The organism is Streptomyces sp. NBC_00344, assembly GCF_036088315.1.
In the GTDB taxonomy this organism is placed as follows: domain Bacteria; phylum Actinomycetota; class Actinomycetes; order Streptomycetales; family Streptomycetaceae; genus Streptomyces.
The window spans coordinates 6233587-6461207 of the sequence record NZ_CP107996.1 but is presented as its reverse complement, the minus strand read 5'-3'; the positions used below and the strand labels follow the sequence as shown (position 1 = coordinate 6461207).

Here is a 227621-nt window from a genome sequence, read left to right as displayed (position 1 = left end):
TCACACTGCCCGTGATCAGCAGGTCCTTCGCGGTCTGCTGTGTCAGTACATAGCCGAGAACGACGACCAGCACGATCGGGACGGCGGGCCACAGCGGCATCCGCCAGACGTGGCGCCCCTCGGACGGCTTCCGCCTGGCAGCGAGGGCGGTGACCGCGACCACCAGATAGAGGGCGGCCACCGCGACGCCGGTGACCCCGCTCAGGGTGTCGACCGGTACGAAACAGAGCACCGCCCCGGGGACGCCGACCAGCAGCGTGGCGATCCAGGGAGAGCCGTAGCGCTTCCCGAGAACGGACAGCGCCCGGTTGACGGGAGTGGGCCAGGCACGGTCGCGAGCCGACGCATAGAGCACCCGGGAGTTCTGGATCACCATCACGATGCCGGCATTGATGATCGCCAGCGCGATACAGAGGCTGATGAAGGTGCCGACGGCGGAATCGCTCCATGCCTGGACCATCGCGGCGAGGTTGCCCTGCGTGAGCGTGGCAAGGTCCGGGGCGCCCAGGGTGATGGCCACCGTCGGCACGATGATGACGAGGGCCCCGATCGCGAGAGTCCACATGACGGTACGGGGAACGGTGCGATGCGGCTGCTCCATCTCCTCCGAGAGATAGACGGCGGTGGAGAAGCCCTGGAGGACGAAGAGTGCGAGCGCCAGCCCTGCGATGACGGCGGCAGCGGTGAGCGGGCTCGTACCCGTACCCGCCCCCGTGCCGACGACCGGGTGCACCAGAACGGAGGGTGACCTGGACACGTGGCTGAAGCCGAGAAAGGCGACGCCGGCCGCCGCGATGACCTCCAGCGCCAGGAAGATCCCAGTGATCCAGGCGTTCGCGCGCAGATCGAAGAGACCCATCACGGTGGCCAGCAACATCACGGCCGCGCCGGCGAGCGGGGCACTGACGTGGAAGAGCGGAGCGAGATAGTCGGCGGTGCCGAGGGCGATGATCGGCGGCACGATCATCACGACGATGAGCGAGAGCACGAAGACCAGCCACCCCGACATCCTTCCGAGAAGGGTGCCGACCATCGCGTACTCGCCGCCCGCGCTGGGGACCAGGGTGCCGAGCTCGGAGTAGCAGAAGGCCACCGCTATGCAGAGAACCGCCGCGATCCCGATCGTCAGGGCGGTGCCGGTGCCGAGATCGGCGAAGAACGGCGGCACGATGACGAAGAGTGTGGAGGCGGGCGTCAGACAGGACAGGGTCAGCAGCGTGCCTCCGACAACACCTATGGAGCGGGTGAGTGCACGGGGGCTGTCCACGGCGCCGGCGGGGGGCGCGGCCTCGGATTCGGCCACCAGCGGGGCTGTCGTCCCCAGCGTGTCGGTCATGTATCGAACATCCGATCTCGGTGGTGCTGAAGGGGGCTGTCGCCTCCTGGTCGCGTGCGTGTCAACGAGCATCAAAGGCGCGGCGACAAGCACTCGTCAAGATCTCCCGTTCAACGGATTTCGCAGCCTTCATGGGGTCACACAGCTGTAATCGCCGTCACACCCACAGGGTGACAACGGTTTTCGACGTACGACATCCGCAGCGCCTGATCCAAACTTTCTCGGCACCCGGCACCCGGCACCCGGCACCCGGCGGCCGTCGACCAGAGCCGCATCCCGGCGACCGGCGAACCGGCACCGCTCCGGGCCGGACGGATGATCCGGCCCGGCACGCGACCAGACATGTACGGCAGTTGAGGCACCCCGACCCCTGTGACCCAGGCAACGCCGGAGGCCGTTTCCGGCAACCCCCCTCGTGACGCCAGACACAGGACCCAGATCACATACGACGACGCTTAGTCGATGCCCACCCCCACGATTGCGGCTCATAAATACTTTCATTTCGGGCATTACGCATCATCTCACTATGAGGGGTAGTAGAAGCGGTCATTGCTTCCACTCGGAACGGGCGCTAACCATGGTTCCCGGCAAGCACCGAGAACGAGCCTGCGACCCACGCCAACCGGCGAACGCGGCCAAGACCCTCGGTCCCACTTGGACACGCGCCAACGAAGGCCGCATCGTCGTCCCCCGTACCCGGAAGAGGTCCGCATGCTCCGCTTCACCACGCTCCGCACCGGCCGATCGCGCAAGATCGCCACCGCTGTCCTCGTCGCGGCGGGCGCCTCCACCGCCGTCGCAGCCACCGCCGGTACGAGCAGCGCTCAGACCCCTGCGGCCCACGCGCCGGCCACCATCAAGCCGGTCACGGCCAACGGGCTGCCCATCACGGTCAAGCCGGCCGCCAAGGCGCCGGCCAAGGACGCGGCCAAGACGGACAAGATCGTGGACACGGCGGCCGTCTCGCACCACATCGAGCTCACTGCCACTGCACAGGCCCACGCCGCCAAGCAGGCCGCCGCCAAGCAGGCCGCCGCGAAGAAGGCCGCCGCCAAGCACGCAGCCGCCAAGCAGGCCGCCAACCGCTCCACCCACCGCGCGACCCTGGCGCCCAAGCAGTACCCGAACAACCTCAACGGCTGGATACACGAGTCGCTCGCGATCATGAAGGCCAAGGGCATCCCCGGCACCTACGAGGGCCTGCACCGCAACATCATGCGTGAGTCCGGCGGCGACCCCAACGCCGTCAACGACTGGGACATCAACGCCATCAACGGCGTTCCGTCCAAGGGCCTTCTCCAGGTGATCCAGCCCACCTTCGACACCTACCACGTCGCCGGAACCGCCAACAAGCTCACCGACCCCGTGGCCAACCTGACCGCAGCGGCCAACTACGCGGCCGACCGCTACGGCTCCATCGACAACGTCAACTCCGCATACTGAGCAGGGTCGACCCCAGTTCGTCGCGCGGCCCGGTGGACGGCGGTCACCGGGCCCGCGAGGCACAATACGGCGCTCCGGACGAACAGTTCGGAGCGCCGGCCGCGTCCCCGTAGAGACATGCCCGCCCGCTCATTTCCCTCACGACCCGGGTGCGGCGGGGTGTCGTCGCATCGAGTCCGAGGTCGCGGACGACCCGGCGACCGGGCATCGGCAGCCACCGGCGACGTGTACCGGCCCTGACCCCGGTGTCAGGGCGTGTCGCCCTCCCAGTCCCACAGACGGGAATCGGCGGCGCGCGGTCCGTACAGCGTCCGGCCGCCGGGGCCGTACGAACCGATCTCGGTGCCGAGGGCCGCTCCCTCCCCCAACCGTGTGCGTGTCCACCCGGTCACGTCCAGGAGCAGCCCGTCGAGTGGTCCGCCCACCAGCTCCCGGTACTCGTGCCCGGGCCGCGGCCCCGGATCCGGGTCGTCATGGTCGGCGCCGTACACCCTGCGCCGTATCAACTCGTCCATGAGGCCAGCCTGCCAGCCACCACTGACACCGGCCTCCGGGACGGGCCGGGCCCGCCGATGCCGGCTCTCACCGTGATCCGCGGGGGGCCATGAGCGCAGTGGCCAGCCCGGCGATGTCCACCGGCTGTGTGGTGTCCACCCGGTGCACGGATCCCAGCCCGAGCGGCTCGGCTCCCAGCGACCAGAACTCCCAGTCCCCGCCGAAGCCCTCCGGACCCTCGTGATGTACCGCGTGCCGGGAGGGGCTGCGAGCAGCGAACCGGTCGCGGGCGACAGCCGGCGGCACCTCGCACCAGACCTCGCACACCACACCGGCGCCTGCCCGCTGCAGACCGGCCCTGACGAAAGGCCGTACATGGGCCAGCCAGGGACTCTCCAGCACCGCGGCGCCGCGCGCGTCGGCCAGCAGGGTCCACAGGGTCTCGCCCGCTGCCGCGCCGAGGGCCCGGCTCCACTCCCGATCCGAGCAGCCTGCCGGACGGACGGGCCCCAGAGTGTCCGCCAAGGTCTCCTTGATCGAGTCCTTACTGAAGAGCGGCAGGTGCAACTCGGCCGACAGGGCCCGCGCGAGCGTCGTCTTACCCGACCCGGGCAGCCCATTGACCAGCACGGTGACCATGAGGCGACTCTAGCGCCGTGCACCCGCCCCGTAGGCACTCAGCGGCGGAAGCCCCCTTCGGGCCAGGACCCGCCGACCCGGAGGTGCCCCCGGCGCGGCGAACACAGATGTCCCCGGCCGGTCAGCCGTCGGCCGCATCGGAACGGGCGCCGGACTCGGCCCGGTAGCGCCCGGGGCTGTCGCCGAACGTCCGTTTGAAAGCGTGCGAGAAGGCGAAGGGCGAGCCGTAACCGACCTTCGCGGCAACACGGTCGAGCGACATGCCGGGCTCGCGGAGCAGAGCCGCCGCCCGCGTCATCCGCCACCAGGTCAGATAGGCCATCGGCGGTCTGCCGAGCAGCCCGGTGAACCGCCGCGTCAACGTGGCGCGCGACACCCCCACTTCGGCGCTCAGCGACACAGCGCTCCACGCTCTGGCCGGATCGTCGTGCAGGGCGCGGAGTGCCGGCGCCACCACCGGATCGGACAGGGCGATCGACCAGCCTTCCGTCCTGCCCTCCTGGTTCTCGGCCAGCCAGGCGCGCACCAGATACACCAGCAGGAGGTCGAGCAGCCCGGGGAGCGCGATCCCCGCACCGGGGCGGGAGGCGTCGCTCTCGCGGCCGAGCAGCTCGATGGCCGACCGGATGTCACGGTGGTGGCCCACCCGGGAGGGGACATGCACGATGTCGGGCAGCTCCGCCATCAGCGGATGGGCGCGGGCACGGTCGAGCCGGTACTTGCCACAGAGCAGTTCCGCCCCACCGGCAGGGTGCGCTGGCGGATCACCGGCATCCTCGATGAACCGCAGCTCCTCGCGTGCATCCGTCCAGGGTTCGAAGAACTGGGCGTGTTCGGCGGAACTCCGGTCCATGGGTGAATCCGCCAGGACATGCGCGCTGCCGTGCGGGAGGAGAACGACGTCCCCCGGGCCCAGGGTGATTCCGGGACCGTTTTCGGGCAGTAGCCAGCAGCTGCCCTCGAGCACCACATGAAAGCCGGCGCCGCCGTAGGGGGCCAGGCTCCGGCACCAGGTACCGCGAGCCCGTACGCGCGACGACAACGGCCGTCCGACGCGCAGGGCGGAGATCGCGTCACTCACCACATCCATCGCGTCAGCCTAGAGTGTGCGACACATGCGTATGCCAGAGCGTCGTTGAAGCATTGTCCGGCTCAACCGGATGTTCCTAGGCTCGGGTCACCGGCACCACCCGCCGGAACCGGGCCGGTCCCGTACGAGAGGGAGACCATGCAACGCATGATGTTCGGAAACGTGGAAGTCACCAGGGTCATGGAGGGGCAGGCGCCGTTCGCGCCGACCCGCACGATGTTCCCGGACAGCAGGCCCGAGAGCTGGCGTGACAACGAGTCCTGGCTGGCCCCCGATTTCTGGAGTCCCGACGACGACCTCTTCGTCGCCGCGATGCAGACCTGGGTACTGCGCAGCGAGGGGAGGACGATCCTGGTCGACACCGGTATCGGCAGGTTCCGCCCGCCGGGGGCGCCGTTCGACGGTCTTCTGCGGACCAGCCTGGTCGATGGCCTCGCCGACGTCGGCATCAAGCCCGCCGACGTCGACATCGTGGTCAACACCCATCTGCACTCCGACCACGTCGGATGGAACACATCCGAGCAGGACGGCGTCCTGGTGCCGACGTTCGGCCGAGCCCGCTATCTCATTCCGGCGGCCGACAACGCCGCCACCGACCCGAACAGCCCGCACTACGTCCGGCGTTCGGGCGACACCGCTCAGCGGATCTTCGGCGAAAGCGTCCTCCCCGTGCACCAGGCCGGCCAGGCCGTCCTGTGGGAGGGCAGCCACCGCATCGACGGCAACCTCGTGCTGGAGGCGGTACCGGGCCATACACCGGGCTCGTCCCTGCTACGACTCGAATCCGCGGGAGAGCGAGCTGTCTTCGTCGGCGACATCCTGCACAGCCCGGTGCAGATCCCGGAGCCCGACTGCAACAGTTGCTTCTGCCAGGACCCCGAGCAGGCCAGAAGGACCCGCAGGAGCGTTCTGGAGCGCGCAGCGGACACCGGTGAAGTCGTCGTCCCCGCACATTTCGGCGGTCATGGAGCTCTGGAGGTCCGGCGCGAGGGCTCGGCGTTCGCCATCTCCCGCTGGGCCGCCTTCTCCTGACGCGGCAGGCGTCACGCGTCACCGATCCGGTTGACACAGCGCCCGCGGGTCCGGCCGTGCAGCGGCCGGGCCCGTTCCGACCCTTTGTGTGAGGGTATGGTCTCGTTCGTCAGCCACGAACCGGAGAGAGTGCGATGCGCAAGATCATCCTGATGATGTCGATTTCCCTCGACGGTTTCATCGAGGGGCCGGACCGCAACATCGACTGGCACATGGTCGACGAAGAACTGCATCAGCACCTCAACGACGAACTCCGCTCCCGGGGCGGCTTCCTCTCCGGGCGGGTGACCCATGAGCTGATGGCGGACTTCTGGCCCACCGCCGACTCCGACCCGTCGAGCACAGCTGTCACGGCGGAATTCGCAGGCATCTGGCGGGACATGCCCAAGATCGTCTTCTCCAGGACACTGGAGCGGGCGGACTGGAACACCACCATCATGCGCGAGGTCGACCCCGCCGCGATCACGGCGCTCAAGGAACAGCCCGGCGGCGATCTGACCCTCGGGGGCGCCGACCTCGCAGCAACCTTCCTGAAGCAGGACCTCGTCGACGAGTACCACATCTATGTTCACCCGGTGCTCATCGGGCGGGGCAAGCCCCTGTTCCCCGCAGCCGGCATCCCGGTCACCCCTCTGCAGACGGCCGGGACCAGGACATTCGGAAACGGGGTCGTCCTCCTCCGGTACCGGCGCGCCGAGGCAGCTCCGGCGCGGTGAAGCACGGGACATACGACCCGGAACGGCCCACGCTCACCGGAGAACGACGGCGCCCCTCCTCGGGCGGCCACCTTCCTTTCGCTGCACGCCTCTTGACCTTGGATGCCCCGTTCGCCGAGTGTGTGGGGGCCCGAGCGACATCCCTTGCAGGAGGCGAACGTGAGACGTTGGAAGACTCGTGGTGCAGTCGCCGCAGCCGCGGCGACGCTGTTCCTAGCGACCGCGGCACCGGTTTCAGCTTTGACAACGTTGTCACCCCTCTCCGCTGCACGATCCGGGGCGTCGCTGGTCGATGACCCGTCCGACTACGTCGATCCCGTCATCGGCACCGGCCGGGGCGGTTCCACGGTCGGTGAGATCAACAACTTCCCCGGTCCCGCAGCCCCGTTCGGGATGATGCAGTTCTCACCCGACACGGCCGGCGCCTACGCCGGATACCAGTACCACAGCGACCGGATCCGCGGCTTCAGCATCGACCACGCCTCGGTCGGCTGCACCGCGTTCGGTGACGTGCCGATCCTTCCGGTGACCGGCGATGTCGGCCCTGCGCCCTGGGACAGGACCGAGCACTTCTCCCACACCACGGAGGAGGCAGAGCCCGGCTATTACGGGGTGACACTCGACGACTCGAAGGTCCGCGCGGAACTGACGGCGACGACCCGCACCGGTCTTGCGGCGTTCACCTTTCCCGAGGGAGGAGCCGCGGCGCAGGTTCTGGTCAAGGGCGGCGCCAGCCTCGCGGGCGACAAGCGCGCCGACATGCGCGTGGTCGGCGACCGGCAGGTCACCGGCTCCGCCACCACGGGGAACTTCTGCGGCAAGGGCAACGAGTACACCGTCCACTACGCGATCACCTTCGACCAGCCGTTCACCGCACACGGCACCTGGGACGGCACATCCGTCTCCAAGGACAGCGACACGGTGGACGCACCGAAGGCGGGTGCGTATCTGACCTTCGACACCGCCACGACCCGCACCGTGCGCGCCAAGATCGCCATGTCCTATGTGTCCGTGGCCGGTGCCCAGGCCAACATGGCCGCCGAGGTGCCTGGCTGGAGCCTCGGCCAACTGCATCAGCAGACCCGGGACCAGTGGACGAAGGAGCTGCGCAAGGTGCGGGTGGCCGGCCGGGACACCGGCCTGCTGAAGACGTTCTACACCTCGCTCTATCACGGGCTGATGCACCCCAACACCTTCAATGACAGCGACGGACGGTACATCGGCTTCGACGACAAGGTCCGTCAGCTGCCCGGGGGACGAACCCAGTACGCCAACTTCTCGGACTGGGACACCTACCGTTCTCTCGCGCCGCTCCAGGCCATGCTGTGGCCCCGGCAGGCGAGCGATATGGCGCAGTCCCTGGTCAACGACGCGGTGCAGGGCGGGTGGTGGCCGAGATGGCCGTTCGCCAATGACTACACGGGCCAGATGACCGGCGACAACTCCGTTGCCCTCATTGCCAACCTCTATGCCTTCGGCGCCCGCGACTTCGACCTCAGGACCGCGCTGAAGTATCTGGTCAAGGGCGCCACAACAGTGGACGACAACCCCGGCGCCTATCAGGAGCGCCCGGACGTCGCGCAGTACGTCGAGCGCGGCTACGCGCCCAACAACGATGCCTCACGCGGCGATCACCAGCGCGTCGGCGGCTCCGTCACCCTGGAATGGGCGATCGACGACTTCGGTATCGCGCAGCTCGCGCGTGCCGCCGGAGACACCGAAACCGCCCGTACGTTCACCCGGCGCAGCCAGAACTGGCAGAACATCCTCAACCCCGCGACCGACTACCTCCAGCCGCGTGGCGAGGACGGCCGCTTCCCCGACGGGCCGGGATTCCAGCCGCCTCCGGAGGGCAAGTTCGGACAGGACGGCTTCGACGAGGGCAACGCGGCCCAGTACAACTGGCTCGTCCCGCAGAACACCGCCGGGCTGATCGCCGCGATGGGCGGCCGCAAGGCCGCGGGCGACCGGCTCGACACCTTCTTCTCCAAGCTCAACGCGGGCCCCAACGAGCCCTACATGTGGGCGGGGAACGAGATCGACTTCGGTGTGCCGTGGGTGTACGACTACCTCGGCACGCCGTGGAAGGCGCAGAAGGAAGTAAGGGAAACGGCCACTACTCTCTTCAGCCCCACCCCGGACGGCGAACCGGGCAACGACGATCTGGGGGCGCAATCCTCCTGGTACGTCTGGGCCGCCCTCGGTGTCTACCCCTCGACACCTGGCGAGCCTGACCTCGCCGTGCACAGCCCCATGTTCGAGCGGGCGGTGCTCGACCTCCCCGGCCACGGGCGGGATCTGGACATCCGGGCGCCGCAGGCGTCGGCGAGCACCCCCTACGTCCATGCGCTCAGCCTCGACGGCCACGACTGGGAACGCACCTATCTGCCGCAGTCCTTGGTGAAGCAGGGCGGGCGTCTGGACTTCACCCTGGGGGACAGCCCGGACACCGAATGGGCGACATCGGCGAAGGCGGCGCCGCCGTCGTACCGCACGGGTGAGCGCTCCTTCCTGGCGAACGCGACCCCCAACCAGGTCGTCGCCGAGCCCGGCGGTGCCGGAGTGGATGTCACCGTCGACGCCCAGCGCCTCGCAGGGCACGACCGGTCCCTGACGGTCACCGCGGACCCGCCGAAGGGTCTGGATGTCTCCGGGGGTGCCGAGAAGCAGGTGACGCTCGACGGGACGACGGGTTCCGGGAGCACCGCCCTCACGGTCACAGCACGGCCGGGGACCTCCGAGGGCTACTACGAGATCCCACTGACCGTCAGGGGAACGGGAAAGGCCGGCACCGTACGGCTCTCAGCCATCGTGCTCGTCGGTCCGAAGGCCGGCCTCACCGCCTCGTACGACAACACCGGGGTCTCCGATGACGCCGACCATGGACAGGGCGACTTCGACGGTGCGGGGAACACCTACTCGCGCCAGGCTCTCGCCGCGGGCGGGCTGAAGGGAGGAGCCCGGATACAGGCATCCGGCACGTCGTTCGTATGGCCCGCGGCTCCGCAGGGACGCCCCGACAATCTGATCACGGATGGCCGGACGGTCGATCTGACGGAGGCGGCCGGCCATGCCGGACGGCTGCTGTTCGTCGGCGCGGCCACCAACGGGGATCACCGGGACAGCGCGACCGTGACCTACACCGACGGCACCACCGGGAAAGCGGACCTCTCCTTCGGCGACTGGACGAAGCCGGGCGGCGGTACGGATCCGGTCTTCGGCAACACGATCGTGGCCCGGACCTCCCAGCGAAACCAGCCCGGTGGCACGGGGCCGGCCGTGGATGTCTTCGCCACCAGCCCCTTCGAGGTTGCCGCGGGAAAGCACATCAGGAGCGTGACTCTGCCGAAGAACCCGGAGCTGCATGTGTTCGCCATCGGCCTGGGCTGACGAACGGGCGCCGTGCCGCACGGCGGTACGGCGGTACGGAATCGTTCACTGACGTACCGCCGCGCGGCGGCGCCGCGCAGGCAGGGACCGGCGCACCGGATCCGGTCCGCGGCCGTCAGCTGCCGGACCAACGCTGCTGAATGGCGCGGTAGTCGGTCACCACGATGCCCTCCGACCTGAGGATTTCGCGCGCCTGGGACGACATGAGGAATTCGTGGTCAGTCCGGCGTACCCGCCAGCCGCCGGGATCCATCTCCTGCGACTCCTTGTTGCCCAGCGACGGATGTAGCGCCCACTCGCTGAGTCCGGGCGGCAGATCTCGCAGCAACTGGGCGTAACGTTCCTGCTTTCCCTCCACGTCCAGCGCGAAGCTGTCCAGGAACCCGTGGTCGGTGACCGGCAGATTCCGCCCTCGCATCTTGCGGCGGCCCGGTTCCAGCCAGACCCGTACAGCCAGGCCGTACTCCGCGGCCAGCGACACGGTCAGATCGAAGATGTCGTCCCGGCCGCCGTCGGCGAGACAGTGCCAGTCCAGATGGGTCGGTGCGAGACCTGCGCCGGCCACCGCCTCGATCTGTGCCCGGAACTCCGCCTCGACCTCCTCGATGCGGGCCCGGGCCAGAAGCACGCTGCTCTCGTCGGGCGTGAACAGTTCACCCTTCGCGTCGAGCAGCGAACGGACCTTCTCCCGTGCCGACAGCGGCCGCCACCGGTACGCGCGGCTGTCGCAGATCAGCGTGAGATGGATTCCGAACGGAATCTCCGGGCGGTCGCGGAGCAACTGCATGGCATGCCGTGCCCAGGGACACGGAACCATCAGGCTGCATGAACCGGCGATCCCCTGCTCGATCGATTCGACAACCGCCGCGTTGATCGCGTGGTACATCCCGAAGTCATCGCTGTTGATGATGAGCACCCGGGCATCGGCAGGGAATCCGAGCAGCTCACTCGACCGGAGCAGGGAGCCGGTGGTCACCGGGGCGCTGGCATATTCATCCATGGGCTCAGTCTGCTCCCGCGGAAGAGCGGCGCGAAAGTTCCTTGCAGTCTCCGTTGGGTGACGGTACCGGGCAGCACCGGACAGACGTCCGCGGTCGCGTGCGTCGTCGCGGCCATGCCGGCCCAGTCTGCCGGTCGGTCAGGTCGTCGTGGGGTCACCCTTGATCAGGGCGAACTGGGCGCCGGCCGGGTCACGCAGCATCGCCAGGCGTCCGACCCCCGGCGCATTGCTCGGCGGCATCAGCACCGTGGCTCCCCGTTCGGTGGCCGCGGCGAAGGTGGCATCGCAGTCGCTCACACCGAAGTACGGGTGCCACTCCGATGTCGCACCCGCATCCTGATTCTCCTTCGGAAGCTGCATGACTCCGCCCTGGCCGGTGTCGTCGCCCCTGCCGCCGCCGGGGGACGACACGACCGTGTAGACCATGCCGTCGCCCATCGGCATGTCCTGGTAGTCCCAGGAGAAGACCGAGCGGTAGAAGTTCTTCGCGGCCGCGGCGTCCCTGGTGTGCAGTTCCGTCCAGCACATGGCGTCGGGCTCCATGACCGTGTCGAGGCCCTTGGTGTCGCCGGGCTGCCACACGGCGAACTCGGCGCCCGCCGGGTCGGTGTAGCCGGCCATCCGGCCGGCGGTGAACACATCCGCCGGCGGAACACGGACCTCGCCGCCCGCCTGCTGAACGGCCCGTGTGGTGGCGTCGGCATCCGCGGTGTGGAAGTACACCGTCCAGGCCGAACTCGCGCCCGCCGTCAGAGGTCCGACCGCACCGACGGTCCTGCCGTTCAGCTGGAGGAAGCCGTAGCCGCCGGCTTCGGGGCCTGCCGACTGGAAGGTCCAGTCGAACACCCCGGTGTAGAAGGAGACGGCTGCGTCGATGTCGGGGGCTCCGAGGTCGACCCAGTTCGGCGTGCCGGGTACGTAGTCCGTCGTCAGCATGTGGGTCCTCCGATGTACTGGTATGACAGCGCCCGCCGTCCGCCACCACCGCACCACCGTTCACCCGCTCGGCGCGGCCGCCGGCAGCACCGGCCCTTGGTACCGCGCTTCCATCCTCACCCGTACAGCTGAAACCCGCGCGCCGTGCACCGGGGGCGGCGCCGGGAAGCGGCGCGCTGACTGCCTGACGGGAAGCGAAGACGCTGGTCAGGACCCGAAAGGGTTCGGCGGCATCGGTGCTGGCCCGCCTGCGGCCACCGACCCGGGCACACCCCGGCGTGCCGGCCCCCGTCAGGCGGCCTTGCGGTCCTCCCGGCCGGCCACCGGCACGCCGAGCGGGCGGGCGAGGCCCGCCACACCCTCGTCGAGGCGCTGCAGATGACGCAGCACACGGAAGGTGACGGTGCCGGAGCGCGGGACGCCCGAGCCGGAGTCCTCCAGCATCGAAGCGATGCTGGCGCCCGACTCGACCTCGCCTTCCGCGTCCTCGTCCAGTACCCGCGCGACGAGAACGTCGATGTTGTGCGCGATGCGCCGGCCGGCCCGTTCAAGACGCGGATCGGCCGCGACGCTCTTGCTGTACGGCACCAGTTCGGCAGTCGCCGCGAGCGAGCGGGCGTGGTAGGCGCAGGTCTCCAGCAGTGCGACCAGATAGCGCGCGGTCTGCCGCCGCACCCGCAGCGGGGTGATGGGATGGGTCAACGGCTGGACGGAGCGGCGTAGGTCGTCCAGCGCGGTGTCCAGATCGCGCGCCATGTCCAGCAGGTCCACCGCCGGGCCCCCACTGAGCTGGGACACCGCAGCCGATGAGACGTCCCGCAGCCGGGCGAGGACAGTGCGCAGCAACTCGTCGGTACGCCGGTCGGTGTGCACCGGCAGCACCAGTACGGCGGCGATCACACCGCAGGCGGCGCCCAGCGCCGTTTCCTCGATCCGCAGCACGAGCACGGCGAAGCTGTAGGTGTTGAGCAGGGTGTAGAGCAGCCCGAGCATCGCGGTGACGAAGAAGGACATCAACGCGTACGACAGGGGTGCGGTGAAGAACATCCCGAAGATGAAGACCAGGACCAGAAGGAACGCGGTCCACGTGTGGTTGCCGACCACACCGGCAAGGCCGACACCAGCGATCACGCCGAGAACGGTCCCCAGCAGCCGGCGATAACCCTTGACCAGGATCTCGCCGGTCGACGCCGTGTTGAGGAACACCACCCAGCAGGTCAGCACCGCCCAGTACCAGCGCTGGCTGGACAGGAACTCGCCGCCGACGATGGCCAGCGTCGAGCCCACCGACACCTGGAAGGCGGCGCGGGTGGTGGAGCGTTGCAGCCCGGTGTCTTCCTCTTCGGTCTCCTCCTGCACACCGGCCAGCGCGATGTCCTCGGCCTCGAACTCCTCGCGGGAACGGGTGGTCTCCGGTGCGTCGTCGGACTCGTCCTGGGGCCCGTCCAGGGCCAGCCGCAGCCCCAGCACGGAACGCGCGGCTTCACCGAGCCCACGGAAGACGTCCTGGACAGCGTGTGAGGCGCGCGGCAGGTTCTCCTCGTCCCGGTAACCGAGCAGCCTGTTGCGCACATGGGCCAGCGCGGTGCCCCGGCTGTCCGCGGACAGCCGGGTGACCAGCAGGTGGAGCGCGTTCAGGTCCCGGCGCAGGGCCATGGTCGCGTCGTCCTCGCGGCGTGCCCCCTCAGCGGGGCTCGCCGGTTCCGGTACGGGGGCGTTCGGGAGATGGAGCGTGAGGGTGTCGGCCCGCTCGGCGCTGCGGGCGTTGAGCAGCAGAACGCCGAGCCGTTCCGCGGCGATCTCGGCCTCGGCGACCCGGCGTTGCACCAGTGCCGCCGCGGCAGCGTCACGGGTGCCCTCCTCGAGCCGGCCCTGGATCATCAGCGCGGCCTCGTGCAGCCTGGCGGTGTGCCTGCGCAGGTCGTCGAGAACCTTGTCCAGCTGATCGGGGGTGGCGTCGAGCAGTTCGGTCTGGGTGGCCACCAGTTGGGCCAGCCGCGCGCGGAAGGCCTCACGCATCCTGCCCAGGGTGCGCTCGGGTGTCTCCGGAACGACAGCGAACCGTACGATCGCGCTGCTCGCGAAGGCGATCGTCAGGGTCAGATACAGCTCGGGCAGTGTGGGGACGGTGGCCCGCACGAACAGGGAGATGAAGTAGACCTGGAAACCCATCAGTCCGAGCGCGGTACCGCGGTCGCCGAACCGTCGGAAGTAGACGGCACAGAAGATCAGCAGGATGAAGAACGCATCACCGGCGATCACCCGGGTGTGCAGCAGTGCCCCCAGGGACATCGCCACCAGCGCGACGGGCAGGCCCAGCGCGAGGGTGAGCGCCTGGCCGCGTACGTGCTTCTCCCTGATGGCGAACGTGGAGACCATGGCTGCCATGGCCCCGGCGACCATGTGGGTGACAGGCGTGTGGAGCAGTGCGAGAACCACCAGGGTCAGGGCGATCGCACCGACCGTGCGAAGCCCCGCCATGAGTCGCAGGAGTCCGGGATCGGATGCCGCGAATCGGTGCCGGACAACGGTGCCTCGCTGCCATCTCACTGCCACGCCGCCGTACTCTCCTGACTCCTGCCACGGTCCGGTCTCTGCTACGACCCAGCATCGCACGACCCACCACTCCGGGATCGAAGCAGGTCAGGACCCGGACTGTCCGGCCCGGCGGGTCACACCGCGGCCGGGGACACTTCGGCCGGATCCAACCTGAGGTGGTCGGCACCCGAGCGGATCGCCCAGCCGAACACCGCCAGTGCGACAACACCCACGACCAGCGAGTCGTAGGGCGCCGGCAGCCGACCGGATCCGCCGAAGGTGCCGAGCCACGACAGCACGGTCAGTGCGACCAGATGGACGATCAGCCAGGCTCCGCGCCGCAGTTCGACGCGCTTCGACGGCTCCTGCGTCTCGCCCCGCCGAAGCAGCAGGAACAGCGGCACACCGGCCAGGACGAGCGGCAGGGCCAGCCGCAGGTCGTGCCAGCCCGACCAGTAGACGAACTCGCTGGCCACCACGAAACTGACCGGGGCGATCCAGCGCACGCCGGGTACCTGACCGTCCGCCCTGGGCATTCCCCGTTCCCGGTCGTGGGCCCGGAACGCAGCGGCCGCGACCGCCGAAGCCGCGTAGATGAGCAGATACATGTCCCCCATGACGCTGACGATGTCCTGCCAGCCACCGAACGGCAGCATGAAGACGACGATGACCGCCAGGTTGAGTACCAGGGCCCGGCGTGCCGTTCCGGAGCGGACGTCGATGCGCATGAAGAACCGCGGCAGCAGACCGTTCTTGGCGAGTGCGTAGGTGTGCCGGGCGTCGATCGCCACCCCGACGTAGGCCGATCCGCCCGGTGAGAGCACCGCGTCGGCGTAGAGCAGGGTCGCCAGCCAGTGCAGGTTGAGCACCAGGGCCAGCTGCCCGAAGGGTGAGTCGAAGTTGACGCCCTGCCACCCGTGGCCGAGCAGGGAATCGGGGACCGTGAACAGGAAGGCCAGCTGCAGCCCGATGTAGACGAGCACCGCCAGACCGATTCCGGTGAGCACCGCGGCCGGTACGTTGCGGCGCGGTCTGCGGGCCTCGCCCGAGAAGTCGAGCGGCGCCTGGAATCCATTGACGGAGTAGACGATGCCACCGCCGGCGAGCGCGGTCAGACAGGCCGCGTAGCCGTAGGGCGCGAAGCCGCCGTGGTCGGTGAGACGTCCGGAGTGCGTGCCCGAAAGGAACAGCGCGACCACCGTGATCACCGGAATGACCACCTTGAACAGCGATACCAGGTTGTTCATGCGGGCGAACACCCGTACGGCGAACCAGTTGAGCGCTGTCAGCAGCACGCTCAGCGCCGACGCCACTCCGAGACCGGAAGCGGTGAGTCTGCCGTTCTCGTACAGGCCGGGCAGATAGTGCGCCGCGTACTGCATGATCGCGCTGATCTCCGCCGCCGTGCCGCCGACCGACAGCAGGACGGACCAGCCGATGACCGTGCCGACCAGCCGCCCGCTGGCGTACAGCGGCCAGCGCACCGTGCCGCCGCCCTCCGGGCGGGTGGCCCCGAGCTCCACCATGACCAGAGCGACGAGGGCGCAGAGCACGCCGGCCCCGATCCAGGACAGCAGCGCCGCGGGGCCCGCGGTCTGGGCGGCGTACATCGCGGCGAACAGCCAGCCGGAGCCCAGGATGTTGGAGAAACCGATCGCGGTCAGACCCCAGAATCCGAGGTCCTTACGGAGCCTGCTCTCCTCGACGAGCACCGCGGGGACGGCGGGAGCCTGCGGTGGTTGGTTCTGCGGCACGTGACGCGCCTCCTCGCTCGGCCCGGAACCCGTCCTCGCTGCCGGTGCCCAGCGGGCCGCGCACGACCGCACGTGCCGGGAAGCAAGGGACGCGAGCCCCGGGAGGGGTGGACCCGGAGGGGCCCGGTGGGCGCAGCGGCCCGCCCACCGGGCAACCTGAATCCGGCACGCGGTTCAGCGCATGCGAATCCCGCGGTGCCTCAGAGGACGCCGGAGTCGGAGATGACGACCTTGGCCTTGGTGCGGCCCTGGGGCGAGCCGTAGCCCTCGATCTTCTTGACCAGGTCCATGCTGGCGCTGTCGGCGACCTCGCCGAACACCACGTGCTTGCCGTCGAGCCACGGCGTCACCACGGTGGTGATGAAGAACTGCGAGCCGTTGCTGTTCGGACCGGCGTTCGCCATCGAGAGCAGGCCCGGCCTGTCGTGCTTGAGGGTGAAGTTCTCATCGGCGAACTTCTCGCCGTAGATGCTCTTGCCGCCGGTGCCGTCGCCCCTGGTGAAGTCGCCGCCCTGCAGCATGAACTCCGGGATGACCCGGTGGAAACCGGAGCCGGCGTAGCCGAAGCCCTTCTCGCCCGTGGCCAGCGCCCGGAAGTTCTCCGCCGTCTTGGGAACGCTCTCGTCGAACAGGTTGAAGGTGATCCGCCCGGCGGGCTCGTCGTTGATGGTGATGTCGAAGTACGCCTTGATCGTCATGGTTCCATCCTGACATCCCCGGCATCGATTCCCCGACTCACCCCCCGGTCGGGCGCAACTCCCACAAGCTCACCCGAACCCCCATGATGTTCCCCGCCGGCCGCCGGCCGTGCGCTGGGTCCTGCTACGACGGCGGACACCGCGTATCCGCCGACGCGTGGCGCCCGGCAACCGGGGGATACAGGCAAGTGAAGGGAAGGCGGGCGGTTCCCGGGCACCGTCGCGCCCCGCCTCCGGTACTGATCCGCCACCGAGGGAAAGGCCGTCGCGTCCATGACTTCGTTTCTTCCCGCCCCCGACTGGCTTGCCGACGCCGTCTTCTATCAGATCTACCCCCAGTCGTTCGCCGACTCCGACGGCGACGGCATCGGTGATTTCAACGGCATCACCGGTCGTCTCGATCATCTCGAACGGCTCGGTGTGAACACCGTCTGGATCAATCCCTGTTTCGCCTCACCGTTCCGCGATGCCGGATACGACGTATCGGACTACCTCACGGTCGCTCCCCGCTACGGCACCGAAGGCGACCTCGTGCGGCTTGTGGAGGAAGCCGGACGGCGGGGCATCAGGGTGCTGCTCGACCTTGTCGCCGGGCACACCTCCGACGCGCATCCCTGGTTCACCGCCGCGGCCGACGACCCCGGCGACCACCGCTACATCTGGACGTCCGATGGCTGCCCCGAGGGGTTCGTGGCCTCCCCCGGGTCCCGCCCCGGCGCCTATCTGCCCAACTTCTTCGAATCCCAGCCCGCGCTCAACTTCGGCTACGCCCGAATGGATCCCTCCGAACCCTGGCGCCAGGGAGTCGACTCCGAAGGGCCGCGCGCCAACCGGGCGGCGCTCCGGGACATCATGGATCACTGGCTCGGTCTCGGCCTCTCCGGCTTCCGCGTCGACATGGCCGCCTCCCTGGTCAAGGACGACCCGGGACACCAGGAGACCGCCGGGATCTGGACGGAGATCCGCCACTGGCTCGGGGCGGCGCACCCCGGTGCCGTTCTCCTCTCGGAGTGGGGCGACCCCGCGGTCTCGGTGCCCGCAGGCTTCCATGCCGACTTCTTCCTGCAGTTCGGCGGCCCCACCGATGGCCGCCCATTGCGCTCCCTGTGGAACAACCGCCAGGGCACGGACAGCGACCACTGGGACCCGGTCGACTGCTTCTTCGACGCCGGCGGAGCCGGCTCCCCCGGCCCGTTCGCCGAGGCCTGGCAGGAAGCCGCCACCGCCGTCGGCAGCACAGGGTTCATCGCCCTGCCCACCTCCAACCACGACTTCTCGCGGCTCAACTGCGGACCCCGTACGCCGGAGCAGCTTCCCGCGGCCTTCGCCTTCCAGCTCACCTGGCCCACCCTCCCCGCCATCTACTACGGGGACGAGATCGGCATGCGCTACGTCAGCGGTCTGCCGGACACCGAGGGCAGTGTGCTGGGCCCGCACTACAACAGGGCGGGCTCTCGCACGCCGATGCAGTGGGACACGACAGCCGGCGCCGGTTTCTCCACGGCATCGGCCAACCGCTTCTATCTGCCGCTCGACCCCGACCCGGACCGACCGACGGTCTCCGCGCAGCTCGCCGACGAAGGCTCACTGCTCAACCTGGTCCGGCGGCTGATCGCGTTGCGCAAGGCGAATCCGGAACTCCGCCCAGCGGGGTCGGTGGACATCCTGCACAGCGGATACCCCTTTGTGTATCTGCGCGGGGGACGCATCCTCATCGTCGTCAACCCCCGGCGCGACGGCGCGCAGTGTGCGGTGCCCGCATCGTTGTCCGGCAGGTTCGAGGCGCTGGAGGTCTCGGGAACCCGTTTCGACGGAGTCACCGTCCGGGCCGGCGGCTTCTCCTACGGTGTCTACCGCCTCGAGGCCTGACACGGGTCTGCCCCCTCGATGGCTGACGCGGGCGGAGGCCGCGTGCCCCACGGGATCCGGACCGGGTCACCCTTGAGGGGCGATACGGTTCCGTCCATGACACTCGACGACGCGGCAGAGCCGGAGCGGACTCCGGAGACGGTCTGGGAGCAGTGCGTGGAGTGGGCCGGGCTCCTGGTGCGGATCCTGGCAGGCCGGCGCAAGCAGGACGGACTCTTCAGCGAGGAGGACGGTGTCACCCTCACCGGTACCGACCGTCCGCTGGTGGTGGTGATGCTGGCTGCGGCGATCCATGCCCAGACGGTCCTGCTGCGCGTGGACTCCCCTCAGGACGCGGCCCGGGTGCCGCTGGCGGCAGCGGGCGAGAAGGGCCTGTCCGCGACGTTGCGCCGCACCCCCTACGCCGCGCTGTGCGACGCGCCCCGGGTCCGCGGCGCCGGGGAGGTGCAGCGGGCGGTGCTCATCGCCCGCGCGGAGAGTGGGCATCCTGACGACACACTGCTCTGGCACCGGATCCGCACGGCGGCCGCGGCCGCCGTGGAGACCGCGGGAAAGAGCTGCGCCGCCGGCGGCGGGACCGACTGGTGGGAAGGTGGCCACACCATCGCCGACGTCATTGACGCGCACCCCGGGAGCAGGCCGGTGTGAGACCGCCGGGCATGGGCTGTGCCCCGCTCCACCACCCTGCTCCGCCCCTCCTACTTTTTCCAGCGAAAGCAAGGCCATGACAAGCACCCAGGAAGCCCCCGGACTGGATCCGGATCCCGCCGCGAGACGGGTCACGCCCCTCGACGAACGCGCTCAGCGAATACGCCGGCGCCTGGAGCGGCTGATCGGGATCGCAGCGACCGAGGGGAACCAGCTGATCCCGCTGCGCAACGGTGACGAGATCTTCGCCGCCATGCTGGACGGAATCCGGTCCGCCCGGCACACCGTGGACATGATGACCTTCGTCTACTGGACGGGCGATATCGCGCGCGAGTTCGCCCAAGCGCTGGCCGAGCGGGCCGGCAGCGGGGTGCGGGTGAGGCTGCTGCTGGACGGTTTCGGCAGCCGGCTCATCGAGAAGGACCAGCTGCGGACGATGGAGGAGGCCGGTGTCCAGGTCGCGTGGTTCCGCAGGCCGCTGTATCTGTCACCGCTCAAGCAGAACCACCGCTGCCACCGGAAGGTTCTCGTCATCGACGAGGACACCGCGTTCACCGGCGGGGTCGGTATCGCCCAGGAATGGTGTGGCGACGCCCGTAACGAGAACGAGTGGCGCGACACCCACGTCCAGGTGCGCGGCCCTGCCGTGGACGGCATCGCCGCCGCGTTCGCGCAGAACTGGGCCGAGTGCCATCAGGAACTCTTCGATGAGCATGACAGGTTCACCGGCCACCAGCCGCACGGCGAGGCTGTGGTGCAGGTGGTCCGCGGGTCGGCCAGTTTCGGCTGGCAGGACATGCAGACCCTGCTCCGCGTCATGATCGAGTCGGCCGAGGAGCGCATCCGGCTCGCCACTGCCTACTTCGCACCCGATGCCTACTTCATCGAGCTGCTGTGCGCCGCCGCCCGTCGTGGAGTGCGGATCGAGATCGTCCTGCCGGGACCGCACACCGACAAACGGGTCTGTCAACTGGCCGGACAGCGCTTCTATGAGGACCTCACCGCGTGCGGGGTGAAGATCTACCAGTATCAGCCGACGATGCTGCACGCCAAGGTCATCACCGTCGACCGGACCGCCGCGCTGATCGGTTCGACCAACTTCAACCGCCGGTCCCTCGCCCACGATGAAGAGATCATGCTCGCCGTGCTGGATCCGGCGTTCACCGCAACGCTGGACAGGCACTTCGACGAGGATCTCACGAACAGCGAACTCATCAGCGCACACCGGTGGAAGCGCCGCTCGCTCACCCAGCGTGTCAGGGAAGCCGCCGTTGTGCCGATCCGCCGGTTCCTCTGACACTGTCGCCTCTGGCCCTCCGGCTCTGTCACCTCTGGTCGCTGCCGGCCGCCGTCGATGGACCGTGGCGTCCGGCACGGCCGGCTCTCCGGCCGTGCCGGGTCGACGCCCGCTACCCCCTTGGTTCCGGGCATTCGCATGTCCGTCCGAATCCCGGAGGCGCACGCGGGGCACGGGTGGCACACTGGAGAAGAGGTGGAGGTGGGCCGACCCGTGACCTGCGCGCGGGATGCTCGACCGTGTGGGAGGTTCCAATGACGAGCTGGGCGTCGTGGACAACGACTGGAGTCCTCACGGGAGCAGGCGGCATCAGAACCGTGGAAGTCGGTGCACTCAGCGGGGACTTGACGGTGCACACGACCTGGATCGACGGACTGGCGGAGATCGCGGTCCAGTACAGCGGCGCTCTTGACTGGTTCACCCTGGTGGGCAGCCCGGTGCCCTGTCCCTCCCGGGAGGAGAGCCGGTCGCTGCATCAGGCTGTGATCGAGGCGATACGCGAGGGAGAGATCGAGGACGCCCTGTCCTCACCGGGCGGCGGACGCACCGGCTCGGCCTAGCCCGGCCCGGCCCGAAGACTCACCCTTTCCGTCCGCGCACGCGGTCACGCTCCGCCCAGGTTCGGCACAGTGAGCCGGACCGGAGCGGAGGCGGGCCCACCACGTGCGAGAGGCGGCTCGGAAGCGAGCGTCAGCTCACCTCGACCGAGAACGAGCCGGTGCGCAGCCCCACCCCGCCCTGCCAGGGCTCGAAGCCGGCCTGCACGCTGTTGAGAAACCAGCTGCGCTGGATCGATCCCCGGTTCGCCGCGTCGTCCGCGAAGGCACGGACGTCCAGACCTGTTACCGAGTCGGCCGGAGTGGTGCGGACGTAACTGATCACATTCCAGCCGATGTTCCCGGTCCACACATCGTAGGAGACTCCCCCGATGGTCGTCGTGGCGACCCGGGAACCGATCGGCTGGACCGGTCCCCGGTACTTCTGCCAGATCATCAACTCGCCGGCATTCTGCCCTGCGGCGGAAGGAGTCGGGTCGAACCAGATGTCGTACGCCACGTCGTACACCCCGGCCGCCGGAGAGGTGGTCGACCAGTTGCTGGTCACCTTGTTCATCGCATCCACCCTCAGCGGCAGACCGCTTCCCGTGGTGCAGTTCCCGTAGTGGCAGCCGGCGTAGATGGACGGATAGCCGGCCGGAGCCCCGTTGGTGGGGTTGTTGTGCTCGGCCCTGGTGACCTCGAAGGAGGTGCCGTCGACCGAGATGCACTGCGGGGTCGACGCGCCCCAGGCGTTGTTCTGGACGATGTACCGGCCGCCGTCGACGGACGTCGAATCGTAGGTACCGCACAGTTCGGTGGCCGCGGGGGCAGCCACCGCTGCGGGTGCGGCAGCCGTGAAGACGGCAGCCCCAGCGGCGACGGCGCCTAACACCGCCCGGGCCGCGCGGGACCGGGCGGTGAGGCGCCTCAGCGAAGTGGGGGCGGGAGTAGGAGTGGGGGGCATCCGAACATCCTTTGTTGGGAGCGCTCCCATTACCTGGCGGGAAAAACCGGCACGAACGGGAGCCATGGCGTCCGGAGCGGCGCACCGGACGAAAGCGGCCGGTTCACGGTGTACACGCGATGGGGCGGCCGCCCGCGTACAGAACGGTGGCACTTGGCATGTACGGAGTCAACGGTTACGCGCATGACGGTCCGGGCGGACCGCACGCCCCGGCAGAGCGGGTGGCGTGCCGGGGGGGCGCCGGGGGCAGGTGCTCACGGAGGAGGCAGCACACCGAAGCAGACGCCTCCCGTCCACCTGACGATGACCTTTGTCTGGAATATGGTGGATGCGGCGCAGCAGACAGACGGAGGGTGTCCGCTCCGCGCCCGGCTTTCTCCTGGGCAGAGCGGGGCCCTCCCGGTCCCCCGAGCCTCATTCGAGCGAGACAGAAACCCGTTGGACTGGACATGACACTGGGCACCGTCAAAGGTGAAACATCGAGCAGCGACGTCCTCGGCGCCCCTTGCTGGGTGAGTCTGATGGCACGCGATCTGAGGAGCGCACAGGATTTCTACGGGGCCGTACTGGGCTGGCAGTTCCGCCCGACCCCGATGGGAGGCGACTTCACGCTGGCTGTCGTCGACGGAGCGCCCGTCGCCGGCATCGGGGCACTGGCGCCGTCCCTGCAGGTCGCCGTGGCCTGGACCTCCTACTTCGCGGTCGACGACGCGGATCACGCGGTTGCGCGGATCCGTGAGCGCAGTGGCACCGTCGCGATCGGCCCGCTCTCCTTCCCCGTGGGACGCGGCGCGATCGCCGCGGACCGCGACGGTGCGACTTTCGGGATCTGGGAGGGAAAGCTGCCTGTCGACTGGCCGGACTGGCGCCGGAGAACACCCGCCTGGCTGCACCTGCGCACCCGTGACGCGCTCGAAGCCGCCATCTTCTACGGGGAGGTCCTCGACTGGGCGAACGGCCGGCCGGGGTCCTGCGTACCGGACTACGAAGGGGACGAGGTCGTGCTGTACAGCAACTCGAGTGTCCTCGCACGCCTGAGCTCCGGCGCCATCGGCTCAGCGCCCGATCCGCGCGTCCGCCCCGCTTGGCACGTCCACTTCCCCGTCGCCGATGTGGCTGCGACGGTGCGTGCCGCCCGCGCACACGGTGGCGCCGCGCTGGATGAGCGTTACGCGCCGGACAAGAGCGAGGCCGTCCTGCGCGACCCCGACGGAGCGATGTTCACCGTCACCACCCGCTCCTGTCCCGGCTGACCCGCCATCGTTCCCGACACGGCCGGCCGGTACGTCCCGCCGCTCCTGGCCGGGCGTCCGCGGACGTCAGCGCTGGATCGTGTCAGCGGCGGGAGCCACTCGACTCCCGGACCACAAGCTCCGGCTGGAGCACCACGTGCTGATGCCGGTGGTCCTGCGTATCGGGTCCGACCTCCTCGAGCAGCAGATCCGCGGCCAGGCGCCCCATCGCGACCGCCGGCTGGCGCACCGAGGTGAGCGGCACCGCCGCCGCTGCCGCGAACTCGATGTCGTCGTAACCGACGATCGCCAGATCCTGCGGCACCGCGAGTCCTGCCGCGTACACCACTTGGAGAACACCCAGCGCGAGCAGGTCGTTGGCGCAGAACACCGCGGTGGGCCGGGGTACGAGACCGAGCAGCCGGGAAGCCGCGTCGCGCCCGGCCGCGACATCCAGCCGCTCGGCGGGAATCTCCAGCAGCGCCTCGGCGGGCAGTCCCGCCTCGGCCAGCGCCATGAGCATGCCCGCGCGCCGGTCCCGGACCTGCTGCAGCTGGGAGGGGCCGGCGATGTAGGCGATGGACCGGTGTCCGGCCCCGACGAGGTGCCGGCCGGCGAGGGCACCGCCCATGGTGTCGTCGACCGACACCGAACACTCCCCCGGCTCCACACCCGCCCGGTCCACCAGGACGAAGGGGATGTGCTGCCGGCGCAGTGAGTCGAGATTGGCCCCTGTGGTGTCGGCCGGGGTCAGCAGTACACCCCGCACCCGGTGTTCCATGAACAGCGAGAGATACGTCGCCTCTTCGGCAGGGCTCTGGCCACTGTTGCAGACCATCACACCGAGCCCCGCGCTCCGGGCCGACGACTCGGCGCCGCGGACCACATCGACGAAGAAAGGATTGCCCATGTCGAGAACGAGCAGCGCCATGATGCGGCTGTGCCCGGCACGCAGCTGGCGGGCCGACTCACTCCGTACGTAGCCCAGCCGTTTGATCGCCGACTGCACCCGCTCCCTGGTCCCTTCGGACACCGTCTCGGGGCGGTTGATCACATTGGAGACCGTGCCCACCGAGACGCCGGCCTCCCGCGCCACATCCTTGATTCCGGCCATGTGGTCCTGTGCTCTCTACTGGTCCAGCGGTTCTCCCCATTGAAACAGTTCATTCGCCGTGTGCGGCCTGCCGGGTGCCGCCGGTCCGGCCCCTACGTCACTTCTTGGCAGGGATCCACTTCTCCCAGATGTGCGGGTTCTTCTCCACCCAGCGCTTGGCCGCCTCGTCAGCCGAGAGCCCTTCGGATGCGATCATCTCGGAGACCTTGTTCTGGTCGTCCTTCGTCCACTTGAAGTTCTTCAGGAGCTTCGCGGCGTCGCCGCCGGTCTTCGCGAACTCGGTGTTGAGGTACTTCTGCAGAGGGGTCTTCGGATAGGCACAGTCGACCGACGCCGGGTCCTTGGCGCCCTCGTTCCCGCACTTGTCCGTGTAGTCCGGGAGTTTGACCTCCGTCATCGGTACCTCGTTGAACAGCCACTGAGGCTCGTACCAGTACGTGAGGAAGGGCTTCTTCTCCTTGGCGAACTGCTGGATCTGGGTGATCTGCGCCGCCTCGGAACCGGCGAAGACGACCTCGTAGTTCAGCTTGAGGTTCTTCACCAGGGCCTTGTCGTTGGTGACGTAGGAAGGCGAGCCGTCCATCAACTGGCCCTTGTCACCGCTCTCCGCCGTACGCAGCCGGCCGGCGTACTTGTTGAGGTTCTTCCAGTCCGTGACGCCGGGGTGCTTGCGCGCCCAGTACGTCGGAACGAACCAGCCGATGTGGCCGGTGACCCCGAGGTCCCCGCCCGCCGTGATCGTCTTCTTGTCCTCGACGTACCGCTTCTCCTGGTCCGGGTGGCCCCAGTCCTCGAGGATGGCGTCGACCCGCCCCTGGCTGAGCGCGTCCCAGGCAGGAATCTCGTCCACCTGGACGGTGTCGACGCGGTAGCCCATCTTGTGCTCGAGGAGGTATTTGGCGACGGCGACATTGGACTGAGCGCCGACCCAGCTCTGCACCGAGAGCGTCACCGACTTGGCCCCCTTGGCGGCGGCGAAGGGTGAGGACTGCTTCGTCATGTCGGCCGCACCGCAGCCGCTGAGCGGGACCAGCAGTGAGCCGGCCGCCAATGACATGACGATGCCGGTTGTCCGGCGCTTGCGTGTGGTGATACGAGCCATGGTTCAGGCCCCCTTCGGTGCGCGGCGCCGGGTCGGCTGGGTGACCCGGTCGAGCATCAGGCCGAGACAGACGATGGCGACGCCCGCGACGAGGCCGATGGCCAGGTCGCCGGTCGCGAGACCGGTGACGACGTCGTACCCGAGGGCGCCACCGCCGACGAGGCCGCCGATGATGACGACTGCGAGCACCAGCACGACCCCCTGGTTGACCGCGAGCAGAAGTGCCGGGCGGGCCAGCGGCAGCTGGACCTGGCGGAGCAGCTGCCAGCGGGTGGCGCCCAGCGAGCGGGCGGACTCCACAGCGGCGGGCTCGACCTGCCGGAGCCCCTGCGTGGTGATGCGGATGACTGCCGGCAGTGCGTACACCACGGCCGCCGCGGCAGCCGGGGCGCGCCCGACCGCGAAGAGCGCGACCACCGGGATGAGATAGACGAACTGCGGCATGGTCTGCATAACGTCCAGGATCGGGCGCAGTACGGCTTCGGCTCTGCGGCTTCCCGCCGCCAGGATGCCGACGGCGAACCCGATGACGAGGGTGACGAACAGCGCCGCCAGCACCTGGGAAAGGGTGTCCATGGAGGGCTTCCACATACCCAGCACTCCGATGAGGCACATGGCGAGAACCGCGGTCAGCGCGGTCTGCCAGGTGCCTATCAGCCAGGCGAGTGCGGCGACGATCAGCAGCGCCCCCCACCAGGGCAGGCCGGTCAGTCCGTCCCTGAGCGGGTCCAGGATCCAGGAGGTGAAGTGTGCGGCCCAGTCGGCGGTCCCTCCGACGACCGGCACTCCGGAGTAGAGGTGGTCGACCATCCACTCCTTGAAGTCGTTGACTGGCCGGGTGATGTCCACGGTCACACCGCTCGGCCAGAGCGTGGATCCGGCCAGCCGGACCACCACGGCGACAACGGCGGTCAGTACGACCACCAGCGCCCAGCCGCGTCGGCCGCGCAGGGCCTCGGGGCCGGACGGCTCGCCGCCCAGGCGGACGCCGGCGGCCGCGGTGGTGCGGTCCATGACGATGGCCAGCAGCACGATGGGAATGGCGGCCGCGAGCGCGGAGCCCACATCGACGGAGGCCAGGGCCTGGTAGACCCGGTCACCGAGTCCGGCCGCGCCGATGAGGGACGCGATGACGACCATCGAGAGGGCCATCATGATCGTCTGATTGACACCGAGCAGCAGTTCCTTGCGGGCCAGCGGGAGTCGCGCGGTGACCAGTCGCTGCCGGGCAGTGGACCCGAGCGATGTGACGGCCTCCAGGACGCCGGAGTCGGCGCCGCGCAGCCCGAGAGCGGTGAGCCTGGCCATGGGTGGCGCCGCATAGATGACGGTGGCCAGCAGGGCGGCAGGCACTCCGATACCGAAGACCAGGACGACCGGGAGCAGATAGGCGAAGGCCGGCAGCACCTGCATGGTGTCGAGCACCGGTCGCAGCATGCGGAAGAGCCGGTCCGAGAGGCCTCCCGCGAGACCGAGGACGGCGCCGACGGCGACGGAGACGAGGACCGCCACCACCATCAGCGCAAGCGTCTGCATGGTCGGTACCCACATGTCGAGCAGTCCGCAGACCACGAGCGAGACCAGAGCGGTGAGGCCGATGCGCAGCCCGGCGACGCGCCAGGCCACGAGGGACACGGCGGCCGTCACGCCCGCCCAGCCCAGCGCCAGCAGCAGCAGATACACGCCGCGGACGGCGATGATCACCGCGTTGCTGAGGTAGCCGAGAAAGTAGATGAAGACCGGGTGGGTGTCGCGGTTGTCGATGATCCAGTCGCTGACGTCGCCCAGAGGTTTGGACAGGTCGACGGTCAGCGCACCGGGCCACAGTCCGCTGCCCCAGTTGGCATTCGCGATCGGGACGAGTACCGCCGCGATGACGACCAGCGCGAGGATCTTGCGCACACCGTGGTGGTGGAGCGCGGAGCTCAGGCCGGAGGGTTCGTCCGGAGCAGCGGGCGGGGTGGGGTCGGCTGCGACAGGTGTGGCAGTGGCCGTGGTCATGCCTGCCCCCGCTTCGCCGGGGCGGTGGGGAGATGTGCCGCCGCGAACCGGGACCGGGAAACGCCGGGGGAAGAAAGGTGCCGGGACATCAGGCCGCCACCCCCCTCTCGTCGAGACGGGCCACGACCGCGAGCAGGCAGGCGTGGTCCACGATGCCCAGGCAGCGTCCGTCCTCGACGACACGCGCGGCGGCGCCGGAGCGCACCACGACCTCGATGGCGTCGGATATCAGGGTGGCCGGGCTGAGGGTCTGGCCCTCTTCCGCCTCGTTGCCCTCTGCGGGGCGCATCGCGCGGCGGACGGTGAGGACCTGCTCGCGGGGAACACCGCGGACGAAGTCGCGGACGTAGTCGTCTGCCGGGGAGCCGACGATCTCCTCGGGGGTGCCGAGCTGCACGATCCTGCCGTCCCGCATCAGGGCTATGCGGTCGCCGAGTGTCAGGGCCTCGGACAGGTCATGGGTGATGAAGACCATCGTGCGGCCTTCTTCCTTGTGCAGCCGGACGACCTCTTCCTGCATATCGCGCCGGATCAGGGGGTCGAGTGCGCTGAACGGTTCGTCGAACAGCAGGACTTCCGGGTCGACGGCGAGCGCGCGGGCCAGGCCCACGCGCTGCTGCTGGCCGCCGGAGAGCTGGCTGGGGCGCCGGTTCTCCAGGCCCGTGAGTCCGACCTTCTCTATGAAGTCGGCGGCCTTGGCACGGCGTTCGTCCTTGCCGACACCCTGGATCTCCAGGCCGTAACCGACGTTGTCCAGGACCGAACGGTGCGGCAGCAGGCCGAAGTGCTGGAAGACCATGGAGGCACGGTGGCGGCGGAGTTCGCGCAGTGTGGACTTGTCCATCGACCGGACGTCCTCACCGTCCATCTCCAGTTCGCCACTCGTCGGCTCGATGAGCCGGGTGAGACAGCGGACGAGGGTGGACTTGCCCGAACCGGAGAGTCCCATCACCACGAAGACCTCACCCTGCCGGACGTCGAAGGAGACGTCCCGGACAGCCGCGGTGCAGCCGGTGCGCTCCCGCAGTTCCGCTCCGGACAGACTCGCCAGAGAGCTGTCGCCGGGAACACGGTCCGCCCTGGGGCCGAAGACCTTCCACAGGTGATGGACGGAGAAGACCACGTCCCCGTCGCCCTTCACCACGGGGCCGGTACCGTGCCCCGGGGCGTCGGTGGCGGATACGGAACCCGGCTCGGCGTCCATGCGTGCACCGGCCCCGGTCTCCTGGTGGGTGAGTGCGACGCCCTTCGCGGGCACCGCTTCGTTCTCGGCGGTGTTGCTGTCCTTCTTGCGGTCTTCCGCAGGTCCAGCGTCAGCGGTCGCCATCATGCATCGCCTCCCGGCTCGGGGGTCGCGGCCAAGAGGTCCGCGCATTTCTCTCCCACCATCAGGACTCCGATCATGGGATTCACCGCCGGCATCGTCGGGAAGACGGATGCGTCGGCGATACGGACACCTGAGAGACCTCGGATCCTCAGCTCGGGATCGACCACGGCCGTGGTGTCGTCGACGGCGCCGATCCGGCAGGTGCCGGCCGGGTGGTACACGGTGTGTGCGACCTTGCGGGCGTACTCACTGATGTCCTCGTCGGATGTGACGTCGGGACCGGGGCAGACCTCGCGTTTCAGCCAGTGGGCCAGCGGTTCGGTCTTCGCGATCTCGCGGGCCAGCCGGATTCCGTCGACCAGTGTTCCCGCGTCGTAGTCGTCCTCGTCCGTGAAGTACCGGAAGTCCAGGGCTGGTTTGACGTCGGGATCAGCGCTGGTGAGGTAGAGACGGCCGCGGCTGCGCGGCTTGGGGATGTTGGGCGTCATCGACACACCGTGCTCGGGCTTTTCGTAGCCGAGACGTTCCGGGTTGTCGGTGAAGGGGATCTGGTAGAAGTGGAACATCAGATCCGGCCCGCGGGACTCGTCGTCGCGCCGGACGAAGAGCCCGGCGTCCGAGTCCATCGCGGAGTTCTCCGGGATGGGCCCGTCGGTCTCCCACACGATGACCGACTCGGGGTGGTCGAGCAGGTTCTCTCCGACACCCGGCAGATCGTGCACGACGGGGATGCCCAGGGCTTCCAGGTCCTGACCGGGGCCGATACCCGAGAGCATCAGCAGCCGCGGCGTGTCCACCGCACCCGCGCAGAGCAGCACTTCACGGCCGGCCTCCAGGAGGACCTCCTCCCCGTCCTTGGTGCGGACACGGACACCGGTGACCCGCGAGCCGGTCAGCTCCAGCCGGTACGCCCATGTCTCCAGCAGGATCCTGAGGTTGGGGCGGTCGCCGGCCTCGATGTGCGGATGCAGATAGGCCACCGAGGCGGACGAGCGTTTGTTGTTCTCCGGGTGGTAGGCGAGATCGAAGAAGCCGGCCCCCTCGTGGAAGGGCTTCTTGTTGAACCCATCGATCCTGGGGACCTGCAGGGCGCTCTGTGCGGCGTCGACGAAGTCCCGGGCGATGGCGTTCCGGTCCTTCTCGTCCACCGCGACGATGTTGTTGCGGAGCTTGGAGAAATACGGGTCCATGGACTTCGCGTCCCAGCCCGCGGCACCGTGCTCGGCCCACTCGTCCCAGTCGCCCGGCAGCGGTTTGAACGAGATCAGGGTGTTGTGCGACGAACAGCCGCCGAGCACCCGGGCGCGGCTGTGCAGGATGTGCGAATTGCCGCGGGGCTGCTCGGTGGTGGGGTAGGCGTAGTCCAGATCTCCGCCGAGGAGACCGAGCCAGCGGCGGAGGGTGAGGACGTCGTCGCGGTCGATGTCAGTGGGGCCGCCCTCGACGACCACGACGTGGACGTCCGGGTCCTCGGTGAGACGGGAGGCGATCACCGAGCCCGCGGTTCCGCCGCCCACGACGATGTAGTCGGCGGTGATCCTGGAGATCTCCGGTGGCATGGGGCGTTGCTCCTTCTGCAAAGTGCTTACGCGTGCGTGTGGTGCTGCGAACAGACGGGTGGTCAGCCCGCGAACCAGCGGACCGGTTCAGGCTTCAGGTTTTCGTAGATGTGCTTCGACTCGCGGTATTCGTCCAGGCCGGTGGGGCCGAGTTCCCGGCCGATGCCGGACTTTCCGAAGCCGCCCCACTCCGCCTGCGGAAGGTAGGGGTGGAAGTCGTTGATCCAGATGGTGCCGTGCCGCAACCGTCCGGCCACACGACGGGCCCGGGCGGTGTCGCCCGACCATACGGCGCCGGCCAGACCGTATTCGGTGTCGTTCGCCAGGGTCACCGCCTCCTCCTCGTCATGGAACGACTCAACGGTCAGAATCGGGCCGAACGTCTCCTCGCGGACGACCCTCATGCCGCGATGGCAGGCGTCCAGGACGGTGGGCGCGTAGAAATAGCCGGTGGCCGGCCGCTGTTTTGACGGTTCGGGGCGGCTTCCGCCGCAGCGGAGCTTCGCGCCCTCGGCCACCGCAGAGGCCACATAGGCCTCGACCTTGTCGAGCTGCTGCTGGGAGACGAGCGGGCCGCACTCGACGCCATCGGCGGTGCCGCGGCCGAGCTTGATCTGCTCCGCGCGGCGGGCGAGTTCGGTGACGAAGCGGTCGCGGACCGACTCCTCGATGATCAGTCGTGACCCTGCCGAGCAGACCTGGCCGCTGTGGATGAAGGCGGCGTTCAGAGCCTGGTCCACCGCGGTGTCGAAGCCCGCATCGGTGGCACAGGCGTCAGCGAAGACCACGTTGGGGTTCTTGCCGCCCAGCTCCAGAGCGATCTTCTTGGCCCCTGCGACCGCGGACTGCGCGGCCTTGGTTCCGCTTGCCAGCCCACCGGTGAAGGAGAACAGATCGACCTGCGGGTGCTCGGCGAGGCGGGCCCCCACCGGTACGCCGGCCCCGGTGACGATATTGGCGACGCCGGCCGGCAGACCGGCCTCCACGAGCAGCTTCACCAGGTGGACCGTGGACAGCGGGGTCACCTCACTCGGCTTGATGACCAGGGTGTTCCCCGCGGCGAGCGCTGGTGCGATCTTCCAGCTGGCTTGCAGCAGCGGATAGTTCCAGGGGGTGATCAGCGCGCAGACACCGACCGGCTCACGCACGACGACACTGTGCACATCGGGCGATCCGGCGTCCACGACCCGTCCGCCGCTCTCGTTGACCACGAGATCGGCGAAGTAGCCGAAGGCATGGGTGACATCATCGACGTCGACCCGGCCCTCCTCCAGGGTCTTGCCGGTGTCGCGGCTCTCGATGAGCGCGATCGTCTCCCTGTCCCGCTGCAGGAGTCCGGCCACCCGGCGCAGCAGCGCGGCTCGTTCGGACACGGCGGTGCGCGGCCATTCGCCCTGCCCGCCCGCGAAGGCCCGGTGCGCGGCACGGACCGCGGCGTCGGCGTCATCGGCGCCGCCCTCGGCCACCGTCTGCAGGACCTGTGCATCGGCGGGATCGAGGACCTCCCGTGTGGCGCCGGATGCGGCGGCTCGCCACACCCCGTCTACGTGAATGGTCTCGCTTGCCGACACTTGGTACTGCCTTTCCTCACTGAACTCTCCTGCCACTGGTTCACACCAGCGACTTGCGCATCCCCGTTTGCCCCCGGTTCATGCCTGTTGGTCAACAGAAAGCGACCTACTTCACTCTCTGTGCATCACACATGACCGATCTGTGACAGAAACGGCCGCTTACGGGCGTCCCGCGCAGACGGCCGGCCGCGCGGGCCCGCAGATCGCGCGCCACCTGCCCACATGCTGTACCGACCAGTAGGTACAGTGTGGAGATGAGTACGCCGGAACGCCTCATCGAAAGCACCCGTGAGCTGCTGTGGGAACGCGGCTACATCGGCACCAGCCCCAAGGCCATCCAGCAGCGGGCCGGCGCCGGGCAGGGCAGCATGTACCACCACTTCGGCGGCAAACCCGATCTCGCGCTCGCCGCGATCAACCGCACTGCGGATGACATGCGCACCAAAGCCGATGCGCAGTTCTCATCCCCCGGCACCGCGGTGGAACGGATCACCGCCTACCTGCGCCGTGAGCGCGATGTCCTGAAGGGCTGCCCGGTCGGCCGGCTCACACAGGACCCGGACGTGATGGCCGACGCCCAGCTGCGCAGGCCGGTGGACGACACTTTCACCTGGCTGACCGCCCGGATCGCCGACGTGCTGACCGAGGGCCGCGAACACGGCGAATTCGACACGGCACTCGATCCGGCCGCCACCGCGGCCACCGTTGTCGCAGTGCTCCAGGGCGGCTATGTCCTGGCCCGGGCGGCAGGTTCGGCCGAGCCGTTCGGCCGGGCCGTCGACGGCGTACTCGACCTGCTCTCCGCGCGGGCCCGTCAGGGCGAGCCGCGTTCGGCGGACACTTCCCGGGGAAGGGCTGCAGACAGGTAACGGGCCAATACCGTTCGCCCACCTGTCCTGCTCACCGGTCCGAGGAGTCCCGATGACGATCCAGCTCGCCGCTCAGGCAACCATTCTCTTCCAGGGCGACAGCATCACCGACTCCGATCGCGTGTCCGACCACGAAGGTCTCGGCAACGGTTACGTGCGGCGGTGCGCGGACGCACTCGAAGCCGCTCACCCGGGCAGCGGGCTGACGATCCTCAACAGAGGAGTCAGCGGCAACCGTGTCACCGATCTGCGTGCACGATGGCAGGAGGACACGATCGCACTGAAGCCGGACCTGGTGTCCATCATGGTGGGGATCAACGACACCTGGCGGCGCTATGACGCGGGAGACCCGACCCCGGTCGAGGCGTACGAGAAGGACTACCGCCACATCCTTTCCCGCGTGAGGGACGAACTCGGGGCGGACATCATCCTCATCGAACCCTTCCTCCTGCCCGTCTCACCCGAGCAGTGGGAATGGCGCGAGGATCTCGATCCGCGGATCATGGCAGTTCGCCGTCTCGCGGCGGAATTCGACGCGTCCCTGCTGGCCGCCGACGGACTGCTCAGCCAGGCCGTACGGGCCGTCGGCGGAGCGGAACAACTGACTCCCGACGGCGTGCATCCCACGCCCGTGGGAGACGAAGTCATCGCCAGGGCCTGGACGGAGCTCGTCGGTCTCGGCTGATCCGGCGCGCGCGAGCGGGGTGGCCTGGGGGCCGGTAGCGTCTCAGCACCTTGATATACACAAGCTTAGAAAGGCTGTTACGGTCAGGAAATGAGCACCGACCTGCAGACACTGGGGAGAGCCGTCAAGCAGGCTCAGTACCGTCACCACCGTGCGCTCGATACGCGGCTCTCCACCGTGGGGACCACACTCGCCCAGTGGGATGCGCTGCGTGCGGTCGGTCGTACACCCGGCGCATCGGCCCACGACCTGGCGATGGCGACCTTCCAGAGCGACCAGGCGTTCGGGACCCTGGCCAGTCGCCTTTCCGCTCAAGGGCTCGTGGAGCGGCGCCCCGGAGTCGGGCGCCGCATCGAGCACCACCTCACCGCACACGGTGCTGAAGTCCTCGCGGCAGGACATCTCATCGCGGACGACGTCCTGGCGACGTCGTTCGCCCCGCTGTCCGAAGCAGAGCGCACGACGCTGATGGACCTGCTGCTGCGCGTCGGCGGCGAAGCGGAGTAGCAGGCGACGCCACAGACGTCACCTCCCGGCGTAGGTGCCTATCAGCGCGAACACCGCGTCCGGCTGTTCCAGATGCGGCAAGTGGCCTGCCTCCGCGACGATTTCGAAGCGTGCGTCGCGGAAGGCGTCCGCGTACGCCCTCCCGTAAGCGGGAGTGACGATGCGGTCACTCTCCCCCCAGACCAGTAGCACCGGCAGCTCGATCCGTGGCAGGCGCCGCAGCAGGTCCGGGTCGTGCATGTAGGGATCGCCTGCCACAGCGCGAAGCGATGCCACGTTGGCCCGCTGAAGGGCCATCCGGTCCGCCGGGACGATGGCCGGGTCGACGAAGAACCGCTCCGGTTCATGGAAGGAGTACGTGACCACCCCGCGTGCGTCGAGGGCGAAGACGTCCCGGATGGGCTCGCCCTCCACATCAACACCGACGGCGTCGATCAGTACCAGCCCGGTGATGAGACCAGCGTGGTCACCGAGAGCCATCTCGACGCCGATCCAGCCACCGATGGAGGAGCCGACGACGAGCACATCGCGCAGCCCCCGATCCCGGAGGTAGAGCAGGTAGAGCGTCGCCAGGTCCGCGATGCTGCCGGCCCGGTCGGATACCGCGGTGCCGTTCCAGCCGGGGTGGGTCGGCGTGATCGTATGCGAGGACCTGGAGAGGTACGCCGACAGAGCGGCGACCGTGGCCGGTCCGCCTCCGCCGTGCAGGATCAGAACGGGGCGCCCGACCCCCGCTTCGTCGACGGTGATCGAGAAGCCCGGATCGATCGAAACGGTCCGGGTGCTGGTTGCTGTGGTCATCACCCCACTGTAAGTAAGGATGCTTATATACGCAACCTTAGATGTATCCGCTCCTGCGGCTCCCGCGAACCGCCGCGCACGAACGGTGTGATGGGATCGCCCAGGACGCTGAGAGCACCGATTCCGACACCAACGCAGCTCGATCGCAGCTGAGTTGCTGTGGCAGACTGCGCAGGCAGGGGCGCTTGCCGGCGCCCCGGAGAGCACCCGGCTCCTCTTGTCCACCCGCATGCACCAACGGAGTTCCTCGTGACGGCAGGTACATCCCAACCCCGGATAGACACCAGCAGGCCTCATCCCGCACGGGTCTACGACTGGCTGCTGGGCGGCAAGGACAACTACCCGGTCGATCAGGAGGTCGGGGAGAAGCTGCCGCCCGAGGCAAAGGACGCCGCACGCCAGAACCGTCAGTTCATGCGGCGCGCGGCAGCCTGGCTGGCGGGTACGGGTGTGGACCAGTTCCTCGACATCGGCACGGGCATCCCGACCCGGCCCAATCTGCACCAGATCGTGCAGGACATCGCGCCCACCGCCCGAATCGTGTACACCGACAACGATCCCATCGTCCTGCGACACGCCGAGGCGCTGCTGGTCAGCCGCCCCGAGGGCGCCACCGACTACATCCAGGCGGATGTGCGTGACCCCGGAGCGATCCTCGACCACGCCCGGAAGTTCCTGGACTTCGACCGCCCCATCGCCCTCTCGCTCATCGCGCTGATGCACTTCGTCCCTGACGACCAGGACCCGTACGGCATCGTCCGCACCCTGGTGGACGCGCTGCCCTCCGGAAGTTGCCTGGTGATGTCCCACGCCGCCTCCGACCTCTACGCGGAGCTGGCACAGATGGTCACCGACGAATACGCGAAGGGCGGCATCACGCTGGGATTCCGTAACCGTACCGAGGTCGGGCGCTTCTTCGACGGCCTCGATCTCACCGAGCCCGGACTGGTCACAGCGCCCGAATGGTACCGGGACACCACGCCCCCCGAGCCGGAGGGAAGCGGCATCTACGCCGCCGTGGCCCGCGTCCCATAGGCCCGGCCGGCAGCTCGGCGCAGCGCTCTCAGAGCCCGCCTCCGGGGGTTGCGCACGGGGGCGGCCCGGCACTGGCTTCGTCGCGTACGGCCCGGGTGTAACCCGCGCACAGCCGCTGGTACTCGACCCGCTCATGGGCAGTGAGCGGCGCTCCGCGCCGGGTCCTGACGAACTCGCGAACCGCCTCGTTCCACACGGCGGACGGCCGCACGGAGCCGGACTCGACGGGATTGAAGGGCATAAGAACAGATTATGCGGGGAGAGGGGTCAACGGAAAAGATCCACCGCCTGTCTTCCTCTCATGTCCCCTGTCGGAGCACACGATGTCATTAGAGTCGCCTGGCGAAGACACCTGGAGGCGGAGAGCTTTGAACCGTGACGTGATGCTTGCCCTGGTCCCTGATGAGCACGGCGTACTGCATGTCGCCGCCGCGGACGTGAGCCATATGCTCAGGACGCTGGGCGCCGGATGGCTCCAGGCGGTGCGCGAGGAATCCTCGAACGCCGACGAGGAGACGGTGGCCGCTCTGACCATCGAACTGGCCAAACTCGCCGACCAGATCGATGTCGAATGCATCGCCCACACCACCAAGAAGGATGAGGAGGACGAGTGAATTCTCCGGTTCCTCACCTCCGGCAGCCGCGTCCACCGGCGGGGAAACGGCGGCGGGGCGGTTCCGCGGCACGGCACACGGACACGGCTGCGCCGGGCAGACCCAGAACGTGACCCCGTGCAGGGTAGTGGTCCACCGGTATCCGTTCTACGATCTGGCCTGATGCCGATCTGACGGAGGATCAGTGACTCTCAAGCCGCTCCGCTGCGCTGCTGTTCTGGCCGGTGCCATCGCCCTCTCCGCCGCGGTCGTCCCGCCCGCGTCCGCCTCTCCGGGCAGTTGGACAGAGTCCGCCTCTTCCTCGACCGGGTCACTCACCGGCGGGGAGGGGCTGGCGAGCCGCACGAACGGGTCCCTGCTCTACCGCGGCCTCGCCTCGATCCCTCTCGCCCTGCGCATCAAGGGCTGGAATCACATCGGCGATCCCGATATCGCGCAGGGCGCCACCTTCGACGCCTACCAGGGGGGCGACGGCGCGACGTCCAAGATGTACGCCGTCACCACGCAGGACGGCCGGCGCTACGAATACGTGCATACGCTCGATCCGGGCGAGGAACTCAACAACTCGTTCGCCGCCGTCTCCCCCGACGCCCAGTGGATGGTCTCCGGAGAATGGGGCCAACAGAACCGTCTGCAGGTCTTCCCGACTCCGCTCCTCAATCCGGCCACCCCGCGCACCGGTGGCACTCTGGCCCAGAGCGGCCAGATCACTCTGGACCGTACGGTCAGCGACATTCAGGCCTGCGACTTCGTCTCCGCCACGCGCCTGGTGTGTGTGTCGGACGACTCCGAGAAGGATCTGCTGCAGGTCGACCTCCCCCATGCCATGGACGGCACGACGGTCACCGGCCGGGTCACCACACTGCTGCAGCTCCCCCGGCGCAGCATCTGCTCCGGCACCTTCGAAGCCGAAGGCGTCGACTACGATCCCGGGTCCGGCACGCTGCGCGCGGAGGTCGTCCAGCCGGGTGCGTGCGTGGTCTCGACCACGGTCTACTCGTACTCGGCAGCCGCGACGACCAGCTCCTGAGCCCCCTCCGGACACCCACCCTGCCGGGGAGCGCCTTGCCGGAGCCGCCTTCCCTGACCCGCCGGCACACCGCAGGCCGCCAGCCCACGGGAATCCCCAACAGGAGACGCCGAAACGGCAACTGACGCTCCGCCGTATCAGTGAGTGAGCACGCTTCGGTACCCCTGACGATGGGTTCGGACGGCGGGCGTCCTAGAGACACGCCGAAGCGGGCATGTCCGGCGCCGGACATGCCCGCCAAACCGCTAGCAGCGGGTCAGAAGTTGAAGACCACACTTTCGGAGAGGGCGGCGTTCAGCCGGCAGGTGTTGCCGTACGTGGCCTGCCAGCTGATCCGGTGCCCCTGCCAGACGCCATCGGCGGACACCGTCACCGGTGCCCACACCTGGGTACAGACTCCGCCGGTGGGTGCGGTGACCAGCAGGGCCGGATCGCCCTGCACGGCTCTGAGCTCATCGCAGGCAGCCTTGGCGGCTGGATGGGTGCCCTGTGCCTGAGGTGCACAGCTCAGGGTGACAGCGCGAACGACGGTGCCCGCCGCCTGGCCCCCGGGGCCGATGGTCAGCACCAGCGCGGAGGGGGCGTACATGCTCGTCGGCTCGGCGTGCACGGTGCCGGCGGCGGCGGTCACACATGCCGCCGCGGCCAGGGCCGCCGCGCCGATCATCTTCAGGCTGTGAGGCATTTCGACTCTCCTGTTCTCCGGGCCTTGGTTCAGGACCCTGGTTCGGCCGTGATTGCGGACAGGAGTCTTGCTTGCGCGGAGAGTGATTGCACATGCCCGATCGATTTCCGGACGCAGACGATCGTTTCCATGCGACCGAATGGTCGTTCGGGCAGCTCAGGATGCCGGGAAGCAGCATGTTCCACTGTCCAGCATATGGACAAATGGTCGTTGGTCTCATCGTCAACTGCTTGCTGACCTGCGGTGACGCTCCAATGGTTACTTCTTCAAGAGCGCCCTTTCGGCTAGAAACAGACAGGCGTACCCGGGGACCGACCGGTCGGTCCCATCGGGTGCCCACAGGTCCGCGACCGAGGACCACGCCGGGCATGCCGCTTGCCGGCCCCTTCGCTCCTCTCCGGTCGGCTGCCGGGATGCGCTATCCGGCGTCGCTCTCGGCCGTGCGGCACTCCGGGTGCCCCCAGCCCTCGGCGTTCTTGGCGATCTTCTCGCCCGCCGCATAGGAGCGCCCACAGCGGCAGCGTCCCGGGAACTTGGCACTCAGCGTCCGAGCCGAAGCACGCTGCCGCGACGGCGAGCCCCCGGCTTTCCCCGCCGCACCGGACGTGCGGCGTACCGCGCCGCCGGAGCGCACCGTATCGGGCGAGGGCGGCGGCTGCGGAGAGCCGTGCTCGCTGCCCGCGGCCTCCTGCGCGACGGCCGCCCGGCTGGCCGCCCGGTCGGCGAAGTCGTTGAGCGGGTCGCCGTTGACCTGGTGCGCGGGCACATACCGGAACTCGACGGAACGGCCGGTGAGAAGCGCGTCGATCCGCATCACGAGTTCCTGGTTGGCGACCGGCTTGCCCGCACTCGTCTTCCAGCCCTTGCGCTTCCAGCCGGGCAGCCAGGTGGTGACGGCCTTCATCGCGTACTGGGAGTCCATCCGGATCTCCATCGGTACATCCGGCTCGACATCGGCCAGCAGCCTTTCCAGGGCGGTGAGTTCGGCGACGTTGTTGGTCGCCGTGCCGAGCGGGCCGGCCGCCCAGCGGACGGGTGTCTCCGTACCGTCGGCGATGACCCAGGCCCAGCCTGCCGGTCCCGGATTTCCCTTGGACGCCCCGTCACATGCGGCGATTACGCGTTCAGCCATGCCCAGAATCATGCCAGCACCCCGGATCTCCGCTCGCCGCGCCTCCGGCAGCCACCGTGCCCCTCACGCCGGGGACCGTCAGTGCTCGGACTCCCGGTCGTCGAACTCCTCCGGGAAGGGACGGTCGGTGGCCTGCGGCGGTTCGGGGCCGTACTCGGTCATGATCACGGTCTGCTCGACACGGACGATGCGGTAGACGCACTCGCCGAGGATGACCTGGTCAGCCCCGTTCTCGACCGCGTCGGCCGCCTGTGCGTAGCGGCCGGCGCCCACGTGCGGATGCGCGGTGGTGTCACGCAGTACCGCCGCCAGGTCGAGGCGGGCCTCGTCCTCGCTGGGCTGGGCCGGGAACATCTGCCGCCAGCCGCTTCCTTCCAGCACCATCGCGGCATACGCGGTGTAAGGGCCCATCCGGGTGCGTTCGAAAGACCTCGGCTCGATGGGATACCTGCGGCGCAGCTTCTCCTCGCGTGCGCCCGCCGCGAGCACCTGGCGCGCTTCCTCTTCGAAGGCGCTCTGACTGCCCGCCGTCTCGTCGTGATCGCTCATGAGGTCATCATCATGCCCCTGATCGTGTCGCCATAAGGGTTCCGGCTGGTGTCCCCCGCCGTCGGCCTTGTTGCAATTCGGTGACATTGATTCACCGGGGACCGGTGAGAAGCCCAGAAGAACCGGTCAAGACCGCGGAGGATCGGACTCGCGGTCGGGAGAGGACGGATCATGCGCCGCACCAAGACCGCAATCACCGCCAGCGCTGTCGCACTTGTCGCCGCTCTGGGTACGTCCGCCGCAGTCGCGGCGGACGGCACCGGCGACAGCGCCGCCGCGAATTCCCGTTGCACCACCGGCCATCTGGAGGTCTCGCTGTCCTCCGGCGGAGAGGCGGGCAGCCAGAGCGGGATGAGTCACGCAGGCCAGTTCCTGCGGTTCCGGAACACGGGCACAGACACCTGTGTCCTGTACGGCTATCCCGGCCTCGGCCTCGAGGGAACCGGTCACCGGTCCCTGAGCACCGACGCCGAGTGGGGCTCCACCTACTTCGCGCGGAACCCCGGGAAGCACACGGTCCAGCTGCAGAGCGGCGACAGCGCGTGGGCCGATCTGGTGTGGACCCAGACCGGCGCCCACCCGGCCAGGTCGAGCTATCTGGAAGTCACCCCGCCCGGTGCGACCACGCACCGGACGGTCTCCTTCGAGCGCTCGGTGGACAACGGGGTACTGCAGGTCACCGCACTTTCGGACAGCGTGCCGCACATCGGCTGACGTGCGCCCGCCGTGACCACGTCGGGGGCGAGGCGCCCTACGGCCGGCCGAGGGAGAACGCCGATGCCAGGTCACGCCACTGCGCCCGCGGCAGATCACGGTGCCGGTCACCCGACAGCACCTGCAACGCCACATGGTCCGCGCCCGCCGCATGGTATTCCGCCACGCGGGCGCGAACCGTGTCCAGGTCGCCGAGCGCGAACAGTACGTCCAGCAGCCGGTCGCTTCCGCCGCCGGTGAAGTCGTCCTCGGTGAAGCCCAGCCGCTCCAGGTTGCCGATGTAGTTGGGAAGGCGCAGATAGGTGCCGAGCATGCCACGCGCGAGGGTGCGCGCCCTTTCGAGGTCCGTGTCGAGAACCACCTTGAGCTCCGGCGCGAGCAGCGCGTCAGGTCCGAGTGCTGAGCGTGCCTGCGCCGTGTGCTCGGCCGTGACCAGATACGGATGGGCGCCGACGGAGCGGCGGGCCGACAGTTCCAGCATCTTCGGACCGAGCGCGGCGAGCAGCCTGCGTGACGCCGGAACAGGTTCGGGGGCAGCATCCAGTGCGTCGAGATAGGCCACCATCTCCGAGTAGGGGCGGGCGTACTGCGGAGTCATCACATCGTGACTGACGCCGAGCCCCAGCACGAAGCGGCCCGGACTGTTCTTCTCGACCTCCCTCACCTGTTCCGCCACGTCCTCGGCCGTGTGCTGCCAGATGCTGAGGATGCCGGTCGCGACGGTGATGCGCCGGGTGGCTTCGACGATCTCCTTCGCCTGGCCGACGGAAGGGCTCCCGCCGATCCAGATCGTGCCGTAGCCGAGTTCGTCGAGCTCGGCCACGGCCTCTGCAACTTCCCTGCGACGATCGGGGCCAGTGGGGCGCAGAGCTACGCTCCAGATACCGATGTCACCGAAACGCGCCTGCTTGTCGGAGGTCATGCGGCACTGAACCGCCGTTGGACCGATGCTTATTCCGGCCGGCCGCCATATGGGTCGGGTCAGCCGGTGCGCAGGGCGGCCAGTTGCTCCGCGAACGGCACCATGTCGTCGTAGGTGTCGCTGGTACGTCCGACTGCCGGGCGGCCGGTCATCTCAGCGGCCATCTCCTGGCCGGCGAGGTCGATCCGGCCCGGCAGATGTTCGGTGTGGCCATCGCCTTCCGAACCCCAGTCCTCCGATGCCGCGTAGACGGCCGTCGGCACGACCCTCGCCCGGAGAAAGGCGAACAGCGGACGCAGCGCGTGGTCCAGCACCAGCGAATGGCGGGCGGTGCCGCCCGTCGCCCCCACGAGCACGGGTTTTCCGGTGAGCGCGGTGTTGTCGAGCAGATCGAAGAACGATTTGAACAGGCCGCTGTAGGAGGCGGTGAAGACCGGTGTGACCGCGATCAGTCCGTCCGCCCCTGCCACCGCGTCCAGCGCGTCGCGCAGGCCGGCGCCGGGGAACCCGGTCACCATGTGGTCGGCGATCGCGGTCGCCAGGTCACGCAGCTCGATGACCCGCACCTCGGTGTCCACGTCCTTGAGCTGCTCCCCGGTGGCCCGTGCCAGCCGGTCGGCCAGCAGCCTGGTCGACGAGGGCCGGCTGAGTCCTGCCGAGACGACCACGAGCTTCAGCGTCGTCATGCCGTCACCTCCTTGAGCTTCCTCTCCTCATCCCTGGCCGCGACGAGCGCCCGGTGGGTCGGCCCGTCCGGGACCTCCGCGGGGCGTCCCTTCGCGAACTCCTTGCGCAGCACCGGGACGACCTCGCTGCCGAGGATGTCGAGCTGTTCGAGCACCGTCTTCAGGGGCAGCCCCGCATGGTCCATCAGGAAGAGCTGTCGCTGGTAGTCGCCGAAGGAGTCCCGGAAGGCCAGCGTCTTCTCGATGACCTCCTGCGGACTGCCCACGGTCAGCGGTGTCTCCTCGGTGAACTCCTCCAGCGACGGCCCGTGTCCGTACACCGGCGCGTTGTCGAAGTACGGCCGGAACTCCCGTACCGCGTCCTGCGAGTTCTTCCGCATGAACACCTGGCCGCCGAGCCCGACCGTCGCCTGCTGCGGTGTTCCGTGCCCGTAGAAGGCGAAGCGCTCACGGTAGAAAGTGATCAGCCGCTTGAAGTGGTCCTTCGGCCAGAAGATGTTGTTCGCGAAGAAGCCGTCGCCGTAGTAGGCGGCCTGTTCGGCGATCTCCGGGCTGCGGATCGAGCCGTGCCAGACGAAGGGCGGTACACCGTCCAGCGGGCGGGGCGTCGCGGTGAAGCTCTGCAGCGGTGTGCGGAACGTGCCTTCCCAGTCGACCACGTCGTTGCGCCACAGTTCGTGCAGTAGCGCGTAGTTCTCCACGGCGAGCGGAATGCCCTGCCTGATGTCCTGGCCGAACCACGGGTAGACCGGCCCTGTGTTGCCGCGCCCCATCATCAGGTCGACGCGTCCGTCGGCCAGATGCTGCAGCATGGCGTAGTCCTCGGCGATCTTCACCGGGTCATTCGTCGTGATGAGAGTGGTGGAGGTGGAGAGGATGATGTTCTCGGTGCGCGCCGCGATATGGCCGAGCATCGTGGTCGGTGAGGAGGGCACGAACGGCGGATTGTGGTGCTCACCGGTCGCGAATACGTCCAGGCCCACCTCTTCTGCCTTCAGAGCGATGGCGACCATCGCCTTGATCCGCTCATGCTCGGACGGCGTCTTCCCCGTGGTCGGGTCGGTCGTGACGTCACCGACGGTGAAGATCCCGAACTGCATTGCCACTCACCTCTCAATATTAGTTGAATCTTTAACTGTTTTCTGTAACGGCGGACCTCCTCGATGTATTCCGGCTTCCGGCTTCCGGCTTCCGGCTCGCTGCTGCTGCCCGGTCCGTGTCCGTGGGCCGTCCCCTTCGCCCTGCCGCCGGTCACCGCTCCGTGGCTGCGCCCGACTCGAGTTCCTCCAGGGCGAGGACAAGCTGCCGCCCCGCATGGCTCCAGGTCCATTCCTGGCGTTCCGGGGCGTATTCCCGGGGAACGACCTCCACGAGCATGATCAGGTAGAGATAGCTCCGGTAGAACGCCAGCCGCTGCCGCAGGGACGCATCGAAGTCCACCGGACCGGCGGTCGACGCGTAGCCGGCCACGAAGTCCTCGTCCTCCTCGATGTTCCCGAAGAGCGCCGTGGAGGCGAAGTCGGCGACCGGGTCACCCCAGAACATGCGCTCACCGTCGACGACACCGCTGAGGGTGCGCCCCCCGGCTCCCCCGCGAGCAGAAGATTCCCCTGCCAGAGGTCGAAGTGGACGAGCGCGGGACGGGTGACATCGTCCAGTACATCCGCGGCGGCGGAGAAGATGCGCTGGATCTCGGCCACCGGACGAGGCAGCCGGGCCTCGTAGCGCTCCGCATCGGCGAGCAGTGCGTCCGTCATGGCGGTGAACGCCTGCCGCCAGGACGCCGCCAGCGGCCGGAGGGGCTCGGCGGGATAGCCGTAGCCGGGGCCCGTGACGGTGTGCAGGCGGCCCGCCAAGCGGCCGAGCTCCGCTCTGAGGCGGCTTCTCTCCTCGTCCGACAGCCCGGCCTCGGCCTCGTGCCAGGGCCTCCCCCGCAGCGCGGTCATGATCACGTGGGGTCCCGGCACCGCGTTCGCGCGAAGTTCGCTGTGCACGACCCCGGGTACGGCCGGCTCCCCCACCGCGGCCGCAGCCGTGCAGTAGGTGACCTCGCCCTTCAGCAGGCCCCGCTCGTAGCTCAGTCCGGCAGAGGGCTTCGGCGGTATCTTCACCACCCACTCGCGACCGTCATGGAGGGTGGCGCGGACGACCGTGTTGTAGGTGCCTCCGGTCAGCGGCAGCAGACGGGCCGTCTGCGCCTCACCCACCCCGGCGGCCGCGAGCGCCGCCACCACCGCATCCACACCGTTTCGACGGCTCATTTCCGCTTCTCCGATCAGCAGCAGGCAATGGGGGGCTCATCCTGCGCCATGCTCGTACGGCAGCGGCCGGAATCGCGCTCATCGCTGGGACTGCAGCTGCTTCTTCGTGATCGCCTCGCGCCAGATCAACTTGGCGATGCCGGGCTTGGCCTCCGTCGTGACCACCCCCATCGCCTTGCCGACGTACCGGTCGGAACCGAGCTGCCGCACCATGCCCGACGCGAGGTCGGAACGTGCGGTGTAGACACCGTCGCCGCTGTTCTCGGAAACCCGGTAGTCCGTGATCGTCGGATGGTCGAACAAGCCGGACGCACGGGCGATCGTCCACTTCAGGCCACTGGCCCGGACGAGCGCTTCCATCCGGCGCATGTCGTCGTGCGCGGTTCGCGCGATCACCCTGTTCACGTACGGATCCAGCACATGGTTGAAGAAGCGGGCCCCGCTGGGACGCCAGTGGGGGTCGATGACGCTGGAGCTGACCACCACCAGCCGCTTCACCGCCTGCCGCCGCATGGCCTCGATGATGTTCCCGGTGCCCACCGAGTAGACCGTGACCGGCTTGCGGCCCGGCGGGACGCCCAGCGCCGAGAGAACCGCGTCGCTGCCCTCGACAGCGGATTCGACCGCCGCGCGGTCGTTGACGTCCGCGCAGGCCACCGTGAGGCCCTCGGCCTGCAGGAGGATCCCCGGACGGCGGGTCACCGCGGTGACCCGATGGCCTGCTTCCAGTGCCTGCTCCGTGAGCCGGCGGCCGGTCGGCCCGGTGGCGCCGAAGATGACGATGCGCATGCGTTCTCTCCCTGTATCCGCCCCGGTGGATCCGGGGGCCCGACGCCTTGACGCTGCCGGACCGCCCTGAGACCTTCAACGCTGATGAATAAAAGCCGGGGCCGTCCGCGTGGCAGGCCCGACACCAGGACGCACATCGCGCAGGCTGCCCGTGGGCTGTTCCTCAGGCACGGATACCGCGCCACCACACTGCGGGCGGTCGCCGCCGAGGCCGGTGTCGACTCAGCGCTCATCAGTTACCACTTCGGTTCCAAGAAAGGCCTGTTCGGAGAGGTACTTCAGCTGCATTGCGCCCAGTCGTTCGCCCTGACCACAGCTCTGGACGGCGACCTCTCCGAACTGCCCGACCGCATCCTGCGAGCCGTCACGGACCTCTGGGAGGACACCGAGTTCCAGCAGCTCTCGCTCCAGGACGACAGCGTGATGACGGTGCTCCAGGAGTACCTCGAACACGAGGTCCTCGGCCGGCTTGCTGAATTTCTGGGCGGCCAGGACGCGACAGAGCGGGCCGTCGCGGCCGTCACCGTGATCGGTGGGCTCATCTTCACCCGATACCTCAACCCACTGCCCTCGACCGCCCGCCTGTCCGTGGCCGATGTGCACAGAATCCTCGGCCCGCCGCTGCGTGCGGCGCTGCAGAGCCGCACCCGCCACGCCTCCGGCCGCCGCTCGCCGGCCGCCCCCGCTCTGCCGGGGGCGGGGTTCGCCCGCCGCTGACCCGCCCGGCGCCGGAGCCGGCCGCGGCACTGCGGTCGTGCCCGGCTGCCGAGTGTGGCTGCGGACGGATCGGTGTCAGCCTGGAGAGACGTGGAAGACGTAACAGCACCACGCGGGGCTTCAGCGAACGGAAGGCGCAGGCGATGAACCAGGCCACCGGCAGCGGCAAGGACGGCAACGAAGGGTACGGACAGAAGCCGTTCAAGCGGTCCAGGAGTCATTTCGCGGACCGCATCACCGCGGACGGAAGGCACGGCTGGCCGGCCGAGGCCGGCCGCTACCGGCTGGTGGCCAGCCGGGCCTGCCCGTGGGCCAGCCGCGCACTGGTCTCCCGGCGTCTTCTCGGTCTTGAGGACGCACTCTCGCTCGCCGTCGCCGACCCCATCCAGGACGATCGCAGCTGGCGCTTCACCCTGGACCCGGACGGCAGGGATCCGGTGCTCGGCATCAGGTTCCTCGGCGAGGCGTACGACGCCCGGGAAACGGGCTACCCCGGTGGAGTCAGCGTTCCCGCGATCGTCGATGTGCCCAGCGGAAAGCTGGTCACCAACGACTTCCAGCAGATCACCCTCGACCTCGCCACCGAATGGACGGCGTTTCACCGGCCCGGAGCGCCCGACCTGTATCCGGAGGCGCTGCGCGGCGAGATCGACGAGGTCATGGAGGGGATCTACCGCGACGTCAACAACGGGGTGTACCGGGCGGGCTTCGCCGCGGAGCAGAGCGAGTACGAGGACGCCTACCGAGATGTCTTCCGGCGCCTCGATCTGGTGTCGGAACGGCTGAAGGACCGCCGCTACCTCGTGGGCGACACCATCACCGAAGCGGACATCCGGCTGTTCACCACCCTGGTGCGGTTCGACGCCGTCTACCACGGACACTTCAAGTGCAACCGGTCGAAACTGTCCGAGGACCCGGTTCTTTGGGCGTACAGCAGGGACCTCTACCAGACACCGGGGTTCGGCGACACGGTCGACTTCGACCACATCAAGCGGCACTACTACCAGGTGCACTCCGGCATCAACCCGACGCGAATCGTGCCGCTCGGCCCGGATACCTCGGGCTGGCTGGCCCCGCACCACCGCGAGGAGCTGGGCGGCCGTCCGTTCGGCGACGGCACACCGCCCGGACCCGTGCCATCGGCCGAGAGGGTCGCCCCGGCCGGGACCGCTGCGCCTAACTGACCCCACCCGACGGCCGCCCCCACGCGACCTGCCCGGCCGGGCGGGCAGGGCGCCCGGCCGCGTCCGTACGGCCGATGCCCTTCACCCTGCGGGCGTTGCCGGCGGGCGCACGGCGAAACGGGAGGCCACTATTGAGCGGTGACACACTCACAGAGACTGGATCATCTCGCTCAGGTGACGACGGGCTGGGTCGCGCGCGACCTCGGCTCTCCCCATGGCCGGCTCAGGGATGCGTTCATCAACTGGCGCCTGGCCTTCCCTCCTTCCTTCACCACGGACTCGGCCGGAGCCAGCACCGCACGACTGGTCGTCGCCCCGCCCGGACCCGCACGCCCCGAGGACGCCCTGCTCCTCCATCTGACCCGGGCCGAGGCCGACCGTCTGATCGGCCTGCTGCACCAGGACACCACCCATCAGCTGGACGAACCGACGGATGCGCACCGGCGGCTGGGCGTCGGCGGCTGAGCGCGCGTCACAGGTCCACAAGCACCGGCCGGGAGGATCACGCGGCGGTACCGGAGCGGCACTGAACCGGCCGTACGGTCACAGCGCTCCCGGCCGCCGTCGTGCCACGATCAGGTCCGTCACGGCCGTCGGGCGTAGCATTTCCGCGTCAGCCGAACGACCACAGCGGGAGCATGCGTTGTCCTCGACCTACGCCCCAGGAGTCATCGCCGATACGGCAGGTCTCATCCGGGACGCGTCCGCCGAACAGCGCGGGGCGCTGTGGCGGCTCGCCGAACCGGGCCGCCAACTGGACGGCAACGTGATTCGCCTGGCACCTGACTCCGAGGTGGCAGGGCATGTCGAACCCGACCTGGATGTACTGCTGTGTGTGCTCGCGGGGCAGGGGGTGCTGCAGACCGGCGCCGCCGGGCAGCAGCTCGTTCCGGGCGGGATCGCCTGGCTGCCGCACGGCACGCGGCGAGCACTGTCCGCGGGATCCGATGGACTGGTGTATCTCACCGTGCACCGGCGCCGAACCGGCCTGACGATCGCTTCGGCCCCCGGGGAGCGCGAGGGCGGTGAGGCGGCATGCCTGCTGAACCTGGTCTGCCCCAACTGCGGCCGCCTCGCTCAGGAATCCGGCGCGGCCTTCTGCAGCCGGTGCGGTGAACGGCTGCCGGCGGAGTAACCGCGGTTCGGCTTGTTCAAGGGGGTGACAAAGGGATTCCAGTTTGTGTTGCTTGACATGTCTCCGTCGATTCACCCGCGACTGTCACGGTCCTGACGGAGAGCCATCCCCCACAGGAGGACATGTGTCAGGTCAACGGTTCAGAACCATCCCCCTTCCCCTGCGCACCGCACTGCTCGGCGCGGCCGCTGCCTGCCTGGTGCTCGGCGCGTCCGGCGGCACCGGCGCCGCGGCGGCCGGCACTGACGCGCTCCCGCTGTCCCGGGGCACTTCCTCGGGGCTGCACAACACCTATGACCCTGCCGCCTTCTCCTATCTCGCGCAGGCTCTGGACACCGGCACTTCGATGATCGAACTCGACGTGTGGGACGACGTGATCACCAAGGAGTGGAAGGTCAGCCACTCCAATCCGCTGGGCAACAGCAACAACTGCGTCAACGCCTCCTCCGCCGGCCAGCTCTACACGGGCGGCGCCAACAAGGATCTCGAGAGCTGCCTGGACGATGTCCGGGTGTGGCTGGCGGCCCACCCGGGGCACGCGCCGCTCGTGCTCAAACTGGAGATGAAGGCGGGCTTCCAGTCCAACCTGGGTATGGGCCCCGCCCAGTTGGACCAGGCGGTCGCCGCACACCTCGGCTCCACCGTCTTCCGTCCTGCCGATCTGCTGGCGAAGCCGGACGGGGGCCAGTACGCCTCGCTGGACGAGGCGGCCACCGCAGGAAACTGGCCGACCCGCTCACAGCTCGCGGGGAAGGTGATCCTGGAGATCATTCCTGGCACGGTCGAGGAGAGCAACCCCCTCGATTCACTGTGGACCGACCGTGAGTACGCGGGCTATCTGCGCGATCTGCACACCGCGGGCAGGACCGGACAGGCCCAGATCTTCCCCGCCGTCCACAACGCCCAAGCAGGCGACCCGCGTTCGAGGTACGCGGACACGACGGTCCGACCCTGGTTCGTCTTCTTCGACGGTGACGCCGCCACCTACCTCAACGGCACGGTCGACACCTCCTGGTACGACAGCCATCACTACCTGCTGGTGATGACCGACGCCCAGAACGTCGCACCGGCGCTCGACGACAAGAACCCGCCCGAGGCCGACGCGCGGGCGCGTCTGGCCCAACTGGCCTCCGCACACGCCAGCATCGCCTCCAATGACTGGACCACCCTGAAGGGGGTGCAGTCAACGACGCTGCCCCGCGGCTGAGCACGGGGCTCTGAAGGGAAGCCGCCACCCGGGGGCCCGCCCCGCTCCGTCCCGCCGAGCGTGAGCCCGGCGGGACGACGGACTGCGCAGCGGCGGTTGCGCGGCCCCAACGGAGGGCAGCGCCGGGCAGGAGCGCGCCGCCGCACTTCATCTGACGCGTCAGCACACCAGGCGCATCCGTACAGAGGGGCGACTACCTGCGTCCGCTCCGTGTCCGACCCGGCGGATGGGGCCGCAATCCCCAAGAATGAGCAATGGTCTAGTCCAAGTAGTTGACGTGCACTCGGCAGCACCCGATTCTGGCGGCCCCTCCCCACTCAGGAGTCCGCCCTATGAAGCGCCTTCGTGCTCTGTTCTGCGGCGTGGCAAGCGCCACGCTGGCCGCCGCAGGTCTGGCCGCACTCACCACCGGCCAGGCCTCCGGTGCGACCGAGAGCGCCACCGCCCTCAGCAATCGCTGGTACGCGGCGGCGCCCTATCTGATGCCGACGGACAACAACCCCCCGAACGCCGCCGACATCATGGACGCCACCGGCCTCAAGGCCTTCCAGCTCGCCTTCATCCTGGCCCCCAACGGCGGCGGTTGCAGCCCCACTTGGGGTGGAACCTCAGCAGTCTCCTCCGACACCGCGGTGGCATCCGTCATCAGCGCGATACGCGCGAAGGGCGGAGACGTCTCCGTCTCGATCGGCGGCTACGGAGGCACCAAGCTGGGCCAGGCCTGCTCCGACGCGGCGGCCACAGCGGCCGCCTACCAGCAGGTCATCACCAAGTACCAGCTGAAGGCCATTGACTTCGACCTCGAGGAGCCGGAGTACGAGAACACTGCCGCGGTCGCCCATGAGATCGGTGCGGCCAAGATTCTTCAGCAGAACAATCCGGGGCTGTACGTGTCGGTGACCACCGCGGGCACGGCCGACGGGACCGGCTGGTTCGGCAAGCAGATGCTGAACGAGGCCAAGACGCAGGGCTTCACACCCAACAACTTCTCGATCATGCCATTCGACGGCGGATTCAGCGGCGCTTCCGCCCAGACGAGCGCTCTGACGAACTTCAACTCCATCCTCCAGACGACCTTCGGATGGAACGCGGAAACCGCCTATGCCCATGAGGGCTTCTCCGGGATGAACGGCCGCAGCGACACCGGAGAATACTTCCGTCAGACCGACTTCCAGACCGTCCTCGACTTCGCGACGAGCCACCACATGGACCGCTTCACCTTCTGGTCGCTCAACCGCGACCGGCAGTGCAGCCCGCCGGACAACGGCACCACCTCCGGCACCTGCAGCAGTGTGCCGCAGTCGGCGTGGGAATTCGCGAAGTACTCGGTGACGTTCGCCGGCGCCACACCGCCCACGACGCCCCCGACCACACCACCGGTCTCGACCTCTCCGACACCGGGCGGCTCCTGCACCGCGGCCGCCTGGACCGGATCGGCCGTCTACACCCAGGGCAACACGGTCTCGCACAACGGCCACACCTGGCAGGCCAAGTGGTGGACGCAGAACGAAGAGCCCGGCACCACCGGCGAGTGGGGCGTCTGGCAGGACAAGGGAGCCTGCTGACGCACCGCGGCCGAACCGGCTTCTGCGGCAGGACCCGCGGCGACGCCGCTATCCTGCCGCAGAGCTGAACACCACAGTGGAACTCTGCAGCGTCGCCAGCAGCGCGGCCCCCGAAGGGAGTCCCTCGAATTCAGCGCGCCGGAACACACTGCCCTCCATTCCCTTTGCAGATGCCACCATCGAACCTCTGAGCTCCGGTTCCGATTCCGCAGCGGACGGTGTGAGTACGGGAATCGCCCGCTGCATTCGCAATGCATCGACCGACTCCGCGAGGAGCTCGTATTCCGTGGTGTCGTCATGGACGGCGAATCGCAGAAGCTCACCTGCCGCCAGCGCTTCCGCCGACTTCTGCTGATGTACGGCGTCATCCCGCCAGGCACGGAAGGCACCGGGCACGTCCGGTGCGTCCAGCCCCATCTCGAAGAGCGCCTGCGGCGGGAAACGTTCATTGTCGGGAGTGGGATCCAGCCGCTCCGAGATCCATGTCGCGCGGTCCCTCAACCACCACAGGGCCAGCGGAAGCGAGGGTGCGCGATAGGTCCCCAGCGGAACGCCGACGCGTCGGCCACCGCAGACTCCGTACGCGGTGACATGGCACAGGAATTCGTCGTGCACAGCCACACCCCCTGGGCAGTTTGCCGCTACGGGCTCTCCCGTAATCCCCGGCAGGCGCTCGACTCCGGCTTCGGCACCTTGCCGCGTGGCCGGACCGCCCGCATACGCCGAGCGTGAGGACCCTCCTCCGCCATGCGGTGCACCGCATCCGACACAGCGCGCTGATCCACCACGGATTACGGGACAGCCTTTAGGCAGTGAATGTTTTTCGTTTATCGATCAAGAGCCAATCGAACAAAATTCAACCGTCCCAGTCAACGAGTATCTTCTCTGACGCCACAAAGTCACCATAGAATTCTGGCCATATCTCTGGCATATGCACCGCTCTCCATGGCCGAAATTCTTTCGCCCTCCATGCGAAGGGTGCGGCAGCCGTCCGGCTGCCGCACCCTTCGCATGGAGGGTCCCCGCCGGATGCGCCGGGACCGTGCGATCAGAGAAGCTTCCAGAGGTGGTCCGCGGTACCGCTGTCGGCGAACTGCACCACCTGGGCGCTGTTGGCCGTCGACATGCGGTCCACGCCCAGCACCTTGCCGCTGTTCTTGTTGCGGACCCGGAACCAGCCGTCACCGTTGTCGACCAGAGTCCACAGATGATCGGCCGTGCCGTTGTCCTCGTACTGAACGACGATCGCACTGTCGGCGGTCGACATTCCGTCCACTCCGAGCACCTTGCCGCTCTGACCGTTCCTGATCAGATACCAGCCGGCGCCCTTGTCGATGAGCTGCCAGGCATGGTCGCCGCTGCCCACGTTGTCGTACTGCACGACCCTGGCACTGTTGGCGGTCGACATACCGTCGACCGCCAGCACCTTGTTGCTGTTCTTGTTGAGGATGCGCCGGTAGACCGGCTCGGGGACCCAGGCCTTGCCGTCGGGCGCGGCCGTCGGGAAGGCCGTGATCCGAAGGCGAGCGGCTCCCATGGGAATCAGCGTGATCGTCTCCACCGGCGCACTGCTGCGGGCGGGGCCCTGCTGGAGCGGCGTGACGACATGCTCGTTGTCGGAGATCCACTCGGCGATACGCCGGGCCTGGGCGGTGATCCGCACCGGCCCGTTCTCCTGGGTGAAGGGATCACCCACCAGAGGTCCGTCGGCCCGGGTGAAGGTCAGCGGGCCGCCTGGTGTGAGGCCGTAGTTCCACGGTGTGGTGGCATGCACCTCGTACTCGGGAAACGCATCGGTGCCCGCGTAGCGCACGTACTTCTCACCGATCTTCAGCGAGTAGGTGAGCGGCCCGTGGTCGACACTTACGGCGCCGTGGCCGACCGGCCAGGTGCGCAGCGCCGTCCGCTGCGGCAGCCGCAGCGTGACCACATCGCCGTTGCGCCAGGTCCTGTCCACCTTCGCGAACGCCGGTCCGTCCGCCGCCGCCACCGCTGCGCCGTTGACCTTGAGTTCGGGGCCGCTGCACCAGCCGGGGATCCGCAGGTGCAGCGGGAAGGCCACATCGCTCGGCGTGGAAAGAGTGAGGCTGACCGTCTCACCGAAGGGGTAGTCGGTGTCCTCGGTGATCGTCACCGTGGTGCCTCCAGCCACCTTCGCGCGCACCGAGTTCGGGGCGTACATCGCCGCCGCGAGGCCCTGATCGGGAGTGGCCAGCCAGAGTTCCTCGTTGAAATACGGCCAGCCCATGCCGTAGTTGTGCGGGCAGCAGCGGTACTGGTCCACTCCGGGCTGGAAGGACTGCATCGCGAAGCCGTTCTGGAACTGGCCTTGTGTCTTCCTGTTGTTGTCGAGGTCGATGCTGTTCGCACTGGTGATGTAGTGGACTCCCTTGCCCTGCGGGTCCAGGGAGGCCGGCAGCATGTTGAACGCGAGATCCTCGCACCGGTCGGCCCATACGGGATCGCCGGTGATCCTGGTCAGCAGTTCGTGGCTGGCCATGAATTCCACGACGCCGCAGGTTTCGAACCCCTGTCGTGGATCGCCGAAACCCGGCCGGTAGTTCTCGTCCCCGGCGATGCCTCCACCGGGGAACTGTCCATAGGTACCGAGCACGTTGCCGTAGCCGCGGTAGGTGGCATCGGTGAGCGCGGTGTCGCCTGTGACCTGAGCGTACTGTGCCGGCTCGCGGAATCCCTGGGCGATGTTGACGTTGTGCGGGCTGGGAGTGCCCCCCGCCCAGTCGGCACCCTGGTTGTACATCGTGGCGGCGAGGTCCAGCAGGAAGTCATCACCGGTGCGGCCGTGCAGCCAGAGCGCGATGTCCAGTGCGTCACCGATGCGGTAGGAGATCCAGCTCGTCCGGAAGACACCGGCCGCCTGGGCGTGCATGAACTTCATGAAACGGGTGATGAACGGGACGATACGAGCGTCGTTCGCGTACTCCTCGTAGGTCCGCAGGGCCATCAGCAGTGGCAGGAAGGGCCAGAAGTCCGGCCCGGCGTTGAGAGAGGTGCGCAGCCTGGTCGGCCCGAAGAAGCCGTCGGACTGCTGGGTGGCGAGTACAGCGTCGATCCATTTGCGGGCGTTGGCGAGTGCGGCCTTGTCGCCGGTGGCGACAGCGAGCGGCACGTAGCCGCGCAGCCAGTACGGCACCTCCTCCCAGCCCTCCAGCTCCGGATGGACCCAGCCGGTGGCATCGAAGTCGAGGAAGTGGGAGCGCTCCTCATAGCGCCCGCACAGCCCGTCGAGCTGGAGGCGCAGTTGTCCGGCGAGCCAGCCCCTGGGGGTGACGCTGCCGGGGGCCAGCCTGCGGAACGCGTCGGGGGCCAGGGAGCGGCGGAGGGCATCGGCATCGAGGGGAGCGGCCGAGGCCACGGCGGGAAGACGGCCACTGAGGGCCACGGCGGAGAGAGTGAGTGCTCCGGACTGCAGGAAGCGGCGCCGGTTGAGCGACATGAGGGTGCTCCTGTCCACGCTGTCGTCTGTATAACGTTGTAAAGAGCGGCAGTTGGCATGACAGCATGACGTCGGCGACCTGTCCAGGTGCATGACAAAACCACCGCCGCGGCCGGCCGGCCGGCGCGACAGGGAGAGGGTGACAGGGAAAAGAAGAGCCCCGGCTGGTCGGGGGAGGCCAGCCGGGGCGGTCTTGCGGCGGTGCGGAGAGCGGTCTGCTCCGATGACGGGCCGGGACTCGGTCCTCTCCGCGCCTACATATGGATGAACGATGAACTACGCCGGGATGTTCCAGCTCAGACCATGTTTCCGATGTGAGCTGCGGCACCTCCCGGGCCGCTACCGCGCTCAGCGAGGGGTGCGGGCGACACTGCCGTAGCGGCGCTCGAAACGCTCCACCCGCCCTGCGGAGTCGAGCACCATGGCGGCTCCGGTGTAGTACGGGTGGCTCTCCGATGAGACCTCCACGTCGATGACGGGGTAGACCCTGCCGTCCTCCCATGTGAGGAACCGACCGGAATCAGCGGTCGAGTGCGACAGGAATGCGGACCCCGCGGCGCGGTCACGGAAGACGACGGGACGCGAGACGGGATGGATACCGGACTTCATGGGGGGCTTCCTTCCTGGGTTGTGTCAGCCGCGTATGCGGTGACGGCGGAGGAGCCGGTGACGGCGGTCAGCGCTCCTCACGGAACTCGGCATGCGCACCGAGCCGGGGGTCGAACTTGCGCAGCACGAGGCGGTCTCCGTTGGTGCGGCGGTTCTTGCGCGTCACATACGAGTACCCCGTGCCGGCTGTCGACCGAAGTGTCACGACCGGTCGGACATCGTTGCGTGCCATGGCGTTGCCTCCGAACGGATCCAGCGGATCCGGCGTTTTAGTGACACCGGATGTCGTTTTCATTAACTTCTCGAGAGGTGCAACAGAGGGAGCGCCCAGGCCATTCCCGGCCGCCCCGCGAAGTCTCCGGGCCCACGATCGACGAGGGCAGACCGGTTGGATACCTTCCGCGGCGGGCATTGCGAGCCATTGACATATTCCAGAGGCACCATCGCATCGAGTGTTGCCAATTGCCTTACGGGCCATGGCTCGCTGTGCAACAGTCGTTACCGGTCCTTCTGCAGCCCAGGCCGCGCCGCGCCCGTATCGGAGTACGTCATGCCGTCCCATGTGTTCGCGGACCGCCCCGCCCCGCAACCACCTGAGCGGGGCAGCGTCGACGCCCTCATCACCCGGACCCGCAGGCTGCGCGGCGACCTGGACGCGGTCCGCCGTGACGCGGTGGCCGAGGACGACGAGGCCCAGGGACGCTGGCACCGGGCTCTGTGTGATCTGGCGGTCCACCATCTCGATGATCTCGGCGCGCATCTGGGCCAGCTCAAGGAGGGCCTCCCGGCGGACACTGCGGCCACGGTCTCCGACCAAGGGCGCGGCGCGTCGTACCGCGCCCCGGCCGATCTTCCGACGGGCGCACTGCTCAGCCGGGTCGGCAGTGCCGAGTGGAACCTCCTCACCGATGAGATGAGCTGGTCCGACGAGGTGTACCGGATCTTCGGGCGGCCCCCGGAGAAGGGGCCGCTGTCCCTCGACGAGCTCCCCTCCCTACTGCGGCCCGACGACCAGTCGCGGCTCACTGTCCTGGTGACCGACTGCCTGGTGGACGGAAAGCCGATCGACGGGGAATTCCGGATCGTGCGCAGCGACGGAACGACACGGACGCTGCACATGATGGGCGAACCCGTGCTCGACAACGACGGCTGCACCGCCTCCATGTGGGCGGTGCTGCGTGATGTCAGCGACCTCCGGCGCAGCCAGCGGGCGGTGCACGAGACCGAGGAGACGCTGCAGCGCCGGCAGCAGATCATCAGGACCGAGCGCCGGGCCGCCGTCGATCTGCAGCAGGCCGTGCTGCCGAGCTGGCAGGGGCCGATGGAACTCGCGCACAGCGGGCCGGCGGCGCTGGACCTGGCCGCGCACTACCTGCCGTCGGCTGCACCCGCACTCATCGGCGGCGACTGGTACGACGTCATGGAACTGCCCGACGGCCGTTCGCTGCTCAGTGCGGGAGATCTCACCGGTCATGGGGTGAGTGCCACCTCCGGAATGGCCATGCTGCTCGGCGCGTTGCGCGGGATGGCCGTGGCCGGTATCGAGCCCGGCCGCCTGATGGGCCACCTGAACCAACTCGTGGAAGCGTCCGCGCAGCCGGCCATCGGCAGCGCGGTGTGCTGCACCTACGACCAGGTCAGCCAGGTCCTGACCTGGGCACAGGCGGGACACCCCGCACCCCTGCTGTTCCGCGAGGGAGCGGGGTGCGCGCTGACGCCGCCGAGCGGGATGCTGCTCGGCACGGCACCGGGGGCCGCGTTCGGGCAGGCCGAGGTGCAGCTCCGGCCTGGCGACGTGCTGGTACTGCACACCGCCGGACTGACACGCCGCGATGCCACGGATGAGTCTGGCCAGGACCGGTTGCTCACGCTCGCACCGCGGTTCACCGGTACCCGTACCGCACACGAGTGTCTACGGGTGATCATCGAAGAGTGCGACGAGCCGGAACGCCAGGACGACGCCTGTGTACTGGTCGCACGGGTCGGGTCCCTCTGACGACCGAGTGATGAGGGCCGGACAGGGCTCGCTAGACTCCCTCGCTCCTCGAACGCTTCGGCTGCCTGGGCAGAGCCAGCTGGATTTCCTCCCGGAGGCCCTGGATGGTCCCATGGCCGGCGTACTGGCCGGTGAGCCGGTACATCTCGCGCAGCCGGTCCCAGGTGCGGTGCGACGAGGTCTCGCCCATGGACACCAGGGCGAGACGCGCGTAGCGGTCGGCCTGCTCGGGATCGTCCGCGATGAAGCAGGCGGAAGCCAGCGAGATGTAGTCGAAGATCTTCGAGCGCTGCCGGCCGTTGATCCTCAGCTCCAGTGCGTGCTTCGCGTGGCGCTGGGCCGCGGCCGCGGCCGACGGCTCGTGCTCCGCGAGCGTGCGGAAGGCGAGTGCCTGCATTCCGTGCAGGTCCGCCTCGTCGAACATCTGCATCCAGCTCGGCGGCGGCACATCACCCCGGTCCGAGACGAAGAGCTCCTCGGCCTCGCCGAGCGTACGGCGCATCGCCTGACCATGGCCCATGGCCGCCTGCGCCCACGCTTCAATGGTGTGCAGCATGGCGCGGGTGCGCGGCAGGGTCTCCTCTCCGGAGCCGGTCTTGGCGAGCTTCATCAGGTCGAGCGCGTCGTCGGGGCGGCCGAGATGGACCATCTGACGCGCGGCTCGGGAGAGAGCTTCGCCGGCCCGCGGCCGGTCGCCGCCCTCGCGCGCCGCGTGAGCGGCGATAACGAAGTACTTCTGGGCCGTCGGCTCGAGACCCACGTCGTGGGACATCCAGCCCGCGAGTACGGCGAGGTTGGCCGCGACGCCCCACAGACGCCGCTGGAGCAGATCGGGGTGGCGGTAGGAGAGCATGCCTCCCACCTCGTTCAGCTGTCCCACGACCGCCTTGCGCTGCAGTCCGCCGCCTCGTGAGGCGTCCCAGGCGCGGAAGACCTCCACGGAGTGCTCCAGTGCCTCGATCTCCTGTGAGCCGATGGGAGCGGCCTCGTAGCGGTCGAACCCCGCCTGGTCGGCGCGGAGCGGATCGTCGATGCGAGGGGCGTCCGAAGCAAGGGCCGGATCGGTGTGTAGCCAGTCGTGCATGGCGCTGCTGAGTGCGGAGCCTGCGGCAAGCGCAGCGCCTGCGCCCACCAAGCCGCGTCGGTTGAGCATGAGGTCCATTCCCGTGAATTCGGTGAGGACCGCTGCCGTCCGTTCTGGCGCCCACGGGAGGCCGTCCGGATTCGCTGTCTGCTCCGCGTTCCCGGCGTCCTGCCGTCCACCCGCGCGCCCAGGCCGTACGAACCCGAGGTCCTCGATGGTCACGACACGACCGAGCCGCTCGGTGAACAGGGCTGCCAGCACTTTCGGTACGGGATCGCGTGGGCTCTCACCCATGTCGATCCAGCGCCGCACCCGCGAGGTGTCGGTCGCCAGCTGCTGGTGGCCCATCACGGCCGCCTGCCGGTTCACGAGTCTCGCGAGTTCGCCCTTGGACCAGCCGGCCAGGCCGAACAGGTCTGCTAGGCGGGTGTTGGGTAGTCCGGTCACGTCAAGCCCCCAGGTTCTCGGCTGATTTGACAGTAACCCTCTGTCAGATGCCCCGCGACTATTCGCCAGGGTTCGCCAGGGTGCGCCAGATGGTGTGCCACCCGCGGGCCGGTGTCAGGTAGGAATGCGCCACCTTGGCCCGGCGGCCGGACCGTACTCCCCAGGGTATGTCCCGGCCGCCGAGCCAGGGCTGCGCACGTAACTCGTCGGCACACGAAGGGATCTGTATCCCCCATGTACACAGCATCGTCCTCCGTGTCCGCCCCGCCTCGGCCGCACCGTTCTCTCCCGACAGGTGGCGGACCGTACCTCGACCCCTCCCACGCCGTAGCGGCGCTCGGCGCAGGTCGGGCCCGGCGGACGGCGGGCCCGAGTACCCAACCGCTCAGCGGGAGACTCGACTTGTCCGGCCCTCAGGGCGCGCAGCTGCGCATGGCCATCGCGTCGGTGCACCGCATCTGTCCGGAGTTCAACCCGGTGCAGGTGATGCGCCGTAGCGGCCGGTCCGTGCTGCTCGTCGGCACGACAGGGCGCACAACTGCCGTCGCCAAGTGTTTAATCGACCACTCCCCCGCCTGGTCCGAGCGGTTCCGTCAGGAAATAGCTGCATACCGTACGTTCGTCCGGCACCGTCCACCGGTGCGGGTTCCGCGGCTCATCGCCGCCGATCCCGAGAACTGCATCCTGGTGATCGAGCGGATGCCCGGACGAGCGGCGGCACTGCAGCGGCATCCCGTGGAGGCCCCGCCACGGGCGGACATCCGGTCGGTGCTGGGGGCGATCACCAAGGTCAACACCTGGCGGCCGCCGGCCGGGATGTTCGACCAGCCGCTCGACTACGCCTCAAGGATCGCCCGCTATCACGAGCTCGGTCTCTTCACCGACCGGGATCTGGGTGACCTCCAGAAACTTCTGCACGGCCTCGCGCACTCCGGCGGCCGTCAGGGCACCGGCCAGTTCTGTCACGGCGACGCACTGCTCTCCAACATCCTGCTGTCGCCTGCCGGACCGGTGCTCGTCGACTGGGAGCACGCGGGCTGGTACTTGCCCGGGTACGACCTGGCCACCCTCTGGTCCGTGCTGGGCGACGCGCCGGTGGCGCGCCGGCAGATCAGCCAGCTCGCCCAGTCCGCCGGCCCGGCCTCCCGGGACGCCTTCCTGGTGAATCTGATGCTGGTCCTGACCCGGGAGATCCGCACGTACGAGACGGCGGTTCGGCGCACCGTCCGTGAGGGGTCACCGACGGGTGCGGGCCATCAGACCCAGCCGGGTGTGCTGTCCCACGGTGAGGAGCAGCGGCTGCTGCTCCGGCGTCTGCACGACGACTGCGCTCTGGCCCGCAGGGCCGTGCGCGCGGCGGTCGGTACGCGCTGAGCCACCGGTCACGGCTACCGGCTTCCGAGGGGGAAGCGCGGTGCGCGCCCAGCGCAGACACCCTGGGCGCGCACCGCGCTTTACTGCTGCCAACGGTGAGACCGGACCTCAGCGGGTCCGGACGATGTCCACGTCAGCCGACTTGACGAATGCCACCCGGTGACCGATCTGTACCGTCACGTACGTGGTCGCGCCGGGGAAGTAGGTGTGGTCGTAGGGGTAGGAGGCATCGATCGTGGGGGCGTAGTAGTAGCCGGTGGGCGCCTCGCCACCGCCGGGGTATGCCTGGCCGGGCTTGATGGTGTACGGCAGGGGCGTGCCCACATGCGGCGCGGTGAAGTCGGCCGGGTACTCACCCTTCTCCGGGTAGGCCACGCCGTACACCGGAACCCCGGCACTGCCGGCCTTCGGCCGGACGACGTAGCCGGCGGTCGGGGTGGTGGTCCTGGTGCCTGACGGGCTCTGCAGCCACGCCTTCTGGCCGTACCACCAGATCGCGGTCCAGCCGGGCCTGCGCTCGGCCACGACTGCCTGCTGCGAAGAGCTGACCTTGCTTCCCCAGTCGGCCGCGCAGTTGGTGCCCGGCGAACCGTCGGTGTGCAGGCCGGGGTCGGAGAAGAGCGGGGCGTCGGTGGAGGGTTCGGTGTACAGCGGCACGGCGCTGGACGCCTGGGCGGGCAGATCGATCTTCTTCTCGCAGTCCCTGAAGGACTGGATGTTCTGCCGGAACACCGGGTTGACGGTGACCAGTTGGCTGCTCGGCCGGGCGGTGGGGAAGGTGGGCCTGCCAAGCAGGGCCATGAAGTAGTTCCAGTCCCAGTAGGTTCCCGGGTCCCAGTGCATGGCGGCTGTCCCCGCTGCGCTGGTGGGCGGCACGTTGTCATGTCCGATGATGTGCTGGCGGTCGAGCGGGATGTCGTATTTGGCCGCGAGATAGCGCACAAGCTTCGCCGTCGAGTTGTACATCTCGGGGGTGAACCACTTGGCACCCTCCGTCGCGACGCCCTCCTGCTCGATACCGATGGACTGCGAGTTGATGTACCAGTTCCCGGCCTGCCAGGCGACGTCCTTGTCCTTCACCATCTGGGCCACATGTCCGTCACTCGACCGGACCACGTAGTGCGCCGATGCCGCCCTGTGCGGGTCCTGGAAGATCTGAAGGGTCTTGTCGAAGGTCTCCTCGGTGTCGTGCAGGACGATGTACTTGATCTTCGTGGTGTGCGGGCGGTCGGCGGTGTCGTAGTTGCCGTACGTCTCCTTGTCCGAAGGATCACCGGTCTGCTGGTAGGCGGCGGGAACCCATTCGCAGTCCAGGGTGCGCGGACACTCCGGCCGTGTGCCCTGCGTACTCGCCTGTGCCGCTGGGCTGAGCAGCGCAAGGCTGAAGGCACTCGCTGTGGTCAGCGCGAGTGCGAGTCTGATCCTCTGCTTGGACGTCATGACAGCCCTTCTTGCCGGGAGTTGCGCCGGGTTGATCTCACGTGCCGTACGGGCGCACTCTGTGACCTGAGGTGATAGCACGTCAAGAGAGCCGCGCAGGCTGCCTGTTGAAACAGTTGTCCAGACCACTGGCATGACCGTTGACCTGCGAAGAAGGAGCGGCGACCACACTCTGGCGGAGCCGTGTTACCTGACCTTTACACCCCTGGCGTGCGGGTACAGCGGTACGCCCCGTGGCAGCGTCTGCCCGGGGCGCAGTGGAAAGGGGTGGGGACGAGCCGCAGCGAGGCGCTGTCAGCCCTGCTGGAACATCTCGGCCGGGAGCGGCTTCAGCAGCGTGTACAGATCGTCGGTGATCGGCCGGTCCCAGCTGGCGATGGTGACGAGAACATTGTCGCTGCGGTCGAACTGCACGCAGGAGATGCGGCCCTCGGAGAGCTTGAGGCGCCGCACGATCAGGAGGTTGTCCCCCTGCATCACGGGCGTGTCTTCGGCGTCGAGCACCTCGACGGGCTCGTCGTTCTCGAGTGCCGCGAGCAGTTGGGCCACCTCGAAGGGAACCTGGCCCTCACCGAGCTCCCGGGCCGGCGAACCCTCCGGCAGATTGCCGATGATCATTGCCGGACCGCGACCGCCGAAGAGGTCGTACCGCAGAAAGACACCCTGGCAGCTGCCGTCGGGGGCGGGCAGGAGTCCGGCGCCGAGGTTGCCGGGCCAGTCGCCCGGGTCCATGGCCAGAACGTCGAAGTCCGGGCCCGCTGGAGTGGCGGCGCTGCGGCGGCGGAGGAAGGACATGGAGCCATGGTACGTGTCCTGAGCCGTCCGCCGAAGCGGGGGCGGCCGGGGCTCCGGGCCGGACCCACGCGATGGATCACCGGGGAGCCGTCAGGCCTTCAGGACCCGCCGTCGCGGTTCCCGCCGAGGGCTTCGTCCAGCCCCGCCCTGTCCGTGCCGACCTTGCGGTACACGCCTGACAGCAGGCGCCCGACCGTGGCCTCGTCGGTGTCGAGCGCCGCGGCGACGGCGGACGGGGTCTGTCCCCGCACTGTCATGGTCGCCGCGGTGCGCTCCCGGGAGGTGAGCGTGTCGGTCTCGGTGGAGCGGAGTCTTCGGGGGCGCAGGCCGGCCTTCGCCAGTTCGTCGCGTGCCTGGTCCGCGAGGGCGTCGGCGCCGCACTGCACCGCATCCTCGAGGCCGCGGTAGAGGTGGTCAGCGGCCTCCTGCGGCCGGCCGGTGCGTCGCTCGTGAGCACCCAGAGCGATCAGCGCCCGGGCGAGTTCGTAGCCGGCCGGCGAGCATTCCAGCTGGGCGACGGACTCCTCGAGGAGCTTGGTGCGCTCGTTCGTCCCGCATACCTCGGCGGCGACGCGCAGTGCCTGGCCGATGGCGGACGGGGTGCCGAACTGCCGGGCACGGTTCAGCGCTTCGAACACCGTGTCACGGGCCCGCTCGGGTGCTTCGTGCATCTCGGCGACGGCAAGGTGGTAGCGCCAGGGACACCAGGCCGGGTTGCGGATCCCCCGCGGCTCGAGCCTGCGCCCCGCGGCGGAGAGCTGAGCCACCGCCTCCTTGACCTTGCCGCAGGCCAGCATGAGCTCGCCGTACACGGTCTGCGAGTCGGGGAAGGTCACTGCGGCGGGGAAGGGCTCACCGAAGCCGTACTGCTCGGCGGCCGCTGCGGCCTCTTCGACCTTCCCGCGGGCCAGCAGGACCTCGATGAGGACGCCGGTCGCATAGAACTGCACGGGCGTACGGGTGCCCACCCGCTCGGCCAGGCGCATGCCTGCCCGGACGAATTCCTCCGCCTCGATGAGCCGTCCGCGGCGGAAGCGGATATAGGCGAGCAGGGTGTACGCGAAGGACAGATGGGCACCACGCCACCCCTGGCGTTCGAATTCAGCGGTGCCTCCGGCGAAGAGCTCCTCGGCCCTGCCGGGCCGGTCGGCGTACATGAACACCAGGGCGGTCAGGACCGGTACCTCGAAGCCCCGGCTCTCGTCGGCCCAGCTCAGACCGCCTTCGAGGGCCCGCTCGGCCTGGTGCAGCGCGATGTCCGAAGGTTCGCCCCTGAGGGTGGCGTCCCAGGCCCGCAGCCCGATGATGTAGCGCTCCGTGAGATCGCGTCCGGTCAGCCGGTCGGCGAGCCTGGCCAGACGCCTGGAGCGGGCCGGCGAGTCGGGTTCGTCCGAACGGAAGGCGTCCCACATGAACTTTTCCGACTGGATCCGCAGCCGGGTCCTGGCGTCCGATGTCAGGCTCAGCTCACGGCCCAGGGTCTCGGTCGCCTCGGCGAGCCGGTCGCTGTGGGCCAGGACCTGGGCGAGCCGGTAGACAATGCCCTGCCGGATTCCGGGAGCGGCGATCGGCTCCTCGAGTGCGGCCCGCAGATGGTTGACGGTGGTGGCGGGCTCGGTGAGCAGGGAGGAGCACCCCAGCTCGTAGAGCACGCTCGCCCGGTCGTCGAACGGCGGTGGCTCCCGCAGTGCGCGTGCCAGATAACGTCGTGCCGCGTCGGGGGCACCGGCCCTCAGCATCTCGCCCGCCGCCGCCCGCAGGTGACGCACGACCCAGGGGTCGCCTTCCGGGTGCGTTTCGAGCAGGTGACGGGCAGCCGCCGGGGACCCCAGACCGGCGTCGATGACGGACCAGGCGGCCTGACCGTGCAGAGCGACCCGCACACCGTCGGGAATGGCGCGGTAGACGGCGGTGGCGATCAGCGGATGAACGAATTCCAGGGCGTCGGAACCGGTGAGGATACGCGCGTCCCGCAGCCTGTCGGCCGCGTCGGCGGCCTCCTCGGTACCCAGCCCCGCGATGTCCGCGGCCAGTTCCGGGGAGATGCCGGTGCCGACCACGGCGCAGGCCCAGGCGAACCGCACGGTGGAAGGACCGAGCCGTTCGAGACGGGCGACGAGACCGCTGCCCTTGACCGCGGCGGCCAGGTCCCTCAGCAGATGAGCACTGTCCTCACTGGGGGCCAGCCCCCGGTCATGGACCTTGGCGGTGAGCTCGACGGCCTCGAACGGGTTGCCCGCGGTGACGGCCCAGCACTCGCGGCAGAACGCGTCGTCCGCGTGCGCACCGACGCGCTCGCGCACCAGCCGGCCGACAGCTGTCGCTGTGAGCGGTTCCAGATCGATGGGACGGTGTCCGGCCCGCCCCGGCAGCCCTCTGAACTCCTGTGCATGGTCCGGGAGTTCGTCCGGGCGATACGCGACGACGAGGAGCATCGGCAGGTCTTCGGCACGGGGCGCGAAGGACGAGAGCCAGCTGAGCGACTCCGGGTCGGCCCAGTGGGCGTCGTCGAGGACAAGCACCAACGGCGCGCGCTGCACGGCGAGATGGGTGAGTACCCAGTCGAGGCCGTCGCGGAGGCCCTGGGGGTCCGGCGGCGCTCCGCTTTCTGCCGTGCACAGACCGAGGGCAGGGCCGACGATCGCGTACCAGCTGCCGAGGGAGGCCCGGAGTTGGGCATCGGACGATCCCGCGAGCTGGGGCTGGATCAGCTGGCGGGCCACGTGAAAGGCAACTTGCTGTTCCTGGTCGCTGCCCCGCGCGGACAGAACGGTGCAGCCCTGCGCCGCGGCGCGTCGCCGGACCTCGGCGAGTACCGTCGTCTTGCCCAGCCCGGCCGGTCCTGCGTATGCGAGCAGCGCACCGCGTGGCCGCACCGGTGGCTCCCCCTCGTCGCGGCGGAGTCCGGTGAGTTCCCGCAACGCCTCGTCGGCAGCGGCGAGTTCGGCTTCGCGTTCGAGCAGCCGACGTCTGATCATGGCGCACCCCCCTGCTCGGGCGTGCGTACCCGCGCGTGACGCGCCGGCGGTCGTACGTCCGTGAGAGAGCTCAGCGTACGCCGCCGCGCGCGCGGTGTGAGCTGTTGCGGAAAACCCGGACGCGGTCGCTCAGCGGGTTGGCTCCGGGACGCCGGCGTCCGCCCGGGCAGCCGGATCCTTCCGGCGTGCATGGTGGCGCGCCACCCGCGCGCGATTCCCGCGGGAAGGCTTGCACCATTCCTGGCGCGGGTGCTCCTTGAGGAAGTAGCGCACGCAACGCGGGGCGTGGCAGCGCGCCCTGCCATCAGCCGCCGGCCCGCACCCGTAGCCGGTCAGGTCAGATCGAAATCCCCGTCACGGGCGCCCAGGACGAATGCCCGCCACTCGCCCGGATTGAAGATCAGTGACGGGCTGCCCGGTTTGCCCGCGTTGCGCATCGCGATGAAGCCCTCCACAAAGGCGATCTGTACATCGCCCCGGCCCTGGCTCCCCGACTGCCAGTCCGCATGGGTGAGATCGATTTCCGGCTTGTCCCAGCCGGCAAGGGTGCGCTGAGGGGTGGTGCTCTCGGCCACGTCCGTACTCCTCCCGCGTTCGTCGTCCGGGAGCCACCCTAGCGATCGGCGCGGATGACGAACAGGCCACGACAGGACCGGCGCGGGTACTGACCGCCGGACCCTGGCGTGACCTTCGCCGCTCAGTGCCTGCCGCCGCGAAACGTCGTGCGGTAAGCACTCGGAGAGACTCCCAGCGCCTCGTGCAGACGGATGCGCAGGGATGCCGCGGTCCCGAACCCGGCATCGGCCGCAACCCGGTCCACGGGCAGGTCGGTCTCCTCGAGGAGTTGCCTCGCACGGTCGACGCGCCGCTGGGTCAGCCACTGGACAGGAGTGAGCCCGACCTCCTCGCAGAAGCGGCGCGAGAAACTGCGGGTACTCATCGATGCGCGCTCCGCGAGGGCGGCGAGGGTGAGGCGGTCACCCAGATGCTCGAGGGCCCAGGACCGTGCGCGGCCGGTCGACGACTGCTCGGGAGCGGGCACCGGACAGGGGATGAACTGTGCCTGGCCGCCCTCCCGGTGGGGCGGTACGACCGTGGAGCGCGCCACCTCGTTGGCGACCGACACCCCGTGATCACTGCGGATCATGTGCAGACACAGATCGATGCCCGAGGCCACTCCCGCCGAGGTGAGGACATTGCGGTCGTCCGTGTAGAGCACATCGGGGTCGACATCGACGGACGGATGAAGACGCCGCAGATCCCCCGCCGAGCGCCAGTGCGTGGTGGCGCGCCTGCCGTCCAGGAAACCGGCTGCCGCGAGGACGAAGGAGCCCGTGCAGACAGAGGCGAGGCGGGTGCCGGGACGGACCCGGGCGAACGCCTCGGCGAGTGCGGGCGGCAGCCGCGGTTCCGAGCGGGGCCCGTAGTCCTCGTCGGAGGCCGGAACGACGACGGTGTCCGCCTCGGCGAGCAGATCGGGGCCATGGACGACATTGACCGTGACGTCGGCCGAGGTACGCACCTCACCGGGCTCGACGGTGCAGGTCAGGACCTCGTACAGCGGTTCGCCGGCGGCCGACCTCGCCTGGCGGAACAGCTGGTGGACGATGCCCAGCTCCATCGGGAGCAGCCCGGGCCGGACGAGAACCGCCACTCGGTGAGGCTGTCCTTCGTCGGTTCCCGTGCCGGCAAATCCCATGGCGAGATCCTTGCACATCCTGTCCTTCTCGCCACTGGCCAGGTCTCGGCCCTCCGGCGCAGGGTCGGTACATGGCAGACATCGTCACCCGGCATCCGGGTCCCGTACGGCAGCGAAGGCGCATTCATCCCGCATGGTGGGTGGCCGGCGCGGCAGCACTGGCCATCGTCGCCGCCGGAGCGTTCACCACCACGGCGGGGCTCTTCGTCGGCCCCCTGCACCGGGAGTTCGGCTGGTCGCGCGGCTCGATCGGCTTCGCCGCCTCCGTGAACATGGTGCTGTACGGAATCATCGCGCCGTTCGCCGCCGCACTGATGGACCGCTTCGGCATGCGCCGGGTGGTGGGCGGGGCGCTGGCCCTGGTCGCCGCGGGAGCACTGCTGAGCACCGCGATGACCGCACCCTGGCAGTACGTGCTGACGTGGGGCGTGCTCATCGGGCTGGGGTCCGGTTCCATGGCGCTGACCTTCGCGGCCACCGTCACCAGCCGCTGGTTCGTCCGCCGCCGCGGGCTCGTCGCCGGGATTCTCACCGCCGCCGGGGTCTTCGGCCAGTTCGTCTTCCTGCCGCTGCTGTCGTGGGTGGTGACAGGGCGCGGGTGGCGGACCGCGGCCGTACTGCTCGCCCTGATCGCGGTCGCGGTGCTGCCGCCGGTGCTCGTCCTGCTTCGTGACCGTCCCGCCGGCTCCGGTCTACGGGCCTACGGCGCGCGGGAGTTGGACCACGGTCCGGTACGTGTGCGCGGCACGGCGGCCCGTACCGCGGGGGTCCTCGGTACGGCCGCGCGGACCGCCCCCTTCTGGCTGCTCGCCGCCACGTTCGCGATCTGCGGGGCCTCGACCAACGGTGTGATGTGGGCCCACTTCACACCGGCCGCCCATGACCACGGGATGCCGGCGACCACCGCGTCGTCGCTGCTCGCACTGATCGGTGTCTTCAACGTCGGGGGCACGGTGTTCTCCGGCTGGCTGACCGACCGCCTCGATCCCCGCCGGCTGCTCTCCGCGTACTACGCTCTGCGCGGCGTGACGCTGCTGTGCCTGCCGATGCTGATGACATCCACCGTCGGGCCTCCGATGGTCGCTTTCGTCGTGCTCTTCGGGCTTCTGGACGTGGCCACCGTGCCGCCGACGCTCGCCCTCTGCCGGGAGCTGTACGGCAGTGACAGTCCGGTCGTCTTCGGCTGGGTGACGACCGCGCATCAGCTGGGCGCCGGACTCGCCGCCCTGGCCGGCGGGGCGGCCCGGGACGCCTTCGGCTCGTACGACCCGCTGTGGTTCTCCGTCGGGGCGGTGTGCGGGGCGGGTGCGCTGCTGTCCCTGCTGATCGCCCGGCGTCCGGCCGCCGGACTCCCGGCGCCGCACCACTGATGCCTGCCTCAGGACCCGTCGGTCCCGCCAGGCCTGCCCGGCGGACCGACGGGATCCGTCCGCGGCCTCCCGTTCTCCGTCCCGGCGGATGTCCCGGCGGATCCCTTGACGCTCCCCCTCGCTCCTGAATTACTGATCACGAACAGATCGACCGAATGATCGGTCGTCCGGGCGGGACAGGAGTGGCCCCTATGACACCCTTGCTGGATACGATGGAGCAGCTCGGCCGTCAGGAGCTCGAAGCGCTGCAGATCGAGCGGCTGCGTGCCACCCTGCGGCACGCCTACGAGAACGTCCGTTTCTACCGGGAATCATTCGACAGGGCCGGCCTGCGCCCCGACGACTGCCGGACACTCGCCGACCTGGGCCGCTTCCCCTTCACCGCCAAGGCCGACCTGCGCGACCACTATCCCTTCGGGATGTTCGCCGTGCCGCAGGCCGACGTCCGCCGCATCCACGCCTCCAGCGGAACCACCGGCCGCCCGACCGTTGTCGGCTACACCGAGCGGGACCTTTCCACCTGGGCGGATGTGGTGGCCCGTTCGATCCGGGCAGCCGGCGGCCGTCCCGGGCACAAGGTCCATGTGGCCTACGGATACGGACTGTTCACCGGTGGTCTGGGGGCGCACTACGGGGCGGAGCGGCTCGGCTGCACGGTGATCCCCGCGTCGGGCGGGATGACCGCACGCCAGGTACAGCTGATCCAGGATTTCCGCCCCGAGATCATCATGGTGACTCCGACCTACATGCTGACCCTGCTCGACGAGTTCGAACGTCAGGGGATCGACCCGCGGACCACCTCACTCGAAATCGGCATCTTCGGTGCGGAGCCGTGGACCGAGGAGATGCGCAAGGAGATCGAGCAGCGGTTCGCGATCGACGCCGTCGACATCTACGGACTCTCCGAGGTCATGGGGCCAGGTGTCGCACAGGAATGCGTCGAGACCAAGGACGGTCTGCACATCTGGGAGGACCACTTCTATCCGGAGGTGGTCGACCCGGTCACCGGTGAGGTGCTGCCCGACGGTGAGCGGGGCGAGCTGGTCTTCACCTCCCTCACCAAGGAGGCGATGCCGGTGATCCGTTACCGGACCAGGGACCTGACCCGGCTGCTGCCCGGCACCGCACGGGTCTTCCGGCGGATGGAGAAGATCACCGGCCGGAGCGACGACCTGATGATCGTGCGTGGCGTCAACCTCTTTCCGACCCAGGTCGAGGAAATCGTGCTGCGCACCCCCGGACTCGCGCCGCACTTCCAGCTGCGGCTCACCCGGGAGGGCCGGATGGACGCACTGACCGTGCGGGTGGAGGCGCGGGCGGACAGTTCTCCGCAGGTCCGCGACGCGGCGGCGGGGCGGGTCGCGGCGGCCGTCAAGGACTCCATCGGGCTCTCCGTGCAGGTCGAGATCGTCGACCCGGAGACGCTGGAGCGATCGGTGGGGAAGATCAAGAGGGTTGTGGATCTGCGAAGCGGTCCCGGAGTTCACGTTTGAGGATCTTCCCGCTGGCGTTGCGCGGCAGCGAGTCGACGAACAGGATGCGCTTGGGTGCCTTGAAGTGCGGCAGCATCTCCCGTGCGTGCAGAACGAGTTCGTCCTCGGTGACCTGGTGCCGTGTCACCACCACAGCCGTCACGGCCTCGATCCAGCGCTCGTCGGGAAGCCCCACGACGGCCGCCTCGGCGACAGCGGGGTGGGTGTAGAGGGCGTCCTCGACCTGACGTGAAGCGACCAGTACACCACCTGAGTTGATGACGTCCTTCACCCGGTCGACCACGGTGAAGTAGCCCTCCGCGTCGCGCACCGCCAGATCTCCGGAGTGGAACCAGCCGTCCCTGAACGCCTCGGCCGTCTCCTCCGGTTTGCCCCAGTAGCCCTCGCAGAGCTGCGGCGAGCGGTAGACGACTTCTCCCGCCGTTCCGTCCGGCGTCTCCTTTCCGTCCTCGTCGACCACTCTGGCCTCGACGAAGAGGACGGGCCTGCCGCAGGAGTCCATCCGTCCCCGGTGCTCGTCCGGGCCCAGGACGGTGGCCAGCGGGCCGATCTCGCTCTGTCCGAAGCAGTTGTAGAAGGCGAGGCCGGGCAGCCGCTCACGCAACCGCTCCAGGACGGGCACCGGCATGATCGAGGCGCCGTAGAAAGCCTTGCGCAGTCCGCCCAGATCTCGGGAGGCGAAGTCGGGATGGTTCGCCAGGCCGATCCAGACGGTGGGTGGTGCGAAGAGACTGTCGGCCCGGCCGGCCTCGGCCAGGTCGAAGATCGTCGCGGCGTCCGGTGCGTCGAGGATCGTGTTCTCCGCGCCCACCGCCAGATACGGCAGCAGAAAGACATGCAGCTGCGCCGAATGGTAGAGCGGCAGCGAATGGACGGGCCGGTCGGTCTCCCTCAGGTCCAGGGCATGGATGGCGCTGACGTACTCGTGCACCAGCGCACGGTGCGTCATCATGGCGCCTTTGGGGAGCGCCGTCGTGCCCGAGGTGTAGAGCAGTTGGACCAGGTCCTCCGACTCGGGCGCGGGCTCCGGGTCGAACGGCCGTGGCGTGCCCAGTTCCGCCAGCAGCGAGTCGTCACTGTCGCGCAGCAGACGTACCGGCAGTTCCCCTGGCACACGGACGGCCAGGTCCGGATCGGTGAGCACCAGCGCGCTGCCCGACTGACCGAGGATGTACGCCAGGTCGTCGCCCGTGAGGTTCTGATTCACCGGGACGTGCACCAGTCCCGCCCGGGCGCAGGCGAGGAACCCGATGAGGTAGGCGTCCGAGTTGTGGCCGTAGGAGGCGACCCGGCTTCCGGGCCGCAGCCCGTGTCCGGCGAGTACGGCGGCTGCGGTGGTCACCGCCTCGTCCAGCGCCGCATAGGTCCATGAGCGGTTCCCGTAGCGCACCGCGGTGCGCCCGGGCACTCGCCGTGCGCTGCGGCGCAGGATCCCGTCGACTGTATTGCTGCGTGCTGCGGTCATGGCGTGATCCTGCGTTCCGTCCGGAATCAGGTCAAGGGGAACGGCTGCTCCCGGCCGGTCACGGCGATGCGGCCCGGGCGTCGTGACCGGAGCGCCACTGCGGGACGTCCGCGGCCGGACGACGGCGAGTCAGGGGCTGATGGCAAGGAACACGAAGGCGGCGAACACCGCCAGATGGATACCGCCCTGCATCAACGTGGCCCGCCCGGGGACGATGGTCAGGGCGCCCACCAGGACGGTGAGTACGAGCAGAACCATATGGGTGGCGTCCAGGCCGAGCAGCAGCGGACCGGTGAGCCAGACGGAGGCCAGCGCGATGGCGGGAATGGTCAGACCGATGCTCGCCATCGCCGAGCCCAGCGCCAGATTGAGACTGGTCTGGACGCGGTCCCGGCGAGCGGCCCGCACGGCGGCCAGGGTCTCGGGCAGCAGCACCAGCAGCGCGATGATCACCCCGACCACCGCATGGGGCAGACCGGCGGCCTCGACACCGGTCTCCAGCGTGGGCGAGATCGCCTTCGCGTTGCCCACCACCGCGATGAGCGCGACGAGCAGCAACGCCAGGCTCCACAGCGCCGCCACCCGGCCGGGTGGCGGGGCGTGGCCACCGGAGTCCTGGATCGTGCCCTCCTGGGTGACGGGGAGGAAGTAGTCCCGGTGCCGCACGGTCTGTACCGCGACGAAGAGCCCGTAGAGACAGATCGAGGCGATCGCCGCGAAAGTCAGCTGTGGTCCGGAGAATTCACGGCCGGGCCTGCTGGTGGTGAACGTCGGGAGCACCAGCGTGAGGGCGGCCAGTGCGGCGACCGCCGACAGAGCGGTGCCGGACCCCTCCGCGTTGAAGACGGCGACCCTGCGGCGTACCGCCCCCACCAGGAGGGAGATGCCGACGATCCCGTTGCAGGTGATCATGACCGCGGCGAACACCGTGTCGCGGGCCAGAGCGGAGTACTTGGTCCCTCCGTCGGCCATCAGGGTGACGATGAGGGCGACTTCGATGATGGTGACGGCCACCGCGAGCACCAGTGATCCGAAGGGCTCCCCCACCCGGTGGGCGATGACCTCGGCGTGGTGCACCGCGGCCAGGACGGCCCCGGCCAGACAGAGCGCCACCAGGGCGACCGCGAAACCGGGCAGGTCGCGCCCCCAGGCGACGGCCAGAGCCACCACCGCCACCAGCGGCACCCAGATGGTCCACTGCCGTGTCAGCGCCGCGGTGCCCGTACTCATGGCGATCACGCTGCCAGAGGGGCCGGTGGTCCGCTCGTCGCGCTGCGCCGGGTGGCCCGGTGGACAGCGCACCGAGGGTTGACACCCGCGCACCGATGGCAGAAAGCTTCCGAGGCCGGCCAAGACTTCGAAAAATACTTTCAGGGAGTGCTGATGGGCGAGAGCGCAGCGGGCGGGGACATCAGCAGGCGCCGGCTCGGGGGCGGGGTCCTGGCTCTCGGCGGAGCACTGGTGCTGGCGGCTCTCCCGGCCGGCCCGGCGGCCGCGGCCGAAGGCGCCGGTGTACGTGACGCGCGGGGCCGGGGGTCCCGTTCGCGCCGTACGACGCTGCGGCACGGCTCCGCCGAGCAGGCAGGGCTGCTCTCCGCACATCTGGACCAGCTGGTGAAGGACGCGGAGACCTTCCTCGGCCCCTCACCCACGCACCCCTGGTACGCGGGCGCGGTGCTGCTCGCGGGGCGGGGCGGGACCGTGGCGCTGCACCGGCCGATCGGCCGCGCCGTGCGCTATGCGGCGTACGACGAGACGTCGGACACCGGCGTGGAGTTCCCGGCGGACCGGCAGATCCCGACGGCCGAGGACACGGTCTACGATCTGGCCTCCGTCACCAAGCTGTTCACCTCGCTCCTCGCGGTGCAGCAGATCGAACGTGGCGCGCTCGACGCGACGGCGAAGGTGGCTTCCTACATCCCTGAGTTCGCCGCCGCAGGCAAGCAGGATGTGACGGTGCGCCAGCTCCTCACCCATACCTCGGGCTTCCGCGCGACGCTGGCGCTCTACAAGGAGCAGACACGGGATGCCCGACTGCGGCTGCTGTGGAACGAGGCGCCGATCAACGCACCCGGGACCGCGTATCTCTACTCCGACCTCAATCTCATCTCGCTGCAGCTGGTCCTTGAGTCCATCACAGGCAGCACTCTGGACGTCCTGCTCCGCGAGGGGATCACCGACCCGCTCGGCATGGACCGGACCCGCTACAACCCGCCCGCCGCCTGGAAGCCGAAGATCGCCGCCACCGAGGACGCCCGGCTGCCCTGGTCGGGACTCGACCGCGGGCTCGTCTGGGGAGAGGTGCACGACGAGAACGCCTACAGCTTCGGCGGCGTCGCCGGACACGCCGGGATCTTCTCCTGTGCCTGGGACCTGGCCGTCCTCGCCCGCACACTGCTGAACGGGGGTGCCTACGGAAAGGCCCGCATTCTGCGCAGTGATTCGGTGGACCTGCTGTTCACCGACTTCAACTCGGCCTTCCCCGGCGACAATCACGGTCTCGGCTTCGAGCTCTACCAGCACTGGTACATGGGCGCGATGGCCACCCCGCGCACCGCCGGACACACCGGCTTCACCGGAACCAGCCTGGTGCTCGACCCTTCCACGGACTCCTTTCTGATCGTGCTGGGGAACTCGGTCCACCCGGTGCGCAACTGGCGCAGCGGAAGCGCCCCACGGGTCGCCGCGGCGAACCATCTCGCCCGTGCGGTGCCGGTACCTCCGGCCCAGGGGCGGACAGCGTGGTTCTCCGGTATGGCGAGCGCCACCACGGCCACCCTCACGCTGCCCCCGCTCACTCCACCCTCGGCGCGGACGCACCTGACGGCCTCCCTCTGGTGGGACACCGAGCCGCACTCCGACTTCCTGTTCCTGGAGTGCGCGGCGGACTCAGGGGCCGCCTGGCAGCCGGTGCCCTTCTCCACCACGCGCCGGGGCGGGGCGCCGGAGCCTCATCCGACCGGCTCGCTCGACGGATGGTCCGGGCGGGTGTGGCACCGGCTGGACGCGGATCTCGCCGCGTGGCACGGCAAGGAGGTGCGGTTGCGCTGGCGTTGCACGACCGATCCGCTGTATGTGGGGCGGGGGGTGTACGTCGACGGAGTCATGGTCGAGGACGGCCGGCGGACGGTCTTCGACGAGGCCAGGCCCGGTGACGCGGCGCGGATCGAGGCCGCGGGATGGACACGTTCCGAGGACTGAACCGCCGGGCGCGTGGTGTGATGCCCCGTTCGCCTGGCGGGTTCCCCCGCCGGGCGGAGTTCCATGTCACATGCAGCTGTTCTGCCTCCGGCGCAACTGCCCCCGGTGCTCCGTGCGTGATGCCTGACGTAGATCACCTGCTTCCGCCGACACCTGGGGCCCGCACTCATGCACGCACAGCCGAACCGACTCTCCCGCCGTCTTGCCGCCGTCATCGCCGTGACAGCGCTGGGTCTCGGCGCCGGCGCATGTTCTTCCTCTTCGGACACCAAGGGATCGGCCGCGTCGGACAGTTCCACCGCGTCCGACGCCAGTACCGGTGGCAAGGACACGACGACAGCCGGTTCCGGCGGGTCCGGCACCGCGTCATCCAACGGCTCCTCCACAGGCGGCAGTTCCGCGGGCGGCAGCTCCAAGGGGAGCGCGAGCAGGGGGAGCTCGGGCAAGGGCTCGACGAACGGCGCCTCCGGCGCGGCCCGGTGTCACACCGCTGACCTGAAGGCGGCCTTCGCCACCGGTGGCGACGCGGTCCCCGACATGAAGTCCGAGAACCAGACGCGGGCTTCCGTCGCCTTCACCAACATCGGCTCACACAGTTGCACGCTCAGCGGCTTCCCCGGCGTGGACGTCGTCGGTAACCAGTCCGACGACGGCACCTGGTCCCTGTCCCGTTCATCGAAGCCGGTCACCGCCATCTCGCTGGCGCCCGGCGACAGCACCGATTTCAGCATCACCCTCGGCGCCACCACCCAGAAGGGGTCCGGCACCTTCGAACCCGGTCTGGTGCGTATCACCCCGCCCGACGAGAAGAAGCAGTTCGAGCTGCGGTGGCCGTTCGGTGGCGCCGTCACTCAGCAGGACGGCGCCACCCACCCGGCGACCTTCGTCAATCCGATCGGATCCTGACCGTCACTCCCCGAGGACGCACATCGCAGCGTTGTGGCCGGGAATGCCGCTGACCCCGCCGCCCCGGACGGCGCCCGCGCCGCACAGCAGGACATTCGCGTGCGCCGTGCCCACACCCCACCGGCCCGCGGCGGCCGAGGTGCCGGCGGCGTTCTCCTCGTCGTCCGCGGCGTAGGGAAAGGCGAGGTCCCGATGGAAGATGTTGCCTCCGGGCAACCGCAGTTCGCGTTCCAGGTCGAGCGGGGTCTTCGCTTCGATGCAGGGGCGGCCGTCCTCGTCCAGTGCCAGGCAGTCGGCCACGGACTCCTCCAGATGCGCGTCCAGCTGGGCGAGAGTCGCTTTCAGCAGGGTGTCACGCACCGTGTCGTTGTCCTGTGCGAAGAGCCCGGCCGGGGTGTGCAGTCCGAAGAGTGTGAGGGTCTGGTAACCCTCGGCTGCCAGCGAAGGGCCGAGGATCGACGGATCGGTCAGCGAATGACAGTAGATCTCGGACGGTGGCGCGTCCGGGAGCCGGCCGTCGGCGGCCTGGGCGTACGCGTCGGCAAGCTGCCCGTACCCCTCGGCGATGTGGAAGGTACCGGCGAAGGCCTCGCGTGGGTCGACGGTGCGGTCACGCAGCCGGGGCAGCCTGCGCAACAGCATGTTGACCTTCAGCTGGGCGCCCTCGGCAGGCTTCGGCTGCCGCTCGCCGAGCAGCGTGGCCAGCGCCTGGGGGGAGGCGTTCACCAGGACGTGGCCGGCCCCGACCGAGGCTTCGGCGTCGTCGTTCCGGAAGGTGACCGCCGCATGACTGCCGTCGGTCTCGATGCGGGTGGCCTCGTGTCCTGTGACGATCTCGGCACCGGCACCGCGAGCAGCCGCGGCCAGCGCGTCGGTGAGCGCGCCCATGCCGCCCACCGGGACGTTCCAGTCGCCCGTGCCGTTGCCGATGACGTGATAGAGGAAACACCGGTTCTGCTGAAGTGACGGATCATGGGCGTCGGCGAAGGTGCCGATCAGGGCATCGGTCAGGACGACCCCGCGGACGAGATCGTCATCGAACCTCTCCTCGATGGTGGCGCCGATGGGCTGTTCGAAGAGCATCTGCCAGACCTGGTCGTCGCCGATCCGCCGGCGCAGCGCCGCACGGCTGGGCAGCGGCTCGGTGAGTGTGGGGAAGACCCGCTCGGCGACGTGGCGCGTCTGCTCGTAGAACCGCTGCCACGAGGCGTACTCCCGATCGCTGCCGGTGAGCGCCGCGAACGACTCGCGGGTGCGATCCGCTCCGCCGCCCACCAGCAGCCCGGTGGGCCGGCCGTCCCGGACTGCCGGAGTGTACGAGGAGATGGTGCGCTCACTGACGGCGAACCTCAGCCCGAGATCCCGGACAATCTTCTGTGGCAACAGGCTGACCAGGTACGAATAGCGCGAGAGCCGCACATCGACTCCCGCGAAGGGGCTGGTGGAGACTGCCGCCCCGCCGGTCTGGCCGAGGCGTTCCAGGACGAGGACGGAACGTCCGGCGCGGGCGAGATACGCGGCGGCGACGAGGCCGTTGTGGCCACCACCGACGATCACGACGTCATAGGAATCATGTGCGGGCATGCACCTTGGTAGCACGCACCGATCACGGCCCGCCAGGGGTCAGAGGCTTCGCGCGCCACGCTGCTGGCGCCGGGCCGCGACCCTTCGGTACAGTTCCGCGGCCTCTCTGCCGTGGCCGAGCCGCTCAAGACAGAGCGCCTCGTCGTTACGGCTGGCCAGTGCGTCCGGGTGGCCGGGGCCCAGCACTCGTTCACGGGCGTCCGCGACCTCACGGTAGACGGTGAGCGCGTCCGGCCACCGGCCGAGCCAGCCCAGCCCGACCGCGATCTCGCGTCGGCTGACAAGAGTGTCCGGATGGTCGGGGCCCAGTACCTGATCCCTGAGCGCACACACGCTGTGTGCCTCGGCGAGCGCCTCCTCCCAGCGGGCCAGCCTGCCCAGGTTGACACCGAGTCCGTGCCGGGCGCGCAGGGTCTCCGGATCACTGGGGCCGTGGACCCGGGCGCGGTCGTCGATCAACGCGCGGAAGAGTTCGAGCGCCTCCTCGCTGCGCCCCATTCTGCCGAGGCTGACGCCGACCTCGTAGCGGGCGGCGAGGGTGTCCGGATGGTCGGCGCCCAGTGCCTCGGCGCGCGCCGCCGCCACTTCGCGATAGGCCTGCAGCGCCTCCGGCCAGCGGCCCAGCCGGCCCAGCGCGTAGGCGACTTCGTAGCGGGTGGCCAGCGTGTCCTGATGGCCGGCGCCCAGTACCCGTGCCCTCGCCTCGGCCACTTCGCACGCCATCGTGTGGGAATCCTCAAGGCGTCCCAGTCTGCCGAGGTTGAACGCCAGGTTGTGGCGGCAGCGCAGTGTGTCGGCGTGGTCGGGTCCGACGGTGCGCTCCCGGGTGGCGAGCACCTCCGCGTACACCTGGTGGGCCTCGAAGTGGCGGCCGAGACCGCCCAGTACGTACGCCAGCTCCTGCCGGGCGGCCAGAGTCTCCGGATGGTCGGCGCCCAGGGCCCGTTCACGCCCCTCCGTCACCCGGGTGAACTCCCGCAACGCGTCCGCCGCGCGTCCGGTGCGGCTGAGGGTGAACCCGATCTCGTATCGGCTCGCGAGGGTGTCCGGGTGGTCGGGCCCGAGTATGTGCTCACGCTCGGCCGCGACCGCACGGTGCACTTCCCCGGCCTCGGCCCACCGCTCCAGCCTGCTCAGGCTCAGACCCGCGTTGTGCCGGCTGGTGAGACCCGCGAGCTGTTCGGGTGCCGGGGTGGGGCGCGGCCCCGGCGCGACCACCGGCAGCGCGTCGGCGGAGCGCGGAGCGCCTGCGGTCGTCCACTCACCGGTGAGTGCCGTCGCCCGGTCGGATGGGGTGGAGGTCAGCGTCCAGGCGCCGGTCGCCTTGTGCCCGCCGGTCATCCCACGCGTCCAGGGCGGCAGCGCCGGAGCCCCTGTGAGCGAGTGCTCCGCCGGCCGCGCTCCGGACGGGGCAGGGAAGACGCCAGGTGCACCGGCGAGGAGCCGGTCCCCGAGTTCCCTCGCGTCCCCGGGCCGCTCGTCCGGTGTCTTGGCGAGCAGATCGAGGACCACCCGGTCCAGGAATTCGGGGAGTTCGGCCCGGTGCGTGCGCGGCGGCACAGGCACGGTGTCGCGATGACCGACCAGGATCGACCAGGAGTCCCCGAGGTCGAAGGGCGGCACGCCGGTGGCGATCTCGTACAGCACGCAGCCCAGGGAGTAGAGGTCGCTGCGGTGGTCGATCTCGCCGCCACCGATCTGTTCGGGAGACATGTAGTGCGGCGTGCCCATGGCGATCCCGGTACCCGTGAGCTTCGACGTGAAGCCGATGTCATGGCCGAGCCGCGCTATCCCGAAGTCGCAGATCTTCACCGTGCCGTCGGTGAGCCGCATGATGTTGGCGGGCTTCAAGTCCCGGTGCACGATGCCCTGTTCGTGGGTGTAGGCCAGAGCGGAAGCGACCTGTCGGGCGATGTCCACGACGTCCTGCACCGGCAGCGGCTGCTGTTTCCCGGCCTCCAGCAGCTGGCTGAGATTGCGGCCGTCGAGCAGCTCCATCACGAGATGGAGTACTCCGTCGTCCTCCCCGAAGTCATGGACGACGGTCACACCGCGGTGCTGCAGCGCCGCCGCCACGCGCGCCTCGCGCCGGAAGCGTTCGCGGAGCACTCGGGTGAAGGACTGGTCGTGCTGAGGGCCCAGCGGTTTGAGGCATTTGACCGCGACCTGGCGCCCCAGCGACTCGTCCAGGGCCCGCCACACCTCACCCATGCCTCCGCGCCCGATCTGATCGAGCAGCCGGTACCGGCCGAGGATCAGTCTGGTGTCCCCCATGTCGCGCTGTCGCCCCCGTCGCGTTGCTCCCTCCCCGGCACGTTCAGTATGGCGGCCTGCGTCCGGACTCCGTGCGGTGCCGGACGGCTGCCGGGACCCAGGCGTGCCATCGCCTTCAGGATATGTCCAGGCGGTAGTTGCCAGCGCAGCCGGGCGGGGATGCAGCGCAGGGCGTTGCCGGCGACGGTCAGCCGCCGTCCGACCACCTCGGCCGCGGGTGCCCGTCTGCCGTAGAGCTGTTGGGCGTACTCGGGCAGAGAGGCGTACGCGAGGCCGGCCACCTGCCGCCAGAGGACCTCGCGCGCCGGGACGAGCAACGCGTGGACCGGCGGGCGGCGCAGGAAATCGTCGACCGCGCGCGACTCCTCGGTGGCCGCGAGCTCCGGGCGGACTGCGTCGAAGTACCGCGCGAGCTCGGCCCGGTTCGCGGGCACGCCGGCCGGGTCGAGCCCCACCAGCCGGGCGCTCTCCCGGTGCTCGTCGATGTAGCGGTCGGCCTGGGCGCCGCCGATCGGGAAGCCGGAGCGGCCCAGCACGTGCAGGTACGAATCGACCTCCGCACAGTGCACCCAGAGCAGGAGTTGCGGCTCGCCGACGCCGTACCGCTCCCCGGTGCCCGGGTCGGTCGCGCCGAGCATGCTGTGTATCTTCCGGATGCGGGCACCGGCCCTTTCGGCCGCATCGGTCGTCCCGTAGGTGATGGTGCCGACGAAACCCGCGGTGCGCATCAGCCGGCCCCAGGCATCCTGGCGGAAGTCGGAGTTCTGCATGACGCCCCGTACCGCGCGGGGGTGCAGCGCCTGGAGGTAGAGAGCCCGCACACCAGCGATCCACATGACCGGGTCGGCATGTGCCTGCCAAGTCACGGACCCGGGGCCGAAGAGGCCCGGGTCCGCCGCGCTCACCGTTCGCTGTCCTTCGCCCATGGTTCGCAGGCTAACCCCGTTCCCGCGGGGAGAACCCCCGGCTGCAGTACTACTCCGGGGGCGATACCGCGGGCCGCGGCGCTGCGGCGGTCCTTCCCGCGTCTCGCGCGTTGCGGGCTCTCAACCGTCCTGCGCGGTACCCATGCGCACCGGTCCGCATGACGTGCGGCCGCCCGGGCAGCCGATGCGACAGAGGGGCCTGCCCGTTGCACTCTGGGATCAGAGGGGGCGCGGGCCGTTCCCAGCCCGATGCATCATCCGGACGAGGCAAGGAATGATCGTGAACGCAGTTCCCACCATCAGCCTGAACAACGGCGTCCAGATCCCGCAGCTGGGCTTCGGCGTGTTCCAGATCGACCCGGCCGACACCGTCGCGGCGACCCGCGCCGCCCTGGAGACCGGCTACCGGCACATCGACACCGCCGGTATGTACGGCAACGAGAAGGAGGTCGGCCAAGCGGTCCGCGAATCAGGGCTCGCCCGCGAGGACGTCTTCGTCACCAGCAAGCTGAACAACAGCTTCCACGCCCACGAGGCCGCCCTCGGGGCCTTCGACCGGACTCTGGCCGATCTGCGCTTCGACTACCTCGATCTGTTTCTCATCCACTGGCCGCTGCCCGGTGTGGGCGACTTCGTGGAGACCTGGCAGGCCATGGAGGAGATCTACCGCTCCGGGAGGGCCAAGGCCATCGGGGTCTCCAACTTCCAGCCGCACCATCTGCGCCGTCTCCTCCAGGAGACCGAGGTCGTACCGGCCGTGAACCAGATCGAGATCCATCCCTATCTGACGCAGGACGAGGTGCGTGCCTTCGGAGCCGGGCACCGGATCGCGACGGAGGCGTGGTCGCCGATCGCCCAGGGCAAGGTGCTCGACGACCCGACGATCACCGACATCGCCAGGCGGCTGGACCGGACGCCGGCCCAGGTGACCCTGCGCTGGCATCTGCAGCGCAACGACATCGTGTTCCCCAAGTCGGTCACCCGCTCCCGGGTCGAGGAGAACTTCGCGCTCTTCGACTTCGAGCTGGCCGAGGCCGACATGGCGGCGATCACCGCCCTGGACCGCGGCGAGCGCACCGGGCCCGACCCGGACACCTTCAACCACGTGTAGCAGGGTCACCGCACCGGCGTCAGGACGACCTTGCCGGCGACGGTGCCGGACTCTGCCAGCCGCAACGCGTCGGCCGCGCGGTCGAGTGGGATACGCGCCGCGACCCCGGCCGTGATCGAGCCTTCCGCGAGCAGGTTCAGCACCTGGGTGAGATCCGCGCCGACCCGGGCGCGGAAGGCCGCCTGGCGGCGCTTGCCGGCCCAGATGTTGTAGAAGGTCGTGCGGCGGCGGTTGGGCAGCAGCTTCCACAGGGTCAGCCGGGCGATCAGCAGCAGCACCGGAAGCTTGGACGACCCGGGGGTGTCGCGGGTGGCCGCCGTTCCGTACGAGACCAGGGTGCCGCCCGGGGCGAGCAGGCGGAACGAGTCGACGATGCCGTCGCCTCCGACGTGGTCGAAGACGGCGTCAAGACCGGACGGGGCGTGTGATGCGACCTGGGCCGCCACGTCGGGTGCCCGGTAGTCGACCGGGACGACACCCCGGGCCCGCAAGGCCTCGTGGTGGCGCGGTGATGCCGTACCGATGACCCGCGCTCCGGCGAGTTGAGCGAGCTGGACGAGGGTGGAGCCCACCCCGCCGTTGGCACCGTGGACCAGCACGGTCTGTCCCGGTGCGATCCCCGCGGACCGGTGCAGCATCTGCCAGGCGGTGATGCCGTTGACCACCAGGGTCTCGGCCTCTGCCGGGTCCACTCCGGCCGGAACCGGGATCAGGTCCGCAGCGGGCACGATCAGGCGGTCGGCCCATCCCCCGGTCTTCAGCAGCACGGCGAACCTGCCGCCCGCCACAGCCGGATCGGTGCCCGGCCCGGTCGCCACGACAGTGCCGATCACGTCGTAACCGGGGACGAACGGAAACGCCGGCTGGTCGTAGTACTTCCCCCGCCGCATCTGCTGCTCGGCGAACGAGACACCGGTGGCCTCCATCTCCAGCAGCACCTCCCCCTGCCCGGGGACTGGCGCCGGCCGGGTCCGCAGCTGGAGGCCCTCCGGTTCGACGATGCCCGGCAGGACCACCTCGGTAACCGTTCCGGCCGGTCGGATCCCGGTGTTCTCGGTGTGCGTCATGAGAGTTGCCCTTCAAGTGATTGGGTAGTGCGTTCGTTATAAGCTCTAACGCAAGAGTGAGGCTGTTACGATTTCTTGTCAAGCGCCACCGGAAAGGACCCACGCATCCATGAGCACAGCGACCCCGCCTCCGGACCGCCGGGAGCGACTGCGGGAGCAGACCCGACGGGAAGCCAAGGACATCGCCCTCGGACAGCTGGCACGCACCGGACCGAGCGGGATCTCGGTGAACGCCATCGCGAAGGCGATGGGAATGACAGGCCCCGCGCTCTACCGCTACTTCGCCAACCGTGACGAACTGCTGACCGCGCTCGTCGCGGACGCCTACACCGACCTCGCCGGCGCCCTGAGCCACGCCGTCGCGGTGACACCAGCCACCGACAAGGACCCGGCGGCCGGGCTTCGCGCCTTCGCCCATGCCTGGCGCGGCTGGGCCAGGGAGCACCCCGACCGCTACCTGCTGATCTACGGCACACCCATCCCCGGCTACACCGCACCCCCGGCCACGACCGTCATCGCCCAACGGATGATGCAGACCGCACTGGAGGCCTGCGCCGGCCTCGACCCGGCGGAAGCCACCCTTACGGCCGAACGCCCGCCCACCCACTCCCGGGCCCTGCGCGGCTGGACCCGGCTGCACGGCCTGGTCAGCCTGGAGATCGAAGGCCACTTCAACGGCATGGACCTCGATGTGGACCAGCTGTTCGCCGACGAGGTGGACGCGCTCGCCGACTGAGACCGACACCGCTCACGGCACTCACGGCGCCCACCCGGCACGAGGGCATCGGAGGCGGATATCACCGGGGCCGGACCGGACATACCGCTGACGACTCCCTTCGCAAGAGGGGGCCCGGATCACCGAGACCGACATCTACCGGGCCTGGCGCAAGATTCTGGACTCCTGCGACGGGGACCGCACCTTCGTGGGCCAGGTGTGGCACTGGCCGGTCTTCCCGAGGATCTGACCTGGGTGGACGCGGGCGAGGGGCCGTGGCCTTCGACCGCGCGGATGGCTTCCGCTGTCTGGTCAATGCGGGGGACACACCCCTTGCCCTGCCCGGGGGCGCGACGGTGCTGCTCTCCAGCGGAGATCTGGACGGACCTCTGTTGCCGTCCGACACCGCGGTGTGGCTGAGCATGTGATCCGCACCGGTACGGCCGGTCCTGAAAGGGCCGGCCGAATCGGCGGACGTCAGCCGGCGACCGTCCCCGCCGGAGCCAGGCCGAGCTTGTCGACGGCCTGGTAGTACGTCCAGGCCAGGGCCGAGCAGGAGGACCCGCTTGCGCCGGTGTAGCCGGCGCACACCCGCTTGAGGTCCTCGTACAGCATGCTGTCGAGCCGGGCCTTGTTGGCGGAGAACGTGCCGGCCGCCTTGTAGTTGCGATAGCCGAAGTCGTGCCGCGCGCAGGCGGTCTGGAACGGGAAGCCGAAGGGATTGTCGGGCGATGAGGAGCAGTAGTCGGTGGACCAGTCGAAACCGTAGGCGCTCCACGCGCCCTGGTTCTGGTCCGCCGAAAGCCAGGAGCTGTAGCTCGATGCGCTGGTCTGGGTCCAGTCGCTGAGCACCTGGTTCTTGTCCGCCGGGGCCGCGGCGGCGGGGGACGCGGCGAGTAAGGCCGCACACAGGGAGAGAGCGACGGCTGCGAGCCGTCTCGTTGATCCGGAGCGCATAGCAGTGACCTCCGTGGGGGGACACGAACGCGAACCGTCCCGGACGGAGCCGTCCGGGACGGATACATGATGCTGCGTCAGGTCCGGACCGCACCAGAGGGCTCGCGCGACCCCTCACACATCGGACACATCAGAGACATCCGGAAGAACACCGGATGTCCGCCCTCGTGGCACGGCCGGTCCGGATGACCGGATCAGGCGTCGGCCCCTGGAAGGTCGAACTCGCACCAGACGGCCTTCCCGTCGCCTCGCGGTTCGACCCCCCAGTGTGCCGCGACGGCGTCGATCAGCATCAGGCCACGCCCCGATGTCGCCGCCTCGCCCGGCGTCCTGCGCCGCGGCCAGGCGCTTGAACGGTCCTTGACCCACAGCCGGATTCTGCGGACCGGATCGGGCAGCACTTCGAGGGTGAGAACGGCACCGCCCTCGGTATGGAGCAGAACATTCCCCAGCAGCTCTCCTGCCGCCAGTTCCACATCGTCGGCAAGCTGGCCGAAGCCCCAGGCCTCCAGCGCGTTGCGCAGCACGGCGCGTGCTTCCGCGAGGCCCTCCGGGTCCGCCTGGTGGATGTACTGGTGGGTCCGGGGTGCCTGGGGAGTCCCCGGGTCGGGATCCCGGCGCAGAACCAGCAGGGCGACGTCGTCGTTCCTCTCCCAGCGCTCCCACAACCGGTCCGCCAGATGGTCCACGAGTTTCTCCGCCTCGTCGGGCCCGCTGCGGACGGTGTCGGCGAGCACCTCCATGCCCGCCGTGATGTCCCGGCCGGACTCCTCGACCAGTCCGTCGGTGCACAGGACGAAGGACTCGCCGGGAACCAGATCCAGACGGGTCTCCGGATACTCCTCCTGCCCGAATTCGGTGGCCAGCCCGAGCGGCAGTCCACCCCGGACGTTCGGCCAGCCGATCCGGCCGTCGGTATGCCGGATGAGCGGCCCCAGATGTCCGGCACGCACGGCTCTCACGCCCCCCGAGGTCAGATCAATCTGCGCATAGGTGCAGGTCGCGAAGCGTTCGGTGTCCAGCTCGGCCAGAAAACGCGAAGCCCGCGCCAAAACCGTCGCCGGAGAGTGCCCCTCACCCGCGTACGCCCGCAGCGCGATCCGCAACTGGCCCATGATGGCGGCGGCGTGTGTGTCGTGGCCCTGTACGTCGCCGACGACGACACCCACCCGCCCGCGGGGCAGCGCGATCACGTCGTACCAGTCGCCACCGACGTCCCTGCCGCTCCAGGCCGCGTGATAGCGCACCGCGATCTCCGCCCCGGCGAACACGGGGAGATGCCGGGGCAGCATGGACGACTGCAGACCGGACGCGAATTCCCTCTCCTGGTCGAAGAGAACGGCGCGCTGCAGGGACTGGGCGACGATGCCCGCGAGCCCCAGGCAGAGGTTGCGGTCCTCCGAAGGGAAGTCGCTGCGTCCCCGGTAGAAGAGGGCAAGTCCGCCGATGGACCGTGCCTGGGCGATCAGCGGGAGGAACGCGGCCGCGTCGAACCCCATACTGCGGACATACGGCCGCAGCCGCCAGAATTCGTGCGAGAGATCGCGCAGCGAGGTCACAAAACGCGACTGCTGGGTGAGTACGGCCTCGGCCAGCGGCATCGAATCGTCGAGGCGGTCGAGTTCCAGCGCGTCCAGGCCGAGCACCGAGTCACCGTCCTGGGCGACGATCCTGAGCGCTCCGCCCTCGACCAGGCCCAGCACCAGCCCGTCGGCGCCGAAGCGTTCCAGACCGCCTTCGCCGGTCAGCACGTCGGTCACGTCATCGACGGTGAGGGCCTTCGACAGCGCGTCGGTGGTGCCCTGGACCATGGTGGTCAGCCGGCGGCGGCCGGCCTCGATCGGGCTGACCACCGTGAATTCGGTGAGCTCGGTGGTGGCGTTGCGCACGATGCCCACGACCCGGTACGGAGCGCCCAGCTCGTCCCGCATGATCCGTCCGCGGACGTGGGTCCACTGCCGTATTCCGTTACGGCGCCTCACCTGGAAGTACACACCGTACGAGGAACGGCCGCTCTCGACGGCCTGCGCCACGGCCCTGTCGAGGCGGATGCCCTCCTCGGGCGGCACCCGGCTCACCAGTGACTCCGGCCTGCCGTCGTACTCGTTGGGGCGCAGATCGAAAACGGCCAGACCTGCCTCGTCGAGCTCGAAGGTCCCGCTCTCCAGATCCCAGTCGAAGCTGCCCATACGGTTCAGGGACAGCCGCTCGCTCGGCCCGATCCGGGGAAGATCTCGTCCTGCCATGCCGCGGCTCCGTGGGAGGACTGTGGGCACCCTTCCGTGCCAGAAGTCTAACTTTCGGCACACATCACCGCATTACGACCGGTGCCGCACGGGCCTTCGCCGGCTGCGCTCCCCTCCGGCGAGGTCACCTGCGCTCCAGGGTCCCCCGGACGAAGGCCGCCTGCCCCGCATGCTGAAGATCGTCGGAGATCACACTGATGAGCCGCACCCCGAGAGTGACCGGCGGGGACCACACCTCGTCCACCACACGGTCCAGTGCCGCGTCATCGAGTCCGCGAACGAATCGCACGGTCTGTTCGTACACGGCGTCGTGGTAGCCGAGCAGCAGGTCCCCACCGGCCTTCACCTTCCCCACCTGGGTGCCGCTCTGCCCGTAGCCGGTCGCATCGCGGGAGAAGGGCAGTTCGAAGCGGTCGCCCCAGCCTCCGGAGTGCCAGACCTGCTCCTGACCTGCCGCGTCGGCCACATGGTCGTCCTGGATCCGGGTCAGATGCCAGACCAGCCAGGCAATGGAATTCGCGCCGTCGTCCAGCCGGGCGCCGAGGTCGTCCGCGGGGAGACCTTCGACCGTGGAGTGCACGACTTCCTGAATGCGTCCGAACGCGTCTGCCAGTAGATCTGCGGATTTCATGGCTGCTCCTCGGCCGGTGCGGGGCCGCCCCGGCCGGCCGCACCGAGGTGGTCTCTACGGACGACCACCATGGCCGCTCATCAACCCCGGCCGTGCGTTCGACACGCTCCGCCGGATCCAGCCGGGTGACTGCGCCGGAGACCGGAGGTGATCGCGGCGGAAAACGGGGCAGGCCAAGAGAGAGGCCACACAGCCCGCCCCGCACGACGGTGGGGTGCCGACCCTAGGAGTTCTCGTATGGCCACGTACGTCATCACCATCCCCGGCACCTTCCTGCAGGAGATCACCGACACCGCCAGGACCACTCTGCTCCGGCAGCTGCGACCCGCGGACCCGAAGCAGACCGCGTTCGGCGAGGCCGAGGACCTGGATCTGCTCACGGTCAACGAGAACGGCACCTTCAGCATCCGGCTGGAAGTCGAGGCCGACGACATCCGCGGTGCCGAGGAGCACGCCAAGGCGACAGCCTCCGCGGCGCTGCGCGACGCGGGTTTCTCGGACCGGACCGCACCGCTGGGCCCCGCGACGGTGACCGGCATCGACACCGGAGCCTGAGACGCACGGGGCCCCTTCACGCTTCGTTCACCGAATGGGCCGCTCTTGTCATTTCCCCCACCGCCGGGGGCACTTAGGATCACCGACGCCCCTGCGAGGCAACGCACGAAGGCCGCCCCAGGGGACACCGTCGGACCGATCTCCCCGGAGGGCCCCGCACCATGCTCCTGAGACCTCTTCACTCCCCCGGCAGAGCGGGCGCCCGCGCCGCTGCCGTGGGGCTCGCGACCGCCATCGCAGCCGCGCTCCTCGCTCCTGCCGGGGCCGCTGCCTCGACCGTGGAACACCCCACCGCTTACGTCGATCCGATGATCGGTACGACAAAGGGGGGCAACACCTACCCCGGGGCGGTCGCGCCCTACGGAATGATCGCGTGGTCGCCGACCAGCACCACCGGCGACCAGACGAACACCGCGGCCGCCAACGGCTACGAATACAACGCGACCCGGATGCGCGGACTCAGCCTCACCCATGTCAACGGGGCCGGCTGCGCCCCCGGCGCGGCGGGCGACGTCCCGATCATGCCGTTCGTGGGTGATGTCTCCTCTTCACCGTCGGCCGATACCAAGGACGCGGTGTACGCGGCCGATTTCCAGCACCGGAACGAGAGCGCCACACCCGGCCGTTACCGGGTGGGGCTCGACTCCGGGGCCTCAGCGGATCTGGCGGTGGGTGAGCGGTCCGGAGTGGCCGACTTCGCGTTTCCCCGGGACAGGCCCGCCAATCTGCTCTTCCGGGTCTCCAACTCGCTCAACGGCAGCGAGGACGCACACATCGACATCGACACCGCGCACCGCAAGGTGACCGGCTGGGTACTCACCGGAGCCTTCTGCGGCCGGCGCGCCAACGGAGGCAGCAACAACCGCAAGAGCTACTACAAGCTCTATTTCAGCGCCTCGTTCGACCGGGCCTTCTCCTCAACCGGAACCTGGAAGGACAGCACGCTCTCCCCCGGCTCGGTTTCCGGTTCCGGAGGCGAGGGGTACGCCACGGGCGCCGATCGGGCAGGACGCGGCTCGGGCGGCTGGGTCGGCTTCGACTCATCGTCTGACAACGATGTCAGGATGCGTCTGGGTATCTCGTACGTCAGCGTTGCGGGCGCCGAGACGAATCTGCGCAAGGAGATCGCCCCGCGTGCGAGCGTGGCCGACATTGCCGGAGTGACCAGCCGGTCGTGGGACCGCGAGCTCCGCTCGATCCGGGTCGGGGGCGGCAGCACCGCCCAGCGGACCACGTTCTACACCGCGCTGTACCGCTCGCTGATGCAGCCGAACCTGATCAGTGACACCGACGGCCGCTATCCCGGCATGGACGGTGCGGCGCACCGGATCGAACGCGGCCAGCAGGCGCAGTACAGCAACTTCTCGGGCTGGGACCAGTACCGGGCGCAGATTCAACTGCTGGCCGTGCTGAAACCGGAGGTGGCCGGTGACTTCGCGCAGTCGCTGTACAACTTCTCCCGCCAGAACGGCGGCATCTGGGACCGGTGGGTGCACATCAGCGGTGCCACCCATGTCATGACCGGCGACCCCACGGCGGCGACGCTGGCCACCTTCTACGCCATGGGTGTCCGCAACTTCGACTACCGCGGTGCCTTCGGCTCCCTGGTGCGCCAGGCCACCGTACCCACCCCCGACGATCTCTCGGACGCGGGCTGCCCCGGACAGTGCACCGGGCAGCGCCCCAATCTCGCGCAGTACCTGACCTCGCACTACGCGCCGCAGGATGTGTGCCACTGCTGGGGCGGAGCGGCGGAGACCCTGGAGGACGCGGTCGCCGACTCCGCACTGGCGAAGTGGGCCGGGCTGCTCGGCCGCGCCGATGAGGCCGCGGAGTTCACCGAGCGGGCGGGCTGGTGGCGCAACGTCTACGACCCCGGCGCCACCGCGGACGGCGGCTACATCCAGGCCCGTAACGCCGACGGCTCCTGGGTGACACCGTTCGCTCCGGGCAGTGATCTGGGCTTCGCGCAGGGCACCAGTGCGACCTACACCTGGATGGTGCCCCAGGACGTGCAGGGGCTGGCCGATGCGATGGGCGGACGTGCCGTCGCGGCGCAGCGGCTCGACGGTTTCTTCCACACGGCGGACGGCTCCTGGTCGGTCAAGGGCGGCGACGCGCTGCGCTACGACCCGACGAACGAGCCGGGAATACATGCTCCCTGGCTCTACAACGCGCTGGGACAGCCGTGGAAGACACAGGACACCGTGCGGGAGATCCTCGACACCGTGTACGGCACGGGGCCCGCGGGTCTGCCGGGCAATGACGATCTGGGCACCATGTCGGCGTGGTACGTCTTCGCGGCCCTCGGTCTCTATCCGCAGACCCCCGGCAGCGCCACGATGCTCCTGGGCACTCCGCTCTTCCCGGACGCCGTGATCAGCCGGGCGGGCCGCGGTGACGTCACGATCACCGCGCCCGGAGCCGACAGCGCACATCGCTACGTCAGCGGAGTGTCCGTCAACGGCCTCAGCAGTGACCGTTCTTGGGCCGGCTCCCGCCTGGTCACCTCGGGCGGCAGGCTGGACTACCGGCTGACGGACCGGCCGGACACGTCATGGGCGACGGCCCCGGGCAGCCTTCCGCGCTGACCTCTCGGAGTGCCGTGCGCAGGCGGCGAGGGGGCCGGGCGGTCCGCTGCCCATCCCCTCGCCGTCCGTCACTCGGGCCTGCCCAGGGCCCAGCCGGACACATCGGCAAGCCGTCCGCGCCACAGCGGCAGCGTCACCGAGTTCACCGCGCCCGCCACCAGAGTGGCGTTCCGCAGATGGATCCACCGGGGCAGTTGCTGTCCTTCGTCCCCGCGGAGCTCACCCATCACCTGATCGACCATCTCGGGGAAACCCGCCATCATCTCCGCGCCGGACGTGTCGAGACGGCGCAAACTCTTCGCCCAGTCGGCCTTCCACGCCTCCTGGTCGATGAGTTCCCCGTAGAGCACTCCGCCCGGAACGTTCAGCGTGACCGGCAGGCTCGACCGGATCTCCTCCCCGAGCAGCCGGACCAGTAGCTGCAGTTGGAGGTCGGGGACGGGCTCGGTGACCGTCGGTGTGGCGTCGCGCTGCGGTTCGGCGGGGCCGGTCATGAAGTGTTCCTCTCGCAGGGGTGGTCTGTCAGCGAACCGGACGTCGTCCGCTGCGGCGCAAGCGCCATGCGGCCCAGACGAGGTCAGCGGCCAGGACCACGATCCCGATGATCAACAGATAGGACAGCCCCGGGGACAGCACGCCGATGATGGCGAGCACCAGGGCCACGATGACGAACAGCAGGACAGGGGTCATAACGGGCCGCCTCCTTCCGCAGGGACCGGGACGGGTTTCAGGGGCGGGCGAGCTGACGTTCGCCGTTGACGCCGGGCTGGTAGGGCAGGTCGTAGTGCGTGAAGACGGCTTTCTCCTCCTCGGCAGGAAGTACGTCGTCCGTGCCCATCGAAGGAGCGCTCTTCACCAGGCCCTTGGGATAGGAGACCTTGACGTAGTCCGGTCCGAGCACGGCGTCCTTCAGCGGGACGAAGACCAGCCGATGGCGTGTCGGCAGCCCGACGAGCACGGTGGCGAATGCCGGTTCGTCGGTGCTCGTGTCGACGTAGACAGCCTCGAGTGACCCGATCCTGCGCCCTTCCGCGTCGAGCACGTCGTGGGTGCGCCATTCACGGATGTCAGCTGGTCGGATCATCTGGCTCTCCTCATGCCGGCCGCCCCCGCGGGGGCGTCTCCGGGCAGCCTCCCGGGCTGCCGCCCCGTCCACACGGTCAGGTCTGTATGGCTCCCGCCTGCCCCACCGGGACGGTTCCAGCGATTCAGCCGGCAGAACTTTTCCGGCCGGGCGGGCGCCGTGCCGCATCCGGTCAGGGACCGTCGTGCTGCCCCGCACTGTCGGCGACCTGCCGCAGAGTGCGCCCGGTACGCACCGACCGCGCGCGCCGGGGGTCCGGTGAGCCGTGGTCCGCGGCCCTGGCGCCGCCCTGCGCCGTCCGCCCGGCCCGCGCGGCGGACTTCTCCTTCGCCTTGATCAGCAGCCACGCCTCGGGCTCGGAGCTGTCGCCGCCGCCGTGGAAACGGGTGAGCGCGTACTCGCCGTGCAGTTTCCTCCCGTCGAGACGGAAGGTCGCATGTCCGCGTTCCAGGGACTGACCGAACGGGACCGGACGGCCCCGCCGGTCGTGGCTGAGGGGGCGGTAGGTGCCCTCGTCCCAGACGATGACCGTTCCGGCGCCGTACTCGCCGTCAGCGATGAGGCCTTCGAAGTCCCGGTATTCCAGCGGATGGTCCTCGGTCGGCACGGCGAGGCGCTTGTCGCGGGGCACGGCGGACGGCCCCTTCGGTACGGCCCAGGATTTCAGCACACCGTCCACCTCCAGCCGGAAGTCGAAGTGCATCCGGCGCGCGTCGTGGATCTGCACCACGAACGAGAGCGCGTCGCCCCTGTCGGGCCCACTGGCGCCTTGTGGTTCCGGCGTCGCGTCGAAGTGCCGCTTCCCCCGGTAGATCCGCAGAGCGTCGTCGTCACTCATGGCAGGGGCCTCCTCGGGGTCAGACGACGGGAGTGTCGGACGGGCCGGCCGCCTTCGCCGGGCGGGCGGACAGCGGGCTCGCGATGTCCTCCAGCGACTTGCCTTCCGCGTCGACGGCGAAGAGAAGGGCGACGACTCCCGCGGCAACCATCAGCGCGGCGCCGATGGAGAACGCCAGGACGGCATCGCCCACCACACCGCTCGATGTGAGGGCGGAGAACACCAGCGGGCCCGAGATACCGCCCGCCGCGGTGCCGATGGCGTAGAAAAAGGCGATCGCCAACGCCCGGGTCTCCATGGGAAAGATCTCGCTGACGGTCAGATACGCGGAACTCGCGCCGGCCGAGGCGAAGAACAGCACCACACACCAGCATGCCGTCATCGTGGTCGCGTTGAGATGCCCCTGGTCGAAGAACCAGGCAGTGAGGAAGAGCAGCAGCCCGGAGAGAATGTACGTTCCCGAGATCATCTTCTTGCGTCCCACGGTGTCGAACAGCTTGCCCAGCACCAGCGGGCCGAGGAAGTTGCCGAGCGCCATGACCGCGAAGAAGTACCCCGTCGAGCCGCTGGACACGTCGAAGAAGTTCACCAGGATCGAGCCGAATCCGAAGGTGATGGCGTTGTAGAGGAAGGCCTGCCCGATGAAGAGCGAGAAACCCAGCACGGCGCGCTTCGGATAGGAGCGGAAGAGCGTCCTGGCGATCTCCGTGAAGGCGATGGTTCTGCGTTGCTCGATGGTGATGGCCTTGCCGGGCGCGGGCAGCGGCTCACCACGCTCCTCCTCGATCTCCCGCTCCACTTCGGAGACGATCCGGTCCGCGCCTTCGGACTGTTCGTGGATGAACATCCAGCGGGGGCTCTCGGGCACATGGCGGCGGACCAGCAGAATGACCAGGCCGAGCACCACACCGAGCGCGAAGGTGAGCCGCCAGCCCACGTCCTTGGGGAAGATGTCGGTGTTGAGTGCCAGAACGGACAGCAGGGCTCCGCCCATGGCGCCCAGCCAGTAGCTGCCGTTGATGATGAGGTCGACCCGGCCCCGGTACTTGCTGGGAATGAGCTCGTCGATGGCGGAGTTGATCGCGGCGTACTCCCCGCCGATGCCGAAGCCGGTGAAGAACCGGAAGAGGAAGAACCACCACACCGAGAAGGACAGCGCCGTCATCGCGGTCGCCGCGAGATAGACCGCAAGGGTGATCAGGAAGAGCTTCTTGCGGCCGTAGCGGTCGGTGAGCCATCCGAAGAACAGGGCGCCCGCGCACGCGCCGGCCACATAGAGCGCCGCGCCCAGGCCGGTGACCTGGCCGTCGGTGATCGGGAGCCCGCTGCCGTCCTCCGACAGCCGGCTGGCGATGTTGCCGACGACGGTGACTTCCAGTCCGTCCAGGATCCAGACGGTTCCGAGACCGATGACGATCATCCAGTGCCAGCGCGACCAGGGGAGCCGGTCGAGACGTGCGGGTACTTCAGTGGTGACGGTTCTGTGCGCGGACTTTCCGGTGGAGCTCATCGGGTTCCTCCTGCCTGCGGCGACTCCGGTGGCGCCGCACCGACGCGCTGCGAGTACCCCAAGATCATCCGTGCAAACAGGGTTCCGCGCCTCCCGGGCGCCCGATTCCGCCAGGAGAACTCCGTCGGCCGGCCGTCCGGGCGTCCGGGCGGTTGCCGCGGGGCGCCGTCAACTCCCGGCGGGGATGCCCGGATATGGCAGTGCCCGTCCCCGGCTGACCGGGAACGGGCACGAGCGCCTGGATCAGGCGGGGACGATGTTCTCCGCCTGCGGGCCCTTCTGGCCCTGCGTGATGTCGAAGTTCACCTTCTGGCCCTCCTGCAGCTCACGGAAGCCCTGGGCGTTGATGTTCGAGTAGTGGGCGAAGACGTCCGGGCCCCCGCCGTCCTGCTCGATGAATCCAAAGCCCTTTTCCGCGTTGAACCACTTAACGGTGCCACTGGCCATGCTTGTGCCCTCCAAGGGGACTCGAAGTCGGTTCCCGCACCGCGCGGGAGCCGGAGGTGATCGCCCTGGTCCTCGGAGACGCCGAACAGCAAACCCGCCCGTGCATGTGCGCACGGGCGAGAGGTACTTCGGAACCACGACAGCTGAGTGAGACGCTACACGGCCGGACGCGTGAGGACCCCGTCGGCTCAACCGTTGGTCCTCTACCGGAGCACATCCGACCCCTTTCGCGGCATTCGATATGACCGCGGGGCTCCCCATGGCCAGGTTTTGACATGGACCTGATCACCGGATTCGGCTACGCTCCCTCCAGCAGAATCTGAGAGCGCTCTCAGTCGGAGCATTCCCGGACAGCTGCCGTTCCATCCCCACGATGCTGGAACCACAGAAGGGCCGGACCCTTGAGACGCAGCACATTGACACGTACCGCACTCTCCGCGCTTCTCGTTCTCGGAACCTGGGCGACCGCCGGGTTCGTCCCCGCGTCCGCCGCGGGCGCACCCTCCTCCCCCGCACCCCAGGCATCCGCCGGGCTGCTCTCGGCGATGCAGCACGACCTGGGGCTGACCCGGGGCCGGGCCCGGGCCCGCCTCGCCGCGGAGCGCACGGCCTCGGCGATCCAGGGAGAGGCGCGCCACGCCGCGGGATCGGCCTACGGAGGCTCCTGGTTCGACGCGAGCGCCGGAAAGCTGACCGTCGCCCTCACCGGTGACGCACGGACCGCATCCGTGCGGGCCACCGGAGCGGCCGTCACCCAGGTCACCCACAGCGCACGCCAACTCGACGCCGTGAAGAAGCGGATGGACGCGGCCGCCGCGCCGGCCGGGGTCAGCAGCTGGCACGTGGACCCGCGGGCCAACCGGGTCATCGTGGATGTCGTCGCGTCGAAGAAGAATGACAACGATGTCCGGAACTTCGTCGCCCGCGCGCGACAGGCCGGCCCTGTCTCTGTCGAAGTGACTCCCGACGCGGCGAAAACGCTCTCCGCCGGGACCGTGGGCGGAGACCCGTACTACACGGGCAACGTCCGATGCTCCATCGGCTTCTCGGTGAACGGGGGCTTCGTCACCGCCGGCCACTGCGGTCAGGCGGGCGCCGCGGTGAGCGGCTGGGACGGGAGTGCGGTCGGCAGTTTTCAGGGATCGTCGTTCCCGGGGAACGACTACGCCTGGGTCAGCGTGGGCAACGGCTGGTGGACGGTCCCGGTGGTTCTCGGCTGGGGCACCGTCTCCGATCAGCTGGTGCGCGGTTCCGACGTGGCCCCCGTCGGTGCTTCGATCTGCCGCTCGGGCTCCACATCCCACTGGCACTGCGGGAACGTGCTGGCCACCAACGAGACCGTCAACTACAGCCAGGGTTCGGTCAGCGAACTCACGAAGACCAGTGTCTGCGCGGAGCCCGGCGACTCCGGCGGCTCCTTCATCAGCGGTGACCAGGCCCAGGGCGTGACATCGGGCGGCTGGGGGAACTGCACCAGCGGCGGCGAGACGTGGTTCCAACCGGTCAACGAGATACTCAATCGGTTCGGCCTCACTCTGACCACGGCCTGACGGCAGGCGGGCCCATGGGCCGGCATCGGCCCGGCGCCGCCGCGGGGGTTCCGCGGAGGATGGGACGCGCTCCCCGCGCGCCCTTACGCCCTGCGGGATCCCCGGTCCGGAAATATGATGCAGGAGACCTCCAACGGACCACAGGCCGAGGTCACCGTCGGAGAACCCGACCTGCCGGCCCACGGCCCGCCCCGTGACGATGAGCCAGTCGTCCCGGTCCGAACGAACGCACCACGGAGCGACCCATGAACCGGCGTCGTCCTTCTCGTTCTGCGACCGCCGACGAGCTGCTCACCACCCTCCAGCAGCTCACCGCACGGGCACGCAGAGAGGTGGAGCTGCAGCAGGCCCGGGTGGAGCTCGCCGAGGCCCTGCAGCGCGAGATGCTGCCGGCCACGCTGCCCGCTCTGCCGGGTCTGCAGACCGCTGCCTGCTACACCCCCGCCCGCAACGGTCTGGACATCGGGGGCGACTGGTACGACGGGTTTCTGCTCCCCGACGGGTCGCTCGGCTTCGCCATCGGGGACGTTCAGGGACACGACGTGGAGGCGGCCGCCTTCATGGGCCAGATTCGCATCGGGATGCGCGCAGTCGCCAGCACATCGGCGGACCCGGGCGAGGTGGTGGGCCGCACCAACGACCTGTTGCTGTCGGTGGACTCGAATCTCTTCGCGACCTGCACGTTCATCCGTTTCGACCCCCTCGTTTGGGAGCTTCAGAGCGTGCGTGCCGGGCATGTGCCCGGGGTGTGGATCTCAGCCGACGGCGGTTCCGGTGTCACGGACGACGAGGGCGGTCTGCCGCTGGGTGTCGAGTCCGGGCAGCACTATCCGGTCACCCGGCAGAGGCTGACGACTGCCGGAGCCCTGGTGCTCGTCACCGACGGCGTCATCGAGGGGCCGTCGTTCCCGATCGACGACGGTCTGGAACAGGTGCGGGAGCGGGCGGCCGCCCTGCCGGCCGGTGCGACGGCAGGCGACCTGGCGAGCGAGGTCATCCGGGCGGCAGGGCTCACCGGTCACCAGGACGACGCCGCTGTGCTCGTGCTGCGCCACGACGCCGCGCCCGGCCGGCCCGGCTGACCGCCGGTCCCGGCCGCGCGTGTCATGTGCGGTGCGGGATCCGGGTGCGGTGTCTGATGGGCTGCGTGATCCGCAGCGAGGCAGCCAGGCGACACACAGCGACCGCGTTGCGGGTGCTCGCCCTCGCCGCCGCCTACTACTTCACGGGACGACTGGGCCTGCTCCGCCAGATCACCGTCGACGGTGCGACCGTCACCCCCATGTGGCCGCCCACCGGTATCGCGCTGGCCGGGCTGCTGTACTGGGGTCTGCGGGTCTGGCCCGGCATCGCCATCGGCGCACTGCTCGCGACCGCTTCGGTCAGCAGCTCGGTCAGCCCGGGCGCCATCGGCATCGTCGCCGGCAACACGCTTGCCCCGATGTGCGCCTTTCTGATTCTGCGCGCGGCCCGCTTCCGTCCCGAACTGGACAGGCTGCGCGATGGAGCGGCGCTGGTCTTCCTGGGCGCACTCCCCGGGATGCTGGTGAGTTCCACAGCCGGGACCGTGTCGCTGCTCCTCGACGACAAGCTGCCTTCCAGCGGCTTCTGGCTTGTCTGGTTCGCCTGGTGGGCCGGGGACACCATGGGCGTCCTCATCATCACGCCCCTCCTGCTGGTCCTGCGAAGGCTACGACTGCCGCGGTTGACCGGCCGATGGGCCGAAGGCATCGCGATGACCGTCGTGGCACTGGCCGTCACCCAAGTGGCCACCCGCAGCCACCTGTCGATGCTGTTCCTGGTGTTTCCCCTGCTCATCTGGGCAGCTCTGCGCTTCCAGCTCGCCGGGAGCGCTCCGTGTGCGGTGCTGGTCGCCGTATCGGCGGTGATCTCAGCCACCGACCGGGCGGGGCCCTTCACCGACCTCACCCTGTTCGAAGTGATGATCAATCTCTCGACGCTCAATGGTTCCGTGGCCGTGACCTCGCTGTTTCTGGCGGCGATCGTCACCGAACACAAGAACATCCGCCGCAGGCTCGAGCGGGCCTGCGAGGAGCTGGCCGATGTGGTGGACCATCTCTCACCTCGACGACCGTCCGCCGGGCTGCCCCCGGGGGACGGCCCACGCTGATCCGCACGGCTGTCTCACCGGCCGTCACGCGTAGGGCGCTTCCCGCTCTGACCGCTGCTCCTCCGAACCGTCCGGATCCTCGGGATCGTCCGGGTCCTGAAGACCGCCGGGCTCCCGGGCCCGGCCGGCGCTCTGTCGTGGCGGCCGCGCAGCACCGAGGCGAGGGCGGCGACCAGGGCCATGACGGTGGCCGCACCGAAGACGGTGGCAAGTCCGTGATGGAAGGGTCCCGAAACCAGTTCCGGGAAAAACCGCTTGCCTGTGAGAATCTGCGTGCTGTGCACCGGCAGTGTGTCCAGCACCCCGCTGGGCCCGAGCAGTTGGCCGACCGGGTTCTTCCCCAGGAACGTGGCGAACAGCGTACTCACCGGCGGCAGCCCCGCCACATCGGCCGCTGTTCCCGCGGGCACTCCCCGTGCCTGAAGACCGCTGCTGAGAGCGTGCGGCAACGAGCCGGCCAGTCCTGAGACCATCAGCGAGAAGGAGAGACCGATCGACAGGGCGGTTCCCGAATTCTGGAACGTGGCGCGCATCCCGGATGCCACCCCCCGCTGCCCGGGCGGCACGCTGCCCATGACTGCCGATGTGTTGGGCGCCGAGAACATCCCCTGCCCCAATCCGCTGAGCAGCAGCAGCCCGGCGAAGGCGGGATACGAGAAGTTCACCGGCAGCGACAGCAGGCCGAGGAAGGCCGCGGCGACGAGAAGCAGCCCGCCGGTGGAGAACAGCCGCGCGCCGTACCGGTCGGAGAGGAATCCGGACAGCGGCCCCGCGATGAGGAACCCGACGGTCAGCGGCAGCATGAAGATGCCGGCCCACAACGGGGTGCTCTCGAAGTCGTAGCCGTGCAGCGGCAGCCAGATCCCCTGCAACCAGATGATGAGCATGAACTGCAGTCCGCCCCGGGCGACCGCAGTGAGCAGCGCCGCCAGATTGCCTGCCGCGAAAGCGCGGATACGGAAGAGACCAAGGTGGAACATCGGTTCGGCCGTCCGGGTCTCGACGAGACAGAACGTCACGAGCAGCAGCACACCCCCACCGAGTCCGCCCAGCACCCAGGGGTTGGTCCAACCGGTCGGACGACCTCCGTAGGGCTGGATTCCGTAGGTGATGGCGGCCAGCAGAATGCCGGCCCCCGCGGTGAAGGTGATGTTGCCTGCCCAGTCGATCCGACCCGCTTTGCGGGAGCCGGTCTCGCGCAGGCTCCGGTACGACCAGACGGTGCCGGTCACGCCGATCGGGACGCTCACCCAGAACACCGCCCGCCAGTCGATGGCGGCCAGCAGCCCGCCTGCGAGCAGTCCGAGGAACTGGCCTGCCAGCGCGGTGATCTGATTGATTCCCAGGGCCATACCGCGCTGCCGGGCGGGGAAGGCGTCGGTGAGGATGGCCGCCGAGTTCGCGGTGAGCATGGACCCGCCGACCGCCTGCACCACCCGGAAGCCGATCAGCCACAGCGCACCCGCGCCACCCGTGAACGGGTCGAGCGACAGGGCGAGTGAGGCACAGGCGAAGACCGCGAAACCCATGTTGTACATCCGGACCCGGCCGAACATGTCGCCGAGTCGGCCCAGAGCGACCACCAGGACGGCGGAGACCAGCAGATAGCCCAGGATCATCCAGAGCAGGTAACCGATGTTCTCCGGGGCGAGCGGATCGAGGCCGATACCGCGGAAGATCGCGGGCAGCGAGATGATGACGATGGAGCTGTCGATGGTCGCGATCAGCACACCGAGAGTGGTGTTGGAGAGTGCGACCCACTTGTAGCGGTCGTCGACGGCGCCCTCGGTGCGCTCCCGGCCGCCCGTCACAGCCTCTCCTCGAGCCGGTCGGGGAGCGGCAGGACCGCCATCGGTCCACGCGGTTCAGCGGGGCTGGACGCCTCGTCGAACACCCCGGCCGGGTGCCAAACGGTTTCCGGCCGTCGGTCGTCCGGTATCCAGCGGCCCGCGCCGGTGTCCACCACGACCGCGCGTCTGCCGTCGGCTGCGGCGGGCGGCTCGCCTGGGGCCGGTGCACGCCCCACGAGATCAGCGAGGGTGCAGCAGACCATGACCTGAGGGCGCACCCGCTCCGGACCGTAGGGCGAGCCCGGGGAATCCGCGCCGTCACGGCCCGGCAGGGCGGGTACCGGGAACTCCGGAAGGGTCGCATCGCCCACCGCCGACACTCCGACCCGGGGCTCTCCGTCCGCCGGCTCCCGCCTGTCGTCCATGCCTACTGACAATAGGCTTACCGACCTGCCGTAACCCGTTCTTGGTCCGGATGGACCACACGGCTCACAACAGTGCCCCCCCCCCGGATACGCCGGGCCCCCTCCGGTTCCGCGCCTACTTCTCCCCGGACTCCGCCTGCTGTTCTTCCCTGGCTGCGGCATACCCCCGCAGCCAGGCAGCCCGCAGCGGATCGCCCGCGGAATACGGGCAGTCGGCCACCTGCTCGCCCAGGGTGTGTGCCAGGCGCCCTTCCCTGAGTGCCACCATCATGTCGCCTCGCGTCGCCAACTCGGCCGCCCTCCCCGGGGATCGGATCACTGATTACCTCCTCCAGGGTGCCGGAAAGCCCCGGCCGGCCTGCAGGCCGGCCGTACTGGTCTCTGTTGCGACCGGCGGGACGAACGGGCGGCCACCCGGCCCGGCGGCTGCCCCGGGCGGCACGCTCCGGGCTCGGCCTTCCCCCCGGCTCCTCGACACCAGGCCGCGAATGAAGTGCAGCGAGCCTCTGAAGATGTCCTCGACCTGGTCGTCGGGCAGTCCGGCCCAGCCATCGGGCGACGGCGAGGCCGCCGCCCGAACCGACCTCCCGCTCGTGGTCCATGTCCACGGAGGCAGCTTCGTGGGCCGGCAGTGCAGTGCGACCGGGGACCAGTCGTCAGGCCGGGTTCGACGTGCCGGTGACGACGTCCACCGCGTGGCGGCGGTGGGCGGCGAAGAGGGGGAGCGCGGCCTGGAGGTCGCGGGCGCGCAGGGCGTCGGCCAGTGCACAGTGCTCTCGGGGGACGCAGCCGAGGTAGCCCTCGGTGCTGAGGCCGATGCGGGTCAGCAGGAAGAGGTGGACCTGGCAGCGGATGGTCTCCCAGGCTGCGGCGAGACGCTGGTGGCCGGTGGCGGCGAACACGGCGTCGTGGAAGGCGATGTCCAGGCGGACCATGGTGTGCGGGTCCGTAGTGCGGTCCATCCCGCCGGCCGCCTTCTCGATGGCGGCGATGTCCTCCTCGGAGGCGTGCGCAATGACCTGCTGGACGGCGAGGTCCTCGAGCGCGCCGCGCAGGCTGTCGAGCTCGGCGACATCCCCGGTGGACAGCGTCGTGACCACGGTGCCGCGGTGCCAGGCGCAGTGCACGAGCCCCTCGCGCTCCAGGACGCGCAGAGCCTCACGCACCGGGCCCCTGCTGACCTGCAGTACGCCGGAGAGTTCGACTTCTCGCAGCGGTGCCCCGGGGGCGTAGGCACCGCTGAAGATCGCCTCCCGGATCCGGTCGGCGACCTCGTCGGCCAGCCCGCGCCGGCGGGCGGGGGCCACCGCGCGATCACCTTGGACTTGCGTCTTCTCCATGTCGTGATGTTAACATTCCAACATTGTCCTAATGTTTACATTAAGACAATGGAAGCCGGGTCGTCCGGCCAGGGAGGAGGCGATCTCCCATGACGGTGTTCCAGATCGGTGCCGCCGGAGGTGTCGGCAAGCGGCATCGATCACCGACCACGAAAGAAGCACCACCCCCATGAGTTCCCTGTTCACCCCCCTCATCCTGCGATCCCTTCAGATACCCAACCGGGTGTGGATGTCCCCGATGTGCATGTACTCCGCCGCCCCCGAAGGCCCGGACACCGGTGCGCCGACCGACTTCCACCTCACCCACCTGGCCTCCCGAGCCGCCGGCGGCGCAGGTCTGGTCATGGCCGAGGCCACCGGCGTACGCCCCGACGGGCGCATCAGCCCCTGGGACCTGGGCCTGTGGAACGGCCGCCAGCAGGAGGCGTTCACCCGCATCACCGCGGCCATCAAGGCCCACGGCGCCGTCCCTGCCATCCAGCTCGCCCACGCGGGCCGCAAAGCGTCCGTCGACAAGCCCTGGCTGTCCGACCGCTACCTGACCGGGGGCGAGAACGGCTGGCAGCCCGTCGCCCCCAGCGCGATCGCGTACGCCGGACTGGCCGTTCCGCACCAGCTGACAATGGACGAGATCCAACAGCTCGTACGCGACTTCGCCGACTCCGCGAGGCGCGCGCTGGCCGCCGGTTTCCAGGTAGCAGAGGTCCACGGCGCCCACGGCTACCTGATCAACTCTTTCCTCTCCCCGGTCTCCAACCACCGCACCGACGCCTACGGCGGCACCTTCGAGAACCGCATCCGCTTCGCCCTCGAGGTCGTCGACGCCGTCCGCGCCGTGTGGCCGGAGGACCTGCCGGTCTTCTTCCGCACCTCGGCCACCGACTGGCTGACCGAGAACTCGGAGGACGAGCGCGAGGGCTGGACCGGGGAGGACACCGTCCGCCTCGCCAAGGAGCTCCAGGCCCACGGCGTCGACCTGCTCGACGTATCCACCGGCGGCATGGTGCGCGACGCGAAGATCGTCGCCGGGCCGGACTACCAGGTGCCCTTCGCGGACCAGGCTCGCAACCAGACCGGCATTCCCACCGCCGCCGTCGGCATCATCACCGAGCCGCAGCAGGCCGAGGACGTCATCACGAACGGGCAGGCCGACGCGGTCTTCCTCGGCCGTGAACTCCTGCGCAACCCCTACTGGCCTCAGCACGCCGCCCTCGCGCTCGGCACCGAGCCGGCCTGGCCGGACCAGTACGCCTACGTCGTCAAGCGCCGCAAGCGCTGACACCCCCCACACATCCTCATCACTACAGGCCGTGCTGCCCCCACAAGGCAGCAGCGTGCCGAGCCATCTCATCGGGAGATCCCCATGAACCACCTTCAGGAGAAGGTCGTCGTCATCACCGGCGCCTCCTCGGCATCGGCGCCGTCAGCGCCAAGGCCCTCGCCGCCCGCGGAGCCAAGGTCGTCGCCGCGGCCCGCGGCCAGGGAGCCCTCGAGCAGCCCGCCGACGTCACCGTCAACGACCTGATCCTTTCCCCCACCCGTCAGAACGGGTAAGCGCCAGACACTCCACGCCGCACGGAAGGAACCCGACCATGACCGTTCTCGACTCCCCCGTTCCCCGCTTCCACCTCGCCGTCCCGGTCGACGACCTCGACGCCGCCCGCACCTTCTACGGGGGGACGCTCGGCCTGGAACAGGGCCGCAGCGCCGACACCTGGGTGGACTGGAACCTGCACGGCCACCAGTTCGTCACCCACCTCGCCCCGGCCCGCACCGAACAGATACACAACCCGGTCGACGGCCACGACGTCCCCGTACCGCACTTCGGGCTGATCCTCACCATCGACGCCTTCCACCGGCTCGCCGACCGGCTGCGGGCCGCGGACACCGACTTCGTCATCGAGCCCTATGTGCGCTTCGCAGGCGAAACCGGCGAGCAGTGGACGATGTTCCTGCTCGACCCAGCCGGCAACGCCCTGGAGTTCAAGGCGTTCGCCGACGACTCCCAAGTGTTCGCCGCCTGACATCTTCTGTGAGCGGTGGCTTCTGGAGGGGCTGCCCGCCTGATCCATCGGGCAGCCCCTGTTCGATAGGTGGTCGCTCCTGAAAACAGTCACCCGCCCGATGGTCCGCCTGCCGTGATCATTTTTCATGAGTCGTTGCAATGACTGCATTCCTGAAACACCCTCATGAGGCGCTCCAGGGTTGAGCGACGACTTCACGTGCGTGGAAGCGCACGCCTGCCCGATGGTCACCTGCGGCCGCCCCGGCAGGCTCCCCGTGCCGGACCGGCAAGGGCAAGGTGGCCGTCCGGTACCACACCGCCCGCTTCCGCCTGGCGCCCCAACTGGCCAAGACGATCAGCGCAAGGGCCGGGCTCCCAGCGTCGCGAGCATCTGCCGCGCGCTCGCCGAGCACAAGAAGAGGGAGGCGTACCCCGAGGACGTCGCCCGGGCGCACGCCGACTTCGCCGACCTCCAGGACGTCGACGAGTTCCCCCAGCCCCGACCGGCCCGCATCCTCACGCCGTACGCCGAGACGTGACGAGCCGCCCTTGCTCCAAGATCATCACGTGGCGGGTTTCTGCCGTATCCGGGGCATGCCCCTATGCGGGGCTGCGGCCACGGGCGCCACTCCCGCATCCGGAACCCCGTGTCGCCGCGCCGGCTCCGGCGCCAGTCGCCGCCGTGCACGAAGAGCACCAGGGGCCGCTCCCAGGCCGTTGGCCGCCTGCAGCCACAGATCCAGCTCCAGCTCCAGCTCCAGCGGGCGGCTGCCGTCGTGAGCCGCGTAGGGGATACCGCGCAACAGGTGCACGCCCGGTTCGCAGGGCGAGGAGTGCGGCGGCGGGGCGAGGCCGGGGTGCGGCGCCGCTATCTGCTCCCGCAGGGACCTCCCGGCGCTCACCCGTTCCTCCACTCGTGACCGGGGAGGAACCGCACGTCGAACTGCTGGGGTATGCCGGCGAACTTGTCGGGGCCGGGGACGACGGGAGCGAGCGGCAGGCCGAGCCGGTCGGTGGGGGCGCCGAAGTTCTCGAAGAACCGCTCGAACGTGCCGCCGGGGCCTGCCGCGACCCCGACGACCTGGCTGTGGTGCCGCTCGATGCGGTAGGCGTGCGGGCAGTTCCTGGGCACATAGCCGAAGTCGCCGGGTGTGAGCAGCTTCTCCTGCTGGTCGCCTCCGGTGTCCTCGACGAACAGGCGGACCGCACCGGCGGTGACGTAGAAGACCTCGTAGGTGTCGGCATGAACGTGTGCCGGGATGATGTCGCCCTTGGGCCCTTCGACGGTGAAGAAATTGAAGGAGTTCTCGTTCTGCTCGCCGCCCGCGTAGACGGTGATCAGGTCACCGAACAGATGGGCACGGTCTCCCTCGCCCTTCTCGATGAAGTAGGGCGTGCCCGGCTCGGGCGGAATGCGCGAAGCCTGCCGGTAGGCGGTGGCGTACTCGAAGGTCATGGGTCCCTCCAGGACTCCGGCGGCGAATGTCAGGCAGCCTGACATAATGGTTTGCCGTAAGGCAAGCCATCGGCAATGATTCGGACCGCCCCGCCACCGCCGTGAGGAACTGATGCACGCCACCGGCCGCACGCTCCCCCAGCTGCTCACCGAAGCCCGGCGCTGGTTCGAGGAGGCCCTGCTGGCGTCCATGGAAAGCGCCGGAGCAACCCCCGTTTCGGCTGCTCAGATCCAGCTCTTCGCCGTGCTGGATGAGCACGGCACCACGGTGTCCGAGCTGGCCCGGCGGACCGGGGTCACCCGGCAGAGCGCGCACCAGGCCGTGCACGGCCTGGTGGCGGCCGGGCTGCTCGAGCAGGCTCCCGATCCCGCCTCCGGCCGGCAGCGGCTGATCAGACGCACCCCTGAGGGCGAACGCACCCACCACCAGGCGGAGCTCGTTCTCGAAAGGGTGGAGGCAGAGCTTGCCGCGCGCATCGGCCACCGGGCGGTCGATGCGCTGCGTGCCGCACTGGAGACGCCCTGGGGTTCGCCGCCTGCCCTTCGGCGATGAAGCGGGTATCCCTGATACTGGAGATGCCGACCCCTCCCGGACCGGATCGGGTCAGCGTCAGTCCCGCCGGAAGCCGACAGGAATCGCCAGGATCCGCAACTGTCCATACCTGACTTGACCAGGCAGGACACCGGAACCGGGCCCACCTGCGAAACGGGAGGTACCCATGAGGATGCTCATCAACGTTCCGGAAACCGTGGTCGCGGACGCCCTGCGCGGCATGGCGGCCGCCCATCCCGAACTCAATGTGGATGTCGAGAACCGGGTGGTCGTGCGGCGCGATGCGCCGGCGCCCGGAAAGGTCGGCCTGGTGTCGGGCGGCGGATCCGGGCATGAACCGCTGCACGGCGGTTTCGTCGGTCCCGGCATGCTCGCAGCCGCGTGTCCCGGCGAGGTCTTCACCTCACCCGTGCCCGACCAGATGGTGCGCGCGGCGGCAGCGGTCGACAGTGGCGAAGGCGTGCTGTTCATCGTGAAGAACTACACGGGCGACGTGCTGAACTTCGACATGGCCGCCGAGCTCGCCGAGGACGAGGGCGTACGGATCGCCAAGGTGCTGGTCAACGACGACGTGGCGGTGACCGACAGCCTGTTCACCGCGGGCCGGCGAGGTACCGGGGCCACACTCTTCGTCGAGAAGCTGGCGGGGGCGGCGGCCGAGGAGGGCGCCCCCCTGGAGCGGGTGGAGGCCATCGCCCGGCGGGTCAACGAGCGTGCACGCTCCTTCGGGGTCGCACTGAGCGCCTGTACGACACCGTCCAAGGGAAGCCCGACCTTCGATCTGCCCGCCGGGGAACTCGAACTCGGTGTGGGCATCCACGGCGAGCCCGGGCGCGAACGGCGCGCGATGATGACCTCCCGGGAGATCGCGGACTACTCGGTGAACGCCGTCCTGGAGGACCTGCGTCCGAACGGGCCCGTGCTCGCCCTGGTGAACGGCATGGGAGCGACCCCGCTGCTGGAGCTGTACGGCTTCAATGCCGAAGTGCAGCGCGTACTGGCCGAGCGTGACGTGTCTGTGGCTCGTACGCTCGTGGGGAACTATGTGACGTCGCTCGACATGGCGGGCTGCTCGGTGACGCTCTGCCAGGTCGACGAGGAGCTTCTGCGACTGTGGGACGCACCGGTGAAGACCCCGGCGCTGCGCTGGGGTTGCTGACCGCCGCGTCCCCGCCCGTTCCGTGCACCGACTCAACAGGGAGGCCCTGTGCTCGACGCCGAATTCTTCCGCCGCTGGATGACCACGACGGCCGAGACCGTCGAAAGAGAGGCGGATCGGCTGACCGAACTGGATTCGGCCATCGGCGACGCCGACCACGGCAGCAATCTGCGGCGCGGGTTCGCCGCGGTGACGGCCGTACTGGAGAAGGACAACCCGGACACCCCCGGAGCGGTGCTGACGCTCGCGGGGCGGCAGCTGATCTCCACGGTCGGCGGCGCTTCGGGACCGCTCTACGGAACGCTGCTGCGCAGCACCGGCAAGGCGCTCGGTGATGCCGCCGAGGTCACCCGGGAACAGCTGGCCGATGCCCTGTCCGCTGGTGTGGCGGCCGTGGGCCGGCTCGGCGGAGCGGCAGCCGGTGACAAGACGATGCTCGACGCGCTGCTGCCGGCCGCCGAATCACTCAGCGAGTCCTTCGAGGCCGCTGCCGCCGCGGCCGAGACGGGAGCGCTCGCGACCGTACCACTGCAGGCGCGCAAGGGACGGGCGAGTTATCTCGGCGAGCGCAGCATGGGCCACCAGGATCCAGGTGCGGCCTCGTCCGCGCTGTTGATCGGCGCGCTCGCGGACGTGGCGTCATGAGCGGGCTGGTGGGCATCGTGCTGGTGTCGCACAGCGCCCCGGTGGCGTCTGCCGTCGCCGAGCTGGCCACCGGGCTCACGGGCGGTTCGACGACCGCCCCGGTCGCGGCCGCCGGCGGCACACCCGACGGTGGCCTCGGCACCAGTTCGGAGCTGATCGTAGCGGCGGCCGCCGCCGTGGACCGGGGCGCGGGCGTCGCGGTCCTGGTGGACCTCGGCAGCGCGGTGCTGACCGTCAAGACACTGCTGGCCGAGGGCGACGAGCTTCCGGACGGCACCCGGTTGATCGACGCGCCGTTCGTGGAAGGTGCGGTGGCCGCCCTGGTCACGGCCTCGGCGGGCGGCGATCTGAACGCGGTGCAAGCGGCGGCGACCGAGGCGTACGACTACCGCAAGACCTGAGCGCGGCCCGGCCCACGGTCCCGTTCCCCGGGCGACGCGCCGCGTCAACGTTTCCTGGTACGACCGGGGTTCACGTGCAGGGGCGGGGTGGTCCGTGGTGCAGCGTGCGCTGTGGTGTCGGGAGGCGGTACGGGATCGGACGGCAGCACCATGCTGGGGCGGTAACGCCATCGTCCGGTGTCAGTTGGGGCCGTCGTCGTGCCCGTGCCTGCGGGCCCAGGGGTGGCGCAGCCGGATCCAGATGTCCCGGGCCTCCCGCCCGGCCGCGGTACGGCTGTGCGCCACCACGCGCCGCGCCTGGTCCGGCGTTTCGACCATCGGACCCGAGCCCTTCAGCGGCTTGCCCGCCGTTTCGTGCAGGAACAGTGTGGAGATGAATCCGATCAGCCCCGCCACCATCAGGTAGTAGGCCGGCACCATGTCGTTTCCGGTCGCCTCGACCAGGGCCGAGGCGAAGAGCGGGGTGGTGCCGCCAAAGAGCGAGACGGAGATGTTGAAGGCGATCGACAGCGCTCCGTAACGCAGCCTGGTCGGGAAGAGAGCCGGGAGCGTGGCCGCCGACGTGCCCGCGAAGCAGACCAGCAGCAGCCCGAGGATGCCGCAGCCGATGGCCGGCAACAGGATGCCGCCCTGATGGATCAGGGCGAACGACGGATAGGCCAGCGCGATCATCGCGACGCTGCCCGCCATGAAGAGGGGCCTGCGTCCCCAGCGGTCGGACGTCCGGCCCACCGTGGTGATGGTCAGTACGACCAGGAGCATGGTGGCGAGCACGAGCAACTGCGAGGTCGTCTCGCTCTGATCGAGCGTGGACGTCATGTACGTCGGCAGATAGGACGTCACCATGTAGTTGGTGACGTTGTAGAGCAGCACCAGGCCCATACAGATGAGTACGGCCTCCCAGTGCCGGCTGAAGATCTCCTTCAGCCGGCCCTTGCCGGACTGCCGGGCCTCCTCGACCGGGTCCTCCTCGCCCCCCTCGCCCCTCTCCAGCGCCTGCTCATGGACGTAGGCGGCCTCCTTCTTGAAGGCCGGTGTCTCCTCCAGTTTGAGCCGCATGTACAGGCCGATCGCACCCAGTGGGCCCGCCACCAGGAAGGGGATGCGCCACCCCCAGTCGGTCAGCCCGTCCTCGCCGATGGTCAGCGTGAGCACGGTGACCAGACCGGAGCCGAGCGAATAGCCGATGAACGTGCCGAAGTCCAGCCAGCTTCCGAGGAAGCCGCGGCGCCGGTCGGGGGCGTACTCCGCGATATACGTCGTTGCGCCCGCGTATTCACCGCCGGTCGAGAACCCCTGGACGAGCCGGCAGACGAGGAGCAGCAGCGGCGCCACGAAGCCGACGGCTCCGTACGTAGGAAGGAACCCCACAGCGAACGTACTGATCGCCATCATGATCATGGTGGTGGCGAGGACCTTCTGCCGGCCGATGCGGTCGCCCAGCGGGCCGAACACCAGGCCGCCCAGCGGACGTACCAGGAAAGCAGCTGCGAAGGTGGCGAAGGTGGAGACGACCTGGGCACCGGGCGAGCTCGAAGGGAAGAAGACCTTGCCCAGAGTGCCCGCCAGGTAGGCGTAGACCCCGAAGTCGAACCATTCCATGGTGTTGCCGAGTGCGGCAGCCGTCACCGCTCTGCGGACTGCTGGACGGTCAGCGACCGAGACGTCCTCCGCGTTGAGGGTCTTCTTGCGACGCCGCAGCAGAGTGCGCACCATTCGGTCCGTCGCGGTGTTCCCCCGGCTGCCGGGCCTGCTGCCCTGCGGGGCCCGGGGCCGTTGAGACGGGTCCGCCACGATGCCGACCTCCCTGCCTTTTCCGTCATCAGCCGTCCGACCCCGATTCTGGGCCCGGATTTCGGAGGGCGCCTGTTCGTGCGCCCGTCGGAGTGACGGTACGGAATCTGCCGGCGCCGTGTCGAATGGCGCCGGCAGTTCCGGTGGATCAGCTCTGCGAGCTACGACGCTTGCGGGCGGCGAACATGATGCCGCCACCGGCGACGATCACCACAGCGGCCGCGCCTGCGATGAGCGGCGTGGAGCTGGAGGAGCCGGTCTCGGCGAGGTCCGTCGGCGCACTGGAGCTCGGCGAAGGCGCGGGGGCCGCGGCCGAGGGGGTGTCGCTCGCGGACTTGCTCGGCGCGGGGGCCTCCGAGCTGGGGGCCTCGGACGGGGGCACCGAGGCGGAGGGGGAAGGAGTCGCTGAAGGCGCGCCCTCACAGGCGGGCGAGGTCTTCGTCTCGTCCAGCGAGTACTGCTGGCCGTCACCCGCCTTCACGATGAGCCGGACGGTCTCCTCGGAGGCCTTGTCCAGCGTCAGGTCCTGGTGGAACGACGACCCGAACTTCTGCGCGTCGACGGTGTTCTTGCCGTCCACACTGATCGTCACCGTGTTGGTGACGTGGTCGTTGTAGGCCTTCAGGTCAACGGTGCCGCCGGAGCAGGTAAGAGACCACACCGGGGTGTGCGCCTGAGCCGGGACAGCGCACAGACCGACGCCGACCACGCTTGCCGCCGCGGCTATGAAGGCCCCCCTGAGCCGCCACGTTCTATTGGAAACGGTCACAAAATCCTCCACACTTGCTGCGCCGCCCGTTTGGCGGTGCGCGCGCAGGGTACCGCCCCGCTCCCCACAGTCAAACAGGCGCCCCACACTTCACTCCGGCACCCAAGGGCACCACGTCGACGCACAGTTGGCTTCGCTCCGGGACGAGGGCACGACAGGTGTCCGGAATACGCCCCTCCGCGTGTTCCGTGCCGGCCCCTGCGGCGCACCAGGGGACATGACCGGCCGCCCGGCCGCCGGTCAGCGCTCCTCAGTCCCGCAGGTGGACGGGTATCCGCTGCCAGCCGCAGGCGATGAAGGACGGGACCTGGCGCAACTCGTCCGCGGCGGCGTCCAGCCTGAGACCGGGGTAGCGCTCGAAGAGCGCGGGCAGCGCCGTGACGGCTTCCATCCGGGCCAGCGGAGCGCCGATACAGCGGTGCACACCGATACCGAAGGAGAGATGGTCGTCGGCTGCCCTGGCCGCGTCGAAATCGCCCGCGCCCGCGCCGTAGTGCGTGGGATCGCTGCCCGCGGCCGCGAACGTCGTGACGATCGCGTCGCCGGCCGGGATGGTGACTCCGCCGACGGTGATGTCGCTGATGGCGAAGCGCAGCGGCAGGCTCGCGATCGAGGGAGCCACCCGGAGTACCTCGTCGATGACGTTGTCCCAGGTGATCTCTCCCGCACGCACGGCGGCGAGCTGATCGGGGTGCTGGAGAAGGGCGACCACGGCGTTGCCGATCAGATTGACCGTGGTCTCGAACCCGGCACCGATGACGAGCAGCAGCGTGTAGAGGAGTTCCTCGTCACTGAGCCGGTCACCGTCCTCGTCCCGGACCCTGATGAGTTCGGTGGTGAGGTCGTCGCCGGGGTGCTCGCTCTTGTGCCGGATGAGTGCCGGCAGCACCGCAGTGATCTGCTGCTGGACGGATGCCGCATGCTCCGGGCTCGGATCGGAAGTGTCCATGATGTCGGAGATCAGTTGGGCGGTGTCCTCCCGCATCTCCTCGGGAACGCCGAACAGTTCACAGATCAGTCGCATGGGCAGCGGATGGGCGAACTCGGACCGGATGTCCACCGTCTCGCCGGGCACCCCCTGCTTGCCGAGGCCGTCGAGGAGTTCAGCAGTGATCTCCTCGACCCTGCCGCGCATGCTCTCGGTGCGCCGGTGGGTGAAGCTGGGGGCGACGAGCTTGCGCAGCCGGGTGTGGTCCGGGCCGTAGGTCGACAGCATGTTGACCACCCCGACCCAGCCCATGATCCAGCCCCAGGACGGGTGTTCGCCGATCTCCGGCCACAGCGACCAGTGCCGGCGCGGATCCTTGCTGACCCGCGCGTCGAGGATCAGCGACTTGAGGGTGTCATAACCGGTCGGCGCCCAGGCGGGTATGCCGCCCGGGAGTTCGACGGGCACCACGGATCCGAGCGCGCGCAACCGGGCACTCTCGGCGGGGATATCGGCACCGGACGGGTCAAGGGCGACGCGGGTGGGCGCGGTCATACTCGGTCTCCTGGCTGGTCGGCAGTGCGGGTGTACGGCAGGCACACGGAAGGACGCGCGCCTTGCGCCAAACCGTACGGGAGCGTCCTTGGCGGAGGCCGAATGTGCAGTGGTAGCAGCGCTCCTGATGATCCGTCACTCGGCAGGGCGGAGGTTTTCGCACCATTCCAGGGCCTCCTGACGGCTTGTGAAGCTCTGCCAGGCCGACAGACGGGCATCGGCAGCGGCGCGCGGGCCGACCGCCAGCACCGCCCGATGGCCCTGCTCCTCCAGGCGGGTGAGAGCGGAGGAGACCATCAGCGCACCGGCCGCGTCGATGCTGGTCACATCCAGCAGGTCGAGCACCACGCAGCCGCCCGTTCCGGGGACGACCCCCGACAGCTCACGCAGCAGCCGTTCGGCGGCCGTGAAGTCCAGCGCTCCCTGTGCGGCGACCAGACCGGTCCACTCCCCCGCGTCCGCGTGGGTGACAGTGGGCGCGCTCCGCATCGGATGGTGCATCAGATGCAGCCCGAACCGTTCGGACAGCTCCCGCATCACGGCCACCCCGCGCACCGGAGTACCGCTGGCATCCAGCAGCGGACTGTGCACGGCGATCCCGAAACGGGCCGGACTCACGGCGATCAGGCCGCCGCCCACCCCGCTCTTCGCTGGGAGCCCCACCCGCAGCAGCCAGGCTCCCGATGCGTCGTACATCCCGCAGGAGGCCATGACGGCGAGCACCTGAACGGCGACATGACGGGGTACCACGGTCTCGCCGGTCACCGGATTGACGCCACCGTTCGCCAGCGTCGCCGCCATCACCGCGAGGTCACGTGTGGTGACCCGTACCGCGCACTGGCGGAAATATGTGTCCACCGCGTCCGAAGGGGTGGCCGGAAGCGCCCCGGTGCTGCTCATCAGATAGGCGAGGGCGCGGTTGCGGTTACCGGTCTGCGCCTCCGAAGCGTAGACGGCCTCGTCGACATCGAGACGCCGCCCGGCGAATCGGCTCAGACAGTCCAGAATGCGTTCGAACCGCTGCTCACACGTACCGCCCGACACCAATGCCGTAGTGACGATCGCACCGGCATTGATCATCGCGTTGTCCGGGCGTCCGGTGCCGGGCTCGAGGCTGATGGCGTTGTACGCCTCACCGCTGGGCTCCGTCCCCACCCACCGGCTGACTTCTTCCAGTCCGAGCTCGGCAAGGGCCAGGGCGTAGACGAACGGCTTCGATACCGACTGCACGGTGAAGGGCAATCCCGCCTCTCCCGCCTGATACCGGTCTCCGTGCATGCTCACCAGGGAGAGCGCGAAGGCATGGGGATCCGCGAGCGCCAGTTGCGGGATGTAGTCGGCGAGCGTGCCATCGGTGAGCGCGGCGAGCCGCCCGTGGAGCTCCACCAATGACTCGGTCACCACATCGAGCTCAGGACGGATGGTCACCATTTCCTCATCGTAATCACGGGTTCGGCCCGTCCGCGTCCGGATGCAGCCGCGCGGTGGCTGTTGGATCGTGAAGGAGGACGAGTACCAGAGAGGGAGTCATGGAAACCAATGCTCTGACGCCTGCGCTCCTGCGGACCCTGCGCAAACACCAGCCCCATCCGGTGGTCTCCGTCAGCATGCCCACGCATCGCCGTGAACCGGACAACGCCCAGGACGCGGTGCGTCTGCGCAACCTCGTCGCGGAGGCCGGACGCCGGATCGACGCCGATGAATCCGTGTCCCGGCAGGCGCGGACGGGTCTCAGGGCACAGCTCGAGCGGGCTCTCGCCGATATCGATCTGCGGTACTCGCTGGACGGGCTGGTCGTCTTCGCAAGTACGGACGAGCACCAGATCTGGGTGCTGCCCCGCTCGGTCCCCGAGCGCGTCGTGGTGAGCGACAGCTATCTGACCAGGAACCTGGTCGCGGCCAAGGCGCAAGTCAGCCCCTTCTGGGTGCTGGTGACATCGGCGGACCGCACCACGCTGTGGCACGGATCCGGCGAGAGCCTGCGCGAGCACAGGGGCCACGGGTTTCCCGTCACTCCGGAGGAACTGGAGAACGACGTCCAGCGCGAGGAGCAGGTCGGCGACGTGGCCAGCACGTTCCGGGACGAGGAGACCCGCCGGTACCTCCGTGAGGTCGACACCGCGCTGGCCGCCGCTCTCGCAGCCGAGCCGCGTCCGCTCTACCTCGTGGGGCTGGCACCGGCGCTGAGCCTTCTGGAGGATGTGGGCACGGCCACCCGTAAGGCCGTGGGCAAGGTGCTCAGCGGGGGGCTGGTGAACGGTCCCGCTCCCGAGCTCTACAGGCATCTGGAGCCGAGTCTGGCGGAATTCCAGCAGAGGGCGGCGGAACGCACCGCGGACCGGCTCAACGCCGCGCGCAGCCGGCGGACCTTCGCCGCCGGCCTCGACGAGGTGTGGGAGTCGGTACGGGAGGGGCGCGTCGCCTTCGTGGCCGTCGAGGAGAACTTCCAGCAGACCGTACGGGTGGAGGAGGGGCATCTCGTGCCGTTCGGCCCCGCGGCGCCCGGACCGCTCTCGTCCGGGAACGGGGTCCGCGAGGACATCGTCGACGAACTGGTGGAGGTCGCTCTGGACGGCGGCGCGGAGGTCGTCTTCGTCCCGGACGACACGCTCGCCGACCACAGCCGTATCGCGGCCGATCTCCGCTACTGACACCTCTGCCGGCACGGACCGGGGCAGCGCCCGTCCGGGGCTGTCCCGGCGGGCGGCCGGGCCTCAGCGCGAACCGGCGTTCAGCACGCGGTCCGGGGTCAGCGGCAGCTCGCGGTGTCGGACACCGGTGGCATGGTGGACGGCGTTGCCGATGGCGGCTGCCGCGCCGACGATGCCGATCTCCCCGATGCCCTTGCTGCCCATAGGGTTGAGATGGGCGTCGTCCTCGTCGATCCAGTGCGCCTCGATATCGGCCACATCGGCATGGCACGGCACGTGGTAGGCAGCCAGGTCGCTCTCGGTGAAGTCGCCGAAGGCCGGGTTCATGGTGCTGCCCTCCGTCAACGCCATGCCCATGCCCATGGTCATACCGCCGATGAACTGCGAGCGCGCGGTGCGGGGATTGAGGATGTGCCCGGCCGCAAACACCCCGAGCATCCTGCGGACACGCACTTCTCCGCTGTCGGTGTCCACCTGGACCTCGGCGAAGTGGGCGCCGAAGGCGTGCCTGGCGTAGGGGGACTCCTCGCCCGCCTGCTCGGTGGTGTCCGCCGAGGCGGAGATGCCGTCGGACGGCAGTGGCCCCCGGTGCGCGGCGAGCCGGGCGGCGAGGCCTGTGCAGGCCTCGTGCACGGCCCACCCCCACGAAGCGGTGCCCGACGATCCGCCGGCCACCGACGCCCTGGGGAGGTCACTGCTGCCGATCGCCGCGCGCACCGAGTCCAGCGGGACACCCAGCGCGTCGGCCGCGATCTGCGCGAGCACGGTCCGCGCGCCGGTACCGATGTCGGTGGCGTTGATGTTCACCACGTAGGTGCCGCCGGGCAGCGCGTGTGCGGTAGCCGTGCTCGGCATGATCAGCACGGGATAGGTCGCCGCGGCGACACCGGTGCCGGTCAGCAGGGCGCCCTCACGACGGGCCGCCGGGCGGGGGTCCCGGCCGGCCCAGCCGAAGCGCCGGGCGCCTTCCCGCAGGCACTCCACGAGGTGCCTGCTGCTGTACGGGCGTCCGCTGTCCGGCTCGCACTCGGGCTCGTTGCGTACGCGCAGTTCGACCGGGTCGATTCCGGCGGCGCCGGCGAGTTCGTCCATCGCCGACTCCAGTGCGTACATGCCCGGGGCCTCGCCGGGGGCACGCATCCACGAAGGGGTGGGCACGTCAAGAGCGACCGCGCGGTGGATGGTGCGACTGTGCGGCGACGCGTACATGATCCTGGCGGGCACCGCCGCCTGCTCGACGAACTCCTTGATCCGGGAGGTGTGAGTGGAGACCTCGTGGCTGATCGAAACAAGGGTGCCGTCGGCATCGGCGCCGAGGCGTACCCGGTGCAGGGTGGGCGCCCTGTGGCCGACGTTGGAGGGCAACTGCCGCCGGGGCAGGGAGAGTTTGACGGGCCGTCCGGTATGCAGGGCGGCCATGGCGGCAAGCACCACGTGGGGGCGGGGGGTGCCCTTGGAACCGAATCCACCGCCCACGTGCTCGGAACTCACCGTGACATGGTCCTCGGGGATACCGAAAAGTGCCGCCAGCGCGGTACGCACGGCGCTGGAGCCCTGGTTCGAGTCATGGACGCGCAGATGCCCGCCGGACCAGAAGGCGGTGGACGCGTGGGGTTCCATCGGGTGGTTGTGCAGCGGCGGTACCCGGTAGACGACATCGACCCCCACCCCCGAGGCGGCGTACGCGGCGTCCGCGTCTCCGCGCGTCCGCTCTCCGGGATGGCCGCCGTTGGCCACATCGGGTGCGTAGAGGCCGGGATGGTCCATGGTGAGGGTGACATCGTGCGGCTCCGCCGCGTACTCGACCCGCACCGCGTCGGCCGCGGCCCGTGCGGTCTCCAAGGTTCCGCCACGGCCAGTGCCACGTACCAGCCACGGTGCGGCACCCGCCGGTTCTGCAGTACGGCGAGGGTGGGGTCCCCTGCGTCGCCGAGCCGGGGGCTCGATTCAGGGGTCAGTACGGCCAGCACACCGGGCAGGGCCAGTGCGGCGCTGTCGTCGATGGCGACCACCCGGCCCCGGGCGACGGTGGCGGGGACCGGCCACGCGTAGGCGCACCCGCGTGGGGTGTGCTCAGCGGCGTAGCGGGCGACGCCGGTGACCTTGTCCCGGCCTTCCCTGCGTTCCGCGGGGGTGCCGAGTGCGACGGCTTCGGGGCGCATGGGCGGGTCCTCTCCTGCGGCTTGCGGGCATCGGCTGTGCTCCGGAGGTGCGCGGCATCACTCCGGGCCGACGAGTCCTTTCAGTACGCTGCATGCGAGATTGCGGGCCAGAGCGACCTTGAAGCCGTTGTCCCGCAGCGGCTCGGCCGCGGAGAGTTCCGCGTCCATGGCCCGTCCGATGTTCTCCTGTGTCGGAGCGGTGCCGAGCAGTTCGGCCTCCGCTCGCCGTGCCCGCCAGGGCCTGTGGGCGAGACCCCCGAACGCCAGCCCGATGTGGCGCACCTGTCCTCCGCCGCTCAGCTCGAGCACCGCGGCCACGGAGACCAGCGCGAAGGCGTACGACGCACGGTCACGGGCCTTGCGGTAGGCCGATGGCAGGCCGGCCGGCGCCGGTGGCAGCACCACCGCCTCGATGAGTTCGCCGGGGCGGATCACGGTGTCCTCGGCGGGCCGGACGCCGGGCAGCCGGTGGAAGTCGGCAGCGGGCACCGTGCGCGCGCCGTCCGCGCCGTGCAACCGGATGGTGGCGTCGAGCGCCGTGAGGGCCACGGCCATGTCGGAGGGGTTGGTGGCGACACAGTGCGCCGAATGGCCCAGCACCGCGAAGTCACGGTCCGTGCCGCCCGCACGCGCGCCGCAGCCGCTGCCCGGTTCCCGCTTGTTGCACGGCTTGCTCGTGTCCTGGAAGAAGGGACAGCGGGTCCGCTGGAGGAGGTTCCCACCGGTGGTGGCGATGTTGCGCAGCTGCCCGGAGGCGCCGGCGAGGAGGGCCTGGGAGAGCACCGGGTACCGGGTGCGTACCAGCGGGTGGGCAGCCAGGTCGCTGTTGCGGACGGTGGCGCCGATCCGCAACGCGCCGTCCGGCAGCTCCTCGATGGCATCGAGCGGAAGTCTGCTGATGTCGATCAGGGTCTCCGGGCGCTCCACGCCCAGTTTCATGAGATCGACAAGGTTGGTGCCGCCGCCGAGATAGCGCGATCCGGGGCGGCCGGCATGGGCCTCGGCCGCTTCCTCGACGCTGTGGGGGCGTACGTAGGCGAACGGTTTCACTTGATCACGTCCTGAACGGCCTCGACGATGCGGGGGTAGGCACCGCATCGGCAGAGGTTGCCGCTGAGCCGCTCCCGGATCTCGGCAGCCGTCAGTTCGCCGGGACCGTCGGCCCCGGCGGCGGGGTCCGTGACGTGGGAGGGGTGTCCGGCGGCCGCCTCGGCGAGCGCACCGACCGCGGAGCACAGTTGCCCCGGCGTGCAGTAACCGCACTGGAAGGCGTCCCGCTCCAGAAAAGCCCGCTGCAGCGGATGCAGTTCGCTGCCATCGCCGGCGGCAAGCCCTTCCACCGTGGTGATATCGGCGCCGTCCTGTGTCACGGCCAGCAGCAGACAGCTGTTGGCACGTCTGCCGTCGACAAGAACGGTGCACGCACCGCACTGCCCGTGGTCGCACCCCTTCTTGGCTCCGGTGAGGCCGAGCCGCTCTCGCAGAACATCGAGCAAAGTGGCCCGATGGTCGACCTCAAGGGCGAACGACCCGCCGTTCACCTGCAGCGTGATGTGCGAGTGTGTGCGGTCCTGGTGCTCTGCCGCGTATTCCACGGCTTCGTCCGGTGTGTTGTGGGGCTCCACTGAAACACCTTTCCTGCGCCATGGATCAGCGGGCTCCGCCGCCTGCCGCGTCGTCGGGAACGACATGAACGGCGGCTTCCTCGGCCGATGCCGCCGCGCCGTCCACACCCACATCCTCGGCGATCATGTCCTTCTCCGCTTCCTCATGTGCTCCTTCGTCGGGTCCGACCAGACGTCCCGCGCGTCCGTCGCCGACTTCGTCGTCCAGCGCCTCCCCGTCGCTGTCGGCCGAATCGCCGATCCCGTCGCCCTGCGACTCGGAGCGCATGGCCGGATCGGGCACCTCTTCGGAGAGCCGCTCCTCCAGCGTCTCGCCGTCGTGCTGTTCCTGCGCGGTGGTACCCGCGTGCTCGACGCCCAGAGGCTTCTCCGGCGGCGACCAGCCCTCGTCATAGGGGTCCGCTGCCCGGTTGTTCAGCGTGTCCTCGCGGTCGAGGATGCCCGAATCTTCGGTGACCTCGCTGCCGTCCGGCTGGTAGACGTCGTCGCCCATAGCGCTGTCCTTTCCCATCGCCACGGTGTGCTCCTTCGTCCGACTGGTGATGCGCCTTCTCCCCTGTCCAGACTGGGACCAGTCATGCGCCCCGGCATGCCGGGCAGCGGCGGCGAGCGCCGTCGGGATGCGCCCGGCCGAGTGTGTGGTACATTGCCCTCAGCACTTTGTGTACGCCCTTCTGCAGGCGCCGGTGCCAGTTTTCCACCTCCTTATTCCATTGTCGCTGTTGCGCCTTTCTTTTCATGATCGGCGATCCGGCCTCTCAGCACCACTCCTTGATTCCCGGTTCGGGCCCTACCGCCCGCGGCACGGGGCGTGATCACGCCGCCCCCCGCCGGGCCTCTCGTTCGCATGCCGCGAAAGGAACCCGCATGACCAGCACCCTCGAACATTCTCCTGTCCAGCAGCACCCCACCTCCCCCGTCGCCGGTGTCCTCGACATCGTCAACCGCGGCCAGGGTCTGCTCCGCACCCACGATGCGCAGGGCTCCCGCCCCTCCCCCGACGACGTACGGGTATCACCCGCCCAGATCCACCAGTTGGGCCTGCGATCCGGCGACTTCGTCGAAGGGACGCATGAACACCCGGGTGGTCCGGCCCGTGTCGAGCGGGTCAACGGCCGCCCGCCGCAGGCCCTTGGCGGCCGGCCGCACTTCCGTGACCTCACCCCGCTCCACCCACGGGAGCGACTGCGCCTGGAAACCCCGGGCGGGAGTGCGACGACCCGTCTCGTCGATCTCATCACGCCCGTGGGCAAGGGGCAGCGCGGACTCATCGTCGCGCCGCCCCGCACCGGAAAGACCGTGCTGCTCCAGCAGCTCGCCGCGGCCATCGCCCACAACCACCCCGAGTGCCACCTGATGGTGGTACTGCTCGACGAGCGGCCCGAGGAGGTCACCGACATGCGCCGCTCCGTGCGGGGCGACGTCCTCGCGTCGACCTTCGACAGGCCGGCGAAGGAACACATCGCGCTCGCCGAGCTCGCGGTGGAACGTGCCAAGCGGCTCGTCGAACAGGGGCAGGATGTCGTCATCCTGCTGGACTCCCTCACTCGGCTGTGCAGGGCGCACAACAACAGCGCGGCGTCGGGCGGCCGTACGCTCAGTGGTGGGGTCGACGCCGCGGCGGTGCACGGCCCCAAGCGTCTCTTCGGCGCCGCCCGGCTGGCCGAGGAGGGCGGTTCACTGACCATCCTCGCGACGGCACTTGTCGATACCGGTTCCCGCGCCGACGACTACTTCTTCGAAGAGCTCAAGAGCACCGGCAACATGGAACTCAGGCTGGACCGCGCACTCGCGGACCGAAGGATCTTCCCCGCGGTGGACATCACGTCCTCGGGCACCCGGCGCGACGAACTCCTTCTTTCCGAGGCTGAGTTGGCCATCCTTCGTGGCCTGCGACGCGCACTGCGCTCCAGGGAAGGCCACACCACGCTGGAGGCGTTGCTGGACAGGATCCGGCGCACTCCGGACAACGCGGCGTTCCTCCGCCAGATCCACCACACCGTTCCCGGCGCCTGATCCACGCGCCGGGGCCCGACCCGGCGCCACCCCTTGCTCCCGCGGCGCTCCCATGGCGCGCCGGGCCAGCCGGTGAAGACGCACACCGGGCTTCGCCGCGGGCGAGCGGCGCCATCCGATGCGGGGATTCGAGGACGCGTACCGCATCATCGCCGACGGCCTTCCCCGACCTCGGTCTCCAGGTCGACGAGGTCTACTGGATGGGCAACGAGGCAGACGGCTACCGCGTCTCGGTCCGGTGGACCGCGGTGGGCACACACCGCGGCCACGCACTCTACGGCCGTCCCACCGGACGCCGGGTGCACCTGTGGGGTCTTTCGCAGCTGTACGTCTCGCAGGGCAGCATCACCGAGGACTGGATGCTGTTCAACGAGTTCGACGTACTGGCCCAGTTGCTGCGCGAGGATCCGCTGCAGCTGCCGAAGTAGCCGGCTGGCCGGCGGAGGCCCGCACCGAGCGGGCCCCCGCCGGCCTCGCACCGGATACCGGTCAGCCGGCCAGGGCCGCGGAGACCACGGCCTTGGCCTCTTCCTGCACCCGGCCCAGATGGTCGGCGCCCAGGAAGGACTCACCGTAGATCTTGTAGACGTCCTCGGTGCCCGAAGGCCGGGCGGCGAACCAGGCGTTCTCGGTCGCCACTTTGATCCCACCGATGGACGCGCCATTGCCCGGTGCCTCGGTGAGCACCTCGGTGACCCGTTCGCCGGCGAGGGTGTCCGCTGTGACCTGGTCGGGCGAGAGCCTGGCCAGGATCGCCTTCTCCTCACGCGTCGCGGGTGCGTCGATACGGGCGTAGGCCGGCGAGCCGAACCGGTCGGTGAGTCCGGCGTAGTGCTCCGACGGGGTCTTCCCGGTGACCGCGAGGATCTCGGAGGCCAGCAGCGCCAGAATGATCCCGTCCTTGTCGGTGGTCCACACCGAGCCGTCGCGGCGGAGGAACGAGGCTCCCGCCGACTCCTCCCCGCCGAAGCCGAGTGAGCCGTCGACCAGTCCGTCCACGAACCACTTGAAGCCGACCGGAACCTCGACCAGTCTGCGGCCGAGATCGGCCGCGACCCGGTCGATCATTCCGGATGACACCAGCGTCTTGCCGATTCCCGCACGGTCCGGCCACTGTTCGCGGTGGGTGTAGAGATAGGAGATGGCCGCGGCCAGATAGTGGTTGGGGTTCATCAGTCCGGCATCGGGTGTGACGATGCCGTGCCGGTCGGCATCTGCATCGTTGCCGGTGGCGATCGCGTACTGGTCACGCCGCTCGATCAGCGAAGCCATCGCGTACGGCGACGAGCAGTCCATCCGGATCCTGCCGTCCCAGTCCAGCGTCATGAAGCGCCAGGTCGGATCGGCGAGCGGGTTGACGACGGTCAGATCGATCCGGTGCTGTTCGGCGATCCGGCCCCAGTAGCCGACCGAAGCGCCGCCCAGCGGATCTGCTCCGATCCGCACCCCTGCGGCGCGTACCGCGTCCAGGTCGAGCACCGCCGGCAGGTCGCTCACATAGCTGCCGAGGAAGTCGTAACGCCCGGTGGTGGAAGCGGTCAGGGCGCGGGCGTAGGGAAGCCGCTTCACGTCCTTCAGGCCACCGGCGATGATCTCGTTCGCCCGGTCCTGGATCCAGCCGGTCGCATCGGAGCCCGCGGGGCCGCCGCTGGGCGGGTTGTACTTGAACCCGCCGTCGGCGGGCGGGTTGTGGGACGGGGTGACCACGACACCGTCCGAAAGACCGGAGGTGCGGCCACGGTTGTACGTGAGGATCGCGTGCGACACGGCGGGGGTCGGGGTGTAACCGTCGGCGCTGTCGATGAGGACGGTCACGTCGTTCGCCGCGAACACCTCGATGGCGGTCACCCGGGCGGGCTCGGACAGCGCATGGGTGTCGGCTCCGATGAAGAGCGGCCCATCGGTTCCCCGGCGCGCCCGGTATTCGCAGATCGCCTGGCTGGTGGCGGCGATATGGTCCTCGTTGAACGCGGTGGCGAATGACGATCCGCGGTGTCCCGAGGTCCCGAACGCCACACGCTGGGCCGGTTCCTCCGGGTCCGGGTGCAGTGCGTAGTACGAGGTCACCAGCCGGGCGACATCGGTCAGGTCCTCCGGCCGCGCCGGCTGTCCCGCTCGTTCGTGCGGCATCTGCCTACTCCTCCACGTCGGTCGTTTCGCTCAGTTTGTCAGGTCATCCTCCTGAATCCGGGGTGGGCGGCGCTCGAGCCTCGCCGGGCCGCCGGACCGGCGGCGCCGGAGGCGCACAGGGGCCGCCTCCAGCACCGGGCCGGCCGGGTCGCGCGGGTCAGTTCACGGAGAAGTCGTCGCCGTAGACGGTTCCCTGCCCGTACCAGCCGTGCAGATAGACCGTGACGGTGCCCGAAGCGCCGGTGGTGAACGGCACGGACAGCTTGGACCAGCCGCTTCCGCTGGTCCAGGCGCTGCCGGTCGCGCCATCCCGCACGCCAAGGTAGGCGTAGTTCCCCTGGACCCAACCGCTCAGTGTGTAATGGGTGTTCGGGCTGAGCGACAGTGTCTGGGTGCACTCGCCGCTCTGTGCGGAGGTGGGGGATGTCTTCAGGGCGTGCGTTCCGCCGTGCACCGGTGTGGTGACCACCGAAGCGCCGCTCTCACAGCTCCACGGCGCCGCGGCGCCAGTCTCGAAGCCGCCGTTGACCAGGGCTCCGGTGCCACCGCCCGGCCCGGATACGGTCAGGGTGAAGGTCGTGGTGTGCGTCACCTGGCCGGCGGTGCCGGTGAGCGTGATCGGGTAGGTGCCGGGCGCCGCCGAGGACGAGGCGTTGAGCGTGAGCTTCGACGAGCCGCCCGCGGTGACGGAGCCGGGACTGAGCGATGTGGTCACCCCGGCGGGCGCGCCGGTGGCCTTCAGTGTGACGGTCCCCGGGGCCCCCGCGGTCACCGAGGTGTTCAGCGTCGCGGTGGCCGAGCCGCCGGGGTCGACGGATGCCGAACCGGGTGCAGCGGAGAGCGAGAAGTCGCTCGAGACCGGACCGCTGCCGCTGGTGAAGGGCTCGAAGGTATGACTGAAATACCACTGGTCCTGGGCGATTCCGGAGCAGGAGTCCGAGCCGCCCGTCCCGGGGCAGCCGCCGTTGTCCCTTTGCAGCGCCCAGAAGGAGAGCGTGCCGATGCCCTTGCTGGTGGCCCAGTCGTAGACGGACGCCGCGTCGGCCGTGGTGAAGGTCTCGGCGGCGCCGAAGTCGTCGATGCCCGGCATCTCGATGACGCCCACCATGGCCCACAGCTGCGCCGGACTCTTGCCGGGGTTGAGCGAGGCCAACTGGTCGTGGAGTCCGGTGGTGGCGGTCCGGGTGTCGTCCGCCATGTTGTGCGAGGCGTTGTCGTAGTAGTCGAAGGTCATCAGATTGACGACGTCGATCCTGGCCCCGTAGGTGTTCGCGCTCCGCAGCACCGCGAGGCCGTCGCTCGACAGTCCGCTCGTGGTGGTGGGCAGCGTGTAGGAGAACTGCACCGAGCGCCCGTTGGCGGCCGCCCAGTCCTGCACCTTCTTGATCGCCTGGTTCCGGCGGTTGATGCCTGCCGTATTGGTCAGCGAGTTGTCCTCGATGTCCATGTCGAGACGGGAGACGTCGTAGGTGGTGACGACCTTCTCGTACGCGGCCGCGATGGCGTTCACATCGGTGCAGCTGTCCGCGATCTCGGTACCGCCGTTGTCCGCCGCGTACCCTCCGAACGATGGAATCACATCCCCGCCGCGGGAGCGCATCGTGGTGAAGTCGGCGCCGTAGACGGACGAGGAGATGGGCTGGCCGGTGTCCCCGTTCCAGAAGGGCGTGCACGAACCGCGCGCCTCGGCCTGGACGAAGGCCATGGTCAGATACTTGACACCGGACTGCTGCGCGAGTGCTGCCGGACTGTCGCCGTTGTACGCCTCGAAGTAGGGCGCGAAGACGTGCGTGGGCAGCGGTGTCGCGGCATGTGCGGCGGCGCCTTGCCCCACCACCAGACCGACGGAGGCGGCCGCCGTCGCCAGAGTGGTCAGCAGGGCACGAACGGATCTCTTACGTCTCATGGGGGCTCCCAGTGGGCGGGGCAACAGACGGATCGCGCCCATGATTGGTCTGGACCATAACGACGTCAAGGGTCCAGACCACTTCATGGAGCAGTGTTTGCCGCGCCGCCCCGACTCCGCGGTGTTGCGCCCTGACGCCAGAGCCGGGCCGAGCCGCGCATTCATGGAGCCGGAAAGTGCTTCAGGTCTTGACAACCCTATTGGTCTGGACCACCTTTCAGTACCAGCGGTGGCCACCGTCCCAGCAGTTCCCGCCTGACCACTCCGCCCCTGCTCACCCCCGGAGACACCTCGTGGAACGTGCACCGTTCGTCCGAAGATCCTGGCTCGGCGGCGCGCTCGCCGTCATCGCAGCTGCCGCCCTCTCCCTCGCAGGCCTGACCGGGACCGCCCAGGCCGCGGACATCAATGTCGCCAAGAACGCCGGCTTCGAGTCCGGCCTCTCCAACTGGACCTGTTCCGGCGCCTCGGGAACCACCGTCTCATCACCTGTGCACGGCGGCGGCTCGGCTCTGCGGGCCACTCCGTCGGGCCAGGACAACGCCCAGTGCACCCAGACCGTGGCCGTACGCGCCAACTCGACTTATACGTTGAGCAGTTGGGTGCAGGGAAGCTATGTGTACCTCGGTGCTAGCGGCACCGGCACCACCGACGTGTCCACCTGGACCCCCGGCTCCACCTCCTACTCCCAGCTGTCCACCACCTTCAGAACCGGTGCCTCGACCACCTCCGTGACGGTCTATGTGCACGGCTGGTACGGCCAGCCGGCCTACTTCGCCGACGATGTCTCCGTCGTCGGCCCGGACGGCGGCGGGGGCACCGACCCGGGGCCGACCGTCCCTGCGGCACCCGCCGGGCTCAAGGCCGGTTCGGTGACCAAGAGTTCGGTGGATCTGTCCTGGAGTCCTTCGGCCGGCGCGACCGGCTACAACATCTACCGGGACGGCGCGAAGGTGCTTTCGTCCACCGGTGCGTCGGCTTCGGTGACGGGCCTGTCGGCCGACACCTCCTACCAGTTCCAGGTCACAGCGACCAACTCGGCTGGTGAGTCGCCCAGGTCAACGGTCATCTCGGCCCGCACATCGGCCGACGGCGGCGGAGGGACGGGCGGTGGATCCGTCCCGAAGCACGCGGTGACCGGTTACTGGCAGAACTTCAACAACGGTGCGACCGTCCAGAAGATCAGCGACGTCCCGGCGAACTACGACATCATCGCGGTGGCCTTCGCGGATGCCACCACCACACCGGGAGCCGTCTCCTTCACCCTCGACTCGGCGGGGCTCGGCGGCTACAGCACCACCCAGTTCAAGGCCGACATCAAGGCCAAGCAGGCGACCGGCAAGTCGGTCGTCATCTCCATCGGCGGCCAGAACGGCACCATCTCCGTGTCCGACACCACATCGGCGAACAACTTCGCCGACTCGGTCTACTCACTGATGCAGGAGTACGGCTTCGACGGGGTGGACATCGACCTCGAGAACGGCATCAACTCCACCTACATGTCGCAGGCGCTGAAGTCGCTGTCGGCCAAGGCGGGCTCCGGTCTGGTCATCACCATGGCCCCGCAGACCATCGACATGCAGTCCACGTCGAACGAGTACTTCAAGACGGCTCTCAACATCAAGAACATCCTCACGGTCGTCAACATGCAGTACTACAACAGCGGTTCGATGCTCGGCTGCGACGGCAAGGTCTACGCCCAGGGCTCGGTCGACTTCCTCACCGCGCTCGCCTGCATCCAGCTGGAAGGCGGCCTGGACCCGTCCCAGGTCGGCCTGGGTGTGCCCGCGTCGACGAGCGGTGCGGGCAGCGGGTACGTCGCGCCGGGTGTCGTCAACAACGCGCTGGACTGCCTCGCCAAGGGCACCGGCTGCGGTTCCTTCAAACCCTCCAAGACCTACCCGGGCCTGCGCGGCGCGATGACCTGGTCCACCAACTGGGACGCCTCATCGGGCAACGCCTGGTCGGGTGCGGTCGGGCCGCACGTGCACGCGCTTCCCTAGCCTCTCCGGCAAAGAAAGGCCCCGGCCGTTTCACGCCGCGGCCCGGTCCCGCTCACTGGGGCCGGGCCGCGCCGTCACTCCCGTCGGGCCATCACCAGACGGCAGCGAGGACTTCCGTCAGCCCGGCGGCCGAACTCCTCGAGGGGAACCAGGCCTACCGAGAACCCGGCTCCGATCAGGTCCTCACACACCTCCGCCAGCGGGAACGTGCGGTAGTACATGACGAACTGCGGCCGCCACACCAGATTGCGTACCCGCATCACCGCGTCAAAACCGAGCAGCGTCCAGTACTGCGAGGACCGCGGTGACATGGGAGCGCCGATCGGGAACGCGAACACCCCGCCCGGCCGCAGTGAGCGGTGCACCTCCGCGAACAGGCCGGGTCGCTCAGCAGGCAGAAAATGTCCGAAGGCCCCGAAGCTCACGGCCAGGTCGAAGGCTCCCCGGAACGGCAACGCGCGGGCGTCGGCACGTACCCACTCCGCGACGGGCGTCCCGGTCGCAGCGAGATCGGACTGCGCGGCGGCCGCCAGCATCCCGGCGCTGAAGTCCACTCCGGTGACCCGCTCCGCGCACACGCTCCGCAGTGTCCGTACACCCGCTCCGGTGCCACAGCACACATCGAGACCTGCCTCGAAGGGGCCCAGCGGGAGCAGTGCCCCGGCGACCGCGTCCAGCAGACGGTCGGAGGTCCGGAAAGGTGTCCGGTCGAACTTCGGTGCCAGCAGGTCGTAGCCGCGCTCGATGGAGGAGAGCGCCTGGACGGTCAGTTCGCGGAATGTGGGGCCCTCCGGGGCGTACGGCGCCCAGTTGCCGGACACCACCGCTCTGGCCTGCGAGAACATCAGCTACCGCCTTCGGACGTGTGCCTGCCGGAGTGCGCTGTCGCTGCGGTCTCCGTCCGTACAGGCTAAGTGCTCCCCTGGGCCGTGTTGGCGAAGTAGCGGTGTCCGGTGGGTGCCATGGCCCGGCGGGGGATCGCCCGCGTACTGGGCGTCCCGGCACGCGGTGAGGCGGCCGGACGCCGTGAGCTGTGCCGGGGCAGGACTCAGCACCGCACCTTCCCCGCGGTGCGGTCGCACAGTTCCCGGGCGCTCACTCCGGGCGCGGTCTGCACCAGCCGCAGGCCCCCGTCGGCGATGTCCAGCACACTGAGCTCGGTGGGGTTCCGGTGCACACACGCCCTGCCGGTGGAGCGGGTCGATCAGCACGTCGGGCACTCCGGCGAGTCCGAAGCCCCCACGGCAAGTGAAGACCCGTCACCGATGGCGGTGACCGCCTCGCCCGCCGTGGGAACGGTCGTGTCCATCTCGTCTGTCCCATCGGATACGTTCACCCAGTGAACTATTGTTCACACTTGTGCGCCGAGTCGCCGCCCACCTCACCCTCGTGTCAACGGTGCGGAGGCCACTCGGTGCCACCGGTACGGTTCCAGCACCGAGGAGGACCCAGATGCCGCAGAACAGCACCGCCGGTGTATCCGACGAGACCGCCCCGGCGGGCCCGCTGGAGCGCGGGCTCGCCGTGCTGCGTGCGCTCGCTTCGGCCCCGGACGGCCGGCTTCGCGCCAGTGAACTGGCCCGCGCCACCGGCCTTGCCCGATCGACCGTCGACCGGATCGCCTCCACGCTGGTGCACATCGGCCATCTGCGCGCCGACGACCGCGATCTGGCGCTCACTCCCCGGGTGATGGAGCTGAGCGGCGTCTACCTTCGGGCCGTCGCCCTGGCGGACATCCTCGGCCCGCGGGTCGAGGCGCTCGCCGACGAGCTGGACGAGTCCGTCTCCCTGGCCGTGCCGGACGTGGACGCGGTCCGCTTCATCGCACAGACCACACGGCGCCGCACCCTTTCGGTGACGTTCAGGACCGGCGACGCGCTCCCCGTCGAGTCCTGCGCGCCCGGATCGCTCTTCGCCGCGGAATGGACCCCTGAGCAGTACGAGATCTGGCGCGAACGGCGGAGCGACCCGGACCGCCCCGGCTTCACGGTCCCGCCGCCACGCTCCGCGTCCCCCGGCTCCGATGAGGCGGCATTCACCCGGCGGGCGGCCGCCGCACTCGCTCAGCGCTGGTCCGTGGACGACCAGTTCATCGAACCCGGCCTGGTCGCGGTGGCCGTCCCCGTCCGCGACACCGCGGGCCGCACCCTCTGCGCGTTGAGCGTCGTGTCTCACACCAGCCGCCATTCGGCCGGCTCGCTGCACGACACCGTGCTGGACAGGATGCAGCGCGCGGCTGCGGAGATGGCATCGGCGCTCGCGCACCACAGCCCGGATGCCGCGGCCCGTCAGGCGCCGCCGGCACGTGACGACACCTCGCTGGCCCCGAAGGAGGAGCTGGGGCCCGCCTACCTCCAATCGCTCGCCCGGGGGCTCTCGGTGCTCGCCGCGCTGGGCACCACCGGAAACGCGATGGCGCTCTCCGCGGTGGCGCAGGCGGCGGCGCTCCCCCGGGCCACCGCCCGGCGCTCCCTGCTGACGCTCCAGCAGGCCGGCTACGCCACATCGGACGGCGGCTTCTTCCTGCCCACCCCACGGGTGCTGGAACTGGGCTACTCCCTGCTGTCACGGCTCACCGTGGGCGAGCTCGCCCAGCCGCATCTGGCGGCCCTGGTCGCGCGGATCCACGAGTCCACGTCCGTCGCGGTCCTGGACGGCGACGACATCCGTTACGTGGCCCGTGTCGCCGCCGGACGCATCATGAGCGTGAACATCACCGTCGGCACCCGCTTCCCCGCGTACGCCACATCGATGGGCCGGGTACTGCTGGCCGGGCTGCCCGCCGGCGAACGTCACGCCCGCCTCGAACGCACCACGCTGCGACCGCTGACCGGACACACGATCACCAGCAGGACAGCTCTCGCCGGGGTTCTCGACCGCACAGCAGCGGCCGGTCACGCCATGGTCGACGAGGAGCTGGAAGAGGGACTGCGATCCCTTGCCGTTCCGGTGCTGGACCGCTCCGGGGCCGTGATCGCCGCCGTCAACGTCTCGCTGCACGCCGGGCGCACATCGGCCGCGGAGGCACACACCACCATCCTGCCCGCACTGCGGGAGTGCGCCGCGGCGATCACGGCCGATGTCGCGCTGGTCTCCGAACGGCAGCAGGTCAGGACCGGCTGAGTCCTTCCGGCCCGCGCCGCGGATCCGCTCCGGACGGGGGTGGGTGCGTCGGCCCTGCGCGCACACGGGGCTGGAGGGAACGGGTGGCCCTGACCGCAAGGGACCGCCAGGACAGTCGGTGTCGGCCCATACCGGCAGGCCGCATGCGCCGTCACGTCCTTGCGCGGGACAACCGGCGGTGGTTGAGTGGAGACGGAAGATATGAATCGAGGTTCAGAGCATCATGGCGTACCGACCCACCGCCCGGACCGAGGCCACCCGCATCGCTCACCGTGAGCGGCTGCTGGAAGCTGCCAGGAGTCTGCTGGCCGAGGGCGGGTACGCCGCGGCGAGCATCTCCGCGCTCGCCGCCCGGGCCGGTGTCGCCACCGGCAGCGTCTACAACCACTTCACCTCCAAACAGGAGTTGCTTGCCGCGGTCTTCCGGCACACCGCCGGCCATGAACTGCATGCCGTACGGGACGCGGTGCACCGCGAGACCGGTGCCGGCGCGCAGCTGAGGGCCCTGGTCGAGGTCTTCTCGTACCGGGCGCTGAAGTCTCAGCGGACGGCCTGGGCCCTGCTCGCCGAGCGGGTCGATCCGCAGGTCGAGGCCGAGCGTGTGACCTACCGCCGCGGCTACCACTCACTCGCCGAGGAGATCATCACGGCCGGCATGGCAGCGGGTGAACTGCCCGCGCAGGACCCCGGCCTTTCGGCCGCTGCCATGATCGGCGCGATCAGCGAGGCACTGCTCGGCCCGCTCTCCCCCGTGGGTGAGCAGACGGACGCCGGCCCGGTGGTGGAAGCCATCACGGAACTGTGCCTGCGGGCGTCCGGCGCCCGCAGTCTGTGACCGCGCCCCGCTCGAACCGCCGCACGGCCCACACCCCGACAGCAGAACCGACCGCGAACCCGACCGCGAACCCGACCGCAGACAGGAACCAGCCATGACGGTGAACACCTCCCCGAACGCCGGCCTGCCGGACGCACCCGCGGACCGCCGCACCCACGACGTCACCAATCAGGCGCCGCGCCGGGCCGGTCTGGACGAGTACGGCACCAACATGCCCCTGCGGGCGGCCGTGCGAGAGTTCGGCGCCGCTCACCACGAACCGCAACTGCACGAGATCGGCTCCCTCGTCGGCTCCGAGCAGTTCCAGCACTGGGCCGAACTGGCCCACACCTGTCCGCCCGCCCTGCGGACCCACGACCGGTACGGGAACCGGATCGACGAGATCGACTTCCATCCCGCGTACCACGAGGTGACCGGCGCCGCGGTGCGCTACGGCACCCACACCGCGGCCTGGGCGGACCCGAAGCCCGGCGCCGCGGTGGCACGAGCCGCTTCGTTCATGCTGTTCGCCCAGATCGAGCCCGGTCACGCCTGTCCGATGTCCATGTCGCACGCCGTGGTTCCGGTGCTTCAGCGCGACCCCGATGTGGGCCGCGACTGGCTCCCCGGGCTGCTGAGCCGGAGCTACGACCCGCGGCTGATCGCCCCCGGCCGCAAGACCGGACTGACGTTCGGGATGGGAATGACGGAGAAACAGGGTGGCTCCGACGTACGGGCGAACACCACCCGTGCAACGCCGCTGACCTCCGATCCGGACGACCGGGCCCATCTGCTCACCGGTCACAAGTGGTTCTTCTCGGCGCCGCAGTCCGATGCCTTTCTGGTGCTCGCCCAAGCCGAGGCCGGCCTCACCTGCTTCCTTGTCCCCAGGGTGCTCCCGGACGGCACGACGAACACCGTCCGGATCCAGCGTCTGAAGAACAAGCTCGGGAACAAGTCGAACGCCTCGTCCGAGGTCGAGTTCGACAACACCTGGGCCGCGCGGGTGGGTGAGCCGGGACGCGGGGTGCCGACGATCATCGAGATGGTCAACCACACCCGGCTCGACTGCGTACTAGGAACCACCGCGGGAATGCGGCAGTCGCTGTCCGAGGCTGTATGGCATGCCGCGCATCGCAGCGCCTTCGGCGCCCGGCTGATCGAGCAGCCGGCCATGACCGCCGTGCTGGCCGACCTCGCGCTGGAGACGGAGGCTGCCACCTGGACCTCGCTCCGCCTGGCCCACGCATACGAGGCGAACAGCGGCGAGTCCGAGCTGCTCTTCCGGCGACTGGCCACCGCGGTCTCCAAGTACTGGATCTGCAAGCGCGGTCCGCACCACGCCTACGAAGCACTGGAGTGCCTGGGCGGCAACGGATACACCGAGGACTGGCCACTGGCCCGCCGTTACCGGGAGCAGCCCGTGATGGCCGTCTGGGAGGGCTCCGGCAACGTCATCGCCCTGGACGTGCTGCGCGGCATCGCCAGGACGCCCCGTTCGCTCGATGCCTTCTGGGCCGAACTGGAGCACACCGCGGGAGCCGACCGGGTGCTCGATGCCCATATCCGCCGCGTCCGGCAGGACCTGGGCGACGATCTGCTTGATCCGGTGGCGGCGCAGACCCGGGCCCGGGCCACGGTGGAGAACATGGCCCTCGCGCTGCAGGCCTCGCTGATGCTGCGTCACGCTCCCACGAGCTCCGCCGAGGCATTCATCGGCGCCCGGCTGGGCGACAGCCGGGGTCATCAGTACGGCATTCTGCCGCGCGGCACGGACGCCTCGGTAATCGTGGAGCGCCACTCGGGTGACATCCGCTGACTCCTGCCTCAGCGCGGATTTCGAAGTCCTTCGGAGTGCCGAACGGAGCATCTCACAGGCAGTAGGGCGTGGTCAGTTGCGTCCCGGGGGGCTCGAATTCCCTCCCGGCAGCTGCTGTCACTCTCGATGCTTCGGTATGTACTTCGAAATATTTCGCTCCCTCTTCGGCGCATATCGCGCGACACACTCTCCCCTTCCGAGCCAATTCCGGAGCGCAACCGCCAAGTTCACACCAAAGCATCCCAAATAAAACCGCATAGCGATTGACCTTTCCGAAATATTTCGGAAATCTGTCGTTGACGACGCCTCGTATTCGACGCATACTCTCCTCGCTCCCCCGCTCACTCATCGCCACGGAGCTGCGTCGAACCCGCGCGCTCCGCGGATGGAACACGCACCTCGAACGGTCCATCAACCATGTCCGGACGCAGGCCATCCCGCTCCGTCCGGTGATCGGAAGAAGAGGCTGAAGAGTGAACACCAACTTCCCCCGCGAGTACGCGACCTTGAGACACCGGGCATTACGCCGCGCCCGGAAAGCGCTGGTCATCGGCGCCACCGGCATACTCGCCGCAGCCGGAGTGATCTCGTTCTCCGCGCCGGCGAGCGCCGCGAGCACACTCGGCGCCTCCGCCGCGGCGAAGGGCCGGTACTTCGGTTCCGCGGTCGCAGCGGGTCATCTCGGTGAGTCGCAGTACGCATCCACGCTGGACACCGAGTTCAATGCCGTGACCCCCGAGAACGAGATGAAGTGGGACGCCGTCGAAAGCACCCGCAACTCCTTCAACTTCGGTTCGGCCGACCAGATCGTCAGCCATGCGCAGGGCAAGGGCATGAAAGTACGCGGCCACACCCTGGTGTGGTACTCCCAGCTGCCCGGCTGGGTCGGCGGCCTGAGCGCAGGCGATCTTCGCTCGGCAATGAACAACCACATCACCAAGGTGATGCAGCACTACCAGGGCAAGATCTACGCCTGGGACGTGGTCAACGAGGCGTTCCAGGACGGCAGCAGCGGGGCGCGGCGCAGTTCGCCGTTCCAGGACAAGCTCGGCAACGGCTACATCGAGGAGGCCTTCCGTACCGCGCGGGCCGCCGACTCCGGCGCCAAACTCTGTTACAACGACTACAACACCGACGGCGTCAACGCGAAGAGCGACGCCGTCTACGCCATGGTCAAGGACTTCAAGGCCCGGGGTGTACCGATCGACTGTGTCGGCTTCCAGTCGCACTTCAACAGCCAGTCCCCCGTCCCGAGCGACTACCGCGCCAACCTCCAGCGCTTCGCGGACCTCGGCGTCGACGTCCAGATCACCGAACTCGACATCGAGGGCTCCGGTTCGGCCCAGGCCACCAGCTACGGCAACGTCGTCACGGCCTGCCTCAATGTCACCCGCTGTACGGGGATGACGGTCTGGGGGGTGACCGACAAGTACTCCTGGCGCAGCAGCGGCACCCCGCTGCTCTTCGACAGCAACTACGCCAAGAAGCCCGCCTATGCCACAGTGCTCTCCACTCTCGGCGGCTCCGGTTCGGGTTCCGGCGGGGGCGGCTCGACGGGTGGCTCCGGCGCCACCTGCACCACGACGTACACCAGGACCGCCTCATGGAGCGATCGCTACAACGGGCAGGTGACGGTCACGGCCGGCAACTCCGCGATCAGCGACTGGGCGGTGCAGGTGACGCTGGCCTCGCCGCAGAAGGTCTCCACCACTTGGAGCGGCTCCCCCAGCTGGGACAGCAGCGGCAACGTGATGACGATGAAGCCCAACGGCAACGGAAGCCTGGCGACCGGAGCGTCGACCAGCTTCGGGTTCACCGTCATGACGAACGGGAGCCCAGCAGTGCCCACCGTCGGGTCCTGCACCGCATCCTGACCGCCCGTACCTGCGCACTCCGGAGCTGACGGAGTCCAGGCACCCACGGAGTCCGGCACCCACCCGCACGGCGCGGCGACCCAAGGTCGCCGCGCCTTTCCCATGGAGCGACGGATCGCACACCTGACGCATCCACCCGCCAGAGCCCGCGACCTGAACTCACCTGTGCGAAAGCCCAGTTGATGAATCACAACCGATATACACCCATCCGATCCCCAGCCATCGTCGCAATTTTGCATGACAGTCATCCAATTTTGCGCAGACTCATAGACTTCCTGCGGTGTCGCTTCTAGCCTTCTGGCGTCCGTAGAGCCCCCACGAGCCGCAAGGACGTATGTCTGTGACCCCTCCTCCACCAAGACGCCGCCTGCTCCGGCGCGCCCTCTCCGCATCACTCGCACTCTCTGTGGCCGGGACCGCCGCGGCGGTCGTGCTGTCCACCGCTTCCAGCGCCCCGGCCGCCCAGGCCGGGGTGCCCGCTCCTTCTCCCGTCGGAATCTCCGGGCGCGGTGCGACCGTGCCGTTCAAGGAACAGGAGGCCGAATACGCGGCCACGAACGGCACACTGATCGGCCCCGACCGCCTCTACGGACATCTGCCGTCGGAGGCTTCCGGACGCCAGGCCGTCACACTCGACGCGACCGGCGAGTACGTCGAGTTCACGCTCACCGCTCCCGCCAACGCGATGTCGTTCCGGTATTCGCTGCCCGACACATCGGACGGCAAGGGGCGCGACGCGGCCATCGACCTGAAGGCGAACGGCAACCAGCTGAAGAGTGTCCCGGTGACCTCCAAGTACAGCTGGTATTAAGGCGGTTACCCCTTCAACAACAACCCGGGCGACTCCAACCCGCATCACTTCTACGACGAAACCCGCACCATGTTCGGCTCGACCCTGCCGGCCGGCACCAAGGTCCGGCTGCAGGTCTCGTCGACATCCGCTTCACCGACCTTCACCATCGACCTCGCCGACTTCGAGCAGGTGGCGGCGCCGATCGCCAAACCGGCCGGCGCCCTGGACGTGGTGAGTGATTTCGGAGCCGACCCGACCGGAGCCGCGGACTCGACAGCCAAGATCCAGGCGGCCGTCGACGCGGGCAAGGCGCAGGGCAAGACCGTCTACATACCGCAGGGCACCTTCCAGGTCCGCAGCCATATCGTCGTCGACAAGGTGACTCTGGCCGGCGCCGGCCCCTGGTACAGCGTGCTGACCGGCCGTGATCCCTCCGACCGCAGCAAGGCCGTGGGGGTGTACGGCAAGTACGCGAGCGCCGGCGGCAGCAGTGGTGTCACCCTCAAGGACTTCGCCATCATGGGCGACATCCGTGAGCGCGAGGACAACGACCAGGTCAACGCCATCGGCGGGGCACTGTCCAACTCCACGGTCGACGACGTGTGGATGCAGCACACCAAGGTCGGTGCCTGGATGGACGGACCGATGGACAACTTCACCATCAAGAACAGCCGCATCCTCGACCAGACCGCGGACGGCGTCAATTTCCACATGGGGGTCACCAACTCCACCGTCACCAACACCTTTGTCCGCAACACAGGTGACGACGGTCTGGCCATGTGGGCGGAGAGCGTCCCGAACGTCAACAACACATTCACGTTCAACACGGTGATCCTGCCGATACTGGCGAACAACATCGTCACCTACGGCGGCAAGGACATCACCATCTCCGACAACGTGATGGCGGACACCATCACCAACGGGGGCGGACTGCACATCGCCAACCGCTATCCAGGAGTCAACTCCGGGCAGGGAACGGCCGTTTCCGGCACCACCACCGCCGCGCGGAACACCCTCATCCGTACCGGGAACAACGACTTCAACTGGCAGTTCGGTGTCGGAGCGATCTGGTTCAGCGGTCTCAACGAACCGATCAACGGCAATATCAACATCACCGACAGCGAGATCCTCGACAGCTCCTACGCCGCGATCATGCTGATCGAAGGGGCCAGCAACGGGCTGCACTTCAAGAACGTCAGGATTGACGGCACGGGTACCTACGCGCTGCAGATCCAGGCGCCCGGCACGGCGTCGTTCACCAATGTCACCGCCACCCACATCGCACAGTCGAACCCGATCCACAACTGCATAGGATCCGGCTTCGTGATCACCCAGGGCACCGGCAACTCCGGCTGGTACGCCAACCCGCCCGTGTGCACCGGCACCTGGCCGACCCCGGTGTGGACCAACGGCGGCGTTCCGGGCGGTGGCGGCGGCACTCCGACCGACCCGCCGACCGACCCGCCCACCAGCCCTCCAACGACGCCGCCCACGGACACGGGCAACATCGCCAAGGACCACGCCGTCACCGAGACCGGTCACGCGGATGTCTACGACGCGGCAAAGGCCGTCGACGGGAATGCCGACACCTACTGGGAAAGCACCAATCACGCCTTCCCGCAGAGCATCACCGTGGACCTGGGCGCGGCGAAGGCCGTGAAGCGACTGGTCCTGAAGCTTCCGCCGTCATCGGCGTGGGCCACCCGTACGCAGACCCTGAGTGTTACCGGGAGCACCGACAACTCCTCGTTCAGCACGCTCAAGGCATCTGCGGACTACACCTTCAATCCGTCGAGCGGTAACACCGCCACCGTCACCCTGTCCGGAACATCGGCCCGCTACCTGCGAGTGACCGTCACCGCGAACACCGGCTGGCCGGCCGCGCAGCTCTCCGAACTGGAGGCCTACACCAGCTAGGCCATGTGTGAGATGTCTTGGCTGCCCTCCTGGCGGGCACCGCTACTCCTCACACACGACCCAGTGCCGTAGCAGCCGACGTGTGCCGCGCCGGGGGTCCTGCTGTCCTGCTGTCACGGGCAGCAGGACCCCTGCCGCTCCTCGCACCGCTCGTCGGCGGCCGCTGTGCGCCGTGCATCCCCGCGGCAGCGCGCCGTGCATCCCCGCGGCAGCGGGCGTAGGCTCCTTCTGAACGGCTCGCACACCTCGACCTGGGATTTTCCAAGGGAGGCGACGATGACCGGACACCGCAGGGCAGCACCATCGGCCGCATGCGCGGCCGCTTTCGTCCTGACCGTCGTGACAGCCGGCTCGCTCGCGGCAGGCCATCCGGCCGCGGCGGACAACGGCCTCGGCTCCCTCTCCGCCGACCAGATCTCCCGCCGGGCGCACCAGGCACTGTTCGGAGCCGGATCGCTGCACATCAGCACTCGGGGCAACCTGGGGCAATCGGGGACCCCGACCACCATGGATCTCTCCCTCGACCGCGCTGCGAACTGCCGGGGCGCGGTGGGTCTGGGCAAACAGGGCTCGGTGGAGATCATCAAGCGGGGCCAGACGGTCTGGATCAAACCGGACCGGGCGTTCTGGAAGCACCAGACACCCGGCGGTGACGCCGCGGCCTCGATGTTCGCAGGTCAGTACCTCAAGGGCTCGGCGAAGAAGGCTCCACTCAAAGGCATGGCGCAGGTCTGCGATCTCGACGCGTTCCTCGAGGCGACCAGCCGGAGCCCCCACACCACACGGCCCGCACTCACCAAGGGCCGGCCCACCAAGATCCACGGAGTCTCCGTCATCCCGGTCAGCGGGGTCGCCGGACACCGTACGGAGACCCTGTACGTGGCGACGGAGGGCAAGCCCTACCCTGTGCAGCTCTCCGTACGGGGTCCGTCCGAACTGGCCACCGTCCGCTTCACCGACTTCGGCAAACCGGTGTCCACGAAGACCCCGCCGGCCGACCGGACGATTGATCTCTCGACGCTGGGGCGCCGTTCGGCCCCCGTCGGCGCCGCCTAGACCTGTGTGAGAAGTCCCGGCTGCTCCCCGGGCGGACGCCGCTCCTTCTCACCCACGGCCCAGCGGGTCGCGGCGCGCTGCCCCGGTGAGCTCCGGCCCACCGGGGCAGCGCACGAGCGTGAACTCAGCCGGTGCCCGATCCGGAACGGCGGCGGGCCCCCAGTGCCACGCCTGCGCCACCGACCACCACGGCCCCGAGCACCATCGCGAGCATCGGACCGTGCTGGGTGATCCCGCTCCCGGAGAGTTCCTCCATCGCGGCTCTCTGCGTCTGCGGGTTGGCAATGCGTGTCGCGACCGGTGCCACATGGTGGATCGGTCCGACAGATCTGACGGACCCGTCCTTGTTCAGCAGCACCTGCTTGTTGTTGGGGTGCCTGAAGTCGAGCATATGGGTCAGCGAGCCGGCCCGGGTATCGAAGGAGTGGTCCCCGATACGGCGAGTGCGCCAGTTCTCCTCGACGAACCTGATGATCGAGGTCTGCTCGGTCCGTGTGTGGTCGATGCTGTTGACCTTGCCGTACGGGGAGATGACCATCATCGGCTGCCGTGCGCCGGGCCCGCAGCGATCGGCATAGCCGCCCGCGGCCTCGGGCCCCGCCTGGCAGGCCGGCGCATCCATGGTCTTCCCGTTCGACTGCACGGTGGTGTCCGTCGAGCCGTTCTGCGGCTCGGCGTACACATGGTCGTACCAGCCGTCGGAGTCGTCATAGGCGATGACGATCGCCGTGTCCTTCCACTGCGGGGCCTGCTGGATCTTGTTGATCTGTCCGACCAGGAAGTCCTGCTCGTCGAGCGGATCCGAGTAACCGGCGTGCCCGTCCTGGTAGGAGGGTGCCTTCAGGAAGCTCACCGAGGGAAGGTTGCCCGAGCGCAGCGCCGCGTCGAAGTCCGTCAGGTCGTAGTTGTGGTTGGCCTGGCCTGCGTGGCCGATCTCCCCGACGGACTTCGGAGCCAGGTGGTGCGGGTTCGAGGTCGACCTGTAGTACTCGAAGGGGTTGTGGTGCGGGCTGTAGTCCACGACCTGCGCTCCGCCGACGTTGGCGTGCGTGGTCCCGCCGCACTTGGCGAGATCCCCCTGCTTGCCGCTCCACGGGGTGCTCGGCCGGAAGCCGCCCTGGAACCAGCCCCAGCTCACGTTCTTCTCGTTGAGCCGGTCCCCGATGTTCTTGCCGCCGAGTTCGGCGAGGGAGGACTGGCTGGTGTGGTCGTTGCCCGAGCAGTCGTCGTAGGCCGGATCGGGGTCGGTGATCATGGTGCCCACGCCGTGCGCGTCGGGCGAAGCGACCGCCGCGGGATCGGGTTTGTCCGTCCGCACGGGATTCTCGGTGGATGACTTGGGGTCGGTGGAGACCACCCCATGGGTCTGGCCCGAGACCAGCTCGACCGCTCCGGGGGTCGACGGGCCGTACGCGGAGCCGAACGAGTTGTCGTTGAGGGCATAGTGCTGGGCGTAGTTCCACATGCCGGTGACGGTGTTGCCGTCGTAGTAATCCATGACCAGACCGGGCTCGCCGAACAGGTTGCCCGAGCACTTCCCCGAGTCGGTGTACTCGACGAACTTGTCGGCCCGGCCCCCGTTGTACGCGTACTGCTCAGGGCTGTACGAGTGGTTCTGGTCGCAGGTCATGGCCTGGTCCGGGGTGAGCCGCTTGGGCAGATACTGATTGGGGTTCTTGTCGAGCAGTCCCGCGGTGCGCAGGTTGTCGATGCCTCGCGGGGTGTGCGGGGAGGCGGTGAATCCGGTGCCGTCCGTGTTCGCGGCACGGGGATACGTCGCGAAGTAGTGGTCGAACGAGATGTTCTCGTCGAAGAGCACCACCAGATGCTTGACCGGCGTGGCCGTGGAGCTCCCGGGATGGTGTGCACCAGGAGCCGCGGCCGATGCCGGCCCCGCCCCGCCCAGCAGGGTGAGGGCGGCTGCCCCCGCCAGAGCCCCCAAGCGGCGCGCAGCCGTTCTTCTGCCTGTGCTGCCCATACGGTTCCACCTTCCAGTGCTGACCGGGTGCATCCATGAGGCGCCTGTGACTCAGGGCGGCTCGACCGCACCACGATGGCACGAAAGTCAACACCGAGCGCGTGACCCGACGTCAAAAACTCTCTATCCCCAGCGGTTCTTCACACCTCTGCGGGCGCCAGAAGTGTCCGGCCCAGCCAGTCGGCACTGTTTCGCACACCGGGCAGCGCGAAGAAGTAGCCGCCGCCGAACGGGGAGACGTAGTCCACCAGAGGTTCACCTGCCAGGCGCTTCTGCACGGTTTCGAACTGCCTGGCCAGGTCCTGCTGGTAGCAGCAGAAGAGCAGTCCCATGTCGAGATTCCCGTTGGTGTCCGTTCCCCGGTCGTAGTTGTACGCCCGCCGCAGCAGCCGCTGCTCCTCGGCCCCGGGGGTACGCGGATTGGCGGCCCTGATGTGACTGTCGAGCGGGATCACATCGCCCTTTGGGTCCTGGGCGTAGTGGGGCATGTCGCCTTCCCGGTTGCCGTCCAGCGGCGCCCCCGTTTCCCGGTTGCGGCCGAACATCCGCTCCTGCTCCGTGATCGAGACCCGGTCCCAGAACTCCACCAGCATCCGGATCAGCCGCACCACCTGATAGCTCCCGCCGGTCGCCCAGGCCGGCTCCCCCGAGTGCGCCCGCACCCACACCAGCCGGTCCATCTCGCGCGCGTCACGCACATCGGGGTTGGCGGTGCCGTCCTTGAACCCCATCAGATTGCGCGGGGTGCCCGAAGGGCGGGGCGGGCTGGTGAATCCGTCGATGCGCCAGCGGACCTGAAGTCCGCCCCGGGTGTGCCGGGCGATGTCACGCAGCGCGTGCAGCACCCGGTCCTGGCTGTCGGCACAGAACTGCAGACTCAGATCCCCGTGACACCAGTCGCCGTCCAGATCGTCGTCGGGGAACGGCTTCATGGTGGTCAGCCGTCGTGGTCTCCGGCCGGCCAGGCCGAACCGGTCGTCGAAGAGCGAGGCGCCGACCGCCGCGGTGACCGAGAGGGAGCCGGCGGGCACCTGGGGGCCGAGAATCCCCGAGTCGGTGGGTGGCGCGGTGATGCCGGCCGGAGGCGGTGTGCCTCCCCGCACCAGGGAACGGGCCCGGTCGGTGACCGTACGCAGCAGCTCCGCCAGTTCGGCCCTGCCGCCGGCGGTGACGTCGAAGGAGACATACGCGGTGCTGCGCTGGGGCGCAGGAAGCACACCCGCCTGATGTGCCCCGTGGAAGGGCATGGCGGTAGCGGTGTTCCCGGCCTGGCCGGCCGGGGCGCCGATGGCCCGGCGGTCCGCACCGACCAGACCGGCGGCGGCCACCGTCCCCCCGATACCGGCGGCCGCGCGGCGCAGGAAACCGCGCCGTTGTACCTCCCCGGGCGCCGCGGCAGCGGTCCCGCCCTCGCTGCCCTCTCCTGCCGCCGTGCTGTCGGTCATGACGACCTCCGTACGTCGCAGAGGGCGGCGACGTCCGCCAGCCGTTCCACCAGCCGGCCCAACGCGGCGTTCACCTTCTCGCGATCCGGGCGGCTGAGCTTGCCGAGAGACGTCCACCGCCCGTTGTGGTGATGGCTGTCGAGAACGCGCTGTGTTCGGTCCAGTTCCCCGGCGAGCCGCTTCAGCTCCGGGTAGCGGCCGGCGAGCAGGGGGCGCAGCCGGGCGAGCACGACACGCGTCCCGTCGAGATTGGCGCGGGCGGTCGCAAGGTTGCTGCCGCTGCCGTAGTCGGTGCGGCCGGTCAGCTCGAACTGCACGGTGTTCTCCAGGATTTCGTGCGCACGCAGGCCGAGGTCCAGGGGGTCCATCCGGGCCCGGGTCCAGTCGGCGCGCAGCGTGCGTACGTCCTTGACCAGCCGGTCCGCGAACGGGCGCAGCGCCGCCGGCGATACGCCGTGCCACAGGCCGTATTCGATGCGATGGAACCCGGTGAAACCCTTGTCCCGCACACCACCGGGGAGGCCTGCGGTGGTCCCGTTGATTGCCCCGTCGGCGTCACCGAACGCACCGTACGCGGCGCCCATCCGTTCGTACATCAGGTGGGCGGAGAGCCATGCCCTGCGTGCACCCGCCGGGTCGTCCGACCTGATCGCGTCGCCGAGCCTCACGGTGGCGTCGACGAGGGCACCCATCCGGCCGGTCACCCATTTCTGGTAGCTCAGGGTCGGAGGGATGAGATCGTGCCCGCTCACCGGAACGGCCGCCGGACCGCCGCTGCCGGGCGCACCGCCGCTCACCCGTACCGTCTGTCCGGTGACGGGTACGCCGTCGTCCGGGAAGCAGGCGAACGCGTAGGCGCCTCCACCGACGTCGGCCCGCAGCGGGCGGCTTGTGCCCGGGCCGAGCCCCTCCACCTCGCCGTACACGGCGCCGCTGTGCACGTTCTTCAGGTACACCTCGACGGGGGTGCTCGATGTGTTGTGCACATCGAAGACCTGGGTTCCGGGGCGGGGATCGTCCCAGCCGGCTCCACAGCCCCCGGCCGAGGCCACGACACGGGTGTGCCGCATACCGTCCGCAGTCCTTCCGGCGCGCTGCTGCGGTGCGGTCAGCAGACCCGCGGCCACGGCGGCCAGCGTCAGCGCGAGAGCCAGCGCACCGCCGCCCGCGGTGACTGCGCGCGCCGAAAGACCTGGCAATCTCCGTTCCGGCACACCGGCCTCCTGACGCAGCGGCACATGGGCGGGAGTCATGGTAGACCGACCGCGTTACGGTTCCTCCCATGCCCCGAACAATTGACGCCCCCGTCACCGCGGACGACCTCGACCGAGCCGTCCGGCTCGCCGTGGACACACTGCGCGCTGCGCCGCCGTCCGGCTGGGACCGCAAGGCCGGTTCACTGGACTGGGACTGCTGGGAGACCGTCGAGCATCTGAGCGACGATCTCTTCGCCTATGCTGTCCAACTCGGCCCCAAGAACGCACCGTTGCATGCCGAAGTGCCGTTTCTCTGGGAGAGCCGCAGGCCCGGTGGCCCGGCCAACGCCGTCCATGCGGACCGTGCGGCAGGCCCCGACGGGCTGTTGCAAGTCCTGGAGTCGAGCGGTGCGCTGCTCGTCGCGATGGTGCGTACGACACCGGCAGCAGTGCGCTCGTACCACAGCTTCGGGGTCTCGGACCCGGAGGGCTTCGCGGCCATGGGAGTCGTCGAAACCCTGGTGCACACACACGATCTGGCCGACGGCCTCGGGCTCGCGTTCTCCGCACCCGACGGCCTGTGCGCCCGGGTTCTCGCGCGGCTCTTCCCCGACGCACCACGATCCACCGAGCCCTGGCCCACCCTGCTGTGGGCGACCGGACGCGGTGAACTGCCCGGCCGGCCACGCCTGGACACCTGGCGCTGGTACGGAGCGCCCCGGCCGCAGTGACCCGGATCAGGCCGTGCTGTTCCCTCCGGTCGTGGGGCGGGCGGCCGTGGGGCGGGCGCGCACATGTATTCGTTCGCCCTGCTTTCCGAACAGACTGAGGAATTCGACCGGTTCGGTGCCCGCGTTGGCGAAGGCGTGCGGGGTGCGGGTGTCGAACTCGGCCGCTTCACCCGCGGTGAGGACGAGATCGTGTGCGCCGAGGACCAGTCGGAGCCTGCCCGAGAGCACATAGAGCCAGTCGTACCCCTCGTGCACCCGCTGCTCCAGCTCCCCGGTGGCACCTTTCCCCGGAGGGAGCACCTGCTTGTAGGCGCTCAGCCCGCCGAGATGACGGGTCAGCGGGATGATGGTCATGCCGTGACGGCTGAAGGGGCGCGGGTGTACCCGGGGGTCGCCCGTCTCCGGTGCGTCCACGAGTTCGCCGAGCGGGACACCGTGCACCTTCGCCAGTGGCAGCAGAAGCTCCAGGGTAGGTCTGCGCTGCCCGGACTCCAGGCGCGACAGCGTGCTGAGTGAGATCCCGGTCGCCGCGCTGAGCTGGGCCAGCGTGGTGCCCCGCTGCCGGCGCAGGGCACGCAACCGGGGACCCACAGCCGTCAGCACCTGCGCGAAGTCGTTGTCCGCCATGCCTCCATTTGCCGTACCGGCAAGAATATTTGTCAAGTGAGGGGACGGCGGACGAGCATCCGCGGAGGATGCAGGTCCTGTCGATGCTGACCGGTGTGAGGATCACCGGCAGCAGGACACCTGCCATGAGGACACCAGAGAGGGCACACCGATGACCGACGACAGCGTCTCCGCCTCCGAAGCCGACCTCTGGGACGCCCGCTACCGCGAGAGCGAACGGATCTGGAGCGGAGACCCCAATGCCGCCCTGGTCCGCGAGACAACGGAGCTCAAGCCGGGCACCGCCCTGGACCTGGGATGCGGCGAAGGGGCGGATGCGATCTGGCTCGCCCGGCGGGGCTGGACCGTCACGGCCACCGACATCTCACGGGTGGCCCTGGGCCGTGCGGCCGAGCACGCCGCGGCTGCCGGCGTTTCCGGCCTGATCGACTTCCAGCAGCACGATCTCGGCGCCGGATTCCCGGCCGGCGTCTTCGACCTCGTGTCCGCGCAGTTCCTCCACTCGCACGGTGACATGCCGCGCGAACGGATCCTGCGAGAGGCCGTACAGGCCGTTGCCCCCGGCGGGGTGCTGCTGATCGTCGGACATGCCGGCCGGCCCCCGTGGGCGGGCGAATCGGATCAGGAGGCCCCTCTGCCCACGCCCGGCGAAGTCCTGGACTCACTCGAACTCCCGCACGGCGACTGGGAGGTACTGGTCAGCGAGGAGCACGAGCGGATCCAGAACGGCCCGGACGGAGAGCCCGCCACCCGGACCGACAACACGGTCAAGATCCGGCGTACGGCCGGCTGAGCGGCGGCGTGGGGCCTCCCCCGCGGAGCCACGAACCCCCCGGAGCGGGAGATATCCTGTTGATGTGACGATCGCGGCAGAAGCAGACGACCCCATGAAGGGGGAGGCGCACCCGGCTTCCGCGCAGCCTCGTCAGTTCATCGTGACGGTGTACGGCCTGTACTCCAGGACCGAGGGCGGATGGCTCTCCGTGGCGTCCCTGATCAGCCTGCTGTCGGATCTGGGCATCGACGCACCCGCCGTGCGGTCCTCCATCTCCCGGCTCAAACGGCGGGGCATCCTGCAGGCCGAACGACGGGACGGCGCGGCGGGCTACGCGCTCTCCGACGAGGGCATCGCGGTGCTGCGGGAGGGAGACCACCGGATCTTCCGGCGGCAGCGGGCGACCCTTGCCGACGGCTGGCTGCTGGCCGTGTTCTCCGTACCGGAGTCGGAACGCAGTAAGCGGCACCTGCTGCGTTCCCGGCTGGCCCGGCTCGGGTTCGGTACGGCCTCTTCGGGCGTCCATATCGCTCCCGCCCATCTCTACGACACCACGGCCGAGATGCTGCGCCGTCTGGAGCTGGACGGCTACGCGGATCTGTTCCGCGCCGACCATCTGGCCTTCCAGAACCTCGGGGACAAGGTCGGGCAGTGGTGGGACCTCGGCCGGCTGGAACTGCACTACGGCGAGTTCGTGCAGAAACACGCCGCAGTTCCGGAACGCGCGCCAGGGCCCCCGGGGAGGGGTGGCCGGGATGCCTTCGTCGACTACGTCCGTGTGCTGACCGACTGGCGGCAGCTTCCCTATCTCGACCCCGGGCTGCCCCAGGAACTGCTTCCTGCCGACTGGATCGGTATCCGGGCCGCGGATCTGTTCTTCACCCTGCAGACCCGCCTGGAGTCGGATGCCCGTGACTACGTGACGACGAGTCTGGCCCGCTGACCGGCCGCGCGGGCAACGGCTCCGCCGTGCCGCGCAGCTGCTGCGCGGCACGGCGGAGCCGGATGGGCTGCCGGTCAGACCTCGGCAGAGGCCAGAGCCGCCATCTCGCGGTCGACCGCCAGCTGATGTTCCTCGGCGTCCTGGCGTGCCTTCTTCGGGCTCCACCGGCCCGCCATCACGAAGACGAAGGGCAGGAAGAGAACTTGGCCGCCGACACAGATCCACCACCAGGTGCGCCATTCACCGGGCCCGTCCTCGGCTGCCTTCTGCACCCGCGGGCCGTACTCCTGCAACACCTTGAGCTGCGGTTGTGCCTTCTGCACCAGGGCCAGGTCCGCGGGGCCGACCTCCTTGACGGCGCGGGCTCCGAGGGCGGCCGGCATGGTCGCGGGGGTGTACTTGCCCATCTCCGCGAAGAGCTGCGGATGGGCCCGGACCACTGCCAGCGCGGGCCCTGCCTGGGTCTGCGCCGCGGTCACCTGGGCGCCGTGCTCCACCAGAGGGGTGACGGAGGTGACAACCGCCGGGATGCAGGCCGACGAAACGGCGACCACGATGCGGATGGTCCAGCCCCACACCGCAAGCCCCGCCGCTGTCGCCGCCGGATTGCGCTTCTCCACCGTCTCGGTGAAGCTCGCCATCCATGGCGCGTAGGCGATCCCGCTGAACACACCGATAGCGATGAACAACCAGGCGAAGGTGTAGTAACCGGTGCCCGCATGGGTGGCGCGCGTGGCGAAGACCGCCGTGGCCACCACGGTGCCGACACCACCTGCGATCATGAAGGGCTTACGCACTTTCAGCCGGTCCGAGAGCAGCCCCACCAGCACCAGAGCGATGGCGTTCGCCGCCCAGTACCAGTTGGCCAGCCCGTTGGTGCGCTGCTCGCTGAAGCCGTAGTTGGTGGCGAAGTAGACGACGAAGTTGCCGACCGCCGCGAAATACAGGAGCAGGAACGCGGAGATGGCGAAGGCGGAACCCAGGATGTCCAGGCGGAGCATGTGCCGCCACTCCCCGCGCCGAACCGACTCCGGGTCGATCCCCTTGGCGCGGGCCTCGACCAGAGCACGGTCCCGCAGGCTCACCATGATCTGATCCCGCAGCCCCGGCGAGAGCTCCCGCAGTGCGAAGAACGCCGCGACGAAGACGACCAGCCCGGCGGCGGCCGAGTAGCGCAGCTCGTCCTGCCAGCTGGACGAGGAGAGGGTGTTGCTGGTGACCGTGGTGACCACCAGGCTGCCCACGACCGGGCCCATCGTCCAGTAGCCCATCGCGGTGGCACGCCCGAGCTGCGGTGAGAAGTCCCTGATCAGTGCCGGCGTGGCCACCAGAACGATGCCCTCGATGAAGCTCACGAGTGCGAAGAGCACCAGATAGGCGGTCTTGCTCGACGCGTTCGGCAGCCCGAAGAAGACCAGCAGTGCGGCCACCAGGAGCCCGTACACCACCAGATTCGCCCGTCCCCACCGGTCGGCGAGACCGGCGAGCAGGGAGGCGAAGGCCCCGATGGCGTTGCCGATCACCGAGACCCAGATGAAGTACGGGTACGTCATGTGGAAGTGCGTGATGATCGACGTGGCCACGGCGTACTGGATGTACAGCATGTAATAGAGCACGACCGTGGTGACGACAACGATCGCCAGATATCCCATCCGCCGTCCGGTCGGCGGGTACTCCGCCAGGTCACGGCGGTAGAGCCGGGAGAGCGGGCCGCGGGAGCCGGCAGCCGGCACGTCCGGTGCGGGCCTCTCGGCATCGAAGGGCGTCGGGGCGACGGACATGCGACCTCCTGGGCGTCACAGAAACCGGGTGCGCTGCATCGGGGCGGCCTGGGCACGGCGGCCCGGCTCCGAGAGTGTGGCCAGAGAGTAGTACCGACTGGTCGGTACGCCTAGAGGAAGGACAAGGTCTTCCGCAGGGGATGCGAAAGAGCCGCCGGGCGCGGCGGAGAACCGGGCCCGCGCGGCTCAGCGGGAGGGAGGCGCCGGCGGCGCGGCCGTCCGGGCGGAGGCGCCCGGACCGGGTTTCACCGGGTCGACGCGGGTGCGAACCAGGTGGGTTCGACGGCGAGCGCCTGCTTGATCCTGGTCAGCGCGAACTCCGCCAGCTCGGGAAGTGCGTCCACAGCGAACCAGCCCACGTCGAGGGACTCGTCGTCGTTGACCCGCGCCCGGCCGCCGGTCGCCCTGCAGAGCATGCTGATGTCCATGAACTGGCAGTGGTCGCCGTTGGGGTACTCGATCTCCTTGAGCGCCTGTACGAGGATCACCCGCTCCGGCACGCACCGTACGGCTGTCTCCTCGTAGACCTCACGGACGGCTGTGTCCGCGGGCTGTTCGCCCGGTTCGGGGATGCCCCCGATGATCGACCATTTCCCGGTGTCGGCCCGACGGCCGAGCAACACCTGCCCCGCGTCGTCGAGGACGACGGCGCTCACCCCGGGCAGCAGCAGAAGCTGGTGGCCTGCGGTCGCGCGGATCTCACGGATGAAGTCGGGAGTAGCCATGGTCAGACCCTAATCGCCGCTACCCGCGCGACTTCACGGTGCGGGTCACCGCCCAGCCGACGCCGGCCGCGGCGAGTGCCACGAGCAGCCACTCGGGCAGCGTGCCGAGGCGGGTGGCCGGGGTCTGCGAAGAACGTTTGGGGACATTCGCGACCAGGGCGTCCGCGGTGAACATCCTGGTCTTCTGCGCGATCGATCCATCGGGCCTGATGACCGCGCTGACGCCCGTGGTGACCGGGACCATCACGGCCCTGCTGTGCTCGACGGCCCGCACCCGCGACATGGCGAGCTGCTGGTAGGTCATTTCGCTGCGGTCGAAGGTGGCGTTGTTGCTCGGTACGGAGATGATCTGCGCACCGGCCTTCACCTGGTCCCGCACCGCCCAGTCGAACGCGGCCTCGTAGCAGGTGACAGGGCCTACCCTGGTCCCCGCCATGTCGAAGTCGGCCGCCTTGTGGCCCGGTACGAAGTCCTTGCGTACCAGGTCCACGTCGGAGCTGAAGATCCGGAAGAACGAGCGGTACGGCATGTACTCGCCGAAGGGCTGGAGCTGCCGCTTGTTGTACGTGTCCACCGGGCCCTTCACCGGGTCCCACAGAATCTGCTGGTTCAGCGGGGAACCGGCGCCGTTGTGCGGCGTGACGACGGCGCCGACCGAGATGGGTGCCTTGATCGCTTTCGCCGCCCTGTCGATGGCGTCGTAGGCGTCGGCGTTGAGGTAGGGGTCGATGTCGGAGGAGTTCTCCGGCCACAGCACGAGATCGGGCTGCTTGGCGCGGCCCGCCCGGACATCGGCGGCCAGCTTGAGCGTCTCCCGTACGTGATGGTCGAGGACCGCACGGCGCTGGGTGGCGAAGTCGAGTCCCATCCGGGGCACATTGCCCTGGATCAGCGCGACGGTGGTGCTCCCGTCCTGTGCGCTGTTGTCGACCAGCGGCAGCGCCGCGAATCCGGCGACGACCGGTGCGAGGGCCAGCACGGCGGCGAACGCGATCCGCCGGTCGAGCAGCCGCCGTACCTCGGACCAGCGCCGTGCGGCTTCGGCCAGCCCGAAGCCGCACAGAACGACGGCGAAGCCCAGCAGCGGTGTGCCACCGACGGCGGCCAGCGGCAGGAACACACCATCGGGCTGGCCGAAGGCCACCTTGCCCCAGGGAAATCCGCCGAACGGCATCCGGGCGCGGAGCGCCTCGACGGCGATCCAGGCGCCGGCCGCCCACAACGGCGCCAGCGGAAGCCGGGAGACGTAGGCGATCCCCGCGCCCGCGACGGCGACGAACAGCGCCTCGACCGCCACGAGCCCCAGCCAGGGACCGGGGCCCACCTCGACACCCGTCCACACCAGCAGCGGAAGCAGATAACCCAGGCCCGCGAGATACCCGAGGCCGAGCCCGGTCCTCGCCCGGCGGCCGTGCAGGGCGGCACCGAGGATCGCGAAGGCGAAAGGCGCCAGCCACCACAGCGGTCGCGGCGGGAAGCTCGCGTACAGCAGCAGGCCGGACAGTGCGGCCGCCGCGGGTCTGGCCAGAGCACGGGCCAGCCTGCGGCCGCGCGATGCGCTGGAGGGCTGCGGGGCGAGCTGGTCCGGCTCGTCGAGGGAGGTGGTGGTGGCGCTCACCTGGCGGAGTCTACGGCGGGGCGGCGGGAATGCGGGAGCCCGGCCCCTGCGCCGTCCTGTTCAGGCTCCGGAGGACTTGCCGGTGGGCGAGAGGCGCAGCCGTTCCCGGATGATCCGCGCACCGGCCTCGGCATCGTCGACGGTGACGGTGAAGCTCAAGCCGTCGCCGAGGGTGAGGACCAGGCCCTCGCCACGGCGCACCACCACAGCCATCCCCTTCTCGGGGCGCCAGCGATAGCCCCAGCCGCCCCACTGCCGGGGGGTCACCTTCGGGGCGAACTCGGCGCCCACCACATGGTCGAGGAGAATCCTCCGGCGCGGCAGACCCACATAGCCGCAGCGCACCTCGAAACAGTTCTCGTCGACGACCACGGCCACATGGACGAAGGCGAGTGTGCCGTAGAGCATCAGCAGCCCGGCGGCCACGCATCCGACCACCGCCATCACCAACGGCACGCTGCCCGATGTCCACGCCGAATCCACAGCGAGCTCGATGCCGAGCGCCAGGCAAGCGGCGCCGGCCGCCGACAGCAGCCACTGCGCACGGTTGGTCGCACGGCCGGTCCAGACCCGGGCGGCAGGCTCGATGCGGTGCCTCATGCGAAGCAGCCTACCCACCATCCGCGCACCGGGCAGTGAGCCGACGGCGGGAATCGGACTCACATCGCCGGACTGACCGCCTGGAGCAGAAGGCCCTCCGGGTAGCTCAGCGCCGCTTCCGGCAACGCCGCTTCGCGTCCGCTGAGCAGCACGGTCAGCAGGCTGCTCGGGAGGGCCCCGGGCGCCGGTCCTGCCCCTGCCCGGCGCAGCGCCTGCGCGGCCACGGCATCCGCCGAACCGTACAGGGCGACCGCCGGGCCGCCCGGCTGCCGGACGGCCCTGCCGATCCGCTCGGTGACCAGCTCGTAGTGGGTGCAGCCGAGTACGACTGCCCTTACGTCCGGTGGAGTGAGAGCGGCCGCCGCGGTGATGGTTCGGCCGATGGCATCCTCGTCCGCGTGCTGGACGGCGTCGGCGAGCCCCGGGCAGGGCACCTCGGTGACGTTCGCACCGGCGGCGAACTGCTGGATCAGTCCGCGCTGGTAAGGGCTGCCGGTCGTCGCCGGCGTCGCCCAGATCGCGACGGTTCCGCCGGCCGCGGCGGCAGGCTTGATGGCGGGCACCGTACCGATGACCGGAATCTCCGGCTCCAGCTCTGCGCGGAGCGCGGGCAGCGCGTGTACGGACGCGGTGTTGCAGGCGATGATCAGGGCGTCGGGCCGGTGCACAGCGGCGGCGCGTGCCACGGCCAGGGCGCGGGCGGCGACATCGTGGGGCGCCCGGGGGCCCCAGGGCATGCCGTCGGGGTCGGACGACAGGACGAGATCCGCGTCGGGCCGCAGCCTCCGCACTGCGGCAGCCGCCGCGAGCAGTCCGATTCCGGAGTCCATGAGCGCGATCTTCACCCGGTCACCTTAGTCGACAGCCCTTACGAACCACCCGCGGTGGGGCAGACTTCGGCGGATGAGCGCCGTTGCCTGGACCGCTGCCGGATCGCTGGCCGTATGGATGTGGCTCCTGCTGGGGCAGGGCCTCTTCTGGCGTACGGATCAGCGGCTGCCACCGCACACCACGCCGGCCACCTGGCCCTCTGTCGCGGTGGTGGTGCCGGCCAGGGACGAGGCCGCGGTCCTGCCGATGAGCCTTCCCTCGCTGCTGGCTCAGGACTATCCCGGGGACGCCGAGATCTTCCTGGTCGACGACGGCAGCACCGACGGCACAGGCCAACTGGCGAGGGATCTGGCGGCACGCGGCTGCGGACTGCCGCTGACCGTCGTGTCCCCCGGTGAGCCGGACCCGGGGTGGACCGGAAAACTCTGGGCACTGCGGCACGGCATCAGTCTGGCCCGGGTCCGCGAACCGGAGTATCTGCTGCTCACGGACGCCGATATCGCCCATGAGCCGGACAGCCTGCGCGAACTGGTGTCGGCCGCCAGGTCGACCGGTCTCGACCTGGTGTCGCAGATGGCCCGTCTGCGGGTGGCCAGCTTCTGGGAACGTCTGGTGGTGCCCGCGTTCGTCTACTTCTTCGCTCAGCTCTACCCGTTCCGCTGGATCAACCGGCCCGGCGCCAGGACGGCGGCCGCAGCCGGTGGCTGTGTACTGCTGCGCACCGAGGCCGCCGAGCGGGCGCGTATCCCCGAGTCGATCCGGCAGTCGGTGATCGACGATGTGTCGCTGGCCAGGGCCGTGCAGCGCAGCGGCGGGCACATCTGGCTGGGTCTCGCGGAGCGGGTGGACAGTGTGCGGCCCTATCCCGGGCTGGGCGATCTGTGGCGGATGATCTCGCGCAGCGCCTATGCGCAGTTGCGTCACAACGTCCTGCTGCTCCTGGGCACCGTTCTCGGGCTATCGCTGATCTATCTCGCGCCACCCGCCGCACTGGCGGCGGGGCTGCGGTCGAACGACGCCCCGGCCGCCTGGGCAGGCGGCGTCGCCTGGCTGGTAATGGCGGGGACGTTCCTGCCGATGCTGGGTTACTACCGGCAGTCGCTGTGGCTGGCACCGCTGCTGCCCTTCATCGCGCTGCTCTACCTGCTGATGACGGTCGACTCGGCGGTCCAGCACTACCGCGGGCGCGGCGCCGCCTGGAAGGGCCGCACCTACGCCCGCCCGGGGCCCGACACCGGCCCCCGGGCGGCACAGGACGGCTGACGCCGCCCGCTACTTCCTGCCCGGGGTCCAGTTCATGCCCCAGCCGTACGCCTGGTCGACGGTGCGCTGCGGGCTGACGCCCCTCGCGGGCACCAGATAGCGGGCCTCGCGCTGGATGACGAGATCGCCGCCGTTGCTGGTGATGAGGGCGAGCGCGCAGACCGTCGACGGCACGGTGCACTCGTCGAGGGAGAAGTCGATCGCCGCGCCGTTCTGCGGCTGGAGAGTGACCGTCGCGTGCAGGTCGGCGAAGCTCCTGGCGCCTTCGTAGATGGTCACGAAGATCAGGACCCTGCGGATCCTTTCCTTCTGGTCGAGGTTGACCGTGAGGTTCTCACCGGCCGACACGGACCCGGTGCGGTCGTCGCCGTCGAGATGGATGTACGGCGGCCGGCTGAGCGAGCCGAATGCGTTGCCGAGTGCCTGGACGACGCCCTTGCGGCCGTCCGTCAGCTCGTACAGCGCACAGAGGTCCAGGTCGAGATCGGCGTGCATCGCCACGGCCCGGCCGAGTTTGGCCCCCCAGCCCTTGAACTGCTTGCGTACTTCCCAGTTCAGATTGACCCGCATGGAACCCGATGTGCCGCCCTGTTTGGCAAGCGAGACCCTCGGCGCCTCCTTGGTCAGGGTGACTTTGCTCAGCCGTACAGGCGCGGGTGCGGCAGGCGGAGCAACCGGAGGGGGCGGGGGCGCGGGCGCGGCCTGCGGCACGGGAGGTGCTGCGGGGGAGAGCGGCGCCGGGGGCGCCGGCTGCTGCCTCTCGTCCACGCTGATGCCGAAATCCGTGGCCAGACCTTCGAGACCGCTGTCGTACCCCTGCCCTACCGCACGGAACTTCCAGGCGCCCTGGCGCCGGTAGAGCTCGCCGAGCAGGAAGGCCGTCTCCGCGGTCGCGTCCTGGCTGTCGAACCGGGCGACCTCCGCGCCGCTCTGTGCGTCGAGCAGCCGGATGTAGAGGCCCGGCACCCGGCCGAAACTGCCGCCGTCGGCCGATGCGGCGAGGACCACCCGCTCGATGCCGGGTTCCACCCGGGCGAGATCCACCCAGAGCGTGTCCGTCACCAGGTCTCCGGCCTGCTTCTTCCCTTCGTGGCGCACGGCGCCCGACGCGTGCCCCGGCTGGTTGTAAAAGACGAAGTCCGCGTCCGACCGCACCTTTCCCGACGCCAGCAACAGCGCCGAGGCATCGACGTCCGGCACCCCCGGCCCCGGCCTCCAACCCAATTCGACCCGCACGGCCTGAGCCGTCACCGGAACATTGGTTCCCTTAAGCATTGACATGCTCGCCCCCAACTGGCGCCGTGAAGCCGACGATTTCCCTGTGGCCAACCTAATCGCAGGTGCCGCGGTGTGCTCCTGAACGGCACAGGAAGATCGTCCGGCAGCGCGTCGGCGACCCGCCGGTAACCCCCCTGCGAGCAGGCCCGTACCCGATCCGGGCACAATCTGACGACCGTTTTTGCCAAGTTCGCTCGCATTGGGGATCCGTGGTCACACCGAACCCGCAAAACAACCCTCTTATCGGTCTCCCCAATCAGCACATCGTGGGCTTTACTTATGTGCCATGACGTCCCCCCGCGCGACCTACGGCGGCGGTTACTACTCCGCGCCGTCCTTCCCGGACACCCCTATCTACGATTCTCTCGTCGCAGAGCGGGGCACCCCTCAGATCGCTCCGATCCGAGTCCCGTCCGCTTATGACACCGGTAACAGCTATCTGCCGGCCCTGCCCTCCGCGCTGCCCGCGCTGCCGGCCGGTCCCTCGCAGCACGCTCCCGCCTATGGCTATCCGCAGACCATGGCGCAGCCGGTACCGGTGCAGCACGCACAGGGTCCGTACATTCCGCAGCAGGCTTCGGCGCCCCGCGGCTATCCGGGACCCCAGCAGTACCAGCAGCCGCAGCGCCCGGCCGGCGGCTCCGGGTACGAGACGATGCGCCCCGCGGCGCCCAGGCCGGCGCCATCGCCGTACGACGATCCCTACAACCGCCCGTACCAGGGGCGCGGATACTGAGTCGGCGCCAAGCGCGTCCGGGCCGGATGGCAGGATGGCCTCCATGTCTCCTGCCGGTCGTGCGGTACTGCACGGGATCCACGTCTATCCGGTCAAGTCGCTAGCGGGCCATGCACCGGACTCGGTGATCGCCGAGCCCTGGGGGCCGGCCGCCGACCGCCGGTGGATGGTGGTGGATGCGGAAGGGACAGCCGTCACCCAACGCCAGCAGCCACGGCTGGCGTTGGCCGGCGCGGAGCCGCTCCCCCACGGGGAGGTCCGGCTCACCGCGCCAGGACATGAGGCGCTGAGAGTCCGGGTGCCCGAACCGGTGAGCACCATCGGTGTACAGCTCTTCGGCGACAAGATCGATGCCGTGCCGGCCGGCCCCGTCGCCGACGCCTGGTTCAGCGGCTATCTCGGCGCGGATGTACGCCTCGTCCATCTCGACGCCCCCGCTCAGCGCCGGGCGATCGACCCGCAGTACGCACAGCCGGGTGAGACGGTCAGTCTCGCCGACGGCTATCCGCTGCTGCTCACCTCTGTCGCCTCGCTCGACGCCCTCAATGCCCTCATCGCACAGGGCGACCTTCCGCACGAGGGCCCGCTGCCGATGGACCGTTTCCGGCCGAGCGTGGTCGTGGCAGGAGCGCCGGCCTGGGCTGAGGACGGCTGGGTCCGCATCGCCATGGGCGATGTCCCGTTCCGGGTGGCCAAACCCTGCGGCCGCTGCGTCGTGACCACGACCGACCAGCGCACCGCGGCGCGCGGCAGAGAACCTCTGCGTACCCTGGCCCGCCACCGCCGGGTGCGGAGCGAATTGCTGTTCGGCCAGAATCTCGTCCCTGAAGGCACCGGGGTCATTCGTGTCGGTGATCCGGTGCATATCCTCGAATGAGAGCCGCCGCTCAGGGAACTCACAGATACGGCAGACGCGTTGAAAGCGGTGACGTTGCTCGCTCCTCGCTCCACCCGCGCGCAGGCCGCGGCTCCGTGGGGCAATGACGGACGCGGAAGGGAAGGGGGTGCAGGACCGTGCGAACGGCTTCCGGCGTGTGGCGTTGGCGGCACAACCCCCTGCGCCGTGGGACCGACCTCGCCGAGGCGTGGGTCGCTCTTGTCGCGGTCCTGCTGATCGTGCTGGCCGTCCCCGTCGTCGGCTGGTTCTGCGGGACGGTCGCGGACGGCACGCTGCGCGATCTGGCGCAAGCCCAGCACCGGCACCGGCATCCGACCACCGCCACCGTCGTCCGCGCGCTGCCGGGACGGTCCCCGGTGCCGAACCCCGACGGGGCCGCCGACGCGGCGCCCCGTGGCCGGGCCGCCGTTCACTGGACAGGCGTGGACGGCAGAAGACACACCGGGGCACTCTCCACCTTCAGACGTCACGACTCCCCCGGTGACCGGTTGCGCATCTGGACGGACGATCACGGAAGGATCGTCACCCCGCCGATGGGCCCGGCCACCACCCGGGCCCATGCGGTGCTCGCCGGATTCGGCGCGGCAGCTGCGGCAGCCGGAATCGTCGTCGCCGGGCGCCGGCTGGTCGTATGGCGGCTCGTTCAGCGGCGGTACGTCCGTATCGACCGCGACTGGGCCGAAGCCGGTCCTGACTGGGGACGTACGGGCACCGGCAGCTGAGACCGGCTCTTGCGTCAACTCCCGCGTCCCGCGCGCGCTACGGTGGGGCGAGATCCTTCGGGCACACGAGGTGGGGGCACAACAGCGCCATGGCACAGGGCACGGTCCAGGTGACGTACACCGGCACATCGAGGTGGCGGCGCCGCACAGGCGAGTACGCCTCGCTCTCCGCAGCCCTGGAGGCCGCAGGCGACGGCGATGTCCTCACGGTCGCCCCCGGTACCTACCGCGAAAATCTCGTCGTCCGGCACGCCGTCACCCTGCGCGGGAGTGAGGGCGCGGCCGGATCGGTGCGGATCGCCCCGGCGGACGGTATCCCGCTCACGGTGCGGGCTTCGGCCGTCGTGCAGGATCTCCAGATCGAGGGCCAGGACTCGGCAGCTCCCGCCCTGCTCGTCGAGGAGGGCACCCCCGAACTGCTCGCGCTGCGGATCGTCACCCGCTCCGCCGTCGGAGTCGAGGTGCGCGGTGCGGCCAGGCCCACCGTCCGGCGCTGCACCGTCGACAATCCGGCGGGCGTCGGTATCGGGGTACTCGACGGCGCGGGCGGGGTGTTCGAGGACTGCGAGGTGGTCGCGGCAGGCCAGTCCGGTGTCTCCGTGCACGGAGGCGCGCACCCCCGTCTCGAACGCTGCCGCATCCACCACTCGTCCGGCGCGGGGCTGAGTGTCACCGGCGAAGGCAGCGGTCTTGAGGCAGTGGGCTGCGAGGTGTACGAGGTCAAGGGCACCGGGGTGCAGATCGCCTCACGGGCCGCCGCACATCTCACCGACTGCACCGTGCACCGCACATCGGCCGACGGGATAACCCTCGACACCGACGCGGTGCTGACCCTGTCCGACTGCGACATCCACGACATCCCGGAGAACGCGGTCGATCTGCGTTCGCGTTCGGTGCTGACGCTGACCCGGTCGACAGTGCGCCGCTTCGGCCGCAACGGGCTCTCCGTCTGGGACCCGGGCACCCGGGTGGACGCCAACCAGTGCGAGATCCATGACAGTACCGGCGACTACCCCGCCGTCTGGGTCAGCGACGGCGCGACCGTCGTGCTGGACTCGTGCCGGGTGCACGACGTACCGGACGCAATCTTCGTACTGGACCGCGGATCGCGGGCCGATGTCGTCGACAGCGATCTGTCCCAGGTCCGCAACACGGCGGTGTCGGTGAGCGACGGCGCCACCGCCCAGCTCGACGACTGCCGTATCCGGGAGGCCTCCACCGGTGCGTGGTTCCGCGACCACGGCAGCGGCGGCACCCTGAGCGGCTGCACCATCGATGCGGCCCAGACGGGTGTCATCGTCACGAAGGGCGCCGATCCGCGGATCGAGCGGTGCACGGTCACTTCGCCGACCGAGGCCGGCTTCTATGTCTCGGCCGAGGGCCGCGGCGCCTTCCACAACTGCCGGGTGACCGGCAGCAGCGGCTACGGCTTCCACGTCATAGACGGTTGCCGCACCACCCTGACCCGCTGCCGCACCGAGCGGTGTGCCCGCGGCGGTTACGAATTCGCCGACGGCGGCGCCTCGAACGCCGACGGCAGGAGCGGCGGCCCCGTCGTGGAGGACTGCACCAGCGACGAGAGCGGTGTGCTGACCGAACCGCAGGCAGCTCCCGCCGTGGTGACCGCGACCCGGACCACCGGGCTGCTCGGCACGGTCCCCGACCAGCGTCCCGATGAGCCGGCTGCCGCCGCGCCTGCGGCCACCGGCGGTGTGGCCAGGTCCTCATCGGACGTGCTCGGTGAACTCGACACCCTGGTAGGCCTGGAGAGCGTCAAACGGGAGGTGCGCGCCCTCACGGACATGATCGAGATCGGCCGCAGGCGCCTGGCCGCCGGTCTCAAGGCCGCGTCGGCCCGCCGTCACCTGGTCTTCACCGGCTCCCCGGGCACCGGCAAGACGACGGTGGCCCGGCTGTACGGCGAGATCCTGGCTTCCCTCGGAGTGCTGGAGCGCGGGCATCTCGTCGAGGTGTCCCGTGTCGATCTGGTCGGCGAGCACATCGGTTCGACCGCCATCCGCACCCAGGAGGCCTTCGACCGGGCGCGCGGCGGGGTGCTGTTCATCGATGAGGCGTACGCGCTCTCCCCTGAGGACTCGGGACGTGATTTCGGCAAGGAGGCCATCGACACGCTGGTGAAACTGATGGAGGACCACCGGGAGGCGGTGGTGGTGATCGTGGCCGGCTACACGGCGGAGATGGAGCGCTTCCTGGGCGTCAACCCCGGTGTCGCGTCCCGTTTCTCACGGACCATCACGTTCAGCGACTACACCCCCGACGAATTGCTGCGGATCGTCGGTCAGCAGGCCGACGAGCATGAGTACCAGCTCGGCCCCGGCGCACCCGAGGCGCTGTTGAAGTACTTCGGCGCGCTGCCCAGGGGGCCCGGTTTCGGCAATGGGCGCACCGCCCGCCAGACCTTCGAGTCGATGGTGGAGCGGCACGCCGGCCGGGTCGCCCAGTTCTCCGAGATGTCCACCGACGATCTCAGTCTGCTGTTCGCCGAGGATCTGCCGGACATGCCCTGACCTGTTCCACGGGCCCCGCCCCGGCACCCGCCTGGCGGGGTACCGGCGCCGAGAGCCGTGTCAGCAGTGCCGCGCGTTCCTCGGCGAACACCGGGTCCGCCTGGTAGTCGCAGTGCCCCAGGATCGGGGCGGGCAGGGGATGTTCTCGCGTTCTTCCGTAGGCGGCCGGATCCAGCAGCGGGCCGCGGTCCACGTCCCCTCCCGGCATCACCCGCCCGCCGATCGGGTCCGTGGCGCGCCACAGATTGCGCCAGCACTGCACTTCGCGGTGCAGGCCATCGAGGGCTGCCGGGCCGAAGTAGGCCGGAAACCACCGTCCGTAGAGCCGCTCCAGCGGGGAACCGTACGTGAGCAGCGCGACCTTGTGCCGGGTACGGGCAGGAAGCTGCCAGACCGCCGCGGCCGCCAGGACGCTGCCCTGGGAGTGGCCCGAGATGACCACTCTGCCCCCGGTGACATCGGTCCAGGTGAACATCCGCCAGGTCAGATCGGGGACGGCACGCTCGGCGTAGCAGGGCGGGGCGAAAGGGTGCGCCGCGCGCGGCCAGAACGTGCCGACGTCCCAGAGGATTCCCACACTTCGCCGGGCGGAGGCATCACGGTAGGCCCGCCTGCCCCAGGTCACGAACAGTATGAAGCCGAGACCCACCAGCCAGGACCCGATGGCCTGTACGGACTGCGCGGCGGAGGCGATCAGGGCGGGGGCCGGCTGAGCGGCCAGGCCCGGCACCTCCCCGCTCGTCCAGGCTCCGAACACCGCGCCCGCACCGAGCAGCAGGGTGGCGACGGCGATGATGCCGAGGAGGGACGGAGCGGAGTCGGTGAGCCTGGCCCTTGCCAGGACACCCGCGATCTGCCGGGTCCGCACGGTGTCGGGGGTCTCCCCGGGGTAGTCGTTCATCAGTGTTCCCGCGATGCGGTGCCGGCTGCGCCGGGTACGGACCGCGTAGAAGCCTGCCGGCACCAGCAGCACCAGCAGCAGCACCGGGATCACCGAGGCCTGCCAGCTGAGCAGCACGGGAGGCCCCACGATGGAACTCCGCCTGCCCATGCCGGGGGTACCGGGCCCGTCGAGCCAGTCGGCCATCCGCTGGGCGACACCGCCTGTCATCACCCCGGCCAGAGCACAGGCGAGCAGAGCGACGGCAGGTCCGCCCTGTCCGCCCAGTGCGCTGCGGCGGCGGGGCGCCCGGCGGTGAAGTGCCAGCGCGGCCACGGTCAGTGCGACCACCAGAGCCAGCTGGGTGAGGGTGATGATCCCGAAGGTCCGGTCGCCCGGGAGGGTGCCGTGCGACGCCCAGCCGGGACGGGACCAGGCGGCATAGCAGACGGACAGCAGGAGCAGGACGATCCCGCCTCCCGGCAGCAGGGTGACGACGGCCCGGTCGAGCTCCTTGTCCAGCCGGGACTCGGTCCGGCCTCTGCGGCACACCACCCAGACCACCACTCCGGCCGCCACCAGCAGTGCCGCTTCCAGAAGCCGGCCTGCGGCCTCCATGAGCGGGCGGGCCGAGCGGTGGTCGAACTCGGCTGTGGCGACCGTGAGAGCGGCGCCCACCGTCAGGAATCCGGCGGCGGTGTGTGCGGCACGCAGCCGCGCCACGAGCCTGCGTCCGTACCAGAACCCGGGTGTGCCGAGCGCGGGCCGTCCGGTCGGTCCGGGGTCCTGGTCGCCGGTCCTGAGCTCCCCGCCCAGCGGCTGCTGGGACTCGTACGCGCCCCAGGTGCGGTTGGAGAGGTACCACAGCAATGCCGTCAGGCCGGTGGGCGCCGTCGCGGCCAGCGCCAGCCGCCGGCCGGGCTGGGACCACCAGCCGCCCCGCGCGGCGGCGAGGAAACCCAGCCAGGACCTCTGGTCCGTGCAGGCCGGCGACCCCGCGCACTGCCAGGCCGTCAGATCGAGCGCGACCTCGCACACCGCGGCCACCAGCAGCACGGTGAGGCTGAGTGCGACAAGCCGCACCAGCACCCCGTACAGCCGGACGGTCCGGCGCATCCCGGGATTCGGGGGAAGCATCCAGTGGGCGAGGTTGACCACCATGAAGGGGAGCAGCAGCAGCCACAGGGCGCGTGCGCTGTTGCCGGAGGTGAGATTGGACCAGACATACGCCTCGGGGATCGGCCGGTCCCGGTACCGCTCGGGGTGTTCAGCGGCGTCGGCGTCCGCGGTGCGGCGGAAGACCGCCGCCGTACCGTCGCCGCTGACCCGGACCGTGCGCGGATCTCCGAGCATCTCCTGCGGGGTCGCCCCGCCGACACCGTGGACCAGCAGTTCGAGCGCGGGGTCCCCGTTCTCCGGGGCAGGTGAGGGTGATGACACGGCGGTGGCCCTCTCTCGTGAAGGGCGCCTTCGGCGGGCGCGGGGTCCGTCGTCGTCGCGCAGGGCGATGACCCATCGCGCGGCTCCCTCTGAATCTCCCCCCGGGACAACCCTGGCAACCAGTGGGGCATCCGGGAACACCGCGTGCGAGGATGAGGGACCTGCCGGACACCATGGAAGGACCGGACCTGTCGGTGAGCGAGAATCAGAATCTGCTCGCGGAGCAGCGGCGCGCCCTGATCCTCGACGAGGTCCGGCGTCGGGGCGGTGTCCGGGTGAACGAACTCACCCGCAAGCTCAAGGTCTCGGACATGACCGTCCGACGGGACCTCGACGCGCTGGCGAGGCAGGGCGTCCTCGAGAAGGTGCACGGCGGCGCGGTGCCGTTGGTCGAGGCTTCGACGCACGAGCCCGGGTTCGAGGCCAAGTCGGGTCTCGAACTGAGCGCCAAGGAGGACATCGCGCGGGCCGCCGCCGCGATGGCCGTGCCGGGCAGCGCGATCGCGCTGTCGGGAGGCACCACGACGTTCGCACTGGCCCATCAGCTGCTGGACGTGCCCGACCTGACCGTGGTCACCAATTCGGTGCGGGTCGCCGACGTGTTCCACACCGCGCAGCAGGTTCTCGGCGGAAGCGGACACCGCCCGGGAGCCGCCACCGTGGTGCTCACAGGCGGGGTGCGGACGCCTTCGGACTCCCTGGTGGGCCCGGTGGCCGACCAGGCGATCAGGTCGCTTCACTTCGATGTGCTGTTCCTGGGTGTGCACGGCATATCAGCCGAGGCGGGTCTGTCCACGCCGAATCTCGCCGAGGCCGAGACCAACCGGCGGTTCGTGCAGTCCGCGAGGCGGGTGGTGGTCGTCGCCGACCACACCAAGTGGGGCACGGTGGGCCTGAGTTCCTTCGCGACGCTGGACGACGTGGACACCTATGTCACCGACGCCGGGTTGTCCGCCGAGGCCCGTGAGGAGATCGCCGAGTCCCTGCCCGGCCTGGTCGTGGCGGGCGGGGCCGACTGAGGAGGGACCCGCGGGTGCCGGTGTCCCCGCGAAGCGGCGGCCAGCGGCCCGCCCTCGTGCTCACCCTGCCCGCTGCCGCCCCGCAGGCTGCCGTACTGATCCTGCACGGCGGACGGGCCGAGGGTCCGGAGCCGCCCCCCGCGTGGAACCTGCCGGGTGCCAGGATGCGTCCGTTCGCCGCCGGGATCGCCTGCGCCACCGCCGGCCATGCCGTGGTCGGCCGGGTGCGGTACCGCTACCGCGGCTGGAACGGTGCGCGCGCCGACGCCGCCCAGGACGCGCTGCGCGCGCTCGATGAACTCGCCGAGGCAGCGGGTTCGCTGCCAGTGGTACTCGTGGGGCATTCCATGGGTGGCCGCGCGGCCCTGCGCGCCGCGGAGCATCCCCTGGTGCGGGCCGTGGTCGGCCTGGCTCCGTGGTGTCCTGCCGCGGAGCCGGTGGACCAGCTGGCCGGCCGCCGGATCGTACTGCTGCACGGTGACCGCGACAGAACCACCGACCCCCGCGACAGCGCCGGGTACGCCGGGCGCGCCAGAGCCGCGGGCGCCGAGGCCTGCGCCCTGACGATCTGCGGAGGCGACCACGCGATGATCCGCAGAGCACGGACCTGGCACGGCCTCACGGCCCGTACGGTCTCCGGACTGCTGGGCTTCGCCCCCCTGCCTGACGAGGTCGCGCACGCCCTGGAGACCGGCGAGCCGCGGAGCCTGTGAGGGCCGCAGGCCGACCGGATCAGCGCTCGGCACTCCGGCCGACCTTCACCGCCCAGGCGATCAGCGGCAATTGGAGGGGCAGCCGCGCCAGCGCGGCAGCCCTGAACGGCATCGGCCGGTTCCGCCAGTCGTAGGCCATCTGCACATTCGCCGGGAACACCGCGGCGAAGAAGCCCGCGGCGGCGCGTGCTCCGGCCTGCCGGGTGGCGGGGAGCGCGACGGCGGTCGCCAGCACAAGCTCGGCCACCCCGCTGACCTTGGTGTAGGTCCGGGCCTCGCCGGGCAGCCAGGCCGGGATCGTCTCGTCGAACGGGCGGGGGGCCAGAAGATGCATGGCGCCCGCCCCGGCGAGCAGTGCGGCCAGACATGTCGCCGAGCGGTCGGTGGCGGACATGGGGCGCCCTCCTGTGGTCCTGGTGTGCGGATGCGTCCGACTGATTCTTACTGCCCAGTAGCCGAAACGGAAAGCCCGGTTGCCGGCCGTCCGACGAGCGGAACCCGACGGGGCAGACAGCTGATGCGCCGTCAGCTATGGTGTGCTGGCCCGTCCACCATCCAGCTCCGGAGGTACGGCCGATGCCTCATCGACTCCGCCCCGTGGGCCTCGACTTCGTCGAGTCCGCGCCGCTGCGCCTGGTCTTCGCCGCCGGGGTGTCGGCCGAGCCCGAGCGTGTCTACCGGGCACTGGCCCAGGAGACCAGTGCCTGGCCGGACTGGTTCGGCGCCGTGACGCTGGCCCGCCCCACCGCGGGAGGCCGGGAGGTACGGCTCAGGGGCGGCGCCCGGTTCCAGGAGTCGGTGCTCGCGGCCGAACCCCCGGCCCGGTACGCCTATCGGGCCGATGAGAGCAGCGCACCCGGGCTGCACGCGCTGCTCGAGGAATGGCGGCTGACCGCCACCGAATCGGGGACCCGCGTCCAGTGGACCGTCGCTGCCGACGGTGGCGCGCCCCTGGTCACCGGACTGCGGATCGGGCGGGCGGGACTGCGGCACGCCTTCCACGGCGCCATGCGCGCACTTGACCGCAGACTCACGGCCGGAGTGGCACGGGACGCGCCCTTCACCAAGTCCAGCGACCGGTAGCCAGCAGCCGTTCGATGGCCGCGGCGTAGGGGGTGATGTCGAGCCCCTGCTCCTCGAGCCAGCTGTCGGAGTAGTACTTGTCGAGATACCGCTCACCCGGGTCGCAGAGCAGCGTGACGACACTGCCCGTCCGCCCCTCGGCCACCATCTCGGCAATGATCTTCAGTGCACCCCAGAGACCGGTACCGGTGGACCCTCCCGCCTTCCGGCCGATGGCACTGTCCAGAGCGCGGACCGCGGCCACGCTCGCGGCATCCGGCACCTTCATCATCCGGTCGATGGCACCGGGCACGAAGCTCGGCTCCATCCGGGGTCTGCCGATCCCCTCGATGCGTGATCCGCAGTCACTGCTCGCAGAGGAGTCACCGTTGGCCCAGCCTTCGAAGAAGCAGGAGTTCTCCGGATCGGGTACGCAGATACGGGTGTCGTACTGCATGTAGTGCACATAGCGGGCGATGGTCGCCGATGTGCCGCCGGTGCCCGCGGTCGCGACGATCCAGGCGGGCTCCGGGTACCGCTCCAGCCTGAGCTGCTGGTAGATGGACTCGGCGATGTTGTTGTTGCCGCGCCAGTCCGTCGCCCGCTCCGCGTAGGTGAACTGGTCGATGTAGTGGCCGCCGGTGCCGGCGGCGAGGGACGCGGCTTCCTGGTACATCTTCCGGGAGTCGTCCACGAAGTGGCACCGGCCGCCGTGAAATTCGATCAGCCGGCACTTCTCCGCGCTCGTGGTGCGCGGCATCACCGCGATGAACGGGATGCCGATCAGCTTGGCGAAGTACGCCTCGGAGACAGCAGTCGACCCACTGGACGCCTCGATGACCGGCTTGCCGGGCCGGATCCAGCCGTTGCACAACCCGTGGAGGAAGAGCGAGCGGGCGAGCCGGTGCTTCAGGCTGCCCGTGGGGTGAGTGGACTCGTCCTTGAGATAGAGATCGATGCCCCACCCCTCGGGAAGCGGAAACCGCAGCAGATGGGTGTCGGCGGAGCGATTCGCGTCGGCCTGGACTTTGCGCACGGCCTCTTTCAGCCAGGCCCGGTACTCCGGATCACTGTGATCGATGTCGATGGTTGCCGCAGCTGCGGCACCCGATCCCTGCTCCGCTGTGTTCACTCGCGCTTCTCCTCACCATGCCCACTCGTAGTTCCCATCGGCCACCATAGGCCCCTCACCTGCACAAACATTTACTTTGACCCCCCATAGGACCCGCTTGTGCGATAACGGCTCGAACCGGCACATGCCAATACAGTCCGCGGGCCCCCGTGCACTGGTGCGCAGGGCTCCGTCCCGGCAGACTGCCCGGAGGGAATCCACACAAAGGGGCAGGGGACAGCCATGGCGGAGACGGAATTCACTGCGACGGGCGTACGGATCGAACGCTGGCCCCGCTCGCTCACCCGAGCCGGCCAAGTCCTGATCAAGGACGGCAGATTGGCGCTGCTCACCAGCAACGGACGCGAGATCGACAGCGCCCCGCTCGGTGCGGTCAGCGCCGCCAGGCCCTTGTTCGCGGGGGTGGGCCGGATGGTGGCGACCGTGAACGGCACCCGCTACCGGCTGACGATGGGACAGCGCAATGTGCGGTTGGACAGCGCGAAGGCGGCCGGACGGTTCCTGGACGCGGTCCGCGGGGGGCGGCACTGAGGGGCCCGCGAGTTGCGAAGCCGTATGCCCTGGGGGACCCTGATCTCGCATCACTCAGGGTTTGCCGGCGGTCACGCTGAGAACAACCCCCCGCCGGGCCACTTCGTCTTCTTCCGGACCTCATTCGGGGAGTCGCAGCCGTGATCACCCAACCAGCCAGGCATTGCGCCGTGGAGCTCCAGGCTCTGCCGGCCCGCATCGGACAAGTCCGCAGAATCGTTTCGGCCCAATTGCGTTACTGGCATCTCGATCCGCTGATCGACCAAGCGGCTCTCGGTGTCACCGAGTTGCTCACCAACGTTCACCGCCACGCCGAGCCGGACAAGCTCTGCACGGTCGAGATGGACCTGCTGCTCGACCGCCTCACGGTGTCCGTCCGTGACCACGACCCGCGGATACCCACAGTGCACAACGCCGATCAGTTCGCCACCTGCGGACGGGGTCTGTCCCTGATCGCCGCTGTCAGCGAGAGCTGGGGAGTCCGGCCTCAGGGCGCCGAGGGGAAGACCGTCTGGTTCACCCTGCCGGCGCCGTCGCCTGCCACCGCGGGATCCGCCGGCGCGCTGTACGGGGCGACCACGCCCGGACCGTTCGCCGAGCCGCAGCCCGCCGCCCGGTCGGCGCTGGTGAGCTGACCGGGCGGCGCGAGACACAGGACGCGCCCATCAGGACATACCCCTGGACGCGGGACCGAACTGCTCGTCCAGGACGGACAGCCGGCGCCAGTACTCGTCCTCGTCGATCTCGCCCGCGGCGAAGCGGCGTCCGAGGACCGCGATGGGCGCGTGCCCACCCGAGGCGCCGCGCATCTGCGCCGGACCCCTCCGGCCCCGCCACGCGGTGCGGCGCAGCACCGTGACAACGGCGCCGGCAGCGATCGCCCAGAAGAGCGGGAAGAGCAGGATCCACGGGCCGGGGCCGCCCGAGAAGGCCAGCGTGTTCATATCGGTTCATCTCCTTGGTGGGGATCGCTCCTTACTGATGCCCAGCGTCGCCCCACGAAGGGGTCCGTGGCGTCGTACGGGCAGCGGCTCCCCGCGTACGACCGCGGGAGTACACGGGGAGCCGGCGGGCCCTGCACACGGCATCGGCCCGCCCACGGCGTCGGCCCGAATTCCCTGATATTTGTACCTACTAGTATGTACAGTGAGTGCGCACCCACCACTTCAGGGAGTTCACCTCACGTGCACATCACCAGGAACCGACCGGACAGCCTGCCCGGCCCGGCCCGGAACTTCACCGGGACCGTCTGGCTGGACGAGATAGCCGACCCCGGAGCCCCTTCCCGGCTCGTGGTCATGAACGTGCACTTCGCGCCGGGCGCCCGCACCGCCTGGCACCGGCATCCGCACGGCCAGGTGCTGCACGTCACCGAAGGCCAGGGACTGGTACGGCGCAGGGGCGGCCCGGCGGAGACCGTGCGCTCGGGAGACACCGTGTGGATCGAACCGGGCGAATGGCACTGGCACGGCGCCGCACCGCGGAGCTTCATGACCCACCTCGCCGTGGTGGAAGCCGCGGACGACGGCACCACCATCGACTGGGCAGCACCGGTCGGCGACGACGAATACCCGGCCTGAGAGCCTGAGGAGCCCGCCATGCATGCGATGCACTACGAGATCACCCTGCCCGCCGACTACGACATGGAGATCATCCGCAAGCGGGTGGCCACCAAGGGGCACCTGCTCGACGGCTTTCCCGGCCTCGGCCTGAAGGCCTATCTGATGCGTGAACGCGGCGACGGGTCGCCCGTGAACGAGTACGCGCCGTTCTACCTGTGGGCGACCACGGAAGCGATGAACTCCTTTCTCCTGGGACCGGGTTTCCAGGCTCTCGTCCAGGACTTCGGACGTCCTGGCGTGCAGCACTGGACGGGTCTCGCATATGAGGACGGCCCCGCGTCAACAGCCGTGCCGCGTAACGCCGTACGGCAAAGAGAGCGCCTGGCCCGGGATGTCGCCCCTGCGGCGGCCGTCGACGAGGCAGTCGCACGGACACAGGATCTGAGCCGTCTCGACGGCGTTGTCTGCACGGCGCTCGCCGTCGATCCGCACCACTGGGAGCTGGTGCACTTCACACTCTGGGAGAACGCCGTACCGCCGCAGGTCCTGGGCGACCGTTTCCAGGTGCTCCACCTGAGCCAGCCCGAGCGCTCCGCACTGACCCGGGGCAGGCAGTGGTGAACCTCGTCCGTACGGTGCTCGGGGACGTTCCGGCTGGGGAGTTGGGCCTCACCGACGCTCATGACCACCTCTTCATACGCAGCCCGCGCCTGCCCGGCCAGGAACTGGACGACCCCGTGAGGGCCGCCGATGTGCTGCACGAATTCCGCACGCTGGGCGGGCAGTCGGTGGTGCAGTGGACGCCGTACGGCATGGGGCGCGAAGCCACCGCCCTCGCGGCGCTCGCCCGCAGGAGCGGGGCTCATCTGGTGGCGGCGACGGGACTGCACCAGGCGGCGCACTACGCACCAGAACTGCTCGGTGGGATCGTCGGTTCGCTCGCCGAACTGTTTGTGTCGGAGCTGACGGAGGGCATCGGCTCCAGCGGTGTCCGCGCCGGGTTGATCAAAGTCGCCGGAAGCTTCCACGGTCTTGACGCGCACGCCGAGAAGACCATGCGGGCGGCCGCGCAGGCCCATCACCGGACCGGCGCGCCCATCGCGGTACACCTGGAGCTCGGCACGGGCGCGATGGACGTGCTCGACCTGCTGTGCGCGCGGCTGGGTGTGCCGCCCGAGCATGTGGTGCTCGGCCATCTCGGCCGCTCCCCCGACACCGCTGCGCACCGCGAGGCGGCGGAGTCGGGAGCGTTCCTCGCCTTCGACGGGCCGGCTCGGGCCACCCACGCCACCGACTGGCGGCTGCCCGAACTGCTGGGCTCGCTGGCGGACGCCGGTTACGGCGACCGGCTGCTGCTCGGCGGCGACACGACGACGCCGGAGACCCCGGGTATGCCGTATCTGCTCCGGCGCCTGCGCCCGCGGCTGGAAAAGACCCTGGGCCCGGCTCTGATGAAACAGATCCTCGTCGGCAATCCGGCCCGCGCCTTCGCCCTGGCCTGCCCTGCCGGACCCTGATTCTCAGCCCACGATCGACAGCGGGTCGTCGAGTACCGGCTGCCAGGCCAGCTCGGCGGCCCCCACGAGGCTGTTGTGGTCCAGCGTGCAGGGAAGGATCGGCACCCCTCCACTGCGTCCCCACAGGCTCCGGTCGGCGACGACGGCGCGCAGCCGCTCCGGGTCGGCGTCCAGCAGCGCGCGATGGAGCCCACCGAGGATGATGCGGTCCGGATTGAGGATGTTCACCAGGCCCGCGAGTCCCAGACCCAGGCGGTCGACGATCTCCTGAGCGGCGATCCGTACACCCGGATCGGCGTACTCGGTGCGGAGGATGTCCCGGGACTGCTGGAGCAACGAGCCCTCGGGACCGGGGACCCGTCCGGCGGCCGTGAGGAAGGCGAGCGGGTCGGTCTCGACGTCCAGGCATCCCCGGCTTCCGCAGTAACAGGGGCGGCCCTCGGGGTTGACCGTGAGGTGGCCGACCTCCAGGGCGAGGCCCGAACTGCCGGTGTGCAGACGGCCGTCGAGAACCAGCGCACCGCCCACACCGCGGTGCCCTGTGGCCACACACAGCAGATGCTTCGCACCACGGCCGGCGCCGTGACGGTGCTCGGCCAGCGCCGCCAGATTCACGTCGTTCCCGGTGAAAGCGGGCCCCGCGATGCCCGCGGCGCGCACCCGCTCGGCGAAGATGTCGCGGACCGGGGCGCCCGCGGGCCAGGCCAGATGGAGCGGATTGAGAGCGGTCCCCTCCGGCTCGGCGACAGCCGAAGGAACCGCGAGCCCCGCCCCTACGCAGCGCAGCCCGCTGTCGCGCAGCAGTGCCGCCCCCTCGTCGACCACGGCGCCGAGCACCTGCGCGGGGTCGGCCGAGACCGTGACACAGCCGGGCGATGTCGCCACCGCCCGGCCGCCGAGACCGATCAGCGCGGCGCGGAAGCCGTCCGCGTGCACCTGAGCGGCAAGCACCACAGGGCCCTGGTCGTTCACCGCGAGCCGGTGCGAGGGGCGTCCCTGCGATCCGGCCGCCGCACCGGGGCGGGAGTCGACCTGGATCAGGCCGAGCGCTTCCAGCTCGGCGGCGACCGCACCGGCAGTGGCACGGGTGACACCCAACTCGGCCGTGAGCACCGCGCGAGTGGGCGCGCGCCCGGTGTGGACCAGTTCGAGCGCCGGTCCCAGCGCGCTCCGGCCACGTTCCAGCTTGGTCCGGTTCGTCGTCACCTTGCCGTTCATGGGGGCGAGTCTCCCATGATCCGGAGAGGAGGAGGACGCGGCCGGATGTCTCTTGTCGCCGTGCACCGCTGCGCCTATTCTTCTTTTGTGCCGAACCTGAACAAAGTGCGTACGGTCCTTTCCATGGGCCCGGGCGACAGCAGCACCACACGGCCCATGCGGCGGCTGCGTGCCACCATCACCGTATTCTTCGCGCTGGACGGATTCCTCTTCGCCGGCTGGGTGGTCCGTATCCCAGCGATCAAACAGCAGACCGGAGCGTCGGCGAGCGCCCTCGGGCTCTCTCTGCTCGGGGTATCGGCCGGGGCCGTGATCACCATGCTGCTGACCGGCCGGCTCTGCAAGCGGTTCGGCAACCATCCGGTCACCGTGGTCTGCGCGGTGCTGCTCTCGATGAGCATCGCCCTGCCGCCGCAGACCCACTCCGCCCTCGCCCTCGGCCTGGTCCTGCTGGTCTTCGGGGCGGGATACGGCGGTGTCAACGTCGCCATGAACAGCGCGGCCGTCGATCTGGTCGCCGCCCTGAGACGCCCGGTGATGCCGAGTTTCCACGCGGCGTTCAGCCTGGGCGGCATGATCGGAGCAGGGGTCGGCGGACTGGTCGCCGGCAGCCTCTCGGCCGCGACGCACCTGACGGGACTGGCGGTCGTAGGCCTGCTGGTCACCGCCGTGGCCGGGTGCGAACTGATGCGTCATCCGGCGCCTTCCACCGCCGGGTCTGCCGCACAGCGGCCCGGATCACACCGGCTGGACGGTCACAGCCGTCGACTGGTCCTGGTATTCGGGGTCATCGCGCTCTGCACGACATACGGCGAAGGCGCCATGGCCGACTGGAGCGCCCTCCATCTGAAACAGGATCTGCACGCGCACCCCGGTGTGGCCGCCTCCGCGTACTCGCTCTTCGCACTGGCGATGACCATCGGGCGGCTCACCGGCACCGCACTGCTCGAACGCCTCGGCCAGACCCGGACCCTGGTGGGCGGCGCGGCGATCGCCGCCGCGGGCATGCTCATCGGAGCGCTGGTGCCCGACACCTGGCTGGTGCTGCTCGGCTTCGCGCTGGCCGGCCTCGGGCTGGCCAACAGTTTCCCGGTGGCGGTGGCGCGGGCCGGCGCACTGGCCGGCCCGAACGGCGTCGCCACCGCGTCGACTCTGGGCTACGGCGGAATGCTGCTGGGCCCACCGGTGATCGGCTTCGTCGCGGACTGGCTCTCGCTGCCCGTGGCGCTCACCACGGTGGCCCTGCTCGCCGCCACCGCCGCCCTGATCGGATACGCCGCCCGGAACGCCTCGTCCTCGCCCGCGGGCTGAGCGCACTGGCACAATCCCGCCCATGGAGCTCCTGCGGACCCCCGAACTCATCAAGTCGCTGGACAGTGCGGGCCGGTCACTCGCCGCGGCAGCCGCACAGGCGGGTCCGGACGCCCCGGTTCCGACCTGTCCCGGCTGGCAGATCCGTGACCTGTTGCGGCACACCGGCATGGTGCACCGCTGGGCGACGGCCTTCGTCGCGGAGCGGCACACCGGCTACCGGCCCGGCGGCGAGGAGCCGGACCTCGACGGGAAGGCACTTCTCGCCTGGTTCGAGGACGGACACGCCTCACTGGTCGCCGCGTTGGGCCGGGCGCCGGGCGACCTCGAGTGCTGGACGCTGGCGCCCACACGGTCCCCATTGCGTTTCTGGGCCCGCAGGCAGGCACACGAGACGACGGTTCACCGGATGGACGCAGAAGCCGCGCTGGGCATCGAGCCGGGCACGGTGGACGCCGGGCTGGCGGTCGACGGCATCGACGAACTGCTGTGCATGTTCCATGCGCGCCCCAAGAGCCGGGTGCGTACGGACGTACCGCGGACCCTCCGCGTGAGCACAACCGACACCGGAGACAGCTGGACGGCCCGGCTGTCCACCGGGCCGCTGCGGACCGACCGTACGGCATCGGGGCCCGCCGACAGCGAGTTGAGCGGGACCGCCCAACTGCTCTATGCCACGCTGTGGAACCGGCGGCCGCTCTCCGCCGTGTCCCTCAGCGGCGATGCGACTCTGGCCCGGCTCTGGCGGGACACGTCCGGGATCACCTGGGCCCGGTGACCCCGCGGTGATCACCCGTCACCGAGCGACCGGGCGTGGACCGACGGGGAACCCGCGCGCGAGGCGGGAGGGGGCAACCGGACACCGAGTCGGTCACGAGGGCCGGAGCATCCGGGAGAGCACGGCGCGCTGAACCGGAAGCACTTCCGTGTGGCGCACCCGGCCGGCATCCGTGAGCACGACCCGCACACCCCTGCGGTCCTCGCTGCACATCCCGCGGGACACCAGGCCGTCCTTCTCCAGACGCGCGATCAACCGGGACAACGCGCTCTGGCTGAGGTGCACCCGGTCGGCGATCTCCTGCACGCGGTAGGAGCAACTGCCGTCCTCCGCCCTGCTTTCCGCCAGTACGTCGAGGACCTCGAAATCGCTGGCCCCCAGACCGTGCTGATGCAGTTCGCGGTCGAGCTCGCACTGCGTGCGGGCATGCAGCGCGAGGATGTCCCGCCACTCCTCAACAAGCACCCGCCCGGTGTCCTTCGCCGCCATGCCCGCACGGTAGCAGAATCCCGGCACTTTGTTGCATTGGAATTAAATGCGTTTGCATTGAATGCACGTGCATGTACTGTCCTCCGCATGACCACATCGCTCTCCGTCCCCGTCCCACAAGAACGCTGGAGCCCCCGCCTGTGGGGCACTCTGCTCGTCCTCTGCGCGGCCATGTTTCTCGATGCCCTCGATGTCTCGATGGTCGGCGTCGCCCTGCCGTCGATCGCCTCCGATCTGCATCTGGCCACCTCGACACTGCAGTGGGTGGTCAGCGGTTACATCCTCGGGTACGGCGGGCTGCTGCTGCTCGGTGGCCGAGCGGCCGATCTGCTCGGCCGGCGCCGGGTCTTTCTGATCGCGCTCGGCGTCTTCGCCCTCGCGTCGCTGCTCGGCGGACTCGTGGACTCGGGACCCCTGCTGATCGCGAGCAGGTTCATCAAGGGCCTGAGCGCCGCGTTCACCGCGCCCGCGGGCCTGTCGATCATCACCACGACCTTCCGCGAAGGACCGGAGCGGAACCGGGCGCTCTCCATCTACACCACGTGCGCCGCGACCGGTTTCTCCATGGGCCTGGTGCTCTCAGGACTCCTCACCGAACTGAGCTGGCGTTCGACCATGCTGCTGCCGGCGCCGATAGCTCTGATCGCCCTCCTTCTCGGCCTCAGGCTGATCCCGCGCAGCGAGCGCGAGAACGCGCACCGCGGTTACGATCTGCCCGGCGCCATCACCGGGCCCGCATCGATGCTGCTGCTGGTCTTCACGGTCGTTCAGGCCCCCGGAGCCGGCTGGGCATCCGCCCGCACCCTGCTGTCCTTTCTCGGCGTCGCCGTACTGCTCACCGCCTTCGTGATCGTGGAACGGCGCAGCCCGCACCCGCTGATCCGGCTCGGGGTACTGCGCTCCGGGTCACAGATCCGGGCGCAGCTCGGCGCCGCCGCGTTCTTCGGCTCGTACGTCGGATTCCAGTTCCTGGTGACGCAGTACATGCAGTCGCTGCTCGGCTGGTCGGCGCTGCAGACAGCGCTCGCCTTCCTGCCCGCAGGCGCCCTGGTGGCACTGTCGTCGACGAAGATCGGCGCGCTGGTCGACCGTTTCGGCACGCCCCGGGTCATCGCGGCGGGCTTCACGTTCCTGGTCGTCGGATACGCCCTCTTCCTGCGGGTCAGTCTGACCCCGCAGTACGCGGCGGTGATCCTGCCGTCGATGCTGCTGCTCGGGGCAGCCTGCGCGCTGGCGTTCCCCTCGCTCAACATCCAGGCCACCAACGGGGTTCACGACGACGAGCAGGGCATGGTGTCGGGTCTGCTCAACACCTCGTTCCAGGTGGGTGGTGCGGTCTTCCTGGCCATCGTCACCGCCGCGATCACCGCGGGCGGCCGTGCCGACGGGTCACCGCAGGCCGTACTCGACAGCTTCCGCCCGGGACTCGTGGTCGTGACGGTGATCGCACTCGCCGGACTGCTGATCACCCTGACAGGACTGCGGACCCGCCGGGCGCAGCAGCACACGGTGCTGGTCGCCGGCTCCGCCGGGGAAGACGCCGCAGCAGGGGCCCCGCAGCGGATCCCCGTACGCGACTGAACGCGGCCGCCGGGCCGCGTCCGGCGGGAAGTTGCCCGCCCCCCGGAAGGCGCCCGGCCGGTGGGGACTGCTTGCCCGTGGGACTCGGCCCTGTGAGACTCAGCGGATGAGGAGAGGGACAGGGCCGCGAACCCGGGCCGAGCGCGACACGATCACCGTCGAGATCGGCTACGCCCTGACGAGCGCGGCATTCGTGGCCGCCGCCGCGTTCGGCGGAGTCATCTGTCCGCTCTTCTTCTTCGACATCCCGCGCCCGGCCGGACATCTGTTGATCACGGCCGGCGAGCTGCTGGCCGCGGTGGTCTTCGCGACCCGTGTCGTCCACGTCCTGTGGCGGTTCGGCGGCCGGCCGGCTCAGCCGAGCCAGCCGGGGCGCACCAAGCCCGACTCGTAGGCCAGGACGACGAGTTGGGCCCGGTCGCGGGCGCCCAGCTTCACCATGGCCCGGCTGACATGTGTCTTGGCGGTCAGCGGACTGACGACGAGCCGTCCGGCGATCTCGTCGTTGGAGAGGCCGAGGCCGACCAGCGCCATCACTTCCCGTTCACGATCGGTGAGTTGAGCCAGATCCGGGTCGGCGGACGGCTCCTTGGACCGGGCCGCGAACTCCGCGATCAGCCTGCGGGTCACGCCCGGTGAGAGCAGTGCGTCTCCGGCGACCACCGCCCGTACCGCGCGCAGCAGCTCCTCAGGCTCGGTGTCCTTGACCAGAAAGCCCGAGGCACCGGAGCGGATCGCCTCGAAGACGTACTCGTCGAGCTCGAAGGTGGTGAGCATGACCACTTTGACGCCGTCGAGGTCCTTGTCGTCGGTGATGCGGCGGGCGGCGGCGAGACCGTCCAGCACGGGCATCCGGATGTCCATCAGGACGATGCCGGGCCGTAGTTCACGCACCATAACGACCGCCTGCGCCCCGTCGGCGGCCTCCCCCACCACCTTGATGTCCGGCTGGGCTCCGAGCAGTGCCCGGAAACCGGCTCTCACGAGGGACTGGTCGTCGGCGAGCAGTACGCGGATCACGGCGACTCCTTGGGGGTGGTGTCCGGTGCGGCGCCCCGGCCGGTGCCGGGTGCGCCGGAGAGCGGGATGACGGCCTCGACCCGGTAGCCGCCTCCGGGGCGCGGTCCGGCGTCGACGGTACCGCCGAGCGCCGCCGCTCTTTCGCGCATACCGACAAGGCCGTTGCCGCCGCCTCCGGCATCGGCGCGGGTGGCCGGCCCCTCGTCGTCGATCCGCAGGGCGAGCCGGCCGCGTGCCCAGGTGAGGGTGACCCGAGCGGTGCGGGATCCCGAGTGCCGCACCACGTTGGTCAGCGCTTCCTGGATGATCCGGAAGGCGGCGAGACCGGCCCCGGGCCCGAGCCGGGCCGGTGCGCCGACGGTGACCGTATCCACCGTCAGGCCTGCCGACGCCGCCTGGCCGACGAGTTCGGGGAGACGTTCGAGGCCGGGTGCCGGCGTCCTGGGTGCCTCGCCGGGCGCGCGGAGTGTCCCGAGCACCTGGCGCACCTCGCCGAGAGCCTCCTTGCTCGCGGCCCTGATGGTGGTCAGCGCGGTGCGCGCCTGCTCGGGGTCCGAGTCGAGGAGGGCGAGGCCGACGCCGGCCTGCACGTTGATCACCGAGATGCTGTGAGCCAGCACGTCATGGAGCTCACGGGCGATCCGCAGGCGCTCCGCGTCGGTGCGCCGCTTCTCGGCCGCCGCGCGCTCGGCGCGCTCGCGGGCCCACTGCTCGCGTCGCAGGCGGGCGAACTCCGAGGCCGCGAGGATCGCGATCACCCAGGCGGTGATGGCCAGTTCCTGCCCCCAGGGCACAGCGTGATCACCGCCCGGCGGCAGGAAACGGTAGAGCCAGTGGGCGATCAGCAGATGCCCCGCCCAGACAATGCCGACAGCACCCCAGGCCGCGCGTCGGTGCCCGGCGACGACAGCCGCGAAGCATCCGGCCGCGACGGTGAGGAAGACCGGACCGTACGGGTATCCGGCTCCCAGGTAGACCAGCGCGGTGGCCGAGGTGGCGAAGGCGACAAGGACCGGGTGTCTGAGCCTCAGCAGCAGCAGGGCCTGACCGAGCAACAGCAGGCACAGACCCGCGGCATCGAGCGGGACACGGTGGTCGAGCTGCCCGCGTTCGGCGACGTAGGAGCCCACCAGGACGACCACGGTGAGCGCGAGCGTGGATCGCCAGGGCAGCCGGTCCGGAGCGGGCTGCGCCCACGGCGACCGCCATCCGCCGGGTCCCGGATGTGCCCGGATCGGACCGGCTCGTCCGCGACCTCGCTGCTCATCCGAACCGGGCTCGTCCATGCCCGCCACGCTAGACCGGGAACACCCGCCGGGGCGTCAACCCGGCGTGGTGATCACACCTACTCCCGGCGGAGTAGTCCCACCGAGTCCGCGAGGGCCGCCGATGCCTGCGCGAAGAACGCGTTCCCGTCCTCCACCAGCCGGTTGAACTGGCCGAACACTTCGAAGGAGATGAGGCCGAAGAGCTGCGACCATGCGGCGGTGAGGGCAACGGCGACGGCCGGCGGAAGATCCGCCGCGATGTCTGCGGCCAGCCGCTCGGCCTCGGGCCTCAGCTCGGCGGCGAGGGGCGGGAGGGCCAATCCGTCGCCGCGGTAGGCGTCCTGGACGATGGAGATCAGAACCAGGCCCACCCTGGATGCGGGCCCGATGGTTGCCCGGGGGGCCGTGTAGCCGGGGACGGGAGAGCCGTAGATCAGGGCGTACTCGTGGGGGTGCGCCAGGGCCCAGCCGCGTACCGCGGTGCAGACGGCGCTCCAGCGGGCCGGAGCCTTGGCGCGGCCTGCCCCGGCAAGCGCGGACTCGGCGACTTCCCCGATCGCGTCGTAGGCGTCGACGATGAGGGCGGTCAGCAGATCGTCGCGGCTGGGGAAGTACCGGTAGAGGCCGGAGGAGACCATGCCCAGTTCGCGGGCCACGGCGCGCAGCGACAGCTTGGAGGCGCCCTGTGCGGCGAGTTGTCTGCGCGCCTCGTCCTTGATGGCTGCGGTGACCTCGATACGGGCCCGTTCCCTGGCTCCTCGGACAGTACTCATAGTGAGCAGTGTGCCAGATCCGGAGCACTGACCAACAAAGTGAGCGGTGCTCTTGCTTTGGATCGCCGATCACGGCAGACTGCTCTCAAGCGAGAGCAGTGCTCACATTTCCCGAAGGGGCAGCCCCATGACCACGTACGTCAAGAAGCCCGGATGGTTTACGGTCAACGTCTTCAACCGGCTGGTCGCCTGGCTGACGCGGCGCGGCGTCAGCGTCTGGGGATCCCGCGTCCTGGCAGTGCGCGGCCGTAAGAGCGGTGAATGGCGCCGTACCCCGGTCAACCTGCTCACCCTGGGGGGCGACCAGTATCTGATCGCCCCCCGCGGCCATGTGCAGTGGACCCACAACATGCGCGCCGCCGGCGGTGGCGAGCTCATCCTCGGCAAGAAGACGGAGCCCTTCACGGCCGCCGAGATCCCTGACGGCGAGAAGCCGGAGATCCTGCGCGCCTACCTCAAGCGGTGGAAGGCGGAGGTCGGGGTCTTCTTCAACGGTGTGGGCCCCGAATCGAGTGACGAGGAGCTGCGCAGGATCGCACCCGACCACCCCGTCTTCCGCATCAACCTCACGGACTGACCGCCTATTCGGCGGGACTCGCCGCCTTCCCGGCGCCGTCGGATGCGCCGCCCGCCGTATCCGGGATGCCCTCCGTGTCGTCGCCCCCGTCGTCGGCCCGGACCGTGTTCCCGCCGGACTCCTTGCGGTCCAGCGCGGTCAGCGCACGCTGGGCCAGCGGGTGGGTGCGCACCAGCTCGCCCAGCGATGTCGAACCGCGGGTGATCCCGGCGAACGCCTTCCAGGCCGGACGGAAACCCGTGATCACCGCGTGCAGCACCATCGGACGGCGCTCGAAGAGCTTGAGCATCCGCCGCCCGACGGCCATTTCCACGCCGAGGCCCGCCTTGATGGCGAAGGCGTAGTTCAGCGCCTGGCGGCGCGCTTCCACGGCATCGTGCGACTCGGAGACCCGAACCGCCCACTCACCCGCGAGCCGTCCCGAGCGCAGCGCGAAGGAGATGCCCTCACGCGTCCACGGCTCGAGCAGTCCCGCGGCGTCCCCGCACACCAGCACCCGTCCCCGTGACAGCGGGGAGTCCTCGCTGCGGCAACGGGTCAGGTGGCCGGAGGAGACCGACGGCTCGAAGCCGGCCAGTCCCTGACGGGCGATGAAGTCCTCCAGATAGCGCTTGGTAGCCGCACCCTCTCCACGCGCCGAGATCACTCCCACGGTGAGGGTGTCGCCCTTCGGGAACACCCAGGCGTAACTGCCCGGGATGGGGCCCCAGTCGATGAGTACGCGTCCTGCCCAGTCCTCCGCGACGGTCGGCGGAACCGGAATTTCTGCCTCTAGGCCGAGGTCCACCTGGTCCATCTTCACCCCGACATGAGCCCCTATGCGGCTGGCACTGCCGTCGGCGCCCACCACGGCACGCGCCAGCACCGTCTCCCCGCCGGAGAGGACGACGGCGACAGTACGCCGGTCCGGCACCGTGGAGCCGTGCTGTTCGACGCGCGTGACCGTCACACCGGTCCGCAGTTCCGCGCCCGCCTTCTGCGCGTGCTCCACCAGCTGCTCGTCGAACTCGGGCCGGTTGATCAGCCCGAAGAGCATCTGCCGGGACCGGCGCGTCCGGGTGAGTCTGCCGTTCATCGAGAACGTCACCGCGTACACCCGGTCACGCAGCGGGAGTTCGAACCCGGGCGGCAGGCAGTCACGCGAGGGCCCGATGATGCCGCCCCCACAGGTCTTGTAGCGGGGCAGGTCGGCCTTCTCCAGCAGAAGCACCCGTCGTCCCGTCACTGCGGCGGCATAGGCGGCCGAGGCTCCGGCCGGGCCCGCGCCGACCACCACCACATCCCATACCGTCTGGTCGTGTTCCGTGCCCGCGTCTGCGTTCTCGCTGCTCACGATGTGCTGCTGCTCCCGATCCGACCAGTGGCCCGTGTTGTCGACGGCATCCTACGGCGCGGTGTCCGCCGACCCGGCTGTGGGAGGATCGGTCAGCCCGAAAACGTGCTCAGGCGTACACACACGCACTGGTACTTCAACGTCGCACCCACGAGGAGCGTGCCCATGACCCCGAATCCGATCGCCGAGACCATTGCCTCGCTGATGCCCCGCGCCCGGGCGGAGCTGACCGAGCTGGTGGCCTTCCAGTCGGTGGCGGATCCGGCGGTCTTCCCCAGGAGCGAGTGCGAGGGAGCGGCGAACTGGGTGGCCGGAGCGCTGCGCTCCGAAGGGTTCCAGGACGTCGCGCTGCTCGACACCCCGGACGGCAGCCAGTCGGTCTACGGGCTCCTGCCCGGGCCGGCGGGCGCGCCGACCGTGCTGCTCTACGCCCACTACGACGTGCAGCCGCCACTGGACGAGTCCGCCTGGCTCACCCCGCCGTTCGAGCTGACCGAGCGGGACGGCCGCTGGTACGGGCGAGGGGCAGCGGACTGCAAGGGCGGGCTCCTGATGCATCTGCTCGCACTGCGCGCCCTCAAGGCGCACGGCGGCATCCCGGTGTCCGTCAAGGTGATCGTCGAGGGTTCGGAGGAGCAGGGCACCGGCGGCCTGGAGCGGTATGCCGAAGCGCACCCCGAGCTGCTCGCGGCCGACGCCGTCGTCATCGGGGACACCGGAAACTTCCGGGTCGGCCTGCCGACCGTCACCGCGACGCTGCGCGGGATGACGATGCTCCGCGTCCAGCTCGACACCCTGAAGGGCAATCTGCACTCCGGCCAGTTCGGCGGCGCCGCTCCCGACGCACTCGCCGCGATGATCCGCCTGCTGGACTCGCTGCGTGCGGCGGACGGTTCGACGACCGTCGACGGGCTGGCCGCCGACGCCGGATGGGACGGCCTCCAGTACCCGGAGGATGAATTCCGCCAGGACGCGAAGGTGCTCGACGGTGTGGAACTGATCGGCACCGGAACGGTCGCCGACCGCATCTGGGCCCGGCCGGCCGTCACCGTCATCGGCATCGACTGCCCGCCGGTCGTGGGCGCCACCCCCTCCGTGCAGGCGAGCGCACGGGCCCAGATCAGCCTGCGGGTACCGCCGGGCGTCGATGCCGCGGACGCGACCAAACTGCTCACCGCCCACCTGGAGTCGCACACCCCGTGGGGCGCGCGGCTCTCGGTGGAACAGATCGGCCAGGGCCAGCCGTTCCGTGCCGACACGAGCAGCCCGGCATACACCTCGATGGCCGAGGCGATGCGGATCGCCTACCCGGGCGAGGAGATGCAGTCCTCCGGCATGGGCGGCTCGATCCCGCTGTGCAACACCCTGGCGTCGCTCTATCCGGAGGCGGAAATCCTGCTCATCGGGCTCAGTGAGCCGGAGGCGCAGATCCACGCCGTCAACGAGAGCGTCTCCCCCGAAGAGCTGGAGCGGCTCTCCGTCGCCGAGGCGCACTTCCTCGTCAACTACGCACACTCCAAGCAGGACTGAGCACCACCGGGCCGCCCGGTCGCGCTGACCACCACCGGGCCGCCCGGTCGCGCGGCGGGCGGCCCGCTCGGTGTCAACGCATCACCCAGGGGTGGGTGATGCGGGCAGCAGTCCGGGGGCTTCCGGACGGGCCGGTCACGGAGGCGTGGCAGCGATGGCGGGGCGCGCGGCCCGGCGTGCTCGAACCGGCTCCGAGGCCCGGGCCCGACGTCCGGTCGGGGAGTTGTCAGGAGAGGGAACCCTGCGGCGGGTCTCCCGTGTCCGATCGCCCCCGGGCGCGGAGGGTGACGTCCAGATCACGGATGAACTCTCCCACCCGCCCGCCCCCGGAAGGAGCGGCGGGCAGACGGCACAGGACCGCGATGACCGCTGCCGGTGCGTGATGACGCGCCCATGCAAGGCCCACCGCCGTCACACGCCGGTCCTCTCCGGATGCCAGCTCTTCTGCTCGTGCCGCATGCGCTGCCGCACCGAGAATGTGTTTCACCTGATGAGGGCGGGCCCTGGGATGAAGGTACGCAGCGGCAGCCGCATGGCTCGCCGCGCGCGCCGCGTCGACCGCGGCGGGTGAAGCGGCTTCCTGTGCCGCTCTGTACGCCGCCCACGCGCTCTGCCGCAGAACGACGGTGCGGCGGCCGCCCCCGGCGAAGGTGTCTGCCGCGTCGATGGCGTCGCGAGGGCGCGTGTCAGCGGGAAGATGCCGTTCGAAGATCGACAGCGCCCGGCGCGCACCATCAGCCGCGTAGCCCGCTATCTCACGTAGTTCGTCTTCGCTCAGCTCGATCCTGTCCGACTCGGTTGGCATCACTCCATCCTGCCGCAGGCCGCCGGTCGGCTCGGAGCCGCGCTCGTGTACTCCTCCCCGGTCACCGCCGGCGACCGCCCGCAGGCCGTCGACCCTCAGGTGCATCAAGCGAGCGGCAGCGGGCGGCCGTGGCACAGCCGTTCCCGAGGGATCAGCCGACCGGGACGCCGGCCTCCAGGTTGAACACCGCTGACTGCCGACGGGCCCGCAGCGCCCAGCGCAGCCGCTCGTAGCGGTTGGCCGGCAACAGGTCCGCAGCCTCCTCCTCGCTGACGAAGCGCCAGCCGCGGAGCTCCGAGTCCGGCAGCAGCAGCCTCCCGGCATCCGCGCTCGTGAGCCGGCCGCCGTCGAACAGCAGCCGCAGCCCGCCGTAGCCCGGTGGCCGTGGCGGTTCCCAGTCGACCACCAGCAGACTCGGCACATGGCCGAGCCGGATCCCTATCTCCTCCGCCACCTCACGGATGCCCGCGCGCGCCGGGGCTTCGCCGTTCTCCACTATGCCGCCGGGGAATTCCCAGCCGGGCTTGTAGGTCGGGTCGACGAGCAGGACCCGGTCGTCCTCGTCGAAGAGCAGAACACCCGCGGCCAGGGTCTGGCCGGTCGGCTCGGGTGTCTGGACGATCTCGCAGGTTCGGGCCGTCCCGGTGCGCAGCGCCTCGGCGATCCGTTCCGCGGTCGCGGCCGGAGCCAGTGCGCTGTTGTCGACGACATGGGCGTCGGCGGTCAGCCACTCGAGCGCAGCGGCGTACGGCTCGATGTGCTCATAGGCCCACTGCCTCTCCCTGGCGCCGGCCTCCGGGTCACCGGGTACTTCCTCCCGCTCGGCGATACGTTCGCGCAGGATCGTTTCCTCCGTTGTCAGAAGCACATGACAGACCGGTACCCGCCGGGCGGCGAGCCCTCCGAAGATCTCATCGCGGTACTCCTGTCGCAGCAGCGTCATCGGCACCACGAGCACCCCGCCCACCTCTGCCAGGAGTGCGGCAGCTGTGTCGACCACCATGCGGCGCCAGATCGGGAGGTCCTGATAATCGCTCACCTCGGCCAATCTCTTCTGTGGCAGCAGCAATCGCAGTGCCCCACCGAGCACTTCGGGGTCGTAGAAGGTGCTGTTCGGGATCAGATCGATCAGTTCTCGCGCGGTGCTCGTCTTGCCCGCGCTGAACGCACCGTTGATCCAGACGATCACGGTTCCCCCTCTTCCGTAGCCCCCTGTGGCTTGCCCGCAACACCCTGCCACGGAAACCCGCCTGGGCGGCATGGTGCCTGGGACCGTCCGGGCACACAACCGTGGCGGTTCCGTTGCCTGCCGGCCGACCAGCGTCCGTATGCTCGGACACGTCGTTACTCACGAGTTCTTCGTGACGCCGGCACCTGGGATCTCGTTGGCTCTCCGTCAGCGAAGAGCCGATTGGGGCGTGAGGGGGCGCGATGAATCGCCTGGTGATGCAGCAGTTCCCGGCCGGCGGGCCGCGCGGCAGCTGGCCCGCGGAGGAGTACGCGGCGGCGCAGCGAGCCGCCGGACGCCCTGCCGAAGTAGTGATGGATCTGGAGGCCGACGCGTTTCTGGTCGTCTCCGGAGGCGAGTCCGCCGAATAGTTCGCGGATCCCGGATCGTCGGACGGTTCCGAACGGTTTCCGGATCCGGCCCGCCGGACGGGCCGGGAAGCGGGCCGGGAGGGCCCGGCCCGCCGGAACGCCGGCTTCAGTGACCCGGCAGTGGCTCAGCGGTTGAACGACGACCCGAGCCGGGCATTCGCCGGGTCCGTGCCGAGAGTTCCCGAGCCGAAGGTCATCGAACCGGTGCCGGAGATCCCGCCGGTCGTGCCCGGAAGTACCCAGACGGAACCCGCGTTGCTGTTCTCCCCGGGGGCGCCCACGGCGAGTTCCGCGCGGCCGTCGGAGCTGGTGTCAAGCAGCGATGTGGCGCCGCCGAACCGGTCGTCCGTCTCCGTGACTCCCTCGACGCCAGCGGTGTCCTGGTGGTACGCCTTGGACCCGGTGGCAGTGGGACCCGACGCACTGCCGCGCAGCACGATCACCTGACCGGCGTGCGCTGTGGTGCCGAGCGCCTCACCAGGCACGCCGACCGCGATGTCGCCGTAGCCGTCGCCGTTCGTGTCGCCGACCGAGACCGACGTACCGAAGCCGTCACCGACCTCGGACGCGCCGGGAACACCGGAGCTGTCCTGGCTCATCGCCTTCGCGCCGGCACCCTGCGGCCCACTCGCGCCACCCGGTATGTACGTGATCATGCCGCCCTTGGCCAGCGGCAGGTCGACGTCGCTGTCGTAGCCCTCCACCGGGCGGCCGACAACGATGTCTGCGTATCCGTCATGGTTCACATCACCCGTGGTGATGTGCTCACCGCCCTCCACCCGGGCCCCCTTGGCGTTGGTGACGGTTGTGGCGGCGGCGAGGCCGTCGGACGTACCGCGCAGGAAGTTGACCCTGCGTGCGTCGTACTCGTCACCATCGTTGACCGTGCCGACGAGGTCGGTGACGCCGTCACCCGTGATGTCGCCGGCGGCGATGTCGAGGAACCTGATGTCGCCCGTGTCTCTGACGGCCGAGCTGCCGGCCGAGCTGCCGTCGTGCTCGAACGGCCCATTGAACTCCCGCAGTTGCTGGCCGCCCGCCACGGTCACCACATCCTGGCCACCATCACCGTCGAAGTCCCCCACGGCGATCTTGTCCGCGATACCGCCGCTGTCGGTCTCCCCCTTGGCGAGCACCGCGCCGTCCGACAGACCGGCGGCGCTTCCCCAGACGACGGTGATCGTGCCGAGCTTTCCGATACCGGCGTCCTCCCGGTCGGCGCCGACCACCAGGTCGGTGTAGCCGTCGCCGTCGAGGTCGGCGGAGGCGATGGCACTGCCGAAGCCGTCAGCGGACTCTGCGGAGTCCGGGATACCGGGCGAATTCTGGGTGATGACCTGCTTGGAGTCCCTGTTCACACCGGACTTGGAGCCGTACATCACGGCTACGTAGCCCGCACCCAGCTTGCCGCCGACGGTGGCCGAAGCCGCGCTCACGGCCACATCGGCGTATCCGTCACCGTTGAAGTCGGCTTTCCTGGTGGTGCTGACACTCTTCGCGGCCGGGGAAACGGCTTGGGCTACGGGGGCGGTGACGGCTGCGGACACCACTGCGACAGCGATGGCCACGCCGGCGCCCAGGGCTCGGGAAGGCACGCGTTCTCCGATCTCTTGAATTCATGTACGCAACAACTGACGGCCGGGAGACCGGAATGGTTGCGGTACAGAACCGATCGGATCGATCGGCCGGTCCGGCCGATTCTCAGAGGCCGACCACGGCCGGCGCACCGTCCGGTTCACCGAGCGAGGCGGCGGCCGCCGCACCGACCAGACCCGCGTCATTGCCCATGAGCGCGGGAGCGACCTTCAGATGGCGCACGAACGAGAGCGTGGCGTAGTCCTGCAGAGCGCGGCGCAGTGGGGCGAACAGCACCTCGCCCGCGCCGGCCACCCCTCCGCCGATCACGACGATGTCGATCTCGACCAGCGTCGCGGTGGCCGCGATCCCCGCCGCCAGTGCCTGAGCGGCGCGCTCGAACGAGGCGAGGGCGACCGGGTCCCCGGCGGCGGCGGAAGCGGCGACGGCGGCCGCTGTGGTGTCACCGTCGGGCCCTGGCAGCCAGCCGTTGGTCAGGGCCCGACGGGCGATGTTGGGACCGCTCGCGATCCGCTCGACGCAACCACGCGCCCCGCACGGGCAGGCGTCGCCGTCCAGGTCCACGCTGATGTGGCCGATGTGTCCCGCGTTGCCGGACGGGCCGGGGTGCAGCTTTCCGCCCAACACCAGTCCGCCGCCCACCCCGGTGGACACCACCATGCAGAGCGCGTTGCCGTAGCCGCGGGCGGCTCCCTGCCAGTGCTCGGCAGCCGTCATGGCAACGCCGTCCCCGACCAGCGTGACCGGCAGACCGCCGGTCGTCGCACGCACCTTGTCGACCAGGGGATAGCGGCGCCAGCCCGGGACGTTGACCGGACTGACCGTACCGGTCGACGCGTCCACCGGACCCGCACTGCCGATACCGACGGCCGTCGTGCGCCCCCACTGGGGCGCGGCCGCGAGATCCGCAAGCACCGCCCGTACCGCGCCCATCACCGTGTCACCGTCCTCCTTGGCAGGTGTGGGCTGCTGTGTGCGTACGAGAATCCGTCCCCCGTCGTCCACCAACGCACCGGCGATCTTGGTGCCGCCAATGTCCAGCGCGGCTACGAGGTGGTTGCGCATTGGTGTCGGATCTCCAGGTGACAGGGGGTGATATGGAGTGCAGTGACCAGTCTCCATTCCCCTGACAACGTTGTCCAGGCCCTATGCTCGACGCCACAGCTCTTATCGCACCAACCGCCGACGACAGGACAGCGCACCGTGGCCCATACCGCCAGCCACCCCGAGCCCCGTTATGGCAACCGGCCGACGATGAAGGACGTCGCCGCGCGTGCCGGGGTCGGCCTCAAGACCGTGTCGCGGGTGGTGAACGGCGAGCCGGGTGTCACCCCCGACACCGAGCGCCGGGTCCAGGAGGCAATCGAGGCCCTGGGCTTCCGGCGCAACGACAGCGCAAGGGTTCTGCGCAAGGGTCGTACCGCCAGCATCGGACTCGTCCTCGAGGACCTCGCCGACCCCTTCTACGGACCGCTCAACCGCGCGGTGGAAGAGGTGGCCAGAGCGCATGGCGCACTGCTCATCAACGGTTCGAGCGCCGAGGACCCCGAGCGCGAACAGGAGCTGGTCCTGGCGCTCTGCGCGCGCCGGGTCGACGGGCTCATCGTGATCCCCGCCGGGAACGATCACCGATACCTGGAACCGGAGATCGCCGCAGGTGTCGCCACCGTCTTCGTGGACCGCCCGGCCGGACAGATCGACGCCGACACGGTCCTCTCGGACAGTTTCGGCGGCGCACGTGACGGCGTCGCCCATCTCATCGCCCAGGGCCACCGCCGCATCGGCTTCATCGGCGACCAGCCCCGCATCCACACCGCCACCGAGCGTCTGCGCGGCTATCACGCGGCAATGACGGACGCGGGCCTGAAGGTGGAGGATTCCTGGGTCTCCCTCGGGGCCACCGAACCCGGCAGGGTCCGCGAGGCGGCAGGGACCCTGCTGGATGCCCCCGAGCCGGTCACCGCACTCTTCGCCGGCAACAACCGGGTGACGGTGACGACGGTGAGGGTTCTGGCCGAGCGGGAACGACCGGTCGCCCTGGTCGGTTTCGACGACATCGAACTCGCCGACCTGCTGGGCATCACGGTGATCGCCCAGGACGCGGCCGCACTCGGCCGTACCGCCGCCGAGACCCTCTTCCGCCGGCTCGAGGGGGCGAACGAAGCGCCGACGCAGAGGATTCTGCCGACCCGTCTGATCGCCCGCGGCTCCGGCGAGATCCGGCCGGCCTGAGCGAGCGTCCGCGAACCGCATCGCTGCGGGGGCGCCATAGGCGCCGAGCCCACGCGGACCGCGCCGGGGCCGGCCGGTCACAGGCGCGGCGCGAACCGCTGCCCGCGGCGCGGGCAGCGGCACGTTCCCCCTACGGGGCGGTCACTGTCAGCGCCGCCCGGCGCGGGCTCGAGAAGCCTTCCAGGTCGGCCCGGGTCAGACCGGTCAGACCGGTGACCTCGGCCGCGTCCAGCGCCCCGCAGTCCAGACCGCGCAGCAGATAGCCGCTGAGCGCCTTGGCGGTGGCCGGCTCGTCCATGACATCGCCACCGGTCTTGGCGACATACGCGGCGAGGCGCGCGGCGGCCTGCTCCATGCCCCCCCGGTAGAAGGCGTACACGGCTGCGTAACGGGTCGGCAGATGGCCCGGGTGCATGTCCCAGCCCTGGTAGTACGCACGGGCCAGAGCCCGGCGCGTCAGGTCGTAGTGGAGCCGCCACGCCTCGTGGACGTGCTCCGTCGGGCCGATCGGCAGGACGTTGGTCGATCCGTCACAGACGCGTACGCCGGTTCCGGCGGCGGCGACCTGCATCACGGCTTTCGCGTGGTCCGCCGCCGGGTGATCGCTCGACTGATAAGCGGCACTGACACCGACACAGGCGCTGTAATCGAAGGTCCCGTAGTGGAGTCCGGTGGCCCGGCCGTCCGCCGCATCGATCATCCGGGCGACAGCGGCCGTTCCGTCCGCGGCGAGGATGGACTGGCTGGTCTCGATCTGGATCTCGAAGCCGATCCTCCCGGCAGGCAGTCGGTGCGCCTTCTCGAACGCATCGAGCAGCCGGACGAACGCCGTGACCTGCTCGGGGTACGTCACCTTGGGGAGTGTGAGGACGAGACCGCCGGGCAGACCGCCGTCCCGCATCAGCCCGGTGAGGAAGATGTCCGTGGTGCGGATGCCCCGGTCACGGACCGCGGCCTCCATGCACTTCATACGGATCCCCATATAGGGAGCGGCAGTGCCCTGCGCGTACGCCTCGGAGACCAGCCGGGCGGCACGGGCCGCGGCGGCGTCCTCCTCGGCGTCCGCGCGCGTGCCGTAGCCGTCCTCGAAGTCGATGCGCAGGTCCTCCACCGGCTCGTGGTGCAGCTTGGCGCGCACCCGCTCGTACACCGGCCCCGCCAGTTCCTCGCCGATGCCGAGCACGGCCGCGAACGACCCGGCGTCCGGAGCGTGTTCGTCGAGTGCCGCCAGCGCCCGGTCCCCCCAGGAACGGACGGTGTCCTCGGCGAACACGTCGCCGGGTACGTACACGGTGTGGACGGGCTGGCGGGTACCCGGGTCCCCCGGGTAGCGGCGTGCGAGCTCCTCGTCGACCGCGACGAGCGAAGCACTGATCTCCTCGCTGACCGCGCCGTCGAGGCTCGTTGCCACCTTCTCCTGCTGACCCATCCTTCACCCTCCTGTTTTCCGCTGCACGGAATCAACAATCCGTATAGCGAAGTTAATGGGCGGCCCCGATCTGCGTCAATGGTTGCCCGAAACGGCCGGGGGCCGCGCGGCGAAGTCGCCACGCGGCCCCCGGGCCGTACAGAAGAAGCAGGTCAGCCCTTGCGGGAGGTGACCTCTTCGGTCAGCTGGGGGACGACCTGGAAGAGGTCGCCGACGATGCCGTAGTCGACGAGGTCGAAGATCGGGGCTTCGGCGTCCTTGTTGACCGCGACGATGGTCTTCGAGGTCTGCATACCGGCGCGGTGCTGGATGGCGCCGGAGATGCCGTTGGCGATGTAGAGCTGCGGCGAGACCGACTTGCCGGTCTGGCCGACCTGGTTGGAGTGCGGGTACCAGCCGGCGTCGACCGCGGCACGCGAGGCGCCGACAGCCGCGCCCAGCGAGTCGGCGAGCGCCTCGATGATGTGGAAGTTCTCGGCGCCGTTGACGCCGCGTCCGCCGGAGACCACGATCGCGGCCTCGGTCAGCTCGGGGCGCCCGGTGGACTCGCGCGGGGTACGCGAGACGACCTTGGTACCGGTGGCACTCGCACCGAAGGACACCGTGAGCGCCTCGACGGTGCCCGCGGCCGCAGCACTCTCGACCGGGGCCGAGTTGGGCTTGACCGTGATGACCGGGGTGCCCTTGGAGACACGGGACTTGGTGGTGAACGACGCGGCGAACGCCGACTGCGTGGCGACCGGACCCTCGTCACCCGCCTCCAGGTCGGTGGCGTCGGTGATGATGCCCGAGCCGATACGCAGCGCCAGGCGGGCGGCGATCTCCTTGCCCTCCGCGGACGACGGCACGAGCACGGCCGCCGGGGAAACGGCGTCGTAGGCGGCCTGCAGCGCGTCGACCTTCGGCACGACGAGATAGTCGGCGAACTCGGGGGCGTCGGCGGTGAGGACCTTCACCGCGCCGTGCTCGGCCAGCACGGCGGCGGTGTCCTGCGCGCCGGAACCGAGCGCCACGGCGACCGGGTCACCGATACGCCGGGCCAGCGTCAACAGCTCCAGGGTGGGCTTGCGGACGGCACCGTCGACATGGTCGACATAGACGAGAACTTCAGCCATGGAAATGCTCTCCTGCTCATGCGAAGAATGCGGGGCGGTTGAGGGGCTCGGCGAGCCTCAGATGAACTTCTGGCTCACAAGGAACTCCGCGAGCTGCTTGCCGCCCTCGCCCTCGTCCTTGACGATCGTGCCGGCCGTACGGGCCGGACGCTGCGCGGCGGAATCGACCTTCGTCCAGGCACCCTCGAGACCGACGGCGTCACCATCGAGGCCCAGGTCCTCCAGATCCAGGGACTCCACCGGCTTCTTCTTCGCCGCCATGATGCCCTTGAAGGACGGGTAACGGGCCTCACCCGACTGGTCCGTCACCGACACCAGGGCGGGCAGCGACGCCTCGAGCTGCTCGCTCGCCGTGTCACCGTCCCGGCGGCCGCTCACCTTGCCGCCCTCGACGGACACCTCGGAGAGCAGCGTCACCTGCGGAACACCCAGTCGCTCGGCCAGCAGCGCCGGCAGGACACCCATCGTGCCGTCCGTCGAGGCCATACCGCAGACGACCAGGTCATAACCCGTCTTCTCGATCGCCTTGGCGAGCACCAGGGACGTACCCATGACGTCACTGCCGTGCAGGTCGTCGTCCTCGACATGCACCGCCTTGTCCGCACCCATCGAAAGCGCCTTGCGGAGCGCGTCCTTGGCATCCTCGGGACCGACGGTGAGCACGGTGATCTCGGCATCATCGGCCTCGCCGGCGATCTGGAGCGCCTGCTCCACCGCATACTCGTCGAGCTCCGACAGCAGACCGTCGACATCGTCACGGTCCAGCGTCAGGTCATCAGCGAAATGCCGGTCGCCGGTAGCGTCGGGCACGTACTTCACACAGACAACGATCCTCAAGCTCACGCCGGCTCTCCTACTGCATCGTCTTTTCCGGGCTGCCTTGTCGCTCGCAGCATAGGCGCCCGATGGGGCGATTTCCGGTCGGGGCTTCCGACGACCCCGCCAAAATATTACTCGCCAGTACATCCAGAATGTGCCCAGTAAGCAAGCGCTTTGAACTGTGACGTCCGCAACCCTGAGTAATCGTCCACGGGGCGGCGGCTCAGTCCCTCAGCCCGGTGAAGTGTCCCTGGTGATAAAGGAGGGGGCGCCCGGGGTTCCCGTGCTCTCCGGACACGACCTCGGCGATCATGATGCGGTGGTCTCCCGCCGGAATCCGTGCCACCACCCGGCAGACCAGCCAGGCGAGCACGCCGTCGAGCAACGGCACGCCCGAGGGGCCGTTGCGCCACCTGGTGGGAGCGGCGAACCGGTCGGTGCCGCTTCGCGCGAACGTGGCCGCGAGTTCCTGCTGGTGTTCCCCCAGTATGTGGACGCCGACGTGCTCGGCCGCGCCGAGCACCGGCCAGCTCGACGAACCGGTACCCGCTCCGAAGGAGATCAGAGGCGGTTCGGCGGCGACGGAACTCAGTGAGGTGGCGGTGAAGCCGACGGGCCGCTCGCCGGCCGCAGTGATCACCGCCACGCCCGCCGCATGCCTGCGGAAGACCGAACGGAGCAGTTCGGGAGTGCCGAGCCGGTCGGCGGCGAGGTCGGCGGAAGCCGTCATCGAATGGTCCTTCTGCGGTGTGACCGAACGGGGCCCGGGGTGCTCAAGCACCCGGACAGCGCGCACTGACGTCGTGGGCCAAGTCCCCGTGGGACCCGCCGTACCGGAGTCGGCCGTCGAGAAGGATGTGCTGCGGCATAGCGTCAGGTTGACGATTCGAAGGCTGCGCAGTCAAGGCGGTTCCGGGATGTGCGAGATCCATCACTGCGGCTCAGACCGCTTCGCCCAGGGCGGCGATGACATCGGCTCTGCGCGGCTGCCCCGAGGCGCGCCGCACGATCCGGCCGGCCGAGTCGAGCACCAGCACGGTGGGGGTCCTCAAGATGTTCAGCTCCCGCACGAGTTCGAGCCTTTCCTCCGCGTCGATCTCCACGTGCGCCACGCCACCCACCATGCCGGCCACCTCCGTCAGCGTGCGACGCGTGGCCCTGCAGGGCTGACAGAACGCGCTGGAGAACTGGACCAGGGTTGCCCGCTCCCCCAGCCGCTCACCCAAATCGGCGGCCCCGAGCCGCCGTTCGCCGTCCCGTCCGCGCACCTTCAGCCGTCCTTCGCTCCGTCGCCGCATCAGTCCGAAAGCTCCGGCGGCCACAAGTACCACCGCACACACCATGAGTCCGCTCATCGTTTCATTGCAGCATTCACAGACCCGCAATGATTCCCGTGGCCGCGCACCGGCAGCGCAGGGTGATGCTGGGATCATGGACATCGACATCAGGGGGCCGCGCTTCGGCGCCGCCGTCACCAGTGCGGTACTCATGCTCGTTCTGATCACGGACAGCACGTGGCTGCTGGCCTGGCAGGCGCTCTGCTTCGCGGCCGGTGCGGCGGCAGGGGTTCAGCGCTCCCCGTACGGCTTGCTGTTCCGGGCCTTCGTACGACCGCGGCTCGGCCCGCCGCGCGAGCTGGAATCGCCCCGCCCGCCGCGGTTCGCCCAGGCCGTAGGGCTCGTTTTCACGGTGCTCGGACTCATCGGCCACCTCTCGGGATCATCATGGCCGGCGCTCGCGGCCACCGGGTGTGCGCTGGCCGCCGCCTTCCTCAACGCGGCCTTCGGCTACTGCCTGGGCTGCGAGGCGTATCTGCTGCTCCGGCGCGGTACGGCCCATCTGGGATGACGTGATGAGAATCTCCCGGATACGCGCCGACAGGGGTGGCTACTCTGGTCGGTATGGGGCACGATCTGCCCAATGCCGAAAACCTACGGCAGCGTAACTTCCGCCGGGGGACACCTCCCCGGGCACAGAAGGGTCCTTTCTAGATGGCAGAGCTCGTTTATCGACCGGTCATCGGCGCCGCTCGCGGAATGTTCAAGGCGCTCGACCTGAAGATAGATACTCAGGGCTCGGAGAACATCCCGCGCACCGGCGGCGCCGTTCTGGTCAGCAACCACATCGGTTATCTGGACTTCATCTTCGACGGCCTCGCCGCCCTCCCGCAGAAGCGCCTGGTGCGCTTCATGGCCAAGGAATCGGTCTTCCGGCACAAGATCTCCGGGCCGTTGATGCGCGGGATGAAGCACATTCCGGTGGACCGCAAGAAGGGCGAGAGCGCCTATCGGCATGCGCTGACAGCGCTGCGCTCCGGTGAGATCATCGGAGTGTTCCCCGAGGCCACCATCTCGGAGTCCTTCACGCTGAAGAGCTTCAAGTCGGGTGCTGCCCGCCTGGCCCAGGACGCCGGCGTGCCACTGATCCCGATGGCACTGTGGGGCACCCAGCGGCTGTGGACCAAGGGCCGGCCTCGCAACCTCAAGCGCAGCCACATCCCGGTGACGATCCGGGTCGGCGAGCCGATGGACGCGCCCACCGACGAGTACGCGGGCGCGATCACCCGAAGGCTGCGGGAGCGGGTGCAGGAGCTGCTGGAAGCTGCTCAGCGCGCCTATCCGGTACGCCCGAAGAACGCAGCGGACACCTGGTGGATCCCTGCGCACCTCGGTGGCAGCGCGCCGACCCCCGCCCAGGTGCGCGAGGCGGGCTGAGCAAGCGGAAACGTCTCTCCTCCGGACCCGGCCTCAGAGACCGGAGGGGAGCGTGCGCTGCAGGTGCGAACGGTCGGGCGCCTGCTTCAGCGCGCTCAGCACCACCGGATGCGGAGCGGCGAAGAGCAGCGGGTAGTCGACCTCGCCCCGTTCCGCCCGGACGGCCCACGCGAGCCGCTCGCCGTCGAGGGCGAACTGCGCGTTGACACCGGGTACGTTGCCCCGCGCGTCCTGCCGGTCCCAGGTGTTCCGTCCGGGCAGCCGCACCGCCACCAGGCCATGGATCGCGTGATGTGAGCCGTCGTCATCCGCGAGCCGCTGATAGCAGAGAGCCGCGGGGATGGACCCGGCACGCAGCAGAGCGGCCAGCGCATGCGATTTGGCGTAGCAGATGCCGGTGCGCTGCTCGATGACATCGGAGGCGCGCCAGGTGACCCCGGGATCGCCCGAGTCGGCCGAGTGGGGAATGCCGTCGCGGACGAACTCGTACGCCGCTTGCGCGTAGGCATACGCGCCGACGGCTCCCCGGCGCAGCCTCGCGGATTCCCTCTGTACGACGGGGTGGCCATGGTCGATGACATCATCGGCCGCCAAGTAGGCGGATAGGTCAGGGACTTCTTGAACGAGCTCCATGACGGAGAGCGTAGGAGCGCCGCCGACCGGAGTCAATGAATATCCGGTCGGCGGAATACTTATTCAACTAGTCCTGTCGGGCCAGCTCCTCCTTGAGAGCCAGCAGGAAGCCGTCCACGTCGTCCTCCGTCGTGTCGAAGGAGCACATCCAGCGGACATCCCCCGCGGGCTCGTCCCAGAAGTAGAAGCGGTAGCGCTTCTGCAGGCGCTCACTGACATCGTGCGGCAGCCGTGCGAAGACGGCGTTCGCCTGCACCTCGTGCAGGATCTCGACACCGTCCGTCTGGCGCACCCCGTCGGCGAGACGCCGGGCCATCGTGTTGGCGTGGCGGGCGTTGCGCAGCCAGAGATCCCGGGTGAGCAGCGCTTCCAGCTGGACCGACACGAAGCGCATCTTGGACGCGAGCTGCATCGACATCTTCCGCACATGCTTCATATGACGCACGGCGTCCGGGTTCAGTACCACGACGGCCTCGCCGAAGAGCATCCCGTTCTTGGTCCCGCCGAACGAGAGGATGTCCACCCCCACGGCGTTCGTGAACGTGCGCATCGGGACATCGAGAGAGGCCGCCGCGTTGGCTATCCGGGCCCCGTCGAGATGGACCTTCATACCGTGTCCGTGTGCGTGCTCACAGATCGCGCGGATCTCGCCCGGCGTGTAGACCGTGCCGAGCTCGGTGTTCTGGGTGATCGAGACGACCTGCGGCATGGCGCGGTGCTCGTCGTCCCAGCCGAAGGCCTGACGGTCGATGAGCTCCGGCGTGAGCTTCCCGTCCGGCGTCGGGACCGTGAGCAGCTTGAGCCCCGCCATTCTCTCGGGAGCACCACCCTCGTCCACGTTGATGTGCGCGCTCTCCGCCGCGATGACCGCGCCCCACCGGTCGGTCAGAGCCTGCAGCGCCACCACGTTGGCGCCGGTGCCGTTGAACACCGGGAACGCTTCGGCGCTCTGGCCGAAGTGGCTGTGGACGAGCTGCTGGAGATGACCGGTGTACGCGTCCTCGCCGTAGGCGATCTGGTGCCCGCCGTTGGCCACGGCGAGCGCGGCGAGGATCTCGGGGTGCGCCCCCGCGTAGTTGTCACTGGCGAAACCGCGCACATCCGGATCGTGGCGGCGTGCGGCGTCGGTCTTCACGGCGCGGAGGTCAGCCACAGGCGTTTTCCGTTCACTTCCGCGGGGGACTTCGTCCAGACACCGGTGATGGCCTCAGCCAGCTCCGAGACATCGGTGAAGCCCGAGAACTTCGCATTCGGGCGCTCGGCACGCATCGCTTCGTGCACCAGTGCCTTGATCACCAGCACGGTCGCCGCGGCACGCGGCCCGTCCTCACCGCCCGCCTTGCGGAAGGCGTCACCGAGCGCCAGGGTCCATGCCTCGGCAGCGGCCTTCGAAGCCGCATACGCGGCGTTGCCGGCGGTGGGCTTGGAGGCACCGGCAGCGCTGATCAGCACATAACGGCCGCGGTCGCTGCGCAGCAGTCCGTCGTGGAAGGCGAGCGACGTGTGCTGGACGGTACGGATCAGCAGTTTCTCGAGCTTGCTCCAGTCGCGCAGATCCGTCTCGACGAAGGAGGCGCTGCCGCGCCAGCCACCGACCAGATGCACCAGACCGTCGATCCTGCCGAATTCCTTCTCGGTGCTGTCGGCCCAGGCGCGCGTCGCTTCGAGGTCGAGCAGGTCGACCGTCTCCCCGGTGACCGTGGCGCCGCCGTGCGCATACCTCGCCGCGTCGACCGCCTCCGCCAGCCTGGCCACATCGGCGTCGGCAGCGACCACCACGGCCCCGGCCTCGGCCAGCTTCAGCAGCGCGGCACGGCCCGCCGGGCCCGCGGCCCCGGCCACAGCGACCACGGCGCCGTCCAACGATCCTTTGCCCATCGCCTTCGCCTCCTGGCTACGTGACCTCACGCGGCAGCTCGCACGGGGGCGTTTGCCGCTGTGATCCCCTTGGTGGAGGCGACCACGTTCTTCAGCTTCTTCGAGAGCGCCTCGTAGAACATGCTGAGCGGAAACTCGTCCGGAAGCACGTCGTCCACAAGTTTACGCGGCGGCTGGCTCAGATCCAGTGCGTCCGGGCCCTTGGCCCAGCGCGATCCGGGGTGCGGGGCGAGATAGCCGGAGACCAGCTCGTAGGCGGCGAACCAGTGGACCAGCTTGGGCCGGTCGATTCCCGCCCGGTACAGGTCCTCGATCTCGGCGCAGAGCTGGTTGGTGACCTGGGGGGCCAGCTCCCAGTCGATCGTCAGGGTGCTGTCGGTCCAGCGCACCACATCGTGCTGGTGGAGGTAGGCGAAGAGCAGCTGACCGCCGAGACCGTCATAGTTGCGGACCCGCTCACCGGTCACCGGGAAGCGGAACATCCGGTCGAAGAGCACGGCGTACTGGACGTCACGGCCCTGCTCGAAGCCGTCGGCCTCGAGCTGCACGGCCTCCCTGAACGCCGTGAGGTCGCAGCGCAGCTCCTCGAGGCCGTACATCCAGAACGGCTGGCGCTGCTTGATCATGAACGGGTCGAACGGCAGGTCACCATGGCTGTGGGTACGGTCGTGGACCATGTCCCAGAGCACGAAGGCCTGCTGGCAGCGTTCCTGGTCACCGACCATCTGCCGGATGTCGTCGGGAAGTTCGAGACGAAGGATGTCCACGGCCGCCTCGGTGACGGCCCGGAAGCGGGCGGCCTCCCGATCGCAGAAGATCCCGCCCCAGGTGAAGCGTTCGGGCGCTTCGCGCACAGCGATGGTCTCGGGGAAGAGCACCGCGGAGTTGGTGTCGTAACCCGAGGTGAAGTCCTCGAAGGTGATGCCGCAGAACAGCGGGTTGTCGTAGCGGGTCGCCTCCAGCTCGGCGAGCCAGTCGGGCCAGACCATACGCAGCACGACCGCTTCCAGGTTGCGGTCCGGGTTGCCGTTCTGGGTGTACATCGGGAAGACGACCAGGTGCTGCAGGCCGTCGGCACGCCGGGCCGCCGGGTGGAAGGCGAGCAGCGAGTCCAGGAAGTCCGGCACACCGAAACCGCCGTCCGCCCACTTGCGAAGATCGGCGACGAGCGCACTGTGGTACTCGCCGTCGTGCGGCAGCATCGGGGAGAGCTCCTCCACCGCACCGCTCACCCGGCCGACCGCGGCCTCGGCGGTCGTGCGGGAGGGCGCCCCCTCCGCGTCGAAGTCGATGGATCCGTCCTTGGACTGCCAGGGGCGGATCCCCTCGACGGCATTCTTGAGCACAGACCAGGCTGGGTGCTCGACCACCCGCCGGGCGCCGGATATACCTCCGTCGACTGCATCCTGCACAAGAATTTCCGTCATGTCACTTCCTCCACAGGAGAACCTAGCGTCAACGCACCGTATCGCTGACCAGATCACTCATTCAAGTGACCCGTCAGGAAATTATCCCGCACGAACCCCTTGATCGCAGCGATTCTTCCTGCCACTGACCTCTCGAGGGCAGCTTCTACCCGGCCAGAAGCCCGCTACGCACGAGGTCTGGTCGCGGTCGGCCGGGGTTACGCACCACGCCGCGCAACTCGGGGCCCGGTGCGAGGGCGGGCGATTAGGCTGCGGCCATGCCATGTGGGTAGCTATGCCACGCGAGAGTCGCCGTCGACGGAAGCGAGAGAACCTTGAGTCTTCACATCATCGGACATCGCGGGGTCATGGGCGTCGAGCCGGAGAACACCCTGCGGTCCTTCGTGCGCGCGGAACAGGCGGGCATGGACGCCATCGAACTGGATCTGCATCTGAGCAAGGACGGCTCCCTGGTCGTGATGCACGACACCGAAGTGGACCGTACGACCGACGGCAGAGGCGCCATCGCCGAGAAGACCCTCGCCGAGCTGCGTGAACTCGACGCGGGACAGGGCGAGCGGATCCCCCTCTTCGATGAAGTGCTCGACGCCGTGCGCACACCGCTCCAGGCGGAGATCAAGGACGCGGCCGCGGCGCGGGCGCTCGCCGATGTGATGCGGCGGCGTGATCTCGTCGGCCGGGTCGAGGTGTCGTCGTTCCACGACGAGGCGATCGCGGAGATCGGCTCGCTGGTGCCCGGTGTGCGGACGGCGCTGATCGCCAGCCGCTGGGGCGCCGACGTGGTGGACCGCGCCAAGGCCGTCGGCGCCGCGACGGTGGCGCTCAATATCCGCAGGCTCACCCTGGAGCTCGTGGAGAAGGCGCATGCCGAGGGGCTCAAGGTCCTCGGCTGGGTGGTGAACACCCAGGATCATCTGCGGCTGGTACGGGCCCTGGATCTGGATGGTGCAACCACCGACTATCCGGAGATCCGCCGCACCGGGCGGTTCACCGCCTGAGGACCGGCCCGTGGCCCTCCGCGGGAGGATCCGCCGCGTGTGTGCTGCCAGGGGGTGCGGGGCAGCCCCGGCTCACTCGCCGGCGGACGGTCGCGGAGGCTGCCCGCCCTGGCCGGGCGGCGCCGCTGCGAGGTGCTTGACCAGCAACTCGAACTGCAGATCGTCGCGGAGCGGAATCCCGAACCGCTCGTCGCCGTAGGGGAAAGGCGTCATCCTGCCCGTACGGCGGTAGCCGCGGCGCTCGTACCAGGCGATGAGGTCGTTCCGTACCGAGATCACCGTCATCTGCATCTCGCGGACCCCCCACTCCTCGCGCACCCGGCGCTCGGCCTCACCGATGATCTGCCTGCCGAGCCCCGCACCCTGCATGTCGGGGCTGACCGCGAACATCCCGAAGTAGGCGGCGTCGCCGCGGTGTTCCAGCTGGCAGCAGGCCACCGGCCGGCCCTCGCTCTCCACGACCAGCAGCCGTCCGCCGGAAGCCGCGATGACCGCGCGCACCCCCTCGGGGTCGGTGCGCTGTCCGTCGAGGATGTCCGCCTCCGTCGTCCAGCCGTCCCGGCTGGCGTCCCCGCGGTAGGCCGACTCGATCAGCGCGACGAGCGCCGGCACGTCGCTGTCGACCGCGTCACGGAAGGTGAGCCGGTCGGGGGCGGTGTCCATGCGGTGAGGTCTCCCGTCGGGTGGGTCCCGGCCGGCTGCCGGCCGGGGATCCTCCAGACGATAACGCGCCGGTTCGCGCTCCCCCTGTACACCCCTGCGCTCGCTTGCGCTCCGCCGGTCGTGGGAATCGATGCGTCGGGAAGCCGGCACCGGCCGGCGAGGACGGTGAGTCCGCGCAGGGCCGGCCGGATCGAAGGGGGAGGTGAGCCGTGCACGGACCTGCCATGTCCGGCTGGTTGCTCATGGTGTTGAGCGCGGGGACCGGCGCCTACTGTCTGGCGCGGCTGCGCAGCGATTCGAAGGCGGCGCGAAGCGCCGCGGGCGGCGAGGCGGTGATGGGGTTCGGCATGGCCGCGATGGCGCTGCCCGCCGCGGTGGTCACCCCTCCGGCATGGGGATGGGCGGTCTTCGTCGCGGTGTTCGGCGGTGGCGCACTCCGGGCCCTGTGGCTGAGCCGCACCAGCACGCACCATCTGCACCACCTGGTCGGAACCCTGGCCATGGTCTACATGGCCATCACCATGGCTCCCGGGGGCGCGCACGACGGACACCCGCAGCACTCGCCGGGCGGGCTGCCGCTGCTCACCGGAGTCCTGCTCGTCTACTACGCCCTCTACGTGCTGCGCGCCGGCGCAGCACTGATACCCGTACCGACGACGGCCTCCACGGGAGGCGGCCCCGCGACGCCGCCCCGGCCGCCGGGCGCCGGGGCGGCGGGCTGGGGGGCGCGGCCGGAGCTGGCGCTGGCCTGCCGGCTCTCCATGGGCATAGCCATGTTCGCCATGCTGCTCACGGTCTGACCCCATCACACAGGCCGTGTCGTGCGTCACTTGAAGAGCCAGGCCATACCCGGCGACACGCCGCGCTCATAAGCTGACACCCATGGTGGTCTCCCTAGCGCTGTTGCTACTCGGAGCCGTGGCTGCCGTCGCGGCTCCGCGGCTTCTGGCGCGCGCCGAGTGGCCGGAGCGGGAGCCGGTGGTGGCGCTCTGGGTGTGGCAGTGCGTGGTGGCCGCCGTACTGCTCTGCTTCGCGCTGGCGATGACGTTCAGCGCGGCCGCCGCCTGGCAGCTGGTGCGCGGCAATGTCTTCGCGCCCGCACCGCGAGCCGTGGTGGAGGCGTACGCGCTCGGCGCGTACGCCCAGTGGTCTGCCGCCACTGCGCTGGTCCTGGCGGCCTGCGGGGTCTGGACGGCGGCCATGCTCACCCGTGAGATCCGCGCGGCGAGGACCAGGCGCCGGCAGAGCCGCAGGGAACTGGTCGTGCGCTCACCGGTGTTGCCGGGTGAGGAGGCTCGCAGCGACCGGCTCGTCGTGCTGGAAGGCGAGCGCCCCGATGCCTGGTGGCAGCGGGGCAGCCCGGCTCAGCTGGTCATCACCACGGCGGCCCTGCGCCGCCTGAAGGGCAGCCAGCTGGACGCGGTGCTCGCCCACGAGCAGGGGCACGCCCGCGCCAGGCACGACTGGCTGCTGCACTGTTCCGCCGCGCTGGCGGCCGGGTTTCCGCAGATTCCGGTGTTCGCAGCCTTCCGCAACGAGATGCACCGCTTGGTGGAACTCGCCGCCGACGATGTGGCGTCCCGCCGTTTCGGGCGGCTGACCATAGCGCTGGCTCTGGTCGAACTCAACGAACACCGTGGGGTGTTCGGCCCCTGCCCCACACCGGACGCACAGCTCCCCCAGCGTGTCGACCGGCTGCTGAGCGCCGCCCCCCGGCTGACAGCGGGCCGGCGGCTGCGGCTCACCGCCGCAGCCGCGCTGGTACCCGTCGTACCGCTGCTGGTTGCCTTCGTGCCCGGCCTGCGCGCCCTGGGATGACGCAGGCTCTCGCCCGGTTGTCCGGACGGCCGCCGCGGAGACCGCGGGTACGGAAGAATGCCGTCATGACCATCAAGGCTGTGCTCTTCGACTTCTCCGGCACGCTCTGCCGGACGGATCCGGTGGCCGCGTGGCTGCGGTCCGCCCTCGATACCGCGGGGGTCGTCCTGAGCGAAAGTGAATTCACCCGCTGCGAGCAGGAGTTGACGGCGGCGGGCGCCCTTCCCGGCGGACCGCCCCCGCAACGGATTCCGCCGGAGCTGGCCGGGCTGTGGGCGAAGCGCGACGAGAGCGCGGATCATCACCGGGCCGCGTTCACGGGTCTCGCACGTCAGGTGGCTCTGCCCGATCCCGGGCTCTACGACCTTCTTTACGACCGCCACATGGCATCCGATGCCTGGAGCCCGTACCCGGACGCCGTCGAGGTGCTGCGGGAGCTGCGCGGCCGGGGAATCGGTGTGGCCGTGGTGAGCAACATCGGCTGGGATCTCCGGCCGGTCTTCCGCGCCCACGGACTGGACCGCTACGTGGAGCACTACGCACTCTCCTACGAGCACGGCATCCAGAAACCGGACGTGCGGCTCTTCCGCGTCGCGTGCGACGCGCTGGGGCGGGATCCGCACGATGTGCTGATGGTCGGCGACGACCGGCGTGCGGACGGCGGCGCCGCGGGTCTCGGCTGCGCCGTGCATTTCGTGGACCCTCTGCCGGTCCGGGAAAGGCCCGGCGGGCTGCGTCCTGTGCTGGAACTGGTCGGCTGAGCGACCCGGGCCCCGGCGCAGGGCAGGCCGGACACCCAAACCGGACGATCCCCCGCGTCGCCCGGTTTGGGCACAGTCCTGCACGACAGTCCCCTGACAGGGCCCTTTGCAGGATGCGTTGAGTATAGTTGGCTGAGAGCCAGTCAACGCAGGAGTCAAGCATGTCCCCGCGCAGCCAATCGGTCAATGAGGAGTTGCGGCGACGTTCCCGCGAGCGGCTCCTGCAGGCCACAGTGGATCTTGTCGACGAGCGCGGCTACGAAGCGACCACGCTGGCGGACATCGCCGACCGGGCTGGATCCGCCCGTGGCCTGGTCTCGTACTACTTCCCCGGCAAGCGGCAGCTTCTGCAGTCCGCCGTGCACCGGCTGATGCATCACACACTCGGCGCGGCCCTGGCCCGTGAGCCGCACACCGACGACGGACGTGAACTGATGGCGCGGGCCATCGACGCGATCCTGGGGCTGGCGATCGCCCACCCAGTCCTGATGCGGACCCACATGGCGGGAATCCTGCAGGCCCAGGGGTTCGTGCAGTGTCCCGAGCAGCAGCGGCTGGCACAGATCCTGCGCAGCACCGTGGAGACATACGGATCGGAGGATGCGGACGCCGACTATCTGCTGCTGCGCGCCCAGCTGATGGGCACGGTCTTCGCACAGCTGCTGCCGGGCGCACCGATGCCGCTCTCACGACTGCGCGGGGAGCTCTTCCAGCGGTACGAACTGGCATGGGATCTCGGTGTGCCGCCGGCCCCGGAGCCTCCGCCGGAGGACGGCCGGCACGACTTCGCCGGGACTCCACCGCCGGCATAGCCCCCCTGCCGGTCACCGGCCGCGGCCGACGGGGCTGCTCAGCCGTCGCCGAGTCGGCCGGCCTCGCCGTCGGCGGCAGCGAGCACGCTGTCCAGCAGGCCGGGGAACAGCGCCTCCAGATCCTCCCTGCGCAACCCGCTCATCTTCGCGGTGCCACGGTAGACCTGCTGGATCACGCCACTCTCGCGCAGCACCCTGAAGTGATGGGTGGTGGTCGACTTGGTGACCGGCAGGACAAAGCGTGAGCACGCCATCTCACTTCCGTCCGCGGCCAGTTCGCGCACGACACGCATCCGCATGGGGTCGGCGAGCGCGTGCAGCACACCTTCGAGACGGATCTCCTCGCGCCTCGGATGAGCGAGGGCACGGCTGCTCCCTGCGGTCGTCGTGCTCGTCACGCCGGCTCCCCTTCGCTCGGTTTGCGATGACCACCCCGGAACGGGGCACCCGCTCGGCTCCGGGTGCTCATTGTACGAGGTTAATCGTAGTTTGACATTCGCCGTATTACGAAAGGTATCGTACGAGGCGTCCCGACACCGTCGTGAATGGAGCCTGTCGTGAGCGCCCTCTTCGAGCCTTACACCCTGCGGTCGCTGACCATCCCCAACCGTGTGTGGATGCCGCCCATGTGCCAGTACTCGGCCGACACCTCCGGGCCGGGCACGGGTGCCGCGAACGACTGGCATTTCTCGCACTACACCGCGCGCGCCGCGGGAGGCACCGGCCTGGTCATCGTCGAGGCGACAGCCGTCAGCCCTGAGGGCCGCATCAGCCCCGCGGACCTCGGTATCTGGAACGACACCCAGGCCGCTTCGCTCCGCCGGATCACGGACTTCCTCAAGGGGCAGGGCACGGTCGCGGGCATCCAGCTGGCACACGCCGGACGGAAGGCGTCCACCGACCGACCGTGGAACGGCGGCGGTCCGGTGGGCGCCGAGCAGGGCGGCTGGCAGCCGGTCGCTCCCAGCGCTCTCCCCTTCGAGGAGGGCCACCACGTCCCGGCCGAGCTGACGGCACCTGAGATCAAGCACATCGTGGCTCAGTTCGCCGATGCCGCCCGGCGGGCGCTCGACGCCGGCTTCGAAGTCGCCGAGATCCATGGTGCGCACGGCTATCTCCTGGGCGAATTCCTCTCTCCGCACAGCAACCACCGGACCGATGAGTACGGCGGCAGCTTCGAGAACCGCGTCAGGTTCACGCTGGAAGTCGTCGACGCGGTCCGCTCGGTGTGGCCCGAGGAGCTGCCCCTGTTCTTCCGGATCTCCGCAACCGACTGGCTGGACGAAGGCGGCTGGACACCCGATGACACGGTCCGCCTCGCTCCGCTGCTCAAGGAACACGGCGTGGACCTGCTGGACGTGTCGTCGGGCGGCAACGCGGCGCGGGTCCGCATCCCGGCCGGCCCCGGCTACCAGGTGCCTTTCGCCGCACGTGTCAAGGCGGAGACCTCGCTGCCGGTGGCCGCAGTCGGCATGATCACCGAGACGGAGCAGGCCGAGAAGATCCTCTCCAACGGCGAGGCGGACGCGGTCCTGCTCGGTCGGGAGCTGCTCCGCAACCCCTCGTGGGCCCGCCTCGCCGCCCGCGAGCTCGGCAGCGATGTGCACGTACCGCAGCAGTACCACCGCTCGGTCTGAACTGCGTGGTGGGTCGCCACCCCGGCGGCCCACCGCCGCGTTCCGTACCGACAGCATCCGATCACCATGGCGAGCGGCCGCTTCGGGCCGGCCGGCGAACACCGATGGGGTCGCCGGCAACCCGAAGGCCGGTCCGGGGCGGGCGGCACCGCTCAGCCGTGCCCCGGCTTTCCGGGCAGGACCATATGCGGGTGGACCGCGTCGGGGGACGACCTGAGGGTTCCCCCTCCCCCGGTTCTTCTGTAGGTTCCGCCGGAAGAACCACCCGGTCTACGAGGGGGCGCCCCATGCAGCGCATCGCGCAGGTGATCAAGGTGCGACCGGAGAAGCTGGCCGAATACCGGGAGCTGCACCGCGCCGTCCCCGAACCCGTGCTGGCCCGGCTGCGCACGAGTCACATCGCCAACTACTCGATCCATCTGCTCGGTGACCGGCTCTTCAGCTACTTCGAGTACCACGGGCAGGACCTGGCCGCTGATCTTGCCGCCATGGCTCAGGACGAGGCGACCCGGGAGTGGTGGACCCTCACCGACCCCTGTCAGCAGCCGGTTCCCGAGGCGGCTCCCGGCGACTGGTGGACGCGGGGAGAACAGGTCTTCCTGATGGAGTGAGCCGCCGCGCCGGCGTCCCGGGTCCCACCCCTTTCCCGTCGGGCGCCGGTCTCCTGTCGGCGCGCCCTCCGCCGGAACGGCCCCGGCCCCGGTCAGCCGACGCCGTCCCGGGGCGCGCCGTGCCAGGCGTTCCAGAGTGCGCAGTACGCTCCGCCGTCAGCCACCAGCTCGTCGTGGGTGCCGAGTTCGGCAAGGCGGCCCTCTGCCATGACAGCCACCCGGTCCGCGTCATGGGCGGTGTGCAGGCGGTGGGCGATGGCGATGACCGTACGGTTTTCGAGAACGGCGGCCAGCGCGCGCTCCGTGTGCCGTGCTGTCGTCGGGTCGAGAAGTGCGGTCGCCTCGTCGAGTATCAGGGTGTGCGGATCGGCCAGTACGACACGGGCCAGGGCGAGTTGCTGGGACTGCGCGCCGTCGAGCCGGAGACCGCCCGCGCCCAGTCCGGTGTCCAGCCCGTCCGGGAGCGCCGCCGCCCAGTCCGCGCCCACGGAGTCGAGCGCCGCCGCCAGTTCGGCATCCGCTGCGGTGGGTGCCGCGATCAGCAGATTGTCCTTGACCGTGCCCATGAAGACATGGTGCTCCTGAGTGACCAGCACGACCTGGCGGCGCAGCTGCCCCGGCGCCAGCCCCGCGAGGGGCACCCCGCCGACGGTGACGGTGCCGGCACGAGGGGCGTCGACGCCCGCCAGCAGCCTGCCGAGGGTTGATTTCCCCGCCCCGGAGGGGCCGACCACCGCCAGGCGTTCGCCCGGGTGCACGGTCAGATCGACGCCGTGCAGTACGTCCCGCCCGCCGTCGTACGCGTAGTGGACCCCGGCCAGCTCGATCCGGTCGTCCACGGGCTCACCGGCGTGGGCCGGCCCGGTTGCGGGCGAGGCCGGAGCCACCCCCTCGACCCGGGCGAAGGCCGCTCCGCTGCTCTGCAGTTGTTCCATCCACTGCAGGACGATGTCGAGCGGCGACGACAACTGGCGCAGATACAGCGCCGATGCGACCACCTCGCCGATGGTCACCGCTCCGCGGTCGTGCAGTACGCCGCCGAGCAGCAGCACCCCGGCGACCGGCAGCAGATACGAGATGTCCACGGCGGGGAAGAGAACCGTGCGCAGGAAGAGAGTGCGTGTCCTGGCATCCCGCCAGGTGCCGACAGCCCGGTCGCACGCGTCGATCCGGAGCTGCTCCAGCCCGAGCGCGTCCACCGTGCGCGCGCCGGCCGCTGTGGAGGTGAGCACTTCGGTGAGCGCGGAGTGGGCAGCGCCCTCGGCGAGATACGCGCTCCGGGCCCTGCGCAGATACCAGCGCGCTGCCCACCCGATACCTGTCAGCCCGAGGACTCCGCAGCAGCCGAGCAACGGGTTCACCGCGAAGACCGCGCCGAGGATGAACAGTGACTGGACCGCGGCGATGAAGACCTCGGGTGCGGCGTCGCGCATGGTCGTGCCGATGGTGGCTACGTCGACGGTGCCGCGGACCGTGAGGTCGCCGGTGCCGGCGCGTTCCACCACCGAGACCGGCAGGGCGAGCGCCCGTTCGACGAACTGCTCGCGGACCCGTGCCGATGTGCGCTCGCCGAAGCGGTAGGCGAGACTGCGGGCGAACCGGGTCAGCACCAGCTCGGCCAGGGCGAACAGCAGGATCGCGAGGGCGAGCCGGTCGACGGCAGCGACGTCATCGCCCGCCTTGACCCGGTCGATGATCCGTCCGAGCAGCCACGGCCCCGCGAGTCCGGCAGCGGCGGCGAGCGCGTTGAGTGCGATGACAGCGATGAAGGTGCGGATTTCCAGGCGGATCAGCCGCGCGGCGGTGCGACGCACCGTACGCCGCTCGGCGACCGGGAGACCGCCGCTCATCGTGCCACCGCCTTCGGCATCCCGCGGGTGTCGTCCTCGGTGTCCGCTTCACCGGCGCTCCGGGCCACCAGTGCCCGGTAGCCCGGTTCGTCACGCAGCAGGTCGCTGTGGCTGCCGACTGCGGCGGTCACCCCGTCGACGAGGTAGTACACGATGTCCGCTCCTTCGAGCATGACCGGGGATGTGGTGGTGACGAGCGTGGTGCGATCGGTGCGGGCCGCCCGCAGCCGGTCCGCGACGGCCCCCTCGGTATGGGCGTCGACCGCCGACGTCGGTTCGACCGCCAGCAGTACGCCGGGGTCGGCCAGCAACGCTCGGGCCAGCCTGATCCGCTGGCGCTGTCCGCCGGACAGGTTGCGGCCCTGTGCGTCGACCTGAGATGCCTGACCGCCCGGCAGCGCGGTGACGATGTCCTCTGCCACCGCCGTGTGGAGAGCGCGGGCCATGGACGCCTCGTCCCGGCCCGTCCGTCCCCCGACAACCTCCCCGAGCGTCCCGGCGAACAGGTCCGCCTCGTTGTCCGCGACGAGAATCCGCTCACGCAGTTGCACCGGATCCACGTCGTCCAGCCGGACTCCGCCCCAGGTGGCGTCCGACGCGGTGAGCCGGCCCAGGCGGTCGACCACGGCGGCGGTCTCGGCGGGACGGGCACTGACCAGCGCGGTGAGCAGACCGGGGACCACCTCCACACCGGACTCCGGATCGCGCAGCACCGACGCCGTGTCCGGTGCGTCCCTGGTGCCCCCGGTCCTCGTGGGGTCCGGCTCGAGACTGAGGAATCGCACCACTCGGCGGGCGGCGACCAGCCCCCGGGTAATGCCGTAACCGCCTTCGATGAAAGCCGCCACCGGCACCACGAGCACCGCCACATAGCCGTAGACCGCTACGAGTTGCCCGGCCGTGATGATCCCTTCGGCCGCCATCCGGGCGGCCAGCCAGGTCACCGTGGCCAGGAACAGAGCGGGCAGGCCCACACCGAGCGCCTGGATCCAGCTGGCCACCCCGCCCACCCGGTAGCCCTCGGCCTTCAGCGCCTGCGAACGACGCCGGTACCGGTCGGCGTACAGACCCTTTCCGCCGAGTCCGCCGAGCACCCGCAGCCCGCCCACCAGGTCCGCGATGAGGGCGGCGAGTTCGCTCTGCCGTTCGCGGTATCCGGCCTCGGCGCCCTGCAGTCGTCCGAGCAGCGGCCCCACCAGCACGGCAAGCAGTGGCACGCCGAGCAGGAGCACCACCATGAGCAGCGGCGAGACCGAGAACAGCAGCCCCGCGACCACGACATAGGCCACCACGGCGCCGACGCCGGGACCGGTCACGGTCAGCGTCTCGCTGATCCGCGAAACATCGCTGCCACCGATCGTGACGACCTCCCCCGACGCGACCCGCCCCGGCAGCGAAGCCCCGAGCCGGGTGGCGTGGCGTACCACGACCCCGACCGTGCGGAAGGAGGCGTCCATCCGCACTCTGGTCATCGTGCGGTGCCGCATGATGCTCAGCCAGGCGTTCAGCACGCCGACACCGAAGAGCGCGGCGACCCAGCGCAGCAGCGTGCCGGAGTGTCCCGGCTGGAGCCCGTCGTCGATCGCGCGCGACAGCAGATAGGGAGGCAGCGCGAGCAGCGCCATCCACACGCTGCCGAACAGCGCACCTGCCATGACCCTGCGGCGCTGGCTGTTGACCAGCCACCACAGATACCGCGCCGCGCTCCGGCTGTCCGGGGTCCCCGGATCCGTATGTGCAACAGACATGTTCACGACCCTACGTGCAGGCTCCGACGGCTCCGGTCACCGGCCGGGAACGCGGTGACACCGCCTGCCGGTTCAGCCCGCCGCCAGCCGTTGCGGAAGCCAGCGCAGTTTCACCGCGTCCTGGAAGGGCCCGCCGCCCTCGTGGTCGTTGAAGGTGTAGACCTCGATCTGCTTGTCATCGGCGGGGCAGGCGTTGTACGCGGCGAAGACCGTCGACGGCGGACAGGTCTCGTCCTCCAGCGCGGCGGAGAACAGCGCGGGAGAGCGGATCCTGGACGCGAAGTGGACCCCGTCGAAGTACGCCAGCGTGCGGTACACCGCGGCGTCCCTGCCCCGGTGGGTCCGGAGATAGCCGCCGATCTCACGGTACGGATCACGGTCGGTGATGGTGGTCGCCCTGGGGAAGTCGCACAGGAACGGCACATCGGGGGCCACAGCGGCCAGGCCGGGGACCAGTCCGCCGACCGCGATGGCGATGCCACCCCCCTGGCTGGAGCCGACCACCGCGGTGCGGGTGGCGTCGACCGACTCGTGCGACCTGGCCGCCTCCACGGCGCGTACCGCGTCGGTGAAGACCCGTCGGTAGTAATAGGAGGCGGGGTCATCGATGCCACGGGTCATGAAGCCGGGATAGGCGGGTCCGCTGCCGACGGGGTCGGGGGTGTCTCCGCCGCCCCATCCGCTGCCTTGCCCACGGGTGTCCATCACGAAGTGCGCGAACCCGGCAGCGGGCCAGAGCAGATGAGTGTGCGGAAGTCCGCGGCCGCCGCCGTAACCGATGAACTGCACCACCACGGGGAGCGGTTCGACCGTGCCGGCGGGGAGGATGAACCAGCCTTTCACCGGGTGGCCGCCGTATCCGGCGAACGTGACGTCGAAGACGTCCACCGTGCTCAGTCCCGTGTCGGTGACGGGTTCGAACCGGGCATCCAGGTCATGCGACCTGGCTTCGGCCAGTGTCTTCGCCCAGAACTGGTCGAAATCCTCCGGTTCACCGGACTGTGAGCGATAACGGTGGAGTTCGTCCAGCGGGAGATCGAACAGGGCCATCCGATGCGCTCCTCAGCAGTAGCAGTCGGCGAAGTGATCCGGGACGGCCACCGTAAGGCCTCGCACGGGGGTACGGACATGGAGCCCGTGATCGGGTGTCCGGCCGCGGGCGCCGATGCCGACGTGCGGGTGGGCCACGCTCCGTTCCGGCTATTCCTGCGCGGGCAGGGCCTTCAAGGAGAGCGTACGGCTGCCGGGCGCCGCGGCGTTGGCGCGGGCCCGGCCGCCCCGCCTCAGCAGGACAAAGGGCCGCCCCTCCTCCTGCCACTGCCCGTCCACCGTCCATCCGGCCGCATCGGCACGGCGGAGGAGCGCGCTCACCCCCACCCTGGCCCAGGGAAAACCTGTTCCGGCGCTGCCCCGGCCGTCGTCGACCCGCACCCGTACGCATTCGTCGACGTCCACCGGGGCAGCCTCGGCGATCAGAAGACCGGTGGGGCCGACGAGTTGCGCGGTGCGGGCCAGCAGCGCCTGCGGGTCGCCGCCGATGCCGATATTCCCGTCGATGAGGAGGGCCGTGTCCCAGCGCCCCTCCCCCGGCAGTTGCTCGAAGACCGAGCGGCACAGCGCGGGACCGCCCGCGCGGGCGGTGCGGGCGACGGCGGCCGGACTGACGTCGACGCCGAGCGCCCGGTGGCCCAGCGCGGCCAGTGCGGCGACCATCCTCCCCGGCCCGCAGCCGATGTCGAGGACGGCGCCCTCGCACCTGCGGAGCACCGACAGGTCCGCACCACCGGCGCTCGCGCACCAGCGTTCCACGTCCAGCGGAAGCAGCCAGCCGTCGTCCCTGCGCAAGAAGAGCGGGCCCCGGCCGGTGCGCAGTGCGTCGGTGTACGGATCGGCCTGCCAGCTGCGGGACCTCACCGGCGCGGTCATCCACGGACTCCGAGGTGCGCTGCGGCGGCTTCGGCGAACCTGCTGCCGGGGATCAGGGCGGCCACGGCCCGCACGTCCTCGGCGGTGTCGACATCGCGCAGTACCGGCAGATCGCGCACGGTGAGCCCGGCGCCGGTCAGCCGTGCGCGCTGTACGGCGCCGGTCGTCGGTGTCGACATGGGGACACCGCGGAGCAGCTCGGGGGCGGGCTCCTTGAGGCCGAGGGCCCAGAAACCGCCGTCCTCGGCCGGCCCGAACCACGCCCCGCAACCGGCCCAGGCGCCGGGTCCGAGCACGGGAGCAAGCAGCTCGGGGGTGATCTGCGGAGTGTCCATGCCGACGAGCAGGACCGGCCCACTGCACAGCGCGAAGGCGGCGGCCAGCCGTTCGTCGAGACCTCCCGCACACTGCGGCACCACCTCGAACCCGGGCGGCAGCCACGCACCCGGCGCCCCGTCGAGCACCAGAAGCCGGCGCCGCGCGGGACAGGCCGCGATGGTCTCCAGGGTGTCGGCGAGCGCCGCCGCCGCGAGCCGGGCCGCCTGGTCGGGTGTGCAGGGCGGGGTGAGCCGGGTCTTCACACGGCCGGGCCGCGGTTCCTTGGCGATCACGATCAGGGTCGTCATCGCGTGGCGCCTTCGGCGAGCACGGCGCGCATGTCGCCAACGGCCTGCCAGGTGCCCCGCCAGGTGCCGGTGACCTTCGATTTCCCGGTCCGCGGCAGATACGGCACATCCTGTTCGGCGATCCGCCAGCCCGCGTCCGCGGCCCGTACGACCATCTGCAGCGGGTAGCCGCTGCGCCGGTCGGTCAGCCCGAGGCCCAGCAGGGCCTCGCGGCGGGCCGCGCGCATCGGCCCCAGGTCCCGCAGCCTCACCCCGGTACGGGCGTGCAGCATCCTGGAGAGCGCGAGGTTGCCCGCACGCGCGTGCAGGGGCCAAGCGCCGTGTTCCGACGGTCGTCTGCGTCCCAGCACCAGATCCGCCTCGCCGTCCGCGACCCGGCGCACGAGAGCGGGCAGCAGACCCGGATCCAGTGAGGCGTCGCAGTCGCAGAAGCAGACGAGTTCCGCCGTCGCGGCGAGCAGGCCCGCGTGGCAGGCCGCCCCGAAGCCGCGCCGCGGCTCGTGGACCACGGTGGCGCCGAGGGATCCGGCGATGCGGGACGAGCCGTCCGATGAGCCGTTGTCCACCACGACGGCACGCCATCCGGCGGGGATGCGTTCCAGCACCCAGGGCAGTGCGGCGGCCTCGTCTAGGCAGGGGAGGACGACGTCCACGGTCGTCGGGATCAGGTCGGTCACGTCCCTCACCGTACGAACCGGAAAGGGACGAGGGGCGATTCCGGACCTTACGAAACGCGGACATCCGCACGCATGCACCGACGCGTTAAGCCGTTTGCGGCTGCTCGGTGACAGGCTGGGGCCATGCAGAACCCGCACCCCGCACACCGCCCGCTCCGTGTTCTGGTCGTCGATGACGACCCGACCGTCTCCGAAGTGGTCACCGGCTACCTCGACCGGGCCGGATACACCGTGGACCGCGCCGCCGACGGCCCGGCGGCTCTGGAATGCGCCACCCGCCACCGCCCGGACCTGGTGGTGCTCGATCTGATGCTGCCCGGCATGGACGGCCTCGAGGTGTGCCGGGCGCTGCGGGCCCGCGGACCGGTGCCGGTGATCATGCTGACCGCTCGCGGGGACGAGGACGACCGGATCCTCGGTCTTGAGATAGGCGCCGACGACTACGTGACCAAACCCTTCAGCCCGCGGGAACTGGTGCTGCGGGTCGAATCGGTACTGCGCCGGAGCACCGGCGCCGGTGACCGGCCGGGGCCGCTGCTGGAGGCAGCGGGCATCACCGTGGAACCAGCGGCCCGGCGGGCCACCAAGGACGGCCGCGAACTCGCCCTGACACTGCGGGAGTTCGATCTTCTGTCCTACCTGGTGAAACATTCGGGGCAGGCCTGCACCAGAGAGCGGCTGATGCATGAGGTCTGGGGCTGGGAATTCGGCGACCTGTCGACCGTCACGGTCCATGTGCGGCGGCTGCGCGGCAAGATCGAGGACGATCCAGCCGCGCCCGCGCTGATCCAGACGGTGTGGGGGGTCGGCTACCGCTTCGATGCGGCTTCCGCGGCCGCGGCGGACGGGGTGGAGGGGGTGGACGCCCGATGAACGATCTGCTGTGGATCGCCCTGTACGCCTTCCTCGGCGCCGCGGCGGCCGGGCTGCTCGGGGGGCTGGCCCTGCGTCTGCTGCGCCGCCGGTCCGTCGCCGTGTCCCTCACCGTGATCTCCGCTGTCGCGGTGACCGCGATGCTGGCCGGGACACTCGCCGTGGCCTGGGCGATGTTCCTGTCGCCGCACGACCTCAAGGTGGTGACGCTGGTGGACGCGATGGCCGCCGCGGTGTCACTGGGAACCGCGCTGCTGCTCGGCCGGTGGGTGGTCGCGGGCAGCAGGGCGCTGACCCTCGCCACGCGCTCGTTCGGTGACGGCGGCGACTTCGCCGCGCCCGGCCGGGCACCCACCGCGGAACTGGCTGACCTGGGCAGGGAGTTGGCCGCGACGAGCGAGAAGCTGGCCGCTTCACGCCGGAGGGAGCAGGCGCTGGAGACCTCCCGGCGTGAACTGGTCGCCTGGATCTCGCACGATCTGCGTACCCCGCTTGCCGGGCTGCGGGCCATGTCCGAGGCTCTCGAGGACGGCGTGGCCGACGATCCTGAGCGTTACTTCCGCCAGATCCGGGCGGAGGTGGACCGGATGAACACGATGGTCGGTGACCTCTTCGAGCTGTCGCGCATCCATGCGGGGGCACTCACCCTCACACCGACCCGGATGTCCGTCTACGACCTGGTGGGGGACGCACTGGCCGGCGCCGACCCGCTGGCCCGTGAACACGGCGTGCGGCTGGTGGGCGGCAGCGTGGACCCCCTGCCGGTCGAGGTGGACGGCAAGGAGATGACACGGGTTCTCGCCAATCTCCTGGTGAACGCCATTCACCGGACACCGGCAGACGGCACGGTGGCCGTCGCGGCCGAACAGCGCGCCGGCTCGGTGGTGCTCTCGGTGACCGACGGCTGCGGCGGCATCCCGGAGGACGATCTGCACCGGGTCTTCGACACCGGCTGGCGAGGCAGCCCGGCCCGTACGCCGCCCGGGGGTGCGGGGCTCGGGCTGGCCATCGTCCGGGGCATCGTGGAGGCGCACGCGGGCAGGGCCGCAGTGAGCAACGTGACGGGCGGCTGCCGTTTCGAGGTCACTCTCCCCGCAGCCCGCTGCTAGCGAATTCGGCGACCCCCTCGGCGAAGCTTGTCTCCGGCTTCCAGCCGAGCTCGTTCATGAGCCGCTGCGAGTCGGCGGTGATGTGCCGTACGTCCCCGAGCCGGTACTCGCCGGTGACGACCGGCGCGGGACCGCCGTACGCGCGAGCCAGTTCCTCGGCCATCTCGCCGACCGTGCGGGGGGTGTTGCTACCGGTGTTGTAGGCGGTGAGCGCACCCGGTTCGCGGTCCGCCAGGGTCTCCAGGGCGAGGACGTCGGCGGCTGCCACGTCCCTGACATGGACGAAGTCCCGGCGCTGGCGGCCGTCCTCGAAGACCCGGGGGGCCTCACCGCGGGCGAGCGCCGAGCGGAAGAAGGAGGCCACACCCGCGTAGGGGGTGTTCCTGGGCATTCCGGGACCGTACACGTTGTGATAGCGCAGCGAGACCGCCCGGCCGCAGCAGGAACGGGCCCAGGATGCGGCCAGGTGTTCCTGGGTGAGTTTGGTCGTCGCGTAGACGTTGCGCGGGTCGGGCGGAGCGTCCTCGGCGACCAGGCCGGGGCGCAGTTCGGCGCCGCAGCGCGGACAGAGTGGCTCGAACCGGCCGGCGTCCAGGTCGGCCGGTGTACGCGGCCCGGGACGCACCGGGCCGTGGGCCGGACAGTCGTAGCGGCCCTCGCCGTAGACGACCATGGATCCGGCGAGCACCAGACCGCGGACGCCCGCTTCCGTCATGGCGGCCAGCAGCACCGCGGTCCCGAGGTCGTTGCAGCCGACGTAGTCGGCTGCGTCGCTGAAGTCCTTGCCGAGACCGACCATCGCCGCCTGGTGGCACACCGCGTCCACGCCGCGCAGGGCGCGGGCCACCGCGCCGGTGTCGCGGACGTCCGCGTGGATCCATTCGGCATCGGGCAGCGGCGGCGGCTGGGGGTGGGCGGACGGCAACAGGGCGTCGAAGACGACGGGACGGTGTCCACGGTCGGTGAGGGCCCGGGTGATGTGCGAGCCGATGAAGCCCGCGCCTCCGGTGACAAGTACACGCATATCAGGACCGTACGGTGCCCGGGCCTGCGCGGCCCTTCTCCGGGCGCTCGTGTCATTGATCCGTAAGAAGTGTGTGACCTGCGCAAAGGTCCGTCACGGAGGCCGTTGTCAGTGGCGAGGGGCAGACTGGCCCCTATCCGCGACAACGACGTCCTGGAGGTGTTGCACATGACCGAGGTACTGCTGACCGTAGGCACGCGCAAAGGGCTCTTCATCGGCCGCAGGCGCGGCAGGGACTGGGAATTCCAGGGGCCGCACTTCAACGCACAGGCCGTGTACTCCGTCGGCATCGACACCCGCACGTCCACACCGAGAGTCCTCGTCGGCGGGGACAGCGCGCACTGGGGCCCCTCGGTGTTCCATTCGGACGACCTTGGGAAGAGCTGGACCGAGCCGAAGAAGCCGGCGGTGAGGTTCCCCAAGGACACCGGCGCCTCCCTGGAGCGGGTGTGGCAGTTGCATCCGGCGGGCCCTGCCGCGCCGGATGTGGTCTACGCGGGCACCGAGCCGGCGGCGCTCTTCAGGTCCGAGGACCGGGGCGAGACCTTCGAACTGGTGCGGCCTCTCTGGGAGCACCCGACCCGGTCCAAGTGGGTTCCGGGCGGCGGCGGTGAAGCGGTGCACACCGTGATCACCGACCGCCGGAGCGCCGACGCGGTGACCGTGGCGGTGTCCACGGCAGGGGTGTTCCGTTCCCGGGACGGCGGGGCGGCGTGGGAGCCTTCCAACAAGGGGGTGTCGGCGGTCTTCCTGCCCGACCCCGATCCGGAGTTCGGCCAGTGCGTACACAAGATCGCCCAGGACGCCGGGGACGCGGACCGGCTGTATCTGCAGAACCACTGGGGCGTCTACCGGAGTGACGACGCGGGGGCCACCTGGAAGGACATCGGCGCGGGCCTGCCGTCCACCTTCGGCTTCGCCGTCGCCGCCCATCCGCACCGTGCGGGCACGGCCTACGTCTTCCCCATCACCGCCGACTCGGACCGGGTTCCCGCCGGGCGCAGGTGCCGCGTCTACCGTACGAGCGACGCGGGCGAGAGCTGGGAACCGCTGTCGGCCGGTCTGCCGGACGGCGAGCACTACGGCACGGTGCTGCGCGACGCGCTCCGCACGGACGACGCCGACCCGGCCGGGGTGTACTTCGGCAACCGCAACGGCGAGGTGTTCACGAGCGACGACGACGGGGACAGCTGGCAGCAGCTCGCCTCGCACCTCCCGGATGTGCTCTGTGTACGGGCCGCGGTGATCAGTTGACCGTACCCGTCGGTGCGGCGCGGTCCCGCACCAGTAGAGTGACGCCCCGTGGCAGCACGACCGTTGAATGAGATTGTCGAGGCGGGGTGGGCGCGGGCGCTCGCACCAGCCGCCGGACGGATCACCGCTATGGGCGAGTTCCTGCGGGCCGAGATCGCGGCGGGACGCACGTATCTGCCGGCCGGAGCGAACGTACTGCGCGCGTTCCAGCAGCCGTTCGACGCGGTGCGCGTACTGATCGTCGGCCAGGATCCCTATCCCACGCCGGGGCACGCCGTAGGCCTTAGTTTCTCGGTGGCGCCGGACGTGCGTCCGGTGCCCGGCAGCCTGGAGAACATCTTCCGCGAGATGCACAGCGACCTCGGCCTGCCGCGTCCCTCCAGCGGCGACCTGACGCCGTGGGCCGGACAGGGGGTGCTGCTGCTCAACAGGGCGCTCACCACCGCGCCGCGCAAGCCCGCGGCGCATCGCGGCAAGGGCTGGGAGGAAGTGACCGAGCAGGCCATCCGGGCACTGGCGGCGCGCGGCACGCCGCTGGTCTCGGTGCTGTGGGGGCGCGACGCCCGGAATCTGCGGCCACTGCTGGGCGACCTGCCCGCGGTCGAGTCCGCACATCCCTCCCCGATGTCGGCCGACCGTGGCTTCTTCGGCTCCCGTCCCTTCAGCCGGACCAATGAGCTGCTGGTCCGCCAGGGTGCGCAGCCGGTGGACTGGCGGCTGCCGTGACCTGGGTCATCGGGGTGGACTCGGGAGGTTCGGGGCTGCGCGTCGCGCTCGCCGACGCGACGGATCCCGCGCGCACCGAGTCCGTCAGCTCCCGGGAGCCGGTGAGGACCGGGCCTTCCGGTATCGAAGCGGCCCATCTGCTGGAGCAGTTGCTGCCCATGGCGGGTGAACTGCTCGGCAGGGCAGGTGACGTCCAGGTCTCCGCGGTGGCGATCGGCGCCGCGGGCATGGCCACTCTCGGTGATGATCTGCGGGCCGTGCTTCCCGCCGCGCTGGAGAGCTCGCTCGGTGCGCCCCGGCTGGCGCTTGCCGCCGACGCGGTGACGGCGTACGCGGGAGCGCTGGGACAGCGGCCGGGGGCCGTGGTCGCCGCGGGCACCGGCATGATCGCACTCGGCACGGATCTGACCCGGTGGGCGAGGGCCGACGGATGGGGCCATCTGCTCGGCGACTGCGGCGGTGGGGCCTGGATCGGCCGGGCCGGTCTGGAGGCGGCGATGCGCGCCCATGACGGCCGGAGCGGCGGTTCCGCCGCGTTGCTGCACCGGCTGGAGGCGGTGTTCGGGCCCGCCGCCGGTCTGCCCGGGCAGCTCTATCCGCGCACCGACCGGCCGGCGGTCCTCGCTTCGTTCGCTCCGGAGGTGGCCCGTTGCGCGGGGACCGACCCGGTCGCCTCCGCGATTCTGCGGGAGGCGGCCCGGCAGATCGTCGACACCGCGGCCGCGGTATGCCCGCCCGCCGAGGAAGGGCCGTGCCAGGTGGCGCTCACCGGCGGCCTGTTCAGGATGGGGGATCCGCTGCTGGTCCCCGCCCGGCAGGAGTTCGCCCGGCGGCTGCCGCATGTGCGGGCGATACCCGCGGCCGGCGACCCGCTGGTGGGGGCGGTACTGATCGCCGCCGAGCTCGCCGGCGGGACACTGCGGCTGCCGCACCATCCGCAGCTCTTGCGGCTGACAGTGGGGCAGGGTACGTGATCCGGACAACACGCACCGGATAAACAGGGACATATGTCGCGTGAAAGCACCCTCCCCGAGCAGTCGGGCATCCGAAGCCAGTAGCATGCGGCGCCATGAGCTCCCCCAATGGGCCCGCATCCGGCCTGCCCGTACGAATGCCGCGACCTCGCCAGACCGGACGGCACCGCCGCCCGGAACCCGCGGTGGCCCCTGAGGGCGCGCCCGCGCTGGTTCTCGCCGTTCCCGGCGCTCCTTCAGCCGCTGTGCGCAGCCTGGCGGAAGAAGTCATCTTCATCGCCCGTTCAGAGCTTCCCGGCCTGGACGCCCGCATCGGCTACCTCGACGGCACCGGGGAAGAATTCCCCACGCTGGAGACCGTTCTCTCGAACACGGCGGCCGAGCGTGTCGCGCGCTACCAGCAGGCGAGGGCCGCCGGACGTGACGTGGCCGAGCCCTCGGGCCCCACAGCGGTCGTGGTACCGCTGCTGGCAGGCCCCGAAGCCGGCACCGAGCGGCGGATACAGCAGGCGGTCAGGGACAGCGGTACGGCCGCCGAACTGACCGAGGTGCTCGGCCCGCACCCGCTGCTCGCGGAGGGGCTGCACGTACGTCTGTCGGAGGCAGGTCTGTCCCGCGCCGACCGTGCCCGGCTGTTCACCGTGGCCACAGCGGCCGACGGCATCATCCTGGTGACCGTCGGCGGTGAAGAGGCGGTCCAGGCAGCCGGTATCACCGGAATGCTGCTGGCCGCGCGCCTCGCCGTGCCGGTGATGGCCGCCGCGCTCGACGTGGAAGGGGCGGTCACCGCCATCGCCGAGCAGCTGCGCGGTTCGGGCTCCGCGCAGCTGGCCCTGGCTCCATATCTGATCGGCCCGGAGGTCACCGAGGGGCTGCTGGACACCGCGGCCAAGGAGGCCGGCTGTGCCTCGGCCGAGGCGCTCGGCGCATATCCGGCAGTCGGCAAACTGGTCCTCTCGCAGTACACGAGCGCGCTGGGCATCGCCCCGCAGCAGCCGTCCCAGGGGGCGCCGGTCGGCTGACCTCGGGCAGTGATGCGCATGTGGGGGGCCGCACCGGCACGGTGCGGCCCCCCACAGCTGTCTCAGGCGAACACCACACATGAGGCAGCCGGCGCCTCGATGGAGCCCGCACGGCGCGGGACACCCGTTCCGGAGTCGATGTCGAACCAGGTCACGTCACCCGAGCGCTCGTTGGCCACGTACAGCCGCCGCCCCCCGGGGTCCAGCGCGATGTCCCGCGGCCACCGGCCGCCGCAGCCCACCGTGGTGACCAGCTCGGGCTTCTCCGGGCTCCCGTCAAGCGCGATGACCGAGATGCTGTCGTGCCCCCGGTTCGCCGCCCAGATGAACCGGCCGTCGTGGGCCAGGACCAGCCCGGAGCCGTACGACTGCGCCCGTTCGTCCTGGGGCAGCAGGGCGCTCTCACCGACCGCTTCGAGCGTGCCGGTCTCCCCGTCCCAGCGGCAGACCGTCAGGGTCGGCTCCAGTTCGTTCAGTACATAGGCATGCGTTCCTGCCGGGTGGAACGCGAGATGCCGGGGCCCGCGGCCCGGCGGCAGTACCGTCTCGCCGTGCACCCGCAGCGTGCCGGTGTCCGGGGCGAGGGCGCAGATCCGTACGGAGTCGGTACCGAGGTCGACACTCAGCACCCACTGTCCGGTGGGGTCCTGCTTCACCTGGTGGGCATGCGGGCCCTCCTGCCGGTCGCGGCTGGGGCCACTGCCACGGTGCTCGAGCACCTCCGCCGCCGCGCCGAGCCCACCGTCCGACGCCCGGACGGGCAGCACCGAGACGCTGCCCGAGCCGTAGTTGGCCGTGATCACATGACCGCCCACCAGAGCGAGATGAGTGGGGGCGTCGCCACCGACCCGCACCGCCGGGCCGATGAGGCGGGGCACGGCGCCGGTGATGTCGAATGCGGCCGCCGCTCCGTCCTGCGTCTCGGAGACCGCGTACAGCAGGCCGCCCCCGGCCGGGGCGAGGAACGAGGGGTTCGGCACGGAACTCGCAGCCCCCTGCACCGTCAGCGCCCCGGTAGCCGTGTCCACCGCGGCGGCGGTCACACCCCGCCCACCGTCCGACGTGAACGATCCGACGAATGCCCGCCCGGTCCCTGTATCCGCCACCGCGCCGCCCCTCTCCCCTGGTGCCCGGCCGGCGAGTGCCCGGCCGGTCTTCGGGGCGACCGTAGCAGGGGCCGGCCCCGGTCCCGGCGGGGCCGCGAAGCCGCTCGCTGCCTCCGTTCCCGGGCGCCCACCGGGCTCCCTGGGCCGTCTCGCGCCCACCTTCAGCAAACCTGCACATGGAAAACGCAACCAGGTCACCCACGAACGTTCGACCGTAATAGTACGGACCAGGACGGGGGTCTTTGCTGCGGGAGTGCCCCAATTCAGGCAACTGCCCATTCCATGCACGGGAACAGAGATCACGGATCTTGTGAAGGAGATGCCCCCAAGCAATGGACACACCTGCACGCAGGCTTATCCCTTAAGGCCATGAGCCCCTGATCAGCGACTGTTTGATTGGCTGCGCGCTGCTTCGGCGTGCTTTGATCCAGCGCAATGCGGGAGCCACACCAAGGCGTTCGCGGTTATTACATATCCACAGGAAGGGCGTTCATCATGAACTCCACCCCTCAGGTCGAGACCCTCGAGATTTCCGACAACGACCTGGACAACGTGTCCGGTGGTCTGCTCGGCAACGTCGTCGGCAACGTCACCGGCACCGCTGACTCCATCGCCCCGGTCTCCGGCCTCGTGGGTTCGGTCACGGGTCTCGTCTCGTCCACCACGGGCGTGAACACCGGTGCCGCCACCGGCATCGCCACCGGTCTCGTCTCCGGTCTCTGAGACAGCCTCGCGTGAGCCCCGGAACCCCTGGTTCCGGGGCTCATTGCGGATAGTTGACAGGTAGGAAAAGAGCTCCGTGCAGTTCCGTCAGCAGGCCCTTTCCAAGCTGCAGTCGCCGGAGGAACTCGACCTGCCGGTGCGCTTCGCCAGGCCGCAGGGCTGGCTCGTGCTGGGTGTCACCGTGATCGTCATGGCCGCAGCCTGCTTCTGGGCCATGACCGGCTCCGTCTCCTCCACCCTGAGCGCACCCGGCATCCTCACGCACACCCAGGGCAGTTACGTGCTGCAGAGCCCAGTGGCGGGCCAGGTCACCGGCGTTCTCGCCAAGCAGGGGCAGACCCTGGCCGCGAACGCACCACTGCTGCAGGTCCGTACGGAACACGGCAACCGCATCGTCCGCACCATCGCCGCGGGCCGGGTGACCACGCTGACGGCCGCCATCGGCGCCGTGGTCACGACCGGCGCCGATGTGGCGAGCGTGGAGCGTGTCGGCGCCGCGAACAATCCGCTGACGGTGTTGCTGTTCGTATCGGGCGACAGCGGTTCGGCCGTTCCGGCGGGCGCCCGGGTGGATCTCACCGTACGGTCCGTGCCCGCCCAGCAGTACGGAGTGCTGCGCGGCCGGGTGGCCGTGGTCGGCCGCGCGCCCCAGACCCGGCAACAGATCAGCGCATTCCTCGGCGACAGCCAGTTGGGCGAGCAGTTCTCGAAGCACGGCAGACCCCTCGCCGTGCTGGTACGCCTGGACCGCTCGTCCGCCACCAAGTCCGGATACCGGTGGTCGTCGGCCGAGGGCCCGCCGTATGCGATCGACTCCATGACGCTGGCCACCGGCTCCATCCACCTGGCCGACCAGCACCCGATCGATTGGCTGCTCCCGTGACCGCGCCCCACCCCTCCCCAGCGGCCCAGCAGTTGCCTCCCCCCACGCGCGGCAGGCACCGGCCTGACAACGCGGCGCAGAACAGGCGCCGTCCCCGGCAGGGGCCGGAGCCAAGGGCCGGGAAGAAGGTCAAGGCGGTCCACACTCCCACGGTCCTCCAGATGGAAGCCCTCGAGTGCGGCGCCGCTTCGCTGGCCATGGTGCTCGGCCACTACGGACGGCATGTGCCGCTGGAGGAACTGCGGATCGCCTGCGGCGTATCGCGTGACGGCTCCCGCGCCAGCAATCTTCTGAAGGCCGCCCGCAGTTACGGGCTGCAGGCCAAGGGCATGCAGATGGAGCCCACTGCCCTCGCGGAGGTGCAGGCACCCGCCATCCTGTTCTGGGAGTTCAACCACTACGTCGTCTACGACGGCATGGGACGCCGTTTCGGCAAGCGCGGTGTGCACATCAACGACCCCGACAAGGGCCGCAGGTTCGTGGCCGCCGAGGACTTCGACACGAGCTTCACCGGGGTCGTCCTGGTCTTCGAACCCGGCGACAGCTTCACCCGCGGCGGCCGCCGGCCGGGGATCATGCGTGCCCTGCCGGCCCGGTTGCGCGGCACCACGGGCACCATGCTGGCCGCGATGCTGGCCAGCCTGCTGCTGGTCGCCGTCGGCGCGGCGCTGCCCGCGCTGAGCCGTACCTACATCGACCTGTTCCTGATCGGTGACCAGACGTCACTGCTGGGTGTGCTGTTCGCCGCCATGGGCACCATGGTCGCGCTCACCGCGGTTCTGACAGGCCTGCAACAGGCGAATCTGCTGCGCGGGCGCATCATCTCGTCCACCCTCAGCAGCGCCCGCTTCCTGCGGCATCTGCTGAGGCTGCCGGTGACCTTCTACGCCCAGCGCGGCCCCGCGGACCTGGTACAGCGGCTGCAGTCGAACGACGCGGTCGCCGAGACACTGGCCCGAGATCTCACCGCCGCCGGGGTGGACGGGGTCGTGGTGCTGCTCTACGCGGTACTGCTGTGGACGTACGACCCGCAGCTCACGCTCATCGGAGTCGGGCTCGCGCTGCTCAATGTCGTCGCCATGCGCATCGTGGTGCGGCTGCGCGCCACCGGCACGCAGAAGCTGCGCGCCGACAGCGCCCGGCTCACCAACACCTCGTACACCGGCCTGCAGCTCATCGAGACCATGAAGGCAACCGGCGGCGAGAACGGGTACTTCCGCCGCTGGGCGGGGCAGCACGCCAGCACGCTCGAGGAGCAGCAGCGTCTCGGCGTACCGAGCGCGTGGCTGGGTGTCGTCGCTCCCGCGCTAGCGACGCTCAACAGCGCGCTGATCCTGTGGATCGGCGGTCTGCGGGCGGTCGAGGGACACATCTCGATCGGTCTGCTCGTCGCCTTCCAGGCACTGGTGGTCCGCTTCACGGCGCCGGTCACCCGGCTCAACGGGGTGGCCGGCCGGATCCAGGACTTCGCGGCGGACGTGGCCCGGCTCAAGGATGTCGAGAACTTCCCGGTGGACGCGCTGTACTCGCGGCGCGAACCCGCGGCTAGCGCTCGCAGGCTCAAGGGGCATGTGACGCTGGAGGAGATCACCTTCGGCTACAGCCCGCTCGACAAGCCGCTGCTCACCGGATTCTCGCTGGCCGTGGGGCCGGGACAGCAAGTGGCCCTCGTCGGCGGTTCCGGTAGCGGCAAGTCGACGGTCTCCCGCCTGATCTCGGGGCTCTACAGCCCCTGGGAGGGCATCATCCGTATCGACGGGCAGCGTCTCGAGGACATTTCACGCAGTGCGCTTGCCGCCTCGGTCTCCTTCGTCGACCAGGACATCTTCCTGTTCGAGGGCACCGTGCGGGACAACGTGGCTCTGTGGGATCCCTCGATCCCGGACGACGCCGTCGTCGCCGCGCTCCAGGACGCGGCACTCCACGACGTCATCGCGCGGCGCCCCGGCGGTATTCACGGCCGGGTGGAGCAGGACGGCCGGAACTTCTCCGGCGGCCAGCGGCAGCGTCTTGAGATCGCCAGGGCGCTGGTGCGCCGGCCGAGCATTCTGGTGCTGGACGAGGTGACCAGCGCCCTGGACGCGGAGACGGAGCAGCTGATCATCGACAACCTGCGGCGCCGCGGCTGCGCGTGCGTGGTGATCGCACACCGGCTGAGCACGGTCCGCGACAGCGACGAGATCGTGGTCCTCGACCACGGCTCCGTCGTGGAACGCGGCCGACACGAGGAGCTGGTCGCCGCCGGCGGTCCGTATGCCGAGCTGGTCAAGGAGCACTGAGGTGGCATACGTTCACCATTCCCCGGGCCCGGGTACCGGCCCTGATCCGGTCGCGCATCCGGAGCGCAGCGCGATGCCGCACGACCCGGTGCTCGCCGAACTGGGCCGGCTCGGCGAGCCCGTCGACTGCGCAGGTCTGCGCAGTCTGTCCCTGGAGGGGCCACAGGTCCTGTGGCTGGTCGCGGAAGGCGCCCTCGATCTCTTCGCGGTCGACGCGGCGGCACAGGGCCACTGGCACTTCCTGGGCCGCCTCGAACCGGGCACACTGCTGCTCGGCCCGGTCGAGGGGCCTCAGCACACTCTGGTCGGCCGCCCCCTGCAGGGAGCCGTCCTGCGCCGCATACCCCTGCGGGAGCTGTACCGGCCGGAGTACCCGGCCACCTCGTACGAAGGTCAGTACCGCAGCCAGTACGACACGGGCGACGCGGCTCTGAGCCTGCTGGAACATGCCTTCGCCCTCGGGGTCGGACGCAGCCAGCACGTGCTGTTCGAAGCACCCCTGGACGGCAGGACCACCGTGGACGAGGTGGTGGCGGACGACGACATCCTGTGGCTCCCGGTGTCGCCTGGCAGTGTTCAGTACGGTGCCGCGTTCAGCACGGAGGCGGCAGGCGATCTGCTGGTCGACGCTGCAATGTGGCAGAGCATGGTCAACCAGCAGTACCGGCTGCTCTCCGCGCTCGACCGCTGGATCGAGCGGATGGAGCGTGCCCACGAGGACCGCACGGTCGCCGGGATCAAGGCGGGCAGGACAGTCCGTGAACAGGCGGACCAGGCACTGCTGGCGTCCATCGGCCGTTCGGGGAAGCCCGCCGCCCGCGCGGCCGGGGCCGGCGACGACGCGACGTACGCGGTCTGCCGCACCGTGGCGGCCGCGGCCGGGATCACCCTGTCGGACCCCTCGGTGGGCGGCGCGGTGAGCGAGCGGATCGACCCGGTCGAGCGTGTCGCGGTCGCGTCCCGCATACGCACCCGCCCGATCCGGCTCGACGGGCGCTGGTGGCAGGAGAACGCGGGGCCGCTGGTGGGCCACCGGGCCGTCGGCGGGACGCCGGTGGCGTTGCTGTGGCGCCGCCGCGGGTACGAGGCGGTGAACCCGTCAACGGGCCGGCGCACCCGGATCGGCCGGTCCAACGCGGAGGAGTTCGAGCCGCGCGGGGTGATGTTCTACCGTCCACTGCCGGACCGGCCGATGAGCAAGTGGCATCTGGCTCGTTTCAGCCTGCGTGGCACCCGGGCCGATCTGCGGAATCTCGTACTCGCCGGACTGGTGACGGTCGGGCTGGGCGCGCTGGTGCCGCTGGCCACCGGGCAGGTGCTCGGCGTCTATGTGCCCAACGCCGAGAACAGCCTGATCGTGCAGGTCTCGTTGGCCATCATCGTCACCGGCATCGTCTCGGCAGCTTTCATGCTGCTGCAGAATCTGACGATCCTCCGGATGGAGGGACGCATCGAGAGCACGCTCCAGCCGGCGCTGTGGGACCGGCTGCTGAGGCTGCCGACCACGTTCTTCACCGAGCGGTCCACCGGTGAACTGGCCAGCGCCGCCATGGGCATCAGCGCCATCCGCCGGGTGCTGTCCGGTATCGGACCGGTCGCCGTGCAGGCAGGCACGGTCGGCGCGATGAACCTGGTGCTGCTGTTCTGCTTCAGTGCCCCGTTGGCCCTGACGGCGGTCGGCATGCTGGTCGTGATCGCCGCGGTATTCCTCACCATGGGGCTGTGGGAGCTGCGCTGGCAGCGCCGTCTGATCAAACTCAGCAACAAGCTCAACAACCAGGCCTTCCAGACGCTGCGCGGGCTGCCGAAGCTCAGGGTGGCCGCGGCGGAGAACTTCGCGTACGCGGCCTGGGCCGGCGAGTTCGCCCGCAGCCGTGAGCTGCAGCAGCGGGCCGGCCGGATCAAGAATCTGACGACGGTCCTCAACGCGGTCTACCTGCCGCTCTGTTCACTGGTCATGTTCGTGCTGCTCGCAGGACCGGCCCGCGGAAGTCTGTCGGCCAGCGCCTTCCTGACCTTCAACACGTCGGTGACCATGCTGCTCACCGCGGTCACCCAGCTCACCGGGGCGTTCGTCTCGGCCGCCGCCGCGCTGCCGATGTTCGAGCAGATCAAGCCGGTGCTGGACGAGGCCCCGGAGGTGCGCTCCGGAAGCACCCAGCCCGGCGAGCTCTCCGGTGAGATCGAGGCCAGGGACCTCTCCTTCCGGTACACCGACGAGGGCCCTCTGGTCCTCGACGGTGTGTCCCTGCGGGTGCGGGCCGGCGAGTTCGTGGCCGTAGTGGGCCCCAGCGGCTGCGGGAAGTCGACCCTGCTGCGGCTGCTCATCGGCTTCGACAAACCGGTGTCGGGGAGTGTGCTCTACGACAGCCAGGACCTCTCGGCCCTCGACCAGGCGGCCGTGCGCCGCCAGTGCGGAGTGGTGCTGCAGAACGCCCAGCCGTTCACCGGGTCGATCCTGGACTGCATCTGCGGCGCCGAGGTCTTCAGCCAGGAGGAGGCGTGGGAGGCCGCCGCGATGGCCGGCCTGGCCGAGGACATCAAACGCATGCCGATGGGACTGCACACCATGATCTCCGGTGGTGGCGCGATCTCCGGGGGCCAGCGTCAGCGTCTGATGATCGCCCAGGCGCTCGTCCGGCGCCCCCGGATCCTCTTCTTCGACGAGGCCACCAGTGCTCTCGACAACGAGACCCAGCGCACCGTGATCGAGAGCACCCGCGCCCTGAACGCCACCCGCGTCGTGATCGCCCACCGGCTCTCCACCGTGCTGGACGCCGACCGGGTGATCGTGATGTCGGAGGGCCGCGTCGTCCAGCAGGGACCGCCCGCCGAGCTGCTCGCCGACACCGGCGGACGGCTCCATGAGCTGGTGCGCCGGCAGATGCAGTGAACCGCGCCGGGTATGACGAAGGCGCCGCGGGTCGGTCCGCAGCGCCATCGATATACCGAAGAAAACACCAATCAGGGCATTAACTCAAACCGACGTCCGTCCGTGTGCTCCGAAGGCCTCGCATCCCGGACCATACGGGCCATGTCGGCACCCGGTGGCGGCCGTCCGCCCGGTCACCGCCCCGCCGGTTCACCAGCGGTGGTGGACCGCCGCTCGGATCCGCCGGTCGTAGAGGTCCTGGACCGCGTCGAGGGTGCTCTGCCCAAGCGGCGCCAGAGAGGCGGCGGCCGCGTTGGCTCGGGCCTGCGCGACGGAACGGGCGCCGGGGATCACGCTGGTGACCCCGGGCTGCTGGATGATCCAGCGCAGCGCGGTCTGCGCCGGTGTGGCCCCGCTCGGGGCGAGCGAGGCGAACTCGGCCGCGGCGGACACCCCGGTTCCGTAGTCGATCCCGGAGAACGTCTCGCCTTGGTCGAACGCCTCGCCATGCCTGTTGTACGTGCGGTGGTCCCCGGCGGCGAAGACGGTGTCCGCCGTGTACCTGCCCGAGAGCAGCCCCGAGGCGAGCGGAACACGTGCGATGACACCGACGCCCGCCGCGCGGGCGGCCGGGAGGACTTCGTCCAGCGGCTTGAGACGGAACGGGTTGAGAATGATCTGCACGGAGGCCACACCCGGCCGCGCGATGGCGGTGAGGGCTTCGGCACACGTCTCGACGCTCACCGCATAGGCGGCGATCCGCTGTTCGTCGACGAGGGTGTCCAGGGCGTCGTAGACCGCGTCAGACGAGTAGACGGCGGTGGGCGGGCAGTGCAGCTGCACGAGGTCGAGAGTGTCGACTCCGAGGTTCATCCGCGAACGGTCGTTCCAGGTACGGAAATTGTCGAGCACGTAGTTCTCGGGCAGCTGTTCTGCCCGGCGTCCCATTTTGGTCGCGACGAGCACTCCGGCGTCGGGGCGGTCCTTCAGGTAGCGGCCGATCAGCTGCTCACTGCGTCCGTCGCCGTACACATCGGCGGTGTCGAAGAAGGTGACACCCGAATCGACCGCCGCGTCCAGCACCCCGAAGGCGTCCGCCTCCCGGACTTCGCCCCAGTCGCCGCCGAGTTGCCAGGTACCCTGCCCGACGACCGATAGCCTGCGGCCGGTCCTGTCCAGTACGCGCTGCTCCATGGAGATCATGCTACGTCGGCGCCGGCCCCCTGCGCCGCGCCGCCCTGCGGAACGCTCCCCGCCGTGACGCAGGGAGTGCGATGCTGGCCGGGTGCCGATCACCCCGCGCGTCCCGGAACCGGTCACAGCGGACGCCGTCCGCCGCATCGGGCGTCCGCTGCTCACCCAGTCCTGGCTCGACCTGGCCTTTGTCCACTGGGCCGTGGCGCCCGAAGCCGTGGCGCCGCTGCTGCCGGCCGGGACCGTCCCCGACACGTTCGACGGGGTCACCCATGTCGGCCTCATCGCCTTCCGCATGCATCGCATCGGCTGGCTCCACCTGCCCGGTATCCCGTATCTGGGCAGTTTTCCCGAGACCAACGTCCGGCTGTACTCGGTGGACGCGGACGGGCGGCGGGCGGTGGTCTTCCGCTCGCTCGACGCTTCCCGGCTGATCCCCGTGGCGGTCGCACGAGCGGCGTTCCGGCTGCCGTACATGTGGTCACGTATGAGTGTCAGGCGCAGCGGGAACACCGTCACCTACAGCAGCTCCCGGCGCCGGCCGGGTCCGCGAGGCGCACACAGCCGCCTCGTCATCAGAGTCGGTGAGCGGATCGCGGAGCCGAGCGCTCTCGAACATTTCCTGACCGCCCGGTGGGGCCTGCACAACGCGGTCGCCGGCCGGACGCTGTACCTGCCCAACAGCCATCCGCGCTGGCCGCTGTACCGGGCCGGTCTGCAGGAGTGCGACGAATCCCTGGTGGTCGCGGCGGGGCTTCCCGAGCCGTCGGGCGAGCCCGTCAGCGTGTTGTTCTCCCCCGGCGTGCCGGTGCGCTTCGGGCTTCCGTCCCTGGTTTCCCCCGGAACGCCTGCTGAGGCGCACCGGACGGGTCTGGGCAATGATGGAAGTCCCCAATGAAGCCCTACGGGAGATCTTCGTGGAATACCCGAAAAGCTATGAACTCGTCTTCCAAGGCCTCACCGGGGCGGAGGACGTGGTGACCGTTCGGCGTACCGCGTCGGCGGGACCGGGCGGGAGCCCCGTCTACCAGGACGACACGGGAATCGTGCGGGCGGAAATCAGCGGCCAGGGAGAGGTGCGCATGCTGGCAAGCGGGGGCCATCAGGCCCCTGGGACCCCGCTGGCACGCGCAGCCCGCCACTGAGCGGGCGGACCGCGCAGGAGCACGGAACACGAAACCG

Annotated in this window: 205 protein-coding genes and 6 pseudogenes (1 of these 211 running past the window's edge); 97 read left to right on the top strand and 114 right to left on the bottom strand. The window is 69.7% G+C overall.

Annotation, left to right across the window (positions count from 1 at the left end):
• Positions 1-1336: the 5' portion of an APC family permease gene (locus OHS16_RS29320; RefSeq protein WP_328540261.1), read on the bottom strand. 83 nt of this gene lie to the left of the window's left edge; 1336 of the gene's 1419 nt are visible here — the first part of the coding sequence; the start codon lies at positions 1334-1336; its stop codon lies beyond the left edge, outside the window.
• Between the two features lie 711 nt (positions 1337-2047).
• Between OHS16_RS29320 and OHS16_RS29315 the strand changes: the two genes are divergently transcribed.
• Complete coding sequence (locus OHS16_RS29315) at positions 2048-2779, top strand: transglycosylase SLT domain-containing protein (protein ID WP_328540260.1); 732 nt, start codon at positions 2048-2050, stop codon at positions 2777-2779.
• 248 nt (positions 2780-3027) lie between these two features.
• Here OHS16_RS29315 and OHS16_RS29310 read toward each other — a convergent pair whose 3' ends face one another.
• The 3 genes from OHS16_RS29310 to OHS16_RS29300 all read right to left on the bottom strand — a co-directional run bounded on the left by OHS16_RS29310 (position 3028) and on the right by OHS16_RS29300 (position 5003).
• On the bottom strand, positions 3028-3294 hold the full coding sequence (locus tag OHS16_RS29310; RefSeq protein WP_328540259.1) for a hypothetical protein: 267 nt from the start codon (positions 3292-3294) through the stop codon (positions 3028-3030).
• A 67-nt stretch (positions 3295-3361) separates the two neighbouring features.
• On the bottom strand, positions 3362-3913 hold the full coding sequence (locus OHS16_RS29305; RefSeq protein WP_328540258.1) for an AAA family ATPase: 552 nt from the start codon (positions 3911-3913) through the stop codon (positions 3362-3364).
• Between the two features lie 121 nt (positions 3914-4034).
• Entirely contained in the window at positions 4035-5003 is a 969-nt protein-coding gene (locus tag OHS16_RS29300; RefSeq protein ID WP_328540257.1) for an AraC family transcriptional regulator, read from the bottom strand.
• Positions 5004-5150: 147 nt separating this feature from the next.
• Between OHS16_RS29300 and OHS16_RS29295 the strand changes: the two genes are divergently transcribed.
• From OHS16_RS29295 to OHS16_RS29285, 3 genes are all read left to right on the top strand, one after another.
• Positions 5151-6035, top strand: coding sequence for an MBL fold metallo-hydrolase (locus OHS16_RS29295; RefSeq protein WP_328540256.1), 885 nt, complete (start codon positions 5151-5153; stop codon positions 6033-6035).
• Positions 6036-6169: 134 nt separating this feature from the next.
• Positions 6170-6751, top strand: a complete 582-nt coding sequence (locus OHS16_RS29290; RefSeq protein ID WP_328540255.1) for a dihydrofolate reductase family protein — start codon at positions 6170-6172, stop codon at positions 6749-6751.
• Between the two features lie 249 nt (positions 6752-7000).
• Positions 7001-10141, top strand: a complete 3141-nt coding sequence (locus tag OHS16_RS29285) for a GH92 family glycosyl hydrolase (RefSeq protein WP_328540254.1) — start codon at positions 7001-7003, stop codon at positions 10139-10141.
• 115 nt (positions 10142-10256) lie between these two features.
• Here the strand turns inward: OHS16_RS29285 and OHS16_RS29280 are convergent, their stop codons facing one another.
• From OHS16_RS29280 to OHS16_RS29260, 5 genes are all read right to left on the bottom strand, one after another.
• Positions 10257-11141: a polysaccharide deacetylase family protein gene (locus OHS16_RS29280; protein ID WP_328540253.1), complete on the bottom strand. Its 885-nt coding sequence runs from the start codon at positions 11139-11141 to the stop codon at positions 10257-10259.
• 138 nt (positions 11142-11279) lie between these two features.
• Positions 11280-12077, bottom strand: a complete 798-nt coding sequence (locus tag OHS16_RS29275; protein ID WP_328540252.1) for a VOC family protein — start codon at positions 12075-12077, stop codon at positions 11280-11282.
• Between the two features lie 291 nt (positions 12078-12368).
• Positions 12369-14558: an FUSC family protein gene (locus OHS16_RS29270; RefSeq protein WP_328540251.1), complete on the bottom strand. Its 2190-nt coding sequence runs from the start codon at positions 14556-14558 to the stop codon at positions 12369-12371.
• A 191-nt stretch (positions 14559-14749) separates the two neighbouring features.
• A complete protein-coding gene (locus OHS16_RS29265; RefSeq protein ID WP_328540250.1) occupies positions 14750-16369 on the bottom strand; it encodes an APC family permease in 1620 nt (539 codons plus the stop codon).
• Positions 16370-16569: 200 nt separating this feature from the next.
• On the bottom strand, positions 16570-17067 hold the full coding sequence (locus OHS16_RS29260; protein ID WP_328540249.1) for a peptidylprolyl isomerase: 498 nt from the start codon (positions 17065-17067) through the stop codon (positions 16570-16572).
• A gap of 273 nt (positions 17068-17340) precedes the next feature.
• Between OHS16_RS29260 and OHS16_RS29255 the strand changes: the two genes are divergently transcribed.
• The 4 genes from OHS16_RS29255 (at position 17341) to OHS16_RS29240 (ending at position 21441) form a co-directional block, all read left to right on the top strand.
• A complete protein-coding gene (locus OHS16_RS29255) occupies positions 17341-18936 on the top strand; it encodes an alpha-amylase family glycosyl hydrolase (RefSeq protein WP_328540248.1) in 1596 nt (531 codons plus the stop codon).
• Between the two features lie 96 nt (positions 18937-19032).
• On the top strand, positions 19033-19584 hold the full coding sequence (locus OHS16_RS29250; protein ID WP_328540247.1) for a hypothetical protein: 552 nt from the start codon (positions 19033-19035) through the stop codon (positions 19582-19584).
• Positions 19585-19660: 76 nt separating this feature from the next.
• Positions 19661-20881 carry a phospholipase D-like domain-containing protein gene (locus OHS16_RS29245; protein WP_328540246.1) on the top strand — a complete coding sequence of 407 codons (1221 nt, stop codon included), beginning with the start codon at positions 19661-19663 and terminating at the stop codon, positions 20879-20881.
• 350 nt (positions 20882-21231) lie between these two features.
• Positions 21232-21441: a hypothetical protein gene (locus OHS16_RS29240; protein ID WP_443042713.1), complete on the top strand. Its 210-nt coding sequence runs from the start codon at positions 21232-21234 to the stop codon at positions 21439-21441.
• A 130-nt stretch (positions 21442-21571) separates the two neighbouring features.
• Here the strand turns inward: OHS16_RS29240 and OHS16_RS29235 are convergent, their stop codons facing one another.
• Complete coding sequence (locus OHS16_RS29235; protein ID WP_328540244.1) at positions 21572-22384, bottom strand: GH12 family glycosyl hydrolase domain-containing protein; 813 nt, start codon at positions 22382-22384, stop codon at positions 21572-21574.
• A gap of 449 nt (positions 22385-22833) precedes the next feature.
• Here OHS16_RS29235 and OHS16_RS29230 point away from each other — a divergent pair, with 449 nt between their 5' ends.
• Positions 22834-23637 carry a VOC family protein gene (locus OHS16_RS29230; protein WP_443042712.1) on the top strand — a complete coding sequence of 268 codons (804 nt, stop codon included), beginning with the start codon at positions 22834-22836 and terminating at the stop codon, positions 23635-23637.
• Between the two features lie 82 nt (positions 23638-23719).
• On the opposite strand, the gene OHS16_RS29225 is transcribed toward OHS16_RS29230, so the two are convergent.
• The 6 genes from OHS16_RS29225 to OHS16_RS29200 all read right to left on the bottom strand — a co-directional run bounded on the left by OHS16_RS29225 (position 23720) and on the right by OHS16_RS29200 (position 32290).
• Positions 23720-24730 carry a LacI family DNA-binding transcriptional regulator gene (locus OHS16_RS29225; protein WP_328540242.1) on the bottom strand — a complete coding sequence of 337 codons (1011 nt, stop codon included), beginning with the start codon at positions 24728-24730 and terminating at the stop codon, positions 23720-23722.
• A 97-nt stretch (positions 24731-24827) separates the two neighbouring features.
• Positions 24828-25832 carry an ABC transporter substrate-binding protein gene (locus tag OHS16_RS29220; RefSeq protein ID WP_328540241.1) on the bottom strand — a complete coding sequence of 335 codons (1005 nt, stop codon included), beginning with the start codon at positions 25830-25832 and terminating at the stop codon, positions 24828-24830.
• 3 nt (positions 25833-25835) lie between these two features.
• A complete protein-coding gene (locus OHS16_RS29215) occupies positions 25836-27833 on the bottom strand; it encodes an ABC transporter permease (RefSeq protein ID WP_328540240.1) in 1998 nt (665 codons plus the stop codon).
• Between the two features lie 88 nt (positions 27834-27921).
• Complete coding sequence (locus tag OHS16_RS29210) at positions 27922-29037, bottom strand: quaternary amine ABC transporter ATP-binding protein (RefSeq protein WP_443042805.1); 1116 nt, start codon at positions 29035-29037, stop codon at positions 27922-27924.
• A gap of 122 nt (positions 29038-29159) precedes the next feature.
• On the bottom strand, positions 29160-30719 hold the full coding sequence (locus OHS16_RS29205; RefSeq protein ID WP_328540238.1) for a GMC family oxidoreductase: 1560 nt from the start codon (positions 30717-30719) through the stop codon (positions 29160-29162).
• 62 nt (positions 30720-30781) lie between these two features.
• Positions 30782-32290 carry an aldehyde dehydrogenase family protein gene (locus OHS16_RS29200; protein WP_328540237.1) on the bottom strand — a complete coding sequence of 503 codons (1509 nt, stop codon included), beginning with the start codon at positions 32288-32290 and terminating at the stop codon, positions 30782-30784.
• Between the two features lie 254 nt (positions 32291-32544).
• Here OHS16_RS29200 and OHS16_RS29195 point away from each other — a divergent pair, with 254 nt between their 5' ends.
• From OHS16_RS29195 to OHS16_RS29185, 3 genes are all read left to right on the top strand, one after another.
• Positions 32545-33159, top strand: coding sequence for a TetR/AcrR family transcriptional regulator (locus OHS16_RS29195; RefSeq protein ID WP_328540236.1), 615 nt, complete (start codon positions 32545-32547; stop codon positions 33157-33159).
• 52 nt (positions 33160-33211) lie between these two features.
• Positions 33212-33844, top strand: a complete 633-nt coding sequence (locus OHS16_RS29190; protein WP_328540235.1) for an SGNH/GDSL hydrolase family protein — start codon at positions 33212-33214, stop codon at positions 33842-33844.
• A gap of 90 nt (positions 33845-33934) precedes the next feature.
• The gene (locus OHS16_RS29185; RefSeq protein WP_328540234.1) at positions 33935-34351 is read left to right on the top strand and encodes a MarR family winged helix-turn-helix transcriptional regulator; all 417 of its coding nucleotides are present in this window, start codon (positions 33935-33937) and stop codon (positions 34349-34351) included.
• An 18-nt stretch (positions 34352-34369) separates the two neighbouring features.
• On the opposite strand, the gene OHS16_RS29180 is transcribed toward OHS16_RS29185, so the two are convergent.
• Complete coding sequence (locus OHS16_RS29180) at positions 34370-35152, bottom strand: alpha/beta fold hydrolase (RefSeq protein WP_328540233.1); 783 nt, start codon at positions 35150-35152, stop codon at positions 34370-34372.
• 249 nt (positions 35153-35401) lie between these two features.
• On the opposite strand from OHS16_RS29180, the gene OHS16_RS29175 reads away from it, so the two are divergent.
• Positions 35402-36187, top strand: a complete 786-nt coding sequence (locus tag OHS16_RS29175; protein WP_328540232.1) for an SAM-dependent methyltransferase — start codon at positions 35402-35404, stop codon at positions 36185-36187.
• 28 nt (positions 36188-36215) lie between these two features.
• Here the strand turns inward: OHS16_RS29175 and OHS16_RS29170 are convergent, their stop codons facing one another.
• The gene (locus OHS16_RS29170; protein ID WP_328540231.1) at positions 36216-36428 is read right to left on the bottom strand and encodes a hypothetical protein; all 213 of its coding nucleotides are present in this window, start codon (positions 36426-36428) and stop codon (positions 36216-36218) included.
• Positions 36429-36555: 127 nt separating this feature from the next.
• Between OHS16_RS29170 and OHS16_RS29165 the strand changes: the two genes are divergently transcribed.
• Together OHS16_RS29165 and OHS16_RS29160 are read left to right on the top strand one after the other, a co-directional pair.
• On the top strand, positions 36556-36801 hold the full coding sequence (locus tag OHS16_RS29165; protein WP_328540230.1) for a DUF6213 family protein: 246 nt from the start codon (positions 36556-36558) through the stop codon (positions 36799-36801).
• Between the two features lie 184 nt (positions 36802-36985).
• A complete protein-coding gene (locus tag OHS16_RS29160) occupies positions 36986-37831 on the top strand; it encodes a hypothetical protein (RefSeq protein WP_328540229.1) in 846 nt (281 codons plus the stop codon).
• A 256-nt stretch (positions 37832-38087) separates the two neighbouring features.
• Here OHS16_RS29160 and OHS16_RS29155 read toward each other — a convergent pair whose 3' ends face one another.
• From OHS16_RS29155 to OHS16_RS29145, 3 genes are all read right to left on the bottom strand, one after another.
• Positions 38088-38516 carry a subtilase-type protease inhibitor gene (locus tag OHS16_RS29155; RefSeq protein ID WP_328540228.1) on the bottom strand — a complete coding sequence of 143 codons (429 nt, stop codon included), beginning with the start codon at positions 38514-38516 and terminating at the stop codon, positions 38088-38090.
• A gap of 418 nt (positions 38517-38934) precedes the next feature.
• Positions 38935-39660 carry a ribonuclease H family protein gene (locus OHS16_RS29150; RefSeq protein WP_328540227.1) on the bottom strand — a complete coding sequence of 242 codons (726 nt, stop codon included), beginning with the start codon at positions 39658-39660 and terminating at the stop codon, positions 38935-38937.
• A gap of 66 nt (positions 39661-39726) precedes the next feature.
• Complete coding sequence (locus OHS16_RS29145) at positions 39727-40197, bottom strand: DUF5954 family protein (protein WP_328540226.1); 471 nt, start codon at positions 40195-40197, stop codon at positions 39727-39729.
• 171 nt (positions 40198-40368) lie between these two features.
• Here OHS16_RS29145 and OHS16_RS29140 point away from each other — a divergent pair, with 171 nt between their 5' ends.
• Complete coding sequence (locus OHS16_RS29140; protein WP_328540225.1) at positions 40369-40911, top strand: DUF4232 domain-containing protein; 543 nt, start codon at positions 40369-40371, stop codon at positions 40909-40911.
• Positions 40912-40948: 37 nt separating this feature from the next.
• Here OHS16_RS29140 and OHS16_RS29135 read toward each other — a convergent pair whose 3' ends face one another.
• The 5 genes and pseudogenes from OHS16_RS29135 to OHS16_RS29115 form a co-directional block, all read right to left on the bottom strand.
• A complete protein-coding gene (locus tag OHS16_RS29135; protein WP_328540224.1) occupies positions 40949-41833 on the bottom strand; it encodes an LLM class F420-dependent oxidoreductase in 885 nt (294 codons plus the stop codon).
• Between the two features lie 59 nt (positions 41834-41892).
• Positions 41893-42519: an FMN reductase gene (locus OHS16_RS29130; protein ID WP_328540223.1), complete on the bottom strand. Its 627-nt coding sequence runs from the start codon at positions 42517-42519 to the stop codon at positions 41893-41895.
• Positions 42516-43619: an LLM class flavin-dependent oxidoreductase gene (locus OHS16_RS29125; RefSeq protein ID WP_328540222.1), complete on the bottom strand. Its 1104-nt coding sequence runs from the start codon at positions 43617-43619 to the stop codon at positions 42516-42518. Before OHS16_RS29125 ends, OHS16_RS29130 begins: the two co-directional genes overlap by 4 nt.
• Positions 43620-43770: 151 nt before the next feature.
• Positions 43771-44780, bottom strand: a pseudogene (locus tag OHS16_RS29120) (phosphotransferase family protein).
• 78 nt (positions 44781-44858) lie between these two features.
• Positions 44859-45569, bottom strand: coding sequence for an NAD(P)-dependent oxidoreductase (locus tag OHS16_RS29115; protein WP_328540221.1), 711 nt, complete (start codon positions 45567-45569; stop codon positions 44859-44861).
• A gap of 84 nt (positions 45570-45653) precedes the next feature.
• Here OHS16_RS29115 and OHS16_RS29110 point away from each other — a divergent pair, with 84 nt between their 5' ends.
• From OHS16_RS29110 to OHS16_RS29085, 6 genes are all read left to right on the top strand, one after another.
• The gene (locus OHS16_RS29110) at positions 45654-46286 is read left to right on the top strand and encodes a TetR/AcrR family transcriptional regulator (protein ID WP_328540220.1); all 633 of its coding nucleotides are present in this window, start codon (positions 45654-45656) and stop codon (positions 46284-46286) included.
• Between the two features lie 143 nt (positions 46287-46429).
• Complete coding sequence (locus OHS16_RS29105) at positions 46430-47470, top strand: glutathione S-transferase family protein (RefSeq protein ID WP_328540219.1); 1041 nt, start codon at positions 46430-46432, stop codon at positions 47468-47470.
• 138 nt (positions 47471-47608) lie between these two features.
• Entirely contained in the window at positions 47609-47935 is a 327-nt protein-coding gene (locus OHS16_RS29100) for a hypothetical protein (protein WP_328540218.1), read from the top strand.
• A 178-nt stretch (positions 47936-48113) separates the two neighbouring features.
• Positions 48114-48605 carry a hypothetical protein gene (locus OHS16_RS29095; protein WP_328540217.1) on the top strand — a complete coding sequence of 164 codons (492 nt, stop codon included), beginning with the start codon at positions 48114-48116 and terminating at the stop codon, positions 48603-48605.
• 124 nt (positions 48606-48729) lie between these two features.
• The gene (locus tag OHS16_RS29090; protein WP_328540216.1) at positions 48730-49812 is read left to right on the top strand and encodes a phosphatidylinositol-specific phospholipase C domain-containing protein; all 1083 of its coding nucleotides are present in this window, start codon (positions 48730-48732) and stop codon (positions 49810-49812) included.
• A gap of 332 nt (positions 49813-50144) precedes the next feature.
• Positions 50145-51377, top strand: coding sequence for a carbohydrate-binding protein (locus OHS16_RS29085; protein ID WP_328540215.1), 1233 nt, complete (start codon positions 50145-50147; stop codon positions 51375-51377).
• 207 nt (positions 51378-51584) lie between these two features.
• Here the strand turns inward: OHS16_RS29085 and OHS16_RS29080 are convergent.
• The 4 genes and pseudogenes from OHS16_RS29080 to rpmG all read right to left on the bottom strand — a co-directional run.
• A pseudogene (locus OHS16_RS29080) lies at positions 51585-51992 on the bottom strand (hypothetical protein); the annotation flags it as partial.
• A gap of 433 nt (positions 51993-52425) precedes the next feature.
• The gene (locus tag OHS16_RS29075) at positions 52426-54834 is read right to left on the bottom strand and encodes a beta-L-arabinofuranosidase domain-containing protein (RefSeq protein ID WP_328541028.1); all 2409 of its coding nucleotides are present in this window, start codon (positions 54832-54834) and stop codon (positions 52426-52428) included.
• 348 nt (positions 54835-55182) lie between these two features.
• Entirely contained in the window at positions 55183-55443 is a 261-nt protein-coding gene (locus tag OHS16_RS29070) for a type B 50S ribosomal protein L31 (protein WP_328540214.1), read from the bottom strand.
• Positions 55444-55510: 67 nt separating this feature from the next.
• Positions 55511-55675, bottom strand: a complete 165-nt coding sequence (gene rpmG / locus OHS16_RS29065) for a 50S ribosomal protein L33 (RefSeq protein WP_328540213.1) — start codon at positions 55673-55675, stop codon at positions 55511-55513.
• Positions 55676-55993: 318 nt separating this feature from the next.
• Here rpmG and OHS16_RS29060 point away from each other — a divergent pair, with 318 nt between their 5' ends.
• A complete protein-coding gene (locus OHS16_RS29060) occupies positions 55994-57439 on the top strand; it encodes a PP2C family protein-serine/threonine phosphatase (RefSeq protein ID WP_328540212.1) in 1446 nt (481 codons plus the stop codon).
• 31 nt (positions 57440-57470) lie between these two features.
• Here the strand turns inward: OHS16_RS29060 and OHS16_RS29055 are convergent, their stop codons facing one another.
• Entirely contained in the window at positions 57471-58970 is a 1500-nt protein-coding gene (locus OHS16_RS29055; RefSeq protein WP_328540211.1) for a DNA-binding protein NsdB, read from the bottom strand.
• A 234-nt stretch (positions 58971-59204) separates the two neighbouring features.
• Between OHS16_RS29055 and OHS16_RS29050 the strand changes: the two genes are divergently transcribed.
• Positions 59205-60344, top strand: a complete 1140-nt coding sequence (locus OHS16_RS29050) for an aminoglycoside phosphotransferase family protein (RefSeq protein WP_328540210.1) — start codon at positions 59205-59207, stop codon at positions 60342-60344.
• Positions 60345-60452: 108 nt separating this feature from the next.
• Here OHS16_RS29050 and OHS16_RS29045 read toward each other — a convergent pair whose 3' ends face one another.
• The 6 genes and pseudogenes from OHS16_RS29045 to OHS16_RS29020 form a co-directional block, all read right to left on the bottom strand.
• The gene (locus OHS16_RS29045) at positions 60453-61784 is read right to left on the bottom strand and encodes an N-acetylmuramoyl-L-alanine amidase (RefSeq protein ID WP_328540209.1); all 1332 of its coding nucleotides are present in this window, start codon (positions 61782-61784) and stop codon (positions 60453-60455) included.
• A gap of 294 nt (positions 61785-62078) precedes the next feature.
• Positions 62079-62579 carry a hypothetical protein gene (locus tag OHS16_RS29040; protein ID WP_328540208.1) on the bottom strand — a complete coding sequence of 167 codons (501 nt, stop codon included), beginning with the start codon at positions 62577-62579 and terminating at the stop codon, positions 62079-62081.
• Between the two features lie 98 nt (positions 62580-62677).
• Positions 62678-65557 (bottom strand): ATP-binding protein, encoded by a 2880-nt coding sequence (locus OHS16_RS29035; RefSeq protein WP_328540207.1) that lies wholly within the window; start codon positions 65555-65557, stop codon positions 62678-62680.
• 129 nt (positions 65558-65686) lie between these two features.
• A pseudogene (locus tag OHS16_RS29030) lies at positions 65687-65851 on the bottom strand (CGNR zinc finger domain-containing protein); the annotation flags it as partial.
• 38 nt (positions 65852-65889) lie between these two features.
• Complete coding sequence (locus OHS16_RS29025; protein WP_328540206.1) at positions 65890-66132, bottom strand: DUF397 domain-containing protein; 243 nt, start codon at positions 66130-66132, stop codon at positions 65890-65892.
• Positions 66133-66254: 122 nt separating this feature from the next.
• A complete protein-coding gene (locus OHS16_RS29020) occupies positions 66255-67274 on the bottom strand; it encodes a GlxA family transcriptional regulator (protein ID WP_443042711.1) in 1020 nt (339 codons plus the stop codon).
• A 53-nt stretch (positions 67275-67327) separates the two neighbouring features.
• Here OHS16_RS29020 and OHS16_RS29015 point away from each other — a divergent pair, with 53 nt between their 5' ends.
• Both OHS16_RS29015 and paaK read left to right on the top strand, forming a co-directional pair.
• The gene (locus tag OHS16_RS29015) at positions 67328-68626 is read left to right on the top strand and encodes an MFS transporter (RefSeq protein WP_328540204.1); all 1299 of its coding nucleotides are present in this window, start codon (positions 67328-67330) and stop codon (positions 68624-68626) included.
• Between the two features lie 191 nt (positions 68627-68817).
• Positions 68818-70119 carry a phenylacetate--CoA ligase PaaK gene (gene paaK / locus OHS16_RS29010; protein ID WP_328540203.1) on the top strand — a complete coding sequence of 434 codons (1302 nt, stop codon included), beginning with the start codon at positions 68818-68820 and terminating at the stop codon, positions 70117-70119.
• On the opposite strand, the gene OHS16_RS29005 is transcribed toward paaK, so the two are convergent.
• Both OHS16_RS29005 and OHS16_RS29000 read right to left on the bottom strand, forming a co-directional pair.
• Positions 70073-71584, bottom strand: coding sequence for an acyl-CoA synthetase (locus tag OHS16_RS29005; protein WP_328540202.1), 1512 nt, complete (start codon positions 71582-71584; stop codon positions 70073-70075). The genes paaK and OHS16_RS29005 overlap by 47 nt on opposite strands.
• A 129-nt stretch (positions 71585-71713) precedes the next feature.
• Entirely contained in the window at positions 71714-72814 is a 1101-nt protein-coding gene (locus OHS16_RS29000; RefSeq protein ID WP_328540201.1) for a calcium:proton antiporter, read from the bottom strand.
• Between the two features lie 153 nt (positions 72815-72967).
• Between OHS16_RS29000 and OHS16_RS28995 the strand changes: the two genes are divergently transcribed.
• Together OHS16_RS28995 and OHS16_RS28990 are read left to right on the top strand one after the other, a co-directional pair.
• Positions 72968-74785 carry a serine hydrolase gene (locus OHS16_RS28995; RefSeq protein WP_328540200.1) on the top strand — a complete coding sequence of 606 codons (1818 nt, stop codon included), beginning with the start codon at positions 72968-72970 and terminating at the stop codon, positions 74783-74785.
• 168 nt (positions 74786-74953) lie between these two features.
• Entirely contained in the window at positions 74954-75691 is a 738-nt protein-coding gene (locus OHS16_RS28990; RefSeq protein WP_328540199.1) for a DUF4232 domain-containing protein, read from the top strand.
• Positions 75692-75694: 3 nt separating this feature from the next.
• Here OHS16_RS28990 and OHS16_RS28985 read toward each other — a convergent pair whose 3' ends face one another.
• The 3 genes from OHS16_RS28985 to OHS16_RS28975 are packed head-to-tail and all read right to left on the bottom strand — an operon-like array spanning position 75695 to position 80475.
• Positions 75695-77275 carry a phytoene desaturase family protein gene (locus OHS16_RS28985; RefSeq protein WP_328540198.1) on the bottom strand — a complete coding sequence of 527 codons (1581 nt, stop codon included), beginning with the start codon at positions 77273-77275 and terminating at the stop codon, positions 75695-75697.
• A gap of 39 nt (positions 77276-77314) precedes the next feature.
• The gene (locus OHS16_RS28980) at positions 77315-79549 is read right to left on the bottom strand and encodes a serine/threonine-protein kinase (protein WP_328540197.1); all 2235 of its coding nucleotides are present in this window, start codon (positions 79547-79549) and stop codon (positions 77315-77317) included.
• Positions 79531-80475, bottom strand: coding sequence for an oxygenase MpaB family protein (locus OHS16_RS28975; RefSeq protein WP_328540196.1), 945 nt, complete (start codon positions 80473-80475; stop codon positions 79531-79533). Before OHS16_RS28975 ends, OHS16_RS28980 begins: the two co-directional genes overlap by 19 nt.
• Positions 80476-80755: 280 nt before the next feature.
• Here OHS16_RS28975 and OHS16_RS28970 point away from each other — a divergent pair, with 280 nt between their 5' ends.
• Positions 80756-81586 carry an aldo/keto reductase gene (locus OHS16_RS28970; protein WP_328540195.1) on the top strand — a complete coding sequence of 277 codons (831 nt, stop codon included), beginning with the start codon at positions 80756-80758 and terminating at the stop codon, positions 81584-81586.
• Positions 81587-81591: 5 nt separating this feature from the next.
• Here the strand turns inward: OHS16_RS28970 and OHS16_RS28965 are convergent, their stop codons facing one another.
• Entirely contained in the window at positions 81592-82653 is a 1062-nt protein-coding gene (locus OHS16_RS28965) for a medium chain dehydrogenase/reductase family protein (protein WP_328540194.1), read from the bottom strand.
• A 109-nt stretch (positions 82654-82762) separates the two neighbouring features.
• On the opposite strand from OHS16_RS28965, the gene OHS16_RS28960 reads away from it, so the two are divergent.
• Positions 82763-83389 carry a TetR/AcrR family transcriptional regulator gene (locus OHS16_RS28960; RefSeq protein WP_328540193.1) on the top strand — a complete coding sequence of 209 codons (627 nt, stop codon included), beginning with the start codon at positions 82763-82765 and terminating at the stop codon, positions 83387-83389.
• A gap of 254 nt (positions 83390-83643) precedes the next feature.
• On the top strand, positions 83644-83796 hold the full coding sequence (locus tag OHS16_RS28955; RefSeq protein WP_328540192.1) for a hypothetical protein: 153 nt from the start codon (positions 83644-83646) through the stop codon (positions 83794-83796).
• 49 nt (positions 83797-83845) lie between these two features.
• On the opposite strand, the gene OHS16_RS28950 is transcribed toward OHS16_RS28955, so the two are convergent.
• The 3 genes from OHS16_RS28950 to OHS16_RS28940 form a co-directional block, all read right to left on the bottom strand.
• The gene (locus OHS16_RS28950; RefSeq protein WP_328540191.1) at positions 83846-84325 is read right to left on the bottom strand and encodes a phospholipase; all 480 of its coding nucleotides are present in this window, start codon (positions 84323-84325) and stop codon (positions 83846-83848) included.
• 194 nt (positions 84326-84519) lie between these two features.
• Positions 84520-86571, bottom strand: coding sequence for a SpoIIE family protein phosphatase (locus OHS16_RS28945; protein ID WP_328540190.1), 2052 nt, complete (start codon positions 86569-86571; stop codon positions 84520-84522).
• Positions 86572-86695: 124 nt separating this feature from the next.
• Positions 86696-87202 carry a mycothiol transferase gene (locus tag OHS16_RS28940; protein WP_328540189.1) on the bottom strand — a complete coding sequence of 169 codons (507 nt, stop codon included), beginning with the start codon at positions 87200-87202 and terminating at the stop codon, positions 86696-86698.
• A 237-nt stretch (positions 87203-87439) separates the two neighbouring features.
• Here OHS16_RS28940 and OHS16_RS28935 point away from each other — a divergent pair, with 237 nt between their 5' ends.
• Together OHS16_RS28935 and OHS16_RS28930 are read left to right on the top strand one after the other, a co-directional pair.
• Complete coding sequence (locus tag OHS16_RS28935) at positions 87440-87757, top strand: DUF6204 family protein (protein ID WP_328540188.1); 318 nt, start codon at positions 87440-87442, stop codon at positions 87755-87757.
• A gap of 161 nt (positions 87758-87918) precedes the next feature.
• Positions 87919-90348 carry a GH92 family glycosyl hydrolase gene (locus OHS16_RS28930; RefSeq protein WP_328540187.1) on the top strand — a complete coding sequence of 810 codons (2430 nt, stop codon included), beginning with the start codon at positions 87919-87921 and terminating at the stop codon, positions 90346-90348.
• 68 nt (positions 90349-90416) lie between these two features.
• On the opposite strand, the gene OHS16_RS28925 is transcribed toward OHS16_RS28930, so the two are convergent.
• From OHS16_RS28925 to OHS16_RS28900, 6 genes are all read right to left on the bottom strand, one after another.
• Positions 90417-90842, bottom strand: coding sequence for a hypothetical protein (locus OHS16_RS28925; RefSeq protein ID WP_328540186.1), 426 nt, complete (start codon positions 90840-90842; stop codon positions 90417-90419).
• 28 nt (positions 90843-90870) lie between these two features.
• Entirely contained in the window at positions 90871-91038 is a 168-nt protein-coding gene (locus tag OHS16_RS28920; RefSeq protein ID WP_328540185.1) for a hypothetical protein, read from the bottom strand.
• Between the two features lie 37 nt (positions 91039-91075).
• Positions 91076-91432, bottom strand: coding sequence for a PRC-barrel domain-containing protein (locus OHS16_RS28915; protein WP_328540184.1), 357 nt, complete (start codon positions 91430-91432; stop codon positions 91076-91078).
• A 172-nt stretch (positions 91433-91604) separates the two neighbouring features.
• Complete coding sequence (locus OHS16_RS28910; RefSeq protein ID WP_328540183.1) at positions 91605-92270, bottom strand: DNA polymerase ligase N-terminal domain-containing protein; 666 nt, start codon at positions 92268-92270, stop codon at positions 91605-91607.
• 19 nt (positions 92271-92289) lie between these two features.
• Positions 92290-93780 (bottom strand): MFS transporter, encoded by a 1491-nt coding sequence (locus tag OHS16_RS28905; protein WP_328540182.1) that lies wholly within the window; start codon positions 93778-93780, stop codon positions 92290-92292.
• A gap of 243 nt (positions 93781-94023) precedes the next feature.
• Complete coding sequence (locus OHS16_RS28900) at positions 94024-94227, bottom strand: cold-shock protein (protein ID WP_164262258.1); 204 nt, start codon at positions 94225-94227, stop codon at positions 94024-94026.
• 416 nt (positions 94228-94643) lie between these two features.
• On the opposite strand from OHS16_RS28900, the gene OHS16_RS28895 reads away from it, so the two are divergent.
• From OHS16_RS28895 to OHS16_RS28885, 3 genes are all read left to right on the top strand, one after another.
• Entirely contained in the window at positions 94644-95777 is a 1134-nt protein-coding gene (locus OHS16_RS28895; RefSeq protein ID WP_328540181.1) for a S1 family peptidase, read from the top strand.
• Between the two features lie 245 nt (positions 95778-96022).
• The gene (locus OHS16_RS28890; RefSeq protein ID WP_328540180.1) at positions 96023-96859 is read left to right on the top strand and encodes a PP2C family protein-serine/threonine phosphatase; all 837 of its coding nucleotides are present in this window, start codon (positions 96023-96025) and stop codon (positions 96857-96859) included.
• Between the two features lie 65 nt (positions 96860-96924).
• Positions 96925-97908, top strand: coding sequence for an MASE1 domain-containing protein (locus tag OHS16_RS28885; protein WP_328540179.1), 984 nt, complete (start codon positions 96925-96927; stop codon positions 97906-97908).
• A 14-nt stretch (positions 97909-97922) separates the two neighbouring features.
• Here the strand turns inward: OHS16_RS28885 and OHS16_RS28880 are convergent, their stop codons facing one another.
• The 4 genes from OHS16_RS28880 to OHS16_RS28865 all read right to left on the bottom strand — a co-directional run bounded on the left by OHS16_RS28880 (position 97923) and on the right by OHS16_RS28865 (position 101463).
• Positions 97923-99719, bottom strand: a complete 1797-nt coding sequence (locus OHS16_RS28880) for an MFS transporter (RefSeq protein ID WP_328540178.1) — start codon at positions 99717-99719, stop codon at positions 97923-97925.
• Entirely contained in the window at positions 99716-100123 is a 408-nt protein-coding gene (locus OHS16_RS28875; protein WP_328540177.1) for a MarR family transcriptional regulator, read from the bottom strand. Before OHS16_RS28875 ends, OHS16_RS28880 begins: the two co-directional genes overlap by 4 nt.
• A gap of 115 nt (positions 100124-100238) precedes the next feature.
• Positions 100239-100442: an Rmf/CrpP fold protein gene (locus OHS16_RS28870; protein WP_328540176.1), complete on the bottom strand. Its 204-nt coding sequence runs from the start codon at positions 100440-100442 to the stop codon at positions 100239-100241.
• A gap of 337 nt (positions 100443-100779) precedes the next feature.
• A complete protein-coding gene (locus OHS16_RS28865; protein ID WP_328540175.1) occupies positions 100780-101463 on the bottom strand; it encodes a GntR family transcriptional regulator in 684 nt (227 codons plus the stop codon).
• Between the two features lie 169 nt (positions 101464-101632).
• On the opposite strand from OHS16_RS28865, the gene OHS16_RS28860 reads away from it, so the two are divergent.
• Together OHS16_RS28860 and OHS16_RS28855 are read left to right on the top strand one after the other, a co-directional pair.
• Positions 101633-102742: an NADH:flavin oxidoreductase/NADH oxidase gene (locus tag OHS16_RS28860; protein WP_328540174.1), complete on the top strand. Its 1110-nt coding sequence runs from the start codon at positions 101633-101635 to the stop codon at positions 102740-102742.
• A gap of 313 nt (positions 102743-103055) precedes the next feature.
• Positions 103056-103487: a VOC family protein gene (locus OHS16_RS28855; RefSeq protein WP_328540173.1), complete on the top strand. Its 432-nt coding sequence runs from the start codon at positions 103056-103058 to the stop codon at positions 103485-103487.
• Positions 103488-104031: 544 nt separating this feature from the next.
• On the opposite strand, the gene OHS16_RS28845 is transcribed toward OHS16_RS28855, so the two are convergent.
• Positions 104032-104370 (bottom strand): hypothetical protein, encoded by a 339-nt coding sequence (locus OHS16_RS28845; protein WP_328540171.1) that lies wholly within the window; start codon positions 104368-104370, stop codon positions 104032-104034.
• Positions 104367-104924: a quercetin 2,3-dioxygenase gene (locus tag OHS16_RS28840; RefSeq protein WP_328540170.1), complete on the bottom strand. Its 558-nt coding sequence runs from the start codon at positions 104922-104924 to the stop codon at positions 104367-104369. The genes OHS16_RS28845 and OHS16_RS28840 overlap by 4 nt, the downstream gene beginning before the upstream one ends.
• Positions 104925-105036: 112 nt before the next feature.
• Between OHS16_RS28840 and OHS16_RS28835 the strand changes: the two genes are divergently transcribed.
• The 4 genes from OHS16_RS28835 to OHS16_RS28820 all read left to right on the top strand — a co-directional run bounded on the left by OHS16_RS28835 (position 105037) and on the right by OHS16_RS28820 (position 107682).
• Positions 105037-105477 carry a MarR family winged helix-turn-helix transcriptional regulator gene (locus OHS16_RS28835; RefSeq protein ID WP_328540169.1) on the top strand — a complete coding sequence of 147 codons (441 nt, stop codon included), beginning with the start codon at positions 105037-105039 and terminating at the stop codon, positions 105475-105477.
• Positions 105478-105643: 166 nt separating this feature from the next.
• Positions 105644-106636 carry a dihydroxyacetone kinase subunit DhaK gene (dhaK, locus tag OHS16_RS28830; RefSeq protein ID WP_328540168.1) on the top strand — a complete coding sequence of 331 codons (993 nt, stop codon included), beginning with the start codon at positions 105644-105646 and terminating at the stop codon, positions 106634-106636.
• Positions 106637-106684: 48 nt separating this feature from the next.
• Positions 106685-107281: a dihydroxyacetone kinase subunit DhaL gene (gene dhaL, locus OHS16_RS28825; protein WP_328540167.1), complete on the top strand. Its 597-nt coding sequence runs from the start codon at positions 106685-106687 to the stop codon at positions 107279-107281.
• A complete protein-coding gene (locus OHS16_RS28820; RefSeq protein WP_328540166.1) occupies positions 107278-107682 on the top strand; it encodes a PTS-dependent dihydroxyacetone kinase phosphotransferase subunit DhaM in 405 nt (134 codons plus the stop codon). Before dhaL ends, OHS16_RS28820 begins: the two co-directional genes overlap by 4 nt.
• Positions 107683-107862: 180 nt before the next feature.
• On the opposite strand, the gene proP is transcribed toward OHS16_RS28820, so the two are convergent.
• The 4 genes from proP to glsA all read right to left on the bottom strand — a co-directional run bounded on the left by proP (position 107863) and on the right by glsA (position 113159).
• Complete coding sequence (gene proP, locus OHS16_RS28815) at positions 107863-109398, bottom strand: glycine betaine/L-proline transporter ProP (protein ID WP_328541027.1); 1536 nt, start codon at positions 109396-109398, stop codon at positions 107863-107865.
• A 226-nt stretch (positions 109399-109624) separates the two neighbouring features.
• A complete protein-coding gene (locus tag OHS16_RS28810) occupies positions 109625-110245 on the bottom strand; it encodes an LAETG motif-containing sortase-dependent surface protein (RefSeq protein ID WP_328540165.1) in 621 nt (206 codons plus the stop codon).
• 250 nt (positions 110246-110495) lie between these two features.
• Complete coding sequence (locus OHS16_RS28805) at positions 110496-111728, bottom strand: cytochrome P450 family protein (RefSeq protein ID WP_328540164.1); 1233 nt, start codon at positions 111726-111728, stop codon at positions 110496-110498.
• 135 nt (positions 111729-111863) lie between these two features.
• Positions 111864-113159 carry a glutaminase A gene (gene glsA, locus OHS16_RS28800; protein ID WP_328540163.1) on the bottom strand — a complete coding sequence of 432 codons (1296 nt, stop codon included), beginning with the start codon at positions 113157-113159 and terminating at the stop codon, positions 111864-111866.
• A gap of 98 nt (positions 113160-113257) precedes the next feature.
• Here glsA and OHS16_RS28795 point away from each other — a divergent pair, with 98 nt between their 5' ends.
• On the top strand, positions 113258-114379 hold the full coding sequence (locus OHS16_RS28795; protein WP_328540162.1) for a baeRF3 domain-containing protein: 1122 nt from the start codon (positions 113258-113260) through the stop codon (positions 114377-114379).
• A 63-nt stretch (positions 114380-114442) separates the two neighbouring features.
• On the opposite strand, the pseudogene OHS16_RS28790 reads toward OHS16_RS28795, so the two are convergent.
• The 4 genes and pseudogenes from OHS16_RS28790 to OHS16_RS28775 all read right to left on the bottom strand — a co-directional run bounded on the left by OHS16_RS28790 (position 114443) and on the right by OHS16_RS28775 (position 118677).
• Positions 114443-116541 (bottom strand): annotated as a pseudogene (locus OHS16_RS28790) (xanthine dehydrogenase family protein molybdopterin-binding subunit).
• A 57-nt stretch (positions 116542-116598) separates the two neighbouring features.
• Positions 116599-117591 (bottom strand): FAD binding domain-containing protein, encoded by a 993-nt coding sequence (locus tag OHS16_RS28785; RefSeq protein WP_328540161.1) that lies wholly within the window; start codon positions 117589-117591, stop codon positions 116599-116601.
• Positions 117588-118232, bottom strand: coding sequence for a (2Fe-2S)-binding protein (locus OHS16_RS28780; RefSeq protein WP_443042710.1), 645 nt, complete (start codon positions 118230-118232; stop codon positions 117588-117590). The genes OHS16_RS28785 and OHS16_RS28780 overlap by 4 nt, the downstream gene beginning before the upstream one ends.
• The gene (locus OHS16_RS28775) at positions 118192-118677 is read right to left on the bottom strand and encodes a DUF5709 domain-containing protein (protein WP_328541025.1); all 486 of its coding nucleotides are present in this window, start codon (positions 118675-118677) and stop codon (positions 118192-118194) included. The genes OHS16_RS28780 and OHS16_RS28775 overlap by 41 nt, the downstream gene beginning before the upstream one ends.
• A gap of 356 nt (positions 118678-119033) precedes the next feature.
• Between OHS16_RS28775 and rho the strand changes: the two genes are divergently transcribed.
• Together rho and OHS16_RS28765 are read left to right on the top strand one after the other, a co-directional pair.
• Positions 119034-120182 carry a transcription termination factor Rho gene (gene rho / locus OHS16_RS28770; protein ID WP_328540160.1) on the top strand — a complete coding sequence of 383 codons (1149 nt, stop codon included), beginning with the start codon at positions 119034-119036 and terminating at the stop codon, positions 120180-120182.
• Positions 120179-120610, top strand: coding sequence for an ester cyclase (locus OHS16_RS28765; protein ID WP_328541024.1), 432 nt, complete (start codon positions 120179-120181; stop codon positions 120608-120610). The genes rho and OHS16_RS28765 overlap by 4 nt, the downstream gene beginning before the upstream one ends.
• Positions 120611-120671: 61 nt before the next feature.
• Here OHS16_RS28765 and pgm read toward each other — a convergent pair whose 3' ends face one another.
• Both pgm and OHS16_RS28755 read right to left on the bottom strand, forming a co-directional pair.
• Positions 120672-122312: a phosphoglucomutase (alpha-D-glucose-1,6-bisphosphate-dependent) gene (gene pgm / locus OHS16_RS28760; RefSeq protein WP_328540159.1), complete on the bottom strand. Its 1641-nt coding sequence runs from the start codon at positions 122310-122312 to the stop codon at positions 120672-120674.
• A 157-nt stretch (positions 122313-122469) separates the two neighbouring features.
• Positions 122470-124218: a glycosyl hydrolase family 18 protein gene (locus tag OHS16_RS28755; protein ID WP_328540158.1), complete on the bottom strand. Its 1749-nt coding sequence runs from the start codon at positions 124216-124218 to the stop codon at positions 122470-122472.
• A gap of 293 nt (positions 124219-124511) precedes the next feature.
• On the opposite strand from OHS16_RS28755, the gene OHS16_RS28750 reads away from it, so the two are divergent.
• Entirely contained in the window at positions 124512-126221 is a 1710-nt protein-coding gene (locus OHS16_RS28750; protein WP_328540157.1) for a chitinase, read from the top strand.
• A 74-nt stretch (positions 126222-126295) separates the two neighbouring features.
• Here the strand turns inward: OHS16_RS28750 and OHS16_RS28745 are convergent, their stop codons facing one another.
• On the bottom strand, positions 126296-127066 hold the full coding sequence (locus OHS16_RS28745) for a class I SAM-dependent methyltransferase (protein WP_328540156.1): 771 nt from the start codon (positions 127064-127066) through the stop codon (positions 126296-126298).
• Between the two features lie 203 nt (positions 127067-127269).
• Positions 127270-127398 (bottom strand): hypothetical protein, encoded by a 129-nt coding sequence (locus OHS16_RS28740; RefSeq protein ID WP_328540155.1) that lies wholly within the window; start codon positions 127396-127398, stop codon positions 127270-127272.
• A gap of 275 nt (positions 127399-127673) precedes the next feature.
• On the opposite strand from OHS16_RS28740, the gene OHS16_RS28735 reads away from it, so the two are divergent.
• The 6 genes and pseudogenes from OHS16_RS28735 (at position 127674) to OHS16_RS28710 (ending at position 137617) form a co-directional block, all read left to right on the top strand.
• Complete coding sequence (locus OHS16_RS28735) at positions 127674-129344, top strand: IclR family transcriptional regulator domain-containing protein (RefSeq protein ID WP_328540154.1); 1671 nt, start codon at positions 127674-127676, stop codon at positions 129342-129344.
• Between the two features lie 223 nt (positions 129345-129567).
• Positions 129568-130179, top strand: a complete 612-nt coding sequence (locus OHS16_RS28730; RefSeq protein ID WP_328540153.1) for a TetR/AcrR family transcriptional regulator — start codon at positions 129568-129570, stop codon at positions 130177-130179.
• A 94-nt stretch (positions 130180-130273) separates the two neighbouring features.
• Positions 130274-131977, top strand: a complete 1704-nt coding sequence (locus OHS16_RS28725) for an acyl-CoA dehydrogenase family protein (RefSeq protein ID WP_328540152.1) — start codon at positions 130274-130276, stop codon at positions 131975-131977.
• A 473-nt stretch (positions 131978-132450) separates the two neighbouring features.
• Positions 132451-133851 (top strand): endo-1,4-beta-xylanase, encoded by a 1401-nt coding sequence (locus OHS16_RS28720; RefSeq protein ID WP_443042709.1) that lies wholly within the window; start codon positions 132451-132453, stop codon positions 133849-133851.
• A 334-nt stretch (positions 133852-134185) separates the two neighbouring features.
• A pseudogene (locus OHS16_RS28715) lies at positions 134186-136561 on the top strand (galactose-binding domain-containing protein).
• Positions 136562-136837: 276 nt separating this feature from the next.
• Positions 136838-137617 (top strand): hypothetical protein, encoded by a 780-nt coding sequence (locus OHS16_RS28710; RefSeq protein WP_328540151.1) that lies wholly within the window; start codon positions 136838-136840, stop codon positions 137615-137617.
• Positions 137618-137741: 124 nt separating this feature from the next.
• On the opposite strand, the gene OHS16_RS28705 is transcribed toward OHS16_RS28710, so the two are convergent.
• From OHS16_RS28705 to OHS16_RS28695, 3 genes are all read right to left on the bottom strand, one after another.
• Positions 137742-139595, bottom strand: coding sequence for a phospholipase C (locus OHS16_RS28705; RefSeq protein ID WP_328540150.1), 1854 nt, complete (start codon positions 139593-139595; stop codon positions 137742-137744).
• Positions 139596-139735: 140 nt separating this feature from the next.
• Complete coding sequence (gene efeB, locus OHS16_RS28700; RefSeq protein ID WP_328540149.1) at positions 139736-141040, bottom strand: iron uptake transporter deferrochelatase/peroxidase subunit; 1305 nt, start codon at positions 141038-141040, stop codon at positions 139736-139738.
• Positions 141037-142254 (bottom strand): EfeM/EfeO family lipoprotein, encoded by a 1218-nt coding sequence (locus OHS16_RS28695; RefSeq protein ID WP_328540148.1) that lies wholly within the window; start codon positions 142252-142254, stop codon positions 141037-141039. The genes efeB and OHS16_RS28695 overlap by 4 nt, the downstream gene beginning before the upstream one ends.
• 68 nt (positions 142255-142322) lie before the next feature.
• Between OHS16_RS28695 and OHS16_RS28690 the strand changes: the two genes are divergently transcribed.
• Positions 142323-142967 (top strand): maleylpyruvate isomerase N-terminal domain-containing protein, encoded by a 645-nt coding sequence (locus OHS16_RS28690; RefSeq protein WP_328540147.1) that lies wholly within the window; start codon positions 142323-142325, stop codon positions 142965-142967.
• Positions 142968-142973: 6 nt separating this feature from the next.
• Here OHS16_RS28690 and OHS16_RS28685 read toward each other — a convergent pair whose 3' ends face one another.
• Positions 142974-143594 carry a helix-turn-helix domain-containing protein gene (locus tag OHS16_RS28685; protein WP_328540146.1) on the bottom strand — a complete coding sequence of 207 codons (621 nt, stop codon included), beginning with the start codon at positions 143592-143594 and terminating at the stop codon, positions 142974-142976.
• A 151-nt stretch (positions 143595-143745) separates the two neighbouring features.
• On the opposite strand from OHS16_RS28685, the gene OHS16_RS28680 reads away from it, so the two are divergent.
• Together OHS16_RS28680 and OHS16_RS28675 are read left to right on the top strand one after the other, a co-directional pair.
• Positions 143746-144387 carry a class I SAM-dependent methyltransferase gene (locus tag OHS16_RS28680; protein WP_328540145.1) on the top strand — a complete coding sequence of 214 codons (642 nt, stop codon included), beginning with the start codon at positions 143746-143748 and terminating at the stop codon, positions 144385-144387.
• Between the two features lie 94 nt (positions 144388-144481).
• Positions 144482-145312 carry a PaaX family transcriptional regulator gene (locus OHS16_RS28675; RefSeq protein ID WP_443042804.1) on the top strand — a complete coding sequence of 277 codons (831 nt, stop codon included), beginning with the start codon at positions 144482-144484 and terminating at the stop codon, positions 145310-145312.
• A 74-nt stretch (positions 145313-145386) separates the two neighbouring features.
• On the opposite strand, the gene OHS16_RS28670 is transcribed toward OHS16_RS28675, so the two are convergent.
• The 5 genes from OHS16_RS28670 to OHS16_RS28650 form a co-directional block, all read right to left on the bottom strand.
• Positions 145387-147093, bottom strand: coding sequence for an MFS transporter (locus OHS16_RS28670; RefSeq protein ID WP_328540143.1), 1707 nt, complete (start codon positions 147091-147093; stop codon positions 145387-145389).
• Positions 147094-147338: 245 nt separating this feature from the next.
• The gene (locus OHS16_RS28665) at positions 147339-147818 is read right to left on the bottom strand and encodes an NUDIX hydrolase (RefSeq protein WP_328540142.1); all 480 of its coding nucleotides are present in this window, start codon (positions 147816-147818) and stop codon (positions 147339-147341) included.
• Positions 147819-147837: 19 nt separating this feature from the next.
• Entirely contained in the window at positions 147838-149436 is a 1599-nt protein-coding gene (lnt, locus tag OHS16_RS28660; RefSeq protein ID WP_328540141.1) for an apolipoprotein N-acyltransferase, read from the bottom strand.
• A 60-nt stretch (positions 149437-149496) separates the two neighbouring features.
• Positions 149497-150036: a hypothetical protein gene (locus OHS16_RS28655; protein ID WP_328540140.1), complete on the bottom strand. Its 540-nt coding sequence runs from the start codon at positions 150034-150036 to the stop codon at positions 149497-149499.
• A 59-nt stretch (positions 150037-150095) separates the two neighbouring features.
• Positions 150096-150881, bottom strand: coding sequence for a glutamate racemase (locus OHS16_RS28650; protein WP_328540139.1), 786 nt, complete (start codon positions 150879-150881; stop codon positions 150096-150098).
• Between the two features lie 58 nt (positions 150882-150939).
• Here OHS16_RS28650 and OHS16_RS28645 point away from each other — a divergent pair, with 58 nt between their 5' ends.
• Positions 150940-152130, top strand: coding sequence for a glycosyltransferase (locus tag OHS16_RS28645; protein WP_328540138.1), 1191 nt, complete (start codon positions 150940-150942; stop codon positions 152128-152130).
• 9 nt (positions 152131-152139) lie between these two features.
• Here OHS16_RS28645 and OHS16_RS28640 read toward each other — a convergent pair whose 3' ends face one another.
• Positions 152140-153411 (bottom strand): TerD family protein, encoded by a 1272-nt coding sequence (locus tag OHS16_RS28640; protein ID WP_328540137.1) that lies wholly within the window; start codon positions 153409-153411, stop codon positions 152140-152142.
• A gap of 283 nt (positions 153412-153694) precedes the next feature.
• Between OHS16_RS28640 and OHS16_RS28635 the strand changes: the two genes are divergently transcribed.
• The 4 genes from OHS16_RS28635 to OHS16_RS28620 all read left to right on the top strand — a co-directional run bounded on the left by OHS16_RS28635 (position 153695) and on the right by OHS16_RS28620 (position 158292).
• Positions 153695-154144 (top strand): DUF6643 family protein, encoded by a 450-nt coding sequence (locus OHS16_RS28635; RefSeq protein ID WP_328540136.1) that lies wholly within the window; start codon positions 153695-153697, stop codon positions 154142-154144.
• A gap of 43 nt (positions 154145-154187) precedes the next feature.
• Positions 154188-155021 (top strand): MOSC domain-containing protein, encoded by an 834-nt coding sequence (locus OHS16_RS28630; protein ID WP_328540135.1) that lies wholly within the window; start codon positions 154188-154190, stop codon positions 155019-155021.
• Positions 155022-155158: 137 nt separating this feature from the next.
• On the top strand, positions 155159-155764 hold the full coding sequence (locus tag OHS16_RS28625; RefSeq protein ID WP_328540134.1) for an Rv1733c family protein: 606 nt from the start codon (positions 155159-155161) through the stop codon (positions 155762-155764).
• An 89-nt stretch (positions 155765-155853) separates the two neighbouring features.
• Entirely contained in the window at positions 155854-158292 is a 2439-nt protein-coding gene (locus tag OHS16_RS28620; RefSeq protein WP_328540133.1) for a right-handed parallel beta-helix repeat-containing protein, read from the top strand.
• Here OHS16_RS28620 and OHS16_RS28615 read toward each other — a convergent pair.
• Positions 158265-160612 (bottom strand): annotated as a pseudogene (locus tag OHS16_RS28615) (hypothetical protein); the annotation flags it as partial. The gene OHS16_RS28620 and the pseudogene OHS16_RS28615 sit on opposite strands and share 28 nt — an antisense overlap.
• 194 nt (positions 160613-160806) lie before the next feature.
• On the opposite strand from OHS16_RS28615, the gene OHS16_RS28610 reads away from it, so the two are divergent.
• Positions 160807-161631: a DeoR/GlpR family DNA-binding transcription regulator gene (locus OHS16_RS28610; protein WP_328540131.1), complete on the top strand. Its 825-nt coding sequence runs from the start codon at positions 160807-160809 to the stop codon at positions 161629-161631.
• 14 nt (positions 161632-161645) lie between these two features.
• On the top strand, positions 161646-162344 hold the full coding sequence (locus OHS16_RS28605; protein WP_328540130.1) for an alpha/beta hydrolase: 699 nt from the start codon (positions 161646-161648) through the stop codon (positions 162342-162344).
• Positions 162345-162363: 19 nt separating this feature from the next.
• Here OHS16_RS28605 and OHS16_RS28600 read toward each other — a convergent pair whose 3' ends face one another.
• Positions 162364-162738: a DoxX family protein gene (locus tag OHS16_RS28600; protein WP_328540129.1), complete on the bottom strand. Its 375-nt coding sequence runs from the start codon at positions 162736-162738 to the stop codon at positions 162364-162366.
• Between the two features lie 182 nt (positions 162739-162920).
• Between OHS16_RS28600 and OHS16_RS28595 the strand changes: the two genes are divergently transcribed.
• Positions 162921-163427, top strand: coding sequence for an SRPBCC family protein (locus OHS16_RS28595; RefSeq protein ID WP_328540128.1), 507 nt, complete (start codon positions 162921-162923; stop codon positions 163425-163427).
• On the opposite strand, the gene OHS16_RS28590 is transcribed toward OHS16_RS28595, so the two are convergent.
• Positions 163405-164538, bottom strand: coding sequence for a PLP-dependent cysteine synthase family protein (locus OHS16_RS28590; protein WP_328540127.1), 1134 nt, complete (start codon positions 164536-164538; stop codon positions 163405-163407). The genes OHS16_RS28595 and OHS16_RS28590 overlap by 23 nt on opposite strands.
• A gap of 222 nt (positions 164539-164760) precedes the next feature.
• On the opposite strand from OHS16_RS28590, the gene OHS16_RS28585 reads away from it, so the two are divergent.
• The gene (locus OHS16_RS28585) at positions 164761-165069 is read left to right on the top strand and encodes a hypothetical protein (RefSeq protein WP_328540126.1); all 309 of its coding nucleotides are present in this window, start codon (positions 164761-164763) and stop codon (positions 165067-165069) included.
• A gap of 140 nt (positions 165070-165209) precedes the next feature.
• Positions 165210-165704, top strand: a complete 495-nt coding sequence (locus OHS16_RS28580) for an ATP-binding protein (RefSeq protein WP_328540125.1) — start codon at positions 165210-165212, stop codon at positions 165702-165704.
• Between the two features lie 30 nt (positions 165705-165734).
• Here OHS16_RS28580 and OHS16_RS28575 read toward each other — a convergent pair whose 3' ends face one another.
• Entirely contained in the window at positions 165735-166013 is a 279-nt protein-coding gene (locus tag OHS16_RS28575) for an SHOCT domain-containing protein (protein ID WP_328540124.1), read from the bottom strand.
• A 240-nt stretch (positions 166014-166253) separates the two neighbouring features.
• Between OHS16_RS28575 and OHS16_RS28570 the strand changes: the two genes are divergently transcribed.
• Genes OHS16_RS28570 through OHS16_RS28560 form a run of 3 tightly spaced genes read left to right on the top strand, consistent with a single transcriptional unit; the run spans position 166254 to position 168148 of the window.
• Positions 166254-166649: a (R)-mandelonitrile lyase gene (locus OHS16_RS28570; RefSeq protein WP_328540123.1), complete on the top strand. Its 396-nt coding sequence runs from the start codon at positions 166254-166256 to the stop codon at positions 166647-166649.
• An 18-nt stretch (positions 166650-166667) separates the two neighbouring features.
• Complete coding sequence (locus OHS16_RS28565) at positions 166668-167252, top strand: DUF4865 family protein (protein ID WP_328540122.1); 585 nt, start codon at positions 166668-166670, stop codon at positions 167250-167252.
• Positions 167249-168148 (top strand): phosphotriesterase family protein, encoded by a 900-nt coding sequence (locus OHS16_RS28560; protein ID WP_328541022.1) that lies wholly within the window; start codon positions 167249-167251, stop codon positions 168146-168148. Before OHS16_RS28565 ends, OHS16_RS28560 begins: the two co-directional genes overlap by 4 nt.
• Before the next feature lie 3 nt (positions 168149-168151).
• Here the strand turns inward: OHS16_RS28560 and OHS16_RS28555 are convergent, their stop codons facing one another.
• The gene (locus tag OHS16_RS28555) at positions 168152-169366 is read right to left on the bottom strand and encodes an ROK family protein (protein WP_328540121.1); all 1215 of its coding nucleotides are present in this window, start codon (positions 169364-169366) and stop codon (positions 168152-168154) included.
• A gap of 87 nt (positions 169367-169453) precedes the next feature.
• Between OHS16_RS28555 and OHS16_RS28550 the strand changes: the two genes are divergently transcribed.
• Together OHS16_RS28550 and OHS16_RS28545 are read left to right on the top strand one after the other, a co-directional pair.
• Complete coding sequence (locus OHS16_RS28550) at positions 169454-170677, top strand: MFS transporter (RefSeq protein ID WP_443042803.1); 1224 nt, start codon at positions 169454-169456, stop codon at positions 170675-170677.
• Between the two features lie 31 nt (positions 170678-170708).
• Positions 170709-171455: a maleylpyruvate isomerase family mycothiol-dependent enzyme gene (locus OHS16_RS28545; RefSeq protein ID WP_443042802.1), complete on the top strand. Its 747-nt coding sequence runs from the start codon at positions 170709-170711 to the stop codon at positions 171453-171455.
• A gap of 93 nt (positions 171456-171548) precedes the next feature.
• On the opposite strand, the gene OHS16_RS28540 is transcribed toward OHS16_RS28545, so the two are convergent.
• Complete coding sequence (locus OHS16_RS28540; RefSeq protein WP_328540118.1) at positions 171549-171944, bottom strand: MarR family winged helix-turn-helix transcriptional regulator; 396 nt, start codon at positions 171942-171944, stop codon at positions 171549-171551.
• Between the two features lie 87 nt (positions 171945-172031).
• Between OHS16_RS28540 and OHS16_RS28535 the strand changes: the two genes are divergently transcribed.
• Positions 172032-173525, top strand: coding sequence for an MFS transporter (locus tag OHS16_RS28535; protein ID WP_328540117.1), 1494 nt, complete (start codon positions 172032-172034; stop codon positions 173523-173525).
• A gap of 106 nt (positions 173526-173631) precedes the next feature.
• Positions 173632-173919: a DUF6332 family protein gene (locus tag OHS16_RS28530; RefSeq protein WP_328540116.1), complete on the top strand. Its 288-nt coding sequence runs from the start codon at positions 173632-173634 to the stop codon at positions 173917-173919.
• On the opposite strand, the gene OHS16_RS28525 is transcribed toward OHS16_RS28530, so the two are convergent.
• The 3 genes from OHS16_RS28525 to OHS16_RS28515 are packed head-to-tail and all read right to left on the bottom strand — an operon-like array spanning position 173880 to position 176586.
• Positions 173880-174545, bottom strand: a complete 666-nt coding sequence (locus OHS16_RS28525) for a response regulator transcription factor (protein ID WP_328540115.1) — start codon at positions 174543-174545, stop codon at positions 173880-173882. The genes OHS16_RS28530 and OHS16_RS28525 overlap by 40 nt on opposite strands.
• Entirely contained in the window at positions 174542-175831 is a 1290-nt protein-coding gene (locus tag OHS16_RS28520) for a sensor histidine kinase (protein ID WP_328540114.1), read from the bottom strand. The genes OHS16_RS28525 and OHS16_RS28520 overlap by 4 nt, the downstream gene beginning before the upstream one ends.
• A 59-nt stretch (positions 175832-175890) precedes the next feature.
• On the bottom strand, positions 175891-176586 hold the full coding sequence (locus tag OHS16_RS28515) for a TetR/AcrR family transcriptional regulator (RefSeq protein ID WP_328540113.1): 696 nt from the start codon (positions 176584-176586) through the stop codon (positions 175891-175893).
• 127 nt (positions 176587-176713) lie between these two features.
• Here OHS16_RS28515 and OHS16_RS28510 point away from each other — a divergent pair, with 127 nt between their 5' ends.
• Positions 176714-177163, top strand: coding sequence for a nitroreductase family deazaflavin-dependent oxidoreductase (locus tag OHS16_RS28510; RefSeq protein WP_328540112.1), 450 nt, complete (start codon positions 176714-176716; stop codon positions 177161-177163).
• Positions 177164-177167: 4 nt separating this feature from the next.
• Here the strand turns inward: OHS16_RS28510 and OHS16_RS28505 are convergent, their stop codons facing one another.
• A complete protein-coding gene (locus OHS16_RS28505) occupies positions 177168-178496 on the bottom strand; it encodes a geranylgeranyl reductase family protein (protein WP_328540111.1) in 1329 nt (442 codons plus the stop codon).
• Positions 178497-178661: 165 nt separating this feature from the next.
• Here OHS16_RS28505 and OHS16_RS28500 point away from each other — a divergent pair, with 165 nt between their 5' ends.
• On the top strand, positions 178662-180026 hold the full coding sequence (locus OHS16_RS28500) for a dipeptidase (RefSeq protein ID WP_328540110.1): 1365 nt from the start codon (positions 178662-178664) through the stop codon (positions 180024-180026).
• Between the two features lie 226 nt (positions 180027-180252).
• Here OHS16_RS28500 and OHS16_RS28495 read toward each other — a convergent pair whose 3' ends face one another.
• Both OHS16_RS28495 and OHS16_RS28490 read right to left on the bottom strand, forming a co-directional pair.
• Positions 180253-180831, bottom strand: coding sequence for a putative immunity protein (locus tag OHS16_RS28495; RefSeq protein ID WP_328540109.1), 579 nt, complete (start codon positions 180829-180831; stop codon positions 180253-180255).
• Between the two features lie 151 nt (positions 180832-180982).
• Positions 180983-182020 (bottom strand): NUDIX hydrolase, encoded by a 1038-nt coding sequence (locus OHS16_RS28490; RefSeq protein WP_328540108.1) that lies wholly within the window; start codon positions 182018-182020, stop codon positions 180983-180985.
• A 242-nt stretch (positions 182021-182262) separates the two neighbouring features.
• On the opposite strand from OHS16_RS28490, the gene OHS16_RS28485 reads away from it, so the two are divergent.
• Positions 182263-182430, top strand: a complete 168-nt coding sequence (locus tag OHS16_RS28485) for a hypothetical protein (RefSeq protein ID WP_328540107.1) — start codon at positions 182263-182265, stop codon at positions 182428-182430.
• Positions 182431-182555: 125 nt separating this feature from the next.
• On the opposite strand, the gene OHS16_RS28480 is transcribed toward OHS16_RS28485, so the two are convergent.
• Positions 182556-184025: an FG-GAP-like repeat-containing protein gene (locus OHS16_RS28480; protein WP_328540106.1), complete on the bottom strand. Its 1470-nt coding sequence runs from the start codon at positions 184023-184025 to the stop codon at positions 182556-182558.
• A 106-nt stretch (positions 184026-184131) separates the two neighbouring features.
• Positions 184132-185091 (bottom strand): ROK family protein, encoded by a 960-nt coding sequence (locus OHS16_RS28475; protein ID WP_328540105.1) that lies wholly within the window; start codon positions 185089-185091, stop codon positions 184132-184134.
• 189 nt (positions 185092-185280) lie between these two features.
• On the opposite strand from OHS16_RS28475, the gene OHS16_RS28470 reads away from it, so the two are divergent.
• Positions 185281-186258, top strand: coding sequence for a LacI family DNA-binding transcriptional regulator (locus OHS16_RS28470; protein WP_328541021.1), 978 nt, complete (start codon positions 185281-185283; stop codon positions 186256-186258).
• Between the two features lie 130 nt (positions 186259-186388).
• On the opposite strand, the gene OHS16_RS28465 is transcribed toward OHS16_RS28470, so the two are convergent.
• The 5 genes from OHS16_RS28465 to OHS16_RS28445 form a co-directional block, all read right to left on the bottom strand.
• Positions 186389-187687, bottom strand: a complete 1299-nt coding sequence (locus tag OHS16_RS28465) for a DUF6986 family protein (RefSeq protein ID WP_328540104.1) — start codon at positions 187685-187687, stop codon at positions 186389-186391.
• Between the two features lie 152 nt (positions 187688-187839).
• Positions 187840-188802: an electron transfer flavoprotein subunit alpha/FixB family protein gene (locus tag OHS16_RS28460; protein WP_328540103.1), complete on the bottom strand. Its 963-nt coding sequence runs from the start codon at positions 188800-188802 to the stop codon at positions 187840-187842.
• A 57-nt stretch (positions 188803-188859) separates the two neighbouring features.
• Positions 188860-189645 carry an electron transfer flavoprotein subunit beta/FixA family protein gene (locus OHS16_RS28455; RefSeq protein WP_328540102.1) on the bottom strand — a complete coding sequence of 262 codons (786 nt, stop codon included), beginning with the start codon at positions 189643-189645 and terminating at the stop codon, positions 188860-188862.
• Positions 189646-189844: 199 nt separating this feature from the next.
• Positions 189845-190351 (bottom strand): flavin reductase family protein, encoded by a 507-nt coding sequence (locus OHS16_RS28450; RefSeq protein ID WP_328540101.1) that lies wholly within the window; start codon positions 190349-190351, stop codon positions 189845-189847.
• A gap of 211 nt (positions 190352-190562) precedes the next feature.
• Positions 190563-190976, bottom strand: coding sequence for a TlpA family protein disulfide reductase (locus OHS16_RS28445; protein ID WP_328540100.1), 414 nt, complete (start codon positions 190974-190976; stop codon positions 190563-190565).
• Positions 190977-191052: 76 nt separating this feature from the next.
• On the opposite strand from OHS16_RS28445, the gene OHS16_RS28440 reads away from it, so the two are divergent.
• Both OHS16_RS28440 and OHS16_RS28435 read left to right on the top strand, forming a co-directional pair.
• Positions 191053-191469, top strand: coding sequence for a DUF4395 domain-containing protein (locus OHS16_RS28440; RefSeq protein ID WP_328540099.1), 417 nt, complete (start codon positions 191053-191055; stop codon positions 191467-191469).
• A gap of 143 nt (positions 191470-191612) precedes the next feature.
• Positions 191613-192335: a lysophospholipid acyltransferase family protein gene (locus OHS16_RS28435; RefSeq protein WP_328540098.1), complete on the top strand. Its 723-nt coding sequence runs from the start codon at positions 191613-191615 to the stop codon at positions 192333-192335.
• Between the two features lie 33 nt (positions 192336-192368).
• On the opposite strand, the gene OHS16_RS28430 is transcribed toward OHS16_RS28435, so the two are convergent.
• The 4 genes from OHS16_RS28430 to OHS16_RS28415 form a co-directional block, all read right to left on the bottom strand.
• Positions 192369-192968 (bottom strand): transglutaminase-like domain-containing protein, encoded by a 600-nt coding sequence (locus OHS16_RS28430; protein ID WP_328540097.1) that lies wholly within the window; start codon positions 192966-192968, stop codon positions 192369-192371.
• Between the two features lie 67 nt (positions 192969-193035).
• Positions 193036-194121 carry a threonine aldolase family protein gene (locus OHS16_RS28425; RefSeq protein ID WP_328540096.1) on the bottom strand — a complete coding sequence of 362 codons (1086 nt, stop codon included), beginning with the start codon at positions 194119-194121 and terminating at the stop codon, positions 193036-193038.
• Positions 194100-194846 (bottom strand): SDR family NAD(P)-dependent oxidoreductase, encoded by a 747-nt coding sequence (locus tag OHS16_RS28420; RefSeq protein WP_328540095.1) that lies wholly within the window; start codon positions 194844-194846, stop codon positions 194100-194102. The genes OHS16_RS28425 and OHS16_RS28420 overlap by 22 nt, the downstream gene beginning before the upstream one ends.
• A 26-nt stretch (positions 194847-194872) precedes the next feature.
• The gene (locus OHS16_RS28415; protein WP_328540094.1) at positions 194873-196273 is read right to left on the bottom strand and encodes a DUF6421 family protein; all 1401 of its coding nucleotides are present in this window, start codon (positions 196271-196273) and stop codon (positions 194873-194875) included.
• Between the two features lie 347 nt (positions 196274-196620).
• On the opposite strand from OHS16_RS28415, the gene OHS16_RS28410 reads away from it, so the two are divergent.
• Positions 196621-197271, top strand: coding sequence for a glycerophosphodiester phosphodiesterase (locus OHS16_RS28410; RefSeq protein WP_443042801.1), 651 nt, complete (start codon positions 196621-196623; stop codon positions 197269-197271).
• A 72-nt stretch (positions 197272-197343) separates the two neighbouring features.
• Here OHS16_RS28410 and OHS16_RS28405 read toward each other — a convergent pair whose 3' ends face one another.
• A complete protein-coding gene (locus OHS16_RS28405) occupies positions 197344-197934 on the bottom strand; it encodes a GNAT family N-acetyltransferase (protein WP_328540092.1) in 591 nt (196 codons plus the stop codon).
• 209 nt (positions 197935-198143) lie between these two features.
• Here OHS16_RS28405 and OHS16_RS28400 point away from each other — a divergent pair, with 209 nt between their 5' ends.
• The 4 genes from OHS16_RS28400 to OHS16_RS28385 all read left to right on the top strand — a co-directional run bounded on the left by OHS16_RS28400 (position 198144) and on the right by OHS16_RS28385 (position 201325).
• A complete protein-coding gene (locus OHS16_RS28400; protein ID WP_328540091.1) occupies positions 198144-198734 on the top strand; it encodes a DUF5134 domain-containing protein in 591 nt (196 codons plus the stop codon).
• 82 nt (positions 198735-198816) lie between these two features.
• On the top strand, positions 198817-199752 hold the full coding sequence (locus OHS16_RS28395; protein ID WP_328540090.1) for a M56 family metallopeptidase: 936 nt from the start codon (positions 198817-198819) through the stop codon (positions 199750-199752).
• A 65-nt stretch (positions 199753-199817) separates the two neighbouring features.
• A complete protein-coding gene (locus OHS16_RS28390) occupies positions 199818-200513 on the top strand; it encodes an HAD family hydrolase (protein WP_328540089.1) in 696 nt (231 codons plus the stop codon).
• Between the two features lie 161 nt (positions 200514-200674).
• The gene (locus OHS16_RS28385) at positions 200675-201325 is read left to right on the top strand and encodes a TetR/AcrR family transcriptional regulator (protein ID WP_328540088.1); all 651 of its coding nucleotides are present in this window, start codon (positions 200675-200677) and stop codon (positions 201323-201325) included.
• A gap of 38 nt (positions 201326-201363) precedes the next feature.
• Here OHS16_RS28385 and OHS16_RS28380 read toward each other — a convergent pair whose 3' ends face one another.
• On the bottom strand, positions 201364-201723 hold the full coding sequence (locus OHS16_RS28380) for an ArsR/SmtB family transcription factor (RefSeq protein WP_328540087.1): 360 nt from the start codon (positions 201721-201723) through the stop codon (positions 201364-201366).
• Positions 201724-201882: 159 nt separating this feature from the next.
• On the opposite strand from OHS16_RS28380, the gene OHS16_RS28375 reads away from it, so the two are divergent.
• Both OHS16_RS28375 and OHS16_RS28370 read left to right on the top strand, forming a co-directional pair.
• On the top strand, positions 201883-202962 hold the full coding sequence (locus OHS16_RS28375) for an NADH:flavin oxidoreductase/NADH oxidase (protein WP_328540086.1): 1080 nt from the start codon (positions 201883-201885) through the stop codon (positions 202960-202962).
• Between the two features lie 287 nt (positions 202963-203249).
• Positions 203250-203573, top strand: coding sequence for an L-rhamnose mutarotase (locus OHS16_RS28370; protein ID WP_328540085.1), 324 nt, complete (start codon positions 203250-203252; stop codon positions 203571-203573).
• A gap of 92 nt (positions 203574-203665) precedes the next feature.
• Here OHS16_RS28370 and OHS16_RS28365 read toward each other — a convergent pair whose 3' ends face one another.
• The 6 genes from OHS16_RS28365 to OHS16_RS28340 form a co-directional block, all read right to left on the bottom strand.
• The gene (locus tag OHS16_RS28365) at positions 203666-205423 is read right to left on the bottom strand and encodes an ABC transporter ATP-binding protein (protein ID WP_328540084.1); all 1758 of its coding nucleotides are present in this window, start codon (positions 205421-205423) and stop codon (positions 203666-203668) included.
• Positions 205420-207171, bottom strand: coding sequence for an ABC transporter ATP-binding protein (locus OHS16_RS28360; protein ID WP_328540083.1), 1752 nt, complete (start codon positions 207169-207171; stop codon positions 205420-205422). The genes OHS16_RS28365 and OHS16_RS28360 overlap by 4 nt, the downstream gene beginning before the upstream one ends.
• A gap of 72 nt (positions 207172-207243) precedes the next feature.
• The gene (locus OHS16_RS28355; RefSeq protein WP_328540082.1) at positions 207244-208221 is read right to left on the bottom strand and encodes an acetylxylan esterase; all 978 of its coding nucleotides are present in this window, start codon (positions 208219-208221) and stop codon (positions 207244-207246) included.
• Between the two features lie 150 nt (positions 208222-208371).
• Positions 208372-209097 carry a class I SAM-dependent methyltransferase gene (locus OHS16_RS28350; RefSeq protein WP_328540081.1) on the bottom strand — a complete coding sequence of 242 codons (726 nt, stop codon included), beginning with the start codon at positions 209095-209097 and terminating at the stop codon, positions 208372-208374.
• Positions 209094-209723: a TIGR04282 family arsenosugar biosynthesis glycosyltransferase gene (locus tag OHS16_RS28345; protein WP_328540080.1), complete on the bottom strand. Its 630-nt coding sequence runs from the start codon at positions 209721-209723 to the stop codon at positions 209094-209096. The genes OHS16_RS28350 and OHS16_RS28345 overlap by 4 nt, the downstream gene beginning before the upstream one ends.
• Complete coding sequence (locus OHS16_RS28340) at positions 209720-210400, bottom strand: glycosyltransferase family 2 protein (RefSeq protein WP_443042707.1); 681 nt, start codon at positions 210398-210400, stop codon at positions 209720-209722. The genes OHS16_RS28345 and OHS16_RS28340 overlap by 4 nt, the downstream gene beginning before the upstream one ends.
• A gap of 123 nt (positions 210401-210523) precedes the next feature.
• Here OHS16_RS28340 and OHS16_RS28335 point away from each other — a divergent pair, with 123 nt between their 5' ends.
• A complete protein-coding gene (locus tag OHS16_RS28335; RefSeq protein WP_328540078.1) occupies positions 210524-211273 on the top strand; it encodes a response regulator transcription factor in 750 nt (249 codons plus the stop codon).
• Positions 211270-212382, top strand: a complete 1113-nt coding sequence (locus OHS16_RS28330) for a sensor histidine kinase (protein ID WP_328540077.1) — start codon at positions 211270-211272, stop codon at positions 212380-212382. Before OHS16_RS28335 ends, OHS16_RS28330 begins: the two co-directional genes overlap by 4 nt.
• Here the strand turns inward: OHS16_RS28330 and OHS16_RS28325 are convergent.
• Entirely contained in the window at positions 212357-213406 is a 1050-nt protein-coding gene (locus OHS16_RS28325) for an NAD-dependent epimerase/dehydratase family protein (protein WP_328540076.1), read from the bottom strand. The genes OHS16_RS28330 and OHS16_RS28325 overlap by 26 nt on opposite strands.
• Positions 213407-213574: 168 nt before the next feature.
• On the opposite strand from OHS16_RS28325, the gene OHS16_RS28320 reads away from it, so the two are divergent.
• The 4 genes from OHS16_RS28320 (at position 213575) to OHS16_RS28305 (ending at position 217382) form a co-directional block, all read left to right on the top strand.
• Positions 213575-214660 (top strand): WD40/YVTN/BNR-like repeat-containing protein, encoded by a 1086-nt coding sequence (locus OHS16_RS28320; protein ID WP_328541020.1) that lies wholly within the window; start codon positions 213575-213577, stop codon positions 214658-214660.
• 48 nt (positions 214661-214708) lie between these two features.
• On the top strand, positions 214709-215386 hold the full coding sequence (locus OHS16_RS28315) for a uracil-DNA glycosylase (protein WP_328540075.1): 678 nt from the start codon (positions 214709-214711) through the stop codon (positions 215384-215386).
• On the top strand, positions 215383-216360 hold the full coding sequence (locus OHS16_RS28310) for an N-acetylglucosamine kinase (protein WP_328540074.1): 978 nt from the start codon (positions 215383-215385) through the stop codon (positions 216358-216360). The genes OHS16_RS28315 and OHS16_RS28310 overlap by 4 nt, the downstream gene beginning before the upstream one ends.
• A 95-nt stretch (positions 216361-216455) precedes the next feature.
• Positions 216456-217382 carry a sirohydrochlorin chelatase gene (locus OHS16_RS28305; protein WP_328540073.1) on the top strand — a complete coding sequence of 309 codons (927 nt, stop codon included), beginning with the start codon at positions 216456-216458 and terminating at the stop codon, positions 217380-217382.
• A gap of 62 nt (positions 217383-217444) precedes the next feature.
• On the opposite strand, the gene OHS16_RS28300 is transcribed toward OHS16_RS28305, so the two are convergent.
• Complete coding sequence (locus OHS16_RS28300) at positions 217445-218488, bottom strand: lactonase family protein (RefSeq protein WP_328540072.1); 1044 nt, start codon at positions 218486-218488, stop codon at positions 217445-217447.
• 495 nt (positions 218489-218983) lie between these two features.
• On the opposite strand from OHS16_RS28300, the gene OHS16_RS28295 reads away from it, so the two are divergent.
• The 4 genes from OHS16_RS28295 (at position 218984) to OHS16_RS28280 (ending at position 225266) form a co-directional block, all read left to right on the top strand.
• A complete protein-coding gene (locus OHS16_RS28295) occupies positions 218984-219211 on the top strand; it encodes a type A2 lantipeptide (RefSeq protein WP_328540071.1) in 228 nt (75 codons plus the stop codon).
• A gap of 76 nt (positions 219212-219287) precedes the next feature.
• Positions 219288-220094, top strand: a complete 807-nt coding sequence (locus OHS16_RS28290) for an HlyD family efflux transporter periplasmic adaptor subunit (RefSeq protein ID WP_328540070.1) — start codon at positions 219288-219290, stop codon at positions 220092-220094.
• The gene (locus tag OHS16_RS28285; protein ID WP_328540069.1) at positions 220091-222373 is read left to right on the top strand and encodes an NHLP family bacteriocin export ABC transporter peptidase/permease/ATPase subunit; all 2283 of its coding nucleotides are present in this window, start codon (positions 220091-220093) and stop codon (positions 222371-222373) included. Before OHS16_RS28290 ends, OHS16_RS28285 begins: the two co-directional genes overlap by 4 nt.
• 73 nt (positions 222374-222446) lie before the next feature.
• Positions 222447-225266, top strand: a complete 2820-nt coding sequence (locus OHS16_RS28280; RefSeq protein WP_328541019.1) for an NHLP bacteriocin export ABC transporter permease/ATPase subunit — start codon at positions 222447-222449, stop codon at positions 225264-225266.
• A 189-nt stretch (positions 225267-225455) separates the two neighbouring features.
• Here OHS16_RS28280 and OHS16_RS28275 read toward each other — a convergent pair whose 3' ends face one another.
• The gene (locus OHS16_RS28275) at positions 225456-226448 is read right to left on the bottom strand and encodes an aldo/keto reductase (RefSeq protein WP_328540068.1); all 993 of its coding nucleotides are present in this window, start codon (positions 226446-226448) and stop codon (positions 225456-225458) included.
• A gap of 82 nt (positions 226449-226530) precedes the next feature.
• On the opposite strand from OHS16_RS28275, the gene OHS16_RS28270 reads away from it, so the two are divergent.
• Entirely contained in the window at positions 226531-227337 is an 807-nt protein-coding gene (locus OHS16_RS28270) for a YqjF family protein (RefSeq protein ID WP_328540067.1), read from the top strand.
• Positions 227338-227356: 19 nt separating this feature from the next.
• Positions 227357-227584: a DUF6296 family protein gene (locus tag OHS16_RS28265; protein ID WP_328540066.1), complete on the top strand. Its 228-nt coding sequence runs from the start codon at positions 227357-227359 to the stop codon at positions 227582-227584.
• Positions 227585-227621 lie beyond the last annotated feature (37 nt).

What these genes read in the sequence shown, in the direction of transcription:
- OHS16_RS29315 (WP_328540260.1), top strand. Translation starts at nt 2,048, where the DNA reads ATGCTCCGCTTCACCACGCTCCGCACCGGCCGATCGCGCAAGATCGCC.
- OHS16_RS29310 (WP_328540259.1), bottom strand. Translation starts at nt 3,294, where the DNA reads ATGGACGAGTTGATACGGCGCAGGGTGTACGGCGCCGACCATGACGAC.
- OHS16_RS29305 (WP_328540258.1), bottom strand. Translation starts at nt 3,913, where the DNA reads ATGGTCACCGTGCTGGTCAATGGGCTGCCCGGGTCGGGTAAGACGACG.
- OHS16_RS29300 (WP_328540257.1), bottom strand. Translation starts at nt 5,003, where the DNA reads ATGGATGTGGTGAGTGACGCGATCTCCGCCCTGCGCGTCGGACGGCCG.
- OHS16_RS29295 (WP_328540256.1), top strand. Translation starts at nt 5,151, where the DNA reads ATGATGTTCGGAAACGTGGAAGTCACCAGGGTCATGGAGGGGCAGGCG.
- OHS16_RS29290 (WP_328540255.1), top strand. Translation starts at nt 6,170, where the DNA reads ATGCGCAAGATCATCCTGATGATGTCGATTTCCCTCGACGGTTTCATC.
- OHS16_RS29280 (WP_328540253.1), bottom strand. Translation starts at nt 11,141, where the DNA reads ATGGATGAATATGCCAGCGCCCCGGTGACCACCGGCTCCCTGCTCCGG.
- OHS16_RS29275 (WP_328540252.1), bottom strand. Translation starts at nt 12,077, where the DNA reads ATGCTGACGACGGACTACGTACCCGGCACGCCGAACTGGGTCGACCTC.
- OHS16_RS29270 (WP_328540251.1), bottom strand. Translation starts at nt 14,558, where the DNA reads ATGGCGGGGCTTCGCACGGTCGGTGCGATCGCCCTGACCCTGGTGGTT.
- OHS16_RS29260 (WP_328540249.1), bottom strand. Translation starts at nt 17,067, where the DNA reads ATGACGATCAAGGCGTACTTCGACATCACCATCAACGACGAGCCCGCC.
- OHS16_RS29255 (WP_328540248.1), top strand. Translation starts at nt 17,341, where the DNA reads ATGACTTCGTTTCTTCCCGCCCCCGACTGGCTTGCCGACGCCGTCTTC.
- OHS16_RS29250 (WP_328540247.1), top strand. Translation starts at nt 19,033, where the DNA reads ATGACACTCGACGACGCGGCAGAGCCGGAGCGGACTCCGGAGACGGTC.
- OHS16_RS29245 (WP_328540246.1), top strand. Translation starts at nt 19,661, where the DNA reads ATGACAAGCACCCAGGAAGCCCCCGGACTGGATCCGGATCCCGCCGCG.
- OHS16_RS29235 (WP_328540244.1), bottom strand. Translation starts at nt 22,384, where the DNA reads ATGCCCCCCACTCCTACTCCCGCCCCCACTTCGCTGAGGCGCCTCACC.
- OHS16_RS29230 (WP_443042712.1), top strand. Translation starts at nt 22,834, where the DNA reads ATGACACTGGGCACCGTCAAAGGTGAAACATCGAGCAGCGACGTCCTC.
- OHS16_RS29225 (WP_328540242.1), bottom strand. Translation starts at nt 24,730, where the DNA reads ATGGCCGGAATCAAGGATGTGGCGCGGGAGGCCGGCGTCTCGGTGGGC.
- OHS16_RS29220 (WP_328540241.1), bottom strand. Translation starts at nt 25,832, where the DNA reads ATGGCTCGTATCACCACACGCAAGCGCCGGACAACCGGCATCGTCATG.
- OHS16_RS29215 (WP_328540240.1), bottom strand. Translation starts at nt 27,833, where the DNA reads ATGACCACGGCCACTGCCACACCTGTCGCAGCCGACCCCACCCCGCCC.
- OHS16_RS29210 (WP_443042805.1), bottom strand. Translation starts at nt 29,037, where the DNA reads ATGGACGCCGAGCCGGGTTCCGTATCCGCCACCGACGCCCCGGGGCAC.
- OHS16_RS29205 (WP_328540238.1), bottom strand. Translation starts at nt 30,719, where the DNA reads ATGCCACCGGAGATCTCCAGGATCACCGCCGACTACATCGTCGTGGGC.
- OHS16_RS29195 (WP_328540236.1), top strand. Translation starts at nt 32,545, where the DNA reads ATGAGTACGCCGGAACGCCTCATCGAAAGCACCCGTGAGCTGCTGTGG.
- OHS16_RS29190 (WP_328540235.1), top strand. Translation starts at nt 33,212, where the DNA reads ATGACGATCCAGCTCGCCGCTCAGGCAACCATTCTCTTCCAGGGCGAC.
- OHS16_RS29185 (WP_328540234.1), top strand. Translation starts at nt 33,935, where the DNA reads ATGAGCACCGACCTGCAGACACTGGGGAGAGCCGTCAAGCAGGCTCAG.
- OHS16_RS29180 (WP_328540233.1), bottom strand. Translation starts at nt 35,152, where the DNA reads ATGACCACAGCAACCAGCACCCGGACCGTTTCGATCGATCCGGGCTTC.
- OHS16_RS29170 (WP_328540231.1), bottom strand. Translation starts at nt 36,428, where the DNA reads ATGCCCTTCAATCCCGTCGAGTCCGGCTCCGTGCGGCCGTCCGCCGTG.
- OHS16_RS29155 (WP_328540228.1), bottom strand. Translation starts at nt 38,516, where the DNA reads ATGCCTCACAGCCTGAAGATGATCGGCGCGGCGGCCCTGGCCGCGGCG.
- OHS16_RS29150 (WP_328540227.1), bottom strand. Translation starts at nt 39,660, where the DNA reads ATGATTCTGGGCATGGCTGAACGCGTAATCGCCGCATGTGACGGGGCG.
- OHS16_RS29145 (WP_328540226.1), bottom strand. Translation starts at nt 40,197, where the DNA reads ATGAGCGATCACGACGAGACGGCGGGCAGTCAGAGCGCCTTCGAAGAG.
- OHS16_RS29140 (WP_328540225.1), top strand. Translation starts at nt 40,369, where the DNA reads ATGCGCCGCACCAAGACCGCAATCACCGCCAGCGCTGTCGCACTTGTC.
- OHS16_RS29135 (WP_328540224.1), bottom strand. Translation starts at nt 41,833, where the DNA reads ATGACCTCCGACAAGCAGGCGCGTTTCGGTGACATCGGTATCTGGAGC.
- OHS16_RS29130 (WP_328540223.1), bottom strand. Translation starts at nt 42,519, where the DNA reads ATGACGACGCTGAAGCTCGTGGTCGTCTCGGCAGGACTCAGCCGGCCC.
- OHS16_RS29125 (WP_328540222.1), bottom strand. Translation starts at nt 43,619, where the DNA reads ATGCAGTTCGGGATCTTCACCGTCGGTGACGTCACGACCGACCCGACC.
- OHS16_RS29115 (WP_328540221.1), bottom strand. Translation starts at nt 45,569, where the DNA reads ATGCGCATCGTCATCTTCGGCGCCACCGGGCCGACCGGCCGCCGGCTC.
- OHS16_RS29110 (WP_328540220.1), top strand. Translation starts at nt 45,654, where the DNA reads ATGAATAAAAGCCGGGGCCGTCCGCGTGGCAGGCCCGACACCAGGACG.
- OHS16_RS29105 (WP_328540219.1), top strand. Translation starts at nt 46,430, where the DNA reads ATGAACCAGGCCACCGGCAGCGGCAAGGACGGCAACGAAGGGTACGGA.
- OHS16_RS29085 (WP_328540215.1), top strand. Translation starts at nt 50,145, where the DNA reads ATGAAGCGCCTTCGTGCTCTGTTCTGCGGCGTGGCAAGCGCCACGCTG.
- OHS16_RS29075 (WP_328541028.1), bottom strand. Translation starts at nt 54,834, where the DNA reads ATGTCGCTCAACCGGCGCCGCTTCCTGCAGTCCGGAGCACTCACTCTC.
- OHS16_RS29070 (WP_328540214.1), bottom strand. Translation starts at nt 55,443, where the DNA reads ATGAAGTCCGGTATCCATCCCGTCTCGCGTCCCGTCGTCTTCCGTGAC.
- rpmG (WP_328540213.1), bottom strand. Translation starts at nt 55,675, where the DNA reads ATGGCACGCAACGATGTCCGACCGGTCGTGACACTTCGGTCGACAGCC.
- OHS16_RS29060 (WP_328540212.1), top strand. Translation starts at nt 55,994, where the DNA reads ATGCCGTCCCATGTGTTCGCGGACCGCCCCGCCCCGCAACCACCTGAG.
- OHS16_RS29050 (WP_328540210.1), top strand. Translation starts at nt 59,205, where the DNA reads ATGTACACAGCATCGTCCTCCGTGTCCGCCCCGCCTCGGCCGCACCGT.
- OHS16_RS29045 (WP_328540209.1), bottom strand. Translation starts at nt 61,784, where the DNA reads ATGACGTCCAAGCAGAGGATCAGACTCGCACTCGCGCTGACCACAGCG.
- OHS16_RS29040 (WP_328540208.1), bottom strand. Translation starts at nt 62,579, where the DNA reads ATGTCCTTCCTCCGCCGCCGCAGCGCCGCCACTCCAGCGGGCCCGGAC.
- OHS16_RS29035 (WP_328540207.1), bottom strand. Translation starts at nt 65,557, where the DNA reads ATGATCAGACGTCGGCTGCTCGAACGCGAAGCCGAACTCGCCGCTGCC.
- OHS16_RS29020 (WP_443042711.1), bottom strand. Translation starts at nt 67,274, where the DNA reads ATGTGCAAGGATCTCGCCATGGGATTTGCCGGCACGGGAACCGACGAA.
- OHS16_RS29015 (WP_328540204.1), top strand. Translation starts at nt 67,328, where the DNA reads ATGGCAGACATCGTCACCCGGCATCCGGGTCCCGTACGGCAGCGAAGG.
- paaK (WP_328540203.1), top strand. Translation starts at nt 68,818, where the DNA reads ATGACACCCTTGCTGGATACGATGGAGCAGCTCGGCCGTCAGGAGCTC.
- OHS16_RS29005 (WP_328540202.1), bottom strand. Translation starts at nt 71,584, where the DNA reads ATGACCGCAGCACGCAGCAATACAGTCGACGGGATCCTGCGCCGCAGC.
- OHS16_RS29000 (WP_328540201.1), bottom strand. Translation starts at nt 72,814, where the DNA reads ATGAGTACGGGCACCGCGGCGCTGACACGGCAGTGGACCATCTGGGTG.
- OHS16_RS28995 (WP_328540200.1), top strand. Translation starts at nt 72,968, where the DNA reads ATGGGCGAGAGCGCAGCGGGCGGGGACATCAGCAGGCGCCGGCTCGGG.
- OHS16_RS28990 (WP_328540199.1), top strand. Translation starts at nt 74,954, where the DNA reads ATGCACGCACAGCCGAACCGACTCTCCCGCCGTCTTGCCGCCGTCATC.
- OHS16_RS28985 (WP_328540198.1), bottom strand. Translation starts at nt 77,275, where the DNA reads ATGCCCGCACATGATTCCTATGACGTCGTGATCGTCGGTGGTGGCCAC.
- OHS16_RS28980 (WP_328540197.1), bottom strand. Translation starts at nt 79,549, where the DNA reads ATGGGGGACACCAGACTGATCCTCGGCCGGTACCGGCTGCTCGATCAG.
- OHS16_RS28975 (WP_328540196.1), bottom strand. Translation starts at nt 80,475, where the DNA reads ATGGGCGAAGGACAGCGAACGGTGAGCGCGGCGGACCCGGGCCTCTTC.
- OHS16_RS28965 (WP_328540194.1), bottom strand. Translation starts at nt 82,653, where the DNA reads ATGACGCACACCGAGAACACCGGGATCCGACCGGCCGGAACGGTTACC.
- OHS16_RS28960 (WP_328540193.1), top strand. Translation starts at nt 82,763, where the DNA reads ATGAGCACAGCGACCCCGCCTCCGGACCGCCGGGAGCGACTGCGGGAG.
- OHS16_RS28950 (WP_328540191.1), bottom strand. Translation starts at nt 84,325, where the DNA reads ATGCGCTCCGGATCAACGAGACGGCTCGCAGCCGTCGCTCTCTCCCTG.
- OHS16_RS28945 (WP_328540190.1), bottom strand. Translation starts at nt 86,571, where the DNA reads ATGGCAGGACGAGATCTTCCCCGGATCGGGCCGAGCGAGCGGCTGTCC.
- OHS16_RS28940 (WP_328540189.1), bottom strand. Translation starts at nt 87,202, where the DNA reads ATGAAATCCGCAGATCTACTGGCAGACGCGTTCGGACGCATTCAGGAA.
- OHS16_RS28935 (WP_328540188.1), top strand. Translation starts at nt 87,440, where the DNA reads ATGGCCACGTACGTCATCACCATCCCCGGCACCTTCCTGCAGGAGATC.
- OHS16_RS28930 (WP_328540187.1), top strand. Translation starts at nt 87,919, where the DNA reads ATGCTCCTGAGACCTCTTCACTCCCCCGGCAGAGCGGGCGCCCGCGCC.
- OHS16_RS28925 (WP_328540186.1), bottom strand. Translation starts at nt 90,842, where the DNA reads ATGACCGGCCCCGCCGAACCGCAGCGCGACGCCACACCGACGGTCACC.
- OHS16_RS28920 (WP_328540185.1), bottom strand. Translation starts at nt 91,038, where the DNA reads ATGACCCCTGTCCTGCTGTTCGTCATCGTGGCCCTGGTGCTCGCCATC.
- OHS16_RS28915 (WP_328540184.1), bottom strand. Translation starts at nt 91,432, where the DNA reads ATGATCCGACCAGCTGACATCCGTGAATGGCGCACCCACGACGTGCTC.
- OHS16_RS28910 (WP_328540183.1), bottom strand. Translation starts at nt 92,270, where the DNA reads ATGAGTGACGACGACGCTCTGCGGATCTACCGGGGGAAGCGGCACTTC.
- OHS16_RS28905 (WP_328540182.1), bottom strand. Translation starts at nt 93,780, where the DNA reads ATGAGCTCCACCGGAAAGTCCGCGCACAGAACCGTCACCACTGAAGTA.
- OHS16_RS28900 (WP_164262258.1), bottom strand. Translation starts at nt 94,227, where the DNA reads ATGGCCAGTGGCACCGTTAAGTGGTTCAACGCGGAAAAGGGCTTTGGA.
- OHS16_RS28890 (WP_328540180.1), top strand. Translation starts at nt 96,023, where the DNA reads ATGAACCGGCGTCGTCCTTCTCGTTCTGCGACCGCCGACGAGCTGCTC.
- OHS16_RS28875 (WP_328540177.1), bottom strand. Translation starts at nt 100,123, where the DNA reads ATGGACGACAGGCGGGAGCCGGCGGACGGAGAGCCCCGGGTCGGAGTG.
- OHS16_RS28865 (WP_328540175.1), bottom strand. Translation starts at nt 101,463, where the DNA reads ATGGAGAAGACGCAAGTCCAAGGTGATCGCGCGGTGGCCCCCGCCCGC.
- OHS16_RS28860 (WP_328540174.1), top strand. Translation starts at nt 101,633, where the DNA reads ATGAGTTCCCTGTTCACCCCCCTCATCCTGCGATCCCTTCAGATACCC.
- OHS16_RS28855 (WP_328540173.1), top strand. Translation starts at nt 103,056, where the DNA reads ATGACCGTTCTCGACTCCCCCGTTCCCCGCTTCCACCTCGCCGTCCCG.
- OHS16_RS28840 (WP_328540170.1), bottom strand. Translation starts at nt 104,924, where the DNA reads ATGACCTTCGAGTACGCCACCGCCTACCGGCAGGCTTCGCGCATTCCG.
- OHS16_RS28835 (WP_328540169.1), top strand. Translation starts at nt 105,037, where the DNA reads ATGCACGCCACCGGCCGCACGCTCCCCCAGCTGCTCACCGAAGCCCGG.
- dhaK (WP_328540168.1), top strand. Translation starts at nt 105,644, where the DNA reads ATGAGGATGCTCATCAACGTTCCGGAAACCGTGGTCGCGGACGCCCTG.
- OHS16_RS28820 (WP_328540166.1), top strand. Translation starts at nt 107,278, where the DNA reads ATGAGCGGGCTGGTGGGCATCGTGCTGGTGTCGCACAGCGCCCCGGTG.
- proP (WP_328541027.1), bottom strand. Translation starts at nt 109,398, where the DNA reads ATGGTGCGCACTCTGCTGCGGCGTCGCAAGAAGACCCTCAACGCGGAG.
- OHS16_RS28805 (WP_328540164.1), bottom strand. Translation starts at nt 111,728, where the DNA reads ATGACCGCGCCCACCCGCGTCGCCCTTGACCCGTCCGGTGCCGATATC.
- glsA (WP_328540163.1), bottom strand. Translation starts at nt 113,159, where the DNA reads ATGGTGACCATCCGTCCTGAGCTCGATGTGGTGACCGAGTCATTGGTG.
- OHS16_RS28795 (WP_328540162.1), top strand. Translation starts at nt 113,258, where the DNA reads ATGGAAACCAATGCTCTGACGCCTGCGCTCCTGCGGACCCTGCGCAAA.
- OHS16_RS28780 (WP_443042710.1), bottom strand. Translation starts at nt 118,232, where the DNA reads ATGTCGTTCCCGACGACGCGGCAGGCGGCGGAGCCCGCTGATCCATGG.
- OHS16_RS28775 (WP_328541025.1), bottom strand. Translation starts at nt 118,677, where the DNA reads ATGGGAAAGGACAGCGCTATGGGCGACGACGTCTACCAGCCGGACGGC.
- rho (WP_328540160.1), top strand. Translation starts at nt 119,034, where the DNA reads ATGACCAGCACCCTCGAACATTCTCCTGTCCAGCAGCACCCCACCTCC.
- pgm (WP_328540159.1), bottom strand. Translation starts at nt 122,312, where the DNA reads ATGCCGCACGAACGAGCGGGACAGCCGGCGCGGCCGGAGGACCTGACC.
- OHS16_RS28755 (WP_328540158.1), bottom strand. Translation starts at nt 124,218, where the DNA reads ATGAGACGTAAGAGATCCGTTCGTGCCCTGCTGACCACTCTGGCGACG.
- OHS16_RS28745 (WP_328540156.1), bottom strand. Translation starts at nt 127,066, where the DNA reads ATGTTCTCGCAGGCCAGAGCGGTGGTGTCCGGCAACTGGGCGCCGTAC.
- OHS16_RS28735 (WP_328540154.1), top strand. Translation starts at nt 127,674, where the DNA reads ATGCCGCAGAACAGCACCGCCGGTGTATCCGACGAGACCGCCCCGGCG.
- OHS16_RS28730 (WP_328540153.1), top strand. Translation starts at nt 129,568, where the DNA reads ATGGCGTACCGACCCACCGCCCGGACCGAGGCCACCCGCATCGCTCAC.
- OHS16_RS28725 (WP_328540152.1), top strand. Translation starts at nt 130,274, where the DNA reads ATGACGGTGAACACCTCCCCGAACGCCGGCCTGCCGGACGCACCCGCG.
- OHS16_RS28710 (WP_328540151.1), top strand. Translation starts at nt 136,838, where the DNA reads ATGACCGGACACCGCAGGGCAGCACCATCGGCCGCATGCGCGGCCGCT.
- OHS16_RS28705 (WP_328540150.1), bottom strand. Translation starts at nt 139,595, where the DNA reads ATGGGCAGCACAGGCAGAAGAACGGCTGCGCGCCGCTTGGGGGCTCTG.
- efeB (WP_328540149.1), bottom strand. Translation starts at nt 141,040, where the DNA reads ATGACCGACAGCACGGCGGCAGGAGAGGGCAGCGAGGGCGGGACCGCT.
- OHS16_RS28690 (WP_328540147.1), top strand. Translation starts at nt 142,323, where the DNA reads ATGCCCCGAACAATTGACGCCCCCGTCACCGCGGACGACCTCGACCGA.
- OHS16_RS28685 (WP_328540146.1), bottom strand. Translation starts at nt 143,594, where the DNA reads ATGGCGGACAACGACTTCGCGCAGGTGCTGACGGCTGTGGGTCCCCGG.
- OHS16_RS28680 (WP_328540145.1), top strand. Translation starts at nt 143,746, where the DNA reads ATGACCGACGACAGCGTCTCCGCCTCCGAAGCCGACCTCTGGGACGCC.
- OHS16_RS28675 (WP_443042804.1), top strand. Translation starts at nt 144,482, where the DNA reads ATGAAGGGGGAGGCGCACCCGGCTTCCGCGCAGCCTCGTCAGTTCATC.
- OHS16_RS28670 (WP_328540143.1), bottom strand. Translation starts at nt 147,093, where the DNA reads ATGTCCGTCGCCCCGACGCCCTTCGATGCCGAGAGGCCCGCACCGGAC.
- OHS16_RS28665 (WP_328540142.1), bottom strand. Translation starts at nt 147,818, where the DNA reads ATGGCTACTCCCGACTTCATCCGTGAGATCCGCGCGACCGCAGGCCAC.
- OHS16_RS28655 (WP_328540140.1), bottom strand. Translation starts at nt 150,036, where the DNA reads ATGAGGCACCGCATCGAGCCTGCCGCCCGGGTCTGGACCGGCCGTGCG.
- OHS16_RS28645 (WP_328540138.1), top strand. Translation starts at nt 150,940, where the DNA reads ATGAGCGCCGTTGCCTGGACCGCTGCCGGATCGCTGGCCGTATGGATG.
- OHS16_RS28640 (WP_328540137.1), bottom strand. Translation starts at nt 153,411, where the DNA reads ATGTCAATGCTTAAGGGAACCAATGTTCCGGTGACGGCTCAGGCCGTG.
- OHS16_RS28635 (WP_328540136.1), top strand. Translation starts at nt 153,695, where the DNA reads ATGACGTCCCCCCGCGCGACCTACGGCGGCGGTTACTACTCCGCGCCG.
- OHS16_RS28630 (WP_328540135.1), top strand. Translation starts at nt 154,188, where the DNA reads ATGTCTCCTGCCGGTCGTGCGGTACTGCACGGGATCCACGTCTATCCG.
- OHS16_RS28620 (WP_328540133.1), top strand. Translation starts at nt 155,854, where the DNA reads ATGGCACAGGGCACGGTCCAGGTGACGTACACCGGCACATCGAGGTGG.
- OHS16_RS28600 (WP_328540129.1), bottom strand. Translation starts at nt 162,738, where the DNA reads ATGTCCGCCACCGACCGCTCGGCGACATGTCTGGCCGCACTGCTCGCC.
- OHS16_RS28595 (WP_328540128.1), top strand. Translation starts at nt 162,921, where the DNA reads ATGCCTCATCGACTCCGCCCCGTGGGCCTCGACTTCGTCGAGTCCGCG.
- OHS16_RS28585 (WP_328540126.1), top strand. Translation starts at nt 164,761, where the DNA reads ATGGCGGAGACGGAATTCACTGCGACGGGCGTACGGATCGAACGCTGG.
- OHS16_RS28575 (WP_328540124.1), bottom strand. Translation starts at nt 166,013, where the DNA reads ATGAACACGCTGGCCTTCTCGGGCGGCCCCGGCCCGTGGATCCTGCTC.
- OHS16_RS28565 (WP_328540122.1), top strand. Translation starts at nt 166,668, where the DNA reads ATGCATGCGATGCACTACGAGATCACCCTGCCCGCCGACTACGACATG.
- OHS16_RS28555 (WP_328540121.1), bottom strand. Translation starts at nt 169,366, where the DNA reads ATGAACGGCAAGGTGACGACGAACCGGACCAAGCTGGAACGTGGCCGG.
- OHS16_RS28540 (WP_328540118.1), bottom strand. Translation starts at nt 171,944, where the DNA reads ATGGCGGCGAAGGACACCGGGCGGGTGCTTGTTGAGGAGTGGCGGGAC.
- OHS16_RS28535 (WP_328540117.1), top strand. Translation starts at nt 172,032, where the DNA reads ATGACCACATCGCTCTCCGTCCCCGTCCCACAAGAACGCTGGAGCCCC.
- OHS16_RS28530 (WP_328540116.1), top strand. Translation starts at nt 173,632, where the DNA reads ATGAGGAGAGGGACAGGGCCGCGAACCCGGGCCGAGCGCGACACGATC.
- OHS16_RS28520 (WP_328540114.1), bottom strand. Translation starts at nt 175,831, where the DNA reads ATGGACGAGCCCGGTTCGGATGAGCAGCGAGGTCGCGGACGAGCCGGT.
- OHS16_RS28515 (WP_328540113.1), bottom strand. Translation starts at nt 176,586, where the DNA reads ATGAGTACTGTCCGAGGAGCCAGGGAACGGGCCCGTATCGAGGTCACC.
- OHS16_RS28510 (WP_328540112.1), top strand. Translation starts at nt 176,714, where the DNA reads ATGACCACGTACGTCAAGAAGCCCGGATGGTTTACGGTCAACGTCTTC.
- OHS16_RS28500 (WP_328540110.1), top strand. Translation starts at nt 178,662, where the DNA reads ATGACCCCGAATCCGATCGCCGAGACCATTGCCTCGCTGATGCCCCGC.
- OHS16_RS28495 (WP_328540109.1), bottom strand. Translation starts at nt 180,831, where the DNA reads ATGCCAACCGAGTCGGACAGGATCGAGCTGAGCGAAGACGAACTACGT.
- OHS16_RS28485 (WP_328540107.1), top strand. Translation starts at nt 182,263, where the DNA reads ATGAATCGCCTGGTGATGCAGCAGTTCCCGGCCGGCGGGCCGCGCGGC.
- OHS16_RS28475 (WP_328540105.1), bottom strand. Translation starts at nt 185,091, where the DNA reads ATGCGCAACCACCTCGTAGCCGCGCTGGACATTGGCGGCACCAAGATC.
- OHS16_RS28470 (WP_328541021.1), top strand. Translation starts at nt 185,281, where the DNA reads ATGAAGGACGTCGCCGCGCGTGCCGGGGTCGGCCTCAAGACCGTGTCG.
- OHS16_RS28465 (WP_328540104.1), bottom strand. Translation starts at nt 187,687, where the DNA reads ATGGGTCAGCAGGAGAAGGTGGCAACGAGCCTCGACGGCGCGGTCAGC.
- OHS16_RS28460 (WP_328540103.1), bottom strand. Translation starts at nt 188,802, where the DNA reads ATGGCTGAAGTTCTCGTCTATGTCGACCATGTCGACGGTGCCGTCCGC.
- OHS16_RS28450 (WP_328540101.1), bottom strand. Translation starts at nt 190,351, where the DNA reads ATGACGGCTTCCGCCGACCTCGCCGCCGACCGGCTCGGCACTCCCGAA.
- OHS16_RS28445 (WP_328540100.1), bottom strand. Translation starts at nt 190,976, where the DNA reads ATGAGCGGACTCATGGTGTGTGCGGTGGTACTTGTGGCCGCCGGAGCT.
- OHS16_RS28440 (WP_328540099.1), top strand. Translation starts at nt 191,053, where the DNA reads ATGGACATCGACATCAGGGGGCCGCGCTTCGGCGCCGCCGTCACCAGT.
- OHS16_RS28435 (WP_328540098.1), top strand. Translation starts at nt 191,613, where the DNA reads ATGGCAGAGCTCGTTTATCGACCGGTCATCGGCGCCGCTCGCGGAATG.
- OHS16_RS28430 (WP_328540097.1), bottom strand. Translation starts at nt 192,968, where the DNA reads ATGGAGCTCGTTCAAGAAGTCCCTGACCTATCCGCCTACTTGGCGGCC.
- OHS16_RS28420 (WP_328540095.1), bottom strand. Translation starts at nt 194,846, where the DNA reads ATGGGCAAAGGATCGTTGGACGGCGCCGTGGTCGCTGTGGCCGGGGCC.
- OHS16_RS28415 (WP_328540094.1), bottom strand. Translation starts at nt 196,273, where the DNA reads ATGACGGAAATTCTTGTGCAGGATGCAGTCGACGGAGGTATATCCGGC.
- OHS16_RS28410 (WP_443042801.1), top strand. Translation starts at nt 196,621, where the DNA reads ATGGGCGTCGAGCCGGAGAACACCCTGCGGTCCTTCGTGCGCGCGGAA.
- OHS16_RS28405 (WP_328540092.1), bottom strand. Translation starts at nt 197,934, where the DNA reads ATGGACACCGCCCCCGACCGGCTCACCTTCCGTGACGCGGTCGACAGC.
- OHS16_RS28395 (WP_328540090.1), top strand. Translation starts at nt 198,817, where the DNA reads ATGGTGGTCTCCCTAGCGCTGTTGCTACTCGGAGCCGTGGCTGCCGTC.
- OHS16_RS28390 (WP_328540089.1), top strand. Translation starts at nt 199,818, where the DNA reads ATGACCATCAAGGCTGTGCTCTTCGACTTCTCCGGCACGCTCTGCCGG.
- OHS16_RS28385 (WP_328540088.1), top strand. Translation starts at nt 200,675, where the DNA reads ATGTCCCCGCGCAGCCAATCGGTCAATGAGGAGTTGCGGCGACGTTCC.
- OHS16_RS28370 (WP_328540085.1), top strand. Translation starts at nt 203,250, where the DNA reads ATGCAGCGCATCGCGCAGGTGATCAAGGTGCGACCGGAGAAGCTGGCC.
- OHS16_RS28365 (WP_328540084.1), bottom strand. Translation starts at nt 205,423, where the DNA reads ATGAGCGGCGGTCTCCCGGTCGCCGAGCGGCGTACGGTGCGTCGCACC.
- OHS16_RS28360 (WP_328540083.1), bottom strand. Translation starts at nt 207,171, where the DNA reads ATGTCTGTTGCACATACGGATCCGGGGACCCCGGACAGCCGGAGCGCG.
- OHS16_RS28355 (WP_328540082.1), bottom strand. Translation starts at nt 208,221, where the DNA reads ATGGCCCTGTTCGATCTCCCGCTGGACGAACTCCACCGTTATCGCTCA.
- OHS16_RS28350 (WP_328540081.1), bottom strand. Translation starts at nt 209,097, where the DNA reads ATGACCGCGCCGGTGAGGTCCCGCAGCTGGCAGGCCGATCCGTACACC.
- OHS16_RS28345 (WP_328540080.1), bottom strand. Translation starts at nt 209,723, where the DNA reads ATGACGACCCTGATCGTGATCGCCAAGGAACCGCGGCCCGGCCGTGTG.
- OHS16_RS28335 (WP_328540078.1), top strand. Translation starts at nt 210,524, where the DNA reads ATGCAGAACCCGCACCCCGCACACCGCCCGCTCCGTGTTCTGGTCGTC.
- OHS16_RS28330 (WP_328540077.1), top strand. Translation starts at nt 211,270, where the DNA reads ATGAACGATCTGCTGTGGATCGCCCTGTACGCCTTCCTCGGCGCCGCG.
- OHS16_RS28325 (WP_328540076.1), bottom strand. Translation starts at nt 213,406, where the DNA reads ATGCGTGTACTTGTCACCGGAGGCGCGGGCTTCATCGGCTCGCACATC.
- OHS16_RS28320 (WP_328541020.1), top strand. Translation starts at nt 213,575, where the DNA reads ATGACCGAGGTACTGCTGACCGTAGGCACGCGCAAAGGGCTCTTCATC.
- OHS16_RS28305 (WP_328540073.1), top strand. Translation starts at nt 216,456, where the DNA reads ATGAGCTCCCCCAATGGGCCCGCATCCGGCCTGCCCGTACGAATGCCG.
- OHS16_RS28295 (WP_328540071.1), top strand. Translation starts at nt 218,984, where the DNA reads ATGAACTCCACCCCTCAGGTCGAGACCCTCGAGATTTCCGACAACGAC.
- OHS16_RS28280 (WP_328541019.1), top strand. Translation starts at nt 222,447, where the DNA reads ATGCCGCACGACCCGGTGCTCGCCGAACTGGGCCGGCTCGGCGAGCCC.
- OHS16_RS28275 (WP_328540068.1), bottom strand. Translation starts at nt 226,448, where the DNA reads ATGATCTCCATGGAGCAGCGCGTACTGGACAGGACCGGCCGCAGGCTA.